Here is a 230686-nt window from a genome sequence, read left to right as displayed (position 1 = left end):
CCACCTTCGGTACGTTCGCCTTCGGGCCGGTCCTGGAGTCCACCGGTGAGGCGAGCGGCGGCACGATCACCGGCATCGGCCTCATGCTGCTGCTGGCCGCCTGCGGCAAGTCGGCGCAGGTGCCGCTCCAGTCCTGGCTCGGCGACGCGATGGAGGGCCCGACCCCGGTCTCGGCCCTGATCCACGCGGCGACGATGGTGACGGCGGGCGTGTATCTGATCACCCGGTCCGGCGCGATCTTCAACGCCTCGCCGGACGCCCAACTGGTGGTCGTGATCGTCGGAGCGGTCACGCTCCTGTTCGGTGCGATCGTCGGTTGCGCGAAGGACGACATCAAGAAGGCCCTCGCGGGCTCGACGATGTCGCAGATCGGCTACATGATCCTGGCCGCGGGCCTCGGCCCCATCGGCTACGTCTTCGCGATCATGCACCTGGTGACGCACGGCTTCTTCAAGGCGGGGCTGTTCCTCGGCGCCGGCTCGGTCATGCACGGCATGAACGACGAGGTCGACATGCGCAAGTACGGGGGCTTGCGCACGTACATGCCCGTCACCTTCGTCACCTTCGGCCTCGGCTATCTGGCGATCATCGGCTTCCCGGGTCTCTCCGGCTTCTGGTCGAAGGACAAGATCATCGAGGCGGCGTTCGCCAAGGGAGGCACCGAGGGCTGGATCCTCGGCGCCGTCACCCTGCTGGGCGCGGCCCTCACGGCGTACTACATGACGCGCGTGATGCTGATGACGTTCTTCGGTGAGAAGCGCTGGCAGCCGGACGCGGAAGGCAACGAGCCGAAGCCGCACGAGTCGCCCAAGTCGATGACGATCCCGATGATCGTCCTCGCCTTCGGCTCGGTCTTCGCGGGCGGTCTGTTCTCGCTCAACGAGTCGTTCGTGAAGTGGCTGGAGCCGGTCACCCAGTTCGAGCACGGCCACCCGCCGATCAGCGCGGCGGCCGTCACCACCTGCACGGTCGTGGTGCTGCTCATCGGTGTCGGCGTCGCGTATCTCCAGTACGGCCGCAAGCCGGTGCCCAGCGTCGCGCCGCGCGGCTCGCTGGTCACCCGCGCCGCCCGCCGCGATCTCCTCCAGGACGACTTCAACCATGTGGTCCTGGTCCGCGGCGGCGAGCACCTCACCCGCTCCCTCGTATACGTCGACCACACCCTGGTCGACGGTGTCGTCAACGGCACGGCGGCGTCGTTCGGCGGGCTCTCCGGCCGGCTGCGCAAGCTGCAGAACGGCTACGCCCGCTCCTACGCGGTCTCGATGTTCGGAGGTACGGCAGTGCTCATCGCCGCGACCCTGCTGATGAGGGCGGTGTAATCAAATGTCGTTCCCCCTTCTGACGGCGACGGCGGCCGTCCCGGCGATCGGCGCGATCGTCACGGCGGCCGTCCCGGCCGCCCGGCGCACGGCGGCCAAGTGGATCGCGCTGGCCTTCTCGCTCGCCACGCTCGTACTGGCGGCGATCGCGCTGGTGCGCTTCGAGCCCGGTGGCGACCGCTACCAACTCACCGAGTCCCACGCCTGGATCTCCGACTTCGGGGTCCGATACGAACTCGGCGTGGACGGCATCGGTGTGGCGCTCATGGCGCTCACCGCCCTGCTGATCCCCTTCGTCATCCTCGCGGGCTGGCACGACGCCGACCCCGTCGAGACGAAAAGCTCCCGCTGGCGGCCGACGCAGGGCTTCTTCGCCCTGATCCTGATGGTCGAGGCGATGGTGATCCTCTCCTTCGAGGCCACCGACGTCTTCCTCTTCTACATCCTGTTCGAAGCCATGCTCATCCCGGTGTACTTCCTCATCGGCGGCTTCGGGGACCGGGCCCACGCGGGCGGCGACGAGGCCGGCGCCACCCAGCGGTCGTACGCGGCCGTGAAGTTCCTCCTCTACAACCTGGCCGGCGGCCTGATCATGCTCGCCGCCGTCATCGGTCTGTTCACACAGGCGGGGACCTTCTCGCTGGCCGAGATCGCCGAGGCCCGTGCCAACGGCACGCTGGACATGTCGACGGGCATGGAGAGGTGGCTCTTCCTGGGCTTCTTCGTCGCCTTCGCCATCAAGGCGCCGCTGTGGCCGGTGCACACCTGGCTGCCCAACGCCATGGGCGAGGCCACCGCGCCCGTCGCCGTCCTGATCACCGCGGTGGTCGACAAGGTCGGCACGTTCGCGATGCTGCGCTTCTGTCTCCAGCTCTTCCCGGAGGCGTCCAAGTGGGCGACCCCCGTGGTGCTGGTGCTGGCGCTGATCAGCATCGTCTACGGCGCGCTGCTCGCGGTCGGCCAGCGCGACATCAAGCGGCTCATCGCCTACGCGTCGATCTCGCACTTCGGCTTCATCATCATGGGCATCTTCGCGATGACCAGCCAGGGCCAGTCGGGCGCGACGCTCTACATGATCAACCACGGAATCTCGACGGCCGCGCTGCTGCTGGTCGCCGGCTTCCTGATCTCGCGGCGCGGTTCGCGGCTCATCTCGGACTACGGCGGGGTGCAGAAGGTCGCGCCGGTCCTGGCCGGCACGTTCCTGATCGGCGGTCTGGCGACGCTCTCGCTGCCGGGGCTCGCCCCGTTCGTGAGTGAGTTCCTCGTCCTGGTCGGCACGTTCAGCCGATATCCGGTGATCGGCATCATCGCGACCGTCGGTATCGTGCTCGCCGCGCTGTACGTCCTGGTCCTCTACCAGCGCACGATGACCGGACCGGTGAACGAGTCGGTCCGCGGCATGCCGGACCTGAAGCTGCGGGAGCTGGCGGTCGTCACCCCGCTGATCGCGCTCCTGCTCTTCCTGGGCGTCTACCCGAAGCCGCTGACCGACATCGTGAATCCGGCGGTGGAGCACACCATGAGTGACGTACAGAAGTCCGACCCCAAGCCCGAGGTGGAGGCAGCCCCGTGAGTGCGACAGGTGTCCACAGCCTGTGGACAACGACGGCGGCCCAGGGGATCGACAAGATCCCGGCCCCCAAGATCGAATACGCGCAACTGGCTCCCGTGCTGATCGTGCTGGGCGCCGCGGTCGTCGGGATCCTCCTTGAGGCGTTCGTCCCGAGGAAGGGGCGGTACTACGCGCAGCTCTTTCTCTCGGTCGTCGCCCTGGCCGCCGCGTTCGCCGCGGTGGTCGCCCTCGCGGCGGGCGGATACGGCAGCACCAAGGCGCATCTCGCCGCCATGGGCGCGATCGCCGTGGACGGCCCCGCGCTGTTCCTCCAGGGCGTCATCCTGCTGACGGCGATCGTCGCGGTGTTCACCTTCGCCGAGCGCAGGCTCGACCCGGCGAGCCACGGCAACCGGATCGACTCCTTCGCCGCCCAGGGCGCCTCGGTGCCCGGCAGCGACAGCGAGAAGGCGGCCGTCAAGGCCGGGTTCACCACCACCGAGGTCTTCCCGATCGCGCTGTTCGCGGTCGCCGGCATGCTGGTCTTCCCGGCCGCCAACGACCTGCTGACGCTGTTCATCGCGCTGGAGGTCTTCTCCCTCCCGCTCTACCTCCTGTGCGCGCTGGCCCGCCGCAAGCGGCTGATGTCGCAGGAGGCCGCGGTGAAGTACTTCCTGCTGGGCGCCTTCTCGTCGGCGTTCCTGCTGTTCGGTGTCGCGCTGCTGTACGGCTACGCGGGCTCGGTGTCGTACGCGCGCATCGCCGCCGTCGTGGACGGCACGGTCGGCACGGTGGACCCGGTCCTCGCGGACACCATGGGCAACGACGCGCTGCTGCTCATCGGCGGCGCGATGATCCTCATGGGCCTGCTGTTCAAGGTCGGCGCGGTGCCGTTCCACATGTGGACCCCGGACGTCTACCAAGGGGCGCCCACGCCGGTCACCGGCTTCATGGCCGCCGCGACGAAGGTGGCGGCGTTCGGCGCGCTGCTGCGGCTGCTGTACGTGGTCCTGCCGGGCCTGCGCTGGGACTGGCGGCCGGTGATGTTCGGCGTCGCGATCCTCACCATGCTGTTCGGTGCGATCGTCGCCATCACCCAGACCGACATCAAGCGCCTCCTGGCGTACTCGTCGATCGCGCACGCGGGCTTCATCCTGGCCGGTGTCATCGCGATGTCGGACGAGGGCATCTCCTCCGTCCTCTTCTACCTGGCGGCGTACTCGTTCGTGACGGTCGGCGCGTTCGCCGTCGTCACGCTGGTGCGCGACGCGGGCGGCGAGGCGACCCATCTGTCCAAGTGGGCGGGGCTCGGCAGACGTTCGCCACTGGTGGCCGCGGTCTTCGCGGTCTTCCTGCTGGCCTTCGCCGGCATCCCGCTGACCTCGGGCTTCTCCGGCAAGTTCGCCGTATTCAAGGCGGCGGCGGACGGGGGCGCCGGGGCGCTGGTCGTGGTCGGTGTGATCTCGTCGGCCATCGCCGCGTTCTTCTACATCCGGGTCATCGTGCTGATGTTCTTCAGCGAGCCGAAGGCGGACGGCCCCACGGTCGCCGTGCCCTCGCCGCTGACGATGACCACGATCGGGGTGGGCGTCGCCGTCACGCTGGTGCTGGGCGTCGCGCCGCAGTACTTCCTGGATCTGGCGAGCCAGGCGGGCGTCTTCGTGCGGTAGCCCGTACGTACGGGCATACGGCGCGGGGCCTCACCGGTGTCGGTGAGGCCCCGCGGCGCTCACGGGCTCCAGTTCCCGCCAGGCGCCAAGGCTCGTGGGCCGCGCTTGTCCTCAATCGCCGGACGGGCTCAATCTGAGCCCGTCCGGCGATCGAGGACGAACAGGACAGGGCCTAGTCCGGTGGCGGCGCCTCGGGGAGGCCCAGCGCGCCGTCCACGCAGCCGGCCGTCCAGAGGTCGTTCGTCTTCACACCGTCGGTCTCCGCGTGCTCCCCGCACTCGGACGCGGCGGCCCCCGTGTCGGACGCGTCGGCGCCGCCCAGATGGCCGCGGGGGCCCTCGTCCCGGCCGAAGGCGTAGCCGTCCGCATAGCCGAGGGCCGGCTCGCCGGCGCACGCGTTGAGGGCCAGGGCGGACAGCAGCACCACGGGGAGGGTGGTACGCGGCCACCGGGCGGTCCTCACCCCGCGGTGATCCGGCCCGTCACCTCGCCGAGGCCCACGCGGGTGCCGTCCGGGCCCGGGGCCCAGGCGGTGAGGGTGACCTCGTCGCCGTCCTGGAGGAACGTCCGCTTGCCGTCGGTCAGTTCGACCGGCTCCGTGCCGTTCCAGCTCAGCTCGATCAGCGAGCCGCGCTGGCCGCGTTCGGGGCCGCTGACCGTGCCGGAGCCGTACAGATCGCCCGTGCGCAGCGAGGCGCCGTTCACCGTCATATGGGCGAGCTGCTGCGCCGCCGTCCAGTACATGCCCGCGAACGGCGGCTCGGAGAGCACCTGGCCGTTGAGCGTGACCGTGATCCGCAGGTCGAAGCCGCCGGGCACCTCCTCGTCCGCGTCGTCCAGATACGGCAGCAGCGGGTGCGTACGGGGCGGGGGAGACACCCGCGCCGCGTCCAGGGCCTCCAGGGGCGTCACCCAGGCCGACACGGACGTGGCGAAGGACTTGCCGAGGAACGGCCCCAGCGGCACGTTCTCCCAGCCCTGGATGTCGCGCGCCGACCAGTCGTTGAGCAGCGAGAGCCCGAAGACGTGGTCGTCGAAGGCGGCCAGCTCCACCGCGGTGCCCATCGGCGACGGGGCGCCGACGACGAAGCCGACCTCCGTCTCGATGTCGAGCTTGACCGAGGGCCCGAAGACGGGAACGGGATCGGCGGGCCCCTTGCGCTGCCCGGACGGGCGCACGATGTCCGTCCCCGAGACGACGACCGTGCCCGCGCGGCCGTGGTAACCGATCGGCAGATGCTTCCAGTTCGGCGTCAGCGGCTCACCGTCGGGCCGGAAGATCCGGCCCAGGTTGGTGGCGTGGTGCTCGCTGGCGTAGAAGTCGACCCAGTCGGCGACCTCGTAAGGAAGACGCATCGTGACCGACCCGAGCGGGTGCAGCAGGGGCTCTATGTCCGGCCGGTGGGCGGGGACCGTGACCCACGCGGTGAGCGCCCGGCGTACATCGCGCCAGGTGGTGCGTCCGGCCGCCATGAGCGGGTTGAGGGAGGGCCGGTCCAGCAGCGCGGCGTACGGGGAGCCCAGCGCGTGCGCGGCGGCTCCCGCGTCGAGCACATGGCCGCCGACGCGGACCCCGAGCCGGCGGCGCTCGGGCTCGTCGGCCGTGGTGAAGACGCCGTACGGGAGGTTGTGCGGACCGAAGGGATCGCCCTCGGCCAGTTCGAGCGGGCTCTGCTCGGGCATCGGTGCTGCCTCGCTTTCCGGATCGATGCGGGACACGTTACGTCGGTGTTGCCCAGCCGCGGCAGTGATAAAAAGCGCGCAATGACCGAAAGGGCCGGAGTGTGGTGGGGTGTTGGGGGACCGTACCGGCGGTAGCCCGAACGGGCAGGGGGTGCGGACAAAGAGGGTCAGTTCCGGTCGTACTTACTGATCACGAACATACGGGTGGAGCCGGGAAGGCGCCCATGGTGATCGAAACCCGACCGGATACGCTGACTTGAATGACAGCAGCGACACATCGACAATCCATGTGATCGTCAGCAGACAGGAGTACCCCTCGTGACCGTCGTCGGGCCGTTCGGGCTGAGCGTGCGGGACCCGGCTCTTGAAGCCGATGTCCTGGCCGGGTTGTCGGCCGTGGAGGCGGGTCTCCTCGAAGCCACCAAGAGCGAGGTCCCCTTCATCACGGAAGCGGCGCAGCATCTGGTGCGCGCCGGCGGCAAGCGGTTCCGGCCGCTGGTCGTGATGCTGGCGGCCCAGTTCGGTGACCCGTACGCCCCCGGGATCGTGCCGGCGGCCGTGGTCGTCGAGCTGACCCATCTGGCGACGCTCTACCACGACGACGTGATGGACGAGGCGGACGTACGCCGGGGTGTGGACAGCGCCAACAGCCGCTGGGGCAACTCCGTCGCGGTCCTCACCGGCGACTTCCTCTTCGCGCGCGCGTCGCACATCCTGGCGGACCTCGGGCCGGAGGCCGTACGGATCCAGGCCGAGGCGTTCGAGCGGCTGGTGACGGGTCAGATCCTGGAGACGGCCGGACCGCGCGACGGGCGCGACCCCGTCAGCCACTACCTCGACGTGCTCGCCGGCAAGACCGGCGCCCTGTTCGCCGTGTCGGGCCGCTTCGGCGCGCTGACCTCCGGCGCCGACGAGTCGGTCACCGACATCCTCACGCAGTACGGCGAACGGCTCGGCGTCGCCTTCCAGCTCGCCGACGACGTCCTGGACATCGCCAGCGACTCCCACGAGTCCGGCAAGACCCCCGGCACCGATCTGCGCGAGGGCATCCCCACGCTGCCGGTGCTGCTGCTGCGCGAGCAGGCGCGGGCGCACGGCCGCCCGGAGGACGTGGAGCTGGTCGAACTGCTGGACGGCGACCTGACGGACGACGCCCGGCACGCGGAGGCGCTGAGCGGGCTGCGCGCCCACCCGGCGCTGGAGCAGGCGCGGCGGGACACCGTGCGGTACGCCGAGGAGGCGCGTACGGCGCTGACTCCGCTGCCCGCGGGCTACGCGAAGTCCGCGCTGCTGGAGCTGTGCGACGCGGTGGTCCACCGGGCGGGCTGAGTACGCCTGTTGACGGGCCCGTCCCCTACTGGTCGGGGGAGCCGGCCGCCCCGACTGTCATCCCGTGGCAGTACGCGAGGTTGCCCCTGCGGGGTGACGCTTCCGATTAGCCGATTTGGTCTTATGGAGAGCACCACCCCGGACCAATTCGAGTGAGAATGGCGGCAAGGGGTGGACGAGTGCAGAGGACGGAAGCCGCCGACCACGGAGGTAGGGCACACATGGCACCGAACGACAGCGCACAGATCACCGGCGAGACCGGCGAGACCGGGGACCTTCCGGCGGGCCGTCGCAGAGCGGCGCGCTATGTCGTCCCGGTCGCGGTCGCGGGAATCGCGGCGGCCACCATCGGTCTCGTCCCGGCGCTCGCCGCGTCGGGCGATCCGGACCTGCCGAAGATCAGCGCCCAGGAGCTGATCGAGAAGATCGCGGCGTCCGACACCGAGCAACTGTCCGGCACGGTCAAGATCACGACGGACCTCGGTATCCCGTCGCTCGGCGGCCTCGGCGGTTCCGCCGCCGGAGCGTTCGCGCCGAAGGGCGGCGCCGAGGGTGGCGGCAGCGCGGACGGCGGCGAGAAGGGCGGTTCGGCCGCCGAGCCGACCGGCCGGCTGATGGAGCTGGCCTCCGGTGAGCACACACTGCGCGTCGCCGCCGACGGACCGGACAAGCAGCGGGTGTCGATCCTCGACAGCGCCGCCGAGTACAGCCTGATCCACAACGCGGGTGAGGTGTGGGCGTACGACAGCGCTTCGAACGAGGCGTATCACGCGAAGGCGCCGGCCGACGCGAAGGGTTCCGGCGAGGACGGCAAGGACGGCAAGGACGGCAAGGACCAGGCCGTTCCGAAGGATCTGCCCGCCACGCCCCAGGACTTCGCGCAGGAGGCGCTGAAGGCGGCCGGTGACACCACCTCGGTGACCGTGGACGGCACGGCGCGGATCGCGGGCCGTGACGCCTACCAGTTGCTGATCAAGCCCAAGCAGGACGGCTCGACGGTCGGCTCGATCAAGGTGGCGGTCGACTCCAAGACGGGTACGCCACTGAAGTTCACGCTCCTGCCGAGCGGCGGGGGCAAGGCGGCGATCGATATCGGCTTCACCAAGATCGACTTCTCGAAGCCGTCCGCGTCCACCTTCGACTTCTCGCCCCCCAAGGGCGCGAAGGTGACGGAGGCCGACGAGTCGAAGGCCGCGGGCAAGGAGGCCGACGCCCACAAGTCGGCCGAGGACGCCAAGGGCCTCGGGGCCGAGCCGAACGTGATCGGCGAGGGCTGGACCGCGGTGGTCCAGCTCGACACGGGCGGCCAGACGCCGGCCGGTGGCCCGTCCGGGGACATGCCGGCCCAGGCGCAGCAGTTCATGGACGCGCTGGGCGACAAGGTCGAGGGGAAGTTCGGTTCGGGCACGGTCTTCCAGACGCGCCTGGTGAACGCCCTGATGACGGACGACGGCAAGGTCTACGTCGGCGCGGTCACCAAGGACGCGCTGGTGAAGGCGGCCGACGAGGCGAAGTAGCGCCAAGCACCACGCATGGACGCCCCGCCCCGTCGTACGCTCCGTACGGCGGGGCGGACCGCTGTCCGCACCGCGATCGGGGAGAAAGGATGGGCGCGGGATGACCGTCGTCATAGAGACACGCGGGCTCAGCAAGCGCTACCGGGGCGGGCAGCTCGCGGTCGACCGTCTCGACCTCGCCGTACCGGCCGGCAGCGTCTTCGGCTTCCTGGGCCCCAACGGCTCCGGCAAGACCACCACCATCCGCATGCTGATGGGCCTGATAGAGCCGACCGCGGGCACCGCGTCGGTCCTCGGCCGCGCCATGCCGCGCGCCGCCGGAGCCGTACTGCCGCAGGTGGGCGCGCTGATCGAAGGCCCCGCGCTGTACGGGTACTTGAACGGCCGCGACAATCTCCTGCGCTACGACTCCGCCGACCCGACGGCCGACCCACGCACCCGGCGCACCAGAGTGGCCGAGGCGCTGGAGCGGGTCGGGCTCACGGCGGCGGGCGGCAAGAAGGCGAAGGCGTACTCGCTCGGTATGAAGCAGCGGCTCGCGCTCGCCGCCGCGCTGCTCCAGCCGCGCAGACTCCTGGTGCTCGACGAGCCGACGAACGGGCTCGACCCGCAGGGCATGCGCGAGATCAGGGCGCTCGTGCGGGAGCTGGCGGGGGAGGGGACCACGGTCTTCCTCTCCTCGCATCTGCTGGACGAGATCGAGCAGGTGTGCACACACGCCGCCGTGATGGCGCGCGGCCGGCTGCTGACCCAGGGCACGGTCGCGGAGCTGGCGGCGGGCACCCGTGGACGGCTGGCGGTCACGACACCCGATCCGGCGGACGCGGCGCGGGTGTTGAAGGAGCTGGGGGTCACCGATGTGACGGTGGCCGGGGACAGGGTGACCGGGGAGCTGCCGGTGCCGGACGACGGGGAGCCGGCCGAGCGGGCGGAGCTGAACGCCGGGCTGGTACGGGCGGGGGTGCGCGTGCGGGCCTTCGGGGTCGAACGGGCGTCGCTGGAGGACGCGTTCGTGGCGCTGACGGGGGAGGGTTTCGATGTCGCGGGTTGAGGTCGATCCGGTGGGTACGGACGCGGGGGCAGATACGGGTGCCCGTGCCCGTCCCGTATCACCGCTGTGGACGTTCGGACTGCTGCGCTCCGAGCTGACCACCACCTTCCGCCGCTGGCGGACCCTCGCGCTGCTGGGCGTGCTGGCGGCCGTACCGGTCCTGATCGGTATCGCCATCAAGATCGAGACGAGCGACGGCGGTTCGGTCGGCGGCGGGGGCGGTCAGGGCGGTCCGGCCTTCCTCACGCAGGTCACGAACAACGGGCTGTTCCTCGTCTTCGCCGCGCTCGCCGCGACGTTGCCGGTCTTCCTCCCGATGGCGGTCGGCGTCGTGGCGGGTGACGCGGTCGCGGGCGAGGCGAACGCGGGCACGCTGCGCTATCTGCTGGTCGCACCGGCGGGCCGGACCCGGCTGCTGCTCGCCAAGTACGCGGCCACGCTGGTGTTCTGTCTGGCCGCGACCGTGGCGGTGGCGGTGTCCGCGCTGATCGTGGGGGCGCTGCTGTTCCCGCTCGGCGAGGTCACAACCATCTCCGGCACTCGCATTTCCTTCGGCGACGGCCTGCTCAGGGCGCTGCTGATAGCGCTGCTGGTCGCCGCCTCACTGATCGGGCTCGCGGCGCTCGGCCTGTTCGTCTCCACCCTCACCAACAGCGGTATCGCCGCCATGGCGACGACGGTCGGGCTGGTGATCACGGTGCAGATCCTGGACACGATCCCGCAGTTGCACGGGATCCACCCGTATCTCTTCCCGCACTACTGGCTGTCCTTCGCCGATCTGCTCCGCGAGCCGTTCTACTGGGACGATGTGCTGCGGAATCTCGGCCTTCAGGGCGTGTACGCGGCCGTGTTCGGCTCGGCGGCCTGGGCGCGTTTCACGGCGAAGGACATCAGTGCGTGAGGGCGCGGGTCAGGAGGCCAGCCCCCAGATCGCGTAGGCGATGGCGTCGCTGTTGCGGTTCAGCGCCGTGTCGTTGATGCTCGCCGTCGTGTCACAGGACGAGTGGTAGCAGCGGTCGAACGCCTGGCCGGCCGTGCCGCCCCACTTCTGGACCTGGGCAGTTGTCTTCGTACGTCCGGCGCCGGTGAACAGCCCGCCGACCGGTATGCCGATGGTCTTGAAGGAGGCGTGGTCCGAGCGGCCGTCGCCTTCGGTCTCGATCTCCGTCGGGACGCCGAGTCCGGCGAAGTAGGTCTTGAAGGTCTGCTCGATGGCCGGGTCGTCGTCGTAGACGAAGTAGCCGGCGTTGGAGGAGCCGATCATGTCGAAGTTCAGATAGCCGTCGAGCTTCGCGCGCTCGGCGGTCGGCAGGTTGTTCGTGTAGTAGCGGGAGCCGACCAGCCCCAGCTCCTCCGCGCCCCACCAGCCGAACCGCAGATGCTTCGTGGGCTGGAGCCCGGCTCTGGACACCGCGAGCGCGGTCTCCAGTACGGCGGCGGAGCCGGACGCGTTGTCGTTGATCCCGGCGCCCGACGTCACCGAGTCGAGGTGGGCACCGGCCATCACGACCTGGTTGGGGTCGCCGCCGGGCCAGTCGGCGATCAGGTTGTAGCCGACGCTGCCGCCGGAGGTGAACTGCTGTACGGAGGTGGTGAACCCGGCCGCGTCCAGCTTGCCCTTCACATAGTTGACCGACGCCAGATAGCCGGGGCGGCCGTGGGCGCGGTTGCCGCCGTTGGCGGCGGCTATGGAGGAGAACTGGGTGAGGTGCGCCTTGACGCTGGCGAGGGATATGTCGGGCGCGGCGAGGACGGTGGCGGGCGCGGTGGCGGGCGTGTTCGTGGTCGGCGCCGCGGGCGCGGTCGCGGTGGCGGGCGTGTTCGTGGTCGGCGCCGCGGGCGCGGTCGCGGTGGCGGTCGCGCTGGTGGTGGCCGCGAGCAGCCCACCGATCGCGAGCGCGCTGACGAGGACGGAACGAGCGGTGACGGAGAGCGAGCAGAGCTTCATGTGTGGGGGCTCCGGATTCCGTACGGGGACTGACGGAAGGTGGTGCGCATGATGCGTGCTGATGGTCGACGCGCGCTTCACTCACCGTCAAGAGCGGGAATCGGACACACGTGTTCGACTTCCGGATACTTGCGCCCCTGACATGCGACCCAGCTCGTTCGCCGTGGCCCCGGAGCGTCGGCCGGGTTGCGCGGCTCGTGGGCCACGCTTGTCCTCGATCGCCGGACGGGCCTAATAGGCCCGTCCGGCGATCGAGGACAAACCGGCTACCGGCCGGGCCCGGTCAACGTCCATCGCGGCCGGCATCGCGGCCGGCATCGCGGCCGGCGTCGTGGCCGTCAGAGCGCCGCCGCCATCGACGCCTCCGCCGTGCGCAGGTCGTAGTCCTCGCGTGCCGCCGCGATCTGGTTCTGGTGTTCCTCCGTCCAGGCCACCAGCGCGTTGATCGTCGTGTGCAGCGTCCGTCCCATCGGCGTCAGTTGGTACTCCACGCGCGGCGGCACCACCGGATGCACCGTGCGCTTCACGAGGCCGTCGCGTTCCAACTGGCGCAGTGTGACCGTCAGCATGCGCTGGCTGATGCCGTCGATCTCCCGGCGCAGCTCGGTGAAGCGCAGCGTGTTCAGGTCGAGCAGGGCGATGACCAGCAGCGACCACTTGTCGCCGATGCGGTCGAGGATCTGCCGTACCTCGCAGTCCTCGCGGGTGTCCCACTGGAAGGGGTCCGCTTCCCCGTAGTCGCAGCGGGCTGCGGCGCCCACGACGTTCGCCGCGGCGGCCGCGGTACCCGCCCGGTGCCTCGGTGACTTCAAAGTGCCTTCTTCCATGACACCCCATCGTGCCGCAGGATCGAGATGGTTACAAGAGGGAACCGACCCTCGGACCGGTAACCGATCTCTTTCGAGGAGACAGCCATGCCATCCGCCACCCGGGCCCCAGGATCCGTCCCAGCCTTGTCAGCGCGGGCCTGGGCGCTGCTGCTGGTTCTGTCCGGGACGATCTTCCTGGAGGGGATCGACGTCGCGATGCTCGCCGTCGCCGTCCCCTCCATCCGGGCCGACCTCGGTCTGTCGACCGGCACCGCGGCCTGGGTGATGAGCGCGTACATCCTCGGCTACGCCGGATTCACCCTGCTCGGCGGGCGCGCCGCCGACCTGCTCGGCCGGCGCCGGATGTTCCTGCTCTGGCTGACGGTCTTCATGCTCTTCTCCGGTCTCGGCGGCTTCGCGACCGAGGGCTGGATGCTGCTGGTCGCCCGCTTCGTCACCGGAGTGTCGGCCGCCTTCATGACCCCGGCGGCGATGTCGATCATCACCACCTCCTACGAACAGGGGCCGCAGCGCAACCGCGCACTGCTCGTCTTCGCCGGTACGGGCGCGGCAGGCTTCTCGCTCGGCATGGTCATCGGTGGTCTGCTGACACAGATCGGCTGGCGCTGGGTGTTCTTCGCCCCCGTACTGCTGGCGGGCGCCCTCCTGCTCGCCACGCTCCGGGTGCTGCCGCGTACCGGCGCCGCCGCCGAGGTGCCCGAGAAGACGGCGGACGGCTTCGACCTGCCGGGAGCCGCCGCCGCGGCGGGCGCGATGCTGCTGCTGGCCGCCGGAGTCGTACGGCTGGAGCACGGCGGTACCGGATGGCCGCTGACGGTGGGGGCGTTCGCCGTCGGACTGCTGCTGGTGTACGTGTTCGTCGGGGTCGAACGCCGGGCCGCCGCCCCGCTGGTGCGGCTCGGGATCTTCCGTAAGGCGTCGATGGTCCGCGCCGACCTGGGCGCGCTGCTGTTCCTCGGCTCGTTCTTCGGCTTCCAGTTCATGGCGACGCTCTATCTCCAGGAGCTGCGCGGCTGGTCGTCGCTGGAGACCTCGCTCGCGCTGGTACTGATGGGCATCGACGCGATCCTCGCCCCCACCCTCACGCCCCACCTGGTCAACCGGTTCGGCAACACCCGCGTGGTGATCGGCGGTTTCGTGGCGGCGCTCCTGGCGTACGGGCTGTTCCTGCCGGTCGGTATGGACTGGTCGTACGGGCTGATGGCGCCGATGCTGCTGCTGACCGGCGTCGCGTTCGCCCTGGCGTACGGGCCGCTGTCCATCACGGCGACGGACGGCGTCGAGCCGCACGAGCAGGGGCTGGCGAGCGGGCTGCTGCACACGTCGACGCAGTTCGGCTCGGCGATCGGTATCTCGGCGGTGACCGCCGTGTACGGCCTGGCGTCGACGGCGGGTCAGGAAGCGACGCTGGAGGCCTTCCGGGCGGCGCTGGTGGTGCCGGTGGTGATGGTGGTGCTGGGACTGGTGGTCACGGCGACGGGGCTGAAGCGCCGGAAGCCGCACGGCCCTCACTCACCGGACGCCCCCGCCCCGGACGCCCCCGCCCCGGATGCCCCCGCCCCGGACGCGCTCGACTCGACCCGGCCCACGGTCCTGGCCCCGTCCGGGGGCTGAGCGCGGGGCGCGGCCTTCGGGGGCGTCCCCGCCTCCGCCCGCCGCAACGCCTCCGCCCCGGCCCTCGTACGGCGGGCCGTGCGCAGCGCGTCCCACGTCAGGATCGACAGCGCCGCCCACACCAGCGCGAAGCCGGCCCACCGCTCGGCCGGCATCGCCTCGTGGAAGTACAGGATGCCCAGCAAGAACTGGAAGACCGGCGCCAGATACTGCAACAGCCCCAGCGTCGACAGCGGCACGCGTATCGCCGCCGCCCCGAAGCACACCAGCGGCACGGCGGTCACCACACCGGTGGCCGCCAGCAGCGCGGCATGCCCCGCCCCCTCCGGGCCGAAGGTGGCGTCCCCGGAGGCCCCGAGCCAGAGCAGATAGCCGAGCGCGGGCACGAAAAGGATCACGGTCTCGGCGGCCAGCGACTCCAGTCCGCCGATGTTGACCTTCTTCTTCACCAGCCCGTACGTCGCGAACGAGAACGCCAGCGCCAGCGAGATCCAGGGCGGCTGCCCGTATCCGATCGCCAGCACCAGTACGGCGGCCAGGCCGACGCCGACCGCCGTCCACTGCGCGGGCCGCAGCCGCTCCTTGAGGAGCAGCACGCCCATGGCGATGGTGACGAGAGGGTTGATGAAGTAGCCGAGGGACGCCTCGACGACATGGCCGGTGTTGACCGACCAGATGTACAGGCCCCAGTTGACGCTGATCACGGTGGCGGCGACCACGAGCAGCCCGAGCTTGCGCGGCTGGCCCAGCAACTCCCGTACCCACGCCCAGCGGCGCACCACGAGCAGCGCGATCACGACGACGGCCAGCGACCAGACCATCCGGTGGGCCAGGATCTCGACGGCGCCGGAGGGCTTGAGCAGGGGCCAGAAAAGCGGGACCAGACCCCACATGCCGTAGGCGCCGATTCCGTACAGCAATCCCGCCCGCTGCTCGCCGTCCGACTTCCCTGGCACTGGCACTGGCTTGCCCTCCCGAACCCCGCACACACATCAGTTCGACGAAGGTAGCGCCGGGCGGGCCGGCCTGTCATGCCCGTATCGCCATACGGTCATGACAGGTGGTTCAAGGTGGCTCAGGTGCGAAAAAAGACGAGGCCCGGATCTCGTGGAGGACGAGATCCGGGCCCCGGGACGTACACGCGTGGTCGGACGGCTCAGCCGACGACCGTCCACGTGTCGTTGCCGGCCAGCAACCGCGACAGGTCGCCCTTGCCCTGCTGCTCGACGGCCGTGTCGAGCTGCTCGTTCATCAGCGTGTCGTACACCGGCCGCTCCACGCTGCGCAGGACACCGATCGGCGTCTGGTGGAGCGTGTCCGGATCGGCGAGGCGCGACAGCGCGAACGCCGTGGTGGGGCTGGCGGCGTGCGCGTCGTGCACCAGGATCTGGTGCTCGTTGTCCGCCGTCACCGCTACGACGACGAGATCGCCGGTCGCCGGATCCCGTACGACACCCTTGGAGTTGTCGGCACCGAAGAGGATCCGCTCGCCGTGCTCCAGGCGGATGACCGCGTCCTGGGCCCGGTCCTTGTCCTTCATCGCCTCGAAGGCACCGTCGTTGAAGATGTTGCAGTTCTGGTAGATCTCCACGAGCGCCGTGCCCGGGTGGTCGGCCGCCTGGCGCAGCACGCTCGTGAGGTGCTTGCGGTCGGAGTCGACGGTCCGCGCCACGAAGGACGCCTCCGCGCCGATCGCCAGTGACACCGGGTTGAAGGGCGCGTCCAGCGAGCCCATCGGTGTCGACTTGGTGATCTTGCCGATCTCGGAGGTCGGTGAGTACTGCCCCTTCGTCAGCCCGTAGATCCGGTTGTTGAACAGCAGGATCTTGAGGTTGACGTTGCGCCGCAGCGCGTGGATGAGGTGGTTGCCGCCGATGGACAGCGCGTCGCCGTCACCGGTGACGACCCAGACGGACAGATCGCGGCGCGAGGAGGCGAGGCCGGTGGCGATGGCCGGCGCACGTCCGTGGATGGAGTGCATGCCGTAGGTGTTCATGTAGTACGGGAAGCGGCTGGAGCAGCCGATCCCGGACACGAACACGATGTTCTCCTTGGCCAGCCCGAGGTCCGGCATGAAGCCCTGGACGGCGGCCAGAACGGCGTAGTCACCGCAGCCGGGGCACCAGCGGACTTCCTGGTCGGACTTGAAGTCCTTCATGGTCTGCTTGGCCGCGGCCTTGGGGACGAGGGAAAGCAGCTCGTTGACCTCAGGCATCGATGGCCTCCTTGAGAGCCGTGGCGAGCTGTTCGGCCTTGAACGGCATGCCGTTGACCTGGTTGTAGGAGTGCGCGTCGATGAGGTACTTCGCCCGCAGGAGCGTGGCGAGCTGACCCAGATTCATCTCCGGCACCACGACCTTGTCGTAACGCTTCAGCACCTCGCCGAGATTCCTCGGGAAGGGGTTGATGTGGCGCAGATGCGCCTGCGCGATCGGGTGGCCGTTCGTGCGCAGCCGGCGGACGGCGGCGGTGATCGGGCCGTACGTGGAGCCCCAGCCGAGCACGAGCGTGCGCGCGCCGTCCGGGTCGTCCACGACGAGGTCCGGTACCTCGATGCCGTCGATCTTGGCCTGGCGGGTGCGGACCATGAAGTCGTGGTTGGCCGGGTCGTAGGAGATGTTGCCCGTGCCGTCCTGCTTCTCGATGCCGCCGATGCGGTGCTCGAGACCGGGGGTACCGGGCACGGCCCACGGGCGGGCCAGGGTGTGCGGGTCGCGTTTGTACGGCCAGAACACGTCCGTGCCGTCGGCCAGCGTGTGGTTGGTCCCCGACGCGAACTGCACGCCCAGGTCCGGCAGTTCGTCCTGCTCGGGGATCCGCCAGGGCTCGGAGCCGTTGGCGAGATAGCCGTCGGAGAGCAGGAAGACCGGGGTGCGGTACGTGGTCGCGATCCGGGCCGCCTCCATGGCCGCGTCGAAGCAGTCCGCCGGGGTCTGCGGGGCGACGATCGGCACCGGCGCCTCGCCGTTACGGCCGTACATCGCCTGGAGGAGGTCGGCCTGTTCGGTCTTGGTGGGCAGACCGGTCGAGGGCCCGCCGCGCTGGATCGCCACCACCAGCAGGGGCAGCTCCAGCGAGACCGCCAGGCCGATCGTCTCCGACTTGAGGGCCACACCGGGCCCGGAGGTGGTCGTCACGGCGAGGGAGCCGCCGAAGGACGCGCCGAGCGCCGCGCCGATGGCGGCGATCTCGTCCTCCGCCTGGAAGGTGCGGACGCCGAAGTTCTTGTGGCGGGACAGCTCGTGGAGGATGTCGGACGCCGGGGTGATCGGGTACGACCCGAGGAAGAGGGGCAGCTCCGCCTGGTGGGCGGCGGCGATCAGCCCGTACGACAGAGCCAGGTTCCCGGAGATGTTGCGGTAGGTGCCGGGCGGGAACGCCTTGGTGGCGGGGGCGACTTCGTAACTGACCGCGAAGTCCTCGGTGGTCTCGCCGAAGTTCCAGCCCGCGCGGAACGCGGCCACGTTGGCCTCGGCGATATGCGGCTTCTTCGCGAACTTCGTCCGCAGGAAACTCTCCGTGCCCTCGGTGGGGCGGTGGTACATCCACGACAGCAGACCCAGCGCGAACATGTTCTTCGAGCGCTCGGCCTCCTTGCGGGAGAGCCCGAAGTCCTTGAGCGCCTCGATCGTCAGCGTCGTCAGCGGGACGGGGTGGAGCTGGTACGCCTCCAGCGACCCGTCCTCCAGCGGCGAGGTGGTGTAACCGACCTTCGCCATGGGGCGCTTGGTGAACTCGTCCGTGTTGACGATGATGTCGGCACCGCGCGGCACGTCGCCGATGTTCGCCTTGAGCGCGGCCGGGTTCATCGCCACCAGCACGTTCGGCGCGTCACCCGGGGTGAGGATGTCGTGGTCGGCGAAGTGGAGCTGGAACGAGGAGACGCCCGGCAGGGTGCCGGCGGGCGCGCGGATCTCGGCCGGGAAGTTCGGCAGCGTCGACAGGTCGTTGCCGAACGACGCCGTCTCCGAGGTGAACCGGTCACCCGTGAGCTGCATGCCGTCACCGGAGTCGCCCGCGAAACGGATGATCACCCGGTCCAGACGGCGGACTTCCTTCTCGCCGGGCACGCCCGGCACACCGGACGCCTCGGACACGGTGCGCTGTTCGCCGACGACGGACTCACTCGCGTCGTCAGCCTCGTCGGCCTGCTCGGCTGGGCTACTGACCTGGCTGGTCACTGAACTGGACCTCCCTCGAGGCGGCTGCTGGGGCTGACCGGCGCGACCGGAGCACCCGGGGGCCACCCTACGTCGGTAAGGGTCGCCTTCCCTGGACCGCTCGCATGCTGGACGTCATTCTGAGACGTTTCGATGTGGCAATTTGCCATGTTTTCTCTCCCCTCGGGTGCTCTGTGTTCATCCCGATCTGTACGGATTCGAACTCAGCCTTTTGGACTAGGACCCCTTTGCGTGCCCACTACATGACCTCGGCGCCGGGCCCCCTGACCGTGGCGTAAGGCACCGCCGGGGACGCCACCGGCCCCGTCACGAGTTGAGATACGTCAGCACGGCCAGCACCCGGCGGTGATCTCCGTCACTGGGCGACAGGCCCAGCTTCTGGAAGATGTTGCTGACGTGCTTCTCCACCGCGCCGTCGCTCACGACGAGCTGCCTGGCGATCGCCGAGTTCGTACGGCCCTCCGCCATCAGGCCCAGCACCTCGCGCTCCCGGGGGGTCAGGCCGACCAGCACGTCCTGCTTACGGCTGCGGCCCAGGAGCTGCGCCACCACCTCGGGGTCCAGCGCGGTGCCGCCCCTGGCCACCCGTACGACCGCGTCCACGAACTCCCGGACCTCGGCCACCCGGTCCTTGAGCAGATAGCCGACGCCCCGGCTGCTGCCCGCGAGCAGCTCCGTCGCGTACTGCTCCTCCACGTACTGCGACAGCACGAGCACACCTATCCCCGGATGCTCCTTGCGCAGTTGGACGGCCGCCCGGACCCCTTCGTCGGTGTGCGTCGGCGGCATCCGTACGTCGGCCACCACCACGTCCGGCGCCGCGCCCTCCCGGGCCAGGTCGCCGACGGTCTTGATCAGCGCCTCGCCGTCCCCGACACCGGCGACGACGTCATGCCCGAGATCGGTGAGCAGCCGGGTCAGGCCCTCCCGCAGGAGCACCGAATCCTCGGCGATGACCACTCGTACCCTGTCCTCCACGACCGTGTCGCCCCCATGTCGAATGCGCGTATGCGCCGCGCGCCCGCGCAGCCTTCCCAGCATCCCAGTATTCCCATCGGCGCGGGGCGCACTGAACCGGACCTGATCAAACTGGGAGACGCGGCTGCGGCGCACCGGACGAGGTCCCGTGCGCCGCAGCCGCGTAGGCGACTGTCTTGTGTGCCTGTGGTGCCGTGTGCCCTGCTGCGCCGCTCGCCTCTGTGTAGCGCGTCTCGCTCTTCCCGCTCTGGAGAGCGGCAAGAGCCGGTCGGCCTCGGGCGTCACTTCCGCCAGGGCAGCTCCGCCGTCACCGTCGTCGGACCGCCGGCCGGAGAGTCGACCACCAGGATCCCGTCCACCGCGTCCAGCCGCTCCGCGAGCCCCGCCAGACCGCTGCCCGACGAGGTGTTCGCGCCGCCCTGGCCGTCGTCCGAGACCTGGAGCATCAGCCGGTCCTGCATCCGCCACACATCCACCGAGGCGCGGGTGGCACGGGCGTGCTTGCTCACGTTCTGCAGAAGCTCCGAGACGGTGAAGTACGCGATGCCCTCGATCGCCGCCGCCGGGCGCGACCCCAGGTCGACCTCGACCTGAACCGGCACGGTGCAGCGGGAGGCGACGGAGGACAGCGCCGCGTCCAGCCCCCGGTCCGTGAGGACCGCCGGGTGTATGCCCCGCGCCAGATCGCGCAGCTCCTGAAGCGCGACCTTGACCTCGCCGTGCGCCTCGTCCACCATCCGCGCCGCCGCCTCCGGGTCCGCCAGCAGCTTCTCCTTCGCCAGCCCCAGATCCATGGCCAGGGCCACCAGCCGGGCCTGCGCCCCGTCGTGCAGGTCGCGCTCGATACGGCGCAGATCGGCGGCGGCCGTGTCCACCACGACGCCCCGGTCCGACTCCAGCTCGGTGACGCGCGTCGCCAGCTTGGACGGGCCGAGCAGCCCGGTGACCAGCAGTCGGTCCACACACGTCAGCCCACGGTTCAGCCACGGCGAGGCGAGGACGATGACGAGACCGATCACGCTGGTGGCGGCTATCTCGAACGGGGTGTCCACATAGAAGTCATGGGTGCCGTCACTGAAGATCACGATGCCGTCCGCGTCCGTCATCTCGGGGAAGACCCACTGCCACAGCGGATAGAGGAAAAGGGCCCAGCCGGTGACCGTGACGGTGAAGGACGTGACGAACGAGAACATCGCCCAAGGGAAGTGCAGGAAACCGTAGAGCAGATGCCGCCAGGACACCCCGCTCTTGAGGACCGCGCCGACCCACGGCATCAGACCGGGCTCCTTCCCGTGCACCGGCAGCGGGCTCGCGACGTCCACACCGAGCAGGGCCCGTGCCCTCGCCCGCTCGAGGGCGCCCAGGCCCCGGCAGCCGATGAGCGCGGCGGCCAGCAGCGGAATGCCGAGGAAGGTCACCAGGAGCCCCGCACTCAGCGAGATCGTCGTTATCGCGTAGACGAAGAACAGGATGCCCATCGGAAGATTCAGCAGGAGATAGCCGAACTCCTTCCAGGCGCGGCCCGTGAACGGAGTGCGCAGGGCCGGATGAAGGGTGTGGCGCCGTGGCTGGGTCCGCGTGCCGTAATCCGTGGCCATCGTGTCGTCCGTTCTGCGAGCGGGGCGGTCGTGCTTCATGTCGTACCTCTATGCTGATCCGCCGGCCGCGCCCGCACCATGAGGTTCGTACCCGTCTTCGCCCTGGGGTTTTCCCCACCCCGACGGTGCGGTTTTACGCCCCGCGCACAAGGCCGGGCGCACGGCTGGGGGTCAGGACTCCTCGCGCCTGCGCCACGGAAGTTCGGCCGTGACGACCGTCGGACCCCCGACCGGTGAGTCGAGGACGAAAAGCCCGTCGACCGCGCCCAGGCGCTCGGCCAGCCCCGCCATCCCCGTCCCGCCGTCCAGCCGGGCGCCCCCGCGCCCGTCGTCCTGGATCTGGATCAGCAGCCGGTCATTCGCCCGCCACACCTCGACGCCGGCCATGCGCGCGCCGCTGTGCTTGCTGACGTTCTGCAAGAGCTCCGAGACGGTGAAGTACGCGATGCCCTCGATCGCCGCCGCCGGACGCTCGTCCAGCTCGACGTCGACCTTGACCGGCACGGTGCAGCGGGAGGCGACGGAGGACAGCGCCGCGTCCAGCCCCCGGTCCGTCAGGACGGCCGGGTGGATGCCGCGCGCGAGATCGCGCAGCTCCTGGAGGGCCAGCTTCACCTCGCCGTGCGCCTCGTCGACCATGCTCGCCGCCGCCTCCGGATCGTTCAGCAGCTTCTCCTTGGCGAGGCCGAGCCCCATGGCGAGAGCCACCAGCCGGGCCTGCGCCCCGTCGTGCAGGTCGCGCTCGATACGGCGCAGATCGGCGGCGGCCGTGTCCACCACGACGCCCCGGTCCGACTCCAGCTCCGCGATCCGGCTCTCCAACTCGTCGGACGGCGAAAGCAGTCCGCGCACCATGGCCCGGTCGGCGTTCGTGAGGCCGCGCGCGATGAAGGGCAGCACCGGCCAGAACAGGAAGAGGCTCACCAGGGTGACCGTGAACGTCACGATCCCCCAGGGCAGCCGGATGAACTCGTACAACACGGTGCGCCAGGCCACCGGGTCCTTCAACCCCGTCCACAACCACGGGAAGAACCCGTCGGAACCACGTGCGCGCCGCTCATCACGGCTGCGGCCGCGCAGCGGACTCGGCTCCTCGATCCGCAGCCCCAGCAGGGCGCGCGCCCGCGCCCGCTCGGCCTTGCCCAGCAGCCGGGCACCGGCCAGACCGCCGGCGAGCCAGGGCAGGCCGATCACGGTGACGGACAGCACGGCGCCGGTGGGCACGACGATCACGACATAGACGAATCCGGCGATCGACACCGGCAGATTGGCGAGGAGATGGGCGATCTCCTTCCACGTGTGCCTGCCGAAGGCGAAACGTGCCGGCGGTGGCCGGTCGTCGTCGGTGAAGCTGATACGGGCGGTCATAAGGCTCTAGCCTGCACGGCCGCGAAGACCCACGCCATGGGGTGGCTGGGAGGGTCGTGGTGGGGATAACCCCACCACCCGCCTGTAGGACCCACGCATGACCCGGCCATGACTGATCCGCGACCGACTGCTTACGGTCCCTTTAGCAGGGCCTAGACTCCCGTGCGTACAGATCACGGACCAGGATTCCAGGAACGCCGAATCGGCGGAGCGAGGGGCGGGTGACGGACGTGCCGGAACCGACCGTTCTCGCGTCGGACTACTTCCAGAGCTATTCGGTGGTCGGGCTGCTCGCGGTCGTCGGCGTGCTCTTCGTCGCCGTGGCCTTCGGGGCGGGCCGACTGCTGCGGCCGGTGGTACCGACGCCCGAGAAACTGCTCACCTACGAATGCGGTGTCGACCCGGTGGGCGAGGGCTGGGCACACACCCAGGTCCGCTACTACGTCTACGCCTTCCTGTACGTCATCTTCGCCGTCGACTCGATCTTCCTCTTCCCGTGGGCGACGGTCTTCGCGGCTCCGGGGTACGGCGCGACGACGCTCGTCGAGATGTTCATCTTCCTCGGCTTCCTGGCCGTTGGACTGCTCTACGCATGGAAGAAGGGCGTCCTGGAATGGACGTGACCCCCGCCGCCGGCGCTCCCGCTCCCGCACCCGCACCCGCTCCCGCCGCCGGTCCGGTCGAGCTGCCGAATCCCCAACGCCTGGGCGTGCTCTCCCGACTGGCGCCGCAGCCGATGAAGGTGGTCCTCAACTGGGGCCGCCGCTACAGCCTGTGGGTCTTCAACTTCGGACTCGCCTGCTGCGCCATCGAGTTCATCGCCGCGTCGATGGCCCGGCACGACTTCATCCGGCTCGGCGTCATCCCCCTCGCGCCGGGCCCGCGCCAGGCGGACCTGATGGTCGTGTCCGGCACGGTGACCGACAAGATGGCGCCCGCGGTGAAGCGGCTGTTCGAGCAGATGCCCGAGCCCAAGTACGTGATCTCCTTCGGCGCCTGCTCCAACTGCGGTGGCCCGTACTGGGACTCGTACTCGGTCACCAAGGGCGTCGACCAGATCATCCCGGTCGACGTCTACGTACCGGGCTGCCCGCCGCGCCCCGAGGCGCTGCTCCAGGGGATCCTCAAGCTCCAGGAGAAGATCTCCCGCGAGTCGCTGGGCGAGCGTTACGGCTCCGAGGGCCGCCGGCCCAGCACGGCCGCGCTGCGCAGCGGACTCGTCGCGGCGCCGCCGACGCCGACGCCGACGCCGGGGGAGAGCACCTGATGACGGCGGACGCCTACGACAGCCTGCCCGACGCCGTCACCGAGATCTTCGGCGCGGACGCCACGGCGGAGCGCGCGTACGACCTGCTGACGGTCGACGTCCCCGCCACGGCCTGGCTGACCGCGCTCGAGACGGCGCGTGACCGGCTCGGCTGCACCTACTTCGACTGGCTGAGCGCCGTCGACGAACCCGGCACCGGCTTCCGCGTCAGCGCGCACGTCGCGTCGGTCGAACCCCGCGCTGTGCGGCGTCTGTTGGTCCGTACGACCGTCCCGCACGAGGCCGCCGAACTGCCCAGCGCCCTCGGGGTCTACGCGGGCGCGGGCTGGCACGAGCGCGAGACATACGAAATGTTCGGCGTCTCCTTCACGGACCACCCCAACCTGGTGCACCTGCTGCTGCCCGAGACCTTCGAAGGCCACCCGCTGCGCAAGGACTTCGTCCTGGCGGCCCGGGTCGCGAAGGCGTGGCCGGGCGCGAAGGAGCCGGGGGAGTCGGCACCGGGTCACACCGGCCCCAAACGACGCCAGATGCTGCCGCCGGGCGTACCGGACCCGAACGAATGGGGCCCCCTCAAGGGCCAACTCCCCCCGGCCCCGGCCCGTACGCCCCGCACCCCACGTGCGACGGGAGAACGCCCGGTCCGCCGCGCCCGCAGCGTCTCGGAGGGCTCCACGAGCCAACAGCCCCCCGCGCCCACGGCCCCGGCACCGACTGCTGCCCCGGCCCCTTGGCACGACCCACGCCCGGCGTTCGACGCACCCCCGGCGGACCGGCAGACAGCGCCTGCGCCGACGGCGCCGGAGGGCGAGCCGACACCCGCGCCTGCGGGTGAGCCCGAGCCCGCGCCGGAGTCGCCGCCGGGCGCCGGGCAGGAGGCCAAGCCTGAGCCGACGTCGGTACCGTCCGCCGAGGGCGGGCCGACACCTGAGCCCAAGTCGGCGCCGGGGCCTACCTCGGAGGGTGAGGCCACAACCGTGCCGGGGGGCCAGCCGGCGTCGGAGCCGCCCCCGGCCGCCGGGCGGGCGTCCGCGCCCGCGCGGGAGGCCAAGCCTGCGCCTGCTCCTACCGCCGGGGAGAGGCCCGAGGCAGGGCGGGACGCCGAAGGCGGGCCCGAGGGCGGTCCGACGCACGCCCCGGGCGTCCAGCCCGAGGCCGCGCGTACGCCGGAGGCCGAGCGAGAGCCCGCGCCTGAGCCGGCACCGCAGACCACCCCGGACGCCGCGCCCGCGCGGGAGACCAAATCTGGGGCCGCCCCGGCCGCCGGGGAGAGGCCCGAGGCAGGGCGGGACGCCGAAGGCGGGCCCGAGGGCGGTCCGACGCACGCCCCGGGCGTCCAGCCCGAGCTGGCGTCGGAGCCGCCCCCGGCCGCCCGGCCGAGGCCCACGCCCACACCCGAGCCCAAGTCGTCGCCGCAGGCCGCCCCGGACGGCGGGCCGGACGGCGACTCCGGTACCCGCCAGGGTTCCGACGACGCCGGCCCGGACCCCGAGCGCCCCGGAGGAGACGCGTGAACGACGTGCTCGACGTCGCCATTCGGCTGGTCATCGTCTTCGCCGCATTCCTCGTCCTTCCCCTCGTCGTCGGGCAGACCGAGCACAAGGTCATGGCCCATATGCAGGGCCGCCTCGGGCCCATGTACGTCGGTGGGTTCCACGGCTGGGCCCAACTCGTCGCCGATGGTGTGAAGTTCGCGCAGAAGGAGGACATCGTCCCGGCCGCCGCCGACCGGCGGGTCTTCCAACTCGCCCCGGCCGTCGCCCTGCTGCCCTACCTCCTCGTACTGGTCGTGATCCCGATCGGCCCCCAGGAGGGCGCGGTCGGCGAGGTCGTCGACGCGGGGATCTTCTTCGTACTCGCCGTGATGGGCGTCGGTGTGCTCGGCTCGCTCATGGCGGGCTGGGCGTCGGCCAACAAGTTCTCCCTGCTCGGCGGTCTGCGCACCGCCGCCCAACTGCTCGCGTACGAGCTGCCGATGCTCCTCACCGCCGCCTCCGTCGCGATGGCGGCCGGCACCGTTTCCCTCCCCGGCATCCTCAACGCCTTCGAGTGGTGGTGGGTCCCCTGGCAGATCGTCGGCGCACTCGTCTTCTTCGTCGCCGGACTCGCCGAACTCCAGCGCCCGCCCTTCGACATGCCGGTCGCCGACTCCGAGATCATCTTCGGCGCGTACACCGAGTACACCGGTCTGCGGTTCGCGCTGTTCCTGCTCGCCGAGTACGCGGGCATCGTCGTCCTGTGCGGACTGACCACCGTCCTGTTCCTCGGCGGCTGGCACAGCCCCTTCGGCGGCGACGGCCTCGGATGGCTCTGGACCCTCCTCAAGACGTTCCTCCTCGCCTTCGTCATCATCTGGCTGCGCGTCAGCTATCCCCGACTGCGCGAGGACCAGCTCCAGAAGCTCGCCTGGACCGTGCTCATCCCGCTCGCCCTCGCCCAGATCGCCCTCACCGGCATCGTCAAGGTGGTGATCCAGTAAGTGCCTCCGATCCCCGGCAGCGGCCTGGCCAAGGGGCTGGCCGTCACGCTTCGTACGATGACCAGGAAGACCGTCACCGCGCGGTACCCGGACACCCAGCCCGAACTCCCGCCCCGCAGCCGGGGCGTGATCGGACTGTTCGAGGAGAACTGCACGGTCTGCATGCTCTGCGCCCGTGAGTGCCCCGACTGGTGCATCTACATCGACTCCCACAAGGAGACGCTGCCCGCCGCCGCCCCCGGCGGCCGTGAGCGCAGCCGGAACGTCCTCGACCGGTTCGCCATCGACTTCTCGCTCTGCATGTACTGCGGTATCTGCATCGAGGTCTGTCCTTTCGACGCGCTGTTCTGGTCACCGGAGTTCGAGTACGCGGAGACGGACATCCTGGAACTCACCCACGAGCGGGACAAACTCCGCGAGTGGATGTGGACCGTGCCCGCCCCGCCCGCCCTCGACCCGGCCGCCGAGGAACCGAAGGAGATCGCCGCCGCCCGCAAGACGGCCGACAAGCTCGCCGCGACGCAAGCCGCAGCGCAAGCCGCCACGCAGCAGCAGCAGGAGGACGGCGAGTGACCCCTCTCGCAGCCGCCCACCCCGGCTTCCTGTCCCCGACCGGTGTCGAGATCGCCTTCCTCCTCGTCGGTCTCGTCACCTTCGGCGCGGCAGTCATCACCGTCACGACCAAGCAGTTGGTGCACGCCGCCCTCTGGCTCGTCGTGGCGCTCGGCGGCCTGGCCGTCGAATACCTGCTGCTGACGGCCGAGTTCATCGCCTGGGTGCAGGTCCTGATCTATGTCGGCTCCGTCGTCGTCCTCCTTCTGTTCGGGCTGATGCTGACGAAGGCGCCCATCGGCCGTTCCCCCGACGCGGATTCGGAGAACCGGTGGGTCGCCCTCGCGGTGGCCCTCGCCGCTGCCGCCGCGCTGGTGTGGGTGGTCGTCGACGCGTTCCGTACGACCTGGATCGAACTCGACGGCCCCGCCCAGGGATCCACCGAGGTCTCCGGCCAGTTCCTCTTCCGGCACTGGGTTCTGCCCTTCGAAGCGCTCTCCGTCCTGCTGCTCGCCGCGCTGATCGGCGCGATCGTCCTGTCCCGCAAGAGCGACGCACCCGGCAGCCCCCGCCCCCGTGGCAAGGAGCAGCGCTGATGCATCTCGCCTATCCCGCCGTCCTCGCGGCGCTGCTGTTCTGCACCGGTCTGTACGGGGTACTCGCCCGCCGCAACGCGATCCTCGTGCTCATGTCCGTCGAGCTGATGCTCAACGCCGTCAATCTCAACCTCGTCGCCTTCGACGTATGGCTGCGCGACACCCTGCACGCCGGCCAGGCCCTCACCCTCTTCGTGATCGCCATCGCCGCCGCCGAGATCGGCATCGGTCTGGCGATCGTCCTGATGGTCTACCGCAGCCGGGGCACCGCGGACGTCGACCGGCTCCGCGACAGCGTCGAGAGCGACGCGACCGACGAGGCCGCGCGAGAGGCGGTGGCCGAGTCCGCCCAACAGGCCCACGCCCAGGCCCAGGCCGAAGCCGGCGCCGCGGCGAAGAATGCTGAGGCCACCGCGTGACCACGACCACCCTCGCCGTCCTCGTCCCGCTCCTGCCGTTCCTCGGCGCGGTGGCCGGACTGCTCCTCGGCCGTACGGCCCCGGGATTCGTCCGGCCCCTGGCCGTACTGCCGCCGTTCGCCGCCGCCGTACTCGCCGTGATCGTCGCCGTACGCCAGAGCGACGGGCACGGCACCCGCGCGCCGATCGACGCCGCGACCCAGCTCACCCCGACCGGCTCGGTCCCCATCGACCTCGCCCTGTACATCGACGGCTTCGCCGCCCTCGTCGCGATCCTCGTCGGTGTCGTCGCGACCTGCGTGCAGATCTACTCGACGAGCTATCTGCGCGACGACCCGCGCTACCCCTCGTACGCCGCTCTCGTCTCCCTCTTCACCTCCGCGATGCTGCTCGTCGTCTACTCCGGCGACCTGATGGTGCTGCTGGTCGGCTGGGAGATCATGGGCATCTGCTCGTACTTCCTGGTGGGCCACTACTGGGAGACGCCCGAGGCGCGCGCCGCCTCCCTGAAGGCCTTCCTCGTCACCAAACTCGGCGATGTCCCCTTCCTGCTCGGTCTGTTCGCGCTCGCCGTCGACACCGGCACGTTCCGGATCACCGGCGTCCTGAAGTCCGTCGCGGACGACGGGCTCGACCACCCCACCCTGATCGCCCTGCTGCTGATCGCCGGTGTCGCGGGCAAGTCGGCCCAATTCCCGCTGCACACCTGGCTGCCCGACGCGATGGCCGGTCCCACCCCCGTCTCCGCGCTGATCCACGCGGCGACGATGGTCGCCGCCGGTATCTACTTCGTGGCCCGTCTCCTCCCCGTCTTCGCCGCCTCCGCCGCGGCCCTTGTCGTGCTCGCCGTGCTGGCCGCGATCACCATGGTCGGCTCGGCGCTCGCCGCCCTCGCGCAGGACGACATCAAACGCGTCCTCGCCTACTCGACCATCGGCCAACTCGGCTATATGTCGGGCGCGCTGGCCGTGGGCGACCGGGGCGCGGCCGTCTTCCACCTCATCTCGCACGGCGCCTTCAAGGCGCTTCTCTTCCTCGGCGCGGGCGTGATCATCCACGCCGCCGGCACCAACTCGCTCGCCACCATGTCCCGGATGGGCGGCCTCGCCAAACGCGTCCCCGACGCCTACTGGACGATGACGATCGCGCTTCTCGCGCTCGCCGCCATCCCGCCGTTCGCCGGCTTCTTCTCCAAGGAAGCCGTCCTCGTCGCCGCCGAACACGCCGCCCTCGGCAAGTCCGACATCGCCCCGGACATCGCCGGCTGGACCGTACTGGTCGCCGGTCTGCTCACCGCCCTCCTCACCGCCGCCTACGCCACGCGCCTGTGGCTCCTCGCCTTCCGGGGCCGGGGCGCCGAAGCCGCCGACCATGGCAAGCAGCCGCTGTCGATGAACGCCGTCCTGTGGGTGCTCGCCGTCCCCTCGCTCGCCTTCGGCGTGACCGTCGGCCTCATCGCCCCCTGGGTGGACGCCCACAGCCTCACCCCGACCATCACCACCTCCGTACTCGGCACGGGCGTCGCGCTCGTCGGCGGACTGGTCACCTACGGCGCCTGGAGCCACACCACGGCCCTCGCCGCCCGCACCCCCATGGGCGCCCTCGCCGCGCACCCCGACGCCGAGCCCGCGCTCTCCGAGGTCGAGGCCATGGCCAGCCACACCGCCGTCTACGGCGATATCGCCTCCGCCCCCGACCCCGCCGACCCCGGCCGGCTCCTGCTCGGGAGACTCCACCGTCACGCCGCCGCCGGCTTCCATCTGGACACCGTCTACCGCGTGCTGTTCCAACGCCCGGTCCAGGGCGCGGCCCAGTTGGTCCGCTTCCTCGACCGCGAGGTCGTCGACACGTACGTACGCGGTGCGGGCACCGGCACCCGCTGGCTCGGCGCCGCCGTACGCGGCGCGCAGACCGGCAATGTGCAGACCTACCTGGGCGCCCTGCTCGCCGGAACGGTCGTCCTGGCGATCGCCGCCGTCCTCGTCGCCGCCGGAGCGTGAGCCGTGATCGATATCAGCACGTCCGTGATGCAGCTCCTTCTCGCGTTCATCGTCGTCGCCCCCCTCCTGGGCGCGGCGACGGCGCTGCTGCCCGCCCCGCCCGGACTCCGGGGCACCGGCCCCGACCAGGCCGTACTACGCCACGGCGTGACCGTGACCGGCGCGATCCTCCTCGCCGCGATCGTCCTCGCACTCGGCTTCGACCACGACCAGCCGTCGAGGATCCAGGCCACGACGGACATCAGTTGGATCCCCGCACTCGACGTGCGGATCCATCTCGGCATCGACGGCATCTCCCTCCCCCTTCTGGTCCTGACCGCGCTGCTGACCTTCCTCTGCGCGCTCTACAGCTACTTCAAGCCCCCGGCGGGCCCTTCCCCGAAGGCGTTCGTCGCCCTCCTGCTCGTCCTCGAATCCGGCACCCTCGCCACCTTCGCCGTCCTCGATCTGCTGCTTTTCTTCCTGGCCTTCGAGATGGTGCTCATCCCCATGTACTTCCTCATCGCCCGCTGGGGCGGTGCGCAGCGGCAGGCCGCCGCCTGGAAGTTCATCCTCTACACGCTGCTCGGCTCCGTGGTCATGCTGCTCGGCCTGCTGCTCGTCGGGCTGCACGCGGGCACATTCGACATGGTGGCACTCGCCACTGACAACGGCCGTGGGCTGAGTACATCCGTGCAGGTCACGGCCGTTCTGGCGATCGGGATCGGGCTCGCGGTCAAGACCCCGATGTGGCCGTTCCACAGTTGGCTCCCGGACGCCCACACCGCCGCCCCGACCGTCGGATCGGTCCTCCTCGCCGGGGTCCTGCTCAAGATGGGTACGTACGGGTTCGTCCGTATCGTCCTGCCGATCGCGCCGGACGGGATGCGTACCTTCGCCCCGTACCTCGCCGCGCTCGCCGTCGTCGGCATCATCTACGGCTCCCTGGCCTGCCTCGCCCTCGCCCGGCAGGGCGCGGGCGGCGACCTCAAGCGTCTGATCGCCTACTCCTCCGTCGGCCACATGGGCTTCGTGCTCCTCGGCATCGCGTCCATGACCCCCACCGGCGTCAACGGCGCGCTGTTCGCCAACGTCGCCCACGGCCTCATCACCGGCCTGCTCTTCTTCCTGGTCGGAGCGCTCAAGGACCGCTACGGCACCGCCGACCTCGACACCCTCGCCGGCGCCACCGGCGCGGCGCTGTACGGCCGCGCCCCCCGCCTCGGCGGTCTGCTCGCCTTCGCCGCCGTCGCCTCGCTCGGCCTGCCCGGCCTCGCCGGATTCTGGGGCGAGATGCTCGCGATGTTCGGCGCCTTCGATCCCGCGCCCGGACTCAGCCGCCCCGCCTTCGTCACCTTCGCCGCGATCGCCTGCTTCGGCACGCTGCTCACCGCCGCGTACCTGCTGATCGTCGTCCGCCGCGTGTGCATGGGCGCGACCCACCAGGCCGCGGGAGCCGAGGAAGCGGGCCCGGCGCCCGAACTCGCCGACGTCCACGGCTACGAACTCGCCGCCTGGACCCCGCTCGTCGCCCTCACCGTCCTCGCCGGCCTCTGGCCCGCCGTCCTCCTCGGCCTCACCGACCCGGCCGTGCAGAAGCTTCTCGCAGGAGGCAAGTCGTGATCGTGGCCGCCGCCCAGGGCGCCGACGCCGTCGCCGCGAACCTCGTCCAGTCCGTCGACTGGCTCGCGATCGCGCCCCCGGCCCTCACCGCCGCCGTCGCCCTCGTCGTCCTGATCGCCGACCTGTTCGTCCCGGAACGCCGTAAACCGCTCCTCGGCGCCCTCTCCGTCGCCGGCCTCGCCGCCGCGCTCCTGCTCCTGATCCCGATCCGCGCGGGCGACCGGTCCACCTTCTGCCTGACGTCGGACGCCGACGTGTGCGGCTACACCGCCGACCACTTCACCCTCGTCATCCAGCTCCTGGTGCTCGGCGGCGCCCTGCTCACCGCCCTGCTCTCCGTCACCGAACTCGGCGTCACCGGCAAGAAGCTCCCGGCGGGCGAGTTCTGGTTCCTGCTGCTTTCCTCGGCGGCCGGCGCAGCCCTCCTGCCCGCCGCGCGCGACCTCGCGACGCTCGTCGTCGCCCTCGAAGTCGCCACCCTCCCCGCCTTCGCGCTGGTCGGCCTCAAGCGCGGCGACCGCCTGTCGTCCGAGGCGGCGCTGAAGTTCTTCCTCTCCTCCGTGACGGCCACCGCGGTCATGCTGCTGGGCGTCAGCTTCGTGTACGCCACCACCGGCACCCTGCACCTCACCGAGATCGCCGCCCGGCTCGACGACGTCCCGGGGACGCTCGAAACCCTCGCCTCGGCGGGCGTCGCCCTCACTCTCGTCGGCTTCGCCTTCAAGGCCGCCGCCGCGCCCTTCCACTTCTGGGTCCCCGACACGTACGTCGGCGCACCGCTGCCCGTCGCCGCGTATCTCTCCGTCGTCAGCAAGGCCGTCGGATTCTCCGGCCTGATCCTGGTGACGGTCATCGCCTTCCCGAGCCATTCCGACGTATGGGGCCCGGTCGTCGCGGTGCTCGCCGCGCTCACCATGACCGTCGGCAACGTCGCCGCCCTGCGCCAGTCGGCCACGCGCGCGTGGAGCGCGGTACGCCTCCTCGCGTGGTCGTCCGTCGCCCAGGCCGGCTATCTGCTGGTGCCGATCGCGGCGGCGGCGTACGCCGGCACGGACCAGATCGGCTCCACCGTCGCGTACGCCCTGATGTACGCCGTCGTGAACCTCGGCGCCTTCGCCGTCGCCGCCCTGGTCGCCCGTACGAAGCCCCTGAACCGCCTCGCGGACTACCGCGGCCTCGCCGCCGAGCGCCCGCTCGTCGCCCTCGCCATGGGCTTCTTCCTGCTCTGCCTCGCCGGACTGCCGCCGGGCATCGTCGGCCTCTTCGCCAAGGTCACGGTCTTCTCCTCGGCCGTCGACGCGGGACTCGGCTGGCTGGCCGTCGTGATGAGCTTCAACGTCGTCATCGCGCTCTACTACTACCTCCAGTGGACGGCGGCCCTCTTCCGCGCCCCGGAGACGGCGGAGGAGGGCACCGAGACGCCGTCGCCGGTCACCGCCCAGGCCACCGGGCCGACCCTTCAGCCCGCCGGCCCCCTGGCCGGTCACCGTGCCCCGGCCCCCGTGCTCGCCGCGATCGGCCTGACCGCCGCCGCGGGCGTCGCCCTGTCGGGAGCGCCCCAACTGGTCCTGCGCTTCGCGGCCGAAAGCCTCTTCTGAGAACCCGCTCCGAATCACGCGCCCCGCAGAGAACCCACCCCACCCGCCCCCGCCACCACCCGTACGGCGCACAGCCCCGCGCGGGCGCGCCAGGGAACCCGTGACCCTCGCCTGGCGTTGACCAGTGAGTAAGGGTCCACTGGAGGGTGGAGCAGCATCACGTAGAGGGTTCCCCTGCCGCACGATTTGGAGGGCGTTCCGTGCACCGCCGGCACAACGGGTTGAGGACCGCCGCACTCCTCGGGGGACTGTCCGCACTCATCATCGTCATCGGCAGCCTCTTCGGCCGGACGGGTCTGATCGTCGCGGTCGTCGTCGCCCTGGGCACGAACGCGTACGCGTACTGGAACAGCGACAAGCTGGCGCTGCGCGCCATGCGCGCGCGCCCGGTCAGCGAGTTCGAGGCGCCGAAGCTCTACCGCATCGTGCGTGAGCTGTCCACGACCGCGCGCCAGCCGATGCCCCGGCTCTACATCTCACCGACGCAGGCCCCCAACGCGTTCGCCACGGGCCGCAATCCCCGTAACGCGGCCGTCTGTTGTACGGAGGGCATCCTCCAGATCCTGGACGAGCAGGAGCTGCGCGGGGTCCTCGGCCATGAGCTGAGCCATGTCTACAACCGCGACATCCTGATCTCGTCGGTCGCCGGAGCCCTCGCCTCTGTCGTCATGTTCCTGGTGAATTTCGCCTGGCTCATCCCCATCGGCCGCTCGGACGACGACGAGGGCCCCGGCCTCGTCGGCATGCTCCTGGTCATGATCCTGGGCCCGCTGGCCGCCTCCGTGATCCAGCTCGCGGTGAGCCGTTCCAGGGAGTACGAGGCGGACGCGTCCGGCGCGCAGCTCACCGGCGATCCGTTGGCCCTCGCGAGCGCCTTGCGTAAGCTTGAAGCGGGTACGAAACAGCTCCCGTTGCCGCCAGAGCCACGAATCGAGACGGCGAGCCACCTGATGATCGCCAACCCGTTCCGGCCCGGACAGGGTGTATCGAGAATGTTCTCCACGCATCCGCCGATGGCGGAGCGGATCGCCCGACTAGAGCAGATGGCAGGTGGCCGTCCATGAAGACAATCCTCAACATCATCTGGCTCGTTTTCAGTGGTTTCTGGCTGTTCCTCGGTTACATGTTGGCCGGACTGCTGCTGTGCGTCACGATCATCGGCATTCCCTTCGGGTTCGCCGCGTTCCGGATCGGTGTGTACGCACTGTGGCCGTTCGGCTACACCACGGTGGAGCGGCGCGACGCGGGCGCGCCGTCGTTCGTCGCCAACGTGCTGTGGCTGGTCCTGGCGGGGTGGTGGCTCACTCTCGGCCATATCTTCACCGGGATCGCGCTGTGCGTGACGATCATCGGCATCCCGCTGGGCATCGCCAACTTCAAGATGATCCCCGTCTCACTGATGCCCTTCGGCCGCGAGATCGTCCGTACGGACCAGGCGTTCGCCGGCTGGTGACCTCGGCGGTGCGGTAGGGGGCAAGGGCGGGGCTTCAGGGGCGGTACGGCGCTGTGGCCGGCCGCCCCACACGCATGTCCGGCCCGGAGCGGGGTAGCAGCCCCGTCGGCCAGGCGCCCACGGCACGACGTACTCCGCAACCGCGCCCCGCCCTCCAGGCGTCTCACAGGACAGCACAGAACGCGCCACACCCCACGGCGCGGAAGCACCGCACGAAAGGCAGGTCCACGGCATGACCATCATCGGCTGGCTCGTCCTCGGACTCCTCGCCGGAGCCGTCGCCAAGATCCTGCTGCCCGGCCGGGACCCGGGCGGTCTGATCGGCACGACCCTCATCGGCATCGCCGGCGCCTTCATCGGCGGCTGGATATCGTCCCGCTGGCTGGACCACCCGATCACCGACGACTTCTACGACGGTGCCACCTGGGCGGCGGCGATCGGCGGCTCACTGGTGCTGCTGATCGGCTACCGCATCCTCTTCGGCCACTCCCGCTCCCGCTGACCCCCGCCGCCCCTCCGCCGACCCCCGGCTGCCCTCGCCGCCGCGCGTCATTCCCCGACGAGCCCGGTCTCGCGCAGCGTGATGTTCAGCCGTCCGGTGCGCATCCCGCACTCCGGATCGGCCGTCCCCGGATACACCTTGGGGACCGCGTGGAACGCGAGCCGCGACGGCCCGCCGAACACGAAGAGATCACCGGACGCCAACTCGACATCCGTATAAGGACGCGTCCGTGTCCGCGTGTTGCCGAAGCGGAAGACGCAACTGTCACCGATGCTCAGCGACACCACGGGCGCCCCGGACCTCTCGTCCTTGTCCTGGTGCATGCCCATCTTGGCCGCGCCTTCGTAGAAGTTGATGAGCGCGGTGTCCGGGGTGTACTGCGCCCCGGCCCCTTCCCCGTACGCCTCATCGACCGCCGCGCGCCCCAACTCCACGAGCCGGGCGGGAAACGGCGCGACCCGCGCGCCGTTCACGTCCCCGGCGGTACGGGTGTAGCGGTAGGGCTGCCAGTGCCACCCGAGACAGACGGTCCGTACGGACATCACGCCCCCGTTGGGCAGCGTGGTGTGCCGCATCGGCACCGGCCCCCGCGCCCACCCCCGACACGCCTCCACCAACTCCCGCTGCCGTCCGGCATCCAGCCACCCCGGCACATGCACGGCCCCATCGGCGACGACGCTGCGTTCCCGAGGAAACAACGCCCCACTCATCGCCCCACCCCTCCCGCACCTCCGCCGCGCACGGCCGCCTCCGCGCGAGCGGGGCGCGGCGACGTCCGTGCGGGCGCGGCCAGTCGGCCGCCGATGGTCAGCGGTAGTTCACGTACTGCAGCGCGAAGTCGAAGTCCTGCCCCTTCAACAGCGCCTGTACGGCCTGGAGATCGTCCCGGCTTTTCGAGCTGACCCGCAGTTCGTCGCCCTGCACGAGCGCCTTGACGCCCTTGGGGCCCTCATCGCGGATGATCTTGGCGACCTTCTTCGCGTTCTCCTGGGAGATGCCCTCCTCGAGGGAGGCGAAGATCTTGTACTCCCTGCCGGACTGCTGCGGCTCGCCCGCGTCCAGCGCCTTCAGTGAGATGCCCCGCTTGATCAGCTTGGACTGGAAGACGTCGAGGATCGCGCTGACCCGCTCCTCGGTGTTGGCCTGCATAAGGATCTTCTCGCCGGACCAGGCGATCGAGGCTCCGACGTTCTTGAAGTCGTACCGCTGGGAGACCTCCTTCGCGGTCTGGTTGAGGGCGTTGTCGACCTCCTGCCGCTCGACCTTCGAGACGATGTCGAAACTGGAGTCGGCCATGTCCTGTGGCTCCTTGTATCGGGTACTGGAAAGGGTGTCGCGGCTCGCGCCGCGACTGATGCCGAAAGTACTGATGCCGAAAAGCACGGCCGGGCTCCCGGCCCGCTCCGCCAAAGCCTAGTCATCTCCACCCCCTCCCGGCCTGATCAATCCGGTGGCGGAGCACCCCTGGGCATCGGGTATCGTTTACGTCGTTGCCACGGAGCAGCGCACACAGCGCCCGTCCCCGCGACGACATCCCATGGCGGTGTGCCCGAGTGGCCAATGGGAGCGGACTGTAAATCCGCCGGCTTAGCCTTCCCAGGTTCGAATCCTGGCGCCGCCACACGAAGAAGATGGCCCCTGGTCAGCGGAGACGCCGACCGGGGGCCGTCTTCGTATCCGTCAGACGGACGACGGGGCGTTCCGCACGGCTTCCGCCACCGGCACCGTGCCGCTGATCAGTTCCAGCGTCAGGCCCACCGTCGCCGGTGTCTCCACCAACTCCGCCAGTGTGGCGGCCACATCGTCCCGTGGCACCGGTCCACGGCCCGTGGACGGCGCGAGGTTCACCAGGCCCGTGCCCGCGTCGTTCGTGAGCATCCCAGGGCGCAGGACCGTCGCGTCGAGCCCCGGCTTGGACAGGACGTACACGTCCGCCGCTCCCTTGGCCCGCAGGTAGTGGTCGAAGACGTCGTCGCCCTCGTGGTCCGCGTCGGCGCCCATGGACGAGACGATCACATAGCGGCGTACGCCCGCCCGTTCCGCCGCGTCGGCGAAGAGGACCGCCGCGCCCCGGTCCACGGTGTCCTTGCGCTCCGTACTGCTGCCCGGTCCCGCCCCGGCCGCGAAGACCGCCACGTCGGCGCCCTCCAGGGCCGCGGCGGCCTCTTCCAAAGAGGCCGACTCCAGGTCGAGGACGACGGCTTCGGCTCCCGCCTTCCGTAGATCCTGTGCCTGTTCGGGTTTGCGGATGATGCCCGCGACCTCGTGGTCGCGCGCGGCGAGCAACCGCTCCAGCCGCAGCGCGATCTGACCGTGTCCTCCGGCAATGACAATTCGCATGCTCACGACCGTACGTCCGACAGGGCGTCAGCGCCCACGCACCACCTCCGTAGGAGGAGTGATTGCCGCCGGTGCCGCCGGTTTACGGCCGCCCCTGTCGCGGCAGATCGAGCGCGACGGCCACCGCCGAGTCGCAGTACTCCCGCACCGCGTTCGTCCGGGCCACCACCCGCCCCCGGTGGATGACGATCCTGCTGTACGCCAGCGACAGCACCCCCTCCAGCGTCTCCCCGCGCACCGCCAGCAACTCGGCCGGGAAGCCCGCCTCCACCCGTACCTCCGGCAGCCGCATGGCCTCACGCGCGGCCGTGCTCACCGTGTCGTACGCCTCCGCCGCCCGCAGTCCTCCTTGGGAGGCCAGCAGATACGCCGCCTCCAGCGGATCCCCGCGTCCCACCGGGTTCGCCACGTCCCGTACGGCACCGCCGCCGGCCGCCACCCGCACACCGGCGGCCCGCAGCACCCGTACGGGCGCCACGCCCCGCTGCTCCGCCCCGCCGCAGCCGCCCTGGGGCAGACAGATGACCGTCACACCCGCCGCCGCCAACTGGTCGGCCGCCCGCCCGGACACGTCGGCCGGCAGTCGGGACAGCCCGGCACAGGGCCCGATCGAGACGCTGGGCCGCAGCCCGCCTGCCATCGCCGCGAGACGCGCGAGACGGGCCGGATCGGCGCCGTCCGTATGGAGGTCGACAGGACAGCCGTGCTCGGCGGCGACGGTCAGCACCGCTTCCACATATCCGGTCGGATCGGGGTCGAGGTCGGGGCAGCCGCCCACCACACCCGCGCCCATCTTCACCGCGTCCCGCAGCATCGCGAGCCCGTCGGCGCCCGCGACCCCGGTCAGCAGGCGCGGTACGGCGACGACCGTCAGATCGCCGAGCCCGCGCAGTGACCGCCGTGCCTGGAGCACCGCCTCCAAGGGCGCCAGCTCCTGCGCGTCACCGATCCGCACATGCGTACGCAGAGTGGTCGCCCCGTGCCCGACCTGGAGCAGCGCCGCCTCGGTCGCGCGGCGCTGGACGTCCTCGGGGTCGTACGAGACGGGCCTGTCCGGTGTGACGGCGCTCAGCGCGGTGTCGCTGTGCGCGTGCGGCTCGGCGGGGGCGGGAAGGAGCAGGTGGCCGTCGAGATCCAGGCACGAGCCCGGCGCGGTGAGGCTGCCCGCGGTGCCGACGGCCTCGATACGGCCGCCGCTCAGCCGTACGTCGACGGCGCGGCCGTCCGTGAGCCGGGCCCCGCGCAGCAGCAGCGTGGTGGCGTTCGCCGTGGCGCCGTCCGGCGGTTGCGGCTGGCTGTCGGGCATCGCGCTCCTGGGTGGGCTCCTGGCGGGGCTGTAGGGCTCTGGCGTGCAAGATCACGCGGCGTGGGTCGAGCCTAGAGGCGCCCTGGGCGCCCTTCGAGGAGGAAGGGAATAGTCATACCGGCGTGGCTCTGTGTGGTGTACGGGAGGTCTCCCGCCCCCTCGTCGGCGACCCTTCAGCCCCCTCCCGACACCCTTCCGACACCCGCCCCGAGACGGAAGGGACAGGTGGGACGAGAGGCCGGGAAACGGATTTGGGCGATCGGCGACGGACCGTGTAATGTCTTCATCGCTCGCCCCAATAGCTCAGTCGGTAGAGCGTCTCCATGGTAAGGAGAAGGTCTACGGTTCGATTCCGTATTGGGGCTCTGGTGTCCGGCGCTCCTCGCCCTCGGGCGAGGGGATCCGACATCACAGCGGTGTAGCTCAGTCGGTAGAGCAAGCGGCTCATAATCGCTGTGTCACCGGTTCAAGTCCGGTCACCGCTACACACGGTAGCCGATGGTGGGGGCGATCCTTCGATCGGCTACTCTTTTATGCGTTAACCCGTCAATCTGTCCGTCCAAGGAGCACTCACGTGGCTGCCACCGACGTCCGCCCGAAGATCACGCTGGCCTGCGTGGAGTGCAAGGAGCGGAACTACATCACCAAGAAGAACCGGCGCAACAACCCGGACCGTCTTGAGATGAAGAAGCACTGCCCTCGTTGCAACTCGCACACGGCTCACCGCGAAACGCGCTGAACCAGGCTCGTACCCGAGGCCGTCCCCTTTAACGGGGGGCGGCCTCGTGTCGTTTGCCGGGCCCGATCCATAGTTGTGCGTCAAAGTTGTGCACCAGTTCATCAGGGCAGTCTCATCAGGAGGGAACGAGTCCATGGCGCTCGACCAGTCCTTCGTCGGGCGGACCTATCCGCCCACCGAGCCGTACGAGGTGGGCCGGGAGAAGATCCGCGAGTTCGCCGAGGCGGTGGGCGACGGCAATCCGGCGTACGCCGACCCGGACGCGGCGAAGGCGCTCGGCCACCTCGATGTGATCGCCCCGCCGACCTTCGTCTTCGCGATCACCTTCAAGGCGGCGCGGGAGGTCATCGCGGATCCCCGGCTCGGTCTGGACTACAGCCGTGTCGTGCACGGCGACCAGAAGTTCGCGTACACCCGTCCCGTCCGCGCCGGCGACCGGCTGACCGTCACCTCGACCATCGAGGGCATCAAGTCCATGGCGGGGAACGACATCCTCGACGTCCGTGGCGAGGTGCGTGACGAGTCGGGCGCGCATGTCGTGACCGCGTGGACCAAGCTGGTGGCGCGCGCCGCCGAGGGGGAGTGACGTCGATGGCCACGCAGATCGCCTACGAGGACGTCGAGGTCGGCGCGGAGCTGCCGGCCCGCGTCTTCCCGGTGACCCGGGACACCCTGGTGCGGTACGCGGGCGCGTCCGGGGACTTCAACCCCATCCACTGGAACGAGAGATTCGCGCTGGAGGTCGGGCTGCCCGACGTCATCGCGCACGGCATGTTCACCATGGCCGAGGCGGTCCGCGTGGTGACCGACTGGGTGGGCGACCCGGGGGCCGTCGTCGAGTACGGCGTCCGCTTCACCAGGCCCGTCGTGGTGCCCAACGACGACACGGGCGCGGTCATCGAGGTGAGCGCCAAGATCGGCGACAAGCTCGACGGCAACCGCGTTCGGGTGGATCTGACGGCGACGAGCGAGGGCAAGAAGGTGCTGGGGATGTCCCGCGCCGTCGTCCAACTGGCCTGAGCGGCCGACCGCCCTCAGTCCCACGCGGCCCTGTCCGGTCCGGTCCGCAGACGAATCGTCCCCGGACCGGACCGTAGTCTGGTGCCGTGCAGGAACTTCACGACGCCACCCTCGCCCCCCTGACCACCTTCCGTCTCGGCGGCCCCGCCACCCGGCTGATCACCGCGACCACCGACGCCGACGTCGTCGCGGCCGTGCGCGAGGCGGACGACGCGGGCACACCGCTGCTGATCATCGGCGGCGGCAGCAATCTGGTCATCGGCGACAAGGGCTTCGACGGCACCGCCCTGCGGATCGCGACCCGTGGCTTCGACCTCGCGGGTACGGCCCTGGAACTGGCCGCCGGCGAGACATGGAGCGATGCCGTCGCCCGTACCGTCGAGGCGGGACTCGCGGGCGTCGAGTGCCTGGCCGGCATCCCCGGCTCGGCCGGGGCCACACCGATCCAGAACGTGGGCGCGTACGGCCAGGAGGTGTCCAGCACCATCACGGAGGTCGTCGCCTACGACCGGACCACCGGCGAGACGCTGACCCTCACCAACGCCGACTGCGCCTTCTCCTACCGACACAGCCGCTTCAAGGAGCACCCCGAGCGCTATGTGGTCCTGCGCGTGCGGTTCGCGCTGGAGGACGCGGGCGGGCTCTCGGCGCCGCTCAAGTACGCCGAGACGGCCCGCGCCCTCGGTGTCGAACCCGGCGACCGGGTCCCGGTGGCCACCGCTCGCCGGACCGTCCTCGAACTGCGCGCGGGCAAGGGCATGGTGCTCGACCCGGCGGACCACGACACCTGGTCGGCCGGCTCCTTCTTCACCAACCCGATCCTGGACGACGCCCAGTACGCGGCGTTCCTCGCCCGCGCGGCGCGGCGGCTGGGCGCGGACGTCACACCGCCCGCGTTCCCGGCGGGGGAGGGCCGCACGAAGACCTCGGCGGCGTGGCTGATCGACCGCGCGGGCTTCACCAAGGGGTACGGCGCCGGCCCGGCCCGCATCTCCACGAAGCACACGCTGGCCCTGACCAACCGGGGCGACGCCACCACCGAGGACCTGCTCGCGCTCGCCCGGGAGGTCGTCGCCGGGGTGCGCGAGGCATTCGGGATCACCCTGGTGAACGAGCCGGTGACGGTGGGCGTCAGCCTCTGAGGTGCCCGCCCCTCTGTAGAAGGAGAAGGCCCCGCCCGTGCCTCTTCAGGAGGGGGCCTCCGGCCCCACGACTCTGTACGAGGCGGCCCCCGGCCCCGCCGTCAGTACGCGACCCCCACCCCGTGCCTCACCACCGCCGGGTCGTCCACCATCGCGAGCATCGCGTGGGCCACGTCCGCCCGGCCGATCTTTCTTCCCGCGCGCGGGTTCCCGTCGATCACCGTGCGGTAGACGCCGGTCAGGGGCTTGTCCACGAGCTGGGGCGGCCGGGCCGCCGTCCAGTCCGCCCCGCTGCGCGCCAACTCCTGCTCCATACGGCCCAGATCGTCGTAGACGGGCCTGAGCACGACCTTCACCACGCCCAGGGCGAGCTTCCCGACCAAGGGTTCGTCGCGCGGCACGGGACCGAGCGGCGCCGCGCTCACCACGACCACGCGGCGCACCCCCTCCGCGTCCATCGCCCGCAGGATCGAACGCGTCACCGGTTCCGCGATGCCCGCGAGCTTGCGGCTGCTCGGCCCGATGCCCGACAGCACGGCGTCCCGGCCGGCCACGGCGGGCCGCAGCTTCTGGGGGTCGTCGAACGCCGCCGCCGTGAACACCTCCAGCCCGTCGCCGGTGACGGTGAAGCGCGCCGGATCGCGCACCACGGCCGTGACCTGGTGTCCCGCCGCCAGCCCCTGCCGGACGATCTCCTGGCCTATTCCGCCGGTCGCACCGAAAACGGTGAGCTTCATCGCCGTCGCCTTCCCTGGTGGGTGAGTATTCACTTACCTCTATGGTGGATAGGTACACACCCCTTCGTCAAGCCGCGAACGGACCACATATGAAGCCTGCGCGGGCCCGCATACTCGACGCCGCGGCCGAGCTGATGAGCACCATCGGCCTCGCCCGCGCCACCACGAAGGAGATCGCCCGCGCGGCCAACTGCTCGGAGGCCGCCCTCTACAAATACTTCGCCGGCAAGGAAGACCTCTTCCTGCATGTGCTCGGCGAGCGGCTGCCCAGGCTCGGCCCCCTTCTCGGCGAACTCGCGCAGCCGCCCGCCGAAGGCGGAGACGGCGGGGCAGGGCATGGACGGAGCGTCGAGGACAACCTCGTCGAGGTCGTCCGCCAGGCCGCCCTCTTCTACGAGGCCACGTTCGCGATCGCCGCCTCCCTCTACGCCGAACCGGCACTGCTGCGCCGCCACGCCGAACGCGTGCACGCACTGGGCGCCGGACCGCACATCCCGCTGCGCGCCCTCGCCGCCTATCTGCGCAACGAGCGCGACGCGGGCCGGATCCGCCCCGACGCCGACCCCGACGCGGCGGCCACGCTGCTGCTCGGCGCGTGCCAGCAACGGGCGTTCCTGCGCAGCTTCCCCGACGGCGAACCGGTCACCCCCGTCGAGGAGTTCGCCCCCACCCTCGTCCGCGCGGCGCTCCTGGGCCTCGCCCCGTAGGCTCGACGGCGCCTCTTCAGGACGTCAGCAAAAGCTCAGCCGTGCAACAGCCAGCCGTCGATCCCCGCCAGCAGCTTGTCCCGCGTCCCGGCCGGCGCCGCCGAGCCCCGTACCGACTGACGCGCCAGCTCGGCCAGCTCGATGTCCGTGAACCCGTGGTGCCTGCGCACCAGTTCGTACTGCGCCGCGAGCCGCGAGCCGAAAAGCAACGGGTCGTCGGCGCCCAGCGCCATCGGCACCCCGGCGTCGAACAGGGTCCGCAGGGGGACGTCGGCGGGCTTCTCGTACACACCCAGCGCCACGTTCGACGCCGGGCACACCTCACAGGTCACCCCGCGCTCGGCCAGCTTGCGCAGCAGCCTCGGGTCCTCGGCCGCCCGTACGCCGTGCCCGACCCGGGTCGCGCGCAGATCGTCCAGACAGTCCCGTACGGACGAGGGCCCGCTCAACTCACCGCCGTGCGGCGCCGCGAGCAGCCCGCCCTCCCTGGCGATCGCGAAGGCCCGGTCGAAGTCCCGTGCCATACCCCGGCGTTCGTCGTTCGACAGACCGAATCCGACGACGCCCCGGTCCGCGTACCGCACGGCGAGCCGCGCCAGCGTGCGGGCGTCCAGCGGATGCTTCATCCGGTTCGCCGCGACCACGACGCGCATGCCGAGCCCGGTGTCCCTGGCCGCCGCGTCCACGGCGTCCAGGATGATCTCCAGCGCCGGGATCAGCCCGCCGAGCAGCGGCGCGTACGAGGTGGGGTCGACCTGTATCTCCAGCCACCCGGAGCCGTCCCTGACGTCCTCCTCGGCGGCCTCGCGCACCAGCCGCTGGATGTCCTCGGGGGAGCGCAGACAGGACCGGGCGATGTCGTAGAGCCGCTGGAAGCGGAACCAGCCCCGCTCGTCGGTCGCGCGCAGTCGGGGCGGCTCACCGCCGGTGAGGGCGTCGGGGAGGTGGACGCCGTACTTGTCGGCCAGCTCCAGCAGTGTCGTGGGCCGCATCGAGCCGGTGAAGTGCAGGTGCAGATGGGCCTTGGGCAGCAGACGGATGTCGCGGGTGGCGCGGTCGTCATGCGGTGGGCCGGAAACGTTCTCCATCCATGGATCTTGCCGTACGCACGCGGGCTGCGGGAGTCCCTTTCCCCCTTCGGGTCGTCGCCCGAACGAAATCCCGAACGACATCCCGAACAAAAGAACGGGCCCCCGGACGGCACCGGGGACCCGTATCTCATCGACTGTGATCGACGACTCTCAGTCGCGGGCCTCCGCCAGCAGCTTCTGGAGCCGGGCCACACCCTCGACCAGGTCCTCGTCGCCCAGGGCGTACGACAGCCGCAGATAACCCGGCGTACCGAACGCCTCACCCGGTACGACCGCGACCTCGGCCTCTTCGAGGATCAGGGTGGCCAGCTCGACCGAGCTGGCGGGGCGCTTGCCGCGGATCTCCTTACCGAGGAGCGCCTTCACCGACGGATATACGTAGAAGGCGCCCTCGGGCTCCGGGCAGACCACACCGTCGATCTCGTTGAGCATCCGCACGATGGTGCCCCGGCGCCGGTCGAAGGCGGTCCGCATCTCGTCCACCGCGTCCAGGCCGCCGGTGAGCGCGGCGATCGCGGCGGCCTGCGAGACGTTGGCCACGTTCGACGTCGCGTGCGACTGGAGGTTGGTCGCGGCCTTCACCACGTCCTTGGGACCGACGATCCAGCCCACCCGCCAGCCGGTCATCGCGTACGTCTTGGCGACACCGTTGACCACGACGCACTTGTCGCGCAGCTCCGGCACGACGGTCGGCAGCGAGGTGAACTCGGCGTCCCCGTAAACGAGGTGTTCGTAGATCTCGTCCGTCATGACCCAAAGGCCGTGCTCCACGGCCCAGCGGCCGACGGCCTCGGTGTCCTCGCGGCTGTAGACGGCGCCGGTCGGGTTGGAGGGCGAGACGAACAGCACGACCTTCGTACGCTCCGTGCGCGCCGCCTCCAACTGCTCGACGGAGACCCGGTAGCCGGTGGTCTCGTCGGCCACGACGTCCACCGGGACACCGCCGGCCAGCCGGATCGACTCGGGGTACGTCGTCCAGTACGGCGCCGGGACGATGACCTCGTCGCCCGGGTCGAGGATCGCGGCGAACGCCTCGTAGATCGCCTGCTTGCCGCCGTTGGTCACCAGGACCTGGGCGGGGTCGATCTCGTACCCGGAGTCACGCAGCGTCTTCGCGACGATGGCGGCCTTGAGCTCGGGAAGCCCGCCGGCCGGGGTGTAGCGGTGGTACTTCGGGTCGTGGCAGGCCGCGCTCGCGGCCTCGACGATGTAGTCGGGCGTCGGGAAGTCGGGCTCGCCCGCACCGAAGCCGATCACCGGCCGGCCCGCGGCCTTGAGGGCCTTGGCCTTGGCGTCGACGGCGAGGGTGGCGGACTCGGAGATTGCGCCGACTCGGGCGGAGACCCGGCGCTCGGTCGGAGGGATTGCAGCGCTCATGCGGGCCATGGTCCCAGACCCCCCGAGACCCGAGCACAGGGGTTTCGCCGACTGGACAGCCCGCGGACAGTCAGTGGACAGGTTCGGACAAGAGCCGGTCCTGTGTTACCTGTTCGACGCATGGCCCCTGAGCACGTACACTCACTGGTCGTTGGCCCTCATCCGCCACCGCCGATCCGCACACGCCGTGCTCCCGGTCGGATGCGGTAGGTTGGGGAAAACGCAAAGGGTCGTAGCTCAATTGGTAGAGCACTGGTCTCCAAAACCAGCGGTTGGGGGTTCAAGTCCCTCCGGCCCTGCTACACACTCCTCCGCCAGGATGTGTGCGCATGTACGTACTTCAAAAGCACTGCCGTGCGGCTCCACCGGGCGCGGCACGGCCACGACCCGGAATCAGGTGAGAGAGCGTGACGGACGCCGTGGGCTCCATCGACAAGCCTGATGCTGACGATGACGAGACCGCAGAGTCGGGCAAGAAGACCCGCAAGGGTGGCAAGCGCGGCAAGAAGGGCCCTCTGGGCCGTCTCGCGCTCTTCTACCGTCAGATCGTCGCGGAGCTGCGCAAGGTCGTCTGGCCGACTCGCAACCAGTTGACGACCTACACCACTGTCGTGATCGTCTTCGTCGTCGTCATGATCGGTCTGGTGACCGTGATGGACTACGGCTTCCAGAGAGTAGTCAAGTACGTCTTCGGCTAAAGCCGCGGAGGCGGAGGGCGCCCACAGGCGCCCCTTTCCGCATGTTCCACCCATCGTGAAGCCAGGAAGAAGCAGCCAACGTGTCTGACCCGAACCTGAACGACGCCAACGAGGCGGTCGAGTCCCGTGCGGACGAGACCGAAATCGTCGAGGCGGCGGACGCTGTCGAGCCAGACCAGGCCGAAGCCGCTGACGCGGAGGCCGGCGAGCCGGCCGAGGAGTCGGCGCTGCACGTCGAGGAGCCGGCCGACGCGCAGGACGTGGCCGAGGCCACGACCGACGCCGAAGCCGCGACCGAGGACGAGGTCGAGGCGGAAGCCGTGGCCGAGGCTGCTGAGGACGGCGACGACGACGGCGACGACGAGCTTGCCGAGGAGCCTCCCGCCGCGGCCGACCCGGTCGCCGCGCTCCGCGAGGAGCTGCGCGGGCTGCCCGGCGAGTGGTACGTCATCCACACGTACGCGGGCTACGAGAAGCGCGTGAAGGCCAACCTGGAACAGCGCGCCGTCTCGCTCAACGTCGAGGACTTCATCTACTCGGCCGAGGTGCCCGAGGAAGAGATCGTCCAGATCAAGAACGGCGAGCGCAAGAACGTCCGCCAGAACAAGCTTCCGGGCTACGTCCTGGTGCGGATGGACCTGACGAACGAGTCCTGGGGCGTCGTACGCAACACCCCGGGCGTCACCGGCTTCGTCGGCAACGCCTACGACCCGTACCCGCTGACGCTGGACGAGATCGTCAAGATGCTCGCCCCCGAGGCCGAGGAGAAGGCCGCGCGCGAGGCGGCCGAGGCCGAGGGCAAGCCGGCTCCGTCCCGCAAGATGGAGGTCCAGGTCCTGGACTTCGAGGTCGGCGACTCGGTCACCGTCACCGACGGCCCGTTCGCGACGCTCCAGGCGACGATCAACGAGATCAACGCCGACTCGAAGAAGGTCAAGGGCCTCGTCGAGATCTTCGGCCGCGAGACTCCGGTCGAGCTGAGCTTCGACCAGATTCAGAAGAACTGACGCGCGGTTCCGCGCGCTCGTAAGCCACTTCCGACCAGGTCAGACAGTTCTCGCAGGGGGTTTTCGCCCGCTCGTGGGAGACGGTCTGACCTGCTCGGTTTTTGGCCGTGCAGCTATACCCGTTATCGTTGCGCGGTATGCCCGCATCCGGATGACCGGTTGGCGGGCTAGAAACTCTCACTAGGACCCGGAGAGAGCAATGCCTCCCAAGAAGAAGAAGGTCACGGGGCTCATCAAGCTCCAGATCCAGGCCGGCGCGGCCAACCCGGCACCGCCGGTCGGTCCCGCGCTGGGCCAGCACGGCGTCAACATCATGGAGTTCTGCAAGGCCTACAACGCCGCGACCGAGTCGCAGCGCGGCATGGTCGTGCCGGTGGAGATCACGGTCTACGAGGACCGTTCCTTCACCTTCATCACCAAGACTCCGCCGGCCGCCAAGCTGATCCTCAAGGCCGCGGGTGTGGACAAGGGCTCGGGCGAGCCGCACGTCAAGAAGGTCGCCAAGCTCACCCGCGCGCAGGTCCGTGACATCGCCACGGCCAAGATGCCCGACCTCAACGCCAACGACCTGGACGCCGCCGAGAAGATCATTTCCGGCACCGCCCGTTCGATGGGCATCACGGTCGAGGGCTGACACCGGCCCGGCGAGCCCCCTCGGGCCCGCCAAGTGGAAGGGCCATGCGCGGCCCGCACCACGAACTCCACACCTGAATGAATCACCAGGAGAAGCAGTGAAGCGCAGCAAGTCACTCCGCAGCGCGGACGCGAAGATCGACGCGGAGCGTAACTACCCGCCGCTCGAGGCCGTCCGTATCGCCAAGGACACCAACACCACCAAGTTCGACGGCACCGTCGAGGTCGCCATGCGTCTGGGCGTCGACCCGCGCAAGGCGGACCAGATGGTCCGTGGCACCGTGAACCTTCCGCACGGCACCGGCAAGACCGCCCGGGTCCTGGTCTTCGCGACCGGTGACCGTGCCGAGGCAGCGCGCGCCGCGGGCGCCGACATCGTCGGCTCCGACGAGTTGATCGAAGAGGTCCAGAAGGGCCGTCTCGACTTCGACGCCGTCGTCGCCACCCCGGACCTCATGGGCAAGGTCGGCCGGCTCGGCCGCGTCCTCGGCCCGCGTGGTCTGATGCCGAACCCGAAGACCGGCACCGTCACCCCTGATGTCGCGAAGGCCGTGACCGAGATCAAGGGCGGCAAGATCGAGTTCCGCGTCGACAAGCACTCGAACCTGCACTTCATCATCGGCAAGGTCTCCTTCGACGAGACGAAGCTGGTCGAGAACTACGCCGCGGCGCTGGAGGAGATCCTCCGTCTCAAGCCGTCCGCCGCGAAGGGCCGTTACATCAAGAAGGCGACCCTGGCGACGACGATGGGCCCCGGCATTCCGCTGGACGCCAACCGCACTCGTAACCTCCTCGTAGAGGAGGACCCGGCCTCCGTCTGATCCTGACGGCGGTCGCGTTTCGCGTGTCAAGAGCCGGTCCCGGCACCTCTGTTGAGGTGTTGGGGCCGGTTTCGCTGTGTGCGGGCTGTCAGAAGCGTGGGTTACGGTTCAACCAAGTACATCGAAAAAAGGGGTGGGGTATGACCATGTCGGCATGGGGGCGTGTTGGCGTCTCGCTGACGGCCGTGGCCGTTGTGGCGGGTGTGGCCGGCTGTCAGAGCGACGACTCGGGCACGAAGAAGACGACCGGTAGTTCCGCGGCCAAGGGTGAGCCGCAGTCCGGCTCGTCGGTGACGGATGTCCTGACGGCGGCGTACGAGAAGACGGCGGCGGCCAAGTCCGCCAAGGTCAGCATGACGATGACGATTCCCGCCGAGGCGGAGGGGGCCGTGGCGGGCAGCGAGATGGAGATGACCGGTGTCATGGGGTGGGACCCCATGGTGATGGACATGACCATGACCGGCTCGATGATGCAGGCCGAGCCCGACGCCCCGGACAAGATCCGGATGGTGTGGGTCAAGAACGCGATGTACATGGACATGGGCGCCGAGGCGGCCAAGGACATGGACGGCAAGCGCTGGATGAAGCTCGACCTCGCGGCGGCGGCGGAGGCCGCGGGTGACCCGGCGGTCACCAAGGAGCTCACCGGCGGCATGGAGAACATGAACCAGGACCCGGCCCAGCAGCTCGCGCTGCTGCTGGACTCGCCGAACGTGAAGCATGTCGGCTCCGAGAAGGTCGACGGGGTCGACGCGGAGCACTACAAGGGCACGCTCACGGTCGCCGAGATGGTCGAGTCGAACGAATCGCTCGACGTGCTCAGCGCGAAGGAGCGCAAGGACCTGCTCGCCGGTATCGAGAAGTCCGGCATCGAGGGGTACGACATCGAGGTCTGGGTCAACGAGGACAGCTACCCGGTCAAGATGGACGTCGCGATGGACACCCCGCAGGGCGAGATGAAGATCGGCGCGCGGTACAGCGACTACGGGGCCAAGGCGTCCGTCCAGGCGCCGCCGGCCGGTGACACCGTCGACCTGTTCGAGATGCTGGGCGACCTCGGCGGCGAGGCCGGCGCGGGCGCGGACAGCTCCGGAATCTGATCCAGGAGTCTGATTCCGACAATCTCATCCCGGAATCTCATCCTGGGATCTGATTCCGGGATCTGATTCCGCGATCCCACCGCAGATCCGACCCGTGAATCCGGTTCCGGGAATCCCCTTCCCGGAACCGGTTCTCGGTCCCGTACGACGGATTTGCCTGACGGTAACCCCGTCACGTACTCTGCGCAGGAAGCCAAAGACCGCTGGTCGTCGCCGTGCTCTCGTAAAGAGGGTGAGGCGACCGAAGGATCCGCTGGAAGCGGACGACCCGCGTAGGTGACCGAGGAGAGTTCCCGGGTTCGTCCCGGTCGAGCTACGCCCCGTGCGCCTGCGCCGGGGCGTTTCGTCTTGTTCAGCCCCTTCTGAGCGGTCCTCATCACCCGGAAGGAGGCCGACGCTCATGGCAAGGCCCGACAAGGCTGCCGCGGTGGCCGAGCTGACGGAACAGTTCCGCAGCTCGAGCGCCGCAGTGCTGACCGAGTACCGGGGTCTCACCGTGGCGCAGCTCAAGGAGCTGCGCCGTTCCCTCGGTGCGAACGCCCAGTACGCCGTGGTGAAGAACACGCTGACCAAGATCGCGGCCAACGAGGCCGGGATCAACACGCTGGACGACCTGTTCGCGGGTCCGACGGCGGTTGCCTTCGTCACCGGTGACCCGGTGGAGTCGGCGAAGGGTCTTCGTGACTTCGCCAAGGACAACCCGAACCTCGTCATCAAGGGCGGTGTCCTTGACGGTAAGGCGCTGTCCGCCGACGAGTTCAAGAAGCTCGCGGACCTCGAGTCCCGCGAGGTGCTGCTCGCCAAGGTGGCCGGTGGAATCAAGGCGTCGATGGCCAAGGCCGCGGCGACATTCCAGGCCCCGCTGTCGGAGTTCGTCCGCACCGCGGACGCCCTTCGCGCCAAGCGTGAGGCGGAGCAGGGCGGTGCCGGTACGCCGGCTCCCGCCGAGGCCGACGCCGAGTAGTTCGGCGCCGCGTCACAGCGGGCCCGTACGCCCGCCGTCATATACATCCGGCACCTGCCGAATTAGTGGAAGGACGCCATCATGGCGAAGCTGTCCCAGGACGACCTGCTTGCGCAGTTCGAAAACCTGACCCTCATCGAGCTGTCTGACTTCGTCAAGGCGTTCGAGGCCAAGTTCGACGTCAAGGCCGCCGCCCCGGTCGCCGCCGCTGCCGCCGGTGGCGCTGCCGCCGCCGTCGAGGCCGAAGAGGTCCAGGACGAGTTCGACGTCATCCTCACGGGTGCCGGCGAGAAGAAGATCCAGGTCATCAAGGTCGTGCGTGAGCTCACCTCGCTGGGCCTCAAGGAGGCCAAGGACCTCGTGGACGGCGCTCCCAAGCCCGTCGTCGAGAAGGTCGCCAAGGAGGCCGCCGAGAAGGCTGCCGAGTCCCTCAAGGCCGCCGGCGCCTCCGTCGAGGTCAAGTGACCTCGTAGGGCAGCAGGACCCCGCTGACACCTGTCTCAGGGAGCCGTACATGCGCCCGTGAGCCGCGGTGACGGCGGACCGCACCGTGAGGTGCACAGCGTTGACGAGAAGGGCGGTCACCCGTACGGGTGACCGCCCTTCTGCGTCGCAGCGAGGGGTTCCTTGCTCTTCGGCGGGCTGCGAGTATGGTGATCATCGCCGTGCCTTCCGTACGACCGGTGACGATCCGTACGGGGCGGGGGGCCTTGACGAACCGCACGCAGCGCGCAATTCTCAGGACGCGTCGCCATATCGATCCGATTCCGAGGCATGGATCGGCGACGAAGAGGGCAGGATCGATGTGCGCCTACGGCGTGGGTCTGTACGCAGTTGAGACAAGGTGTTGAGAACAACGAGGGTCTCGCAAAACCCGGCCTGGACATCAGTGTGCCTAGTGGCTACACTGACCCTTTGCGCTGCCTGTTAGCTGCTCCCTGCCCGTCACCAGGGGCACCCCCATGCATGACATCGTCGGCTGATCAGCCCTTTCGGGCCTGTCATCCGCCGTGTCCAGCTCGGGACCGGTACGCGCGTAGTGAGTCCGAGCCCTCGGAAGGACCCCCTCTTGGCCGCCTCGCGCAACGCCTCGACCACGAATACGAACAACGGCGCCAGCACCGCCCCGCTGCGCATCTCTTTTGCAAAGATCAAGGAGCCCCTCGAGGTTCCGAACCTCCTCGCGCTGCAGACCGAGAGCTTTGACTGGCTCCTCGGCAACGCCGTGTGGCGGGCTCGTGTCGAGGCTGCTCTGGAGAACGGGCAGGACGTCCCCAGGAAGTCAGGTCTGGAGGAGATCTTCGAGGAGATCTCTCCGATCGAGGACTTCTCCGGGTCGATGTCGCTGACTTTCCGCGACCATCGCTTCGAGCCTCCCAAGAACTCGATCGACGAGTGCAAGGAGCGCGACTTCACGTACGCGGCCCCGCTCTTCGTCACCGCCGAGTTCACCAACAACGAGACCGGCGAGATCAAGTCCCAGACGGTCTTCATGGGCGACTTCCCGCTCATGACCAACAAGGGCACCTTCGTCATCAACGGCACCGAGCGTGTCGTGGTGACCCAGTTGGTGCGCTCGCCGGGTGTGTACTTCGATTCCTCGATCGACAAGACGTCCGACAAGGACATCTTCTCTTCCAAGATCATCCCGTCCCGGGGTGCCTGGCTGGAGATGGAGATCGACAAGCGCGACATGGTCGGTGTCCGTATCGACCGCAAGCGCAAGCAGTCCGTGACCGTCCTGCTCAAGGCTCTCGGTTGGACGACCGAGCAGATCCTGGAGGAGTTCGGCGAGTACGAGTCGATGCGCGCCACCCTGGAGAAGGACCACACCCAGGGCCAGGACGACGCTCTGCTCGACATCTACCGCAAGCTGCGTCCGGGCGAGCCCCCGACGCGCGAGGCGGCCCAGACGCTGCTCGAGAACCTCTACTTCAACCCCAAGCGCTACGACCTCGCGAAGGTCGGCCGCTACAAGGTGAACAAGAAGCTCGGCGCGGAAGAGCCGCTGGACGCCGGTGTGCTCACCACCGACGACATCATCGCCACGATCAAGTACCTGGTGAAGCTGCACGCCGGTGAGACCGAGACGGTCGGCGAGAACGGCACGCAGATCATCGTCGAGACCGACGACATCGACCACTTCGGCAACCGCCGGCTGCGCAACGTGGGCGAACTCATCCAGAACCAGGTCCGTACGGGTCTGGCGAGGATGGAGCGCGTCGTACGTGAGCGCATGACGACCCAGGACGTCGAGGCGATCACGCCGCAGACGCTGATCAACATCCGGCCGGTCGTCGCCTCCATCAAGGAGTTCTTCGGCACCAGCCAGCTCTCGCAGTTCATGGACCAGAACAACCCGCTCTCGGGTCTCACCCACAAGCGCCGTCTCAACGCGCTCGGCCCGGGTGGTCTCTCGCGTGAGCGGGCCGGCTTCGAGGTCCGTGACGTGCACCCGTCCCACTACGGCCGCATGTGTCCGATCGAGACGCCGGAAGGCCCGAACATCGGCCTGATCGGCTCGCTCGCCTCGTACGGCCGGGTCAACCCGTTCGGCTTCATCGAGACGCCGTACCGCAAGGTCGTCGAGGGCCAGGTCACCGACGAGGTCGACTACCTGACCGCCGACGAGGAAGACCGCTTCGTCATCGCCCAGGCCAACGCGACGCTCTCCGAGGACATGCGGTTCACCGAGCCGCGCGTCCTGGTCCGCCGTCGTGGCGGCGAGGTCGACTACATCCCCGGCGACGACGTCGACTACATGGACGTCTCGCCGCGCCAGATGGTGTCGGTCGCGACCGCGATGATCCCGTTCCTGGAGCACGACGACGCCAACCGTGCCCTCATGGGCGCGAACATGATGCGTCAGGCCGTACCGCTGATCACGGCCGAGGCGCCGTTGGTCGGCACCGGCATGGAGTACCGCTGCGCGGTCGACGCGGGTGACGTCATCAAGGCGGAGAAGGAGGGTGTGGTCCAGGAGGTCTCCGCGGACTACATCACCGTCGCCAACGACGACGGCACGTACACCACGTACCGCATCGCCAAGTTCTCCCGCTCCAACCAGGGCACCTCCGTCAACCAGAAGGTCGTCGTCTCCGAGGGTGACCGGGTCGTCGAGAGCCAGGTGCTCGCCGACGGTCCCGCCACCGAGCAGGGCGAGATGGCGCTCGGCAAGAACCTCCTCGTGGCGTTCATGCCGTGGGAGGGCCACAACTACGAAGACGCGATCATCCTCAGCCAGCGGCTGGTGCAGGACGACGTCCTCTCCTCGATCCACATCGAGGAGCACGAGGTCGACGCCCGTGACACCAAGCTCGGCCCGGAGGAGATCACCCGGGACATCCCGAACGTCTCCGAAGAGGTCCTGGCGGACCTCGACGAGCGCGGCATCATCCGTATCGGTGCCGAGGTCACGGCCGGGGACATCCTCGTCGGCAAGGTCACGCCCAAGGGCGAGACCGAGCTGACGCCGGAAGAGCGTCTGCTGCGCGCGATCTTCGGTGAGAAGGCCCGTGAGGTCCGCGACACCTCGCTGAAGGTGCCGCACGGCGAGACCGGCAAGATCATCGGTGTCCGCGTCTTCGACCGTGAGGAGGGCGACGAGCTGCCTCCGGGCGTGAACCAGTTGGTCCGCGTCTACGTCGCCCAGAAGCGCAAGATCACCGACGGTGACAAGCTCGCCGGCCGGCACGGCAACAAGGGCGTCATCTCCAAGATCCTGCCGATCGAGGACATGCCGTTCCTCGAGGACGGCACCCCGGTCGACATCATCCTCAACCCGCTCGGCGTCCCGTCCCGGATGAACCCGGGACAGGTCCTCGAGATCCACCTAGGCTGGCTCGCCAGCCAGGGCTGGAAGGTGGAGGGCAGCGAGGACTGGATGGAGCGGCTGAAGGTCATCGGCGCCGACGAGGTCGCGCCCGGTACCAACGTCGCGACACCCGTCTTCGACGGCGCGCGCGAGGACGAGATCTCCGGCCTCTTCGAGGCCACGATCCCGAACCGCGACGGCGAGCGGATGGTCAAGGCATCCGGCAAGGCCAGCCTGTTCGACGGCCGCTCCGGTGAGCCGTTCCCCGAGCCGGTGTCCATCGGCTACATGTACATCCTCAAGCTCCACCACCTGGTCGACGACAAGCTCCACGCCCGCTCGACCGGCCCGTACTCGATGATCACCCAGCAGCCGCTGGGTGGTAAGGCCCAGTTCGGCGGCCAGCGCTTCGGTGAGATGGAGGTGTGGGCGCTGGAGGCGTACGGCGCCGCCTACGCCCTCCAGGAGCTGCTGACCATCAAGTCCGACGACGTGACCGGCCGCGTGAAGGTCTACGAGGCCATCGTCAAGGGCGAGAACATCCCCGAGCCCGGCATTCCCGAGTCCTTCAAGGTGCTCATCAAGGAAATGCAGTCGCTCTGCCTCAACGTGGAGGTGCTGTCCTCGGACGGTATGTCCATCGAGATGCGCGACACGGACGAGGACGTCTTCCGCGCGGCGGAGGAGCTTGGTATCGACCTGTCCCGGCGAGAGCCGAGCAGCGTCGAAGAGGTCTGACGGGTAGTCCGGCCGCTCCCGTCTCGGAGCGGCCGGCTCCTCCCGGACCCTCCCCCTGCGCCCTGGCGGGCACGGGCGGGACCCCGTACAGACCACGATTTGAGACTCGACCCCGAAAGAGGGATTGACGACAAGTGCTCGACGTCAACTTCTTCGACGAGCTGCGGATTGGCCTCGCCACCGCGGACGACATCCGGACCTGGTCCCACGGCGAAGTGAAGAAGCCGGAGACCATCAACTACCGCACGCTCAAGCCCGAGAAGGACGGACTCTTCTGCGAGAAGATCTTCGGTCCGACCCGGGACTGGGAGTGCTACTGCGGCAAGTACAAGCGTGTCCGCTTCAAGGGCATCATCTGTGAGCGCTGTGGCGTCGAAGTCACGCGCGCCAAGGTGCGCCGTGAGCGGATGGGCCACATCGAGCTTGCCGCTCCCGTCACCCACATCTGGTACTTCAAGGGCGTCCCGTCGCGTCTGGGATACCTGCTCGACCTCGCGCCGAAGGACCTCGAGAAGGTCATCTACTTCGCCGCGTACATGATCACGTTCGTGGACGAGGAGCGCCGGACGCGCGACCTGCCCTCGCTGGAGGCACATGTCTCCGTCGAGCGTCAGCAGGTCGAGAACCGTCGCGACTCCGACCTCGAAGCCCGCGCCAAGAAGCTCGAGACCGACCTGGCCGAGCTGGAGGCCGAGGGCGCCAAGGCCGACGTGCGCCGCAAGGTGCGCGAAGGTGCCGAGCGTGAGATGAAGCAGTTGCGCGACCGTGCGCAGCGCGAGATCGACCGTCTCGACGAGGTGTGGAGCCGCTTCAAGAACCTCAAGGTCCAGGACCTGGAGGGCGACGAGCTGCTCTACCGCGAGCTGCGGGACCGCTTCGGCACGTACTTCGACGGCTCGATGGGCGCCGCGGCGCTCCAGAAGCGCCTGGAGTCCTTCGACCTCAACGAAGAGGCCGAGCGGCTGCGCGAGATCATCCGTACCGGCAAGGGCCAGAAGAAGACCCGTGCGCTCAAGCGCCTCAAGGTCGTCTCCGCGTTCCTCCAGACCAGCAACAGCCCCAAGGGCATGGTGCTGGACTGCGTGCCGGTGATCCCGCCGGACCTGCGTCCGATGGTGCAGTTGGACGGTGGCCGCTTCGCGACCTCCGACCTGAACGACCTGTACCGCCGTGTGATCAACCGCAACAACCGCCTCAAGCGTCTCCTTGACCTCGGTGCCCCCGAGATCATCGTGAACAACGAGAAGCGGATGCTCCAGGAGGCCGTCGACGCGCTGTTCGACAACGGCCGCCGCGGTCGCCCGGTCACCGGTCCCGGCAACCGGCCCCTGAAGTCCCTCAGCGACATGCTGAAGGGCAAGCAGGGCCGATTCCGCCAGAACCTGCTCGGCAAGCGGGTCGACTACTCGGCCCGTTCCGTGATCGTCGTCGGACCGCAGCTCAAGCTGCACCAGTGCGGTCTGCCGAAGGCCATGGCGCTGGAGCTGTTCAAGCCGTTCGTGATGAAGCGCCTGGTGGACCTGAACCACGCGCAGAACATCAAGTCGGCCAAGCGCATGGTCGAGCGTGGCCGCACCGTGGTGTACGACGTCCTCGAAGAGGTCATCGCCGAGCACCCGGTGCTGCTGAACCGTGCTCCGACCCTGCACCGCCTCGGTATCCAGGCCTTCGAGCCGCAGCTCGTCGAGGGCAAGGCCATCCAGATCCACCCGCTCGTGTGCACCGCGTTCAACGCGGACTTCGACGGTGACCAGATGGCCGTCCACCTGCCGCTCTCCGCGGAGGCGCAGGCCGAGGCCCGCATCCTGATGCTGTCCTCGAACAACATCCTCAAGCCGGCCGACGGCCGTCCGGTCACCATGCCCACCCAGGACATGGTGCTCGGCCTCTTCTTCCTCACCACGGACGAGGAGGAGCGCGAGGTCATCGGCGCGGGCCGGTCCTTCGGCTCCAGCGCCGAGGCCACGATGGCGTTCGACAACCGGGAGCTCTCGCTCCAGGCGAAGATCGACATCCGCTTCCCGGTGGGCACCATCCCGCCGCGCGGCTGGACCCCGCCGGTGGGCGAGGACGGCGAGACGAACGCCGAGTGGCAGCAGGGCGACCCGTTCCGGCTGCGTACGACCCTGGGCCGCGCGCTGTTCAACGAACTGCTGCCCGAGGACTACCCGTTCGTCGACTACTCGGTGGGCAAGAAGCAGCTCTCCGAGATCGTCAACGACCTCGCCGAGCGCTACCCCAAGGTCATCGTGGCGGCGACGCTCGACAACCTGAAGGCGGCCGGCTTCTTCTGGGCGACCCGCTCCGGTGTCACCGTCGCCATCTCCGATGTCGTCGTGCCCGAGGCGAAGAAGGCGATCGTCCAGGGTTACGAGGCGCAGGACGAGAAGGTCCAGAAGCAGTACGAGCGCGGTCTGATCACCAAGGACGAGCGCACGCAGGAGCTCATCGCGATCTGGACCAAGGCGACCAACGAGGTCGCCGAGGCGATGAACGCGAACTTCCCGAAGACGAACCCCATCTTCATGATGGTGAACTCGGGCGCTCGCGGAAACATGATGCAGATGCGTCAGATCGCCGGTATGCGTGGTCTGGTGTCCAACGCCAAGAACGAGACGATTCCCCGTCCCATCAAGGCGTCCTTCCGTGAAGGTCTGTCCGTGCTGGAGTACTTCATCTCCACGCACGGTGCCCGTAAGGGTCTGGCCGACACCGCCCTGCGTACCGCCGACTCGGGTTACCTCACCCGTCGTCTGGTGGACGTCTCGCAGGACGTCATCATCCGCGAGGAGGACTGCGGCACCGACCGCGGCCTCAAGCTGCGGATCGCCGAGCGCGGCGCCGACGGTGTCCTGCGCAAGGCGGAGGACGTCGAGACGTCCGTGTACGCGCGGATGCTCGCCGAGGACGTCGTCGTGGACGGCAAGGTCATCGCACCGGCCAACGTCGACCTGGGCGATGTCCTGATCGACGCGGTCGTGGCGGCCGGCGTGGAGGAGGTCAAGACCCGCTCGGTCCTGACCTGCGAGTCCGCGGTCGGCACCTGTGCCTTCTGCTACGGGCGTTCGCTGGCCACCGGCAAGCTGGTCGACATCGGTGAGGCGGTCGGCATCATCGCCGCGCAGTCCATCGGTGAGCCCGGTACCCAGCTCACGATGCGTACCTTCCACACCGGTGGTGTGGCGGGCGACGACATCACGCAGGGTCTGCCGCGTGTCGTCGAGCTCTTCGAGGCCCGTACGCCCAAGGGCGTCGCGCCGATCTCCGAGGCCGCGGGCTCCGTCCGCATCGAGGAGACCGAGAAGACGAAGAAGCTCGTCGTCACCCCGGACGACGGAAGCGAGGAGACGCCGTTCCCGATCTCCAAGCGCGCCCGTCTGCTCGTGGGCGACGGTGACCGCGTCGAGGTGGGCCAGAAGCTCACCGTGGGTGCCACCAACCCGCACGACGTGCTGCGGATCCTCGGTCAGCGCGCGGTCCAGGTCCACCTGGTCGGCGAGGTCCAGAAGGTCTACAACTCGCAGGGTGTGTCGATCCACGACAAGCACATCGAGATCATCATCCGGCAGATGCTGCGCCGCGTGACGATCATCGAGTCCGGCGACGCGGAACTGCTGCCGGGCGAGCTTGTCGAGCGCTCGAAGTTCGAGACGGAGAACCGCCGCGTGGTCACGGAAGGCGGCCACCCGGCCTCCGGCCGCCCGCAGTTGATGGGTATCACCAAGGCGTCGCTGGCCACCGAGTCGTGGCTGTCGGCGGCGTCCTTCCAGGAGACGACCAGGGTCCTGACCGACGCGGCGATCAACGCCAAGTCGGACTCCCTGATCGGCCTCAAGGAGAACGTCATCATCGGAAAGCTCATCCCGGCGGGTACGGGTCTCTCCCGCTACCGCAACATCCGGGTGGAGCCGACCGAGGAGGCCAAGGCCGCGATGTACTCGGCCGTGGGCTACGACGACATCGACTACTCACCGTTCGGCACGGGCTCCGGCCAGGCCGTTCCGCTGGAGGACTACGACTACGGTCCGTACAACCAGTAAGAGGGTCGCTTGACCGGCCGGAGGGCGGTCACCTCGTTTCGTACGGGGTGACCGCCCTCCGGCGTGTCAGTGCTGCCTCTCGCTGTGCCGTCGCAGCGCGTACAGCCGGGCCCGGCTGTCGGGGTGCGAGGCGAGCAGCCGGGCCAGGACGGCCCATGGGCCGGTGGTCCGGGCGTCCTCGATGTCGGTTCCTTCCGTGGCGAGCGGGCCACTGAGCAGTGCCGTCAGATGGGTGGTGAGCCCGAGGCCGCTCGCGTACCGGTCGGCCCGCAGCTCCGCGTGGCGGCCGACCGCCCGGATCAGGAACGGAGCGGCGACGAGGAGCAGGATCAGACCGTTGGTGATCACGACGGCGAACACTGCACCGGCGATGAGCGCCAGGACGATCACCTCTGCGGTGATTCGTGACCGTTCACGCGCTCGTACGACGACCGTGTGGAGCAGACGCCAGGTGAGCCGGCCGGGCAGTGAGTACCAGTACGCCAGCAGCGCCGACCACGCGTGGCCACCCACGTGATGGCCGAGTTCGTGCGCGAGGACGGCCGCGAGCTGACCGTCGGGCAGTTGTTCCACGGCATGGGTCGTGACGCTCACCATGTGCCCGCCGGTCGCCGCCGCGTTGATGTCGGAGCTCTCCTCGACCCAGAGCGTGTACACCGACGCGTCCACGCCGGCGCGCGCGGTCACCTCGTGCCACAGCGGTGTCAGCCGCGCGAGTTCTCTCTCGGTGGGGTGATGCATCCCCATGAACAGACGCGCTATGACGTTCTCGGCCGGTCGCCAGAAGGCGAGCGACCCGCTCAGCGACCACAGACCGGTCCACGCCCAGGGCGAGAGTGCGGTGAGCTGCCCCAGGAGGAGCGAGACGGCGATCACGATCAGCAGACTGAACAGCGCGTTGGGTATGTGCAGTGCGAGATGTACGGCCGTGGCGGCGTCGATGCCACGGTGCCGGGCGCTGATGTGCACGCGGCCCTCGTGCCGTCCGAGGGGAGCGGAGTCGGGATCACCGTCGGGTGCCGTCACGGTTCGCTCCTCTCCACGCCTGTGCCTGCGCCGTGGGCGGGAGGAATGGCCTTCGCGTCTTCGTCGGCGGGGGACCGGCCCCGGGCATGCTGCGTCAGCACCCGGTTGATGGTCGCGGCCACGTGTTCCTTGGGCCGCTCCATCTGGTAGTTCTCCAGGCCGTGTTCGCTCAGGATCTGATCCACCAGATGGAGCTGGCTCGCGACCAGGTCCGTCTGCTCCTTGCGCAGGTTCTCCAGGACCAGAGCAGTGTCCTGCGGGTGTTGGACGAGATGCAGGACAAGCGGCGCGAAATCGCCCTTCGCCAGTTGCTCCTCGTAGAACTTGATCCGCTCGCCGGCCATCCGCCGCTCGTACTCCTGGGCTTCGAGATCCCGGCGCAGTGACTCCATCCGGATGCGGTGCTCAGGAGGCGTGGCGGTCGCCTCGTGGTGGGCGGTGCGCAGCCGTTCGCTCTGGGAGCGTTCTCCTTGGTCCGTGTGGAGCCGCACGGTGCAGCCGACGGCCAGTCCCTCCGCCGCGGCCAGTGGTGGCGCGCTGTCGAAGGACTGCTGGACCGCTGCCTCGGCCGCGCGGACCGAGTGGATCTGATGCAGACGGCTGGCCTGTCGCAGGATGTGCCCCAGGCGAGGCCCCAGCAGGGCCGGGACGTCACGTACACCGCGATCGATCACCGCGGCCGGATCCGTCACCTGCCAGGTGAGATCCGCGACCGCCTCGAACTGGAAGGCGTCGACCGCGCTGGGCAGGGAGAGTTCGAAGCGCACAGGGTGAAGTCCCATGTCCACCTCGTAAAGAGCGATGTAGTGCTTGGCGGCGGCATCGCCACGCCGGGGGCGCAGGGGCGGCGGGAAGGTGTCGTACGTGCCCTTGGCGGTGACGAGCACCAGTGCGTGGTCGGCGCGGGTGCGCGGGCGCCGTCTCGTGTACTCGAAGCGTGAGAGCTGACGGACGGTGCGTACGGGATCCTTGAGGCCATGGCTCGACAGCGGCGGCGCGGGCCGCTCGGACGGCGGGGTCTGCGTCATTGGGGTGCTCCTTGGGGGAGGGCCGCACCGGGGACTGCGACCAGGAGCCGTTCGGCGACGGGCCCGCCGTCCGTCCTCGACACGGTGCGCAGCAGGTGGCCCAGGCGTCCGCACTCCGCCGGTTCCCGGGCGAGGTCGGCCAGGAGAACGGAGAGTGCTCCCTCCACGTCCGGTGACTGATCGGCGAACCTGATCCACCCGCCCATGATCTTCAGCGCCTGATCCGTGTGCCGGCGGTCGTTGAGTGCGGTGCGCCACAGCTCCGTCAACTCGTGTGCCTCGACCGGGGTTTCGTCCAGCGCGTCGCAGTACCACTCCAGGACGAGCGGCTGGACCCGCGCGTCGTCGCCGACTTGTTCACAGGCGAGCAGGAAGGCGCCGAGCAGCGGACCGCGGACTGTCTGATCGCTGCTGACCAGTTCTGACAACTCGGTGAGGACGGGACCGCGGGCGGCGAGCAGCAGGAGCTGCACGGCCTCGACCAGTTCGAGCAGTTCCTCGCTGTCGTCTTCTTCCTCCCAGTCCTCCCGGTCCTTCTTGGAGCCCTCGTTGCGCTGGTACTCACGAGTGGCGGTGATCAGTGCCTTCATGGCCTCCTCGCGGAGTACCGGGCCAAGGAGCCCGTAGGCGCGAATGGCTGTCCACCGGCGGTTCTCGTCCTCCCCGACGCACCAGTCGTGCAGGATCTCCGGAATGGCCGGCGTCTCCAGCAGATGAGCCAGCGTGAGCGTGTTCGCGGCGGCGAGTCGTGAGCCGTACTTCTTCCCGTCGGCCCAAGGCTCGACGAGATGGGCAAGACCGGACGAGAGATCGGAGCTGGTGAGTACGGCCGCCGCGGCTGAGGCTCTTGTACGGACCAGAGGACGGCCGTCCGTGGCCAGGTCGCGGAGCCAGGAGACGAGCGCGGGCCGGGCCGACGGGTAGAGCAGCCACGCCGTGTCGAGCAACCGGGCGGGTATCTCCCGGTCCTTGAACGCGGCCATGTACTGGTCGACGGAGCCCCATGCGGTGGTCTCGGTCGACTGATAGCCGCGCGCTCTGGCCAGGTTCAGTCGAGTCTGCCGTGAGCTTCCGAAGACAGGGACGCCTTCCGGTTGCCCCGGATTCTCTGTCTTGTTGAGCAGAGTGAAGAGTCTGTCGCCCAACTCCGCGGCGACCGCGTACGGCGCCTGGTCGAAGACGCTCAGCGAGATCAGAAAAGCCTTGTCACGCAGATGAGTGGTGTCCCCGGTGAGCCAGGACTCGATCTGGACCTGTGTGGTCTCCTCACCGAGGGACGTCAATTGCTCCTCGGGTGCCGTTCCTTGGGCGACCGCGACCAGACGCCGGGCGAAGGCGGACGCCTCGACCGGCGTACGGTCCCGGTCCAGAAAGCTACGTACCGGCGCCAGGTCCTTCACGCGCTCCCAGTCGGCCGCGCCCGCGTGCGAAAGGACATGTGCCTCGAGTACGTCCTGTGCGCACGGTGGTTCCCACACCACATGATCCACGTCGCGGGGCGCCGACGACTCGGCCACGGTGATCACCAGATGGCTCTGGCTGGATACCAACTGCTCGCGGATGGCGAGCAGATGGGGCTCCTGGAGAGGCCGGGTCCTGCTGACCGTGATGTCGGCCAGCAGATGACCGGCCGACGTCTCAAGGTGATCTCGCACGGAGGCCGGAGAGGTCCCGGGATCCAGCAACCGGATGTGGCCGAGTCCCAGGCGGTGGAGCAGCATCATCGCCGCCGCTCGACGACCGGTGGCGATGCCTCCAGAAAGGATCACGACGTGATCGTCGCGCAGTCGCGACAGTGCCTCCGTGAAGCGGGGACCCTCGGCGAAGACGAGAGAGAGCTGAGCCAGCGTGTTCGCGGGGATCTCACCGGACATGGGCTGTGATTCGGTGTAGCTGCTGTAGGTGCCGACGTGGATGTTGACATTCCCGTGGACCTCGCCGCCCGCCAGGCCGTACTGACTGCCGTGGACGAGCCCGCCGGCCAGGTCGCGTGGGCTGTGCTCGATGAGATCCCTCCTGGCGGCCCAGGCCGGTGGGCGTTGGTCCGCGGCGGCGTCGGTCGTCTCCTGCTTCTTCTCCTCCTCGCCGCTGCCGGCAGGCTTCCCGTCGTCGGTGGTCTTCTCCGGATCGGTCTGACTCACCGCTGATCCTTCCGGGGCTGTCGGTCGAGGGAAATGTTGAGGTCGCCGTGGTTGGTGCCGCCGGCGATGCCGTACTGGTCGCCCATGATCTGGGTGGAGGTAGGCGTACGGGGTTGTGCCGGGGCGGCTGCGGCGGGACCGGCATCGCTGTCGGGAACAGCAGTCGATTTCGGCGTACCGCCGCTGCCTTCCTGCTCCGGGCCTGCCGAGGGGACCGGTCCGTAGAGCCAGGCGGAGAGGAGCCCGTTCTTGCTCTGCGGTGTGATGTGGCTGAAATCCTCGGGCCGGATGCCGGGATGGCCGTGTCGCACGATCCCCTGATGCACGGAGTCGGAGACACAGAGTGCGAAGTCGTCGGGGCGTTCGCGCAGCGCGTCCCGCAGCAGTGTGGCGTCGAGCAGCCGGCAGGCGTGGTTGAGGTCTGTGCCTACCCACCCCTCGTGGGCGTCGATGGCGACGTATCCGGTGGCCAGGACGGCACGCAACCGGATCTGGGCGCTGCTGGCGGCCATGCGATTGGTCTTGCGGAGTTGGACCGGTACTTCGGTGAGCAGCGTCCGCAGCAGAACGCTCACCGGTGCGTTGGCGTCGATCAGTTCCATCACGGAGTCGCCGCGGTCGGCGCGCTGGCGCCGGCCGGAGTCGATGCCGGCGGCGTCCAGGGTCTGATCGGCGATGTCGTAGAGCATCCGGCGCAGATAAGCCTGCTCGACATCGTCGCGGTCGCTGTAGCGCTCGATGTCCAGGAGCAGGATGGTCCGGTTCACGGGGTTGGTCATGGTCACCTCTCGGTCGGTTTGCCGAATGACGGCAGACTGGCCGGAGCGGGACATGAACGGTGAGGGCGTATGACGCTGACGAAGTGTGACCGTGTGCACAGACGGCGCTCGCGCCGGCGCCGGGGCCGCAGGTCCTGCCGGGTCAGCCGCTTCCTCCCACCCGGCGCAGGACGTCCGGGCGCAGGATGACCAACGTGCGCCGGCCGGTCACGATGATTTCGCGCTCACGTAACTCTTTGAGGAGGCGCTGCACCATCTCCCGAGAGGCACCCACGGAGCCCGCGAGTTCCATCTTGCTCAGCGGTACGGCCAGTTCGATGCCTGCCGGAACGGGGCGGCCGTGTGTCCTGGCCAGCTCCAGCAGCAGCGCGGCAAGACGCTCACGTACGGTCAGTGAGGCGAACTCCAGTCGTCGCCGGTCGCCGGCCCGGCTGCGGTCGCTGGTGAGCCCCAGGAGTTTCAGCATGGCCTCGGGCCAGTCCGCCAGGTACTTCTGGAAGCCGTCGTGGTCGATCACGGCCGCCCGTACCGGTTCGAGCGCGGTGACGGTGGCCGAGCGCGGTCTTCCCGTGAGGGCCGCCGACTCGCCGATGATGTCCCCGGGGCCGCGCAGGGCCAGGAGCATCACATAGCCGTTGGGCGCGGTGGCGGTGACCTTGGTCCAGCCGTTCAGGACCAACAGGATGTGGCCGGACGGTTCGTACTCGCGCAGCAGCTCAGCGCGGGGCGCGAAACGCATTTCGCGACCCAGCGTGAGCAGCGCGTCGCGCTCCGTCTCTTCGAGCCGCGCCAGAAAGGGGACCCTGTCGTCGAGGCCGTCGTCGCCGGGAGTCGGCACACGTACCATGGCCGCCTCCCGTCCCTCGTATGGGCCGCAGGAATCAACGTACTGAAGACCGCGTCCGCCAGGGCGGGAACGGCCAAGAGGGCCCGGTCGGCAGGGATCCCCGGTACCGGAATCGGGCGCTGTTCCAGCCTGTCGGCATTTGTTTTGACCGGAGTCGATGAGGTAGGTACGCTCAGACCTTGTGCCTGGGGTGTGCCTGGGCTCCTGTGCGTGTCCTCAACCGCATGGCGAGTTCGGACAAAGGCCACCGCAATCTGCGCTGTCTCCGCCTCCAGCGGGATCTTGCAGTATTCGACACACCCGACCGCGTGGGTCGGCGAGTGTTCCAGGTTAGTTTTACTAACGGCACACAGAAACCGGAGAAGTAGTGCCTACGATCCAGCAGCTGGTCCGGAAGGGCCGGCAGGACAAGGTCGAGAAGAACAAGACGCCCGCCCTTGAGGGTTCCCCTCAGCGCCGCGGCGTCTGCACGCGTGTGTTCACGACCACCCCGAAGAAGCCCAACTCCGCCCTGCGGAAGGTCGCGCGTGTGCGTCTGACCTCCGGTATCGAGGTCACGGCTTACATTCCGGGTGAGGGACACAACCTGCAGGAGCACTCCATCGTGCTCGTGCGTGGTGGCCGTGTGAAGGACCTGCCGGGTGTTCGTTACAAGATCATCCGCGGTTCCCTGGACACCCAGGGCGTCAAGAACCGCAAGCAGGCCCGCAGCCGCTACGGCGCCAAGAAGGAGAAGTAAACAATGCCTCGTAAGGGCCCTGCCCCGAAGCGCCCGGTCATCATCGACCCGGTCTACGGTTCTCCTCTTGTCACGTCGCTGATCAACAAGCTTCTGCTCAACGGCAAGCGTTCCACCGCCGAGCGGATCGTGTACGGCGCCATGGAAGGCCTCCGCGAGAAGACCGGCAACGACCCGGTCATCACGCTGAAGCGCGCGCTCGAGAACGTCAAGCCGTCTCTCGAGGTCAAGTCCCGCCGCGTCGGCGGCGCCACCTACCAGGTGCCGATCGAGGTCAAGCCCGGTCGCGCCTCCACCCTCGCGCTGCGCTGGCTGGTCGGTTACTCCCGCGCCCGTCGCGAGAAGACCATGACCGAGCGCCTCATGAACGAACTGCTCGACGCCTCGAACGGCCTCGGCGCTTCGGTCAAGAAGCGTGAGGACACGCACAAGATGGCCGAGTCCAACAAGGCCTTCGCGCACTACCGCTGGTAGTCAGCGCCCACATCGAGACCGAGAGAAGATTGAGCCTTATGGCCACCACTTCGCTTGACCTGGCCAAGGTCCGCAACATTGGGATCATGGCCCACATCGACGCGGGCAAGACGACCACCACAGAGCGGATCCTGTTCTACACCGGTGTGAGCTACAAGATCGGTGAGGTCCACGACGGCGCTGCCACGATGGACTGGATGGAGCAGGAGCAGGAGCGCGGCATCACGATCACGTCTGCCGCGACGACCTGCCACTGGCCGCTCGACGATGTCGATCACACGATCAACATCATCGACACCCCGGGTCACGTCGACTTCACCGTCGAGGTGGAGCGTTCGCTCCGCGTCCTCGACGGCGCTGTCACCGTGTTCGACGGCGTGGCGGGCGTCGAGCCGCAGTCCGAGACCGTATGGCGTCAGGCGGACCGCTACGGCGTGCCGCGTATCTGCTTCGTCAACAAGCTCGACCGGACCGGCGCGGAGTTCCACCGCTGCGTCGACATGATCTCGGACCGCCTCGGCGCGGTTCCGATCGTCATGCAGCTTCCGATCGGTGCCGAGATGGACTTCAAGGGCGTCGTCGACCTCGTGTCGATGAAGGCCTTCGTCTGGTCCGCCGAGGCCACCAAGGGCGAGATGTACGACGTCGTCGACATCCCGGACACGCACACCGAGGCCGCCGAGGAATGGCGCGGCAAGCTCCTCGAGGTCGTGTCCGAGAACGACGACGAGATGATGGAGCTGTACCTGGAGGGCCAGGAGCCCACCGAGGAGCAGTTGCACGCGGCGATCCGCCGTATCACGCTCGCCTCCAAGGGCGCGGCCGACTCCGTCACCGTCACGCCCGTCTTCTGTGGCACCGCGTTCAAGAACAAGGGTGTTCAGCCCCTGCTCGACGCGGTCGTGCGCTACCTGCCCTCCCCCCTCGACGTCGACGCCATCGAAGGCCACGACGTCAAGGACCCGGAGAAGGTCATCCAGCGCCGCCCGTCCGACGACGAGCCCTTCGCCGGGCTCGCCTTCAAGATCGCGAGCGACCCGCACCTGGGCAAGCTCACCTTCGTCCGGATCTACTCCGGTCGCCTGACGGCCGGCACCGCGGTGCTGAACTCCGTGAAGGGCAAGAAGGAGCGCATCGGCAAGATCTACCGTATGCACGCGAACAAGCGTGAGGAGATCGAGTCGGTGGGCGCCGGCGACATCGTCGCCGTCATGGGCCTGAAGCAGACCACCACCGGTGAGACGCTGAGCGACGACAAGAACCCGGTGATCCTGGAGTCCATGGACTTCCCGGCGCCGGTGATCGAGGTCGCGATCGAGCCCAAGTCCAAGGGTGACCAGGAGCGTCTGGGTGTCGCCATCCAGCGCCTCGCGGAGGAGGACCCCTCCTTCCAGGTTCACTCGGACGAGGAGACCGGCCAGACCATCATCGGTGGTATGGGCGAGCTTCACCTCGAAGTGCTTGTCGACCGCATGAAGCGCGAGTTCCGCGTGGAGGCGAATGTCGGTAAGCCGCAGGTCGCTTACCGTGAGACGATCCGCAAGACCGTCGAGCGTATCGACTACACGCACAAGAAGCAGACCGGTGGCACCGGTCAGTTCGCGAAGGTGCAGATCGCGATGGAGCCCATCGAGGGCGGCGACGCGACCTACGAGTTCGTGAACAAGGTGACCGGTGGCCGTATCCCCCGTGAGTACATCCCCTCGGTGGACGCGGGCGCGCAGGAGGCCATGAAGTTCGGCATCCTGGCCGGTTACGAGATGGTGGGCGTACGCGTCACCCTTCTCGACGGTGGCTACCACGAGGTCGACTCCTCGGAGCTCGCCTTCAAGATCGCCGGTTCGCAGGCGTTCAAGGACGGTGCCCGCAGGGCGTCGCCCGTACTTCTCGAGCCGATGATGTCCGTCGAGGTCACCACGCCCGAGGACTACATGGGCGATGTCATCGGCGACCTCAACTCCCGCCGTGGCCAGATCCAGGCCATGGAGGAGCGGCACGGTGCTCGACTCGTGAAGGGCCTCGTGCCTCTCTCGGAGATGTTCGGCTACGTCGGAGACCTCCGCAGCAAGACCTCGGGTCGCGCAAGCTACTCGATGCAGTTCGACTCCTACGCCGAGGTTCCCCGGAACGTCGCCGAGGAGATCATCGCGAAGGCCAAGGGCGAGTAGCTCGTCCCGAGCACGCTTTAGGCTTGTCACCGGCAAGCCCTGGGGCCGCCGGACACCGCGTACGGGAAACCGCGCGAGGTGACCGGTGCCCCGGAGCCCCGGCATCCCAGCAAAGATCACCTGGCGCCGATGAGTAAGGCGTACAGAACCACTCCAGGAGGACCCCAGTGGCGAAGGCGAAGTTCGAGCGGACTAAGCCGCACGTCAACATCGGCACCATCGGTCACATCGACCACGGTAAGACGACCCTCACGGCCGCCATTACCAAGGTGCTGCATGACGCGTACCCGGACCTGAACGAGGCCTCGGCCTTCGACCAGATCGACAAGGCTCCTGAGGAGCGCCAGCGCGGTATCACCATCTCCATCGCGCACGTCGAATACCAGACGGAGTCGCGTCACTACGCGCACGTCGACTGCCCCGGTCACGCGGACTACATCAAGAACATGATCACGGGTGCGGCGCAGATGGACGGCGCCATCCTCGTGGTCGCCGCGACCGACGGCCCGATGCCGCAGACCAAGGAGCACGTGCTCCTGGCCCGCCAGGTAGGCGTGCCGTACATCGTCGTCGCGCTGAACAAGGCCGACATGGTGGACGACGAGGAGATCCTGGAGCTCGTCGAGCTCGAGGTGCGTGAGCTCCTCTCCGAGTACGAGTTCCCGGGCGACGACCTGCCGGTCGTCAAGGTCTCGGCGCTCAAGGCGCTCGAAGGCGACAAGGAGTGGGGCCAGACCGTCCTCGACCTGATGAAGGCCGTCGACGAGTCGATCCCGCAGCCCGAGCGTGACGTCGAGAAGCCGTTCCTCATGCCCATCGAGGACGTCTTCACGATCACCGGTCGTGGCACGGTCGTCACCGGTCGTATCGAGCGTGGTGTGCTCAAGGTCAACGAGACCGTCGACATCGTCGGTATCAAGACCGAGAAGACCACCACCACGGTCACCGGCATCGAGATGTTCCGCAAGCTGCTCGACGAGGGCCAGGCCGGTGAGAACGTCGGTCTGCTCCTGCGTGGCATCAAGCGCGAGGATGTCGAGCGCGGCCAGGTCATCATCAAGCCCGGTTCGGTCACGCCGCACACCGAGTTCGAGGCCCAGTCCTACATCCTGTCGAAGGACGAGGGTGGTCGTCACACCCCGTTCTTCAACAACTACCGCCCGCAGTTCTACTTCCGTACGACTGACGTGACCGGCGTCGTTACCCTCCCCGAGGGCACCGAGATGGTCATGCCGGGCGACAACACCCTCATGACGGTCTCGCTGATTCAGCCGGTCGCCATGGAGGAGGGCCTGAAGTTCGCCATCCGCGAGGGTGGCCGTACGGTGGGCGCCGGCCAGGTCACCAAGATCAGCAAGTAGTACTCGCTGGTCCGGCCTGGTAGCTCCAACACGAGCGACCAAGAAGTGGGCCCCGCACCGAAGTTGGTGCGGGGTCCACTTCTTTTTTGCGTGAGACATGCCGATGTGACGCGGGACACATGTCGGATGGTGATCAACGCCTCACTTTGTGTCGTTTTGGCAACCTGGACCGAACCCTTGCTCGATGGATACCTTCTCCATCATTCCTTCAACTGATCTTCATTTTCATGGGTGGGGTGTGTGGTCGTGTCCGGGGGGCGTATCCGTGTGCGCAGCTTGCGAGCTGCGCTGGCCGTCGCGTTGAGCTTTGGAATGATCGTGGGGTGGTTCCCCTCCGTGGTGTCCGCGTCAGCGGTGCACCCCAATCGGGCCACGGCCACAGCGGAGCGCGCCGACGCCGAGACACCGGCTCTCTCCGAGGCGGACGCGTTCGCACAGGCCAAGCGATCCGGCGAGGACGTAGAGGTCGTATCCCTGCGCGGCGAGAGCAGCGAGACGTTCGCGACGCCCGAGGGAAGCCTTGAGGCGCGCGAGTATCTGCGCCCGGTGTGGACACGCGTGGACGGTGAATGGAAGCCTGTCGACACCGATCTGGTCCGGTCGTCCGACGACGGCACGGTCCGACCCGGGGCGACGACGGTGGGCCTGGCCTTCTCCGGTGGTGGAGACGGTCCGCTGGTACGGATGGAGCGGGCGGGCCGGGCGCTGGCGCTGTCCTGGCCGCTGGGAGAAGTGCCCGTACCGGACATGGACGGTGCGACGGCCATCTACCGGGAGATCCTGCCCGATGTGGATCTGCGCCTCGGTGCGCAGGAAGACGGGTTCACTCAACTGCTGGTGGTCAAGTCGGCCGAGGCGGCGCGGAACGAGGCACTCTCGGAACTGAGACTGGCTCTCGCGACCGAGGGCATGGACGTACGAACGACCAGTTCCGGCGGTCTGGAAGCGGTGGACGCCGGCGCTGCGGGGACCGTCTTCGAGGCCGCGACACCAGTGATGTGGGACTCCAGTCCGAGCGCCGGAACCGGCGAGATCACGTCCTCGCCCACGCGGTCGGCAGACGGATCGATCGCCGCCGCCGAGGGGGAGCCCGGCCCTGGCGAGTCGGGGAAGCTCGCGCCCGTCGGTGTGGAAGTAACCGCCGACGGCGACGAGTTGTTGCTCAAGCCCGACGCGGACGTCCTCACGGGTGAGGACACGGTGTACCCGGTCTTCATCGATCCGCAGTGGTACTCACCCAAGGCGTCGGCCTGGACGATGGCTTCCAAATACTGGGCCTCGGCGCCCCAGTGGAGGTTCAACGGCAAGTCCGACGAAGGCTTGGGGTACTGCGGCTGGGACTATTGCGCACCGCAGGACACCAAGCGGCTCTTCTACCGGATCTCCGTCTCCAAGTTCGCGGGAAAGTCCGTTCTCAGCGCCGAGTTCGTGGTGCGGAACACGTGGTCGGCCTCGTGCACGGACCGCAGTGTGGAACTGTGGCGCACCAAGGACATCTCCTCGTCGACCACATGGACCTCGCAAAATGCCTCCGGTTTCTGGATCAAGGAACTGAGCGCGAAGTCGTTCGCCTACGGATACGAGGGGTGCGCGGCCAAGGACGCGGAGTTCAGTGTCAAGTCGGCGGTGCAGGAGGCCGCGGACAAGAAGTCGTCGACCATGACCTTCGGGCTGCGGGCCGCCAGTGAAGGCGATCGCGTCGCGTGGAAGCGCTTCTCGGACAGAGCGTTTCTGCGAGTCGAGTACAACCGCGCCCCCTCGCAGATCAAGATGTCGCAGTTGGCGATGGAGTACGGCGGAACGTGCAAGAAGCCGGCGACCGCCGCGCGCGTGCGCACGCTGGGGAAGATCTACGCGAACAAGGTGACGGACCCGGACGGTGACAGCGTCCGGGTGCAGTTCCAGGCCAAGTGGGACTCCGGCGACGGCAAGGGGCTGATCGCACGCTGGAGCCCGTCACTGACCACCGCGAAGAAGTCGGGTTCGAGTTTCTCGATCACGCTGCCCGCGTCGGTGCCGGTCAACAAGCAGGTCAACTGGTACGCGCGTACCTACGACGGCGCGCAGTACTCGCCCTGGTCGTACGCGGGCGACGACCCGACGGGTTGCTACTTCGTCTACGACACGAGCGTGCCGAAGGCCCCCGCGGTGTCGTCCGGGGAGTACCCGGCGTCCGACCCCGAGGACCCTGACGACCCGTGGTTCGACGGAGTGGGCAAGTACGGCACGTTCTCGTTGAAGGCGGCCGACTCCGACGTGACGAATTACTGGTACGGCGTCAACGGCGACCCGAGCTCGAGGAACACGCTGTCCACGTCAGGCGGTGCGGAGAAGAGGGCACAAGTACTGCCGGCGGAGCCTGGACTCAATTTCATCACCGCTCAGGCATTCGACGCGGCGGGCAACGGCAGCGAGATCCGCACCTATCAGTACCGGGTCAAAGCCGGCCAACCGGAGCGCGCCGCCTGGCAACTCGACGAGAACGCGGGGGTGACCGCCGCGCAAGGCACTTCAGGCCCGCGGGTGGCCGCGCTGCGTGGTGGCCCAGTCACCGGCGTCCCCGGAGTGAAGGGGAGCGCGGTGTCCTTCGACGGGGTGGACGACTACGCCGTCACGGACATTCCCACGGTGAACACCGAGATCGGCTTCTCCGTCTCGGCCTGGGTGAAGTTGTCCAGCGTGCCCGATCACGCGGCGATCATCGCGGCTCAGCCGGGCAATCACTCACCGGGCTTCGAGCTCTACTACTCCCATTCCTACGGCCGTTGGGTGTTCAACCAGTACACCTCGGACACGGTCGGCGCCCCCGTCGCGCGTGCGATGGCTCCGCAGCCGGGCGGTGTGGTGGCCGACCGGTGGACGCATCTGGTGGGTGTCTACAGCGGGAGCACGCAGGACCTGCGCCTCTACGTCGACGGCGCGTTGGCGGGATCCACGCCGTACTCCACGGCTTGGGACGCCAGGCGCGGATTGCAGATCGGGGCCGGCTCCTACAGTGGAAGTCCGGGCTCGTTCCTGCCCGGACAGATAGACGAGGTACGGATATTCGACAAGCCGGTGAGTGCCACCGAGGTGGGACGTCTGTTCCGTCACGAGTCGATCGGGACCGGCCGCACCGCCCGTACCCTTTTCCCCCTCGATGAACCCGCCGGGGCCGTGGAAGTGACCGGGCGCGCCGACACCCAGCCGCTCAACCTGGTCGGCGACGCACGGCTCGGCGCAACCGGGGTGGCCGGCAAGGCACTGAAGCTGGACGGGACCGGGGACTACGCGCACACCGAAGCCCCGCACGTCGATACGCAGCGTCCGTTCACGGTCTCCGCGTGGGCGAAGCTCGATCGCAGCCCCGGTGAGGCGGCCACTGTCGTCGCGCAACTGGGGCAGAACCGGCCGGGCTTCGAGTTGTACTACTCCAAGTCCTTCAACCGATGGGGTTTCACCCAGTACTCCGGTGACGTTCCGGGTGCCACGCAGGTCCGCGCCGTACAGCCCGAAGGGACTTCCGCACGGGTGGGGGAGTGGGTCCATCTCGTGGGTGTCCACGACGCGACCGCCAACACGTTGACGCTGTACGTCAACGGCGTGAAGTCCGCCAGTGTCGCTCAGCCCGCCGCCTGGTACGCGGGCGGCCGGGTCCAGGTCGGCGCGCTGAGCATCGACGGGGGTGATCTTATTCAGAACTTCCCGGGCAGCATCGATGACGTCCGCTTCTTCGACCGCCCGGTGGCGGAGGACGAAGTACGGCAACTGTTCCAGCAGCGCCCGCTCGTCAAGGCCCGCTGGAAGTTCGATCAGCCCGGAACGACGACCTCACCGGACGACTCCGGCGAGGGGAACGACCTAACGCTGGGCGGTGGCACGCAGATCGGGTCCGGCTGGGTGGACGGGGGCCTGATCCTCGACGGCGTCAACGACTATGCCTCCAGCGCGGCGGTCCCGGTGGACACGAGCACCAGCTTCACCGTGACGGCATGGGCCCAGGCGGCCGCCGTGCCGCAGACGGGAGTGACGCTGCTGAGTATGCCCGGGGCACAGCAGAACGCCTTCGCGGTCCGGTATCTGCCGAGCGCGACACCCGACACGGATCCGGGACGCTGGCGGATCTCAGTGCCGGATGAGGACGGCGTGGGCGCCGGGTCCGCCGATGTCGACAACGGCCAGTTCTACAGTCCGGCCGACTGGACACATCTCGCACTCGTCTACGACGGATTCGCCAAACGGCTCCAGCTCTACGTGAACGGCGAACTGGAGGAGTCGGCCTGTGTCGACGCCGACGGAAATGGCGAAGGCGACGATACGGCCTGTACCGACAGGATTTCCTGGTCCGAGAACGTGATCTCTTTCAAAGCGACCCAGCCTCTGCAAATAGGCCGGCTCAAGAGCGGCACGTCGTGGGGGCAGTACTGGCCCGGTGTCCTCTCCGACGTATGGGTCTTCCAAGGCACTTTGACGGCCGACCAGGTCATTCAGCTTGCGTACGGAATGCCGGGCATGCCGACGGAAGTCCCTTCGACCAGTTGATCCTCGTACGTCGCTGAACGGCGCATCTTCCAATTCGGAACGCCATTCGGGATCTCGCCGAATGCCCGTAGTGAGGAATTGAAGGACGGCATGAACGGTAGACCGAGCTCACGTTTTCGGCACTGGCGGGGGCGCGTCGCGCTCGCTTCCTCGGTTGTCCTGATCGCGACACTGCTGCAAGGCGCCGCTCAGCCGGTCGTCGCCATCGCGGACGACGGCAGTGCGGGGTCGGACATCCCGACAGCGGAAAGCCCGATCGAGGGCGGTGTCGGCTCGGTTGAACCACGCACGGCGATGAAGGAGCCACGGACGCCCAAGGAGCCTCCGAACGAGGCGTGGCCCGAGGCCGCGTCCATGCGTGTGACGTTGCCTTCCGCCTCCGCCTCCGCCTCGTCCGGCCGAGCCGCTGCCGCTTCGGCCGCAGGGGTGCCTGTTGCCTTGAGTGCTCCGAAGGGGAAGGGACCAGCGGCGGCGCGCGGCGAGGTCGAGGTGCGTGTACTGGACCGCAGGACAAGTGAGCGGGCCGGGCTGGACGGGCCGCTGTTCACCTGGCGGCTCGGGCCCGAGCAGGGCGACGGAGCGGTGGGCGAACGCGACGCGACCGCCGTGGCCGGAGACGTGAAGGCCCGTATCGACTACTCGTCCTTCGCCCAGGCATACGGGGGCGGGTACGCGTCCCGCCTGACGCTCGTCGAACTCCCCGCGTGCGCGGCATCGACGCCGGAGAAGGCGCAGTGCCGTACGGGCACAGCGGTGCCGACCGTCAACGACACGGAGAAGCGCACTCTCACCGCGGAGCGTCTGAGCCTGCGGGCCGGTGCGCCGACCGTCCTTGCCGCGGTGGCCGACGCGGAGGGCGGGACGGGCACGTACAAGGCCACCCCGCTCTCGCCGTCGGCGACCTGGAGCACCAATCTCAACACCGGTGACTTCAACTGGTCGCACGACATTCCCGTACCGGATGTGCCGGGCAGTCTTAAGCCCAACTTCGGACTCTCCTACGCCTCGGGCGCGATCGACGGCCGTACCGGATCGACGAACAACCAGTCATCCTGGGTCGGGGACGGATTCGATCTCTCCCCCGGGTTCATCGAACGACGCTACAAACCCTGTGCCGAGGACGGCGTCAAGGATGCCGACGGCAACGAGCCCGGCGATCAGTGCTGGGCCTACGACAACGCGTTCATCTCCTTCAACGGCAAGGGCGGGGAACTTGTCCCGGCGGGCGAGGGCACCTGGAAGCTGAAGGGCGACGACGGCACGAAGATCGACCGCCTCACGTCCACCAACCGGGGCAACGGGGACGCCGACGGCGAGTACTGGCGGCTGACCGACCCGCAGGGCGTCCGTTACTACTTCGGCTACCACCGGCTGCCCGGCTGGGCCGAGGGCAAGGAAGCCACCAACTCAGCCTGGACGGCGCCGGTGTTCGGCGACGACTCGGGTGAGCCGTGCCACGCGGCGACCTTCGCCGCCTCCTGGTGCCAGCAGGCCTGGCGGTGGAATCTCGACTACGTCGTGGACACGCGCGGCAACGCCGTCGCCTACTACTACGACAAGGAGGAGAACTCCTACGGCCGTAACCTCGAAGCCGCCGACAACACCCGTTACACACGTGGCGGTTACCTCGACCGGATCGAGTACGGCCTGAAGTCGTCCTCGATGTACGGCACCGAGGCACTCGCCCAGGTGGACTTCACCAGCTCCGAGAGGTGCATCCAGAACACGCAGACGGATTGCGGGTCCATCACCACGGATTCGGCCTACTGGTACGACACTCCATGGGACCTGAACTGCGACGCCGGCGAGGACTGCGACGACGGCCGGCTCTCTCCGGCCTTCTTCACCCGTAAGCGGCTGACAGCCATCACCACCGAGGTCCTGGTGGCAGGCGGGTACGAGAGCGTCGACTCCTGGAAGCTGACCCATCGATGGGGCATGGCCGACATCGACTACCAGCTGCTGCTCGACTCGATCCAGCGGACCGGTCACTCCGCCAGCCCGGCGGTCACTCTTCCCAAGACCACCTTCGCGTACACCCAGCACGCCAACCGTCTCGACAAGACCGGTGACGGCTACGCCCCGTTCATCAAGAGCAGGCTCTCTTCGGTAGACGACCCGACCGGCGGCCAGCTCGCCATCAACTACACGGCGGCGGCGTGCGACTGGAACGCCCTGCCGACGCCTCAGTCCAACGCGACACGCTGTTTCCCCCAGTACATCGGGGGCAGTTCCTCCGACGACCCGGAACGCCAGTGGTTCAACAAGTACGTGGTTGATTCCGTCACGTCGTCCGACCGGACCGGTGGCGCGCCGGACCAGGTCACCCGGTACCAGTACCTCGGCAACGCCGCCTGGCACTACGACGATGACGACGGTCTGACAAAGGAGAAGCACAAGACCTGGTCGCAATGGCGGGGATACGGACAGGTACGCGTCCAGACCGGCGGCCAGGGCGGCGCGGACGCGATGAAGTCGCAGGAGGACCACTATTTCCTGCGCGGCATGGACGGTGACCGCAAAGAACCGTCGGGCGGCACGAAGAGTGCGTCGGTCACCCTCGCGGCGGGCGAGGGCGACCCGATCACCGAGCATGAGTCGGCGGCCGGTTTCGCCTACAAGACCGTCACTTACTCCGGACCTGGCGGCAAGATCCTGGCCAAGACGGTGAACCGGCCGTGGCATCACCAGACCGCCAAGAAGGAACGGGACTGGGGCACCGTCACCGCGAACTTCACCGGGACCACCGCGTCGAAGAAGTGGACATCGCTCGACGACGGCGTCGGCACCAAGTGGCGTACGACATCGACGGGGACGGCGTACGACACCGTCGCCGGCCGGGTCACCGAGGTGGACGACTTCGGTGACACCACGACGTCCACCGACAACAAGTGCGCCCGGACCACGTACGCCACGAACACCGAGAAGAACATCCTCTCGCTGCCTTCCCGGTCGGAGTCGGTCGCCACCTCCTGTGATGCCACCACGCAGCGGCCCGCCGACGTACTGTCCGACTCGCGTATCGCGTACGACGGGGGTGCCTACGGCGCGGCGCCGGAAAAGGGTGATGCCACCGCGACCGCAGTGCTGAAGAAGTACAACGGCACCGCTCCCTCCTATCTGGAGTCGGGCGCGACCTTCGACAGTTACGGCCGAGTCTTCACCAGTACCGACATCACGGCCGACGTGACCGTGAACTCGTCGGGCGCGGTGGTGCGGACGCCACGCACCGACGGCCGCGTCACCACCACCGTACGTACCCCCGACACGGGCTTCGCGACCTCGACCGCTGTGACCGGACCGCCGGCCAAGGCCGGGGACGCGACGACGGCACAGAAGACGACGAGCACCTTCTCGGTCTCGCGCGGCCTGCCGCTGACGCAGACGGACACCAACGGCAAGGTGACGACCTTCGCCTACGACGCCCTCGGCCGTTCCACCAAGGTCTGGCTGGCGGACCAGCTCACCGGGCAGACACCGGCCTATGAGTTCACCTACCGGATGGTCGAGGGCCAGCCGGTCGCGGTGGGGACGAAACTGCTCGGAAACAGGGGTGTCCAGCGCACGTCGTACACGATCTTCGACGGCCTGATGCGGGAGCGCCAGGCACAGGAACCCGGCCCGGACGGCGGTCGCATCCTCACCGACGTCTTCTATGACGAACGCGGCCTGACAGCGAAGAGATTCGCGCCCTACTACGTGACGCAGCCGCCCACCACCACACTCTTCGAGCCGGACAACGCGCTCTCCGTGGAGACGCAGTCCCGTCATACCTTCGACGGTCTGGGACGTGAGACCGAGGCACGGCAGATCGCCGGAAACGGTGACGGCGGCGCGGTGGTGAGCACCACCAAGACCATCTACGGCGGCGACCGCGTCACGGTGATTCCGCCGGCCGGGGGCACCGCCACCACCACCCTGACGGACGCGCGGGACAGAACTACGGAACTGCGCCAGCACCACGCACGGTCCGCCGGTTCGACGTACGACACGATGGCCTACCAGTACACGCCGCGCGACGAGATGGCGAAGGTCACCGACGCCGCGGGCAACCGTTGGAGCTACACCTACGACACGCTCGGCCGGCAGATCGAGAGCGTCGACCCGGACAAGGGCACCACCATCAGCACGTACGACGACCGGGGCCTGCGTACGTCGACCAAGGATGCCGAGAACACCACACTCGCGTACGTCTACGACGGCATCGGCCGCCAGACAGAACTGCGCAAGGACTCCAACAGCGGTGAACTGCGCGCGAAATGGGTCTACGACACGGTCAGTGGCGCGAAGGGGCACCTGGCCGAGTCCATTCGCTACGCGGGCGGCGAGCAGTACACGTCCAAGGTGGTCGCCTACGACCGTCTGTACCGGGTGCAGCGCTCCAGCGTCACGATCCCCGGCGCGGAGGACGAGCTGGCGGGCACCTATGTGAGCGGCACCGAGTACAACGTGTCCGGCTCCGTACAGAGCGTCGGCCACCCGAAGGCCGGGGCGCTGCCCCCAGCGGTCATCGGCTACGAGTACGAGGACGCCACGGAGCGGCTTCTCAAAGTGACCGGCATGGGCGGGCTGTCGTCGACCGCGACGTACAGCCTGACCGGCAAGCCGCTACAGTTCCGCCTCTCCGCCGGAGGAAAGGCCACTCAGGCGACCAACACCTACGAGTGGGGCACCCAGCGTCTGGCGACCTCCCGGGTGGACCGGGAAGACATCGCCGGTGTCGACCAGTTCAGCACCTTCCGCTACGACGAGGCGGGCAACGTCCTCTCCGTCTCGGACACTTCTCGCTCCGGGAACGACACGCAGTGCTTCACCTACGACCATCTGCGGCGCCTGACCGAGGCGTGGGCACAGGGGCAGTCCACCTGCCCGGCGCAGCCCGCCGGCGGGGCTGTCGGAGGCCCCGCGCCGTACCGGCACTCGTACACCTACGACAAGGTCGGCAACCGCCTGACCGAGACCATCCACGACCTTGGGGGCGACAGCGCCAAGAACACCCTCCGCACCTACGCCTATCCCGACCCCGGGACGCCTCAGCCGCACAAGCTCGACTCGATCACTCGGACCGGACCGACCGGCACGGCGCGGGACACCTTCGGATACGACGACAACGGCAGTACCACCAGCCGGACGGTCGCCGGTGACGAACAGAGCCTCACCTGGGACGCCGAGGGGCGGCTGGCCACGCTCTCCGAGCCGGTCGAGGGTGGACCGGCGAAGGTCACGTCGTATCTGTACGACGCTGACGGTAACCGTCTGATCGGTCGCACCCCGGAAGAGACCACGCTCTACCTGGGCGCCACGGAGATCGTGCTGCCCAAGGGATCGACCACCCCGAAGGCGACCCGCTACGTCGACCTCGGCGGCGGCCACCAGGCCGTCCAGAAGGACGACGGAACCATCTCGCTGACGATCGCCGACCATCACGGCACCGCCCAACTCGCTGTCGACGCGGCGACTCAGCAGCTCACCCAGCGCCGCACGCTGCCCTTCGGCGGCACGCGTGGCGAGGAGACGGGTGTGTGGCCGGGAACCAAGGGATTCGTCGGCGGCACAGCGGACGTCGCCACCGGACTGACCCACCTGGGCGCCCGGGAGTACGACCCGTCGACGGGCCGCTTCCTGTCGGTGGACCCGGTGATGAACCTCGCCGATCCGCAGCAGATCCACGGCTATGCCTACGCCAACAACAACCCGCTGACGTGGTCCGATCCGACCGGGCTGTGGTGTGACTCGTGCAACGGGGGCGCGGGATGGCCGTCGGAGGACGGCTATACGGAGGAAACGCCGTACGAGCCGAACGACATTCCGGATGTGGGGTCGGGCGGGGGCGGTTCAGGTGGCGGTGGCTCGGTTGGGGGCGGTGGGGGCGGTGGTGGTGGCAAGAAGCCGGTGCTGGCCGGCATCGAGATCCCTACGGAGAAGGAACTCCGTGCCTGGACGGGCTACGGAGATCGCAGCTACACACAACTGCTCGTTCTCTGGGGCAATGGACGGTGTGGCGACGATCCGACCAGTGAGCTCTGCGCTGCGGTGAACGAGCTTGGCTGGGTCAGCCCCACCAAGGACTTCCTCGAAGTGATCGGGGTACGTGACGCACAGAGATGCTACGGCGGAAGCGTCAGCGCGTGTGTCTGGACGGTGGCCGGTCTCGTTCCGGTGGGGAAGATCGGCACGGCCGCGAAGCTTCTGAAGAAGGGCGACAACGCGGGCGCGGCGAGGCTCGGTTGCCCCACGCGGCACAGTTTCCCACCGGGAACTGAGGTGCTCCTCGCGGACGGCACCACCAAGCCGATCGAGGACGTCAAACTCGGTGACGCTATTACCGTCACCGATCCACTGAGCGGGGAAACGGCGACCCGTACGGTTGTGGCCACCATCGTCACCGAGGACGACAAACGCTTTGTCGATCTGACGGTGGAGTCGAAGAGTGGCGATTCCTCTGAGCTGATCTCGACAGTGACCCACCCGTTCTGGGTCGAATCCGCCGACGCGTGGATCAACGGAGGCGATCTCGAGCCCGGCATGTCACTCCGAACGGCGGACGGTGACACTGCTGAGGTCAAGGCAGCACGGGAATTCGACAAACGGCAGCGTACGCACGACCTGACTGTCGAAGGCATCCACGCCTACTATGTTTTGGCGGGTGTCGCGCCGGTTCTGGTGCACAACAGCGGACCGTGCGGCCCGGTCAAGGGGGCGGTGGGGGAAGCAAGAGCTATCCGAGAGCTTCAGGACCGGGGTTACACGATCATGGGGACGCACGTGAAGCTTGAGGCTAAGGACGGGACGATATCGTATGTTGATGTCGTCGCTACCAGGAACGGTCCGGGGTTGGGTGCGCCGGAGTACTTTGAAGTGAAGAATGGTCCTTCAGCTAGGCTGTCACCGCAACAGAAGACTGTGTATGGGCAGCTTGGGGATGGAGGGAATGTGATTCTCCGATCTGACCAGATGAGTGCTTGGGGCTTGAAAAGTGGTGATTTGCTCCCGCAGGCCGACGTCGGCATGATTCTTTATGGCGGAGCAAAGGCATGGTAAGAGGGGCTGGGGAAAGGTAATTGATAAGTACTCGGATCTATTTTCCGCGGAGCGAGATGAGTGCGAGATGAGCTACGACCTCGCGGTTTGGTACGGGGGTGCCCCATCCAGTGATCGCGAAGCGGCTAGGGTGCATAATCGCCTGTACGACGAGTTCATCGATGGTGATGAGCTTTTTCCGGTGATGCCCGTCATTGTCGAATTCCTTGCCGCCCTTACTGAGCGTTGGCCTGATCGAGACACTGGGGAGGATACGCCTTGGGCTGCAACTCCAATTTCTGCGGGAGCGAGCGGGCCGTACGTTTACATCGCTCTAGCCTGGAGTAGTGCAGATGTGGTGTCTGCTTATGTGGCACAGGTTGCCAACAGGTTTGAATTGAACTGCTTTGACCCTCAGATGAAGGCGCTTCGGGCCGGATAGATCCCGCAAGTGTCGGAGGGAACTCTGATTCTCTCGGGGTGAAGCTTGCGCGGTTCTGTTCTCCGCCGCGGTTGCGTTTTCCAGGGGTTCGGCGCTTATTAATATGCCTCTGCGGATGTGTCCAGCCTCAGTTAATCGATCGACTGTGTTCCCTGGCGCTCCTAGGGTTGCCGGGCAAGCAGTCATGGGCCGGCGGGGGAGCAGGGCATGCGTACGGCGTATCCGCGGACCGTGCATGTGCCTTGGTCGCCCGGCGTCGCCTCCGACGATGTGCGGGTTGGGGACCTGGGTGGGCTGCGGGGGCGGGAAGTTGTCGTCACCGAGAAGATGGACGGGGAGAACACCACCCTGTACGGCGACGGGCTGCACGCCCGGTCGCTGGATTCCGGGCATCATCCGTCGCGGGCCTGGGTCAAGGCCTTGCAGGGGCGGGTTGGGCCGAGGATCCCGGACGGGGTGCGGGTGTGCGGGGAGAACATGTACGCGCGGCACTCGATCGCGTACGAGGGGTTGGAGAGCTGGTTCTACGGGTTCTCCGTGTGGGACGGCGAGTGGTGTCTCGGCTGGGACGAGACCGTGCGGTTTCTGCGGCGGCTGGGGATTCCGGTGCCGCCGGTGTTGTGGCGCGGTGTGTTCGATGAACGGGCCCTGCGGGGGCTGAGGTTGGATCCCGCGCGGCAGGAGGGGTTCGTCGTACGGAGCGTCGAGGGCTTCGTACGTGAGGAGTTCGGGCGGCGGCTGGCCAAGTGGGTGCGGCCGCATCACGTACAGACCGATACGCACTGGATGCACGCCGCCGTGGTGGAGAACGGCCTCGGGGCGGGTGCCGCGTTGTGGGACGTGCGGTCGGGGGGTCCGGTGGACGCGGGGGCCGTGGCGCGGGCCGTGGGGGTGGCGGGGGACGAGGACGCGGCCCGGGAGGTCGTCGGGCGGCTTGACGGCGCGGGGCGGCACGGGGACGACCGGCTGAACGGTGTCGTCGCGGCGCTCTGCCACGACGCGCCGCGCGGGCGGCTCGCGGGCTCGCTCGTCGCGCCGCTCGGGATGGCGCAGGCCCGGCGCGTCGCCGATCTGGTGGGGCTGCACGCGGGGTTGCACCGGCCGTTCCCCGACGAGGCACGCCGCGAAGGGCTCGCGCGGATGGGCGTCGCCGCCGACCTGGGGGTGTTGCACGCCGTCGCGGGCGCGGTGGCGGCGGACGGGCGCTCGGGGGAGCAGGTCGAATGGTCCGCGCTGGTCGCCGAGGAGGCCGGGCTGCTGGGCCCCGACCCGCTGGAGGCCCTGCGTACGGGGGTGCGTGGCGCGCTCGAAGGGCTTGGGCCGGACGTCGCCGAGCGGTGTTGGGCGCAGGCGCGGGACCTGTGGGTCGAAGGGCGGCTCAGTACGGTCGAGGAGGCGGTGGCCGCGACCTGGCGGTGGCGGGGCGGGGACTTTCCGCGGCTGGTTCACCTGGTGGGGCCTTCGGGGAGTGGGAAGAGCACCTTCGTAGGGGGTCTGACCGGGGTCGGGACGCGGGTCTCGTTGGACGAGCTGCGGGAGTCCCGTGGGTCCCGCGCCGATCAGCGCGGCAACGGGGACGTCCTGCGGGACGGACTGGATCGGCTCGACCGCGCGCTCGCGGCCGGGGGAACGGTCGTGTGGGACGCCACCTCGCTCAACCGCCAACAGCGGTCCCTGGCAGGCGCGTTGGCGCGGCGGCGCGACGCGTTCGTCACGCACGCCGTGCTGCTCGTGGACGAGGCGGAGCTGGTCAGGCGCAACGCCGTACGCCCGCATCCGGTGCCGCGGGACGTACTCGCGCGGCAGTTGGACCGCTTCGTACCGCCGTATCCGGGGGACGCGCACCGGACGTGGTACGTCGGTGCGGGCGGCGCCGTGGAAGACATGGACAGCGTTGAAGGTGGTGTGTGATGCGGACCAGCGATCAGTTGTACCACCAGGTGCGCTGGGACCCGCGCTTCGATCCGGCCCGCTTCGTCCTCGGCGTCAGCCGGCGAGGTACGAGCCCCGGCCGGATCCCGCTGCCCGCGTTCGTGCCCGGCGGTGATATCCCGTGGCACCGCGTGCTGTTCGTGGAGGCGGACGGTGAGGTGGTCTGGGACCGGGTCACGGGCGTGGACCGTATCGACACCACGGACGCGGGGCGGGTGCGCCGACCCCGGCTGCTGCGGGCGCCGTTCTTCACGGCGGGGACGGCTTACGCGTACGACGGGGCTGACTGGCGGCCCGCGCGGGCCGTGCCGCCGCCACCCTCGGCCGCCCCGCTGCGCGTTCTGACCTGGAACACCCTCTGGGACCGCTACGACAGCGACCGCGTCGACACCGCCGCGCGCCGCCCGATGCTGCTCGCCGCCCTCGCCGAGTCCGACGCGGACGTTGTCGCGCTCCAGGAGGTCGAGCGCGAGCTGCTGGCGATGCTGCTGAACGAGCCCTGGGTGAGGGCGAGTTACACCATCGGCAGCGATCCGGACGGGCGCGCCGTGGACGACAACGGGCTGCTGCTGCTCAGCCGGCTGCCCGTACGCGAGGCCGGGCACCACACCCTCGGCTCGCACAAGGCCGTCGTCGCGCTCACGGTGGAGACCGCGTCGGGGCCGGTCGTCGTGGCCGGCACCCATCTGAGCAGCGACCACTCCAAGGACGGCCCGGCCCGGCGCCGTAACGAACTCGCCGCCCTCGCCGAGGGGTTGGGCGGTATCGACGCCGAACTGATCCTGCTGGGGGATTTCAACGACGGCTCCGGTGGGGGCGAAGGCCCGGCCGCCGCGCTCGGGCTGCGGGACGCCTGGAGTGAGGTGTACGGCTCCGAGGACCGCACTCCGACATTCGACCCGGTCACCAATCCGCTGGCGGCGGTGGCCTCGCTGTCGGGCATCCCGGCCCGGCTCGACCGGGTGCTGTTGCGGGGGAGCGGGGTGGTCGCCGCAGCAGCGCTGCGGGGGGATACGCCGGACGCGCGCGGGCTCTACATCTCCGACCACTACGGGGTGGCGGCGACAGTCAATCATGGTGCGGTGGACGGCAGTTCGGGTGCGGTTGTGTTCGACGCGGCAGCCGACGCCCGTACCGCCGTCGCCTGGATACCGCCCCGCGAGCTGTGGCCTCCCCTCCAGGCCGTACGGCGTGAGCACGATCCGCAGGTCGACCGCTGGCCGCCGCATGTGAACGTGCTGTTCGGCTTCGTCCCGGAGTCCGACTTCGACCGCGCGGCCCCGCTGGTCGCCGCTGCCGCCGCCGAGACCGCGCCCTTCGCGGCGCGTCTGGCCGGCGTACACACCTTCGGGCACCGCGAGGACGCCACGCTCTGGCTCGATCCGGCCGGTCCTGACGGCGACGGGGAGTGGGCGGAGCTTCGGCGGGCGCTCGAACGGCGGTTCCCGCGCTGCGGCGGGCGCCGGGCCGACGGCTTCACGCCGCATCTGACCCTCGGGCGGAGCCGCGACCCGCAGCGGGTCGCGGCGGGCATCGAGGGCAGGCTCGGCGAAGTGGCCACCACGGTGGGGGAGTTGGCGCTGCTGTCGCGCAGAGGCGACGAACCGATGCGCGTACGGGCGACGGTCGCGCTCGGTACGGGCGAGATCAACTGGGCTGTGGATCCGGACGACGTGCCGACCGCGAACGGGCCTTCCACCGACGCGGGCGGGGCCACGCGGCTGCTCGCGGGCGCGCTCGGAGAGGGCGCGCTGCATGTCGTGGGCTCCCGCCGCATGGGCTGCGCCCTCGCCGGCGCGGATCTGGACCTGGTGGCGGCGCTGCCGGGCGCGGCCGTGGACATGGATGAGATCCGGCGGCGGGTGACGGCCGCCCTGACCGCTCTCCCGGGCGGCGCGTCCGACGTACGCGAGGTGGTCGGCGCACGCGTGCCCGGACTGCGGTTCACCGTGGGCGAGTTGGGCGAGTTGGGCGTCGATCTGGCGGTGGTGGCGACCGGCCCGCTGCCGACGGCGCGGGCGGTGGAACGCCGCGCCGAGCTGGGCGAGGCGGCGGCCGTCGCGCTGAGCGCGGTGAGTGACGCGGTGGCCGTACGGGACGCGGTCGGCGACCGCCACGACGCCTTCGCCGGGCTGGCGCGGGAGGTGAAGACCTGGGCGCGAGCCCGTGGCCTGGACTCCGCTCCTTTCGGCGGGCTGCCCGGCCTGGCGTGGGCGGTGCTGGCGGCGCGCACGACGGGCGAAGCCGGGAGCCACGTGGGTGGGGACGATCTGCTCGGGCAGTTCTTCGGGACCTGGGCGGCCTGGGACTGGCGGGTACCTGTCGGTCTCACAACGGCCGTGTCCGGTAGGGGAGTTACCGCACCGGTTACCGTCCTGACCCCTACCGAACCGATCCGCAACTGCACCGAACAGGTCGGCCCCGGCCACCGCGACCTGCTGGTCCACGAGCTGTACCGGGCCTGGGAACTCCTGGACAGCGGCGCCCCGCGCGCCGCGCTGTCCGCGCCCCCGCCGCTGCACCGCAGACACGCCGCGTGGGCGGTGGCGACCGTGGCCACGCGACGCCCGGACACAGCGGGCCGCTTCCGGGGCCGCGTACGGGCGCTGCTCACCGCCCTCGAAACGGCCGGGGTGCGGGACGCCCACGCCTGGCCGCGGCCGTTCGCGACGGACGGGGACCGCGCCACGTACGCGATCGGCCTGGGCACCGACCCGCCGGACGCCACCGCGCTCGCGGCGATCGTGGAGCCGTGGGGCCGGGGTCTGCGCGACGTGGACGTCACATGGGCGCGGGGCGGCGACGTACCGACTCCGCGCTGAGCGGCGGAAGCCCCCGGCCGGCGACGGCTCTCCCGTTACCAGGGCTGGGGGTCGTGGCCGGGCGGCGTGGCCTCGCGTGCTTCGAGGTAGTAGCGGGCGAAGTCGAGGTACTGGCCGGCGATTCGTCGTCGGGTCTCGTCGTTGCTTGAACGGTGGTGCAGGTGTGAGTGCAGCGCGTCCCACCAGATGCTGCGGCCGATCGCGAACCCTACGAAGCCGGGCACGGGTGCCGCGATCTTCAGCCAGTGGTCGAGCCGGCTGTGCGTCGCGTGGCGGCCGAGCACGATGCATCGGGCCGTACGCCCGTCGCGTTGGGCGGCGGCCAGCACGGCCACGGTGTCCTCGTGGCGTTCGAGTCCTTCGATCTTCCAGATCGCGGGCTCCACACCGTGGTCCTGGAGATACTCGATGACGGCGACCGTGAGTCCGGGCCGGATCTCGGCGTCGTAGCGTGCCGTGTCGTCACCGACGGCCCGCTTGTCGGATTCGCTTGCCGGAACGAGGAGTTCCAGGATCAGCGGCCGGCCGGCGTCCGTGGCCCATGACGAGACCTCGGCCAGATCCTCGGCCTGCCGTGCGCGGTCACCCGGGTCGAACCCCGGATTGTCGCGCACCAGGACTTTCGCGTGGTCGGCGGGAAAGAATTCCGCGTGGCGCCGCCATTGGTCACCGTAGGCGAACTCGAACCATTCGCTGCCGCTGGCCTCGATCGGCACCGACAGGTTTACCGCGCCGCCCGAGCGTCCCGCGAGTTCGATGGCGTCGGCGCCGTACTGCTCGTCAATGAGAATTCCAGGCTGTGCGCTCGCCGGAAGCTTTTCCGCGGCGTCGAGCAGTGCCTGGTAGATCAGTAGCTTGTCGGCGCAGATACGCGCCGCCTGCGCCGGGCTGGGCGGACCTGTGAGGCCGTAGAGACCCGTTTCAAGGCTGTTTCTGTGGTCCGCCGCGAGGATGAGGAGCGTCTTCCCGCCGGGCGCGGTCGCGGGCGTTGCCGCGGTCGCTGTCCCTGCCGACTTTTGCGGCTCAGCGAGAGGAACGTCGGTCATGGAGACCTCCTCGAGCGGCAATGACTACCTGCATTCAGGTTGCGTCCGCGGGCGCGTCTTGTCCAACGCGGCCGGTTCGCCGGAGCAGCCCGCGATCATGTGCTTTCCTGGCCTTTTTTGGCTGTGCGCCGTCCGGAGCTCCGAAGGATTCACAGGCCGCACCGGCCGCCCGTGGAGCCTTCGGAGCCTATGAAAGCGACTACGCGCATGTCGGCAGAGACCACACCGCCGGGGCGGCTGCACCGGCTCGGAGCCGCGCTCACCGTCCCCAACTTCCGGCGATACGTCGGCGGCCAGGCGCTGTCCATGATCGGTACGTGGGTCGAGACCGTCGCCCAAGGTCTGCTGGTCCTGCACCTCACCCACTCCGGGACGGTGCTCGGACTGTCCACGGCCACTCGTTACGCCCCGGTCCTGCTGCTTTCGCCCTACGCGGGACTGCTGGTGGACCGGTTCTCCAAACAATGGGTACTGCTGGTCACCCAATTCGGCCTCGGCTTCGTCTCCCTCCTGCTCGGACTCGCCGTCCTCACCGGCAACATCGAGCTGTGGCAGGTGTTCGTCCTCGGCGTCGCCTTCGGGACCTTCAGCGCCGTCGACAACCCCGCCCGGCAGGCATTCGTCTCCGAGGTCGTCGGCCCCTCGCTCGTGCGCAACGCCGTCACCCTCAACTCCACCCTGATCAACGTGGCCCGGGTCGTCGGACCGACGATCGCCGCGCTGGTCGTCGCCTCGGCCGGGATCGGCTGGTGCTTCATCATCAACGCCGCCAGCTTCCTGCTGGTGATCGCGTCGCTCCTCTCCCTCGACACCACGAAACTGCATCCGGCGAAGCCCACTCCGAGGGCCGGGGGACAGTTGCGGGACGGGCTGCGTTACGCGGCGGGAATCCCCGACATCATCCGACCCGTGATCATGATGGCCCTCATCGGGACGTTCGCCTTCGAGTTCGAGGTCAGCTTCCCGCTGCTGGCCCACGACACCTTCGGCGCCGGGGACGCGGCGTACGGATGGCTGCTCGGCTCCTTCGGCCTGGGCGCCGTGTGCGGCGGGCTCTACGCCCTCGGCCAGGACAGAACCGGCGTTCCCCGCCTCACGCGGATCGCGGTCTGCTACGCGGTGGCGATGGGGCTGCTCGCCGTCGCCCCGACGCTGGGGGCGGCGCTCGGCGCATCGTTCCTGGTGGGGCTGGCCACCATCTTCTTCCTCACCACCGGCAACGCCACTGTCCAGCTCGCCGCCGACCCCCGGTACAAGGGGCGGGTCATGGCCCTGTGGTCGGCGGCGACCGTGGGCAGCACGCCGATCGGCGCCCCCGTCATCGGAGCCGTATCCGAAGCGCTCAACCCGCGCGTCGCCATCGGTCTCGGCGCGCTCGCCTGCGTGGCCGCGGCCGTGGTCGGCCGGACGGCGGCGGGTAAGGGTGGAAGCGCGGGGCCGGGGCCGGGGCCCAACGGCCGTACGGGGACGGGGAGATGAGCGTCGCCCGGTCGCCCGGTCCGCTTGTCGGCGGGTCGGCGGGCGGCGGGCGGTGTTATCCGTCCGGGCCCTTCTCGCTCTCGGTCCACTGCTCAAGCCACATACGGACCTGCTCGCAGACCTCGTCCAGGCCGGCCGCGGTCGCGTATACGACGGGAGCGTGTCGCACGCTGTCGACAACCAGTAGCCGTGAGCGCAGAGCCGGTGTCTGGCCCGGCTCCAGCCACACGCGAATGATCATTGTGCCGGTGGGATTATCAAGAGCAGCCATGACTTCACGGTCACGGACCGGCGACACCTAAACGTCACGGCCCGCGTCACGGTGGTCCGGGCGCTTGGCGGCGACCGTGTCCGCCACCAGGTGGCGCAGCGAGGACGACGGCTCCACTCCCAGCTCGCCGCGCAGGAGCTTCCGCAGCGCCTCGAAGTGCCGGACGGCCTCGCCGACGTTCCCCTCCGCCACGTAGGTCTCGATGACCTGCCGGTGAGCGCTCTCCCGTAGCGGCTCCCCGGCCACCGCCCGCAGCGCCGCGTCCAGTGCCTGCCCGAAATGGCCCGCCGACCGGTGGACGTACGCGAGCGATTCCAGCGCGTGAAGGCGCATCTGGTGCCGCCTCTCCCGCTCGATGATGACCCACTCGTCTCAGGCCTCCGGCAGGAGATCGCTGCTCAGGGCCTGGTCCGACAGGTCGAGTTCGAGGTCGAGTTCGAGGTCGGGAGGCGGCGGCGAAGTCCTGTCCGGGGTTTCCCGGCCCGAGTGCTCGGCCAGCGATATCGCGCGGTGCAGGGTCTCCTCGGTGACGGCCAGATCGGTCTTCAGGTCCTGTGACACCTTCAGCGTGCTCGCCGTGGCGACGACGAGCGGCCGGCCGTCCTTGGGCAGCCGCCACAGAGCAGAGCGCAGACAGCCCGCCGCTTGGCTGCCGGGGGAGTCCGGCCACATTTTCTCGGCGACGTATTCGCGGGTGGCCGTGCGGCGGCTGAGTACGAGCAGACTCAGCAGGCGCTGGCCGGCGGGGGCGAGCAGGACGGACCGCCCGTCGTATCGCAGATCGAAGCTGCCCATCAGCGTCAGATGAGGACGGCTGTCCGGACGGGCTTCGTCGGAACGCGTGTGCATCGCATCTCCTCACAGGCCACAACGTCGGTTCACAACGGCCGGTGTCACCGCGGTGGATGAGTCTCGCGATTCCCATTGGAACACCGAGACTCCATCGGCACATTCGCACGGACTCGCTGTTCCGGCGCGCGTACGCAGCGCGATGATCTGTATCCCTTGAGACTTTCTTCCGGCGTCCAATGCGGTGTCCAATGCGGCTTTCGCGGTGGCCTTCGATTCGGCATCCGCGTGCGGTGACGCCGGTGACGTGGCAGTGACGGCCCGGTGACCCCGTTGCCTCAATCTCTTCGCAGTGACCCGGCAATTGCGCAGTGACCCGGTAACGGGGAACGGCAAGGGGACGAGAGGAGAATCCGTGTTCGCGCACCGCTCCGCTTCTTCGCCATCGCCTTGTTGGTACGTGTCTCGTAATCCGGTCGGTCTTTCCGGACGAGTTCGGCGCACCCGCTTCTCGAGCTGGATCTATGACGCGATTCTGCTGTTCGTCGTCGTCCTGGCCGCGACGCAGCAGATGCTCGGCCGGGGACTCCTGCTCGCGGCCTTTCTCCTGTGCCGCGTCGCCCTTCGCCTGCACGCTCGCGGTCGTCGCACGCCTGCCTTGGCCGACCGCCCGGACGGAGGGCAGCTTCGATGACCGCTCCGGTCGACGCTCGTACGACGAGCCCCGTGGCCGTGGAGGACGCCGGACAGGTCCTCGGCGAGTTCCACGACATCCGCTCCACCCGTGGCAGGTGGCGGTTCCGTCTCGCCCTGCTCGGTCCCGCGTTCGTCGTGGCCGTCGCGTACGTCGACCCGGGGAACGTCGCGACCAACGTCGAGGCCGGTGCGCGCACCGGCTACCTGCTCGTCTGGGTGGTCGTACTGGCCAACTTCATGGCGATGCTCGTGCAGTACCTGTCGGCGAAGCTCGGGCTCGCCACCGGGAAGAACCTCGCCGAGCAGTGCCGTGAACTCGCGCCCCGGTGGCTGAGCCGGCTGCTGTGGACGCAGGCGGAACTGGTCGCCATGGCCACCGACCTCGCCGAGTTCGCCGGAGCCGCGCTCGGGCTGAACCTGCTGTTCGGCATGCCGATCCCGCTCGCCTGCCTGGTCACGGCCGTGGTGGCGTTCGCCATCCTCGCCTGCCAGCAACGGGGCTGCCGCCGCTTCGAACTCGCGGTGCTCGCCCTGCTGCTCCTCGTCGTGGCGGGAGTCGGCTACGACCTGCTGACCGTCGGACATCAGTCGGGGGACGGCCTGGCCGGCGGCATGGTGCCCCACCTGGGCGGCGAGACCACCGCGATACTCGCGGCGGCCATCGTCGGCGCCACCATCATGCCGCACGCGATCTACCTGCACTCGGCTCTCACGCAGCGCAGGGTGCTGACCGAGAGCCCCCGCGACCGGCGTTTCCTGCTGCGCTTCCTGCGCATCGACTGTGTGCTGGGGTTCACCATCGCCGGCGCCGTCAACCTCGGAATGCTCTGCCTGTCGGCGGCTCTCTTCCGTAACTCGTCCCTGGGAAACCTGGACGCGATCACCGCCGCGCACAACGACCTGGGCAGGACGGTCGGCGGTGGAGCGGCGCTGGCCTTCGCGGTGGCGCTGTTCGCCTCCGGGATCTCCTCCGCGAGCGTGGGTACGTGCGCGGGGCAGGTGGTGATGCAGGGGTTCCTGCGGCGGCGCATCCCCCTCTACGCACGGCGGCTGCTGACGATGGCTCCCGCGGTGGTCATCCTGTGCGCGGGGATCCCGATCACCTCGACTCTCGTCTTCAGCCAGGTCGTCCTCGCGTTCGGCATCCCGTTCGCCCTCGTCCCCCTCGTCGTCTTCACACGGCGGCGGGACCTCATGGGTGCACTGACCAACCGGCCGCTGACCACCGGGGCGGGCGCGGTCGTCTGCGGCCTGGTGATCTGCATGAACGCCTACCTCATCCTGACGATGATCAAGGGCGACTGAGACCTTCCCCGAACCGTCCACCGTCCACCGTCCATGTCCACCGACCGATCCCCCATCTCCCGCCTCCCGCCTCCCGCCCCTCACATCTCACCTCTCACCTCTCACCTCTCACCTCCGAAAGGACTCGGTCATGACCGACACCACCGAACGCCAGGTTCCGCAGCCCATCCGTGACGGTCAGGGGGCCACCGACACCGGCCCGCGCAGTCTGGCGGTGGACCTCGAGAACCCCGACGTCCTCGTTCCTCCCGAGCAGGACGCGGGCACGATGCCGAATCTGAAGTTCCCCTTCAGCCAGGCACACATGCGACTCGACGCGGGCGGCTGGGCCCGCGAGGTGACACAGCGCGAGATGCCGATCGCCACCACGCTCGCCGGCGTCAACATGCGGCTCAAGCCCGGCGGGATCAGGGAGTTGCACTGGCACCTCCAGTCCGAGTGGGCGTACGTCCTGGAGGGCAGTTGCCGGATCAGCGCCGTCGACCAGGAAGGCCGTAACTTCCTGGAAGACGTCTCGGCCGGCGACCTCTGGTTCTTCCCCCAGGGCATCCCCCACCACATCCAAGCCCTGGACAAGGGCGTCGAGTTCCTGCTCGTCTTCAACGACGGGAACTTCTCCGAGAACAACACGTTCCAGGTCACCGACTGGTTCAACCACACGCCCCCGTCCGTGCTCGCCAAGAACTTCGGCGTCTCCGAGGCGGACTTCGCGGCGATCCCGCAGTCGGAGCTGTACATGTTCAACGGCGCGGTCCCGCCCCCGCTGGAGTCCGACCGGATCGTCAGCCCGACCGGCAACGTACCGAGCAGCTTCAAGCACAGCCTCGACTCCCAGACGCCCCTGCGCACCAGCGGCGGCAACGTCCGGATCGTCGACTCGACCAACTTCGCCGCCTCCACGACCACATCGGCCGCTCTGGTGGAGATCGACCCCGGCGCGATCCGCGAGCTGCACTGGCACCCGAACAACGACGAGTGGCAGTACTACATCTCCGGGAAGGGAAGGATGGGCGTCTTCGCCAACTCGGGCCACAACAGGACGTACGACTTCGGGCCCGGTGACGTGGGCTACGTCCCGTTCGCCATGGGCCACTACATCGAGAACACCGGCGACGCACCGCTGCGGATGCTCGAGATGTTCAAGGCACCCCGCTTCGAGGACGTCAGCCTGTGCCAGTGGATGGCACTGACCCCCGGCGAACTGGTCCAGCACCACCTCAAGGTCAACGACCGGGTCATGGACTCGCTCCGCAGGGAGAAGCAGCCGATCTTCCGCCCGTAGGGCGTGCCGGCCGAACGACCGACCCCGTAGAGGGAGCCGCCCGCCGGGTGGCTCCCTGAACACCCCCGACCTAGATGTCGTAGGCGCCGGTGAGCGGCCTTCCGTGCTCGCGCGCGTACGGGGTGAGAGCCACCGCCCCGACTCCGCGCACCGTCGTGTGCGGGCCCAAGTCCGTTGGGCTCACGCCGAGTCGCTGCGCGAGGTACGTCCCGAGATACCCGGCGAGCTCCATCCACTCCTTGTCGTCCGCCCCGGCGTCCCCCACCGGGGTCAGGCCCTCTTCCACGCATGCGGCGCGCTCCTCGGGCAAGGGCTCGCCCACGGTGAACTGCGCGTCGTCATTCGTCCCGGGGGAGCGGAAGCGGCGTACGACATCCCCGCCCTGGGCGACGAGCCAGCTCGAACCACCGCCGTGCTCACCGAAGTAGTACGCCTGCGCCCGGCCGTAGCGGCGGCTCAGCTCCGTGACGAGGCGCAGCACGTCCTGCGCGCGTTCCGGGTTCCCGGGGTTGCACCAAGGGCCGAGCACCAGGGTCCAGCCGTCCACCTCCGGGGTGACGTAGACCCTGCCGTACTCGGCGCCGTCCTCGGTGTCGTGCATACCGATGCTGAGTCCCAGCGCGAACGTCGCGGGCCTCACCTCGAAGAGGCCGAGCTGCTCCACGATTCCCCGCTGGTCGCCGGTGGGGACGGCGATCCAGGACGTGGAGCAGGTGTCCAGGGGCTGGGCCTGCTCGTGAAGCACCTTGATACGGATCAGCCGCTCCACGGCGGCCCGGTCCGCCGACGACAGCGCCTCCTCGCCGCCGACCTGGGCGAGGACCGTCAGGGCCCGTGAGCGCAGGTGCGCCGGTCCATGAACGCGTACGTCGCGCATACGTCCCTCGACGCCCGGCCCCAGCATGGTCAGCACCCACTCGGCGCGCTGGGCCACGTCCGGGTCGGGATCGGCGAGCAACGGAATCAACGCGTCGATCAACAGGGCGTAATCCACCCCGGGCTTCGGCTCCCGGCCGAAAGCCATCGAGCAGGCGGACTGGATTCCGTATGCGGCGGATCCGCGTATCCGCGCGGACGGATGGGACAGCGCCTCGACATAGCGGTCGACCGCGCCGAACCGGCTGAACACACGACTGAGGCGGCGCCGCGACTCCTCGTCCGTGGCGCCGGCCAGCGCCGCCACCACCTCGTCGAAGGCGGCCGGCCCTATCCGCTCGGCCAGCACGATCTCGATCTCGTGGTGCGGTACGGGCGATGCGTCGCCCAACAACTCATCGAGCAACGGCCGCACGACGGCAGCCCCCTTCGCGGCCAAACTCTCCCGAGCCGCCTCCCGCCGCCCTGATCGACGGAGCCGGGCTACTCGTCCGAGAAGAGATCTTCGGCGGACAGCGCGGTGACGGCGCGGGCGAGCCAGCCGCGCAGGGTCTCGGTGTTGTCGCAGCCGGTAATGCGCCCTCGGACATCTTCGGAGACGTCGATGCCGCGCAGTTCCAGGATGAGGAGGATGTCTTCCGCCCGGCTTTCGGCTCGGCCCTCGGCTCGGCCTTCGTCCCGGATTTCCTCCGAGAGCGGCGACTTGTAGAAAGAAAGGTCCACGGCCACCAGTTTCCTCCAGAGTGCTGCGGCGGGCAGGTTACCCAGGCCCTGTGAGATGAGTTCGGCAATCGGGTTCTTGACGTTGTCCGGGGTCTCCCGCAGCGCGGTCGTCATCGCTTTGAGTATGGCAGCGTGGTCCCGATCCGCACCGTGCGTAATGAGTGACAGCGTGGCGAGCGCCAGGTCCTTTCGGACCTCGGCCGCGTCGGTGATCACCGGCATGTTGTGCGGGCCTACCACCAGCGGGCGCAGCGTCAGCGCCGCCCACTGCGGGAGGCCGATGTCGACGGGACGCGCGGCCCATTCAGCCGTGGCGCGGTCCTGGCAGACGACCAGCAGTACGGGCGGCAATCGGTACTTCGTGTGCAGATACGACAGGTAATAGGCCCAGCTTGCGGGCTTGGCCGGGTCCTTCTTTCCTTGAGCCTCGATCGCGAGGAGATAGGACGCGCTGTCCTCGGTCTCGACCCGTAACAGCGTGTCCACGCGCCGCTCGACGGGCCGGGCCTCGGTGAGATCCGTTGGCAGGACGGTGACCCCGGCGAGTGCGCCGAAGTCGACCCCGAGCACTTCGGAGACACCGGAGAGGAGGTCGGGATACTCCTGAAAGATGCGATGCATCGCCTCGTGGGGCGAGCTGACCATGCGGGTTCCTGTGGGGTGAGTGACTGGAGGGTTTGCCTCTGGCACATGCCAGAGCGTCTGTTTCGCTGAGCATAAACAGACAATCCGCCCTGGCCGTAGCTCAGTTGGGCAGATTCACCCGCGAGGGTGACGGATTCCCCACGACGTCCAACTCCGCCCACACCCCCAGCAGCCCCCGGCCCGATTCATCGTCCGGGGGCGGCAGTTGGGGGTTGTGGCCGGGGAGGCGGTGGCCTCGGGTGTCCGTCGCCTCGATACGGAGTGCGCCGCCGCCCTTCGCCGTTTGCGGCTCCAGCGGGAAGTCCCACGCGGACAGTCGGCCGTGCGTCGCCGCGTCAGCCGTCAATTCCACCGCGTGGGCCGGCTTCCTCGGCTGCGCCGTGCGCCGCCCAGCACTGAGCGGCACCTCACGCGTGCTGCGGCATCTCGTCCTTCAGGTTGGACCGGATCTGGGCCCGCAGTTCCGCCGTGTTCTCGTGGCCGTGGACCGAGGCCGCGTGTTCGCTCGCTGCGCGGACCACCTCGTCCTCCTCGCCCGTGATGGCGAGGGTGCAGTTCGTCTCGCTCGGCATGTCACGGCAATCGACTACTTTGCGCATGATGCACCTCCGTGACCCATTGTCCCCCCGTTTGGGTGGCTCCGGCAAAGGTCACGCACGCGCCACGCGTCAGCCCCGCGGTTCGTCCGTCACCCCGTGGGGTACGCTCTCCGGCCGCGATTGGCCAGGGCTCCGGGGCATATGGCACACTGCACAGGTTGCTCGGTTGAGTGCCGATGCTGCGCGCCTCCCGCCGGGGGGACCGGAAGCGAGTCCCACAGTACTCGTCGCCACATCTGCCTCTCAGGGCAGCGCTGGGGCGGACGTACGGGAATCTTCCGGGAAGTGTCAGCGCGGTACCGGCCAGGCACCCGGTGGGGTTTCTCCCCCGGCTCGCGGTCATCAGGCCCGCACCCCTTGGCAGGGAAATCCTTCGGGAATTTCTACGTGGAGGGAATGCGACACGCCCGACCGCGTGGGTCGGAGACAGCCTTAACCCCAACCGGGTCCAGAGCGTTTCGAGAGACAGGACTACTGAGTAGCCATGGCGGGACAGAAGATCCGCATCCGGCTCAAGGCCTACGACCACGAGGTCATCGACTCTTCGGCGAAGAAGATCGTCGAGACGGTGACTCGCACTGGTGCGTCGGTCGCGGGCCCGGTGCCGCTGCCCACTGAGAAGAACGTGTACTGCGTCATCAAGTCGCCGCACAAGTACAAGGACTCGCGCGAGCACTTCGAGATGCGCACGCACAAGCGCCTGATCGACATCCTCGACCCGACGCCCAAGACCGTTGACTCGTTGATGCGCCTGGACCTTCCGGCCGGCGTCGACATCGAGATCAAGCTCTGAGAGGCGCGGAAGAGATGGCAAAGCAGATCAAGGGTGTCCTGGGCGAGAAGCTCGGCATGACCCAGGTCTGGGACGAGAACAACCGTGTCGTCCCGGTGACCGTGGTCAAGGCCGGACCCTGCGTCGTTACCCAGGTCCGTACGAATGACTCCGACGGCTACGAGTCGGTCCAGATCGCCTTCGGCGAGATCGACCCGCGCAAGGTGAACAAGCCTCTCAAGGGCCACTTCGCCAAGGCCGACGTGACCCCCCGCCGCCACCTGGTGGAGCTCCGCACCTCCGACGCGTCCGAGTACACGCTCGGCCAGGAGGTCACCGCCGCTGTGTTCGAGTCCGGCGTCCGCGTGGACGTCACGGGCAAGAGCAAGGGCAAGGGCTTCGCCGGTGTCATGAAGCGTCACAACTTCAAGGGCCTCGGCGCCGGTCACGGAACCCAGCGCAAGCACCGCTCTCCCGGCTCCATCGGTGGCTGTGCCACCCCGGGCCGTGTGTTCAAGGGTCTGCGCATGGCGGGCCGCATGGGCAACGAGCGGGTCACCACCCAGAACCTGACCGTTCACGCCGTTGACGCGGAGAAGGGCCTGCTCCTCATCAAGGGCGCGGTCCCCGGTCCGAACGGCGGCCTCGTCCTGGTCCGCACCGCGGCGAAGGGGGCCTGAAGACATGAGCAGCACCATTGACATCGTGTCGCCCTCGGGCGACAAGACCGGAAGCGTCGAGCTTCCGGCCGAGATCTTCGACGCGAAGGTCAGCATTCCGCTGATCCACCAGGTCGTCGTCGCGCAGTTGGCCGCCGCCCGTCAGGGCACGCACAAGGTCAAGCGCCGTGGCGAGGTCCGTGGTGGCGGCAAGAAGCCTTACCGCCAGAAGGGCACCGGCCGCGCCCGTCAGGGTTCGACCCGTGCGCCCCAGTTCGCCGGCGGTGGCGTCGTACACGGCCCCACCCCGCGTGACTACTCGCAGCGGACCCCGAAGAAGATGAAGGTCGCCGCCCTGCGCGGGGCCCTGTCGGACCGGGCCCGCAACGCTCGTATCCACGTCGTCTCCGACGTGGTCGAGGGCGCGGCGTCCACCAAGGCCGCCAAGACGCTTCTCGGCAAGGTCAGTGAGCGCAAGCACGTGCTCCTGGTCGTCGAGCGCAGCGACGAGGCCGCGTGGCTGTCCGCGCGCAACCTCCCCGAGGTCCACCTGCTGGACCCGGGACAGCTCAACACGTACGACGTGCTTGTCTCCGACGACGTGGTCTTCACCAAGGCCGCCTTCGAGTCCTTCGTGTCCGGCGGGGCTGCGCGACAGACTGCCGACACCGAGGGGAGCGAAGCCTGATGGCCGAGATCACCAGCAAGACCTTCACGGACCCGCGTGACGTTCTCGTCAAGCCCGTGGTGTCCGAGAAGAGCTACGCGCTGCTCGACGAGAACAAGTACACGTTCATCGTCGCGCCCGGCTCCAACAAGACCCAGATCAAGCAGGCCGTCGAGGCGGTCTTCTCGGTCAAGGTCACCGGGGTCAACACGATCAACCGGCAGGGCAAGCGCAAGCGCACCCGCACCGGTTTCGGCAAGCGCTCGGACACCAAGCGCGCCATCGTGACCCTCGCCGAGGGCGACCGTATCGACATCTTCGGCGGCCCGACTTCCTAGCGGGAGTCGGATCGAATCGAAGTCCGGAATATTCCGAGGACTGAGAAATGGGTATCCGCAAGTACAAGCCGACGACCCCGGGCCGTCGTGGCTCCAGCGTCGCCGACTTCGTCGAGATCACGCGGTCCACGCCGGAGAAGTCGCTGGTCCGCCCCCTGCACAGCAAGGGCGGCCGTAACAACGCCGGTCGTGTGACCGTTCGCCACCAGGGCGGCGGCCACAAGCGCGCCTTCCGTCTGATCGATTTTCGTCGTCATGACAAGGACGGCGTGCCGGCCAAGGTCGCGCACATCGAGTACGACCCGAACCGCACCGCGCGCATCGCGCTCCTGCACTACGCGGACGGCGAGAAGCGCTACATTCTCGCGCCGCGTGGCCTGACGCAGGGCAGCCGTGTCGAGAACGGCCCGTCCGCCGACATCAAGCCCGGCAACAACCTGGCGCTGCGCAACATCCCGGTCGGTACGACCATCCACGCCATCGAGCTGCGTCCCGGCGGCGGCGCGAAGTTCGCCCGTTCCGCGGGCACTTCGGTGCAGTTGCTGGCGAAGGAGGGCTCCATGGCCCACCTTCGTATGCCGTCCGGAGAGATCCGGCTGGTCGACGTCCGCTGCCGCGCCACCATCGGTGAGGTCGGCAACGCCGAGCAGTCGAACATCAACTGGGGCAAGGCCGGCCGTATGCGCTGGAAGGGCGTCCGCCCGACCGTCCGCGGTGTCGCCATGAACCCCGTTGACCACCCGCACGGTGGTGGTGAGGGCAAGACTTCAGGTGGTCGCCACCCGGTCAGCCCGTGGGGTCAGAAGGAAGGTCGTACGCGTTCGCCGAAGAAGGCGAGCAACAAGTACATCGTCCGCCGCCGCAAGACGAACAAGAAGCGCTAGGAGCGGGTTTAGATGCCGCGCAGTCTCAAGAAGGGGCCCTTCGTAGACGGCCACCTCATCAAGAAGGTGGACGTCCAGAACGAAGCTGGCACCAAGAACGTCATCAAGACCTGGTCCCGTCGCTCGATGATCATCCCGGCAATGCTGGGCCACACCATCGCGGTGCACAACGGCAAGATCCATGTCCCGGTGTTCGTCACCGAGTCGATGGTCGGCCACAAGCTCGGCGAGTTCTCGCCGACTCGCACCTTCCGCGGCCACGTCAAGGACGACCGGAAGTCGAAGCGCCGCTAACGGCGGGGTGGAAACGACTATGACTTACACCGAAGGGACAACCATGGAAGCCAGGGCCCAGGCGCGGTACATCCGCGTCACGCCCATGAAGGCCCGCCGCGTGGTGGACCTCATCCGTGGCATGGATGCCACGGAGGCTCAGGCGGTCCTGCGTTTCGCCCCGCAGGCCGCGAGCGTGCCGGTCGGCAAGGTGCTGGACAGCGCCATTGCCAACGCCGCGCACAACTACGACCACCCGGACGCCACTTCGCTGGTCATCAGCGAGGCGTACGTGGACGAGGGTCCGACCCTGAAGCGGTTCCGGCCGCGTGCCCAGGGCCGTGCCTACCGGATCCGTAAGCGGACCAGCCACATCACCGTGGTCGTCAGCAGCAAGGAAGGAACCCGGTAATGGGCCAGAAGGTTAACCCGCATGGGTTCCGGCTCGGTATCACCACGGACTTCAAGTCCCGTTGGTACGCCGACAAGCTGTACAAGGACTACGTCAAGGAAGACGTCGCCATTCGTCGCATGATGACGAAGGGGATGGAGCGTGCCGGTATCTCCAAGGTGGAGATCGAGCGCACCCGTGACCGCGTCCGCGTCGACATCCACACCGCACGTCCGGGCATCGTCATCGGCCGCCGCGGCGCCGAGGCCGACCGTATCCGCGGCGAGCTGGAGAAGCTGACCGGCAAGCAGGTCCAGCTCAACATCCTCGAGGTCAAGAACCCCGAGGTGGACGCTCAGTTGGTGGCCCAGGCCGTCGCCGAGCAGTTGTCCTCGCGTGTCTCCTTCCGTCGCGCCATGCGTAAGAGCATGCAGTCGACGATGAAGGCCGGCGCCAAGGGCATCAAGATCCAGTGCGGTGGCCGCCTCGGCGGCGCCGAGATGTCGCGCTCGGAGTTCTACCGCGAGGGCCGCGTGCCCCTGCACACGCTCCGCGCCAACGTCGACTACGGCTTCTTCGAGGCCAAGACGACCTTCGGCCGTATCGGTGTGAAGGTCTGGATCTACAAGGGCGACGTCAAGAACATCGCCGAGGTGCGCGCCGAGAACGCCGCGGCGCGCGCGGGCAACCGTCCGGCCCGTGGTGGCGGCAACGACCGTCCCGCCGGCCGTGGTGGCCGCGGTGGCGAGCGTGGCGGTCGCGGTGGCCGTAAGCCGCAGCAGGCTCCCGGTGCCGCGGAGGCCCCCGAGGCCCCCAAGGCCGCCGCGACGGCTGCTCCGGCCGCGGAGGCCGCGCCCACTTCTACCGGCGGAACGGAGGTCTGACCGAAATGCTGATCCCCCGTAGGGTCAAGCACCGCAAGCAGCACCACCCCAAGCGCAGTGGAATGTCCAAGGGTGGTACGCAGGTTGCGTTCGGCGAGTACGGCATCCAGGCGCTGACCCCGGCGTACGTGACGAACCGTCAGATCGAGGCCGCTCGTATCGCGATGACCCGCCACATCAAGCGTGGCGGCAAGGTCTGGATCAACATCTACCCGGACCGTCCCCTGACGAAGAAGCCCGCCGAGACCCGCATGGGTTCCGGTAAGGGTTCTCCCGAGTGGTGGATCGCGAACGTCAAGCCCGGCCGGGTGATGTTCGAGCTGTCCTACCCGAACGAGAAGGTTGCCAAGGAGGCGCTGACCCGCGCCGCCCACAAGCTTCCGATGAAGTGCCGCATCGTTCGGCGCGAGGCAGGTGAGTCGTGATGGCGGCCGTTACCAAGGCGTCCGAGCTGCGTGAACTGGGTGGCGAGGAGCTTGTCGCCAAGCTTCGCGAGGCCAAGGAAGAGCTGTTCAACCTCCGCTTCCAGGCGGCGACCGGTCAGCTCGAGAACCACGGCCGGCTGAAGCTGGTCCGGAAGGACATCGCGCGGATCTACACCCTGATGCGTGAGCGCGAGCTGGGCATCGAGACGGTGGAGAGCGCCTGATGACTGAGAGCAACGTGACTGAGACGACCGTGAAGAGCGACCGCGGATTCCGCAAGACCCGTGAGGGTCTGGTCGTCAGCGACAAGATGGACAAGACCGTCGTCGTCGCTGTCGAGGACCGTGTGAAGCACGCGCTGTACGGCAAGGTCATCCGCCGTACGAACAAGCTCAAGGCGCACGACGAGCAGAACGCCGCCGGGATCGGCGACCGTGTCCTCCTCATGGAGACCCGGCCGCTGTCCGCGACGAAGCGGTGGCGCATCGTCGAGATCCTTGAGAAGGCCAAGTAACCCAAGGCCGAGCAATCCCTCCCAGGGCATTCTCTGGGAGTAGTTCCGCCAGGCTCGGTGGGGGCCGTACGTACGTCACGGCCCCCACCGGGAACCGGCAGACGATCAGGAGATAGACGTGATCCAGCAGGAGTCGCGACTGCGTGTCGCCGACAACACTGGTGCCAAGGAGATCCTTTGCATCCGTGTTCTCGGTGGCTCGGGTCGCCGCTACGCGGGTATCGGTGACGTCATCGTCGCCACCGTCAAGGACGCGATCCCCGGTGGCAACGTGAAGAAGGGTGACGTCATCAAGGCGGTCATCGTTCGCACCGTGAAGGAACGCCGCCGCCAGGACGGCTCGTACATCCGCTTCGACGAGAACGCCGCCGTCATTCTGAAGAACGACGGCGACCCTCGTGGCACCCGTATCTTCGGCCCGGTGGGCCGTGAGCTGCGCGAGAAGAAGTTCATGAAGATCATCTCGCTCGCGCCGGAGGTGCTGTAAGCATGAAGATCAAGAAGGGCGACCTGGTTCAGGTCATCACCGGTAAGGACAAGGGCAAGCAGGGCAAGGTCATCGTGGCCTACCCCACGCAGGACCGTGTTCTCGTCGAGGGTGTCAACCGGGTCAAGAAGCACACGAAGGCCGGCCAGACCGCACGTGGTTCGCAGACCGGCGGCATCGTGACGACCGAGGCCCCTGTCCACATCAGCAACGTTCAGTTGGTCGTGGAGAAGGACGGCAAGAAGGTCGTCACCCGCGTCGGCTACCGCTTTGACGACGAGGGCAACAAGATCCGCGTTGCCAAGCGGACCGGTGAGGACATCTGATGACGACCACAACCGCACCGCGTCTGAAGCTGCGCTACCGCGAGGAGATCGCCGGCAAGCTGCGTGAGGAGTTCTCCCTGGAGAACGTCATGCAGGTCCCCGGTCTCGTCAAGATCGTGGTCAACATGGGTGTGGGCGACGCCGCCCGCGACTCCAAGCTGATCGAGGGTGCCATCAAGGACCTCACCACGATCACCGGCCAGAAGCCGGCCGTGACCAAGGCCCGCAAGTCGATCGCGCAGTTCAAGCTGCGCGAGGGGCAGCCGATCGGCTGCCACGTCACCCTCCGCGGTGACCGCATGTGGGAGTTCCTGGACCGTACGCTGTCGCTCGCGCTGCCGCGTATCCGTGACTTCCGCGGCCTGTCGCCCAAGCAGTTCGACGGCCGTGGCAACTACACCTTCGGTCTCACGGAGCAGGTCATGTTCCACGAGATCGACCAGGACAAGATCGACCGGGTCCGGGGCATGGACATCACCGTGGTGACCACGGCGACCAACGACGACGAGGGTCGTGCCCTCCTTCGTCACCTCGGCTTCCCGTTCAAGGAGAACTGACCGTGGCGAAGAAGGCTCTGATCGCTAAGGCCGCCCGCAAGCCGAAGTTCGGCGTGCGCGGTTACACCCGCTGCCAGCGCTGCGGGCGTCCCCACTCCGTCTACCGCAAGTTCGGCCTCTGCCGTGTCTGCCTTCGTGAGATGGCACACCGCGGCGAGCTGCCGGGCGTCACCAAGAGCTCCTGGTAATTCCCTTACTTCGACATTGAGTTGAAGCACGGAATCAACCAGCGCTCTCGGTAAGCAACTGGTCGGCGGAAGCCCCGCTCCACATGCCGTAGGCTTGGGGGGTTGGGCGTCCGCCGCCCAAAACTTACTACGCCGTAGGTCCCCGCACCGCACCCGTCCCGCCATCGAGCGGGGAGAGGGATGGCGCATACAGGAAACCCCGGCGAGAGAGGCCGAAGGCCAATTCATGACCATGACTGATCCCATCGCAGACATGCTCACGCGTCTGCGTAACGCGAACTCGGCGTATCACGACACCGTCGAGATGCCGCACAGCAAGATCAAGTCGCACATCGCGGAGATCCTCCAGCAGGAGGGCTTCATCACCGGCTGGAAGGTCGAGGACGCCGAGGTCGGCAAGTCCCTCACCCTCGAGCTGAAGTTCGGCCCGAACCGCGAGCGTTCGATCGCCGGCATCAAGCGCATCTCGAAGCCGGGTCTGCGCGTGTATGCCAAGTCCACCAACCTGCCCAAGGTGCTCGGCGGCCTGGGCGTGGCGATCATCTCCACGTCCCACGGTCTTCTGACCGGCCAGCAGGCAGGCAAGAAGGGCGTAGGTGGGGAAGTCCTCGCCTACGTCTGGTAGTCGGGAACGGAGGAAAAGCTCATGTCGCGAATCGGCAAGCTCCCCATCCAGGTTCCCACCGGTGTGGACGTCACCATCGACGGCCGTACGGTCGCGGTGAAGGGCCCCAAGGGCACCCTCTCGCACACCGTCGCAGCGCCGATCGAGGTCTCCAAGGACGCCGACGGCACCCTCAAGGTGCTGCGTCCGAACGACGAGCGTCAGAACAAGGCCCTGCACGGCCTGTCCCGCACGCTGGTGGCGAACATGATCACCGGTGTGACCCAGGGATACACGAAGGCGCTCGAAATCAGCGGTGTCGGTTACCGCGTCCAGGCGAAGGGCTCCAACCTGGAGTTCGCGCTCGGATACAGCCACCCGATCGTCGTCGAGGCGCCCGAGGGCATCACCTTCAAGGTCGAGTCCCCGACGAAGCTCAGTGTCGAGGGCATCGACAAGCAGAAGGTCGGCGAGGTCGCGGCGAACATCCGCAAGCTGCGGAAGCCCGACCCGTACAAGGCCAAGGGCGTCAAGTACGCCGGCGAGGTCATCCGCCGCAAGGTCGGAAAGGCGGGTAAGTAGCCATGGCATACGGTGTAAAGATCGCCAAGGGCAAGGCCTACAAGGCCGCTGCCATCAAGCGTCGTCACATCCGCGTACGCAAGAAGGTCTCGGGCACGCAGGTCCGCCCGCGGCTCGTTGTGACGCGTTCCAACCGCCACATGGTGGCTCAGGTCATCGACGACATCGCGGGCCACACGCTCGCTTCGGCGTCGAGCCTGGACACGTCGATCCGCGGCGGCGACGCCGACAAGAGCGCCCGTGCTCAGCAGGTGGGTGCCCTGGTCGCCGAGCGTGCCAAGGCCGCCGGTATCGAGGCTGTCGTGTTCGACCGTGGTGGCAACCAGTACGCCGGGCGGATTGCCGCTCTGGCTGACGCCGCCCGTGAAGCCGGGCTGAAGTTCTAAGCCCCGGTTCCGGAGCTAGCGGACGTAACAGAGAGAGGTAAATCCAATGGCTGGACCCCAGCGCCGCGGAAGCGGTGCCGGTGGCGGCGAGCGGCGGGACCGGAAGGGCCGTGACGGTGGCGCTGCCGCCGAGAAGACCGCGTACGTCGAGCGTGTCGTCGCGATCAACCGCGTCGCCAAGGTCGTGAAGGGTGGTCGTCGCTTCAGCTTCACCGCGCTGGTCGTGGTGGGCGACGGTGACGGCACCGTGGGTGTCGGTTACGGCAAGGCCAAGGAGGTGCCGGCCGCCATCGCCAAGGGTGTTGAGGAGGCCAAGAAGCACTTCTTCAAGGTCCCCCGTATCCAGGGCACCATCCCGCACCCGATCCAGGGTGAGAAGGCGGCGGGCGTCGTCCTGCTCAAGCCCGCGTCCCCCGGTACCGGCGTTATCGCCGGTGGCCCGGTGCGTGCGGTGCTCGAGTGCGCCGGCGTCCACGACATCCTGTCGAAGTCGCTCGGTTCGTCGAACCCGATCAACATCGTGCACGCGACCGTGGCGGCCCTCCAGGGTCTCCAGCGTCCCGAGGAGATCGCGGCCCGCCGCGGTCTGCCCCTGGAAGACGTCGCTCCGGCGGCTCTGCTGCGTGCGCGTGCGGGAGCGGGTGCGTAATGGCCCGTCTCAGGATCACGCAGACGAAGTCGTACATCGGCAGCAAGCAGAACCACCGCGACACCCTTCGTTCGCTGGGCCTCAAGCGGCTCAACGACGTGGTTGTCAAGGAGGATCGTCCCGAGTTCCGCGGCATGGCCAACACCGTGCGGCACCTCGTGACGGTTGAGGAGGTCGACTGACATGGCGGAGCAGAAGCCGCTGAAGGTCCACAACCTCCGTCCCGCCCCCGGAGCCAAGACCGCCAAGACCCGTGTGGGCCGTGGCGAGGCGTCCAAGGGTAAGACGGCCGGTCGTGGCACCAAGGGTACGAAGGCCCGTTACCAGGTTCCGGCACGCTTCGAGGGCGGGCAGATGCCCCTCCACATGCGGCTGCCGAAGCTGAAGGGCTTCAAGAACCCGTTCCGTACCGAGTACCAGGTCGTGAACCTGGACAAGCTGGCCGAGCTCTACCCGCAGGGTGGCGAGGTCACGGTGGCCGATCTGGTCGACAAGGGTGCGGTCCGTAAGAACAGCCTCGTCAAGGTCCTGGGCCAGGGCGAGATCTCCGTAGCGCTGACGGTTTCGGTTGACGCCGCTTCCGGCTCCGCCAAGGAGAAGATTGCCGCCGCCGGCGGCTCCGTCACCGAGCTTGTCTGAGACGTCTCGGACAAGTTGATGGACTGAACACCCAACCGGGGATGCCTCTCATAAGGGGCATCCCCGGTTGGTCGTTCCTAGGGGGGCAGGTACGCCGGTAAGGTGGCGTGCACTGTTGCTGAATTGAACCCGGGGGTCCGCCCCCGGACCCCGAGCCACGCGGACGATCCGCAGGGGTGGTCGCGTGGCTTTTTGCCTGATATGTATCCGTCGATCCTCAAGACCGTCACCCTTGACGCGCGAGCGCGGGGGTCGCAGGAGGCACCGTGCTCACCGCGTTCGCCCGGGCGTTCAAGACGCCCGACCTGCGCAAGAAGCTGCTCTTCACGCTGTTCATCATCGTGCTGTACCGGTTCGGGGCGCATATCCCCGTACCGGGCGTCAGTTACGAGAATGTCCAGACGTGCGTCGACGCAGCGCAGAAGGGCAATAACAGCCTGTTCGGGCTGGTGAACATGTTCAGCGGCGGAGCGCTGCTACAGATCACGATCTTCGCGCTCGGCATCATGCCGTACATCACGGCAAGCATCATCCTTCAGTTGCTGACTGTGGTCATCCCCCGACTCGAAGCCCTCAAGAAGGAAGGGCAGTCCGGCCAGGCCAAGATCACTCAGTACACCCGATACCTGACAGTCGCCCTCGCGGTGCTCCAGGGCACCGGTCTGGTGGCAACCGCCCGTAGCGGCGCGCTTTTCAGCGGCTGCCCGGTCGCCTCGGAGATCGTGCCGGACCAGTCGATCTTCATCACCGTCACGATGGTCATCACGATGACCGCCGGTACGGCCGCCGTCATGTGGCTCGGTGAGATGATCACCGACAAGGGCATCGGCAACGGCATGTCCATCCTGATGTTCATCTCCATCGCCGCCGGTTTCCCGGGCGCGCTGTGGGCCATCAAGGAGAGCGGCAAGCTCGCTCAGGGCTGGATCGAGTTCGGCACGGTCATTCTGATCGGCTTCGTGATGGTGGGTCTCGTCGTCTTCGTCGAGCAGGCGCAGCGCCGGATCCCCGTGCAGTACGCGAAGCGGATGATCGGCCGCAGGTCCTACGGCGGTACGTCCACATATATCCCGCTGAAGGTCAACCAGGCGGGTGTGATCCCTGTCATCTTCGCGTCGTCGCTGCTCTACATCCCGGCGCTGATCGCGCAGTTCTCCAGTCAGCAGTCCGGCTGGAAGACATGGATCGAAGCCCACTTCATCAAGGGTGACCATCCGTACTACATCGCGACGTACTTCGTGCTCGTCGTGTTCTTCGCCTTCTTCTACGTGGCCATCACGTTCAACCCCGAAGAAGTCGCGGACAACATGAAGAAGTATGGTGGCTTCATCCCGGGCATCCGGGCAGGTCGACCTACTGCCGAGTATCTGAGTTATGTACTCAACCGGATCACTTGGCCGGGCTCGCTGTACCTGGGGTTGATCGCTCTCGTCCCAACGATGGCGTTGGCAGGCTTCGGCGGCGCGAACCAGAACTTCCCGTTCGGCGGGACAAGCATCCTGATCATCGTGGGTGTGGGTCTGGAGACCGTGAAGCAGATCGAGAGCCAGCTCCAGCAGCGTAATTACGAAGGGTTCCTCCGCTGATGCGAATCGTCCTCGTCGGACCGCCCGGTGCCGGCAAGGGAACGCAGGCTGCGTACCTCGCCCAGAACCTCTCCATCCCGCACATCTCGACCGGTGACCTCTTCCGCGCCAACATCAGCCAGGGCACCGACCTCGGCAAGCAGGCGAAGAGTTACATCGTCAAAGGGGACCTGGTCCCCGACGAGGTCACCATCGGGATGGCGCTGGATCGGATGGGGCAGCCGGACGCCGCCAACGGCTTCCTTCTGGACGGCTTTCCCCGCAACGTCTTCCAGGCCGAGGCGCTCGACAAGGCGCTCACGGCCGAGGGGTTGCACCTGGACGCCGTGCTGGACCTGGAGGTCGACGAGGACGAGGTCGTCAAGCGGATCGCCGGTCGGCGCACCTGCCGCAACGACAGCTCGCACGTGTTCCACGTCACGTACAGCCCGCCGAGCAAGCCGGGCGTGTGTGACGAGTGCGGCGGCGAGCTGTACCAGCGGGACGACGACTCCGAGGAAACGGTCCGCACCCGGCTGGAGGTCTACCACACGCAGACCGAGCCGATCATCGACCACTACCGGGAGCAGGGCCTCGTGGTCACCATCTCCGCGCTGGGCAAGGTCGCCGAGGTGACCGAGCGCGCGATGGCGGCGCTCGAGAGCGGTGGCCAGGCCGCATAGGCCGGGTCGTGACCCAGAAAGCCGCACAGCACGGCACAGCACGGCACAGTGATACGGCCGGGGCGCCCCGAGGGGCACCACGGCCGTACTGCTGTCCGGAGGACTACCGTAGAAGTCCCGGCGCGGACGCCGCCGGGACGACGTTTCATCGACCGAGTGAGGCAGGCCGCCGTCATGGTGGAGATCAAGACCCCCGAGCAGATCGCGAAGATGCGTGAGGCGGGACTGGTCGTCGCCGCGATCCACGCGGCCACCGGCGAGGCCGCGGTGCCCGGCGCCACCACGAGGGATCTGGACCAGGTCGCGCGCAAGGTCCTCGCGGACCATGGCGCGAAGCCCAACTTCCTTGGTTACGGCGGGTTCCCCGCGACGATCTGCACCTCGGTCAACGAGGTGGTGGTGCACGGGATCCCGGACGCCGAGACCGTACTGAAGGACGGCGACATCATCTCGGTCGACGCCGGCGCGATCGTGGACGGCTGGCACGGCGACGCGGCCTTCACCGCGTTCGTCGGCGACGGTCACGCACCGGAGTTGATCGAGCTTTCCCGCGTGACGGAGGAGTCGATGTGGGCGGGGATCGCCGCGATGCGCGGCGGCAACCGGCTGGTCGACGTGTCGCGGGCGATCGAGACGTACATCCGCCGCCAGCCGAAGCCGGGCGGCGGCAAGTACGGCATCGTCGAGGACTACGGCGGCCACGGCATCGGCACCGCGATGCATATGGACCCGCATCTGCTGAACTACGTCTCCCGCAAGCGCGGCAAGGGCCCGAAGCTGGTCCCCGGCTTCTGCCTGGCGATCGAGCCGATGGTCTCGCTCGGTACGCCGCACACCAAGGTCCTCGCCGACGAGTGGACGGTCATCACGACCGACGGCACCTGGTCCTCGCACTGGGAGCACTCGGTCGCGCTGACCGAGGACGGCCCGCTGGTCCTGACCGCCGTCGACGGTGGGAAGGCGAAGCTGGCGGAGCTGGGTGTGACGGCCGCGCCGGATCCGCTGGCGTAGGCCGTACGGGCGCGCCCCTACGGCCTGAGGATTGACGATCTACGAGGGTGGGCACACTCAACGGATTCGTCTTTTCGAGAGCCCTGCCGTAGACTGACGCGTCGGCTCTGGTGTACCCGTGTGTCCACATACGGCGGTCCAGAATCGATCAAGGTAGCCGATTCGAAGGGCGAAGCGTGGCCAAGAAGCAAGGTGCCATCGAAATTGAGGGCACCGTGATCGAGTCTCTCCCGAACGCCATGTTCAAGGTGGAGCTCCAGAACGGTCACAAGGTCCTCGCGCACATCAGCGGCAAGATGCGGATGCACTACATCCGAATCCTGCCGGATGACCGGGTAGTGGTGGAGCTGTCTCCCTACGACCTGACGCGTGGGCGGATCGTCTACCGATACAAGTAGATCTTGCCTCACCCCGTTTTCCGGGGTGCCGGCACTGACCCGGAGAACCTCACACCATGAAGGTCAAGCCGAGCGTCAAGAAGATCTGCGACAAGTGCAAGGTGATCCGCCGTCACGGCCGGGTCATGGTCATCTGCGACAACCTGCGCCACAAGCAGCGCCAGGGCTGACGTACGACCACCCGCACCTCGCAGTACTTCGCGCGACGCGAGCGAACACGTATATACGCAGTGTCCGACGTCATCCGCACTCGCTGATGGCGCCGACACCCCCGGCGGAGGCCGGGGACCCGGAGAGAGCGCAACGGTCCGGGAGAGTCACTGCGGAAGACCTCCGAAATCACACAGGAGCCATGAATGGCACGCCTCGCAGGCGTTGACCTCCCGCGCGAAAAGCGCGTCGAGGTCGCCCTCACCTACGTCTTCGGCATCGGGCGCACCCGGTCCAAGGAGACCCTCGCCGCCACCGGCGTGGACCCCAACGTCCGCGTTCGCGACCTTGCCGAGGAAGACCTCGTCAAGCTCCGCGAGTACGTGGACATCAACCTCAAGACCGAGGGTGACCTCCGTCGCGAGATCCAGGCCGACATCCGCCGCAAGGTCGAGATCGGCTGCTACCAGGGTCTGCGTCACCGTCGCGGCCTGCCGGTCCACGGCCAGCGCACGAGCACGAACGCCCGTACCCGCAAGGGTCCGCGTCGCGCCATCGCCGGCAAGAAGAAGCCGGGCAAGAAGTAGTCCTCAGCGGACGCTCACCAGCGGTCTTCGCTGTAGGACCGACCACCTCCCGTAGGAGTAATAGATGCCCCCCAAGGGTCGTCAGGGCGCTGCCAAGAAGGTGCGCCGCAAGGAAAAGAAGAACGTCGCTCATGGGCACGCCCACATCAAGAGCACGTTCAACAACACCATCGTCTCGATCACGGACCCCTCGGGCAACGTGATCTCCTGGGCCTCCGCCGGCCACGTCGGCTTCAAGGGCTCGCGCAAGTCCACCCCCTTCGCCGCGCAGATGGCCGCCGAGTCGGCCGCCCGCCGCGCGCAGGAGCACGGCATGCGCAAGGTCGACGTCTTCGTCAAGGGTCCCGGCTCCGGCCGTGAGACCGCGATCCGCTCGCTCCAGGCCACCGGCCTGGAGGTGGGCTCGATCCAGGACGTCACCCCCACCCCGCACAACGGCTGCCGCCCTCCGAAGCGTCGCCGCGTTTGATTTTCTGTACCCCTAGGGGGTACGGATCGCGGGCGGTACGGGGCCTTTGCCTCGTACCGCCCGTACCCTTGTCCTGTTGGCATCAAATAGTGGGTGCCAAGACTGGAGGCATTTTCCATGCTTATCGCTCAGCGTCCGTCGCTGACCGAAGAGGTCGTCGACGAGTACCGTTCGCGATTCGTCATCGAGCCGCTGGAGCCGGGTTTCGGCTACACGCTCGGTAACTCCCTGCGTCGTACGCTCCTCTCCTCGATCCCCGGTGCCGCTGTCACCAGCATCCGGGTCGACGGGGTCCTGCACGAGTTCACCACCGTGCCGGGCGTCAAGGAGGACGTCACCGACCTCATCCTGAACATCAAGCAGCTCGTCGTCTCCTCGGAGCACGACGAGCCCGTCGTGATGTACCTGCGCAAGCAGGGTCCCGGCCTGGTCACCGCCGCGGACATCGCGCCCCCGGCCGGTGTCGAGTGCCACAACCCGGACCTGGTCCTCGCCACGCTCAACGGCAAGGGCAAGCTGGAGATGGAGCTGACCGTCGAGCGGGGTCGCGGCTACGTCTCCGCCGTCCAGAACAAGCAGGTGGGCCAGGAGATCGGCCGTATTCCGGTCGACTCCATCTACTCGCCGGTGCTCAAGGTCACGTACAAGGTCGAGGCGACCCGTGTCGAGCAGCGCACCGACTTCGACAAGCTGATCGTCGACGTCGAGACCAAGCAGGCCATGCGCCCCCGTGACGCCATGGCGTCCGCCGGAAAGACGCTGGTCGAGCTGTTCGGTCTGGCGCGCGAGCTCAACATCGACGCCGAGGGCATCGACATGGGCCCGTCGCCGACGGACGCGGCGCTCGCCGCCGATCTCGCCCTGCCGATCGAGGAGCTTGAGCTCACCGTTCGGTCGTACAACTGCCTCAAGCGCGAGGGCATCCACTCCGTGGGTGAGCTGGTGGCGCGGTCCGAGGCGGACCTGCTCGACATCCGTAACTTCGGCGCGAAGTCGATCGACGAGGTCAAGGCGAAGCTGGCCGGCATGGGCCTGGCGCTCAAGGACAGCCCGCCCGGATTCGACCCCACCGCCGCGGCGGACGCGTTCGGCGCGGACGACGACGCGGATGCGGGTTTCGTGGAGACCGAGCAGTACTAGGACCCCGGGCCGGGGTTGGGGCTTTGTCCTCAATCGCCGGACGGGCTTGATTTTGCCGGGTGCCGTCGTTGATCGCGGCGCCCGGCGACACACTCTTCCCCAGGGCAGCCGCCCTGGCGGGAACTGACATCGGTACCTGATACGGCCGGTGCAGATATGAAGGAGTAACACCATGCCGAAGCCCGCCAAGGGTGCCCGTCTGGGCGGCAGTGCCGCGCACGAGCGGCTGCTTCTCGCGAACCTCGCGAAGGCGCTGTTCGAGCACGGCAAGATCACGACGACCGAGGCCAAGGCCCGCCGCCTGCGTCCGGTCGCCGAGCGTCTGGTCACCAAGGCGAAGAAGGGCGACATCCACAACCGTCGCCTCGTTCTTCAGACGATCACGGACAAGAGCATCGTGCACACGCTGTTCACCGAGATCGCTCCGCGTTACGAGAACCGCCCCGGTGGCTACACCCGTATCACCAAGATCGGCCCCCGTCGTGGCGACAACGCCCCGATGGCGGTCATCGAGCTGGTCGAGGCCCTGACCGTGGCGCAGAAGGCCACCGGTGAGGCCGAGGCCGCGACGAAGCGTGCCGTCAAGGAGGACCTCCTCAAGAAGGAGGCCGCCACGGAGGACGCTCCCGTCGAGGACGCCAAGCCGGTCGAGGCGGAGTCCAAGGACGAGCCCAAGGACGCCTGACCGTATTTCCAGGTCGCAGGACGGGCCCGCATCACCCCGTAGGGGCGGTGCGGGCCCGTTCCGTTCTGAGAGGAGCTGCGGGTGAGTGAGGACATCGAGGGGGCGGCGCCCGGGTTCGTGCGGGTGCGGCTGGATCTGAGTTACGACGGGAAGGGCTTCTCCGGGTGGGCGCGGCAGGCCACCCGGCGGACCGTCCAGGGGGACATCGAGGACGCGCTGAAGGTCGTGACGCGCTCCGCGGAGACGTACGACCTCACCGTCGCGGGGCGGACGGACGCGGGCGTGCACGCGCGCGGACAGGTCGCGCACGTCGATCTGCCCGCCGAGCTGTGGGCCGAGCACCGGGAGAAGCTGCTGCGGCGCCTCGCGGGGCGGCTGGCGCACGACGTACGGGTGTGGCGGGCCGAGGAGGCGCCGCCGGGCTTCAACGCGCGCTTCTCGGCGATCTGGCGGCGCTACGCCTACCGCGTCACCGACGATCCCGGCGGTGTCGACCCGCTGCTGCGCGGTCATGTCCTGTGGCACGACTGGGTGTTGGACGTGGACGCGATGAACGCGGCGTCGGCGGGGCTGCTCGGGGAGCACGACTTCGCCGCGTACTGCAAGCGGCGCGAGGGCGCGACGACGATCCGTACGCTCCAGCGGCTGGAGTGGGAGCGCGACGCGCACGGTGTCGTCACCGCGACCGTGCGGGCCGATGCCTTCTGCCACAACATGGTGCGCTCGCTGGTCGGCGCGCTGCTGTTCGTGGGCGACGGGCACCGGCCGGTGGAGTGGCCGGCGAAGGTGCTGGCCGCCGGGGTGCGGGACTCGGCCGTGCATGTCGTACGGCCGCACGGTCTGACCCTGGAGGAGGTCGGCTACCCGGCCGACGACCAGTTGGCCGCGCGCAACCAACTGGCCCGCAACAAGCGGACGTTGGGTGGTGGCGCGGCGGCGGGCTGCTGCTGAAAGGGTCTGTGGACCGGCCCGGCTCACTGGGTGAGCCGGGCCGGGCGCCCGCTATTCCAGCGCGCCCTTGATCTCCTTCTCCAGCCACGGAGTGACGTAGGCGAGGCCGGCGTCGGTGAAGTGCACATCGTCGCCGCGCGGGTACAGGCGCTCGCCGGAAGGCGTCTTGTCCTGGCACTTGGTGGTGTCGCAGAGCAGACCGTCGAAGTCCATCAGCCGGACCTTGTCGGACGACTTCTCGGTGAACTCCCGGACGGCCGTGTTGTAGCACTCGCCCCAGTCCGAGGTGATGACGCCGTTGTAGCCGCGCTCGTTCATCAGCAGGATCCGGGCGTCCGGCGCCTGGCTGGTGATGATGTCGACGGCCGCCGTCAGTTGCTCGGTGTAGCGCTTGCGGTAGGCGGGGTCGCAGGCAGTCAGCCACTTCCCGTCGATCTGCTGCTCGGCCGCGTCCCACGCCACATGGAGGACCGCCACGTCGGGCTTGGTGTTGGCGAGCTGGTCCTTCCAGTACGACTTCCAGGCGCGGCACCCGTCCCAGTTGTCGAAGACCTTGTCGTTGCGGTCCCGGACGCGTTCGGGGGACATGACACCGCAGCCGCGCTGGCCGCCGTCCACCACGGCGTACTGGTTGCCGTGCTGGCCCAGGCCCGTCGCGATGTCCTCCGCCAGCGAGTCGCCGAGGGTGAGCACCAGCGGTTTGCCGTCCGGGCGCATGTTGTCCGCCACGTAGGTGGGCAGGTAGTACGCGCCGGTGCCGATGATCAGGAAGCCGACGGTGAACAGCGGTACGGCGCGGGCCGGGCGCCAGTCGCGTATGCGGTACTGCTCGGTGGTGTAGTGCATGATCATCGACAGCAGCCAGGTGAGCCCGGTGCCGAGGATGAACAGCGCGTAGGGCCGCATGTCGGGCCAGGCCATCAACAGCAGCCAGTACACCGGCAGATGGAGCAGATACATGCTGTAGGAGATCTGGCCGATCTCCATCAGGGGCTTGAACGAGAGCAGCCTGGCGAGCGGGCCGCGGTCCGTGCACAGCACCGCCGCCAGGACGGCCACCAGCAGCGCGATGACGGCCAGCCCGCCCTCGTACAGCCATGGCTCGTGGTACGTGCTGACCTTGACGCTGAGGTAGAGGATGGCGGCCAGCGCGAGGATCTGGACCACGGACGCGAGCGTGATCGCGAAGCCGTTTCCGGCCTTGCCCCGGCCTCTGTCCTGGTCCTGGTCCTGGTCCCTGCCCCGGCTCCGGCCCGCGGCGGCCTTCGCCGTACGGCGCTGGACGAGCAGGACGACGAAGGCCGCCGCGGCTCCGGCCATGAAGGCCACCGCGCGGGTGTGGGTGGCGAGGTAGAGGAAGTCGGTGTTCTCGCCGTCCCACAGGGCGGGCGCGACCAGCGCGGAGCCCGCGAACAGCAGCACGGTGAGTACGGCGACCGGCAGTACGCGGCGCCGGAAGACGGCGAAGGCCACGATCAGGACCAGCGGCCACACCACGTAGAACTGCTCGGTGATGCTGAGCGACCACATGGCGGACAGCGGGCGGATCGCGCCGAACTGGTCCCAGTAGGCGTCACCGCGCGCGATCTGGTCCCAGTTGGCTATCTGGAGCAGGGAGCCGAGGGCCTGCCGGGAGAGTTCGGTGGCCTCCTTGAGCGAGCTGGTGAGGTAGGAGATGGCCACCACGACGGCGAGCGTGATCATCAGGCCGGGGAACAGCCGCTTGAATCGGCGCGCGTAGAACCGGCCGAGGCGGATGCGGCCGGTGCGTTCGACCTCGCGGATCAGGATCAGGGTGGTGAGGAAGCCGGACAGGACGAAGAACGCGTCCACGCCGAACAGGCCGTTGCTGAACCAGTTGGTGTGGTAGAGCAGCACGGACAGGATCGCGATCCCGCGCAGACCGTCCACCGCCGCGAAGCGCGTCTTCACCGGGGGTGCGGGGGTGGGCTCGGGTGCCGGGGCGGGCTCGGGCTCGGGCTCGGGTGCCGGTTCCGGCTCCGTCCACTGCTGCGGGACGGGCTCGGGCTCCAGCTCCTCCTCCTGCCAGGGGTGCGTGGGCACGTACCCCTGGGGATACCCCTGGGGGTTGTACACGGTGACCGGGTGCTGCCCGTACTGCTCGTTCACGTACTGCTGCGGGGGCGGCGGTCCCTGACCGTAGGGCGGTGCCTGACCAGGGGGCGGCCCGTACGGCGGTTGTTGGCCGTAGCCGTACGGGTCGGGCTGGTCAGCGGGCGGCTGGCGATGCATGCGGTACTCCAGAGGCGGCGAGAGACTGCGCGGTGCACGGAATCTGTGCCGCGGATGTTCTGACGGCCTCGGCGGCCAGCGTCGCGCCACAGCCGATCCGCAGGCCGGAAGGCAGTTCGTTGCCCGCGCCGATCACGGCGCCGTCCCCGACGACCACGGCGTCGAGCACACAATCCGCACCGACCACGGAGTGCCGGCCGATCACACTGCGGTGGACCAAGGCGCCGGCGGCGATACGGGCCGCCGACAGCACGACACTGCCCGTGACCACCGCACCCGCCGCGATGTGGGCGCCCTCGCCGACGACGGTGCCTTCACCGAGCACGGCGTCCGGGTGCACCTCGGCGCCGTCGAGCACCAGGGCTTCGCCGACCGGACCCGGCAGGGCGGGGGAGGGGACGACGCCCCGTACAAGATCGGCGGAGCCCTTCACGAACGCCGCCGGCGTGCCCAGGTCGAGCCAGTAGGTGTCGTCGACCACGCCACGGACGAACTCTCCGGAGGCGAGCAGGTCCGGGAAGGTTTCACGCTCCACGGAGACCACCCGGCCGTCCGGGATGCGGTCGATGGCGGAGCGCGTGAAGACGTAGCAGCCCGCGTTGATCTGGTCGGTGACGAGTTGGTCGGGGGACTCTGGCTTCTCCAGGAAAGCCACCACCCGGCCGTCGTCGTCGGTCGGGACGAGGCCGAAGGCCCGCGGATCGGGCACCCGCGTCAGATGCAGGGTGACCGCGGCCCCCGAGGCGCGGTGGCCCTCGCGCAGGGCGGCGATGTCCAGCCCCGAGAGGATGTCCCCGTTGAAGACCAGCACCGGTTCGTCGGGTCCGCCGCGCAGTCGGCGCGCCGCGTTGCGGATCGCTCCGCCGGTGCCCAGCGGCTTCTCCTCGGTCACGTACTCCAGGTGCAGGCCGAAGCGCTCGCCGTCGCCGAAGTACGGCTCGAAGAGTTCGGCCAGGTACGAGGTCGCGAAGACGACCCGGGTGACCCCGGCCTGTGCGGCGCGGGCGAGTTGGTGGGCCAGGAACGGCACGCCGGCCACGTGGAGCAGCGGTTTGGGGGTATGGCTGGTCAGCGGCCGTAGCCGGCTCCCCTGGCCGCCGACGAGAAGAATCGCCTCAGTCATGTGATGTGGCCTGCCTTGTGTCGCGTAACGAGTGGTCGGGTGTGGGGGGATCACCTCGGTGGCACAGCGTGTGTGGGGATGGGGGGATGGGAACGCGGTGTGGGGTGGTGGTGGGGTGGTGTGTGGGGTCGTGCGTGCGGGAGACAGGCTCCTCAACGTTGGCCGGCGGCTTTGCCGGGCCCCGCGTAGTCGGAGGTGAAGCACGCCTTGATGGCCTTCTCGGAGGCCGGGCGTCCGGCGAAGTCGAGCCGGGAGGCCGTCTTGTCGTCGGGGGCCGTGCTGGGGTCGTCCTGGAAGTGGATGGACCACCAATAGACGCCGCCCATGCGCCGTTGCTCGACGACGCGGCAGACCGCGTTGTACCAGTTGGGCTGGACCTTGAGGTTGACGGTGTCCTTGGTGTAGAAGTCGCCGGGGGCGTGGTAGGCGCCGTCCATGGCGCCGATACCGGCCTCGGCGATCACGATCTTGGGGAGAGCCCCGGTGGACTTCTTGTCCAGCCAGGTGTTCCAGCCGTCCACGAGTGTGTCGACCGACGCGTTGTCCGGCACCTTGACGGGGAAGTAGGCGTCCACGCCGAGATGGCTGACGGGCATGTCGATCCGGCCGCGCACGTAGTTGTCCCAGTTGGCGTCGTACGCGATCTCGCCGGAGAACTTCTTCTCGGCGGAGGCGACCAGGGACGTCCAACCGGCGTCGCCCTCCATGGAGTTGAGTTCGGTGCCGATCACGAAGGTCGTCGCCTTCCGCTTCTCGGCGATCTTCAGATACGGGGCCAGGAAGTCCTCGTACGAGGCGAACCAGGCCGACCGGGACGCGGGTTCGATGCTGCCGCGCCAGCCCGTGGGCGGCTTGAGGGACTTCTCGTCCATCAGGGGCCGCACCGTCACCCGCAGTCCCGCCTCCTGGAACACCTTCAAAACCCGCTCCACGCGCTGCGGCGACGGCGTTTTGGGGCCGTCCTTGAGCGTGTTGGACGTCGGGCCCGCGGTGTAGAAGGGGAAGGAGAGCGACACCGAGTTGGCGCCGAGCCCGATCAGGTACTTCGCCTGCTTGTGCGCCTGCTTCTCGATGAACGAGTCGGACTCGTCCTTCGGGTCGTCCTCCCAGTAGATCTGTACGCCCCACTGGGGCATCCCCGGCTTCCAGACCTTGGCCTTGGCGACCTGGTCGGCAGGTGTGCCGCCCTGGTCGGACGAGCCGCCGGCGACATCGCCGGGGGCGCCGGGCGTCTTCGGGCCCGGGGCGTCGGTGTCGGTGTCCGCGTCCGAGCCGAAGACGATCTCGGGCAGTGCCGAGCCGGACTCCCAGCGCACCGGGTGGTCGCCGAGGAACAGCGGCGTACCGACGACGACGGCGAGTACGGACAGGGGGAACAGGGCCAGCATCGGCAGGCGTGAGCGTTTCATCAGGATCAGGGTTGCTTCCGTGCGTCGGTCGGGACGTCTGGCGGGGCGTCAGTACGGGCGTCAGTACGGGCGTCCGGCGGGACGTCTGGCGGGTCGTCAGGCGGGCTTGGCGATCACGACGAACTTGTTCTCCTCGCGGCGGAGGAACTTCAGGAACCCCTTGAAGCCGCCGACCCCCTCCAGTACGGAGAAGACCGGTATGAGCCCGACCACGACGATCGGCTCCCACCACTTGCGCCGCCCGTTGGCCGACGCGATCGCGTTGAGACGCAGCCCCTCCCAGTAGGTCCAGATCACATACGCGAAGTTCAGGGCCCACAGCACGGTGACGGACTGGGTGATCGGGGAGGTGTTGAGATCGCCCACGAGCAGGCCGATGCACAGGACGGCCACGATGTGCTGGATCGGGCCGAGAATCCAGGTCGCCACACAGACCGAGAGGAACCAGCGGTAGCGCAGCGGGATGGTGCGGTTGAAGCACAGCGCCACCAGGCCCCAGGCCCACCGGTCGCGCTGTTTGACGAAGTCCCTGGCGGTGGCCGGGGAGGCGCCGTAGCAGCGCCCGTTGAACCAGTCGCTGCGCCCGGGGTAGAGACGGCAGAAGTTGAGGGCCAGTTGGGCGTCCTCCACGATCGCCTTGGGCCCGAAGTCCCAGCCGATCGTGGCCTCGATCGAGGCGCGCAGCACGAGCAGTTCGCCGTGTACGCCGGCGGCCGGGGTGCCGAGTCCGGTCAGGGCGCGGAAGCGCGCGATGTCGTCCGCGGGGCGGACGGCGTCGGCGAGCCAGGTGAACAGGTTCACCGCGTTCTCGCGGGGATAGGTCAGGATGCCCTGCGCCATGTGCTTCTGCTGCTCCGGCGCCGCCCTGCGCTGGCGGTTGATGAACTGCGCGAGCGCCGACGCGGTGTCGGGGCCGACCCCGGTGTCGTCGTCCATGTGCAGGACCCAGACATGGTCGAGGGCTTCCCCCTCCTCGATCCGCAGCTCGTGGGAGTAGTGGTTGGCGCGGGCCTTGAAGCGGGTGCCGTTGGGCGTCACGTACGCCTTGGGCACGGTCACCACCCTGATCAGGGGGTGGGACTCGCTGAGTTGGCGGATCGTTTCTGTGGCTTCGCAGCCCTCCTCGGTGAGGACATCGACCCGCATGTACGGGAAGAGTGCGGGAAGGTGCTCCACGTACGACAGGACGGACCGCTCCAGCGCCGGATACGTGTCGTGCCGCCCGATGGTCGGCACGAGGACGATCAGGAAGTCCTCCTCGACCGGGGCGGGCGGGACCATCGTGGCTCTGCGCCTCACCCGGCGGCGAATCAGCCAGGCGCCCTGGATGCCCACCATCACGCCCACCACCGGCAGCGACCACACGATGGTGAGGGCCCAGCTCAGGGGTGAGGTGCTCGGCTTGAACGACCACAGCCCGAAGACGAGCAGCAGCACGAACGGCACCAGGAAGGGCAGGAGACCGGGCTTCCATTCCTCGGTTCGCTGCTGGAGTTTGGTGTTCAGACGGGAATGGGGCGCCCCCCCGCCGACATACGTCGATGCCATGACGGCTCAGCCTCCGTTGAGTGGGACCGAGCGTCGAGCGGTACGACCGGGCGTGAGCGGGCAGACGTCATCGCGCCGTCCCGGTCCCGTCCGGCCCGGGTCCCCCCCAACGCCTTCGGTGACATGCCGACCGAACAGGCACCCCCCAGCGCCAGTTCCGCCACACAAAGCACATACATTTTCACATTTGACCGAACGAATAACCCTTCGAAGCTGAAATGTGTTCGATCGGTGACCATCGTGTGTTGTTCACGTCGATCACCGGCGGTGCAGCGAACCCCAGTCGAACCGGGCGCCCTGCGCCGCGCCGCCCCCGGTGAACACCTGCTCGGAGCCGTACGTCCGCTTCACATCGGCCGTCGTGTTCTTGCCCTCGGGGGCCGTGATGTTGTCGTACGTCAGCGCCTGGCCCCAGAGGGTCCACAGCACCCACGGAGTGTCCGTCAGGGTGGTGGGCCGGTCGGCGCCGATCGGTACGGAGAAGGACTCGGCCATGACGCGCGGCTTCGCGTACCGCTCAAGTCCCCGGTACCAGACGGCGGTCCACGGCTCGTCGCGGCCGGTGGGGCCGGGAGGGCCGCTGTAGTCGTCGATCCCCACCACGTCCACGTAACGGCTGCCGGGGTAGTAGTCGCCGGGCTCGACCGCGCCCTTGCCGTCGTAGGAGTGCGGGGACCAGACGAAGATCAGGTTGTGCAGGGCGCGGGTGTCGACCAGATAGTCGTACGTGATCCGCCACAGGGCCCGGTAGGCGGCGGGCTTCTGGGCCGCCCACCAGAAACCGCCGTCGCAGCTCGCGGCGTTCATCTCGTGGTAGGGCCGCAGCAGGACCGGCACTCCCCGGTCGGCGAGATAGTGCAGATGGTCCGCGAGATAGCCGAGATCCCGCAGCAGCGCCTTGTGCTCACCGGTTCCGGGCGTGATCACCCGGCCGAACCAGCCCGGATCGCCGGCCGCCGGCGCGTTGCGGCACAGCGTCTGCTCGTACCCCTTGGTCGCGCTGCCCGGATACGGCTGGTGGAAGGAGACCCCGACCAGCCCCGCCGGTCCGCCGCCGTTGGGCGGCAGCGAGACATCCGTGCCGGACGCGCAGTCCTCGCGGGTGCCCGAGGCGTTGTACGACCCGTCGGGCGTACGCGGCAGGCCGGCCCACACACCGACCGCCAGATCCACCGCGTCGTCGGCGGAGCCCCAGCGCGCGGCGCAGGTCGGCCACTTCTCGTCCGAGTACCAGCGGGGCTCTCCCACGCCCCATCCCCGGGCGCCGTAACCGGGCCCCAGATCCACCTCGGTGAAGCCCGGCAGCCGGCCGGTGATGTCGCGCACCTTGCCGTAGTAGTAGCCGGGCTGCTTGGTGCCCCGGTAGTCGCCGTACTCGGCGTTGTACCGCTCGTTCTGCAACTCGACGTGCTGGCCGATGACCGTGCCGGACGGCTTGCCCCGGCGCGCGTCGTTCTCCAGCCCGGCCAGCATCGAGTACACCCGCCGGGCCTCGGGCGTGGCCTGCGGGTCCCGGGTCCGCAGCTCCGCGTCCACGAGCGTCGGCCTCGGCTCCGGGCGCCGGCTGTCGCCGTTCGTCAGCAGCAGCGTGACGAGTACGGCGACCGCCGAGGCCGCGGCGCACAAGGCGATCCATCCCCGGCGGCGCACCGGGATACCGATCACCGGGTCACTGATCGACGGGTGCGGTGGCCGCCGCCGACGCCTGCGCCTCACCGCGCCGGCGGATCTGGAGGAAGGCGAACTCCGCGACGTCGTCACCCGTGGTGTAGACGTCCTTGTCGGAGTTCACGACATCCTTGCCGTTGATGAAGCCGCCGACGGTGAAGTACACATACCTGCCGTACGAGTTGGTGGTCTTGCGGCAGATCACGCCGTCCCGGCAGAACGTCGCGACGCCCGCCCCGGAGAGCGAGGCCAGACCGCCGCTCGCCTTCGTGCCCTTCACCTTCAGTGCCTGCGCCTCGGTGGCGAAGACGGCGACACCGATGGTCACCGCCGTACCGCCGCGCGTGTATGTGGCGCGGATGACCTGGTCGCAGGTGTTGGCGGCGAGGATCGAGCCGAGGTTGCCCTGGGTGGCGCCCGCGCAGTTCGTGGTGCTGCTCGTCGGGCCCTTGGCGTAGTCGCGGTCGCCCATCGTCAGCTTGGCGCCCGGGAACAGGGTGTCGGCGCCGAGCGGCAACTTGTCCTTGTCCTCGGAAGAGATGAAGTCTTTCGGGTCCGGCGGCGGCAGCGGATCGGCGTCGGAGAAGGACGGCTCGGGGTCGGCGCTCTCGCTGGGCAGATCGGGCGGCGCGGGCAGCTCGCTCGAGTTCTTGTCGTTCGCCCGGTCACCGCCGTCGCCGTTCATGGACACGACGGCCGTCGCGACGATCGCCGCGACGGCGGCGGTCGCGAGCACCCCGCCGCCTATCAGCGTCCACCGCCTGCGCCGGGCCCGCTGTGCCGAGGCGTCGGCGAGCGCGGCCCAGTCCGGTGTCTGCCCCTGCGGGTCCCGCGATCCGTACGGGTCCTGTGGCGGTGGCCCGTAAGGCCCCCCTTGACCAAAGCTCATGGCGGGAGTTTAGACGGACGACAACACGATCCGGTCGGGGGACGGTGGTGGAAATCGGTTGGGACAGCGGGGCCTTGACCCTGACAATGCGAAGCATGGGACATCTGGAGGCCGCACACCTGGAGTACTACCTACCGGACGGACGGGTACTGCTCGGTGATGCCTCGTTCCGGGTGGGCGAGGGCGCCGTCGTGGCGCTCGTGGGAGCCAACGGCGCGGGCAAGACGACACTGCTGCGGCTGATGGCGGGGGACCTCCAGCCGCACGGCGGGACGGTCACCGTCTCCGGCGGCCTCGGTGTCATGGAGCAGTTCGTCGGCTCCGTACGGGACGAACGCACCGTACGTGACCTGCTGGTCTCCGTCGCCCAGCCGCGGATCAGGGACGCGGCGCGGGCCGTGGACGCCGCCGAGAACGCGATCATGGAGCGCGACGACGAGGCCGCGCAGATGGCATACGCGCAGGCGCTGAGCGACTGGGCGGAGGCGCGCGGGTACGAGGCCGAGACCCTGTGGGACGTGTGTACGGTCGCGGCGCTCGGCGTCCCGTACGACAAGGCCCAGTGGCGCGCGCTGAAGACGCTGAGCGGCGGCGAGCAGAAACGGCTCGTGCTGGAGGCGCTGCTGCGCGGGCCCGACGAGGTCCTGCTGCTCGACGAGCCGGACAACTATCTGGACGTGCCGGGCAAGCGGTGGCTGGAGGACCGGCTCAAGGAGACCCGTAAGACCGTGCTGTTCGTCTCCCACGACCGGGAGCTGCTGGCGCGCACCGCGCAGCGGATCGTGAGCGTGGAGCCGAGCCCGGCCGGGTCGGACGTATGGGTGCACGGCGGCGGCTTCGGTACGTACCACGAGGCGAGGCGCGAGCGCTTCGCGCGCTTCGAGGAGCTGCTGCGCCGCTGGGAGGAGCAGCACGTCAAGCTGAAGGACCTGGTCCGGTCCCTGGGGCAGAAGGCCAAATACAACGACGGCATGGCCTCGCGCTACCGGGCCGCCCAGACCCGGCTGCGCAAGTTCGAGGACGCGGGACCGCCGCAGGAGCCGCCGCGCGAGCAGGACATCCGGATGCGGCTCAAGGGCGGGCGGACCGGGGTACGGGCGGTGACCTGCGCCGGGCTCGAGCTGACCGGGCTGATGAAGCCGTTCTCGCTGGAGATCTACTACGGGGAGCGGGTCGCCGTCCTCGGGTCGAACGGCTCGGGCAAGTCCCACTTCCTGCGGCTGCTCGCGGGCGATCCGTCCGTCGCGCACACGGGGGCGTGGAAGCTGGGCGCGCGGGTCGTGCCCGGCCACTTCGCGCAGACGCACGCGCATCCGGAGCTGCTGGGGCGCCCGCTGGTCGACATCCTGTGGACCGAGCACGCGAAGGACCGGGGCGGCGCGATGAGCGTGCTGCGGCGCTACGAGCTGGAGCGGCAGGGGGACCAGCCGTTCGACAAGCTGTCGGGCGGGCAGCAGGCGCGCTTCCAGATCCTGCTGCTGGAGCTGCGCGGCACGACGGCGCTGCTGCTGGACGAGCCGACGGACAACCTGGACCTGGAGTCGGCGGAGGCCCTCCAGGACGGGCTGGAGGCGTACGACGGGACGGTGCTGGCGGTGACGCACGACCGCTGGTTCGCCAAGACCTTCGACCGGTATCTGGTGTTCGGGTCGGACGGGGTGGTGCGGGAGTCGGCGGAGCCGGTGTGGGACGAGCGGCGGGTGGTGCGTGCGCGGTAGGGCTCACGCGGGTGGGTTGTGCCGGTGCCGGTGCCGGTGCCGGTGCCGGTGCGGGGCCGCTGCGCGGGGCGGTTCCCCTACCCGCCCCTTCCCGAAACCGGGGCTGCGCCCCGGACCCCGTACGGCCTTCGGCCGTGCCCTCAAACGCCGGGCGGGCTGGGTTTCGGGGCTCCGCCCCGGACCCCGCGCCTCAAACGCCGGCGGGGCTTGGGGTGGCGTCGGCGGGGCTGGGGGTGACGCCGGAGGGGCCCCGCGCCTCAAACGCCGGCGGGGCTTGGGGTGACGCCGGCGAGGCCGGGGGTGACGCCGGAGGGGCTTCAGAGGCAGGGCCTCGTTTTGACCCGTACGGCGCACCCTGGGTATCCTTCTGGTTCGTTATGCGTATTGGCTTGTTCATTCTCACGTGAGAGGCCCTTACGCCGGTCCACCGGGCCGATGATCCAGCGGCAGGCACGGGTTGCGTCCCCGTATGTCTGCCAGGGCTGTCGTGATCGTCCGGGTGGCCTTGTCAGGACTCACTCACTGAAGAAGCGAAGGCTACGACCGTGCGTACGTACAGCCCCAAGCCCGGCGATGTCACGCGCCAGTGGCACATCATCGACGCGCAGGACATCGTCCTGGGCCGTCTGGCGACTACGGCAGCGAACCTCCTCCGGGGCAAGCACAAGCCGATCTACGCCCCTCACATGGACATGGGCGACTTCGTCGTCATCATCAACGCCGACAAGGTCCACCTGTCCGGCAACAAGAAGACCCAGAAGATGGCGTACCGCCACTCCGGCTACCCGGGTGGTCTGCGTTCCGTGCGCTACGACGAGCTGCTGGCGAAGAACCCCGAGAAGGCCGTGGAAAAGGCCATCAAGGGCATGATCCCCAAGAACACCCTGGGCCGTCAGATGCTCTCGAAGCTGAAGATCTACGCGGGCGACCAGCACCCGCACGCTGCCCAGCAGCCTGTTCCGTTCGAGATCACCCAGGTCGCGCAGTAATTCCGGCCACCGCCTAAGACGAAAAGAAATCTGAGGAACATCGTGGCCGAGACCACTGCAGAGACCCCCGTGGACGCCCCCGAGGCGGAGGAGACCTTCGCCGAGGTGACGACCTTCGAGTCGGAGACCCCCGTCGAGGGCGAGTACACCTCCGAGTCGCTGGCTTCCCGCTTCGGCGACCCCCAGCCGGCCGCCGGCCTGGGCCGTCGTAAGAACGCCATCGCCCGCGTCCGGATCGTTCCGGGCACCGGCAAGTGGAAGATCAACGGGCGTTCGCTCGAGGACTACTTCCCGAACAAGGTCCACCAGCAGGCTGTCAACGAGCCCTTCAAGGTGCTCGAGCTCGACAACCGCTACGACGTCATCGCCCGGATCTCGGGTGGCGGCGTCTCCGGCCAGGCCGGCGCGCTGCGCCTCGGTGTGGCCCGCTCGCTCAACGAGGCGGACGTGGACAACAACCGCGCCCCGCTCAAGAAGGCCGGCTTCCTGAGCCGCGACGACCGCGCCGTCGAGCGCAAGAAGGCCGGTCTCAAGAAGGCCCGCAAGGCGCCGCAGTACAGCAAGCGCTAAACGCTCGCTCGGCCTCATCTCGCCATGGCCCTTACGGTCGTACGGCGTATGTATGGCATATGTTCGCCCCGGCGGCACTCTGTGCTGCCGGGGCGTTCGTTTGTCATTCGTTTTCCGAGCTCTTCGGGGCACATTCTGAGCACATTTCGGAGGGACAGGCTGTGGGACGACTCTTCGGCACGGACGGCGTGCGCGGCATCGCCAACGCGGATCTGACGGCGGAGCTGACGCTCGGCCTGTCGGTCGCAGCGGCACATGTACTCGCGGAGGCGGGCACGTTCGAGGGCCATCGGGCGACAGCGGTGGTCGGACGCGATCCGCGCGCGTCGGGCGAGTTCCTGGAGGCCGCCGTGGTGGCGGGTCTCGCGAGCGCGGGCGTGGACGTCCTGCGCGTCGGTGTGCTGCCCACCCCCGCGGTGGCGTATCTCACCGGGGCGCTGGGTGCCGACCTCGGCGTGATGCTCTCCGCGAGCCACAACGCCATGCCGGACAACGGCGTCAAGTTCTTCGCGCGCGGCGGTCACAAGCTGGCCGACGAGCTGGAGGACCGGATCGAGACCGTCTACGACGAGCACCGCACGGGTGCGCCGTGGGAGCGGCCGACCGGCGCGGGCGTGGGCCGGATCCGTAACTACGACGAGGGGTTCGACCAGTACGTCGCGCATCTCATCGCGGTCCTGCCGAACCGGCTCGACGGGCTGAAGGTCGTCCTGGACGAGGCGCACGGCGCCGCCGCGCGTGTGTCGCCGGAGGCGTTCACCCGGGCAGGCGCGGAGATCGTCACGATCGGCGCGGAGCCGGACGGTCTGAACATCAACGACGGCTGCGGGTCGACGCATCTGGAGCTGCTGAAGGCCGCGGTCGTCGAGCACGGCGCGGACCTGGGCATCGCGCACGACGGCGACGCCGACCGCTGCCTGGCCGTGGACGCGGCGGGCGAGGAGGTCGACGGCGATCAGATCCTGGCCGTGCTGGCCCTCGCGATGCGCGAGGCGGGCACGCTGCGCGGTGACGCGGTGGTGGGGACGGTGATGTCCAACCTCGGCTTCAAGATCGCGATGGAGCGGGAGGGCATCACCCTCGTACAGACGGCGGTCGGCGACCGCTACGTACTGGAGTCGATGAAGGAGCACGGTTACGCGCTGGGCGGCGAGCAGTCCGGGCATGTCATCGTCCTCGACCACGCGACGACCGGCGACGGCACGCTGACCGGTCTGATGCTGGCGGCGCGGGTGGCGAGCACGGGGCGTTCGCTGGCCGATCTGGCGGGTGTGATGCGGCGGCTGCCGCAGGTGCTGGTGAATGTGCCGGACGTGGACAAGTCGCGGGTCACGACGTCGGCGGAGCTGGCGACGGCGGTGTCGGAGGCCGAGCACCAGCTCGGGTCGACGGGCCGGGTGCTGCTGCGCTCCTCGGGTACGGAGCCGTTGGTACGGGTGATGGTGGAGGCGGCCGACATCGAGCAGGCGCGCGCGGTGGCGGGGCGGCTGGCGGACGTGGTGAAGTCGACGCTGGGGTAGGGGAGTTGGGGGTACGGGAGGGGCGGAGGAGTCGGGCGGGGGAGTTGGGGCAGTTGGGGACAGGGCCTTGTCAGGGCGCGTCTTGATGAGTAGGACTGTCCGCGTGGGTGATCGTCGGAACTCGCGTGCGCTGTCGGGGAGCCCCCCGTCGCGCACCGGATCACCTGGAGCCGCACCAATTCCCTGATCCCCTGATCCCCTGATCCCCTCAGGAGAAGGAGCCCCACTCATGAGCCACGCCCACGCGCAGAACTCCGAGCTGAGCCGTCGTCGGGTCCTGGGCGGAGCGGCCGGGCTCGCCGTCGCCGCGGCGGGGCTGCCGTCCGGCACCGCGTTCGCGGCGTCGGCGTCGGCGTCGACGCCGGCCGAAGAGGCCCGCCGGCGCGGACACGCCGCCCGGGTGACGATCACGCGGGACGACTGGGGTGTTTCGCACATCGCGGGCGAGACCGACGCCGACGCGGTGTTCGGGATGATGTACGCCCAGGCGGAGGACGACTTCGACCGGATCGAGCGGAACTACCTCGTCGCTCTGGGCCGTCTCGCCGAGGCCGAGGGCGAGAGCGCGATCTGGCAGGATCTGCGCCAGCGGCTGTTCCTCGACCCCGAGGCGCTGAAGAAGGACTACGCGAAGTGTCCGGCGTGGCTGCGCACGTTGATGCGGGCATGGGCGGACGGACTCAACTACTACCTCGCGACACACCCCGAGGTGCGTCCACGCGTGCTCGACCGGTTCGAGCCGTGGATGCCGTTGAGCTTCTCGGAGGGCAGCATCGGCGGGGACATCGAGTCGGTGCTGCTCAGCCGGCTCGAATCCTTCTACGGCGAGCGGGACGTGCCGATGACCGGCGAGGAGCGCGGGCTCCTGCCGCGTGAACCCACGGGGTCGAACGGGATCGCCATCGCGCCGAGCCACACGCGGGACGGCCACGCGCTGCTGCTGATCAACCCGCACACCAGTTTCTTCTTCCGCGCGGAGCAGCATGTGACGAGCCGTGCGGGGCTTAACGTCTACGGTGCCGCGACCTGGGGGCAGTTCTTCATCTACCAGGGCTTCAACGCGCACACGGGCTGGATGCACACGACGAGCGGCGTCGACAACATCGACGAGTTCGCCGAGACGGTCGTGACGGGGGCCGGCGGAGCCCGCTCCTACCGCTACGGCGACGAGCTGCGCCCCGTCACCACGAAGACGATCACTGTGTCCTTCCGTACCGAGACGGGCGGGCTGGAGGAGCGCGACTTCACCACGTACGCCACCCACCACGGCCCGATCGTGCGCGAGGCGGACGGCAAGTGGATCGCGTGTGCGCTGATGAACAAGCCCGTGGACGCGCTCAAGCAGAGCTTCCTGCGCACCACGACGCGGGACTACGCGCAGTACCTGAAGGTCGCGGGACTGAAGGCGAACAGCTCGAACAACACGCTCTTCGCGGACTCGAAGGGTGAAATCGCCTTCCTGATGCCGCAGTTCATGCCGGTGAGAGACGACCGGTTCAACCATCTCAAGCCCGTCGACGGCAGCGATCCGGCGACCGACTGGCGTGGACTGCACAGCCTGGCCGATATGCCGCAGGCCGTGAACCCGAAGAACGGCTGGGCGTTCAACACCAACAACTGGCCCTGGACCGCGGCCGGCGCCGACAGCCCCCACGCGGCCGACTATCCACGCTACTTCGACCGGGCCGGCGAGAATCCGCGCGGGCCGCAGGCGGTCCGGGTGCTGACCGCACGCGACGACTTCACCCCGCGCACGCTGATCGAGGCCGCGTTCGATCCGTACCTCACCGCCTTCGCGCGGCTGGTGCCGGGGCTCGTCGCCGCGTGGGACCAACTGTCGTGGCACGACGGGCGGAAGGCGAAGCTGGCCGGTCCGATCCGCCTGCTCCGCGACTGGAATTACCGGTGGGCCGCGGAGTCGACCGCGACCTCGGTGGCCGTGTTCTGGGGTGAGGACATGTGGGCGCTCACCTCCCAGGCGGCGGCGGAAGCCGGGATGTCGGTATGGGACTACGTGGCCGACCGCGCCACGGACGCGCAGCGACTCGGGGCGCTCGGGACCGCGACGGGGCGGCTGCGGCGGGACTTCGGCGGCTGGCGGGTGCCGTGGGGCGAGATCAACCGCTACCAGCGCAACGACGGTGCGATCGTCCAGGAGTTCAACGACGCCAAGCCGAGCATCCCCGTGCCCTTCACCTCGGCGCGATGGGGCTCCCTCGCCTCGTTCGGCGCGAAGGCATACCCGGGGACGAAGCGTTACTACGGCACCAGCGGCAACAGCTTCGTGGCGGTGGTGGAGTTCGGGCCGCGCCTGCGCGCCTGGGCGGTGACGGCGGGCGGGGTGAGCGGACATCCCGACTCGCCACACTTCGACGACCAGGCCGAACGCTACGCGAGCGGTGACCTGCGGCCCGTCTACTTCTATCCCGACGACCTCAAGGGCCATGTCGAGCGGAAGTACCGGCCCGGTAGGTGACCGGTCCGGTAGGTGATCGGCGGCCCGGCGGGTGACCGGCCGCCGGGGTACGTATCGCCAACCCCGCACACACCGCACCATCGGCCGACTACTCTACGGATGCGCCGCGTTGCCCATCGTGGCCAAGTGGAGGAGGAATCCTGTGTCATCGCCCTGCGACCCCGAGCACGCTCCCGTCGGCGATGTCGGCGCGGCGCTCATGATGATCGACTCCCGGCTCATGGCGGTCCATGACGGCAGGACCGAGACCGATGCCGAACAGCGCGAGCTGATCAACCAGTTCGCCGCGTCGCTGGGGCCCAGCGGAGTCGACGACATGCTGGACGGCGCGTGCACGCTCATCTATGTGTATATGGAGTGGCTGCGGAAGGCCCACGAGGAGCACGACAAGGACGTCATCGAGTACGTGGTGCCCAGTCTGGTGGCCACGATGCGCAGGATGCCCCGGAGCATCCCTCCCGAGGCGATCCCCATCATGGCCGGCCTGGTCATCGCCGCGGGCACGGGCCTGAGTCCCAATCTGTGGCGCAAGCAGTACGGAGACTGGACCAAGGAGGAGATGACTCCTCTGGAAGCCACCACACTCCTGCTCGCGGAGCACATCAACCGCATCGCCGACGACCCCGACTTCGCCACCCGTCTGATCACCGAAGCTCTGTCGGACGAGGACGAGGACGAGGAGGGGGCTGGTCCGTCCTACTCGCACCCGTAGACGAGGGATGTGAGGATCGCCGCTGTCGTCAGGATGGTCAGGGCTGTGTCCAGCAGCGCCCGACGGCGGTCCGGCGTCACCGCGCGGTGTTCGTACGGGGCGGGGCCGGGGCGGGGGCGGGGGCGGGGCACCGGGGTGCGCAGACCCACAGCCGGAAGACGAAGCCCCGGTGGCGCGTCTCGCCGAGTACGCGGCCCCTTGCCCCGAGACGGCGTTCGCACCGTACGCAGTCGATGGCCATCTGCTGCCGGGGCGTGAGCCGGGCCGGATCGGGCAGGCCGTTGCCTGCGGGCCCGTTCACTGCCCGCCGTCCGTCTCGTCCGGGCGCAGCTCGACCCAGACGCGCTTCCCCCACCGCAGAATCTCGGTCCCCCACCGGTCGGCCAGCGCCTCGACCACGGCGAGCCCGCGCCCGTCCTCCTCGCTGTCGTCCGCGACCCGGAGTGTGGGCGGGGTACGGGACTTGTCCACGACGGCCACGCGTACGCGTCCCCGCGCGGGCAGGGAGACGACCACCCGTACCTGGTAACTGCCGCTGTGCCGAACGGAGTTGCCGACCAGCTCTGACACGACGAGCGCGGCGGAGTCCGCGAGCCCCGGCAGCCCCCAGGCGTTGCACGCGGCACTCACCAACAGCCGCGCCCGGCGGGCCGATTCAGGTGCGCAGGGCATGGTCTGGCTGTAGGCGGGGTGCCCGAGGGAGGACGGGACGACCGGGCAGGGTTCCATGTCGGTCTTTATGCGCGGGCCTTGGGCGGTGGGGCCGGTGGTGGGTGTGGGGGCGCGGTTGGGTTGGGGAAGTGGCATGGGGGCTCCCGGCGGCGGTTCAGTTCCTTGGGGCGGCTACCGTTTGTGATTGCTTGGTCACTCGGTAACTCGGTTCAGCGTGGGGTGTGTTGCCGGGAGTCGGCAAGGTGGAGTGGGTAACCCACATGGATTGGTATATGTGATCGAAGGGGGTTAACCCTTTGTAGGGGCGGCTTGAGGCGCCAGACTCGTAACAGGCGCCGCGATGCGGCAAGCTCTCTTGGTACGGAGGCACACACGTGGCAGCACCAACGGGACCGACCGTTCGACGGATGCAACTCGGCTGGGAACTCAAGCAGTTGCGCGACAAAGCCGGATTCACCCTTGCTCGGGCGGTGGAGGGGTTGACGTTCTCCTCTTCCAAGCTGCAACGCGTGGAGAACGGGCTGACCGGTCTGCCGAAGGTTCAGGACTTGCGCGATCTGCTCGACCGCTACGGCGTCCACGACGAGGAAGACGTGGATTTCCTGGTGGAGGTCCACCGGGACTCGGTCAACAGGGGATGGTGGTCTGTATACCGCAGCGTTCTGCCATCCGGCATGGGGATGTACATCGGACTGGAGAGCGGCGCCCGTGCGATTCGTACGTGGCATCCGAACGTGGTCTCCGGTCTGTTGCAGACCGAGCAGTACGCACGTGAGATGTTCCAGGCGGCGAAACCGGTCGAGGAGACGACGACCGAATTCGTTGAGCGCCACATCCAGATTCGCATGGAGCGCAAGGCGGCCCTGACGCGACGGGAGAACCGGCTGGAGCTCTGGGCCATCCTGGACGAGGCCGCGCTGCGAAGGGTGGTTGGCAATGCGGACGTGATGCGAGAGCAGTACGAGGAAATCACCGTGCTCGCCCGCCAGGACAACGTGACGGTTCAGATCCTTCCCATGGGCACGGCCACCTATCGAAGCAGCTTCAACTTCAACCTGCTGGACTTCGCGACCCCACTTCCGACGGTCGTCCAGGTCGACGCGGCCGACGGGTCGAACATCAGCGACAGGGACACCACCCTCTGGTCCTTCACTCGCAGGTTCGACGCTCTGCGGGCGGGCGCCCTCGCCCCGAGCGAGACGCCGATCTTCCTACAACGACTAGCACGAGAGATCTGACTTATGACCCACCGCATAGCAACTGACGTCGCCCCCGAATCGGCCTGGTTCAAGTCGTCGTACAGCTCGGAGAATGGCACCGCGTGCGTCGAGGTCGCCGACCTCACCGCCACCGCCCAGGTAGGTATCCGCGACTCCAAGCACAGGGCCGGGCCCGCGCTTGTCGTTCCGGTCGGCGCCTGGATGCGGTTCGTTTCGGAGGCTCAGTACGGTTTCTGACGGGGATTCAGGTTCGTCGTCCTCCTCCAGAGGGCCTTCTGGAGCAGCAGCGTCAGCGTCCCCGCGAGGACGATGCCGCCGAGGTTGATCAGGAGCTGTTCGCTGGAGCCCCACACCTGGCCGAGGTCCCCGTAGCCGAGAGCGACCGCGGCGTTCGCGGCGGCGGGGACCGTGGTGACCGAGATGGCGACGCCGACCAGCAGGCCCGACTTCGCCGAGGTCAGGGAGAGCATGCCGGCCACGCCGGCCAGGAGCGCGACCACGAACGAGAACGGGTCCGGCGCGTAGATGAATGCGGTGCTTGGGCGGGGCCCCTTCAGCATGGACTCGTGGAACAGGCCGAACACGTTCATCAGCAGGCTGAAGCCGGTCGTCAGCACCATCGCCGCCGCGAATCCGACGAGCAACGCGACCAGTGCGCGCAGGGCGAGCCGCGCGGAGCGCCGTACCACCGCCGTACAGATCCCGGCGAGCGGCCCGAACTCCGGCCCCACGGCCATCGCGCCGACGATCAGGATCGCGTTGTCCAGCACCACACCGCACGCGGCGATCATCGTCGCGAGGGTGAGGAAGGCGAGATAGGTGACGGTGAGGGTGGACTCCTCGTGGGTCGCCTCCGCCAACTGGTCCCACAGCACGGCGTCCGCGCCCTCGCCCGGCGCGTCGTCCTCCGCCTTGTCGGCGTGGCTGGACATCGACAGCTCGATGTTCTCGACCGCGATCGAACCGCTCTTGTCGATGCCGAGGGCGCACAGCTCGGCGATGAGCCCGTCGCCCGCCTCGCGCGCGACGTCGCACAGGACGAGATCGCCCGCCGGGTCGCGGGCGGCGCCGGGGACGACGACCAGATGGGTGGTGCCGACCGTCTCCTCGACCGTGCGGACGACTTGCTCGGTCAGTCGGGCGGGGACGATCAGTCGCAGATGCAGCACGGTCGCTCGCAGACGCTCGCTCAGAGTTTGCGCAGGGACAGCCGCTGGACCTTGTGGTCCGGGCCTTTGCGCAGCACCAGAGTGGCACGGGCGCGGGTGGGCGCCACATTCTCCAGCAGGTTAAGCCGGTTGACGGTGCGCCAGGTGGTGCGCGCGTAGTCGAGGGCTTCGTCCTCCGAGACCTGGGTGTACTTCCTGAAGTACGAGGACGGGTTCTGGAACGCCGTCTCGCGCAGCTTGCGGAAGCGGTTCAGATACCAGCTCTCGATGTCCTCGGCGCGCGCGTCGACGTACACGCTGAAGTCGAAGAAGTCGGCCAGACCGACACGGGTGCGGCCGTCCTGGCCGGGGAGGGCGGGCTGGAGGACGTTCAGGCCCTCGACGATGAGGATGTCGGGGCGCCGTACGACCAGCCTCTCGCCGGGCACGATGTCGTACTTCAGATGCGAGTAGACGGGCGCGGTCACCTCGTCCTTGCCGGCCTTGATGTCGGCGACGAAGCGGGTCAGGGCGCGGCGGTCGTACGACTCCGGGAAGCCCTTCCTCGACATCAGACCGCGCGCCTTCAACTCCTTCATCGGCAGCAGGAACCCGTCGGTGGTCACGCGCTCCACGCGCGGGTGCTCGGGCCAACGGGCCAGCAGCGCCTGAAGGAGCCGCGCGACGGTCGACTTCCCGACGGCCACGCTGCCGGCGACCCCTATCACGAAGGGGGTGCCGCGCTGGGCGCCGTGGCCGTTGCCGGCCTCCCCGAGGAAGGTGTTGAGCGCGCCACGCAACTGGCCGGTGGACCGCACGTACAGGTTGAGCAGCCGGGACACCGGCAGATAGACGTCCCGCACCTCGTCCAGATCGATGACGTCCCCGAGCCCGCGCAGTTGCTCGACCTCCTCGGCACTGAGCGGCAACGGTGTTTTGTCGCGCAGCGCGCTCCACTCGGCGCGGCTGAGATCGACGAAGGGGGTCGGCCCATGCTCGGCCCGACGCTGCACGCTCCGTGACGGCGAAGACGGTGTGATCACGTCGCCATTGTCGGGGGTGGGGGGTGGTTGTGGAGGGTGGGGTGGGTCACCTGGGGCATCTGGTGCAGAGAGTGGTGGTGCTGTTACTGTCCGGTGAAATTTTTGTATGCCTGCGAGGGGTGGGGGCGTGAGCCGTTTCGGCGTGCGGGGATTCGCTGTGTCCATGGCCGCGGTTGTCATGGCGGGAGTGCTTCCCGCGACCGCCGCGACCACGGCTGTCGCGGCGGGTAAGGATCCGGGCGTCGACCTGCCGGAGCTGAAACAGCCCGCCGCGGTGCCGGTGAAGCCCGTCGCGGCCGGGGGCAAGAAGCTCCCGGACGCGGCGAAGGCCAACGCGTGGAAGAGTCCCAAGGTGACCTGGCCCGCGGCCGGTTCGGCCGAGGTGACCCCGCAGGCGGGCAAGGCCCGGCGGGCAGGGGCGCTGCCGGTCTCGGTCGCCGGTCTTCCGGCCGCGAGCGGGGCGGCCAAGGACCGTTCGGCACCGGACCGGGCGGCGGCCGGTGAGCTGCCCGGCACGGTGAAGGTCACCATGGCGGGCCGGGATGCCGCGCTCGCGGCGGGAGTTGACGGGGTCCTGCTGTCCGCGCGCCGCGCCGACTCCGGTACCCGGCCGGCCTCGGCGGAGGTGCGGGTCGACTACTCCTCCTTCCGTGGCGCCTACGGTGGCGACTGGGCGGCGCGGCTGCGGCTCGTGGAACTGCCGGCGTGCGCGCTGACCACGCCGGACAGGCCCGAGTGCCGTACCCAGAAGCCCCTTTCGACCACCAACGACACCCGGGCCGCGACGCTGTCCGCGCCGGTGGCGCTCAAGCCCGCCGCCGGTACGGCCTCCGGCTCCGCTGCTGCTGCCGCTGCCGCACCGACCGTACTGGCCGCCGCCGCCGAGGCCGCCGGACCGACCGGTGACTACAAGGCGACCTCGCTGGAACCGTCCGGGTCCTGGTCGGCCGGCGGAGCCTCGGGCTCGTTCAACTGGTCCCAGCCGATCGGCGTGCCCGGCGTGCCCGGCGGCCTCCAGCCGTCCGTCGATCTGAGCTACAGCTCGCAGTCGGTCGACGGCCGGACCGCCGCCTCGAACAACCAGCCGTCCTGGATCGGCGACGGCTGGTCGTGGGAGCCCGGCTATGTCGAGCGCCGCTACAAGTCCTGCGAGGACGACAAGAAGGACGGCACCAACACCACCAGGGTCGGTGACCTGTGCTGGTACAACAACAACGTCACCCTGTCCCTGGGCGGCAAGAGCACGGAGCTGGTGTACGAGGAGGGCAAGGGCTGGCACCCGGCGACCGACTCGGGCGAGAAGGTCGAGAAGCTGACCGGCGCCTCCAACGGCGACGGCGGCACGGCGGGCGTCGACGGTGCGGGAGAGCACTGGAAGATCACCACGAGCGACGGCACCCAGTACTTCTTCGGACTGAACCGGCTGCCCGGCTGGAGCGACAACGGCAGCGCGGCGGACGACCCGGTCACCAACTCCACGTCCACGGTGCCGGTGTTCGGCAACCAGTCCGGTGAGCCCTGCTACAAGGCCGCCTTCGCCGACGCGTGGTGCCGGCAGGCGTGGCGCTGGCAGCTCGACCATGTCGTGGACCCGCGCGGCAACGCGATGGCCTACTACTGGAAGAGCGAGACCAACAACTACGGCCGCAACGTCGACGAAACCACCGGCAAGGCCACCGTCACCTCCTACGACCGCGGCAGCTATCTCGACCACATCGACTACGGGCTGCGGGCGGGCGCCGCGTACACCACCAAGGCCATGGGCCAGGTCCACTTCGGGGTGGACGAGCGCTGTCTGACCACCTGCTCGACGTTTGACGAGACGAACGCCAAGAACTGGCCCGATGTGCCGTTCGACCTGCATTGCAAGGCCGCGGCGACGGAGTGCAAGTCCCAGTTCTCGCCCAGCTTCTGGTCCCGTAAGCGCCTGACCTCCATCACCACCAAGGTGCTTACCGGCGGTGCGTACAAAGACGTGGACTCCTGGTCACTGAAGCAGGGCTTCCCCGCCTCCGGGGACGGCATCTCGACCCCGATGTGGCTGGAGTCCATCACCCGTACCGGCAAGGCAGGCGGCAGTGTCACCCTGCCCCCGGTCACGTTCGCCGGCGAGCAGAAGGCCAACCGGGTCGACAAACTCGGGGACGGCCTGGCCCCGTTCATCCGGCTGCGCGTCTACCAGATCACCACGGAGACCGGCGGCACCATCGCCGCCACCTACTCGCAGCCGGACTGCACCGCCACCACCCTGCCGGCCAAGGACGAGACGAACACCTCCCGCTGCTACCACTTCAAGTGGGCCTTCGAAGGCGAGACGGCCAAGGACGACTGGTTCAACTCCTATGTCGTCACCCAGGTCACCGAGGGCGACAATCTGGCCGCCACGCCGGACAAGGTGACCTCCTACGCCTATCTGGACGGCGCCGCCTGGAGCAAGAGCACCGACGAGTTCGCGAAGGCCGAGGACCGTACGTACTCGGTGTCCCGTGGCTACGGCCGGGTCCAGATCCGTACCGGAGCCGGTTTCGATGCCAGGACCCTCACCGAGGGCCGGTACTTCCGGGGCCTCGACGGCAAGGAGGTCAAGGACTCCACCGGCGCGATCGTGACGGACCGCGAGCAGTTCGCCGGAAAGCCGCGCGAGACCCTGACCTACAACGGGGACGACACGAGCCAACTGGTCTCCGCCACCTCGTACACCCCCTGGCGCTCGACGGCGTCGGCGACGCGCACCCGCACGGGACTGCCGGACCTGGAAGCCCGGATGACGGACACGCAGAACGTGTCCACCAGGACCACCACGTCGACCGGGACGCGTACGACGAAGACCGCCACCGAGTTCGACGACTACGGCATGGTCAAGTCGATCTCCGAGACCGGAGACACGGCCAGGACCGGCGACGAGAAGTGCACCACCAGCACGTACGCGCGCAACACCGCGACCCGGCTGCTGAACTCCGTCTCCCGGACCGAGACGGTCGCCAAGGAGTGCGGCGCCGCAGTCACCCGGCCCGAGGACGTCATTGACGACGTCCGCTTCTCCTACGACAACGGCGCCCACGGCGCGACACCGTCCAAGGGCCTGGTCACCAAGACCGAGCGGATCAACGGCAAGGGCGACGGTTACGACACCAGCGCCTCGGTCCCCAGCACATGCGGGACATCGAAGACCGAGCTGTGTTACGACGCGTACGGCCGCGCCCTCGCCGCCACCGACGCGTACGGCAAGACGACGACCACCGCGTACACCCCGGCCACCGGCGAGGCGCCGACACAGACGCTGGTGACCAACCCGCTCGGACACACCACGACCACGGTCATGGAGCCGTTGAGGGGCCGGCCCACCCAGGTCACCGACGCGAACAACAAGGTGACCACCACCGCCTACGACGCCCTCGGGCGGGTGACCAAGGTGTGGATTCCCACCCGGTCGGCCGCCACGTATCCGGACTCGCCCAATCACGTGTACGACTATCTGGTACGCCGGGACGGCCCGATCGTCACCACCACCAAATCCCTGACGCACGACGCGCAGTACCAGACGTCGTACACCTTCTCGGACGGTCTGCTGCGGCCCGTGCAGACGCAGGACCTGTCACCCGACCGCTCGGGCCGTCTGGTCAGCGAGATGTTCTACGACACGCGTGGTCTGGTCTGGCGCGACTCCGGGGTCTACTACGCGGACGGGCCCCCCGAACCGGTCGCGGTCACGGGCCAGGAGCTGAAGTACCCCTCCTCCAGCGACACCCTGTACGACGGTGCCGGCCGGGTCACGGCGGTGATCGCCCGGAAGTTCGGGGACGAGACCAAGCGCACCACCACCAGCTACACCGGTGACACCACCACCGTGATCCCGCCCAAGGGCGGCACCGCCACCACCGAGGCCGTGGACGCGCTGGGACGTACGACGGAGGTGAAGCAGTACACCAACGCCGACCGCACCCAGTCGCAGTCCCTCACCTACACCCACGACAAGCGGGGGCTGCTGGAGCAGGTCACCGACCCCTCGGGCGCGAGGTGGACGTACACCTACGACGTGCGGGGGCGCCAGACGAAGGTGGACGACCCGGACAAGGGTGTCACCACCACCGTCTACGACAAGGGCGACCGGGCCACCGACACGACGGATGTCGCCCGGGGTATCACCCTGCACACCAACTACGACGACCTCGGTCGTGAGACGTCCCTGACGAAGGGCGCCACGACTCTGGCGAGTTGGGCCTACGACACCCCGGCCAAGGGCCAACTCTCCAAGGCCACCCGCTATATCGGCGGCAAGGCGTACGAAAGCGCGATCACGTCGTACAACTCCCTCTACCAGCCGGTCCTCACCCAGGTCACCATCCCCGACAGCGAGGGCGCGCTGGCCGGTACGTACAAGTGGACCACCGCCTACAACGTCAACACCGGCCAGGTGACGCGGGTGGAGCAGCCCGCGATGGGTGACCTGGGCGCGGAGCGGGTGAGCAGCACGTACACCCCGGTCACCGGGCTGCTCAGCACCGTCGGGGTTCCGGACGCGGCGCTGGTGTCGGGGAACACCTATGACCACTACGGCCGTAACACCCGCCAGGAGTACGGGGAGTTCGGCGAGCATCTGTGGACGACCAGCGAGTACGACGAGCACACGGGTGCGCTGACCCGCGCGTACACCGATCGTGAGGTCGCGCCCCAGCGGATCGACGACACCAAGTACGCCTACGACCCGGCGGGCAACGTCACCTCGGTCGCCACCGCCTACGGCCAGGACGCCACGCGTACCACGGACACCCAGTGCTTCGGCCTCGACGCCCTGCGGCGGATCACCGAGGCGTGGACCAACACGGGCGAGCAGTGCGCCGGTTCGCCGTCCACCTCCGTGGTCGGCGGGCAGGACGCGTACTGGACCAGCTACACCTTCGACGCGGTGGGCAACCGCAGGACCGAGACCCAGCACAAGACGCCCTCAGGTCCGACCGCCGACACCGTGCGTACGTACGCGGCTCCCGAGGCCGGTACGCACAATCTGCCGAAGGTGACTCAGACCGGCACCAACGCGCACGAGGAGACCTTCACCTACGACGGCGCGGGCAACACCGAGACCCGCAAGACCGGCCCCACCGCCGAGTCGCAGAGCCTGAAGTGGGACGACGAAGGCCATCTGGCGTCCGTCACCCAGGGCGCCGTGAGCAGCAGCTATCTGTATGACACCGAGGGCCAGCGGATGCTCCGCAAGGACTCCACCGGTACCACCCTCTACCTTCCCGCGGGCAACGAACTCCACCTGGCCAAGAACGGCACCGTCACCGGCACCCGCTACTACACGGCCGGCGCGGAGCCGATCGCGGTACGCAAGGGCGGCAAGCTGACGCTGCTGTTCAGCGACCACCACGGCACCGGCACCACGCAGGTCACCTCCGACGCGGCTCAGCAGGTCACGCGCCGCAAGAGCACCATCTTCGGCGCCCCGCGCGGCACCCAGCCCGCCGACTGGGCGGGAGACAAGGGATTCGTCGGCGGCACGAAGGACACCGACACGGGCCTCGTCCACCTCGGTGCCCGCGAGTACGACCCCACGATCGGCCGCTTCATCAGCGTCGACCCGCTCATGGACCTGACCGACCCGGAATCGCTCAACGGCTACACGTACGCGGGCAGCAACCCCGTGACGTCCTCGGACCCGACTGGTCTGTGCCGGCCGGAGTCTTGTGGAGCGGGGGTTGCGATCGGCGGTACGGGGACCGGCAAGAACAACCCGGTCCGCTATGTGCAGGCGAAGAACGCGCCTGATCCGAAAGTGCAGTTCGCGGTCGGGTCCGGAATCAACGGTGACGGTTCTGTCGTCGGAAAAAACACGGTCATCGTGTATCCCACGATCGTGATCCCGAAGGGCTGGGACGGACAGAACGAATTCACGCAGCGCTTCTACAGGTTCCTGGACACGGCCCGCAACACCAACGGAACGCTGCCGCGGTTCTTGGACGACCCCACAAATCCCGATTACAACCCGGGGGCCGCAGAAGGCCAGTTGGGCCATTGGGCCCTGTGGGCCTGCAAGCAGACGGGGGACTGCCCCAAGGGCTTGGAGGCCAAGTTCGGCTCGATGGCTGCGGGCTTCATGCTCGAAGCCGCGGCTATGTCGGCGGTGGGTGGTCCCAGGGCGGGCGGTCTGGGGAGGTGCGACGGCCCGAACAGCTTCATTCCTGAGACCCAAGTCCTTCTCGCGGACGGCACCACCAAATCCATCGAGGACGTGAGAGTCGGCGACAAGGTCCTCGCCACCGACCCGAAGACCGGCAAGACCTCGGCCAGGACGGTCACGGCGGAGATCAAGGGCAAGGGCGCCAAGGACCTGGTCAGGGTAACGATCGACACGGACGGCAAGAAGGGCACAAAGACAGCCTCGGTGACGGCGACCGACGGCCACCCGTTCTGGGTCCCCGAACTCAACGAGTGGATCACGGCGACGGCCCTCGAGCCGGGCCAGTGGCTGAGGACGAGCGCGGGCACACACGTACAGATCACGGCGGTGGCACGCTGGACGCAGCAGGCCACGGTTTACAACCTGACCGTCGCTGATGTGCACACGTATTATGTGCTGGCTGGGGCCACACCGGTTCTCGTTCACAACAGCAACTGCACAAATTGGGCTGCCAACAGTGTGAAGACGTGGGGTCATACATTCAAGACTCATGGCGCCGGAGCGAAGAACACGAAGGCCCTGACCGATCGCGCTCGCAGCACCGGGAATCAGCAGGGTCAATGGCTGGACAATGACGGCGCTGCGGACTTCCTGAAGGGACTCCATGTCGAAGGAGCCGGTCCCAGGTCGGTGCGCATTCCAGATGGGTTGGGACAGGTGATTATGCCCGATGGGAGTATCGTCCAAGCGCGGGCAGCTACCATCGTCCCAAGTCCAAATGGGCTGTACAAAACGGGATTCCCGATTATTGGCCCGAACTAGGAGGCTGGAGATATGAGCTTCTCTGTGTCGTTCAATCCGGCCGTGCAGTCTGGTGCTGCGGCTCCTGATCTAGCCGGTCTGGAGCCGGGTGACGATTACGAAACCCTGGTCATGGAGGCGTGTAGCGCCCTCTCCGATGCTGGAGGCAGTAGATTCCACATTGGCGGTTTCGGGGACGATGAGTGGCCGCTCAATGTCGGGTATGACTTGTCTGCCTTCATGGAGCAGTTCCCGTCGCTGATTGCGAATGTGCGTGAGTGCCGCGAAATCGAGGTGGATCTTTACTCGCAGGGTATCGAGAGAACTTTGGCCTTCCGTCCAAGCGAGGACCTGGTGATTGTTCACTGCGAGTCGCGGACCAATTGGGTTCCAAACCCAGAGTTCGAGAGCATTGCGCAAAGTGAGCTAGTCGCGATGCTCTCGAAATTGGCCGAAGACTTCGCACGGGGGTTGAAGGCGATTAAGTTCGACCTGTCGGAGGCTGCACCATTCGATCGTTGGCTGGAGGGTGAGGTGTAGCCTCACGGCCCAATCCTGCAATCGACGTGTTGGATAGCAGTAGCAAAATTGAAGCCCCGCCAGGTGCGTCCTGGCGGGGCTTCTGCGGTGGGTGACGGCAGTAGTTGACGGCAACGTCAGTGGACGGTGGCTCCGCACAGCGGCGGGTCGTCGCCGTTGTCGCGGGTCGACTCGTCGTTGCCAAGGACGTCAAGGGCGGTGCCGAGGGTGTCTATGGCCTGGCGCTGGAGGCGGAGTCGCACGTGGGCGTAGACGGTGGCGGTGACTCCGATGTGGGCGTGGCCGAGGAGTTCCTTGATCACGACGAGTTCGATGCCCTGTTCCAGGAGCAGGGTGGCGGTGGAGTGCCGGAGGTCGTGGAAGCGGATGCGGCGGAGGCCGGCCTTGCGGAGGAGTGTGGTGAAGGTCCGGGTGAGGTTGGTCGGGTCGATCGATCTTCCCTGCGGCGTGGTGAACACGTACCCGTTGTGCTGCCACTCGGCGCCCGCCGTGTCACGGTCGCGCTGCTGCTCTTCGTAGCGGTGCTTCAGCGACTGGAGACAGCGGTCAGGGAGAGCGATGCGGCGCTCGGAGGCCCGAGTCTTGGTGGGCAAAGCGGTGAGGCCCTCTGTGTTAGTGCGCTGCAATGTTCGGCGGATGGCAGCGGTGCCCCGGTCGAGGTTGAGGTCTTCCCAGCGGAGACCGAGGAGTTCGCCCTTGCGGAGCCCGGTGTGGAGAGCGAGTTCGAACAGGGCCTGCAGCCGGTGTTCGTTCGCGGCGGCGAGGAGCTGGCGGGCTTCTTCAGCGGTGAGGGGTTCGAAGCGTCGGGGCCGAGGCGTGCCGGTACGGACGTTGCGGGCGACGTTGCGCGGGATCTCCTCCTCGCGCACGGCGTGTTCCAGGGCGGACTTGAGGACGGAGTGGATGTAGGCCAGTGTCAGCGGCGAGAGCCGCTTGGAGCAGCATGTTCCGGTGACGCAGCAACGGGGTTGATCACGGCCGGCGTCGATGCTGCGGGCACAGCACTGGCAAGTGGTGCGGAGTTGGTTGAGCCAGGTGGGGACGTCCCTGGCGGTGAGCTTGGCGAGCTTCTTCTTGGGCGAAGATTATTCTAAGTCCAATAAAAATGGCGTCGCGCCATCCTTGTCCACCATGCGTAAGCGATTTTGGAAGAACGAAGCGGCGGAGCCGGGTGACGCAGACCAATACGGTGCCCCAAACATCCCTCGTATGAAGCGGGGATCGGCGCCGCAGCGGCAGCGTTCGGACGGATCGTGGGAATCAATGGAGCTGAGCCATGAACCTATTCCCGAGCGGAATGGTGGTATGTTGCTGACACCGCGATGGCCAGAGGATCATGTAATTATGGATCCTGGCGGATACCGTAGGCTCCCACCCGGCTACTAACGCTACGGACGGGCGCGGTGCCAGTGCCCGCCGGCGCCGCGCTCAAGCGTGCTGCTCAAGTCGGGACGATCTGGGAGGGTTCAAGTGAGCGTAAGTGGGGCGCAGGCGGCGGCCTTCTTCCGTGAGATCATTCAGACTCGTACCATTTGGTGGGTTCGAGATGACGACGGCAGTCCGACGCCGGTTTCAAGTTCTGGGCGGCCAGCATTTCCCTATTGGTCATCGGAGGCCCGTGCGCAGCGCGCTGCTCAACTGTGGGGTCCTCAATTTCGTGCTGTTTCAATGCCGCTGGATCATTGGCGAAACGAGGCTTTGCCGGATCTGGCCAAGGACGACTTCCGGGTGGGGATTAATTGGAGTGGGCAGCACCTGACTGGGTGGGACTTCACTGTCAATGAAGTGGCCAATCGTCTCGTTCACGCGCTTGGTGAACCACCGTACGACCGGTAAATTCGATTGAGTCACAGCGCTCGGGCGCAGCTTGAATTGGCCTCTTAAGAGCGGTCCGAAGCCCCACCAAGACAACGAGTTCGATGCCTTCCTTCAGGAGGAGGGTGGCGGTGGTGTGGTGGAGGTAGTGGAAGCGGATGCGGCGCAGTCCGGCCGGTCGGAGCAGCACCCTGGACCCAGCGCGCGATGTCGGCGGTGGGTGGTCCCAGGGCGGGCGGTCTGGGGAGGTGCGACGGCCCGAACAGCTTCATTCCTGAGACCCAAGTCCTTCTCGCGGACGGCACCACCAAATCCATCAAGGACGTGAGAGTCGGCGACAAGGTCCTCGCCACCGACCCGAAGACCGGCAAGACCTCGGCCAGGACGGTCACGGCGGAGATCAAGGGCAAGGGCGCCAAGGACCTGGTCAGGGTAACGATCGACACGGACGGCAAGAAGGGCACAAAGACGGCCTCGGTGACGGCGACCGACGGCCACCCGTTCTGGGTCCCCGAACTCAACGAGTGGATCACGGCGACGGCCCTCGAGCCGGGCCAGTGGCTGAGGAGGAGCGCGGGCACACACGTACAGATCACGGCGGTGGCACGCTGGACGCAGCAGGCCACGGTTTACAACCTGACCGTCGCTGATGTGCACACGTACTATGTGCTGGGGGCCGAGACTCCGGTCCTCGTTCACAACAGCAATTGCGGCCCGTCCCTGAAAGATTTGCAGAAGGACTACCCGCGGCGCACTGTGGGAATTCTTGATGTCGGGGGTGATCAGCTTCCGATGATCAGTGGTCCAGGCGGTCAGTCTGGACTCCTCAAGAACCTCCCAGGTCGTACGAAGGATAACGGAAAGCACGTGGAGACTCACGCAGCAGCGTTCTTGCGTATGAACCCGGGTGTCAGAAAGGCCGTGCTCTACATCGACTACGCGACGGGGACCTGCGGAACATGCAGAAGTACATTGCCTGACATGCTGCCCGAAGGTTCTCAGCTGTGGGTGATCTCACCGCGTAGGACTGAAAAATTCACGGGACTTCCTGACTGAGTCTGGAAAGGAATCGGCGGCTGATCCAGGTGGATCGGCCGCCGATTCGTGTTTCACTGTCTACCAGGGCAGTGGTTCATCGGTTGTGTAGTCCTGAGCGCCGGAGTATGAGCGCCACTTGACTCCTGGCATATTCTCCGCCCAGGAGAGATCGCCTGGCGCCCTCGCCGCCAGGGTGACGTCATGACCTTCGTCGGGATCATCGCTCGGGTGGACGAGCGCCACCCAGCTCTCGCCGAGGAGGATGCGCGAGTCGTTAGCTGGCCAGTTCCACGCGGGGAAGGGGAACTCGTGACTTCCTTCCCGAGACCAGAGCCAATCTGCCGGGACTCCTTGCGCGACTTTCTTCGCAGGAGCCCCCAGGATTGCCTCTAGGATCGTGGCATGAATCAAGAAATCTGAGAGCTGCTCGTCAGTCCGTCGCCATGGGGTCGGTTCGTCGGACGGCTCTCGCTCGTACACAGAGCGATCTTCGCCGGCCGGGTCGAATGCCCAGACCCAAGTTCCTTGGTTTTCAACCCAGAACGGAATCATTCCGTCTTCCACCGCGAGTTCCGAAAGAGGGACGGCGTAGTTGTGCGAGGTGATCTCCCCGCCCCACTGGGCAGAGATTTCATGCCACTCGACAAGCTCTCTGGGCGCTTCAGGCGATTCTCCCAGTCTCGCATTGGGTGATTGCGGGGCGCCGTACCACCTCCGCAGAAATCGCAGCAGGCCCGGGTTGTCCGTGGGGGCGAGAGAGTTCATGTGAGACATTATGCGCTACATGCCGGGCGTCGACGTGAGTTGATCTGTAAATCGCTAAAGCAAAACGGGAGCCCCGTAGGTGGGGCTCCCGTGGGCCATGACGGCAGTAGTTGACGGCAACGTCATAGCCGACGATGCCTGACCAGACGGCTACCGGCGCACCCGGCCAGAGCGGCGCGCGAGGGCGCTACCGGTTCCGCGAGTACCACGTGACCACCCACGCCGACCCCATGGCGCTGCCCACCTACGAGGCGCTCTGCGTCACCGGCGAGGAACACAACTGCGGCTCCGAAACCGGCACCCTCCACACCCTGGACGAACTGACCCGCTGGATCGCCCAACACTGCGCCCGAACCGGCCACCAGCACTACGAGCAGACCGTCCGCGCCATACTCCGCGCCGAACCCGGAGCGTGGCAGTAAAGTCCCCCTGCGCCGACACCGCGCCAGCGGCAGCACCACCGAGCGCCCCGCGCTCCTGACGGCAGTAGCGACGGCAACACCCACGGATTCCCCCGCACAACCACGGACACCAGCGGACCCCGAAACCGCCGCTGATCTGCGAATACGCAGATAGAGAGGGGTCGCGTAGCACACGTACCATGTGCTGGCGGCCGAGACTCCGGTCCTTGTACACAATTGCGGTGGCGCTGTTCAGAGCCACCCCACAACATGCGATTGCGCCAATGGCGCCACGCCGAAGGTGCGGAACGGAAAACTCGCCGGAGGCACCCATCCAAATACGAATGTTCCGTTCGATGCGAAAGGATTCCCAGATTTCTCCGCATGGCGCCATCCGCAGGTTCCGGACGTTCGAATTCAGCTCACTGGTAGTCGATCGAGGGACTTCAGACTGGCCAACCAGGCAGCAGGACTGCCTTCGACGCCAGCAGGCTAGCTGCTCCGACGGAACGGAGGAACTCCGCGACATCGCTGCTACCTCACATCGTTTCCGACGTCCTGGGCTGACGACCATTTTGAGATCAGCGGGATTCGGGGAATCGGCGGAGCCTGGGGAATCGACTCGTCATCAGGTGGGGGGAAGCTCATATTTGATTGCCGAGTGGGAGTATCCGGAGATCGGTGTAGTGATCTGCCACACCCCCTCTGCTGGTCATGACACGGTAATGCTCGACTATTCCGTGTGTGGCCCCGAGGGTGAACCTGCCGTCGCTTATATCGATGAAGATCGCGCCCCTAGGCGGGTAGCGCAGTCATTTGAAGAGTTCCTCACGCGGCAGGTTCCTTGCGGTTCGATCGATTAAGGTCGGACGCAATTAGACTGTGGAGAATTTGCAGGTCAACCTCTTCGGTGTTTTGACGGCAACGTCAGCGGACGACGACTGCGGCAGGTGGATGGTCAGGGCCGTCGCCGGTCGGCCCGAGAGCGTCGTTCCGGGTGTTGATGGCTTGGAGTCGGGCATCGGTAAGCAGAAACAGGGTCGTCGTTGGAGATCCTGCGCAGGAGCGCCTTCACGCTGGAGATGCGCGAAATGGCCGAGATAGTCCAGCTCGGCACGGGCCACGAACTGTTGGAGTGCGCCCGCGGATCATCGCACTCGGCGTGAAAAACATTCGGCGACCGAATACCGGTGGATGGTGGGCAGGTTGATGGAAGCCTGTGTGGACGGCAGAGGGTTTTGGAGGTGAGCTGTGCGACATGAGGCATGAAGATTTTGTGATCGCCCTGTGACTGATCGTGTCTGCTCATGTCGGACTTGTGGTCTTGAGGGGCCTTCCTTGATCGCGTTGACTGCCTCGATGACGACTTGGGGAGAGACGAGACGCGGGTGGCGGCGCAGTATGACGGCGGCGGTCGGAGCGCTGGTCGGCGTGCTGGTCGCGGGCTCGGGTGCGCTGCCCGGTGGGCAGGCCGAGGCGGTCGCCACGGTGCGCAACTCTCCGCCGGAGCGGATCGTTCACGAGCTGATGTCGACCGATCCGGGCAAGCCGTGCGGCTGGGGCGAGGCGCGCGCGTACGCCGCTCAACTGCCCCGACTCAGAGTCGAGGCGCGCGATCCCGACAATGTGCCGCCGGTTTCCGACCCGGTGATGGTGCAGTTCCGGGTCGCTTGGCAGGACGGTGCCGACGCGGAGCGCTCGTACACCTACGACACCGGCTACAAGGCCTCGACCCCCGGCACGCACTTCACCCACACCGTGTCCCAGCCGCCTTCGGGCGAACCGCAGATCCCGTCGGACGCGATCATCCACTGGGACGCCCGCGCGTACGACGGGGAGGCGTGGGGTCCGTGGAGTTCGGACGGCGCGTCCGGGCGGTGCGAGGTGGTGCTGGACAGCGTTCGGCCCGGGGCACCGACGGTCGCGTCGGCGCGGTACCCGAACGACGAGGTGTGGCACCCAGGGGGTGAGGCGGGCACGTTCACGTTCACCGTTGCCGACGGGGACAGCGACGTGGTCCGCTTTCGGTACGCTTTCGACGGGAAGCCGATGGAGTCCATCGCGGCGGGTGCGGACGGTACCGCGTCGGTGAGCTGGACGCCGAAGAATTCGGGGCGTTCGTGGGTGGAGGTCGAGGCATACGACGCCGCGTCGAATTCCAGCGTGCCGACCTTGTATCAATTCCTGGTGAGTTGAATTCCTGGTGAGTTGACCGGGCAACTTTTCCCAGGGGGACAGGGCGTCGGACGTCGGGGAGGGTGTCGCCGACGAGGCGAAGAAGCTGGGCGGCGCCCTCAACCCCGACATCCGGGTGGTGTACCCGGCGGGGCCGGAGCGGCGGGACGACACGATCGTCACGGCTGTAGAGGGTGCTCTGATCCCCCGGCTACGTTCGAGACAGTGGCATCCACCTGACGCTCCAATCGACGTTGGCCATGGCGTCGGCGTCAGCTTGCGAACTGGCGGTGCATGGCGTCTCGCGTGCCGTTGGGTGGTATCGCCGTCGGTGACTTCGGCTGCGCGCTCGTTCGAACCGAGTTGCCGGTCGTGCTGCGGCCGATGCTGACGTGGGCTCAGCGTCGTGTATCTGAGCGGGAACCGAGGTCGTCCTCTTGCGTGGGCCGACTCCGGTGCGCTGCGGTGCCGGACATATAATGTGACGCCAAACGTGATCACCACCAACGGGGGTTGGCGAACCGTGGGCTTTGACGAGGAGTGGGCCGCGCTGCGGGCCGAGGCGGCGGAACGGGGTTCCACGGGGATGAGACTGAACCAACTCCCCGCGGACGGCCCCGCCTCGGGCCCCAGCGGTACGTCCAAGCTCGTGTCGACGCCGGCCGAGAAGAAGGCCGCCGCCGACACCATCTCCACCGAACTGCTGACCAGTACCAAGAAGGCCGGCAACCACGCGGACGAAGCCAACGCCGGTGCTGTCGGCTCGCTCAGCGGATGGGTGACCGCAGGGGCACTCAAGAAGGTGCAGACCACCTGGGACGGGCAGGTGAAGACGCTCATGGGCCGCCTGAGCAAGGAGCGGGACGGCCTCAAGGGCACTGTCGGCAACCTCTCGGGGGCCGACAGCGCGCGCCGTGCCGAGCTCTACGGCATCAAGACACCGTCGGCGTTCGACGGTTACCAGTGAGCCGCCGCAGGTTACCGCAGGATTCTGAAGCGTCCCGGGGGAAAAGGGCATGCTGACATACAGCGACGTCATGACGACCGACTTCGGAAAGCTCTCCGCCGCGGCCGACATGTGGAAGTCGATGGCGGGGGAGTTCGAGAAGGTCGAGAAGCGCTATCGGGACAGTGTCCAGAAAGTCACCCTCGGTGATGTCTGGCAGGGGGAGAGCGCCGACGCGGCCTCCTTGAACTTCGCGGCCACCCGGTACGAGTACCAGGCCGCCCAGACTCAGGCGAAGGCGACCGCGGCACTGCTGCGTAACGCGCACGACCAGTTCGTCGAGTTGAAGAAGCAGTTGGAGACCGGGCGCGCCGACGCCATCAAGGCGGGCATGAAGGTCTCGGAGCAGGGCAATGTCGCCTTCGACTACGAGCGGGCCACCGAGGGCGAGCGCAACGCTCTGCGTCACGACCCGGACTACGCCGCGAGTGTCCGGGCGAGTGAGCAGTCCTGGGCCGAGTACATCAAGTCCTGCGTGAAGGCTGTCAACGACGCGGACAACGACCTCCAGAAGGACCTCGAAACCGTCGTCAAGGACAGTGGTGGCGCCAAGAACGACGGCACGGTGGGCGGCTTCAACGGCAACGCCGAGAACGTCGCGACGGCGGACGACAAGCAGAAGCAGGGGCGCCTGGAGCTTGCCTCGCTGGCGATGCGCAACGACGAGACGATAGACGACTATCTTCAGCGCCTCCAGCGGGAGGTGGTGGAGAAGGGGACCGGCAGCAAGCGGCTGGCGGACCTCTTCGCCGGCGTACAGAACGGCACGATCACCGCCGGCGCTTTCGCCGCCGCGATCATCGGGACGGGGGGCAGCTCCTGGAAACTGTTCCAGTACCTGAAGGAGGGCAAGGACATCACCGCGGCCGGCACCACGGTCACCAACGCCGTCAACATCCGCTTGGCCGGGGCCGCGCCCGGAAGCCTGTTGGGCAAGCTTCCTCCGGGTCTGGTCCGGGTCTTCACCGGGTCTGACGAAGCGGCCCAGTTCGGCACGTACCTGAGGAACGGTTCCTGGATCGTACCGAAGGCCACCGAGGCCAATCTCGTGAGGGTCGCGCAGACCGGCGGACTCGCGAACGCCGCGTCGGCCGCCGGGTGGCTCCGGGGTGCGGGTGTCGTCGGTGGCGTCGCGACGACGGCCTACGGTGTGGCCAACTTGGCCACGTACAACACCGATATGATCAAGGCCGATCCCTCGAAGTTCGCCAGCGACGTCACCGGAACGGCGTTCAGCGCGTCGATGACCGCGCTGACCGTGGCGCCCAACCCGGTCACCGCCGGTCTGGCGATCGGCACGGGTGTGGCGTACGCCGGCGCTCTGGTGTGGGACAACCACGAGGCCATCGGCAAGGGCCTGGAGACGGCCGGGGACTGGGCGGGTGACAAGGCGTCGGACATCGGGGACGGTATCGCCGATGGGGCGAAGAAGCTGGGCGGCGCCCTCAACCCCTTCGATTAGCGAGGGAAAGCCATGCACACGACTCTCAGCCCGTTCACGCTCGCGTTCTGGAAGGAGAAACAGCCCGTCGGGCTCACGAAGCGCGGTTGGCAGGGCACTTCTGCGGAGTTCGGTGACATCCGGGTGGTCTACCCGGCGGGCCCGGATCGGCGGGACGACGCGATCGTCACGGCTGTGGAGGGTGCTCTGATCCCCACGGCCACGTTCGAGACGCGTGGCATCCACACGGAGGTCGTGTTCATGCCGACCCTCAATGGCGCGACGCTGCGGGTGGGTGACGAGGTTGTGCGGCTGAGCCGGAACCGGTGGGCGCCGACGCACCGGGGGCGTTCCCTGCGTATGACGTATCTGGGCGACGCGTACAGGCTCACGGCGATCAACCGCTGGGCGTTCACGGTGTCCCGGCGGCCCGGCGCCGGAGATCCCGGTGTCGTTGTCACGGTGCGGCAGTCGGGGCGCGGAAAAGGCAGGAAGGCAACCTTGCAGGCGGCGGGCCGGGTCCTGCCCGTCGATGTCTGTCTCGCGGCTCTTTTCTGCGGAGTCAACCGGTCCGTGCTCACAAAGTTCGGCGCTGTACGGGCGGGCTTCTCAAGGATCATCAACTTCTGGCTCGCTCTCCTGGGATGAGCGACTATCAAGTGAGTGTGTATGCCTTCATTCGATATTTCCCGGTCCCGCTTCCGGCTGGCTGACCAGCATGTGATCGTGCTCTCCGAGCTGGCGGCAGGGGACGAGGTGCCCGACGAACTCGCGTCGGCACAGAAAGAGTTGCAGGACTGCGGTCTGGTCGATGAGGAAGGGAAGCTGTCCGCCGCGCTGCTCCCGATGATGAAGACGATCCTCGCCCCTGGCGTGGTCATCTCGCTGGAGGCCGCCGGGCGGCAGGGCAAGCTGCACCACGGCATGCTCATCGGTGCGGATCATGTTGTCGCGCACCAGTCATGGCCGGGCGTGAGCGAGGCCGAGTACGGCTGCGTCGAGCCCAAGACGCTGGTGTGGAAACTCGCCGAGATGGTCAACCTCCAGCAGTCCCCGGCCGGGCGCGACGCGGCTGTCTCCGTCGTCGAGACGACCATCGGCACCGTCGAGGCGGGGCTCTCCGTGCTGGAACGCGAGGGGCCCGTACGGTCCGCCGCCGATGAGCGTGAGGTGATCCGGCAGGGCCTGGAGACGGGCGGCGGCCTCGCCGAGCCGGCGCTGTCGCTCGTCGCCGAGTTGATATCCGAACTCCGGTCGAGCTGGCGTCTGACCTCGGCCTGGAAGGCCCACCCCGAGGACCGGGGCGGAGCGCAGACGCGCTCCTTCGCCGTCTGGGACTGCGGACCCCTCGGCTACTGGCTGCGGGAGTTGCCGAGCGAGCCGGTGCCCGAGGAGCGGATCACTCCGGCGAGCGCCTTCAGGCTTGTGCGCGTGGACGCCAAGACGATCTGGGCGCGGATTGCCGACCTCCTGCCCGACCAGGACGAACTCCGGCATGCCGCGGCACGCTGGCCGGACCAGGGCTGAGCGCGGGGCTGAGCGCACGGCATCCCTCAAGCGGCGTCGGTATAGCCTTCTTCGTCATGCGCATATCAGCTCGCGGGTCCGTCTTCGGGGCCGTCGCTCTCAGTGGTGTCCTTCTGCTCGCCGTCACCGGTTGTTCGTCCGACTCCGGGGAGGGGGACAGCGAGTCGCCGTTGCTCGGTGGGCTTGCGGCTCTGGGCGGCGGCAGCGAGGACAGGCAAGTTGCCTACCTCGATGCCGCCGCCGTGCGGGAGTTGAGCAAGGCGGACTCGGAGCGGTTCAATCTCGTCGCGCGGCCCGGTGGGGCCTTGCTCAACTCGTACGGGGCGGCTCCGTGGGGGGAGAGTCTGAAGGTGACGCAGATCGATACCTCGGTCGACACCGACCAGGCCGGTCACTGGGAGGGGTCGTTCGACGCGAAGGCCATCGCCAAGTCGCTGGAGGCTGAGGGCTATAAGAAGAGTGAAGGGGATGGCGGCGGCGAGGTGTGGACGGACTCCGGGAAGTCGGGGATGGCGTTCCAGGTCTCGGAGGACGAGATTTCTTACTCTTCCAAGGGCTTCGACTCGAAGAAGGGTTCTTCCCTCGCCGACAACAAGGACTACCAGCGGGCCGCCGAGTGCCTGGGCGACGTCTACCGCGCGGACTTCAGCCCCCTTGAGTCCGGCGACCCGGTGCGGCTGGCCGTCGCCGGTCAGCGGGCGACCTCGGCCGGGAAGAACACCGAGGTGCTGTGCTTCGTCGTCAAGGACGACGAGACGGCCGAGCGGCTGGAGGCCAAGCTGGGGTCCGTCGTCAGCGACGAGGCGCCGAAGTTCGACGGGACCAAGGTGACCGTGGAGAAGGGGGAGCGGCCCGTGGTACGCGCGGTCGTTCCGGACACCGCCGAGCAGCGGCCGGGGCGGCTGGTCGTGTCCGACGTAGAGCTGTGGATGGCCGTCTCCGATCTCTGAGCCGGGCGGCGGTCAGGTACGGCGGCGGAGAGCGAACAGGGCCGTGCCCGAGGCCAGGACCACGACGCCCGACAGGACGTTCACCAGGACGCGGTCCGACGATTCCAGGGACACGCCGGCGAAGACGTTCGCGGCGAGGGCGATGACGAGTACGAACCAGAGCAGCGGCTTCATCGGTTTCTCCGTAGGGGGAAGTGGGTTTTTCTCGGTGGTGGGTACCACGATGCCCTTGGCGGGGGCTCCGGGGAGGAGAGCGGTCTCCCGGATTCATGGTGCAGTGCGCTGTACCACCGGCGGGGTGGTCGCACCGTCGTGCGGCGTGGAGTGGGACTCGTAGCCTGGGGGGATGCGCGAGACCCTGCGGAGTGCCGGGCGGGACCTGGGGCAGCTCGTCGTGACGTTCGGGCTGGCCCTGGTGTCGCTGATGTTCCTGCCCCTGCTGCTGTTCACGGTCATGCTCACCCTCCTCGTCGTCGGCGCCGGGGTGCTGCCCGAGACCGTGCTGCTGCTGCGCCGGTTCGCCGGCGTCAAGCGGCGGTGGGTGCGGGAGTGGACCGGGGAGGCCGTGCCGGAGGCGTACGAGCCGCTGACCGGGGAATTGCGGGTACGGGTCCGGATCGCCGTGGACGATCCCAGTACCTGGCGCGATCTGCGCTGGCTCGCTCTGCATTTTCTGTACGGCACCGGAGGCTTCCTGGTCGCCATGCCGCTGTCCGTCGTCGGGGTGGTTGTCGACGGCGTGTGGTACGTGGTGGGCAGGCGGCCCGGCGTACTCCTGCCGCTGCTCACCCGCATGGTCGACCACGACGCCGACCTCTCGCGCCGCCTCCTCACCCCCGCCCCCGGCCGGCGCCTCGCCGACCGCGTCGAGGAGCTGACCGTCACCCGCGCCGGGGCCGTCGCCGCGCACGGCGCCGAACTGCGCCGTATCGAACGGGACTTGCACGACGGCACCCAGGCCAGACTCGTCTCCCTGTCCATGCGCATCGGGCTCGCGCGGCGCGCGTACGACGTCGATCCCGTGCGCGGGAAAGCGCTGTTGGACGATGCGCAGGACCAAGTGGACGAGGCGCTGGGCGAGTTGCGGCACGTCGTACGCGGCATCCATCCGCCGATCCTCACCGACCGCGGACTCGTCGGCGCCGTACGCGCGCTCGCCGCCGCCAGCGGGCTCCAGGTGGTCGTAGAAGTGACGGGCGGCGAGGACGGCCCGCGCGCGCCCGCCGCCGTCGAGGCCGCCGCCTACTTCGTCGTCGCCGAAGCCCTGACCAACGCGGCGAAACACAGCGGTGCCGAGCGCGCTACCGTCGAGATCGCACGGGAGCCGGAGCCGGGGCGGCCCGGCGTCCTGCGCGTCCGCGTACGGGACGAGGGGCGCGGCGGCGCCGACGAGCCTGGCGGAACGGGTCTGCTGGGAATCCGGCGCCGTATCGCCGCGCTGGACGGGACGGTGCGGGTGAGCAGCCCCGCCGGCGGGCCCACCGTGGTGGACGTGGAGATCCCGAATCCCTGAATCCCTGAATCCACGAATTCCCGAATCCCTGAACGCCCGAGCACGTCTTGGAGTCGCAGTGCGCGTAGTGATCGCCGAGGACAACGCCCTCTTGAGAGAGGGCCTGGTCCTCCTGCTGACGTCGGCGGGACACGAGGTCGTCGCCGTCGCCGTGACCGGCCCGGAGATCCTGCCCACCCTCCTGGAGCACCGTCCGGACGTGGCGGTGCTCGACGTGCGGATGCCGCCCGGCTTCCGCGACGAGGGGCTGCGCGCCGCGCTCGCCGCGCGGGAGGCGATCCCCGGACTTCCGGTGCTGGTGCTGTCCCAGTACGTCGAGGAGACGTACGCGGCCGAGCTGCTGGGCGGCGGCGCGAGCGGTGTCGGCTATCTGCTGAAGGACCGGATCGGTCGCGTGGAGGCGTTCCTCGAAGCGCTGGAACGGGTGGTGGCGGGCGGTACCGCGCTCGACCCCGAGGTGGTGACCGAGCTGCTGACGCGCTGGCGCGACGATCCGATCGACTCGCTGACGCCCCGGGAGCTGGAGGTGCTGAAGCTGATGGCCCAGGGGCAGGACAACGCGAGCATCGCGGCGGCGCTCGTCGTGTCCGACCGGGCGGTGGGCAAGCACATCGGCAACGTCTTCGCGAAGCTCGGGCTGCCCGCGAGCGACAGCGGGCACCGGCGGGTGCTGGCCGTACTGGCGTACGTGAACCGGGGGAGTTAGCAAGGGAGTTGCGGGCCGGGGCTGGCCCCGCGGTCATGACAGCGCCGGGTACCGGCCCCGCAACGCACCCCGCGCCGGGAGCAGCGTGGCCGACGCCGTCGTCACCGCCACCACCGTCACGATCAGCGCCGCCTGCGCCGGCGGCAGCCACGGCAGGCTCCCCGCCAGCGACAGCGCGAACGCGAGCAGCGGCAGCGCCGCCGTCGCCGTGCCCAGCACCAGGCCCGCCGTCGCCGTGGCCGCCGACTCCAGCCACAGCATGCGGCGCAGTCGGCCGCGGTCCGCGCCCGCCAGGCGCAGTTGGCGCAGTTCGGGGCCGCGTCCTACGGAGATCAGGGCCAGGGTGCTCAGTACGGCGATGACGGTGAAGCCCCCGATCGCCGCGACCACCACCCCTGAGAGCACATCACCCAGTGCCTGATCCTCCGCGCGGACTTGCTCCGGCGCCGGATCACGCTCCACCCGCGCGCCCGGGAGCGCCGCCGTCAGTGACCCGGTGACGCCGGTGACCGACGCGCCCGGCGCGAGCGTGGTCAGGACGCGCACTGCCGGGGGCGCCGACATATGGGCGGTCAGCTCCTCGTACGAAAGCAGGAAGTCGCCCAGCGCCAGCGCCCGTTCATACGTCGCGACGACCCGCAGCTTCGCCTCGGTGCCGTCCCCGAAGCGGAGCCGTACGTGGTCGCCGGGCCCGACGGCGAGCGTGCGCGCCCGGTCCGCGCCGACTGCGACCGTGCCCGGCCGCAAGTCGTCCGTCGTGCCCTTCCGTACGGCCGGGTCAAGGGTCCGTGCGAGCTGGTGGGGTGTGACGCCGAGGACGGGGAGGCGTTCGAGGACGGGGTCGCCCAGTTCTTTGGCCGCAAGGACAACCGTTCCGTGGGCGACAACTGTCGTGGCCGCGACGCCCGGGAGATGACGGACGCGTTCCGCCAACTCTTCCGCGTCGTACGGCGGTTCTGCGGCGCTCACCGCGAGATCCGCGTGTGCCGCGTCCCGCGCCTGCGCCTGCGCGGCGTTCCCGAGCGTCGCGCCCGCGCCCAACTGCACCACCATGAAGGCCGTGACCAGCACGACGGGGGTGACGGCGGCGCCCAGCCGCGTCGCGTTCGCCGTACAGGCGGCCGCCGCCAGGCGACCGCCCACGCCGAGCCGCCGCAGCGGCGCGCCCAGTACCCACATCGCGCCCCGCGCGAGCCAGGGGCCGAGCAGCGCGCAGCCGATCACCATGGTCAGGACGGACGCCGAGGCGGCGGCACCGGCAGCCGCACCGTGCTGGAGCGCGCCCGCCCCCGCCGACGCCGCCCCGATACCGAGCAGCACACCGCCCGCGATCTGCCGTCCGCGCCCCGGAACCTCCTCCCGCAGCGCCTCGGCGGGCCGCGTTCTCGCCGCCCGCGCGCAGCAGCCGAGCGCCGTGAGCCAGGCGATCAGCACCGTCAGACCGGCGGTCACCAGGGGCGCGGCGGCCAGCCACGGCGGGAAGGGCAGCTCCAGGCCGTCCGGGAGCGCGCCCTGCCGGGCCAGCAGGGCGCGCAGCGCCAGATACGCGGGCACCGCGCCCACCGCGCCGACCGCCGCCGCCAGGACCGCGATCCGGCACACCTCGCGGCCGACCGCGCGCCGCAGTTGCCACGGTGTGGCACCGACCACGCGCAGCAGCGCGAGTTCGCGGGAGCGCTGGCGCAGCGCCTGCGCCACGGTGGACGACACGACCAGGACACCGACGAGCACGACGATGGAGGCGAGCGAGGCCAGCACCTGGAGCAGCGGCATCCGCGCGGGCTCGGCGGCCAGGAACTCCGCCTGGCCGCGCCCGTCGCCGGTCAGTACGCGCAGCGCCGCCGGATCGCCGTCCGCGCGGTGCGGGGCGGAGACGTCACGCAGCCCGGCGGCGTCCACGGCGTGCCGCACGCGCGCGTGCAGGACGTCGTCCGGTACGCCGCTGTCGCCGAGGACTCCGATGGCGTCCACCTCGCCGGGGCGGCCGGCCAGCCGGCGGGCTTCCGCGCTCGTGAAGTGGATCGTGCGCGCGTCGGCCGTCACTGCGGTGACGGTGTACGTCGCCGAGCCGTCCGCGTACGTCACCTTCAGCCGGTCCCCGACCCGCGCGGTCCCTTCGCCGACCACGATCTCCCGTGCGCCGGTGGGTACTTGACCGTCCAACAGCCTCGGGGACGCGGACGCCAGGCGCATGGCCTCCCACGGACGGCCGGTCACCCGCGCGCCCCCCACCGTCACCGGGAACGACACGTCCGCGATCACCTCGCGCACGCCCGGCACCTTCCGTACGACGTCCAGGGCCCGCTCGGGCACCCGCACCCGCTCCGTCAGCCCGGCGTGCACGGCCTGCGGCTCGCTGCCCCACGGCTTCGCCGTGTACCGGGTGCTCTGGGTGCCCGCCACCACCGCGTCGGCCTGCGCGTACCGCTCCACGCGCGCGTGGCCGAGCGCCGCCGAGCCGACAGCGAGGCCGAGCGCGCCCAGGAGCAGGGAGCAGAGCGTCAGGGCCGCGAAGACGGCGGCCCACGCACGGCGGTGCGTACGCGCGCCCCGGGCGGCCAGCAACGCGACCACTGAAGGGCGTGTCACGCCACGGCCTCCCGCTCCCGCTCAAGGTCCCGCTCCCGCTCAAGGTCCCGCTCCCGGTCAAGGTCCCGCTCCCGCTCCAGGTCCCGCAGCCCGCGCATCACGCCCAGCACCGTTCTCGCGTCCGGTGCGTCGAGCGTGTCGGCGATCCGGCCGCCCGCCAGGAACAGCACGCTGTCCGCCCACGCCGCCGCCGCCGGATCGTGGGTGACCATCACGACCGTGCGGCCCGCGCCGTCCACCGCGTCGCGCAGCAGGGCCAGTACGTCCGCCGCCGTCAACGGGTCGAGCGCGCCGGTCGGTTCGTCGGCGAAGACGATCTCCGGGGCCGTCACCAGCGCGCGGGCGACGGCGACCCGCTGCTGCTGCCCGCCGGACAGTTGCCCCGGTGTGGACTCGGCGCGCCCGGCCAGTCCGACGACGGCCAGCGCCTGCCGCACCGGCGCGTCCGGCACCTGCCCGCCCGCGAGCAGCATGGGCAGCGCCACGTTCTCCGCGACGGTCAGCGACGGTACGAGATTGTGGGCCTGGAACACGAACCCGATCCGTTCGCGGCGCAGCCGCGTCAGCGCCGCCTCCTTGAGCCCGGCCGGATCCGTGCCCGCGATCCGCACCGTCCCGTCGGTGGGCCGGTCGAGACCGGCGGCGCACTGCAACAGCGTGGACTTGCCGGAGCCCGAGCGCCCCATCACCGCGAGGAACCGCCCGCGCGGCACCACGAGATCGACGGGCCCGAGGGCGCGCACGCCGTTCGCGTACGCCCGGCTCACGCCTTCCAGAACGAGCGCGGGCGCATGCGCACCGTCGAAGGTATCCCTGTCCCTGCCGAACACCGACAGCCCTGCCTCTCAGTGGTCCCTACCAGCCACTGAGAACACTAGGTACGAAGACGCGACCGGCCGAGAGAACACGCCCCCGTCTCGGGGGTACAGCCCGCACCACCAACAGCCGGACCCTCACCCCTTCGTGACGCGTCCCCGCCGCCGCCACGCGCCCGCCAACTGGCCCGCGATGTAACACGTCGCGACCGTCGACAGCGACGACCGGAGCCAGCCGATGTCCGGCGCCCACCACGCGTACGCCGTCACCGGGACGAACAGCAGCAGCGCCGCGACACGCGGCACCCACCAACGCGCCCGGCGCGGCACCGCCGGCCGGCCCGCCGGATCGCCGGACAGGGTGTCCGCGATACCCCCGAAGAAGCCGCGCCGGGCCAGCACCCGGGCGCCGGTGAGGGTGGCGAGGACTTCGTCGCGGGTGCCGAACCCGGCCGGGAGCGGCGGCAGTCCGAGCGCGTCGAGCAGGGCGGACTGGCGGCGGCCCGGGTCGTCCGAGCCGCGCAGGAGGTTGGTGACGGGACGGGGGTCGGCGATCCCGTACACCGTCGCCAGGGTCCCGGCCGTGGCCGCGACGGCGGCGTGGTCGGGGACCGGCGCCGCCGGGTCCCAGTCGTGGTCGGCGACCTTCTCGCCCTGGTGGAGCAGCGTGAAGCCGTACCGGTCGCCGGTCCGCCGCAGGACCAGCGCCGGCCAGGGCTCCCCGGTGGTGAAGTTGTCGGCGGCGGCCGTCAGCCGGTCCTCGCCGAGGAGTGTGGCGCGTACGCCGGGCCGGGGATCGGCGGCGAGTTCGACGTACGAGGACCGCCCCGGCGCCGGAGCTATGCGCAGCGGGACACCGCACATCAGCGCGGCGTCGGCGACGGTGTGGGGCTCGGCCGAGACCAGCGCGAGGCAGTGCGGGGTGTGGGGGGAGTAGGGCGCGTACGAGGAAGAGGCGCCCCCGCCCGTACCCGTACCCGTACCCACACCCGCCTTCGTCGGCATCGGCATCGGCATCGGCATCGGAGGCCGCGAGAAGAACGGCACCCGCGCCGCCACATGCATCCGCACCCCCGTCCGGAAGTCCAGGAACTCCCCCCGCGCGTCCCCGAGATACGCCCACGGGTACCGCGTCGCGTGCGCCCCCACCGCCCGGAACTGCTCCAGCGCCTCCTCGTGCCGCCCCGCCAGCACCAGCATCAGCGCCAGATGGTTGCGGACCCCGGCCACCTCCGGATCGCCCCGCGGGTACGCGTCCGACAGCTCCAGCGCCCGCTTCAGCGCCGCGTGGATCCGGGCCCGCCCGATCGGCCCGCCGTCGCCCGCCGCATCGCCGCCCGCAGTGCCGTCCCCCTTGCCGTCGGCCACCACGTCGTACTCGACGGCCGCCAGCAGCGGCAGCGCGTGCAGCTTCGAGCCCGGCAGGGCGTGCTCCGCCGCGCGCTCGGCGAAGTCGAACATCTCGCTGTGCGAGCCGTACCACTTCTCGCACAGGTACTGGAGCGCCGAGACATGGCAGCCGTAGTGATGCGGCGCGCGGGCGGTCGCCTCCGCCCAGTACGCGTCGAAGACCTCGCGCGGCGCCTGGCTGCCCCGCGCGTGGGTGAGCGCGACCTGCCACGGCACCGGATCGGTGGGGTTCAGCTCCGCCGCCGTACCGATCACCGGGACCGCGTCGTCGAGCAGCGCGAAGAACGCCTGGAACTGGTCGCGCGAGACGCTGCTCGCGCGGGCGCCCGTCCGTATCTCCCACGCCTGCTGGACGCAGTGCTCGGCCTTCACCAGTACGGCGTCCGGATCGCCCGGCGACTCGGCGAGCCACGCGTCCAGCCAACTGGGGCTGTGCAGCGCGCTCTCGGCCAGCCGTGGCACGTATCCGCCGCGCCGCTCCCACTCGGCTCCTACGCGCGTCGCGGCGAGCAGATCCCTTGCGGGCCCGTGGTCACCGGCGTACGCGGCGGTGAGCGCGGCGCGCAGCTCCGCCGGGGGAGGGTCGAGGACGACGGCCGCGTCGGGGGGCAGATGCGCGCCGACGGCGGCCCCGTGGCGGAGCATCCGCGGCAGGCTGATCAAGGTGCGTAGCGTCGCGGTCATCGTCACGGTCACCCATTGAAAGCGGTCGAGGTGGCCGCCACCAGAGGCTTTCGGTGACAAAGCCGTATCACCGACCCGTATCACCGACCCGTATCGCATGGAGTACCTGTGCTCCGTGGTCGTCCCAGGTGAGCGCGGGCGGGCCGAGCCGACCGAGTGTCGTCCGCGAGCGCTGCCGGGGCCGCGCGACCGGTCGCCGTAGGCTGCCGCCCATGTGCGGAATCGTGGGATATGTCGGCGGACAGTCGGCGCTAGATGTGGTCATCGCCGGTCTCAAGCGGCTCGAATACCGCGGCTACGACTCGGCCGGTGTCGCCGTCCTCGCCGACGGCGGACTGGCAGCGGCCAAGAAGGCGGGCAAGCTCGTCAATCTGGAGAAGGCGCTGGTGGAGCGGCCGTTGCCGAGCGGCACCACCGGCATCGGCCACACCCGATGGGCCACCCACGGCGGCCCGACCGACGCCAACGCCCACCCGCACGCCGACAACGCGGGCCGCGTCGCCGTCGTACACAACGGGATCATCGAGAACTTCGCCGAGCTGCGCACCGAGCTGACCGGCCGCGGCCACGACCTCTCCTCCGAGACGGACACGGAGGTCGTGGCCCATCTCCTCGCGGAGGCGTTCTCGTCCTGCGGCGAGCTGGCCGAGTCGATGCGGCAGGTGTGCGGGCGGCTGGAGGGCGCGTTCACGCTGGTCGCCGTGCACGCGGACGAGCCGGACGTCGTCGTGGGCGCCCGCCGTAACTCACCGCTCGTCGTCGGCGTCGGCGACGGCGAGTCGTTCCTCGCCTCCGACGTCGCCGCCTTCATCGCCCATACGCGCTCCGCGATCGAGCTGGGCCAGGACCAGGTGGTGGAGCTGCGCCGCGACGGTGTGACGGTGACCGACTTCGACGGCGCGGACGCGCACGACAACGTCCGCGCGTACCACGTCGACTGGGACGCCTCGGCCGCCGAGAAGGGCGGCTACGACTACTTCATGCTCAAGGAGATCGCCGAGCAGCCCAAGGCCGTCTCCGACACCCTCCTCGGCCGTATCGACGCCGAGGGCTCGCTGACCCTGGACGAGGTACGCATCCCCTCCCGCGTCCTGCGGGCCGCCGACAAGGTCGTCATCGTGGCGTGCGGGACCGCCTTCCACGCCGGGCTGATCGCGAAGTACGCCATCGAGCACTGGACGCGCGTCCCGTGCGAGGTGGAGCTGGCGAGCGAGTTCCGTTACCGGGACCCGATCCTCAACACCCGTACCCTCGTCATCGCGATCTCGCAGTCCGGCGAGACGATGGACACGCTGATGGCGCTGCGGCACGCGCGCGACCAGGGCGCCACGGTCCTCGCGATCTGCAACACCAACGGCTCGACCATCCCCAGGGAGTCGGACGCCGTCCTCTACACCCACGCCGGTCCCGAGGTCGCGGTCGCGTCGACGAAGGCGTTCCTGACGCAGCTCGTGGCCTGCTATCTGGTCGCGCTGTATCTGGGGCAGTTGCGCGGCACCAAGTACGGGGACGAGATCCGCGGCGTGATCCGCGACCTGTCGCGCATCTCGTGCGAGGTCGAGCGCGTGCTGGAGACGATGGAGCCCGTACGGGAGCTGGCGCGCTCGCTCGCCCACAAGCGGACGGTGCTCTTCCTGGGGCGGCACGTCGGCTACCCGGTGGCGCTGGAAGGCGCGCTGAAGCTGAAGGAGCTGGCGTACATGCACGCCGAGGGCTTCGCGGCCGGCGAGCTGAAGCACGGGCCGATCGCGCTGATCGAGGAGGATCTGCCGGTGGTGGTCGTCGTACCCTCGCCGCGCGGGCGTTCGGTGCTGCACGACAAGATCGTGTCGAACATCCAGGAGATCCGGGCGCGGGGAGCGCGGACGATCGTGATCGCGGAGGAGGGGGACGAGGCGGTGGTGCCGTACGCGGACCATCTCATCCGGATCCCGGTGACGCCGACGCTGCTTCAGCCGCTGGTCTCGACGGTGCCGTTGCAGGTCTTCGCGTGCGAGCTGGCGACGGCGCGCGGCAACGAGGTGGATCAGCCGAGGAATCTGGCGAAGTCCGTGACGGTGGAGTGAGAAGGGGATGGGGTCTTGATCATCGGGGTGGGGATCGACGTCGCGGAGATCGAACGCTTCGCGGCGGCGCTGGAGCGCACACCGGCCATGGCCGAACGGCTGTTCTCGGAACGGGAGTTGCTGCTGCCCGGCGGGGAACGGCGCGGTATCGCCTCGCTGGCCGCCCGCTTCGCGGCCAAGGAGGCGCTGGCGAAGGCGCTGGGCGCGCCGGGCGGGCTGCACTGGACGGACGCCGAGGTGTACGTCGAGGAGAGCGGGCAGCCGCGGCTGCGCGTACGGGGCACGGTGGCGGCGCGGGCGGCGGAACTGGGCGTACGGGCCTGGCATGTGTCGCTCAGCCATGACGCGGGGATCGCGTCGGCGGTGGTGATCGCGGAGGGGTGACGTGCGGCGGTTTGCGGCAGACTCGGAGTCATGCGTACCGCTTACAGCGTCGAGACCGTACGGACCGCCGAGCGTGAGCTGATGGACCGGCTCCCCGAAGGCGTACTGATGCAGCGCGCGGCGGCCGGGCTCGCCGCCGCGTGCGCCGATCTGCTGCGGCGGCGGGGCCGGGTGTACGGCGCGCGGGTCGTGGTGCTCGCCGGCAGCGGCGACAACGGCGGCGACGCGCTGTACGCGGGGGCCCGGCTGGCGCGGCGCGGGGCGGGGGTGTCGGCGGTGCTGCTGGCGGCCGGGCGGGCGCACGCGGGAGGGCTGGCGGCGCTGGTGGACGCGGGCGGGCGGGTGGTGGACGACCCGTTCGACGTATTGGCCGCCGCCGATCTCGTCCTCGACGGCATCACCGGCATCGGCGGGCGCGGCGGGCTGCGGCCCGACGCGGTGCCGGTGGCACGGGCCGCGCGCGGCTCGGACGCGGTGGTCGTGGCCGTCGACCTGCCGAGCGGGGTCGAGGCGGACAGCGGCGAGGTGGTGGGCGAGGCGCTGCGCGCGGACGCGACGGTGACGTTCGGTACGTACAAGCCCGGCCATCTGATCGACCCGGCGCGCGAGTACGCGGGGGCCCTGAGGCTGGTCGACATCGGGCTCGGCGCGGTGCTGCCGTCGGTGCCGGAGCTTCAGGCACTCCAACACGCGGATGTGGCACGGCTGTTGCCGGTGCCGACAGGTGAGAGCGACAAGTACCGGCGCGGGGTCGTCGGCGTCGTCGCCGGCTCGGCGCGCTACCTGGGGGCGGCGGTGCTCGCGGTCGCGGGCGCGCTGCACGGCGGCGCGGGAGCGGTGCGGTACGTGGGGCCCGCCGGGGACGCGGTGATCGCCCGCTTCCCCGAGACCCTGGTCCACACCGGCCCGCCGGCGAAGGCGGGCCGCGTCCAGGCGTGGGTGGTCGGCCCCGGCCTCGGGGACGAGCCGGGCGTCCGGGACGCCCTGGCCTCCGACGTCCCGGTCCTCATCGACGCGGACGGCCTGCGCGGGCTGGACCCCGCTGCCGTACGGGCGCGTACGGCCCCGACGCTGCTCACCCCGCACGCGGGGGAGGCGGCGGCGCTGCTGAAGGTGCCCCGCGAGGAGATCGAGGCGGCCCGGCTGTCGGCGGTACGCGAACTGGCGGCCCGCTACGGCGCGACGGTGCTGCTGAAGGGCTCGACCACCCTGGTGGCCGCCCCCGACCCCGCACTCCCGGTCCGGGTGAACTCCACGGGCACGGCCTGGCTGGCCACGGCGGGCAGCGGCGACGTCCTCTCGGGCCTGACGGGCTCCCTGCTCGCGGCGGGCCTGACGGCCCGCGACGCGGGCTCGGTGGGCGCGTACCTCCACGGCCTGTCGGCGCGCGGCGCGGCACGGGGCGCGCCGGTGAGCGCGGAGGATGTGGCGGCGGGGGTGCGGGGGGCGTGGCGGGACGTGATGGCGGAGGGGTGAGCTTTTCCCGTTTCCCGCGGCCGGGGCCGGAGACGTTCGCGCTCCACGTGTACAACGGCGGGCAGCTCTTGCGGCACCCGCACATGCCTGGCCTGCCACTGCCCCGGCCCTGACTACGACCGCACGGTTTCAGTAGGGTCGTGGCCACCCGTCTTTTTGCTGTGTGAGGTGGCTCGATGTCCATGTCGTCCCGTGATCCGGCCGTCGCGCACTTCGGCGCCGGGGGTATGCGCCGCTTCCACCTGGGTGCCGTGCCTGGTGTGCGGCTGCCTGAAGCCGTGCGCGCGGATCTTCAGGAGACAGGTGTTCCGGTGCAGGTGGCCCCGTACTTCACGGCCGCCGGTGAGAGCGACGCGCTCCCGTTGGGTGTTTTCGCGGCTCAGAACGGACTTCCGCACCCGGCGGCGGAGTCGGAGGGCTGGCCGCGGGTCGGTCATGACGGGTTGGCGCATCTGTGTGTACGGCCTGACGGCGCGGTTCAGGCGGTCATGCTGGAAGGCGGTGAGGACGACCTGTTCGTCAGCTCCGATCTTGCCTCGTTCAACGCGTCGTTGGCGGTGCTGGACCGGGTACTGCCGGTGATCGCGGTCTCCTCCGGCCTGGCGGAAGCGGCCGGTGGCTTCCGGGAGTTGAACGAGGCGCTGCGTGGTGTCGACGCGGGCGCGTTCGAGGAGCGGGAGGGGTGGTGGGCCCGGGTGCTGGACGATGTGCGGCACACGCTGAACTTTCCTTTCTCCGCGGCGTTCGAGTACGTCGACGGTGCCGGGGAGAAGCGGATCGTCACCGGGGCGACGGGGCCGGGGCGTGCGCATCCGGAAGAGCTGGTGTGGCGGGAGTTGTCCGATCTGGGGGTGGCGCCGGGGCAGGTGCGGCGGGTGTTCTGCGAGTTGCAGGCGTGCATGATGCCCGGTCATTACTGCGCGGTGTGGATGCAGAGGCTGTTCCCGCAGGCGCAGTTCACGCATGCCTTCGACTACGGCAGTGATGCCGCGTCCCGTGAGGCGGGGCTCAAGGGCCTGATCACGCGGGCGGCCGAGCAGGCGGGCCGCGGGTGAGTGCGGCGGCGTGGGGCCGGCCCGCGGCCGGGCGTGAACCGGCCGGGGCCGCGCTGCTGGCGTGGCTGGCCGATTCCTCCGCGCCGGGCCTGTGCGTGATCGCGGGCGGGGCGGGGTGCGGGAAGTCCGGGTTGCTGGCCTGGCTGGTGGGCCACGGCACCCGCGCGGACACCGGGCGGGAGCGGACGGTGCATGCCTTTGTGCCCTTGGCGGGGCAGGGCGTGCGTGCGGCGGTGTGGACGCTGGCCGATCAGTTGGGTCTGGCGGCCCGGGGGGCCGGGGAGTTCGTGGCGTTGCTGGCCGGTGACCGGCGGCCGGTCACGGTCGTCCTGCCCGATCTGCACGCGGGTGCCGATCCGGGCGCGCTGGCGGAGCTGGTGCTCGCGCTGGATGCTCTGGACCATGTACGGCTCGTGGTCGAGGCCCGTACCGGCAGCCCGGTGCATGAGCGACTGGCCGGCTCGGGGGCGGCGGTGATGGATCTGGATGAGCCGCGGTGGACCGATGAGGCCCGCCGGACGGCCTGGCGTGCCGAACACGCCGGGACCACCGATCCCCCGGCCCGGCAGGTGCGGGCGGCTGTGCTGGAGTTGGACGACCCGGCGGCGTTGTGCGAGACCGATCCGTGGCTGGTCACCGCCGCCTTCGACGCGGATCCGCAGGAGCACGGAGGGCTGCGTTCCGCCTGGCTGCGTGCCGGGCAGTCGCTCTGCCGGGACCAGGAGAGCGCGGATCGGGCGCTGGTGCTGCTGACCGCCCTGGGCGACGGCGCGGATCCGCGACTGCGGCCCGAACTCGCCCGGCTCGCGGCCACCGCCGACTGGAAGCCGGAGTGGTCCAGGGTGCGGGGGGACATGTCTCCGCCCTGGCCCGGACCGGTCTTCGCGATGACCACCGAGGGCCTGCCGGCGGGTGAGGCGCTCCTTGCCGACCACCAGGGAGTGCTGCGGACCGTGCACACCGTCGACGGCACCCCCCTCGGGCGTACGCCCCGACTACCGTCCCCACCGGCCGCCGTCTGTGCCCTCGCGGACGGCACCGTCCTGGCCCTCGACAACCAGGGCCGCCCGCACACACAGACACTGCCCGGCGCGCCGCGCCCCACGGGCATCGCGGCCCTGCTCGATGACGGGCCGACACCCGCTCAGCGCCTCACCGAATCGCTCACGGCCCACCTCGCGCACTCCCCAGGGACCGCGCTCTGTGCCACGCCCGGTGTGGTGGCTGTCGGTGGGGCCGACGGCACCGTACACGCCTTCATCCCCGGCGATACGGACCAGGCTCCGCGCGCTGCCGGTCTGCACACCGGCCGCGTCACCGCGCTGGCGGCGCTCGGCCTACCGGTCGGCGGCGGCGGGCAGAGTATCCCGCTGCTGTACAGCGGCGGAGCCGACGGCCGGGTGCGCGCCTGGTCTCCCGCCGCCGAACCGCAGCCCACCCCGGTGGCCGAACACACCAGCCCTGTCACGGCGTTGGCCGCAGAGCACACCCCTCACGGTCTCCTCCTGGCCGTGGCCCGCGCGAACGGGCTGATCGAACTGCACCACCTCGATCAGGGACAGACACGACAGTTCTGGCCCGGTGCGGCGGTACACGCGCTCGCCCTGACAGTCGGCGGGAGCCTGCTGATCGGCACGGACGACCGGGTCATCTGCCTGCACCCCCAGTGACCTGGCCGATACTCACCCGCCCCGCTGTCGCGCCCAGTTGACGCCCCCTCACACCCCCAGGGAAAGTGTGATGAGCCGACTGCCGACGGGGGTGTGGTGCGTGGGGAAGAAGCTGCCGGACGACTTGGTCGAGGTTCTGAACCTGATCGGCATCGACTGGCCCAACATCGACGAGGACGAGGTCAAGTCCTCGGCCAAGGACTACCGCAACCTCGCCGAGGGCATCCGCGACGCAGTCAAAGAAGGCAACAACGCCTGTTCCCACATCGTCGGAGGCAAGAGCAAGGGCGCCACCGTCACGGCCATCGACCGGCGCTGGGGCAAACTCACCACCAGAGACCTTGCCACGTTCGCCAAAGGCTGCGACGCCCTGGCCGACGCGCTCGATGAGTGCGCCGCGCTCATCCTTGCCTGCAAGATCGCCATCATCGCCGAGCTCACCGCCACGGGCGTCGCCGCGACCGCGGGCGTCGTCGGCATGTTCTTCACCGCCGGGATCAGCGGCCTGCTCTCCGCAGCCGCCGTAGCGGCGGCGCGCCTCATCATCCAGGAGGCGATCGACTACGCGATCGGCGAGATCACCGCCATCGTCACCGACAAGATCGAGGCCAAGATCCTGGCCGAGATCGAAGAACTCTTCAGCGACCGTCTCGGTGGCGGCGCAACCTACGACGTGATGGCCTCGGGCGAGGCGGACATGGCCCAGGACCTCGTCATCGAGTTCGACGAGTTCGACCGCGCGTCAGGCGGCTACAAGGAGACAGCGGACAACTTCGACAAGAAGAAGGGCACGTTCAAAGGCGGCGGCGCCCAACGCAAGACGTCGGTCAAGAAGGACAGCCGCTTCCACAAGCTCGCCACCGTCATGGACAAGGCCGAGGACACGGTCGACAAGAAGTCCGACGAAATGGTCAAGACCCTCGAGGACCACGGCGGAAAGATCGACAAGAGCAAAAGCGACCAGCGGAACGAGGACGAAGAACGCAAACGCGAAATCGACCGCTGCAAGGTGGACAGCGGGGACACCCCCATGTACCTCCTCAACGCCGACGGCACTGTTGAACAACTGCACGCCAACGGGACCACCAGCGCGGTCAGCAAGACCGACAACTCCGGTATCCGCGACCTGATGACGGAGCCGGGCAAGGGACCGAACGAAGTGGGCAGAGTCTGGCGGCCCCGCAAGGGCCAGGCAGGAGGGAATCCCTACCCCGTCAGCCCCTCGAAGGACACGGCGAAAGTCACCTCGCGGCGGGTGGACCCGGGCAGCACGGACCTGTCCCGCGCCACCCAGATCGCCCGGTACCACAACTCGGACTGGGGCGGCGGAAACTACGCCGCCGGGCGGTACGTCGACGGCTCCGGCAAAGAGATGATCCTGGTGACGAACAGCGAAGGCCCCCACTCCGAACGGACTCTCGGCTACCCCATCCTCAAAGCCGAGAAGAAGGACAACCTCACCGAGCTGTACACCGAAAGACAGCCCTGTCAGGGCAGCCCCTCATGGTGCGACAAGTGGACGGCCAAGTACTTCGATCCGGAACTCAAGGTGACCCACTCACAGGCGTACCTCAACTCCGACTCTCCCAACGTCCGGGACCTGGAGCACGAGAAGTACCGGGACCAGCTCGCGAAGGACCACAAGACCCACGGCGTGACCGGCGGCTTCACGTAAACGCACCGCATCTAGACTGGACCGCGCTATGAGCACTCTGACATTCGACCTGTCCTACAACGACCTGGTGGACTGCTTCGGCGCCGACCGCGTCGAACGCTCCGTCCGCGAAGACGCCGAAGCCCTGGGCTTCGCCGGCCCCACCCTCGACTTCCTCTGCTCCACCGGCATCCCCTCCACACTCAAGGCAGAGGTAGGCGCTCCGGGGAAAGAGATCAGCCTGCGGGCCTTCGACGAGATGTCCCGGGAGCAGTGGACAGTGCCGGAGGAGTCAAGAAACTGGATCATTCTCGGCAACCTCACGGCCACGACCGTCACCCTTGACACCGCCACCGGCACCGTCTTCGGCTTCTACGAAGGCTTCGAAGACCCCGTCGCCCTCCACACCGACGTCTCTTCCCTCGCCTACACCCTCTACGCGGTGAAGCTGGCCCTGCCTCAGATCGCCGGCCTCAGCACGTTCGACGAACGCAACACCGTCATCCAGTCGGTACGGCACCAGATCGACGACCGTGACCCCCTCCCCTTCGCCCACGAAGACGGCGAATGGAACGCCGCCATCGAGGAAATCGCCATGGGAATGTGGACCTGAGGAACCCGCCCCGAGACGCTGACCGCGGCTGAGCAGTGTGTCTTGGTGGTCGCGTGGCCCAGCGTCCGAGCTCGGGCGAGGTAGGTGTTGTCGAGGTCGAGCCCTCACGACAAGGCGCAGGCGCGTGAACACGCAGTCGGTCGGCCAGATGTCGAGTCCCTGGTGTACGCACTCGTTGAATTCCGCAAGCTTGAGGCCGACCACGACAACGATGTTGACCCGGAGGAACTGGAACACGGGATCTGGTGAACCCATCGACCAAGGGTTGGACATTCAACCCAAGGCGCCCGTGAGAACGCGAGAAGGCGAGAACGCGAGGGTGGCTGAGCTGTGCTGATCGACATTCAGGCCGAGGACGTACGGCGAGTCTGTCGGCTGGCCGGCGTCACCTACTTCCCCCGGGTGGCCAGTGGCCACCTGCACCCGGGCACGGCCGGATTCCTGTCCGCCGTCGGCCTGCCCTCGACCAAGTTCTTCTCCCCGAAGGTCGACCTGGACGACGCCGAACGCCTCCGGTGCCGGCCGTCCTTGAAGGCCGCCTTCGACAAGCAGCAGGCCACGTGCCCGCCCGAGGCGAACGGGTGGGAGATCCTTGGTGACTTCGTGTACGCGACTGTGGTTCTGGACCCCGAGACCGGCCGCGTCTACTCGTTCGGCGAAGGGGAGGAGTTCTACGTACCCATGCACAGCGACGTATCCGCTCTCGTCCACGCGACCATCGAACTCGAAGCCGGCCTCACCGAACTCAGACGCATTCCTCACGACGACGATCAGGCACGCGAACAGGCAGTCGGTCGGCTGCGCCAACGTGTCAGCGACCGCGACAGTGTCCCCTTCGCCAGCGAGGACGGTGAATGGAGCAAGCTGTTCGTGGAGATCGGCTTCGGTATGTGGGGCTGAGCCGTTCGTCGGATCGGCCCAATCACGCGTCATCACCCAGGAACGTAAAGGCGCCGGCATGGACTTCGCCGTGACACCGGACGAGGTACTTACAACGTTCGGCCTGTCGGGCGTTGTCCACTTCCCCCGCCACAACGCGGCGCACAACCATCTCGATGACCGAACGGCTCTCTTCCTGAGCAGTGTTGGGCTCCCGGACGCCGAATGGTTCATGTCCAGGGCCGGGCTCGGTGCCGACGACTCCATCAACCTCGCCGAGTGGTACGGCACCAGGGGAACGGTCCCCGAGGAGTGCCGCAACTGGCTTGTGCTCGGACTCTTCGCCGACACCACGCTCGCGCTCGCTCCGGACAGCGGGACCGTCTACTCGCTCGGCGACGGCGAAACACAGTTGGTGTACGCCCCGATCCACCGCGACGTCGAATCACTGGTCCACACGCTCACGAAGTTCGAGCGCCTGCGCCAGGAACTCGCGGACGACGCCGAGGACGCCGAGGACGCCGAAGATGTCGAGGCGCGCATGGACGCCTTGCGTGCCGAGATCACCGAGTTCGATCCGCTGCCCTTCGAAGATCACGAGTCGCAGTGGAACCTCGCCCTCGAAGAAGTCATCGACGGCATCTGGTAAGAACCCGGAACGGCACGAGACCGCCACCGGCGGCCGGCCGCACCCGCGTCCCGGCCGGTGACGACCCGAAGTGCTACGCCCTGCGCCGCACGAGCGAGGACGGCAAGCAGACGGCCCTGCGCGTCTACAACTTCGACAGCGGCGCCAAGAACGTGACCGTGGACCTCACAGGCACCGGGATCGACACGCGGCAGACCCCGAAGGACCTGTACGACGGCGGCAAGGGGCCCGCCATCAAGGGAACGAAGTACACCGTCAGCCTGCCGGCGTACGGATTCAAGATCCTCGAAGTGCGGGCCCGCTGATCCTCCGCGGGACGGACCACACTCGGTCCGGACGGGGCGGCGCGCCCGGCCGCCCGGCACCCGGCTGTCATACCGGATTTCGGTGAACGGCACGCGCCACTACTCTGGGCCGATGGCGTCGATCAAGCACTTCCAAGTCACCTTCGACTGCGCCGACCCCGCGCGCGTCGCTCGTTTCTGGGCGGAGGCGTTGGGGTACGTCGTATCGCCGCCGCCGCCCGACAACGAGAGCCCGGCGTTCGCCTCATGCGCCGATCCCGCAGGTGTTGGCCCGCGACTGTTCTTCCAGCGCGTCCCCGAAGGCAAGGTCGTCAAGAATCGGGTGCATCTCGACGTGCGGGTCGGCACCGGACTGGTGGGCGAGGAGCGGCTGGCCGCGCTTGAGGCCGAATGCGCGCGACTGGTCGAATTCGGCGCGGTACGCGGGCAACTGCTGCCTGCCGACGACGAGAACGAGTCGTGCCTCGGGATGCGGGACGTCGAGGGCAACGAGTTCTGTCTCGACTGAGCGGCAGCGACCTGCGGTCCTCCGTACCGGTCCCTACCTCTCGGATTTGTGGACGCGCGCTTCGGCGTCGTGCAGCAGGCCCGGGGCCAGGCGGCGGTGGACGGCTGACAGCGGGGGCCATATCGCCCGGCCGGGGCGGCGGGGGGTGTAGTGCAGGAAGGTGCCCAGCGAGACCTGGCCGTGGGGTGAGCGGACGACCAGGTCGCAGGCCAGGAACCAGGACGCCGCCTCAAGCCGGATCCAGTCCTCGCCGCGTGCGGCGATGCGCCAGCCCGCCACGGTGTCCGGTGAGCGGCCGGGGGCGAGGCGCAGGCCCAGCAGGCCGCGCCAGATGAACCGTTCGGCGGGGGTGGGGACGTCGCCGAACATGGCGCGGGCCCAGCGCTCCGGCGTGGCGACGGTGTCCGTCGTCAGGGTGAAGTGGTCGGCGTAGTGGTGTGCTGGGAGTGCGCTGAGGGCGCGCATGGGCGCAGAGATACGGTGCGCGCCCACCGTGCGCGTGATTCGCGGGTTCCGGCTTCCGGCGGAAGAGAGAGGCATGGCGTTCTCCGACTCGTTGTACGGTGGCGTATAGAACGACGATAGCCCCAGTTATACGCCGCCGTATAGTCGGTGCGAGTGAGGTGGGAATCCGGTGGGTGCGCCACGAACGCCGCGCGAGCGATGGATCGAGGAGGGGCTGGCGGTACTGGCCGACGCCGGCCCCGACGCCGTCCGCGTCGAAGTGCTCGCGAAGCGGCTCGGCGTCACGAAGGGCGGCTTCTACGGGTACTTCGCCGACCGGAACGCGCTGCTGGTGGCCATGCTCGACACCTGGGAGCGCGAGAGCACCGACGAGGTGATCGACCGGGTGGAGGAGGAGGGCGGGGACCCGAAGTCCAAGGCCCACCGTGCGGGCGCGCTCACCTTCTCCGACGACCGGCTCCTGCCCATCGACCTCGCGGTCCGCGCGTGGGCCCGGCACGACGAGACCGTCGCGGAACGCCTGCGCCGCGTCGACAACCGGCGGATGGAGCTGCTGCGCGAGACGATCGGCACCTTCTGCGCCGACGCCGAGGAGGTCGAGGCCCGCAGCCTGCTCGCGTTCTGCGCGGCGATCGGCGCGCATTTCCTGGCGGCCGACCACGGGGATTTCACCCGGTCTCAGGTGCTCGACCGGGCCGCCGACCTGCTTCTCGACCGGCCGCGTACGCCGCGAACGCCGCGAACGCCGCGCGTGCTACGGGAGGTTGACGACGGTGACGTGTCGTAACTCGCGGTGGAGGCGGGAGGCGAGCAGGCCGGGGTGGCGGGGTTTGTTGTACGGGCAGAGCGCGTCCTCGTCGGAGGCGAGCCAGCCGTGTTCGGTGAGGCGGTAGAGGGTGCCGGAGACTCCGTAGAGGTGGGGTTTTCGTACGCGGAGTAGGGCGTGTTCGGTGCGGCGCAGGAACGGGCATTGGCGCAGGGACAGTTGGACGTGCTCTGCGCAGAGCGGTGGCATGGCGGTGATGGATTTCTCGGGCCAGGTGGGGGGTGAGTCCTCGCGCCGCCAGTCGATGAACAGCCAGCCGTCCTTGTCGCGGCCGGCGGGCTGCGCGCAGATTTGGCACAACATCCGTTCCATGCAGGTGCGTTGGCGGGCGGGGTGCATGGAGTCGTAGAGGATCCGGCCGGGTGGTTCGGTGGGTTGCTCCATGCGGATCCACAGGTTGCCGTAGCTGTCACGGTCCTCCGGGCGGGGGTGCTTGTACGCGAGCCGGGGACCCTTCGCGGTGAACTCGACGCTCAACTCGGCCTTGCGCGGCCCCGCGTCGGTGCTACGCGCGGCGACGTAGGGGGTGGCGAGCGGTCGGCGAAGTGTGGGTGTTCGGGGGGTGTTCTGGCCGGGCACGGGCCGTTCCTCTCCGTAGTGGTTCCACTACCAAGGCGGCTCATCGTGACCTAGAGTTGGGGGACCATTCAACCTCTCGGACATGGACGAAAGATCGGTGACAACCCGTTGAATCGCAGGGAGTTGAACCCCGACAGCTCTCCGCAAGCCGCCTTCGGGGCGCGTGTGCGCAAGTTACGCGAAGATCGCGGCTGGACGCAGGAGGAGTTGGCGCACCGGATGGGGTATTCCAGTACGCATATGTCATCCGTCGAAACTGGTCGGAAGCTTCCAACCTTGCGCCTCGCGCGTAGTGCGGACCTCGCTTTCGGCACCGGAGACATGTTCGAGCGCGAATGGCGCGAAATGCGGCACGGTTCGCTGCTGGAGGGCTTCCCGGAGTACGTCGGTTATGAGGGCCGCGCGGTAGAGCTCCGGTTGTACGAGATCGGGATCATCCCCGGCCTGTTGCAGACACCGGAGTACGCAAGGGTGTTGGCGGACAGCGCCGTCAAGCGGCAAGCGATCACGCCCGAACAAGCAGAGGAGCGAGTCTCGTTCCTGGCGGAACGGCAGGCGGCGTTGGAGCGGACCCGTCCACCCATGGTGTTTGTGACCATGGATGAAAGCTGCATCCGTCGGCCTGTTGGCGGGACCTCCGTCATGGCGGCCCAGTTGGCTCGTCTGGTTGAGTTCGCTGAGTTGCCGAACACGCTGCTACAGGTGGCGCCGTACGAAATAGGCGAACGACGCACATTCGATCTGCCCGTCAACCTGTTGACGTTGCCCGACCGGTCCGTGATCTTCTACGCGGAGTCTCAGGCCCAGGGGCATCTGGACCGCGAAAGTGTGTCCGTGATTCCGATGCTGACGGCCTACCATCAACTACAGGGTGAAGCGCTGTCGCAAGCAGCGTCCGTAGACATGATCAACCAGTTGCGAAAGGGCATGCAGTGACGACCACGACCGAGTCCCCCCGTTGGTTCACGTCCTCCTACAGCAACAACGGCGGCAACTGCGTCGAGGTCGCCGCCAACCTCGCCGCGACGCGCGGCATCGTTCCTGTCCGTGATTCCAAGGTCCCGAGCGGTCCGGTTCTGGGCTTCCGCGTCGGCTCGTTCGCTTCGTTCGTGGCGGGCGTCAAGGCAGGGGAGTTGGGCACCCGGTGATGACCGAGACCGCCTGCTGGTTCACGTCCTCGTACAGCTCCAACGGCGGCGCCTGCGTCGAGGTCGCCGCCAACCTCGCCGTCACGCGTGGCATCGTCCCCGTCCGTGACTCCAAGAACCCGCGCGGCCCGGTCCTCGGCTTCCCCACCGCCTCCTTCGCCTCCTTCCTCGTGGGCGTCAAGGCCGGGGAGTTCTGCTCCCTCTGAGCAGGCCGGTCAGGGCGGCGCCAACGACGAGCAGTGCGGCGGCCACGGTGAGGCCCAGGGCGAAGCCCTCCGTCGGGTCGGACAGGGCTTCGCTGCGGCGTGCCGCCAGGGTGACCAGTACCGCCAACCCCACCGCGCCGCCCACCTGTTGGACCGAGGTGAGGACGGCCGAGCCGAGGCCGGCGTTCTCCTCGGTCGTCCCGGTGACCGCCGCGACCGTCAGGACCGGCAGGCTCAGGCCGCAGCCGAGGCTTGTGATCAGCATGCCCGGCAGCACACCGGACAGGTAGCTGTCGCCCGGTGCCAGGCCGGACAGCAACAGCAGGCCGGCCGCGCTGATCAGGAAGGAGACGACCAGGGTCCGGCGCATCCCGAACCTGGTCACCGCGCGGGAGGCCAGCCACATGCCCGCGAGGATTCCGGCGCCGTACGGCAGGTAGGCGACTCCCGCCGTGAGCGGGCCGTAACCGAGCACGGTTTGCAGGTGGATCATCAGCAGGAAGGCCATCGCGTAGAACGCGGCGGAGAACAGCAGCGTCGCGCCGTTGGCGACCGCGCGGGTCCGGTCGGCCAGGAACGACAGCGGCAGCAGTGGCTCGCGCGTGCGTGACTCGACCACGACGAACGCCACCGACAGTACGACGCCGAGCAGCAGCGGCCCGACAACGGCCACATCTCCCCAACTCGCCTCCCCGGCCTGGAGCAGACCGTGTACCAGCGCCAGGACGGCGCCCGTGCCCAGTACGCCACCGGGTATGTCCAGGCGTGCCCGGCGGGTGGCCCGGCTCTCGGCGACCAGGCGCGGGAGCAGGACGAGAGCCAGGGCGGCCACCGGCAGGTTGATCAGGAAGATCCAGCGCCACGAGGTGAGTCCGGTCAGCGCACCGGAGATCACCAGGCCCATCGTGCCGCCCAGTCCGGCGATGCCGCCCCAGATGCTGAGTGCCTTGGTGCGCTCCTGCGTACCGGGGTACAGGAGTGTGATCAGCGACAGCGCCGCCGGGCTCGCCATGGCCGCGCCCGCGCCCTGGACGAAGCGACCGGCCACGAGTTGCCAGGGCTCCTGGGCGATCCCGCAGACGAGGCTCGCGGCGCCGAACAGTGCCACGCCGCCGAGGAAGACGCGGCGGCGGCCCAGCAGGTCGGCCGCCCGGCCGGACAGCAGCAACAGCCCGCCGAAGGCGAGGAAGTACGCGTTGACGACCCAGGCCAAACCCGCCGCGCCGAAGCCGAGTTCGTCCCGGACGGTCGGGAGCGCGACGCTCACCACGGTGTCGTCCAGGACAAGCATGAACTGCACCAGGCACAGCACTATCAGCGCCGGTCGGCGGCGACCGGCGCCGACGGTTCTGCGGTAGCGCTCGTGGCGCGGAGTGATCGGCATGCCCTGACGCTATGAACCCCGCCCCGCTGGCCACAATCCGCTATGGGGCCATGGCATATCGCGTTGAGGACATGCGCCGTCTACGCTGGAGCGCATGAACGAGGCCGTCGCATGCGCCGCCCCCACCGGCGTGGGCGCGATCGTCGTGGGCAACTTCCCCCTGGCGGCGGGGGAGTGGATTCCCCCGCACAGCCATCCGCAGCACCAGTTGGCCTGGACGCGACGCGGTGTGCTCGGCGTCGCCGTGGACGACACGTACTGGATCCTGCCGCCCACCCGCGCGCTGTGGCTGCCCGCAGGGGTCGTGCACCGGACCGGTGCGACCCGCGACGCCGTACTGCAAAGCCTCTACCTCGAACCGGACCGGTGCGCTCTGGACTGGAAAGAGCCCACGCCGGTCGGCGTCGACGGGCTGCTGGCCCACCTGATCGACCACCTCAGCCGACAGGAACTCGCCGACGACGCGCGACTGCGGGCGGAGGCCGTCGTACTGGATCTGCTGCACCCCCTGCCGACCCTGCCCATCGATGTGCCGCACCCCGTCGACGAACGCGTCCGCGCCGTCGCCGACGCGCTGCTCGCCGATCCTGCGGACTCGCGGAGCCTCGACGCGCACGCACGGGCCGTCGGAGTGAGCCGGCGCACCCTGACCCGGCTGTTCGTCCACGACACGGGCATGAGCTTCGACCGCTGGCGCTCCCATGTGCGGCTGCGCGCCGCCCTGCCGCTCCTCGCCGAGGGCCGGCCCGTCTCCCGGGTCGCGCACACCGTGGGGTACGCGACACCGAGCGCGTTTCTCGCGGCGTTCCGCCGAACCGTCGGCACCTCGCCGGGGCAGTACCTCAACGGCGGCGCCGTATCCGATACATCCGATACATCGGGTACGCGAGCACGCTGAGAACCGGCCCTGACAGACTGCACCGCATGGAAGAGATACGTCTGCCGCACTCAGGCTGGGGCAAGGGCACGGTTCCGGTCAGCCATGCTCCGGACCATGGGGTCACGGTGGTGGAGATCAAGGGCGGGGTCCTCTCCCCCTGCTACGTCTACGGACTGATCGACACTCCCGACCGACTCGAACAGGGGGACATGCTCGTGACCACCAACTTCGGCGGTCACCGCGCACGGGGCGTCGTGCCCAGGGAGTACACGCATCTCAGTGTGAAAGGGGGCATGAGTACGAACCTCCCCCGCTGGAGAGTCGGATTCCGCACCGCCGACTCACTGTCCGAGCTGGTGGAGAGTGCCGAGGGCCGCCATCCGGACGTCGTCCCGTACAACGGCGCGCGCACCACGGTGCGGCTTGAGGTGGGCAACGGACACGCGGACATCACACACCGGCCGCTCAACGGCGGCGGAGAGACGCTGCTCCACCTGGGGCAGGGGCCTTTCCGCGGCACCATCGAGCTGCCGGGTCCCGGTCTGATCGACGTGGACTGCCTGGTCCGCTGGTCAATCACCGTGCCTGGTGGGCCCACACCGATGTGATCCCGATCGGCGGTCGTGGGCCGCCGCTGGTCCTGAAAGCGTCAACACCCCTGACGGAGTGGAGAAGTTGGCCGGAGTTCCGGTAATCGCGGCAGCCGGTGCGACGGTCATGCTGGGGGAGACCACGCTGCTCGCGCCCACCACATTCGCGGTGCTGCCGGGCGAGTTGTGGTGTGTCACCGGTGGCAACGGCTCGGGCAAGACCACCCTCCTGCGTGCCTTCCTGGGCAGCCGGAGTCTGACGGCGGGATCGTGTTCGGTACGGGGTGAACCCGCCGATCTGGCGAAGCCCGCGCACCGGCGGGTCATGGCCTCGCTGGTCGAACCGGTGCCCGTCGCCCGTGACATGACGCTGCGCGAGCAGGTGACACTGGTCGCCGCGTCCTGGTACGGCAACACCCCCGACACCGCCGGACGCGCCGACGAGATCATCGAGCGGCTGGGACTGTCCGCGCTGGGCGAGCGGTTTCCGCACCAGATCTCGTCCGGGCAGTTCCAACTCTTCAACCTCGCGCTGACTCTCGTCCGTCCCGCCGAGGTTGTCCTGCTCGACGAGCCCGAGCGCCATCTCGACCGCGACCGGGTCGAGTTGGTGGCTGAACTGCTCAACGAGCGGGCGCAGAACGGCACGGCCCTCCTCGTCGCCACTCACGAGCCCGCTCTCGTGAAGGGGTGCGACGGCCGAGTGGATCTGGGATGACGGCGCAGGGCGCCGCGGCCCCCAGAGCCCGCGTTCACGCCGTACGGCACCGGTACGCCCGTCGCGGCGGCCGCGCCACCGTGCGGGGACGCGCGTACACCGCCTATCTCGTCGCGCTGTTCGGCGTCTTCTATCTGGTGCCGGTCTTCCACGCCGCGAGTACGTCGCCGGGGCTCGTGTCCGTGAGGTCCGACGCCGGGGCGATGACGGCCGTGGCCTGCGCGCTCGCGGTGGGGGTGTGCTGGGGTGCCCAACTCCTCGGCCGGGCATGGGGACCGCTGGTGATCCAGTCCTTCCTGCTGCACGTGTTGACGTCCACGGACATATCGCCGACGTACTACCTGGGCTCGATCGCCCGGCGCCGACTCGCGTACGCGGGAGCGGCCACGCTGCTGACGGCGTGCACGGCGGGCTATCTCGCGACCGACCTGTTCGACCGCCCCGACACCGCGCTGCCGGGTCTCGTGGTCGCGACGGGGGTAAGTGCCGTCGCCGCCGTGGCCTGGCTGTGGGGTCAGGTCCGGTCGGTGCCCGCCAATCTCGTACTCGCCGCCGCAGTGGGTGCGGTGGCACTCGCCGTGACAGTCCCCGACGTCCAGGGCGGCGCCGCACTGTGGCTGCTCGCCGCCGTGCTGATGGTCACCGCCGTGGCCCTCGGGCGGGCGGCCTTCCGCTCGATCCGTACGGTCGAACTCGCCCGCCTCGCACGGGAGTCGGCCCGCGCCTCCCAGGCCCAGGCGTACGCGTGGACGGGCACGCTCCACCACGCGCTCGACCTCTACCGGCCGGAGCCGCGCGGGCTCACCTCGGCTCTGATCCGCCCGGACGGACGGCTGCGCGGGTATCTGGCTCAGGGCGCGGTCCGCGCGCTGCGCACGCCCGGTCGCGCGAGCGCCGCCGTGCTGTTCCTGCTGATCGGCGGTGCGGCGCTCACGCTCGGCGCGGCCGGCCCGGACTCCGGCCCGGCCGCGCTGCCGTGGGTGGCCGGATCGGTCTGCGTATACCTCGGCTCCGGGTGGGTCGGCGAGACCTGGCGCGGTCTGCGCGACGAGTTGACCCTCGCCCCGTTGTTCGGCGAGCGGTGGGGCGGGACGCTCGCCCGCGCGCTGGTGTGGCCCGCCGTCGCCGTGACGGCCGGCGCGTGCCTGGGCGGCGGCGCCCTCGCGCTCACGAGCCCGTGGGCACCGCAGGACGCGCGCCCGGCCGACACGGCCCTCCTCGTCGCCGGGTCGTTGGCGCTCGTACTCGGTGCCAGATTCATGCGCGAGATGAAGCTTCATCTGCCCCTCGAACTCCTCCTCCCGATCATCACGCCGTTCGGCGATCTATCCGGACTGCGCGTCGTGGCATGGCAGTTCGACGGACTCGTCGTCGTGGTGGTCGGCATCGCCGTGTTGAACGCCGTCCCGTCCGCGCCCGCCGCCACCGCACTCGCGATCGGCCTGGCCGCGTGCTGTGTCTGGGTGGGCCTGCGCCGGACCGGATGGGCGCACCGGGGTCTGCTCTCCCGCCTTTGTCCCAGGGCCAGTTGAAGCAATGTGGCCGCGTGTGGCGCCTGGAATGGGGTCACGAAGCCTGTGTCGCTTTTTTGAAGACTTCGAACACGGCCAGGTAGTTCTTGCCGCTGTATCCCTCGGCGATCGCCTGCTCGGCGATCGTCTTCATCAGCCGCGGCTGGTCGGAGTGAATGCCCTGCTCCACAGAGGTGCGGGTGATGTGCTCAAGCGCGTTGAGATTCATCTCCATGGTGCCCAGGTCACCCGGGTAGTTGCCTTTGTCCAGGTCGGGAGCCTGCTCGGTGAGGGTTGAGTCCACGACGGTGGGCATGAACCAGTTGAGTGCGAGATCGGCGAACGTGACCGCCGATACGTTCGCCGACCCGACCAGCGCCGTGGCGTGCAGAAAGCCGTTCATGGTCGCGTACATCATCTCGAGCAGTGCCGCGTTGTACAGCACCGCCAGGCCGGGGTCGGAGCCGAGGTACCGGGGGTCGCCCAGACTCGCCAGCGTCGCCCGGTGCTTGTCGAAGACGTCCTGTGACCCGCTGTAGAGGAAGACGGAGTCGGGGTGCCCGACGAGTGGCGGCGGCACCATGATCGCGCCGTCCAGATAGTCGGCGCCTCGCTCGGTTGCCCAACTGACCGCGGCGTGCGCCTCCTTAGGAGTACCGGAGTTGAGATTTACCAGTACGCGCCCCTCCAAGGCGTCACCGGCGGAGTCGAGAACCGCGTACGCGGTGTCGTAGTCCTTGAGACACACGACCGTGACAGGGCTCGCGGACACCGCCTCGGCGACGGTCCCCGCGCGGTGGGCGCCCTTGGTGACGAGGCTGTTGGCGTTCTCCGGGGTGCGATTCCAGACGGTCGTGGGGTGGCCGTGTGCCAGAAGCGTCTCGGCCAGGGCGAGGCCCATAGGGCCGAGGCCGATGACGGTAACGGGTACGTGCTTTGGGCTTGCTGATCGCAGGTTCGTCATGCGGAATAGACTGCTGTCTCACATCGGTGTGAGAGTCAACTGAACGTGGTGGTAGTCACATGCGCATGGGGGAGTTCTCCCGACGGACCGGGGTCAGCCAACGCCTGCTGCGCTACTACGAGGAGCAGAGGCTGCTCAACCCATCGCGGCGGCCCAGCGGATATCGCGAGTTCACGGAAGAGGACATAGCCACCGTCCGGGGCATCCGCATGCTGCTCGGCGCCGGTCTCAACACCGCCACGATCGCCGAACTGATGCCCTGCATGGTCGACGACGGGCAGACCCTGGCGCCGGCCTGTTCCGGCATGCTGCCCGACCTGAACCGGGAACGTGAGCGCATCAACGAGGCCGTGGCCGGCCTGCTGGCCGCACGGGACACGCTGGACGGCCTCATCGCCGCTACGGCGCCGACCGGAGGCGACGATCCGGAAGCCTGCTACGCGGCCGGTTCCGCGAGGCGGCCCGGCGACGCCGCCGCGTCACCGCCCGTCGTACACGTCTGAATACACGTCTGACCGGCGTCGCTGGGGAGGCGGGACGTCTCAAACACGGACTAGACGCACTGGCACGGGTCACGGCGCCGAACCGCTGGTGCGGGGGGTCGGCGGGAGGCTCTGAGAGACTGTCGGGGATGACCGGAACCGTACCCACCTCGCCCCTTCGCGCCCGCGCCGAGATCGATCTCGGGGCGCTCCGTGGCAACGTCCGCGCCCTGCGCGCGCGGCTCGCGCCCGGTGCCGCACTCATGGCCGTCGTGAAGTCCGACGCGTACGGGCACGGCGCCCTGCCCTGCGCGCGTGCCGCGCTCGACGCCGGGGCGGCGTGGCTCGGGACCGCGACGCCGCACGAGGCGCTGGCGCTGCGCGCCGCAGGCGTGACGGCGCCGATCCTGTGCTGGCTGTGGACCCCCGGCGACCCCTGGCGCGCGGGCATCGAGGCCGGCCTCGACATGTCCGTCAGCGGCATGTGGGCGCTGCGCGAGGTGACCGAGGCCGCGCGGGAGGCCGGGCGGCCCGCGCGGATTCAGCTCAAGGCCGACACCGGGCTCGGCCGTAACGGCTGCCAGCCCGCCGACTGGCCCGAACTGGTCGCCGCCGCCCGCGCCGCCGAGGTCGCGGGCACCGTACGCGTCACCGGCCTGTGGTCGCACTTCGCCTGCGCGGACGAGCCCGGCCACTCGTCGATCGACGCGCAACTCGACCTGTTCCACGAGTTGGTCGCGTACGCCGAGAAGGCGGGCATCGAGCCCGAGGTCCGGCACATCGCGAACTCCGCCGCCGCCCTCACCCTCCCCGACTCGCACTTCGACCTCGTACGGACCGGCATCGCGCTCTACGGCATCTCGCCCGGCCCCGAGCTGGGCACCTCGCGGGAGTTGGGGCTGCGGCCCGTGATGACGCTCGCCGCGTCCGTCGCGCTGGTGAAGCGGGTGCCCGAGGGGCACGGCGTCAGTTACGGCCACCGCTACCACACCCCCGCCGAGACGACCCTCGGCCTGATCCCCCTCGGGTACGCGGACGGCATCCCGCGCCACGCGTCCGGCCGGGGCCCCGTGCTCGTCGGCGGGGCGGTGCGGCGGGTGGCGGGGCGGGTCGCGATGGATCAGTTCGTCGTGGACCTCGGGGCGGGCGGGGCGGGCGGGGACGCGGAAGTTGTCCAGGAGGGCGCGCCCGCCGTCCTGTTCGGGCCCGGCGACGACGGCGAGCCGACCGCCGCCGACTGGGCGGAGGCGGCCGACACCATCACGTACGAGATCGTGACCCGTATCGGCGCCCGCGTTCCGCGCGTGTACGTGAACGGGCCCGACGACCGACGAGAAGCGGGGGCGGGACGTTGAGCGAGAACAACACCGCGAAGGACGTGGCGTCGGCCGCCGTCAACGCCGGCGGCAACTGGCGCGTCGCCGGTATCGCCGGGACGGCCATAGGTGTGCTCGCCGCCGGTGCCGCCGCGGGCGTGGCCATCGAGCGGCTGACCGTCGGGCGCGGCATGCGAAAGAAGGCCCGGCTCGCGCTCGACTCGGCGGGGCCGTACGGCGCCCTGCGCGGCACCCCCGGCACGGCCGTCGCCGACGACGGCACCGAGCTGTACTTCGAGGTGGACGACGTCGACCCGGAGACCGGCGCGGGCACCCCGCGCCGCCGCCGTCTCTTCGGCCGCAAGGCCCCGGCGCCCGTCACCGTCGTCTTCAGCCATGGCTACTGCCTCAACCAGGACTCCTGGCACTTCCAGCGCGCCGCGCTGCGCGGGCTGGTGCGCACCGTCTTCTGGGACCAGCGCAGCCACGGCCGCTCCGGCCGGGGCGCCGCGCAGCAGGGGCCGGACGGCGTGCCCGTCTCGATCGCACAGCTCGGCCGGGACCTCAGGGCGGTCATCGAGGAGGCCGCGCCCGAGGGGCCGCTCGTGCTCGTCGGGCACTCCATGGGCGGGATGACGATGATGGCCCTGGCGGGCCACTGCCCCGAGCTGGTACGGGCACGGGTCGTCGGCGCCGCGTTCGTCGGGTCCTCCAGCGGCAAGCTCGGCGAGGTCAGCTTCGGGCTGCCGGTGGTGGGCGTGAACGCCGTACGCCGCGTACTGCCCGGCGTACTGAAAGCGCTCGGCTCGCAGACCGAGCTGGTCGAACGGGGGCGGCGGGCCACCGCCGATCTCTTCGCCGGGCTGATCAAGCGCTACTCGTTCAGCTCGAAGGACGTGGACCCGGCCGTCGCGCGGTTCGCCGAGCGGCTGATCGAGGGGACGCCGATCGATGTGGTGGCGGAGTTCTACCCGGCGTTCACCGAGCACGACGAGTCGGCCGCGCTGCCGGTCTTCATGGAGATCCCGGTGCTGGTGCTGGCCGGGGACCGCGATCTCGTCACCCCCAGCTCGCACAGCGAGGCCATCGCGGACCTGCTGCCGGACTCCGAGCTGGTGATCGTGCCGGACGCGGGCCATCTGGTGATGCTGGAGCATCCGGAGGCGGTCACCGACCGGCTCGCCGACCTGCTGGTACGGGTGGGTGCCGTCCCGGCAGCCACTAACGTGGGTACGTATGGAAGCACCGCACAGCCCGGCAGTTGAGAGCACCACTGAGAGCACCGCTCTGAGCACGGCTCGGAGCGCCGCCCGTATCACCGCCCGTATCACCGTCGACTCACCCGAACGAATGAGCGAGCTGGGCCGGAAGCTCGCCGCTCTGCTGCGCCCCGGCGATCTGGTGATGCTCACCGGCGAACTCGGCGCCGGGAAGACGACGCTGACCCGTGGGCTGGGCGCCGGGCTCGGCGTGCGCGGTGCGGTCACGTCCCCGACCTTCGTCATCGCGCGCGTGCACCCCTCCCTGACCTCGGGGCCGCCGCTCGTGCACGTGGACGCGTACCGGCTCGGCGGCGGGCTGGACGAGATGGAGGATCTGGACCTCGACGTGTCGCTGCCGGAATCGGTGGTGGTCGTGGAGTGGGGCGACGGGAAGGTCGAGGAGCTGTCCGACGACCGGCTGCATGTGGTGATCGACCGTGTCGTCGGGAACGTGGGGGACATGGACCCGCTCGCCGAAGGGGACGACCGGCGCGAGGTCACGCTCACGGGCATCGGCGGGCGCTGGTCGGGCGTCGACCTGGGGTCGCTCGCCCGCTGATCCGTGCTTTCCGACAAGACGTCGGTAAACTCTTGCGTGTGCCGTGCGGCGCGTGGTCACATGGTAAACGAGATTTGGTTAGGTCTACCTAACCAAGCTTGCCCCCGGAGCCTCAGGAGGCATCCATGCCGGCAACACAGAGCACCGACGAGCGACCGCCGGAGCCGACGATCCCGTCTTCCGATCGCTCTCACGATCCGTCGTCCGTGCCCATGAGCGATCTGCTGGCATCGTGCGCGGCGGCCAGTGCCGTATCGACCCCGCCGACCGAGCCCGCCATTGACGACGCGGACGACGAAGCCGCCGCTTAGCGACTACGGCAGGACTACGGGACTACGGGACGACGACGACCTTCGAGCCGATCGTCGCGAACTTCCACATCGCGTCGCCGTCCTCCGACGTCATCCTGACGCCGCCCGTCTTCAGCTTCGGGTCCGGCCTCGCCATCGTCCCGTCGACCGCCGAGCTGAACCCGATCGCGACCTGGCCCACACTCGCGAACCGCACCACGTGCTCGATGTCCACACCGTCCGACCCGGTGACCTTCCCGGACCGCGACGTCACCTGATACGTCCCGGGCTGCGGGCTCACCGTGCTCGGCATGACCTCGAAGGTCTTCGGCTGCTGCCCCACCTCACCCACCAGCCACACCCGCCTGTCGTCCAGCGCGTAGACGACGCGGACACCGGCGCCCGACTTCGCGGGCACCGCGTGCACGTCCTTCGTCTTCTCGGGCGCGGGAGCGGCGGAGGCCGAGGAACCGGGCTTCTTGGGCGAGGCGAACTGGTCGGGCACATTCGCCGACGCCTGGTACGCGAGGAAACCGACGGCGGCCACGGCCAGCGCGGTGAGCCCGGCCACGAATCCCGAGCTGCTCCTGGACACCTTGATCCACCTCTCGTACGTACGTCTGCCCGGTGACGGTAGCAGCAGGCGGGAGAGGGGACTGGGCGCCGTGCCCGGCTCCGGACCCCCTCGGGGGAGCCGTAGGCTGTTCGCGTGCTTCTGCTCGCCGTTGACACCGCCACGCCCGCCGTCACCGTCGCCCTCCACGACGGTGTCTCCGTCCTCGCCGCCGAGAGCCAGGTCGACGCGCGCCGGCACGGCGAACTGCTGCTGCCCGCCGTCGACCGCGTGCTCGCCGAGGCATCTCTCGCCCTGAGTGCCGTGACGGACCTGGTCGTCGGCGTGGGGCCGGGGCCGTACACCGGACTGCGCGTCGGCCTCGTCACGGCCGCCGCCTTCGGGTCGACCCTCGGGGTGCCGGTGCACGGGCTGTGCACGCTGGACGGGCTCGCGTACGCCGCCGGGCTCGACGAGCCGTTCGTGGTGGCGACGGACGCGCGCCGTAAGGAGGTCTACTGGGCGCGGTACGCGGACTCCCGTACGCGGCTGACCGAGCCCGCCGTCGACCGGCCCGCCGACATCGCGGCCGAGCTGGCCGGACTGCCGGTCGTCGGGGCGGGCGGGGTGCTCTACCCGGACGCGTTCGGCGACGTCCGTGCCCCCGAGCACCAGTCGGCCGCCGCGCTCGCGTCCCTGGCCGCCGAACGGCTCGCGGCGGGTGACGGCGACGGCGGCGGGTTCCTGCCGGCGCTGCCGCTGTATCTGCGGCGGCCCGACGCACAGGTGCCCAAGAACTACAAGGTGGTCACACCGAAGTGACCGACGCGAAGGAGCCCACGCTGCGCGAGATGCGCTGGTGGGACATCGAGCCCGTGCTCGCCCTGGAGTACGAGCTGTTCCCCGAGGACGCCTGGTCGCCCGGCATGTTCTGGTCCGAGCTGGCCCACGCGCGCGGCCCGGCCGCCACCCGCCGCTATGTCGTCGCCGAGACCCCCGACGGCCGTATCGTCGGATACGCCGGGCTCGCCGCCGCCGGTGGCCTCGGCGACGTACAGACCATCGCCGCCGCCCGCGACCAGTGGGGCACCGGGCTCGGCTCGCGCCTGCTCACCGATCTTCTCCAGCACGCCACCGCCTTCGAGTGCGAAGAGGTGCTGCTCGAAGTACGGGTGGACAACCCCCGCGCGCAGAAGCTGTACGAGCGCTTCGGCTTCGAGCGGATCGGCTTCCGGCGGGGCTACTACCAGCCGGGCAATGTCGACGCGCTCGTCATGCGCCTGTCCCTGCTGGACGAGCACCGCCCGCACAGAGAAGGAAGAGAAGGAACTGAGAGCAATGGCTGACGAACCCCTCGTCCTCGGTATCGAGACCTCGTGCGACGAGACGGGTGTGGGCATCGTCCGGGGTACGACCCTGCTCGCCGACGCCATCGCCTCCAGCGTGGACGAGCACGCCCGCTTCGGCGGCGTCGTCCCCGAGGTCGCCTCCCGCGCGCACCTGGAGGCGATGGTGCCGACCGTGGAGCGCGCGCTGAAGGAGGCGGGGGTCAGCGCCCGTGACCTCGACGGGATCGCGGTCACGGCCGGTCCCGGTCTGGCCGGCGCGCTGCTGGTGGGGGTGTCGGCGGCGAAGGCGTACGCGTACGCGCTGGGCAAGCCGCTCTACGGCGTGAACCATCTCGCCTCGCACATCTGCGTCGACCAACTGGAGCACGGGCCGCTGCCCGAGCCGACGATGGCGCTGCTGGTCAGCGGCGGGCACTCGTCGCTGCTGCTCGCGCCGGACATCACCGCCGACGTACGCCCGATGGGCGCGACCATCGACGACGCGGCGGGCGAGGCGTTCGACAAGATCGCGCGCGTGCTCCAACTCGGCTTCCCCGGCGGCCCGGTGATCGACCGGCTCGCGCGCGAGGGCGACCCCGCGTCGATCGCCTTCCCGCGCGGACTGACCGGTCCGCGCGACGCGCCGTACGACTTCTCCTTCTCCGGGCTCAAGACGTCCGTCGCGCGCTGGATCGAGGCGAAGCGCGCGGCAGGGGAGGACGTGCCCGTACGGGATGTGGCCGCGTCCTTCCAGGAAGCGGTGGTGGACGTGCTGACGCGCAAGGCGGTGCGCGCCTGCAAGGACCAGGGCGTGGACCATCTGATGATCGGCGGCGGCGTCGCCGCCAACTCCCGGCTGCGCGCGCTGGCCGCCGAGCGGTGCGAGCGGGCGGGGATCCGGCTGCGGGTGCCCCGGCCCGGTCTGTGCACGGACAACGGCGCGATGGTGGCGGCGCTCGGCGCGGAGATGGTGGCGCGGAACAGGCCCGCTTCGGACTGGGACCTGTCGGCGGACTCCTCGCTGCCGGTGACCGAGACGCACGTACCGGGGCATCACCATCACGGTCATGACCATGTGCACGAGGTCAGCAAGGACAACTTGTACTCATGACGGTCGCGTTGATGTGGGAGGCGAAGGCGGCGGCGGGCCAGGGCGCCGAACTGCTGGCGTGGGTACGGTCGCAGGCTCTCGGCCCGGCTACGGCCCCGGCCCCGGCCCCGTTGCGCCGCGAGACGCTGACCGCGCCCGGTGGGCGGGTGCTGGTGATGACCTGGTGGGACGCTCCGTACGACGCGGAACTGCCCGAAATCCCGGAGCCGGACGGCGAGTTGGTGGCGCGGGCGGTGCACCGCTGGCGCTTCGAGACGGCGGACTGAGGTCGGCCCGCGTTACGGGAAGCGGACGATGGCGAGGCCGAGGCCGAGGCCGAGCCCATGACCCGTGGTGCCGGTGCGGTCCTGCCCGAGCCGGCGGAACGGCTTGAAGAGGCTCGGGACCCGGTCGGCGGGGACCGGGGGACCGGTGCCGGTCACGGTGAGCGTGCGCTCTTCGAGCCGTACGAGGACCTGGCCGCCGGGGTGGTTGTACTGAACTTCCAAGAAAGATCCCGGCGTGTGTCGATCCCGGCGCCGCCCGTTCGACGCAAGGGTGAGAGGCCGGGAACAGCCGGCCACACCACACCGAGGAGTCACCATGCCGCGCTTTCTGACCACCATCCACCTGGACGAGAACAACGTTCCCGGCGGCCCCAGCGCCGAACTGATGGAGCGGATGGGCGCTCTCATCGAGGAGATGAACAAGGCGGGGGTGTTGCTGGAGACCAACGGACTCACGCCGTCCGCGCAGGGCACCCGTGTCCTGTGGTCCGGCGGGAAGATCTCCGTCACCGACGGGCCCTTCACCGAGTCCAAGGAGGTCATCGGCGGATACTCGATCATCCAGACCAAGGACCAGGCGGAGGCCGTCGAGTGGACCAAGCGGTTCCTCCAGATCCACGAGGACGCGTGGACGATCTCGATGCAGGTACGCCAGATCGCCGAGTAGCCGACACATGGAGTAACCGCCCGCCGCTGCCGCGTTTGCCGTCCGCCCACCCCGGTGCTCTGATGGGTGGCCGTGAGGGCAGAAGACACGGTCGAAGCGGTGTTCCGGATCGAGCAGGCGAGGATCATCGCCGCCGTCGCGCGCGTCGTGCGGGATGTCGGCATCGCCGAGGAGCTGGCGCAGGACGCCCTGGTCGCCGCGTTGGAACAGTGGCCTGAGTCGGGCGTCCCGGACAATCCGGGAGCCTGGCTCATGGTCACGGCCAAGCACCGCGCCATCGATCTCGTACGCCGCCGGGAGACGTACGCGCGCAAGCTCGCCGAGGTCGGCCGCACCCTCGAGGCCACGGCCACGACGCCGCCACCGCCCGAGCCCGCCGACCCCGACGACATCGACGACGACCTGCTGCGGCTCGTCTTCGTCGCCTGCCACCCCGTGCTGTCCACCGAGGCGCGCGTCGCGCTCACGCTGCGGCTGCTCGGCGGACTCACCACCGACGAGATCGCGCGCGCCTTTCTGGTGCCCGAGGCGACCGTCGCGCAGCGCATCGTGCGCGCCAAGCGCGCGCTCGCCAAGGCGGGCGTGCCCTTCGAGGTGCCGTACGGCGCGGAGCGCGAGGCGCGTCTCGCCTCCGTGCTGGAGGTGATCTACCTCGTCTTCAACGAGGGCTACTCGGCGACCGCCGGGGACGACCTGGTGCGCCCCGGCCTCTGCGAGGACGCCCTGCGGCTCGCGCGCGTCCTGAGCGGGCTGATGCCCAAGGAGCCCGAAGTGCACGCCCTGGCGGCCCTGTTGGAGCTTCAGGCGTCCCGTACGGCCACCCGTACCGACCCCGACGGCGCGCCCGTCCTGCTCGCCGACCAGAACCGCTCCCGCTGGGACCGGCTGCTGATCCGCCGGGGCGTCGACGCGCTGACCCGGGCGAGCGCGCTGGGCGGCACCCCCGGCCCGTACGCCCTCCAGGCCGCGATCGCCGTGTGCCACGCGCGGGCGGTGACCTACGAGGACACGGACTGGGCCACGATCGCCGCGCTGTACGGGCGCCTTGCCGCGCTCACCCCCTCGCCGGTCGTGGAGCTGAACCGCGCGGTCGCCGTCTCGATGGCGGACGGGCCCGAGGCGGGCCTGGCGCTGGTCGACGCGCTGGCGGCGGAGCCCGCGCTCAGGGGCTACCACCTGCTGCCGAGCGTGCGCGGGGATCTGCTGGCCAGGCTGGGGCGTACGCGGGAGGCACGGGCCGAGTTCGTACGGGCGGCCGGACTGACCCGCAACGAACGGGAACGCGCGCTGCTTCAGGAGCGGGCGGCCAGGACCCGGTGAGCCGGCAGGGATAATCTCGCCCATGTCTCGCCGTGCCGCCTCGCTGCCGCCGCCTCCGCCGCCCGTACACATACGCACCTGGCCCGACGACACGGCCATGCTCACCGACCGCGCCGGCGTCCTCGGCTGGCTCGTGGGGCGCAGCATGGGGCCCGCGCGGCTCACGCAGTACGTCCTGCTCGTCGTCGGCGTGCAGTTCGGCTGGCTGATGGCGGGCGGGGCGCTGCGGGCGCTGGCGGACGAGGGGACCGCCGATCCGTTGGCCCTGCCCCTGATCGCGCTGCTCGCGGCGTTCGGCCTCGGCGCCATGACCGCCTGCGGGATCGTCCTCGGGCTGCTGCTGCGCCGGGACGGCGCGATGCGCCGGCTGATCCACCAGTGGGCGGCGCTGGCGAGCGACCCGGTGCGCGACGCGCGGCTGCGGCTGCCGGTCGTGAGCCTGTGCTGGCTGCTCGTCTCGTTCCTCGCCGGGGCGTTCGGGCTGTGGCTGGCGCTGGAGACACCCGCGAGCGCGCGCCGGGGCGAGGACACGTACGCGGACGTCACGTACTTCATGGGTGCGGGCACCCTCTTCTGGATCGCCGGACTGATCGGCGCCACGAAGGCGGTCGCGCACTACCGCTGGGCGGTCCGGCTGACCACGGCGAAGACCACGGCCTCGGCCCCCGCCCGGACCGCCGGTACGCCGGGCGGTGATCGCGGGCGGTAGCCTCCCAAGATGTCTCGTCGTAGCCCGTTGCCGCCCCCTCCGCCGCCCGAACACGTACGGGCCTGGCCGGACCGTCGGGCGCTGCTCGCCGACCGGGCACGTGCGATCGGTGAGCTGCGGCGGCGGGGACTGGCCGTCGCACCGCTGCTGCTGCTCTGGGCGTACGGGCTGGTCGCGGCGTTGGGGTGGGCCTTCTGCAGCCTGGGGCTGGGCAGCTTCGAGGAACGGGGCGCTGGCTATGTCACCGGGGTGGTCGAACTGACGCTCGGGCTGATCTTCCTTGTGCCCGCCGTGATCGGTATCGGGTTCGGTGTCGCGAAGGACCGCACCGTACGCGGCAGGCTCGACGCCTGGGCCGCGCTGGGGCCGGACCCCGAGAACGACCACCGGCTTCGGGCCGGCGCCCGGAGCGCCGTTTGGCTGGGACTGTCCGGCGTGCTGTGTGTGATCGGGTTCGCACTGGCCGTGACCGGCGTCGCCCAGCCGTCATCCCCGGGCGTCGGTGAGACGGCGTATCTCGTCGGGACCGGTGTGATAGCGCTGGTCATCGGCGCACTCGGCGTGCTCCGGGCGGTGGGCCACCAGCGCTGGGCCGGGCGCGTACTGAGCCCCGTACCCCCGCGAGAAGGCGACGGAGGCGGCGGCGGCCACCGCTGAAACCGTGAAAATCGCGCATTACGGATGCAGGAGTGACGCCTGTTGTCCGGATGTGTCCCGAAGTCGCCCCTCGGTCCCTGAGGCCGTTCCTACGCCGACCGTTCTATCCTGGGGGAGACGCGTGCGCCATTTCATTGGGTAAAGGGGCGGCGGATGAACTGGCTGTGGTGGATATTCGTCTTCTTCATGGTCGGTGGCTTTAGCTGGGTCGCCGATACGAGCCGGAGCGCCCTGCGCACCCGGCACGAGCGAAGAGTGGAGCGTCTCAAGCTCGTCGAGGGCGGCCGGCTCGCCCTGGAGGAGGCCCACAAGCCGCCGGAGCCCGTCTGCGGGTGCACGCACCATCTCGCCAAGCACGACAAGCAGGGCAAGTGCCACGAGAACGTGGAAGTGGCGACGGCGTGGGACGAGAACAAGAAGCCGAAGCGGTACGAGCTGGCGCAGTGCAACTGCCAGCAGTACGTCGGGCCGCAGCCGCTCTCGCAGATCTACGCGGACGACATCACGGACCTGGACGAGGCGATCCTGGACGCCCAGCTCAAGGCCACCGAGCCGAAAACGCCGCAAGCACCGCAAGCACCGCAAGCACCGCAAGCACCGCAAGCACCCAAGGGCCTGGACTTCACGAAGGACGGGGACTGACCGGCGGCCCGTCCATGGTGGTACCAAGATTGAGTACGACTCCGCCTGACGCGGCCTCCAGGCGTGGCGCGGCGATGTCGGCGGGGATCCGTGCGGCCTGGAGTTCCAACAGGGCTGCCAGGGCGTGCGCTTCGGGCTCCTTGGGCATCAGCCCGCTCAGGACGCGCGCGAGCCGCAGGGCGTCCTCGCAGAGGCCGGGGCGCACCAGGTCGTCCCCGGCGGTCGCCGAGTAGCCCTCGTTGAAGACGAGGTAGATCACCTCCAGCACGGAGGCGAGACGTGCCTCGCGCTCCGCGCCGCAGGAAGACGGACCAGCCGGCGCGCGGGGAGCGAGGCCCGCAGGCCGTTGGGCGGTCTTGAGCGCGCCGAACAGCTCACGGTCGTAGGCGCGGCCCCGGTGTCGGCGTCGTCCTGCGGGTTTGCCGCCTCCAGAGCCGTCGCGAAGGCGCCGATGTCGCGCGGCACGGCCTCGCCGGGCGCGGCGCGGAAGGTGTCCCAGCGCCAGTCCGCCGGCCCACTGGCGTAGGGCGATTCGCGGATCGGGCGGGTTCGGGCCGATCAGGCCGGGTGGCCGAGCAGCATCGTCGGGGCGCCCGCGACCCGGGTGAGGAAGACCGTGGCCGATTCCCGTCCCTGGAGCTTCATCTTCCGCCGCAGCTCCTCCGGTTCGACCGGCGAGCCGCGCTTCTTGACCGTCAGGATGCCGACGCCGCGCTCGCGCAGCAGGGCCTTGAGCCGCTTGAGGTTGAACGGCAGCACGTCGGTGATCTCGTACGCCGTCGCGTACGGCGTCGGGCGAAGCTCGTCCGCCGTGATGTACGCGATCGTCTCGTCGATCAGCCCGCCGTCCAGCTCGTCGGCGGCCTCGGCGACCAGATGGGCGCGGATGACGGCGCCGTCCGGCTCGTACAGATAGCGGCCGACGTCTCTGACCCGCGGGTCGGGCAGACCGCGACCGGTCAGGGTGACGGCTGCGGGCAGCAGCGTGGCGCGCCGGGCGCCGTGCGTGATCGCCCCGGCGGCCCCCGCCCCGCGCCCCGGCCCGTTCGCGTCGTGCCAGAGCACCGCCTCCTTGACGTCGCCGCCGTCCGAGATCCACTCGGCCTCGAAGTCGTCGGGGACCAGCTCGTGCGGGATGCCGGGTGCGATCTTGATGCCGCCGGTGCCGACCGTACGTACCGCCTCGATCGCCCACGACAGGGGCGGCGAGTACGCCTCCGGATCGAAGATCCGCCCTCGGCCGCCGCGTCTGGCCGGGTCGATGAACAGGGCGTCGGGGGCCGGTGCGGCGAGCAGGTCGTACGTCATGACATCCGCGCACACGACCGTCGCGGACGGGGCGTCAGGCGCCAGCGTACGGACGTTGAGCGCGGCGATCTCACAGGTCACGGGGTCACGGTCGACCGCCGTCACGGCGAACCCCGCGCGGGCCAGCTCGATCGCGTCGCCGCCGACGCCGCAGCACAGGTCCGTGATCCGCGCGAGCCCTGCGTCCCTCATACCGATGTCCCGGAACCGGCCCGCCCGGTGGGCGGCGACCGAGGTGCGGGTGGCCTGCTCGACGCCGTGCGGCGTGAAGTACATGCGGTACGCGTCCCGTTCACCGAACTTCGCGACCGCGCGCTGTCGCAGCCGGGCCTGCGCGAGGGCCGCGGAGACCAGTTCGGCGGGGTGGTCGCGGCGCAGCCTGGTCGCCAGGGCCAGCTCCCGCGCCGGGTCGTGGTCGCGGAGGGCGGCGAGCAGGGCCTGGCCCTCGTCTGAGAGCAGCGGGGCCAGCGGGGACTGCGGGGAGGGGGTGCGGTCGGTCACCGGGCCATTGTGGGCCAGCCGGGGGACCGTCGACGCTCCCCGGCGGTGTCGGCCGGGTGCGTGGACGGGGCGCTGACAGGATGCGGCGCCATGCAACTAGTACGACAAAACGAAGAAAAGCTCACAAAGTACCGGAGAAGGCACCCGGGCGGCGGACGTACCCGCGCGGTCGCCGCCGCCCTCCTGATCGCCGCGCTCGGTTCCGCCTGCGCGGCGGAGTCCGGCGACCACGGCGGCGGTGGCAGTGGCGGCGCTGGTCGCAGCGGGGACGGCGGTGGCGGTGGCGGCGGACCGGTCGAGTCCGCCTCCGTGAAGCCCGGCCGGGCGGGCCCTGGCCCCGGGACCGACACCGGGAAGAAGGCCGACGCCGACGCCGACGCCGCCGCTGTCGTCCGGGCCCAGGCGCTGCGCGCCGTGGCCGCCAAGAAGTGGAAGCTCGCCAAGACCCCGCTCGCCGCGCCCGCGCCGCCCGCCGTGAAGCCCAGGATCACCACCCGCAAAGGCTTCGAGGTCACGGACGGCGCGACCCTCCCGCCCGTCTTCACCAACGTCCCCACCAAGGAGAAGGTCGTCTTCCTGACGATCGACGACGGCGCGGAGAAGGATCCCGAACTGCTGCGCATGATGACCGAGTTGAAGATCCCGTACAGCGCGTTCCTCAGCGACTACGTCATCAACGACGACTACGCCTACTTCAAGAAGATGCAGACCCAAGGCGTCTCCCTGCACAACCACACCCTCAACCACCCCTACCTCCCCGGACTCTCCTACGAGGAGCAGAAGCGGGAGATCTGCGGCCAGCAGGACAAGATCGAGAAGCGGTACGGCAAGCGGCCCGAGCTGTTCCGCCCGCCGTACGGCAACTACAACGCCGGCACCCTCCGCGCGGCCAAGTCCTGCGGCGTCAAGGCGGTGCCGCTGTGGTCCTCCGAGGCGTTCCCCGACCACATGGAGTGGCGCGAGTGGGACCGGGACCTGCACCCCGGCGACATCGTCCTCACGCATTTCCGCGGGAAGGAGGACTGGAAGGGCTCGATGCCCGACATGGTCCGGCACGTCATGAAGACGATCACGGACAAGGGTTACGCGGTGGCGAAGCTGGAGGACTACGTCTAGGCAATGCGCCCTGTCCGGTCCTCTGTTCAGGTCCTCTGTCCGGTCGTTTCCGGTCGTCTCCGGTCGTTCCGTCACGGGCTCGACTGGCACTCAGCTTGACCGAGTGCTAATCGCGGTCATAGTGTCAGTCCTGGCACTCCCCACTGGAGAGTGCCAATGCGTGACAGGACAGGTCCGGCACCCGCGACGACGGATCGACCCCGGTCACGCCACCCAGACAGTTAACCCCGTGAGATCTCCGAAGGGGGAGGTCGGATCGTGACGACCGCCAGCTCCAAGGTTGCCATCAAGCCGCTCGAGGACCGCATTGTGGTCCAGCCGCTCGACGCAGAGCAGACCACGGCCTCTGGCCTGGTCATTCCGGACACTGCCAAGGAGAAGCCCCAGGAGGGCGTCGTCCTGGCCGTCGGTCCGGGTCGCTTCGAGAACGGCGAGCGGCTTCCGCTCGACGTTTCCGTCGGCGACGTCGTTCTGTACAGCAAGTACGGCGGCACTGAGGTGAAGTACAGCGGCGAGGAATACCTCGTCCTCTCGGCCCGCGACGTGCTCGCGATCATCGAGAAGTAAATCCCCACAGTCCGCTGTGAACTGCGCCCCTGGCCCCCGCATCGCCGGGCGGTCCGGGGCGTAGTTCGTTGTTCGTTCGAGAGGACAAGAGAAAGCTCCCATGGCGAAGATCCTGAAGTTCGACGAGGACGCCCGTCGCGCCCTTGAGCGCGGCGTCAACAAGCTTGCCGACACGGTGAAGGTGACGATCGGCCCCAAGGGCCGCAACGTCGTCATCGACAAGAAGTTCGGCGCCCCCACCATCACCAACGACGGTGTCACGATCGCCCGCGAGGTCGAGCTCGACGACCCGTACGAGAACCTTGGCGCCCAGCTCGTGAAGGAGGTGGCGACCAAGACCAACGACATCGCGGGTGACGGCACCACCACCGCCACCGTGCTGGCCCAGGCGCTGGTCCGCGAGGGCCTGCGCAACGTCGCCGCCGGCGCCTCCCCGGCCTCCTTGAAGAAGGGCATCGACGCCGCCGTCGCCGCCGTCTCCAAGGAGCTGCTGGCCACGGCCCGCCCGATCGACGACAAGTCCGACATCGCCGCCGTCGCCGGGCTCTCCGCCCAGGACTCGCAGGTCGGCGAGCTGATCGCCGAGGCGATGGACAAGGTCGGCAAGGACGGTGTCATCACCGTCGAGGAGTCCAACACCTTCGGCCTGGAGCTGGAGTTCACCGAGGGCATGGCCTTCGACAAGGGCTACCTCTCGCCGTACATGGTCACCGACCAGGAGCGTATGGAGGCCGTCCTCGACGACCCGTACATCCTGATCAACCAGGGCAAGATCGGCTCCATCCAGGACCTGCTCCCGCTGCTGGAGAAGGTCATCCAGGCGGGCGGCTCCCGGCCGCTGCTGATCATCGCCGAGGACGTCGAGGGCGAGGCGCTGTCCACCCTCGTCGTCAACAAGATCCGCGGCACGTTCAACGCCGTCGCGGTGAAGGCCCCCGGCTTCGGTGACCGCCGCAAGGCCATGCTCGGCGACATCGCCACCCTCACGGGCGCGACCGTCATCGCCGAGGAGGTCGGCCTCAAGCTCGACCAGGCCGGTCTCGACGTACTGGGCTCCGCCCGCCGCGTCACCGTCTCCAAGGACGACACGACGATCGTCGACGGCGGCGGCGACAGCGCCGAGGTCACGGGCCGCGTCAACCAGATCAAGGCCGAGATCGAGTCCACGGACTCCGACTGGGACCGCGAGAAGCTCCAGGAGCGCCTCGCGAAGCTGGCCGGCGGCGTGTGCGTGATCAAGGTCGGCGCCGCCACCGAGGTGGAGCTGAAGGAGAAGAAGCACCGTCTGGAGGACGCCATCTCCGCGACCCGCGCCGCGGTCGAGGAGGGCATCGTCTCCGGTGGTGGCTCCGCCCTGGTGCACGCCGCCAAGGTGCTGGAGGACGGCCTGGGCAAGACGGGCGACGAGGCCACCGGTGTCGCGGTCGTCCGCCGCGCCGTGGTCGAGCCGCTGCGCTGGATCGCCGAGAACGCCGGTCTTGAGGGCTACGTCATCACCGCGAAGGTCGCCGAGCTCGACAAGGGTCACGGCTTCAACGCCTCGACCGGCGAGTACGTCGACCTGGTGAAGGCCGGCGTCATCGACCCGGTCAAGGTCACCCGCTCCGCGCTGGAGAACGCCGCTTCCATCGCCGCGCTGCTCCTGACGACCGAGACCCTGGTCGTCGAGAAGCCGGCCGAGGACGAGGGCGACGCCGGTCAGGGCGGTCACGGCCACAGCCACTGACCTTCACCGGCAGGGCACGTTCGACGCGTCCGAGGCCCGGCGCCCCTTCGGGGGAGCCGGGCCTCGGCGCGTCACGGGTACTCGCGTGCCTACGCCGAGTGCCCCAGCGACGACGGGTGTACGGGATCCTCGAACGGCAGCCCCTTCACGTACCGCTCCACCTCGTCCAGCGCGTGATCCGTCATCCGGTGGATCTCACCGCCCAGCGAGCCCGCGACATGCGGGGTCAGCAGCACGTTCGGCAGGTCGTACAACGGCGAGGCGGGCGGCGGCGGTTCGGGATCCGTCACGTCGAGCACCGCGTTCAGCCGGCCGGAGACCAGATGCGGCAGCAGCGCGTCCTCGTCGATCAGCGAGCCGCGCGCGGTGTTGATCAGCGTCGCCCCGTCCGGCATCGCCGCGAGCTGGGCGGCGCCGATCATACGGCGGGTGGCGGGGACCTGCGGCGCGTGGACGGACACCACCTGGGCACGCGCGCACAGCTCAATCAGCGGTACGACTCCCACACCGAGCCCCGCGGCGTCGGCGGCGGACACGTACGGGTCGTACAGCAGCACGTCGAGGTCGAAGGGCCGCAGCAGCTCGATCACCCGCCGGCCGATCCGGGACGCGCCGACGATGCCGACCGTACGGCGGTAGTTGCCCGCGCCGCCCAGCTCCTGGTGCCAGTCGTGCGGGCCGCGCACCTCCCGGTAGCGGTGCGCCGAGCCGAGGACCCGCTTGCCCGCGAAGAGGATCGCGGCCAGCGTGTACTCCGCGACGGGAAGGGCGTTGGCCCCCGCCGCCGACGCGACCGTGATGCCCCGCTCCCAACAGGCGTCCGTGATGTGGTGCTTGACGCTCCCGGCGGCGTGCACGACGGCGCGCAGCCGGGGCGCGGCGGCCAGCACCTCCGCGGTGAGCGGGGGCGCGCCCCAGCAGGTGATCAGCAGCTCGGCGTCCGCGAGCGCGGCGGCGACGGCGGGGTCGAGACCGGGGCCGGTCAGGGTGTGGGCGACGAGCCGCGGATCGGTGCGTACGAGGCCGGTCAGCCGGGCGAGACGAGCGGGGGTGAACAGCCGTTCCGCGATGTCCGGACTCATGGAGAGCAGCGCGGACGGCCGATTGTCAGTGGCGTCGTGCATGGTGGAAGTCGGTCTCCTCGTGGGTCCTGTCATATGTCACGGGTGAGGCCATTGGACGCCACCGACCGCCCTCCCGGCTACGGCTATGGCTACTGGGGGCCGTACTTGCGCCCGGTCTTCGACGTGATCCCGCCGAGCAGCCCGCGCGGGGCGAGCTTCACCGCGCTCATCAGCGCCTTGTAGCGCGGATCGGGCACCGACACGACCTTGCCGCGCGCCAGGTCGGCCAGCGCGGCCGTCACCAGCTTGTCGGCGTCCAGCCACATCCAGTTGGGGATGTTCTGCGTCCCCATCCCGGCCCGGTCGTGGAACTCGGTGCGGGTGAAGCCGGGGCAGAGCGCCATCAGCCGTACGCCGGTGCCCGCCAGATCGCGCGAAACGCCCTGGGTGAACTGCACGACCCACGCCTTGGAGGCGCCGTACGTCCCGCGCGGTACGAACGCGGCCACCGACGACACGTTCACCACACCGCCGCGCCCGCGCTCCTTCATCCCGGTCACCGCCGCCGACGTCAGCCGCAGCACCGCCTCGCAGTGCACCTTGAGCATGGTCAGCTCGTCGGCCATCGTGACGTCGAGGAACCGGCCCTTGTTCCCGAACCCCGCGTTGTTGACCAGCAGATCGACGGGGTGTTTACGGTCGCCGAGGCGCTTCTCGACCGCCTCGATGCCCTTGTCCGTGGCGAGGTCGGCGGTCAGTACCTCCGCCTCGATGCCGTGCAGGTCGTGGAGTTCGGTGGCCTGGCGCCGAAGACGCTCGGTGTCGCGGGCGACCAGCACCAGGTTGTGGCCGCTTCCCACACCGCCGGACTGGGAAGTACCACCCGCCGCGAGCCGCCGGGCGAAGGCGGCGCCGATCCCCGCTGTCGCGCCCGTAATCAAAGCAGTCGTCATAAGCGGCACGTTAGACGGTCGCACGACTGCCGCGAGCCGCCGTCCGACCACCGGAAGCGGCTACGTGAGCGGTCGGCGCGCTACTCGCCCTCGGCGCCGTACTTCGCCACGTACTCCCGCGCGATTCTCAACTCCTCCTCGTGCAGGGCCTCTGAGGCGGCCAGGATCCGCGGCAGCAGCTCGCGCTCGGTCGTCACGGCGCGGAAGGCGAGGGCCACCGTCACGTCGTGGTCGGGCCGGTGCACGATCTCGATCGCGTCGCCCGCGCGGATCTCACCGGGCGTGATGACCCTGAAATACGCACCGGTGACGCCCTGTCGGGTGAACCGTCTGACCCAGCCCTTCTCACCGAGGAAGCCCGCGAACGTACGGCACGGGATCCGGCCGCTGGTCGCCTCCAGCACCAGATCCGGGCCGACCCGCCAACGCTCGCCGATCAACGTCGAGTTGAGATCGAGACCGGACGTGGTCAGATTCTCGCCGAAGCCGCCGTTGGCCAGCGGACGCCCCAACTCCCGCTCCCAGAAGTCCAGATCCTCCCGCCCGTACACATACACGGCCTGGTCGCTGCCGCCGTGATGGCGCAGATCGCACACCGTGTCCCCGGCGACACCGCTGGCACCGGTGCCCTTCCGCCCGGGATCACGCACCGCGACCGGGCCGTCCACCGGCCGCTTGTCGATGCCGGTCGCGCCGCCCGGCGCGTCCGTGTACTCGGCGACCTTGGGCCGCCCCACATTCACGGTCAGAAGCTTCATGACGGGCACGCTAACCCGCCGCTCGGGGCCCGCGCCTCTCAAATGTCCCGCCCGGAATTTCTCGATATCTACAAGTTTCCCTTATGTTTGAGGGGTGATCGAAGCCCGTCATCTCCGTGTCCTGCGCGCCGTCGCCGCCACCGGCTCGTTCTCCGCCGCCGCCCGAGATCTGGGGTGCACCCAGCCGGCCGTCAGCCAGCAGATGAAGGTCCTCGAAGCGTCGGTCGGTACGACCCTGCTGATCAGGACCGGCCGGGAGATGCGGCTCACCCAGGCCGGCGAAGCGCTCGTACGGCACGCGACGGGCATCCTGTCGGGGCTCACGGCCGCCGAGGAGGAGGTCGCGGCCATCGCGGGCCTGCGCGCCGGGCGGGTGCGGCTGGTCTCGTTCCCCAGCGGCAGCTCCACCCTGGTCCCCACCGCGCTGGCCGCCCTGCGCGCCGGCCACCCCGGCACCCGCGTCTCGCTCGTCGACGCCGAACCGCCGCGCTCCGTCGAGATGCTGCGCGACGGCGACTGCGATGTGGCGCTGGCCTTCCGTTACGACTCCACGGGCGGCGGCGCCGAGGAGTGGGACGACCTGGTCGTACGGCCGCTGCTCACCGACCGACTGGTGGGGCTGCTCCCCGAGGGGCACCGACTGGCCGGTGCCACCGCCGTCTCCATCGGGGACCTCGCCGACGAGTCCTGGATCGCGGGCTGTCCGCGCTGCCGGCGCCAACTGGTGGACGCCTGCGAGAAGGCGGGCTTCACCCCGCGTATCGACTTCGCGACGGACGACTATCCGGCGGTCATCGGCCTGGTCGGGGCCGGGCTCGGGGTCGCGTTCCTGCCGGAGCTGGCCATGGAGTCGGTGCTGCCGAAGGGCGCTCGTACGGTCACCGTCGAGCCCGCCGTACGGCGCGAGATCGTCGCGCTCACCCTGCCCGATCTGGCGCGGGTCCCGGCGGTGGCGGCGACGCTGGACCAACTGGAACGGGCCGCGTCGCGCTGACACCGCGCCCACGCGGCCCGTTCCGGCCGTACTCCTACTGAGGTTCCGTCGACGTCCGAGGTCCCGGCGACCTCCTACCAAGGTTCCGCCGGAAAGTGCAGGAACGTTTCTTCGGTGGCGTGTCGCAGATCAGGCGCGGCCCGATCCGTTCGCCCCCGAGGTCGCGATCAGCCGGGTGCGGGCGCGCCCCATCAGCTCCTCGCGTTCGTCCTCGGTCAGCCCGCCCCACACCCCGTACGGCTCCCGCACCGCCATCGCGTGGGCCGCGCACTGCGCGCGCACCGGGCATCTCATGCAGACCTCTTTGGCCGAGGTTTCGCGAGCGCTGCGTGCCGCGCCCCGCTCACCCTCCGGGTGGAAGAACAGCGAGCTGTCGACGCCGCGACAGGCTGCCAGGAGCTGCCAGTCCCACAGATCCGCGTTCGGTCCGGGAAGGCGGGAGAAATCTGCCATTGCTCATGTCCCCTTGAATCCGTGGAGGCGGATACGGGCCGCTAGGGCCTGTCTTCCAGGTCAGGCCCAGGGCCTGAGATGCGCCCTGGGGCGCCGGGTACGAGCCCGACGCGCTGACCACGTCGTGCTCACGACCGTACATCTCCTGTGTAAGTAGATGTAAATATGATTCATTGCGAATCTAGCCACAGACACCAGCAAAAGGGAAGAAATGGCGCTAAATGGGGCATAACTCAGAGTGATCGAACGATGACCTGCGAGGCTCTGCTCTGTGTGCGCCTCCTCACGTAGAGTGCCGAAGGCGATTCCGGACCCGTAACTCTTTCGAGTGACCGTCGTTGAGTGGTCGAGGCGGTTGAAGGAACAAGCGATCGGGCACATGTCCGATGGCGTCAATCGCACAGGTGACCACATGTACTCAGCCTGGAGGCTCAAGGTGACGCGCAATTGCTGCGGAGGGCGGCCATGACATCCGTCCTCGTCTGCGACGACTCCCCGCTTGCCCGAGAGGCGCTGCGCCGCGCGGTTGCGACCGTGCCCGGCGTCGAGCGCGTGACGACCGCGGCCAACGGAGAGGAAGTCCTCCGCCGCTGGGGCGCCGACCGCTCGGACCTGATTCTGATGGACGTACGCATGCCCGGTCTGGGCGGCGTCGAGACCGTCCGCCGGCTGCTGTCCGCCGATCCGGGCGCCCGGATCATCATGCTCACGGTCGCCGAGGATCTGGACGGTGTCGCGCTCGCGGTCGCCGCCGGTGCCCGCGGCTATCTCCACAAGGACGCGTCCCGCGCCGAGCTGCGCGCGACCGTCACCCAGGCGCTCGCCGACCCGACGTGGCGGCTCGCCCCGCGCCGGCTCAGGTCGGCCGAGATGGGCGCCGCGCCCACGCTCACGGCGCGTGAGATCCAGGTGCTCGAAGGCATGAGCCACGGCCGGTCGAACGCGGAGATCGGGCGCGAGCTGTTCCTCTCGGAGGACACCGTCAAGACGCACGCGCGGCGGCTGTTCAAAAAGCTCGGTGCCTCGGACCGCGCGCATGCCGTGGCGCTCGGATTCCGCTGGGGTCTGGTCCGCTAAGGCGAGGTCGGAGCGGGTTTCGGACAGCTCGTCCGGTCAGTCGCGGAACCCCGTCCGCCGTACGGTGGACGGGGCGGCGGAGAGGGTCGTCGGAGCCCGTACGCCACAGTTTCCCGCCCGATGCCGCATCCTTGGGTTGTGGAGTTCCTCGGGGACGAGTCGGGCGAGCGGAAGGGGAGGGCGCAGGAGATGAGTTCCGGCGCACCTGCTCATAACGCTTCGGTGCACAACTATGAACGCGGTGCCACGGATTCGCAGCGACCGAGGCACCATGGTCCGATGCGCGATGACGAGACCACGGTGATCGGTGCGCTCGTTCACCGTGCCGTCGACGGGGACGGGCAGGCCACGCACGATCTTCTGGCCCACGTACACCCTCTCGCGCTGCGCTACTGCCGCACCCGGCTGAACCGACTGCCCGGTGACGCCCGCCACTTCGTGGAAGACCTCGCCCAGGAGGTCTGCGTCGCCGTACTGATGGCACTGCCGCGCTACAAGGACACCGGCAGGCCGTTCGAGGCCTTCGTCTTCGCCATCGCCGCGCACAAGGTCGCCGATCTCCAGCGGGCCGCCATGCGGCACCCGGGCTCGACGGCGGTGCCCTCGGACGAGATGCCCGAGCGGCCCGACGACTCCCTCGGCCCGGAGGAACGCGCGCTGCTCAGCAGCGACGCCGAGTGGGCGAAGAAGCTCCTGGCCAACCTCCCGGACAATCAGCGCGAGCTGCTGGTGCTGCGCGTCGCCGTGGGGCTGACGGCCGAGGAGACCGGCCAGATGCTGGGGATGTCACCGGGCGCCGTACGGGTCGCACAGCACCGCGCGCTCAGCAGACTGCGGGCGCTGGCCGAGCAGTAGGACCCGCCGGTGGGCCTTGATCGTCGTGGCTGTCGTGGCTGTCGTGGCGACCGATCATGGCGACCGTGGAATGAGACCCCCGTGGTGGCCGTTAGCATGGACATCCGCACCGATCAAGGCCATCTGGGGAAGGTGTCATGACTGCAAACGTCGACGGAGTGCCCGAGAAATTCGCGACGCTCGGGCTGACATACGACGACGTGCTGCTGCTGCCGGGCGCCTCGGAGGTGCTGCCCAACCAGGTGGACACCGCGTCCCAGGTCTCCCGGAACGTGCGGGTGAACATCCCGCTGCTCTCGGCGGCGATGGACAAGGTCACCGAGGCGCGGATGGCGATCGCGATGGCCCGCCAGGGCGGTGTCGGTGTGCTGCACCGCAATCTCTCCGTCGCCGACCAGGCCAACCAGGTCGACCTCGTGAAGCGCTCCGAGTCCGGCATGGTCACCGACCCGATCACGGTCCACCCGGACGCGACGCTCGCCGAGGCCGACCAACTGTGCGCGAAGTTCCGCATCAGCGGCGTCCCGGTCACCGACGCGGCCGGCAAGCTCCTCGGTATCGTCACCAACCGCGACATGGCCTTCGAGTCGGACCGCGGGCGCCAGGTGCGCGAGGTCATGACGCCCATGCCGCTGGTCACCGGCAAGGTCGGCATCTCCGGCGTGGACGCCATGGAGCTGCTGCGCCGCCACAAGATCGAGAAGCTGCCGCTGGTCGACGGCGCCGGCATCCTCAAGGGCCTCATCACCGTCAAGGACTTCGTCAAGGCGGAGAAGTACCCGAACGCCGCCAAGGACGCCGAGGGCCGGCTGCTCGTCGGCGCCGCCGTGGGAGCGAGCCAGGAGGCGCTGGACCGCGCCCAGGCGCTGGCCGAGGCCGGGGTCGACTTCCTGGTCGTCGACACCTCGCACGGCCACAACAGCAACGCGCTGAGCTGGATGTCCAAGATCAAGTCGAGCGTCGCGGTGGATGTCATCGGCGGCAACATCGCCACCCGTGACGGCGCCAAGGCGCTCATCGACGCCGGTGTCGACGGCGTCAAGGTGGGTGTCGGCCCCGGCTCCATCTGCACCACGCGCGTGGTGGCCGGTATCGGTGTTCCGCAGGTCACGGCGATCTACGAGGCGGCCAGCGTCTGTATCGCCGCCGGGATCCCGGTCATCGGCGACGGCGGCCTCCAGTACTCGGGCGACATCGGCAAGGCGCTCGCGGCGGGCGCCAGCACCGTGATGCTCGGCAGCCTGCTCGCCGGGTGCGAGGAGTCCCCGGGCGAGCTCCAGTTCATCAACGGCAAGCAGTTCAAGTCGTACCGCGGCATGGGGTCGCTGGGTGCGATGCAGGCGCGCGGCCAGGGCCGTTCGTACTCGAAGGACCGTTACTTCCAGGGCGAGGTGTCCTCGGACGAGAAGCTGATCGCCGAGGGCATCGAGGGCCAGGTGCCCTACCGGGGCCCGCTCGGCGCCGTACTGCACCAGTTGATCGGCGGGCTGCGGCAGACCATGGGCTATGTGGGCGCGTCCTCCATCGACGAGATGGAGCGCAAGGGACGGTTCGTACGGATCACGGCGGCCGGTCTCAAGGAGAGCCACCCGCACGACATCCAGATGACGGTCGAGGCACCGAACTACACCGGTCGCTGACGCCACGATCGCCGGCTCGTCGCCGAGAGTCGAGAGGGGTCTTCGATGCTCTACGCCGTGAGGTACAGCGAGGAAGCCGCCCGGGTACGCGACGGGCTCCCGGCGGACCGCCGGGAGCTGCTCGAGCGTGGCCTCGTCGTGCTGGCACAGGAGCCCCGCCCGAAGATCTCGGTGCCGCTCTCGGGCGACGAATCGACGCGCTCGCTGGCGCTGACGCCGAACATCGCGATCGAGTATCTGATCAGTGACGGCCTTCTCCTCGTGCTCGTCGTCCACGTGGTCGACTTCACCCAGGTCCTCATCGAGGAGTGACGGCGGGGATACTGGAACGGCAGACGTAGAGGGAAAGGCCCACACATCGTGACTGAGATCGAGATCGGCCGCGGCAAGCGCGGACGCCGCGCGTACGCCTTCGACGACATCGCCGTCGTCCCCAGCCGGCGCACCCGCGACCCCAAGGAGGTCTCGATCGCCTGGCAGATCGACGCCTACCGCTTCGAGCTGCCGTTCCTGGCCGCGCCCATGGACTCCGTGGTCTCACCGAGCACCGCGATCCGCATCGGTGAGCTGGGCGGTCTCGGGGTGCTCAACCTCGAAGGGCTGTGGACCCGTTACGAGGACCCGCAGCCGCTGCTGGACGAGATCGCCGAGCTGGACGAGGCGACCGCCAACCGCAGGCTCCAGGAGATCTACTCCGCGCCGATCCAGGAAGAGCTGATCGGGCGGCGCATCAAGGAGGTGCGCGACTCGGGCGTGGTCACGGCCGCCGCGCTCTCGCCGCAGCGCACCGCGCAGTTCTCCAAGGCCGTCGTGGACGCCGGGGTGGACATCTTCGTCATCCGCGGCACCACGGTCTCCGCCGAGCATGTCTCGGGCGCGGCCGAGCCGCTGAACCTGAAGCAGTTCATCTACGAGCTGGACGTCCCGGTCATCGTCGGCGGCTGCGCCACGTACACCGCGTCGCTGCATCTGATGCGTACCGGCGCTGCCGGTGTGCTGGTGGGCTTCGGCGGCGGGGCCGCGCACACCACCCGTAACGTGCTGGGCATCCAGGTGCCGATGGCGACCGCGGTCGCCGACGTGGCCGCCGCCCGGCGCGACTACATGGACGAGTCCGGCGGCCGGTACGTGCATGTGATCGCGGACGGCGGGGTCGGCTGGTCCGGCGATCTGCCCAAGGCCGTGGCGTGCGGGGCCGACGCGGTGATGATGGGCTCCCCGCTGGCGCGGGCCAACGACGCGCCGGGCAAGGGGCACCACTGGGGCATGGAGGCCGTCCACGAGGACGTGCCGCGCGGCAAGCTGGTGGACCTGGGGATCGTCGGGACGACGGAGGAGGTCCTGACCGGGCCTTCGCACAGTCCGGACGGTTCGATGAACTTCTTCGGCGCGCTCAAGAGGGCGATGGCGACGACCGGTTACAGCGAGCTGAAGGAGTTCCAGCGCGTCGAGGTGACGGTCGCGGACTCGCAGCACAGCCGCTGAACGCGCGCGGGGTGCCCCGGACTTGTACGTCACTTGTAGGTGAGGCGTACGTGGTCCGGGGCACCCTCATGTCGTACTGGGGGCGAAGCGCTGTCGGCGGATTGGCAGACTGGGGTCGTGGATACGCGGCTGACGCAGTTCGAGACGCACCGGGCACGTCTGATCGGACTGGCCTACCGGATGCTGGGCGAGGCGTTCGAGGCGGAGGACGTCGTCCAGGACGCGTATCTGCGCTGGCGCGACAGCGGGGAGGTGGCCGATCCCGCGCCGTGGCTGACCAAGGTCGTCACGAACCTGTGTCTGAGCCGGCTGACGTCGGCGCGTGCCCGGCGCGAGACGTATGTCGGCCCGTGGCTGCCCGAGCCCATGGTCGTCGCGGCGGCGGACGGGCGGGACGATCCGGCGGACACCGCGGCGCGGCGCGACTCGCTCTCCCTGGGCCTGCTCGTCCTGCTGGAGCGGCTGACGCCACCGGAGCGCGCCGCGTTCGTACTGCGTGAGGCGTTCGCGTACAGCCATCGGGAGATCGCCCGGATCCTGGGGATCGAAGAGGCCCACGCGCGGCAGTTGTTCACCCGGGCACGGGCGCACGTCGGTGCCCGGCAGCGGTTCACCGCGACGTCCGGCCAGCGCAGGGCGATCGTCGAACGGTTTCTCGCGGCGACCCTCGACGGCGATGTCATCGCCCTTGAACGGCTGCTCGCGGACGACGCCGTCGCCTGGGCGGACGGCGGCGGCAGGGTCAGGGCCACGCTGCGACCGGCCGTCGGGCGCGTCGGGGTCGCCCGGCTGCTGGCCTCGTTCGGCCGGTCGGCCCGCGCGCGGGCGGCGAGCTTCACGGTCACGACGGTCAACGACGCCCCGGCGATCGTGGTGCGGGAGGCGGGTCTGGTCAGCGGGGTCTTCGCGCCGGAACTCGGCGGGGACGGCCGAGTGGTCGCGCTCTGGTCGGTGCTCAACCCGGACAAACTCGGCTTCGCCAGGGCCCAGTTGGCGTCGGAGCGGTCGGTGTCGGCGGTGCTGTAGAACGCGTGAGGCCCTGCCCCGCGAACTTCCGCGGGACAGGGCCAAGGCCCTGTCCGGCGGATCTTCGGGGGTCCGGGACGCCTGGCACGGCAGCTCCCCGCGTTGTCGGATTCATCCAAGTACGTCCAGTACGAGGATGATCCTCCGCCTTGCGATGCACCGCACCAGCCGCCCCGGCCTGATCCCCGAAGATCCGCCGGACAGGGCCTAGTGATCTGGTTGTGAGTTCGTTGGGCACCACGTGAGTCGCTTTGCGCACCAATTCGCGGGTTCGGCTGACGGGTGCCGACTGGCTTCGGTCTGCTGTCGGTTGTGGGTGACAGCAGGCTGGAGCCGTTGGTCCTGAGCGAGGCCGAGCGGCAGGTGTTGAGTATGTGGGTCAAGCGCCGGACGACCGCGCAGGGTCTGGCCCTGCGGGCGCGGATCGTGCTGGCGTGCGCGGAGGGCGGGCCGAACCTGGCGGTCGCGGCCCGGCTGGGGGTGAACCGGGGCACCGTCGCGAAATGGCGGACCCGGTTCCTGCGCGACCGGCTCGACGGGCTCGCTGATGAGCCTCGGCCCGGGGTACCGCGGAGCATCACCGATGCCCAGGTCGAAGAGGTGGTGGTCCGCACCCTGGAGCAGACACCCGAAGGCGGGACGCACTGGTCGAAGCGGGAACTGGCCAGGGCCGTGGGGATCTCCCCCGCGAGTGTGCTGCGGATCTGGCACGCTTTCGGTCTGCAGCCGTGGCGGACCGAGACCTTCAAGATCTCCCCGGATCCGTTCCTGATCGACAAGGTCCGTGACGTCGTCGGCCTCTGTCTCGCCCCGCCGGCCAACGCGGCTGTCTTCGCGGTGGACGAGAAGCCGCAGATCCAGGCCCTTGAACGGACCGCGCCGGTGCTGCCGATGGTGCCCGGGGTCCCCGAGCGGCGGAGTTTCGACTACGTCCGGCACGGCACCGTCGATCTGTTCGCCGCGTTGAACACCGCGACGGGCAAGGTGATCACGAAACTGTCCGCGCAGCACCGGGCCGTGGACTTCCGCGACTTCCTCGACGAGATCGACCGCCAGACGGAACCTGGCCTGGCGGTCCACGTGATCTGCGACAACCTCTCCGCCCACAAAGCACCGGTGGTGCACAAGTGGCTGATCGCGCACCCCCGCTTCCACCTGCACTTCACCCCCACCTACTCGTCATGGATCAACCAGGTCGAGCGGTGGTTCGCCGAGCTGGAACGACGCTGCCTCGAACGCGGTGTGTTCTGCTCCCTCGACGACCTCAAGGCCGCACTGGAGAACTGGATCAAGGTCTGGAACGACGAAGCCCGGCCATTCAAGTGGACCAAGACCGCCGATCAGATCCTTGACCGGATCTGCCGCTACTGCTCACGCATCTCCGAACCAGATCACTAGTTCAGGGTCACGCCTTCTTGGCGCCCGTGAACGCCGCGAACGCGGCGAGGGCGAAGAACAGGAACGTCGACGCTTCCTTGCCCTCGTTCCATGCCTCCGTAAGGAGGTCGAAGTGCTCGAACAGCATCTCCGACGTCGACACGCCCAGCACCTCGGCCGCGATGATCGAGATGCCGAAGATCTGGCCCAGGTAGACGGCGGCCAGTGAGAGGACGGCGCTGACCACGGCGAGGATCGGGTTGCGTCCGCCGACCTTGCCCGCGACGAAACCGATGACGAAGCCGACGGCGATGGCGGCGAAACCGATCTCGCGCTCGACGGCACCGGCGATGCCGCCGTAGACGGCGGCGGTGACGATCGCGGCACCGACCGCGGCGGCCACACCGAGGCCCACGTTGTCGCGGACCGGCGGCGCCGGCGGGGCCGGGGCGAACGGGTTGCCGGGGCCGCCGGGCGGTACGGGGCCGCCGCCGTACGGATTGCCGGGGCCGGGTGCCCCGGGGCCGCTGCCGTACGGATTGCCGGACGGTGGTGGAACAGACTGGCTCATGTGAACAATCCCCCAAGGAAGGCTCGCACCGTTGTACGAGCGCCCTGGACCATAGCAGTCCGCTACGACAGTGCGTCGGCGAATTCCCTTGGGGCGTACGGGAAGCGCGGGCCGGCGGAGAGCGGGTGTGCCCTGGGTGTGCCTCGGGGTGTGCTCTCGTTCAGAGGCGGTGCGCCGCTCCCGCCGGGCTGGCTCCTCTGGTGTCGAGCAGCAACTGGGCTTTCACGGCGAGCCCTTGGAGGTCGTACGTGCGGTGGTGCTGGAGCAGCACTGTCAGATCCGCGTGCGCCGCGGCCTCGTAAAGAGAGTCGGCGCGCGGGACGGGTACGTCGCGCACGCGCCAGTCGGGGACGTACGGATCCTGGTAGCTGACGGTGGCGCCGAGGTCCATCAGCCGGCAGGCGATCTCGGTGGCCGGTGAGCTTTCCTGGTCGGCGTGGTCCTGCTTGTAGGTGACGCCGAGCAGCAGGACACGGGCGCCGCGGGCGGATTTGCCGTGCTCGTTGAGGAGCGTGGCGCAGCGCTGGATCACGTACTGCGGCATACGGGTGTTGATCTCCTGGGCGAGGCCGACCATGCGCAGCGGATGGCCGGGGGTGCGGCCCGCGTGCGGGAGGTAGCTGGGGTCCATGGGGACCCCGTGGCCGCCCACGCCGGGGCCGGGGCGGAACGCCTGGAAGCCGAACGGCTTGGTCTCGGCGCACCGGATGACGTCCCAGAGGTCGACACCGAGGTCGTGGCAGAGCACGGCCATCTCGTTGACGAGGGCGATGTTGACGTGCCGGAAGTTGGTTTCGAGGAGCTTGACGGTCTCGGCCTCGCGCGGTCCGCGCGCGCGGACGACCTTGTCGGTGAGGCGTCCGTAGAAGGCGGCGGCCGATTCGGTGCACGCCGGGGTGAGTCCGCCGATCACCTTGGGGGTGCCGGCGGGGCCGTGGGTGCGGCGGCCCGGGTCGAGACGGCTGGGGGAGTACGCGAGGTGGAAGTCGCGTCCGGCGCGTAGCCCGGAGCCCTCTTCCAGGATGGTGCGCAGGAACCCCTCCGTGGTGCCGGGGCCCGCCGGTGATTCGAGCAGCACGGTGGTGTGCGGGCGCAGCCGGGCGGCCAGGGCGCGGGCGGCCTCGCCGACGGCGCTGAGGTCGAGGGTGCGGTCGGGGCCCAGCGGGGTGGGCACGCAGATGACGGCGGTACGGACCCGGCCCAGCTCGGTCGGGTTGGTGGTGGGCCGGAAGCCGCCGGAGAGCATGCGGCGCACGTCGGAGGCGGTGAGTGAGCCGTCGACGGGGGTGCGGCCCGCGGCCAGTTCGGCGACGGGGCGTGGATCGGTGTCGTAGCCGATGGTCTCGATGCCGGCGGCCACGGCGGCCTGGGCGAGGGGCAGGCCGAGATGGCCGAGTCCGATGACGGCGAGGTCTGCGGGCATGTGGGCCGTCCTTTCCCATAACCGGAGGGGACAGAAGGCGCAACCCGTGTGGACAGAACGGGCGAGCGCAATGTCAGACTAGGCGTAAATATGACCGATATGCGTCATTACATGGCCGGACATGGCGGGACATGTCTGCGGATTTCGCAGGCCAGTCCTGATCCTCGGCCGGGGTTGTCCACAGCCGGTGGCTGAAGTCGGTGAGTGCGGACAGAATCGAAGGGCCCGAACAACACGGGGGCGACGGGAGGCAGCGGTGAGGACAGCGACACTGGGACCGCAGGAGCGCGCCACGGCTCTGGCAGGGATGGCCGAGCGCGAGCTGGACGTACTGGTCGTGGGCGCGGGAGTGGTCGGCGCCGGGACAGCGCTCGACGCCGTGACCCGAGGACTCGCAACGGGGCTCGTGGAGGCGCGCGACTGGGCCTCGGGCACATCGAGCCGGTCGAGCAAGCTGATCCACGGCGGACTGCGCTATCTGGAAATGCTCGACTTCGGGCTTGTCAGAGAAGCGCTCAAGGAGCGCGGACTGCTGCTGGAGCGGCTGGCCCCGCATCTGGTGAAGCCGGTGCCGTTCCTCTACCCGCTGCGCCACAAGGGCTGGGAGCGGCTGTACGCCGGATCGGGCGTCGCGCTGTACGACGCGATGTCGTTGTCGTCGGGCCACGGCCGGGGTCTGCCGACACACCGGCATCTCTCCCGCCGCCACGCGCTGCGCGTGGCGCCCGCGCTCAAGAAGGACGCCCTGGTCGGCGCGTTGCAGTATTACGACGCGCAGATGGACGACGCGCGCTATGTGGCCACCTTGGTGCGTACGGCCGCGAGCTACGGCGCGCATGTCGCCAGCAGGGCCCGCGTGGTCGCCTTCCTGCGCGAGGGCGGGCGGGTCGTCGGCGCCCGCGTGCGCGATGTGGACGGCGGCGGTGAGTACGAGATCCGGGCGAAGCAGATCGTCAACGCCACCGGGGTGTGGACCGACGACACCCAGGCGCTGATCGGCGAGCGCGGACAGTTCCACGTCCGGGCGTCGAAGGGCATCCATCTGGTCGTCCCCAAGGACCGCATCCACTCCTCGACCGGGCTGATCCTGCGGACCGAGAAGTCGGTGCTTTTCGTCATCCCCTGGGGCAGGCACTGGATCGTCGGCACCACCGACACCGACTGGGATCTCGACAAGGCGCACCCGGCAGCCTCCAGCGCGGACATCGACTATCTCCTCGAACACGTCAACTCGGTCCTGGCCGTCCCGCTGACACGTGACGACGTGGAGGGGGTGTACGCGGGGCTGCGCCCGCTGCTGGCCGGCGAGTCCGACGCGACGAGCAAGCTGTCGCGCGAGCACACGGTGGCGCACCCGGTGCCGGGCATGGTCGTCGTCGCGGGCGGCAAGTACACGACGTACCGCGTCATGGCCAAGGACGCGGTGGACGAGGCGGTGCACGGACTGGACCAGCGGGTGGCTGCGTGCGTGACGGAGGACACCCCGCTGCTCGGCGCCGAGGGCTACCGCGCCCTGTGGAACGCGCGCGCGGGGATCGCCGCCCGGACCGGACTGCATGTGGTGCGCGTGGAGCATCTGCTCAACCGGTACGGGGCGCTGGTCGAGGAGTTGCTGGAGCTGATCGCGGCCGACCCCGGACTCGGCGAGCCGCTGGGCGCGGCCGAGGACTATCTGCGGGCCGAGGTCGTGTACGCGGCGTCGCACGAAGGGGCGCGCCATCTTGACGACGTTCTGACGAGGCGGACGCGCATCTCGATCGAGACGTTCGACCGGGGGACGGGCAGCGCGCGCGAGTGCGCCGAGCTGATGGCGCCGGTGCTCAACTGGGACAAGGCGCAGATCGAGAAGGAGGTCGAGCACTATCGCAAGCGGGTGGAGGCGGAGCGCGAGTCGCAGCGCCAGCCTGACGACCTGACGGCGGACGCGGCGCGGCTCGGTGCGCCGGACATCGTGCCGCTGTGAGGTGCCGGGGCAGGTCCGCGACGTAGCGCCGTAGCGGCGTACGCCCGCACACCGCACGGGACTTCTCGGACACGCCCCGGTCCGTCCTGGCGGGACGTGCGAGGTGATGTGGGCCGGGTGGGGTGCCCGACGCGATCCTCTCGGGATTGTTTCGGGCACTTCCGTTCGAGTTTCGAACGGTGGCATGACCAGTGGTGCGATCCCCCGCGCCCTGCTCAACGGCCGTGCGCCGCGCTCCGCTTGGGCCGTCGTCCCGACGGATGGCGGACCCGGGACCATCGCATGCGCCGGAGTGAGGGACAATGGAGGCCCTGTCAGGGCGCGTTACCGCGCCGCTCGCGGGCGGGCGCCGGAGGCGGGCGGACACCAGGGATCGCAGAGGGGACGCATGGCGGAGGCGGAGCAGTCACGGGACACGGTGCGAAAGCCCCAGAACGGCACGGACGGCACTGACGGCACTGACGGCACTGACGGCACCGAGGGTGCGGACAGCACGCCCGACACCAGGAGCGGCGCCGACGGAAAAACCCAGGGGCGCCTCCTCGCGGGACGGTACCGGCTCGGCGAGGTGCTGGGCCGGGGCGGAATGGGCACGGTCTGGCGAGCGGTCGACGAGACACTGGGCCGTACGGTCGCCGTCAAGGAGCTGCGCTTCCCCAGCAGCATCGACGAGGACGAGAAGCGCCGGCTGATCACCCGTACGCTGCGCGAGGCCAAGGCGATCGCCCGGATCCGTAACAACGGGGCGGTCACCGTCTACGACGTCGTGGACGAGGACGACCGGCCCTGGATCGTCATGGAGCTGATCGAGGGCAAGTCCCTCGCCGAGGCCGTCCGCGAGGACGGGCTCCTGACCCCGAGGCGCGCCGCCGAGGTCGGGCTCGCGGTCCTCGACGTGCTGCGCTCGGCGCACCGCGAGGGCATCCTGCACCGTGACGTGAAGCCGTCGAACGTGCTGATCGCCGAGGACGGACGCGTCGTTCTCACCGACTTCGGCATCGCGCAGGTGGAGGGCGACCCGTCGGTCACCTCGACCGGCATGCTCGTCGGCGCCCCTTCGTACATCTCGCCCGAGCGCGCCCGTGGCAAGAAGCCCGGCCCCGCCGCCGACCTGTGGTCGCTGGGCGGGCTGATCTACGCCTCTGTGGAGGGCTGCCCTCCGTACGACAAGGGGTCGGCCATCGCGACCCTCACCGCCGTCATGACCGAACCGGTCGACCCGCCGAAGAACGCGGGCCCGCTGGAAGAGGTCATCTACGGTCTGCTGGCCAAGGACCCGGCGCTACGGCTGGACGACGCGGGTGCGCGGGCGCTGCTCCAGGATGTCATCGACGCCCCGGACCCCTCGGAGCTGCCCGAGCCGGCGGCCGACGCGACGCGGGTCGTGGCGCTGCCGCCGCTTCCCTCGGAGCCGGCGCCCCGGGCCAAGGGCCGTACCGGACAAGGCGTGGGGAGCGTCGGCGTGGCTCGCGCTTCCGGTGGCGGGGCGGGCGCGGGAGCGGTCGCGGGTTCGGCGGCCACCGCGTCGCCGTCCGCGTCGGCACCGACACCGGCCACGGGCGGCGCGGGGGCCACGGCCACGCGGGCGTCGCTCACCGATGTCGTCCCGCGCCGCACGTTGGTGATCATCGCCGCGGTGGTCGTGCTGGCGATCCTCGGCGTCGTCCTGGCCGTCGCGCTCAGCGGTGACCCGGACGGAACGGCCAAGGGCGACGGGGGCAAGGACGACACCGCCGCGTCGGCCGGTGCCACCGCCGGCACGGACAAGCAGCAGGATTCGGCCAAGGGCAGCGGTGGTGACGAGCCGTCGGGCGGGCAGCCGTCCGGCGAAGCCTCCGCCACTGACGACACGGCATCGGGATCCGGCGACAAGGGTTCCGGCTCGGGCTCGGGTTCGGACGACGAGGCGGTGCCGGACGACTACAAGAGCGTCGTCGACAAGCGGTTCCGCTTCAGCATGACGATGCCCGACGACTTCAAGCAGACCGATGTGGCCGGGGAGAGTTCGGGCGCCATCTACAGCGAGGACGGGGAATTCCCCCGTATCCAGGTCGACTTCAACGCCAAGCCGGGCGACGACGCGAAGCGCGCGTGGGAACAGCTCGAAAGCCAGATAAAAGGCACCCTCGGCAATTACAAGCGCCTGGGTATCCAGTCCGTCGAGTTCAACGGCTATCCGACCGTCGCCGACTGGGGATTCGAGCGCGACCAGAGAGGCGAGCGGGTGCGGGTGCTCAACCGAGGCTTCAAGGTCGACGCCACCCACGGCTACGCGATCATGATCACCTGCAAGGCGAGCGAGTGGGACGACGACGAGTGCCGGACGCTCCGTGAGACGGCGTACAGCACTTTCAAGCCGACGGACTGACGGCGGTTCGCGCGCGGTGGGTCCGCTGTTCCGGGGCGTACGGGACCGGGTTGCCGGGAAGGTTAAGACCTGTGTTGCGGTGACCGGCGGCATATTTGTGTGCGGCCACGTATCGTGAGACCTCGCGGACCGTACGCAGTCACAATGAGCCGGTAAACGACCGGAATTGGCGGTTTCGCGAGGTCTCCGAAGACCCGGGGATCCAGGGACAGCGCGCGTGTGGGAGGCGTCGTGGACGACTACGCGGGACGGGTGCTTGCCGACCGCTACCGCCTGCCCCTGCCTCCGTCCGACGAGTTCGATCTCGTCGAGACGCGTGCGTACGACACGTACAGCGCGCAGGAAGTCCTCGTCAGGCAAGTGCCGTTGCCCGAGGTCGTGGACGCCGAGATGGTCGACCCGGACGGCGCGGCGACCACGCGGCGCGTCTCGGGGCGTACGACCCGCAGGCCCACCGACCCGGCGGTGCGGCGCGCCATCGAGGCCGCGCAGAGCGCCGCCCAGATCCCCGACCACCCACGGCTCGACCAGGTCTTCGACGTCTTCGCCGAAGGCGGGTCCTTGTGGATAGTGAGTGAACTGGTCGCGGCCAGACCGCTGGCGGCCCTGCTCGCGGAGAAGCCGCTCAACCCCTACCGCGCGGCCGAGATCGCCTCGGACGTGCTCACCGCCGTACGGGTGCTGCACGCACACGGCTGGACCCACCGGAACATCACCATCCGCACGGTGCTCGTGTGCGACGACGGGCGCGTGGTGCTCACCGGCCTCGCGGCCGGCGCTGCCGAGGAAGCGCTCTGCGGCTACATGCCGGTGCCGCCGTCGCCGGGGGAGGGCGGTTTCGAAGCCGGATACCGCCCCGCAGGTGAGATTCCGGGGCCCGTGCCGGGCGCGGTGCCGAATGCGGTGCCGGGGCCTGTGCAGGGTGCCGTTCCGGGTGTGGGGCAGGCGCCGGGGCCCGGACTGGGCCTGGGCATGGGCAGCCCCCGGACAGCGGGCGTACCGGGCGCGGGCCCGGGTGCCACGGGCATCCCGGCCGGCCGGACAAGCACCTCCGACGCGCTTCCCCCGGGCGCCGGCGCGCTGGGCGTGCCGGTGGGGCCCGCCTCGCCGGGCCGCGCCGCGCTGGAGACGGCGCGCTCGGCCGACGGGCCCTACGGCGACCGGCCGTACGGCGAAGTCCCTTACGGCACGGACGCGTTCGGGCGGCCCGTCCCGGGCGGTGGTCCGGACACCGGCGGCGCGGGCACCGAAGGCGGCGGGCACGACAGGGACGGCGGCGACGGCGGCGACGGCCGGAGGGGCCCGGAGGCGCGTGGCGGTACGGGCGCGGCCCCCGTCGTCCCGTACACCGGACAGCCCGCCCTGCCCGCCAACCCCTCCCGCAGCGGCCCGGCGGACACCCGCGCCGCGCGCGCCGGAGCCATCGCCGCCTATCGCGCCGGAGCGCGCGCCGCCGCCCGTGTCACCGAGGACCAGCAGCGCGACAGCGGCAGCCTGCCCGTCCAGCGCCCCGTACCTCTGTCGGACCCCTCGGCCCCCGCCGGCCGCGGCGGTTCCCCGGACAGCGCGCCGGGCGGCCCTTCGCAGGGCGAGAACCGCGACCCCGACTGGTGGGCGATGCCGCCCCGCGAGGTCGACCCGCAGGGGCGCGAGACGTACGACGACGACTCCGCCGACGACCGCACCGACGACGACACGGACGACGACGACCCGCGCCCGCCCCGCCGCGTCGAACTGGCCGGCACCTGGCACGACGGCCCCACGGGCCCCGGCGACAGCTCCCGCCCGCTGCCGGCGGGCGGCACCGGCTCCAGGAGCGCGAGCGGGGGCGGCGGAACAGGCGGCGGTGGAACGGGTGGTGGGGGAACGGGTGGTGGTGGCGGTTGGCACGCCACGGGCACCAGCGACGCCATGCGCGCCGACGCCCAGCGGCAGTCCGCGAACCTGCCCGCCGTCCCCGGCCCCACGGCCCCCGCCGGCCGCTGGGACGAGGTCGTCGCGGGCGGCGGTACGACCCCCGCGTACCGAGGTCCCGCCACCCCGCTCGCCGCCGAACGCGCCCGCCAGGCGCGGATAGCCGTCGTCGGCGCCGTCACCGAGCGGTGGGCACCCGAGCAGGCGGGACCGGTGCACGAGAACTGGCAACTCGCCCCGCCCATCGGCCCGTCCACCGACCTGTGGGCGCTGGGCGCGCTGCTCTACCGCGCGGTGCAGGGCCACGCCCCGTATCCGGAGGAGAACGCGGCGGAGCTGGTCCAGCTCGTATGCGCCGAACCGCCCGCCTTCGCGGAGGAGTGCGGCCCGCTGCGCCCCGTCGTGGAGTCGCTGCTGCGTCAGGACCCCACGGAGCGGCCGGACTTCGAGGAGCTGCGCGGCTGGCTGCGTTCGCTGGTGCGCTCGGCGCCCGAGCCGGACGCCGGTCTCGACGTGGTCGCGGTGCCCTCCGTGGACGAGCGGCTGCCCATCGTGCGCCGCAGGGGTGAGCTGGTCCGTAAGCGCCGTTGGCGTGGCCGTGGTGGCGACGCGGGACGGCACCGCCACAAGAAGGTCAAGGAGCGCAAGGAGAAGGGCGGCGGCAGGTCCGCCGACCAGCGCGGGGCCGCGCGCGCGTCGCACAGCGAGGCGTACGTCGAGCCGCGCCGCGAGCACACGGAACGGGGATACGGCGACGGCGGCTTCGTAGAACGGGCCCTCGGCGAACGGGACCACCGCGACGACGACTTCGGCGAGAGGGCGTACCGCCAGCCGCGCGAGCCGCGTGAGAGGTCCGGCGGTGGCGGTGGCGGCGGTGGCGGTTCGCGCGGGCCGCGCTCGCTCGGCCGCGTCCTGCTCATCGTGATCCTGACGCTGATGATCGCGGCCATCGCCTTCGCCGTGATGTTCCTGCCGAAGGCCGACGACAAGCAGCCGCAGAACGGCGCCGGTTCGAATCCGAGCGCGCCCGCGACACCGGGGTCGCGGAATCCCGACACGACACCGGACAACGGCGCCGAGCAGCCGGAGGACCCCAACTCCTCGTCACCGCAGACCTCCGGGTCCCCGGCCGATCTCGCGGACGGCTACGTCCTGCGCAAGGACACCGAGGGCTTCGAGATCGGTGTGGACAAGAGCTGGACGCGCCGCCCGATCAACGACAGCGGCCAAGTCCGTTACGGACGGGGCGACTACACGCTCATCGTGGTGCCGGGCCGGGACACCGTGGCCGACAACGGCGACGACCCGCTCGCCTACCAGCGGGAGAAGGAGCGGGAGTTGCAGCCCTTCCGGGACTCCTCCTGGGCCACGTCCTCGGGGCTGCGCCGGATCGACGTCGGCCAACAACCCATGGCCGAGGGTCAGTTCACCTGGCAGAACAGCAGCGGTCAGGAGGTCTTCGTGCGGAATCTCGCCATGATCGTCAAGGACAGCTACCACATCATCCAGGTCATCGGCCCGGAGAACGAGCGTGACAAGGTCTCCGAGATCTACCAACAGGCCATAGGCTCCTACCGGATCACCAACTGACGGTTCGTCAAGTCGCGGGCCACCCGCCCCGTCTGTGTCACGGTGCGGTGTCAGGCGTGGGGCCCCGGTTCCATGTCCGTGCGCCCGCTCCGTAACCTGTCATTCCCAGGAACAGGCAGGGGCACGTGGAAGATCCAGAGGAAACGCGCGAGGGACTGGTGCTCGCCGGGCGCTACAAGCTGGGCGAGACCATCGGCAGCGGCGGCATGGGCAAGGTGTGGCGTGCCTACGACGAGCTGCTGAACAGGACCGTCGCGGTGAAGGAGTTGACCGCCGCGCTGTACGTGTCGGCGGCCGACCGCGAAGTGCTGCACGCCCGCACCCAGAAAGAGGCCAGAGCCGCGGCCCGGATCAGCCACCCCGCCGTGGTGACGGTCCATGACGTGCTCGACCACGGCGGCCGGCCGTGGATCGTCATGCAGTACGTGGACGGCCCCTCGCTCGCCGACATCGTTGCCTCCGACCCCGTCCAGGTACGGGAAGCGGCCCGGATCGGCCTCCAGGTGCTCGGCGCGCTGCGCGCCGCGCACGCGGCCGGGGTCCTGCACCGCGACGTGAAGCCCGGCAACGTCCTGCTCTCACGCGACGGCCAGGTGCTGCTCACCGACTTCGGGATCGCCGCCATTGAGGGCGACTCGGCCATCACCCGGACCGGGGAGATCATCGGCTCGGTCGACTACCTGGCCCCCGAGCGGCTGCGCGGCAACGATCCGGGACCGGCCTCCGACCTGTGGGCGCTGGGCGCGACGCTGCACACGACGGTGGAGGGCACGTCCCCGTTCCGCCGTACGTCGGCGGTGGCCACCATGCAGGCCGTGATCACCGACGACCCGCCGCCGGCCGTACGCGCCGGGCTGCTCGCGCCCGTGATCACCGCGCTGCTCCACAAGGACCCCGAGGCACGCCCGGACGCCGCCGAGACCGAGCGGATGCTGCGGGATGTGCTGGAAGGGCGGGAGCCCCAGGAGACGCGGCGGCACCCCGCCACGGCCCCGCTGCCGTCCCCGTCGTCCCCGTCCCCCTCCGCGTCCCACACGGCACCACCACAGGCCCAGCAGGTCCAGCACCCGCATCCGGACGCCTCGGGCCAGTACCCCTCGCCGTACGCGCATCCACAGGTGACCGGATCGCACACCGGCACCGCCGTCCCGCCCGCCAAGAGCCGCCGTTGGCGCACCGTGCTCGTAGCGGTCGTCGCCGCCGCGCTGATCGGCGGCGGCGCGGCCTACTTCGCGATCCAGGCGGGGAACATGGACGACGGTCCGAGCGCGAGCGCCGGCGCGGACGCGGGCGGCTCGCCCTCGGACGACAGCAAGGGCCAGGACGCCAACAGCGGCTCCGGGGACGGCGGCAGCACCGACGGCTCGGGTGGCTCCGGCGACACAGGCACCGAGACCGGCACCGGCACCGGCACCGAGAGCGACCCCGCCCGGACGAGCCCCGGGGACGTCCCGGACGGCTGGAAGCGGGTGAACGATCCGGCGGGCTTCAGCCTCCTCGTCCCCGAGGGCTGGGAGCGCCGGATGACCGGCGACCAGATCGACTACACCCCCGACGACGGCCGTCACTTCCTCCGTATCGCCGTGGACACCACACCGGACTTCCCCGATCCGTACAACCACATGCTGGACATGGAGAAGAGCGTCGACAACTACCCCGACTACCAGCGGATCGGTCTGCGCCAGATCACCTTCCGTGACCAGACGAAGGCCGCGCTCTGGGAGTTCAGTTGGACCGAGTCCGGTTCGGGGGTGACCGCCGGCCCGCGCCGCGCGATCGACCAGATCTTCTTCTCGGAGGACGGCACGACCGAGTACGCGCTCTACATGTCGGGTCCCGCCGAGGACTGGTCCACCACGCGAGCACAGTTCGACGTGATGGTGGACGGCTGGCAGCCGCCCGGCGCCGACGGCTGAGCGAATCGTGATGTCACGGCTCTGCACCCGCTCCCGCCCCCCGGTGGCTATCGCGTCGCGCTTTCCGTAAGGATGTGGTCATGACGAACGACGGGGGACGGGCGAACGAGCCCACCAGCTACGAACTTCGACCGCCGCAGCCGCAGCCGCAGCGGTCGCAGTCGCCGCAACAGCAGCCGCAGCAACCCCAGCAACAGCAGCCGCAGCAACCCCAGCAGCAGCCGCCGCACGTGCCGCACGTCCCGCCGCAGGCTCCCCATGTCCCTCAGGCCACCCCGTATCAGCCGACACAGGTGACCCAGCACGCTCCCGCTCCCGCCGCCCCCGACCCGTCGGTGGGCCGTCTGCTGGGCGGTCGCTACCGCCTCGTCTCACGGCTCGGGCACGGCGGCATGGGAACGGTCTGGCTGGCGCACGACGAGATCGTGGACCGCGACGTCGCGATCAAGGAGCCGCGCGTTCCCGAGCATCTGGGCGCCCAGGAGCGCGACACCGTCCACCGGCGGATGCGGCGCGAGGCCAGCTCGGCGGCCAGGATCGACCATCCCTCGGTCGTCACCATGCACGACGTCGTGGTCGAGGACGACAAGCCGTGGATCGTCATGGAGCTGGTGCGCGGCCACTCGCTCGCCGACCGTCTCCAGGAGGGCACGCTCGACCCCCGCGAGGCCGCCAGGATCGGGCTCGACGTACTCAACGCGCTCAACGCCGCCCACGAAGCCGGTGTGCTGCACCGCGACGTGAAGCCGGACAACGTCCTGCTCGGGCGCGGCGACCGCGTCGTACTGAGCGACTTCGGCATCGCCCAGGTCGAGGGCCAGCAGGGGCTCACCGAGACCGGGGCGTTCGTCGGCTCACCGGAGTTCATCTCGCCCGAGCGGGTGCTCGGCCAGCGCCCCGGCCCGGAGTCGGACCTGTGGTCGCTGGGCGTCGTGCTGTACGCGGCGGTCGAGGGCATGTCCCCGTACCGCCGCTCGAACATCCCCGCCACGCTCCAGGCCGTGCTCTCCGCCGAGCCACAGATGCCGGCCCGTGGGTCGGGCCCCTTCGGTACGGTCGTGATGCAGCTCCTGCGCAAGGACCCGGCCGCCCGTCCCTCCGCCGCCGAGGTGCGCGCGGTGCTGGAGTCGGTGGCGCGTCCGCCGCAGCTCTCGGCGGAGGCGACGAGGCTCTACCAGGGCGCGGGCACCGGCGGCGGCACCGGCGGCGGCGCGGACGGGGGCGGCAGCAAGTGGGTCCCGCCGGTCCTGCACCGCAACCGCCCGGCGCAGTACGGCCTCGGCGCCGGCCTGCTCGCGGTGGTCATCGCGTTGGGACTGATCTTCTTCAACCCGTTCGGGGGCGGGGGCGACGAGCTGCCGGAGGGCTGGGGTGTCCGCCCGGAGGCGGAGATCCTGGACGCCGAGATCTCCCTCCCGAAGGACTACCGGCGCTTCCAGGACAGCCTGACCGACGAGACGCGCGTCAGTTTCAGGGATCCGAGCGGTGTCTTCGGTATCTCCATGGAACGGGTCCAGAAGACACCGGACTTCGAAGAGGTCCTGGACCCGAAGCCGGACGCCTGGAAGGCGTACTACGGCGATGGCGGCGACAACGGCACGGAGATCAAGGACGCGAAATACAAGACGGCGGATTCGTCGTTCTCGGGCTCCGACACGGCTTTCGAGAACATCGTCGACTTCACGCCGTACAGCGACTCGTCCGACGACCCGATCCACTACCGCTACCACGAGCTGATCGTCCCGGGTAAGGACAATGTGCACTGGCGGCTCCGCGTGTCGATGCCCGCCGAGGGAGCCGCCGTCAAGGACGGCGAGGAGCTGTACGAGAACGTCGTCAAGCACCTCGTGATCAAGAGCGACTACCTGCCCTGAGCCGCCCTGGCCGCCCTGGGCTGCCCTGAGCGCCTGATCAGGGCTTATCTGCCAGCGATCACTGGCGCGTTCATGGTCGGCCGGTGAAAAGGTGTTACCGGCGGGTACCCAAAGTTCCGGATGCGGAATACGCTCGCCCTCATGACGGACTCACAGGCCCCCACGACCAACCCCGTGGCTCCGGTGCCCTCCGGCGTCCGCACCGCCGCCGACGTGGTCACTCCCGAAGTGCTCGCCCAGTTGGTCCGGGGCGTCGTGGGATCGGGGCGTACCGCGAACCACACGCCCTCCACCGGCGAAAAGCTCGCCGACCTGCCCGAGTCCACCCCCGAGGACGTCGCCGAGGCGTTCGCCCGCGCCCGCGCCGCACAGCCCCTGTGGGCGGCGACCTCCGTACGGAAGCGGGCCGCCGTCCTGCTCCGCTTCCACGATCTGCTGCTGGAGCGCCAGGCCGAGGTGCTCGACCTCGTCCAGTTGGAGACCGGCAAGGCGAGGCTGCACGCGCACGAAGAGGTCCAGGCCGTGGCCATCGCCGCGCGCCACTACGGGCGCAAGGCCGCCTCGTATCTCGGTCCGCGACGGCACACCGGCGCCGTACCCCTGCTGACCAAGGTCACCGAGCAGCGCCAGCCGCGCGGTGTCGTCGGGCAGATCGCGCCCTGGAACTACCCGCTCGAGCTGTCCGTCGGTGACGCCCTGCCCGCCTTCGTCGCGGGCAACGCCGTGGTGATGAAGCCCGACACCGAGACCGCGCTCACCGCGCTGTGGGCGCGTGATCTGCTGGTCGAGGCCGGGCTGCCGGCCGGGGTGTTCCAGGTGGTGCTCGGCGAGGGAGCGGTCATCGGCCCCGAGGTGGTCGAGCGCGGCGACTACGTCTCGTTCACCGGCTCCACGCGCACCGGCCGCGAGGTCGCGCGGCGCGCGGCGAGCCGGCTGGTCGGCGCCTCCCTCGAACTCGGCGGCAAGAACGCCATGTTGGTCCTGCACGACGCCGACATCGAGAAGGCGGCGGCGGGCGCGGTGCGCGCCTGCTTCTCCACGGCCGGCCAACTGTGCATCTCCATCGAGCGGTTGTACGTCCACGAGTCGGTCGCCGACGCGTTCGTGGAGCGGTTCGTCGCCCGTACGAAGGCGATGCGCCTCGGCAGCGCGCTCGCGTACGGCGCGGACATGGGCTCGCTCGCCGGTGAGAGCCAGCTCCGGACGGTGACCAGCCATGTCGAGGAGGCCGTCGCCAAGGGCGCCACGGTCCTCGCGGGCGGCGTGGCGCGGCCGGACATCGGGCCGTACTTCTACGAGCCGACCATCCTGGAGGGCGTCGAGGCGCCGATGGCCGTCTGTACGGAGGAGACCTTCGGGCCGCTCGTCTCCATCTACCGGTTCGGCGACGAGGACGAGGCGGTCGAGCTGGCCAACTCCACGCCGTACGGCCTCAATTCGAGCGTATGGACGCGCGACGGCAGGCGCGGGCACGCGATCGCCGCCCGACTGCGTACCGGCACCGTGAACATCAACGAGGGTTACGCGCCGGCGTACGGGAGCGTGCGGGCGCCGATGGGCGGCATGAAGGAATCCGGCCTCGGCCGCAGGCACGGCGCCGAGGGCATTCTCAAATTCACCGAGGTACAGACCGTCGCGCAGCAGCGTCTGCTGCCGATGGCTCCGTCGATGGGAATGGACGACGAGAAGTACGCGGCGTTGATGACGAGGAGTCTGCGCGCGCTCAAGGTCTTCCGGCTGCGCTGATTCGATGAGGGAGAGTCGATGTCAGGGGATACCCATGCCAAAATCCACAAAAACCGTTACGACTACGACTACGACGTCATCGTCGTCGGGTCCGGCTTCGGCGGCGCGGTCTCCGCGCTGCGGCTGACCGAGAAGGGTTACCGCGTCGGTGTCCTCGAAGCCGGCCGTCGCTTCACGCCCGGCACCCTCCCGAAGACCTCCTGGGACATCAAGAACTATCTGTGGGCCCCGGCCCTCGGCCTCTTCGGAATCCAGCGGGTCCATCTGCTCGGCAACGTCATGGTCCTCGCGGGCGCCGGTGTCGGCGGCGGCTCGCTCAACTACGCGAACACGCTGTACGTGCCGCCGAAGCCGTTCTTCGAGGACAAGCAGTGGGCCGGCATCACCGACTGGCAGGCCGAACTCGCCCCGTACTACGACCAGGCGCGGCGCATGCTCGGCGTCCGGCTCAACCCGACCATGACCCCGTCGGACGTCCATCTCCGGGCGACAGCACGGGCGATGGGGGTCGGCGACACCTTCCAACTCGCGCCGGTCGGGGTCTTCTTCGGCGACGGCCAGGACGCCGACGGTACGGCGGTGGCCGAGCCGGGCGCGTCCGTCGGTGACCCGTACTTCGGCGGTGCCGGGCCCTCCCGCCGGGCCTGTGCCCAGTGCGGCGAGTGCATGACGGGGTGCCGGCACGGCGCCAAGAACACCCTCAACGAGAACTATCTCCACCTCGCCGAACAGGCCGGCGCGGTCATCCGGCCCATGACGACCGTGGTCGCCATCACCGAGGACCAGGACGGCGGCCATCGCGTCGCGACCGTCCCCACCCACCGGCGCAAGTCGGCGCCACGGGAGCTGACGGCCCGTCATGTCGTCGTGGCGGCAGGGACGTACGGGACGCAGACGCTGCTGCACACGATGAAGGACGGGGGCCAACTGCCCCGGCTCTCCGACCGGCTCGGTGAGCTGACCCGTACCAACTCCGAGGCGCTGGTGGGCGCCCAGACCACCGACCGGCGCTACCGGAAAAGGCACGGCGCGGGCAATGGGCGGTCCGGGGCGGACTTCACGCGGGGTGTGGCCATCACCTCGTCCTTCCACCCCGACGCCAACACCCATGTGGAGCCGGTCCGTTACGGCAAGGGCTCCAACGCGATGGGCTCGCTCTCGATCCTCCAGGTCCCTTACAGCGAGAACGGCCGCCGGTTCGCGGGCTGGCTCGGCTCCCTGGTCAAACACCCTGTCCTGGCGGCCCGTTCGCTTTCCAACCGGCGCTGGTCGGAGCGGACCATCATCGGTCTGGTCATGCAGTCGGTCGACAACTCACTGACGACATACCGCAAGCGGAGCGGTCTCGGGAAAGGTCTGCTGACGGCTCGTCAGGGCTACGGTGCCCCCAACCCCCAGCAGATCGAGGCGGGTACGCGGACGGCGACCCTGCTCGCCGAGGAGATCAACGGCTTCGCCGGCTCCAACGTCGGTGAGCTGATGGGCACTCCGCTCACCGCGCACTTCCTCGGCGGCTGCCCCATCGGCGCGGACGCGGAGCACGGCGCCATCGACCCGTACCACCGGCTGTACGGCCATCCGGGCATCTCGGTGGTCGACGGCTCGGCGGTCTCGGCGAACCTGGGTGTCAATCCGTCGCTCACCATCACCGCGCAGGCCGAGCGCGCGATGTCTTTCTGGCCCAACAAGGGGGAGGCGGACCCGCGTCCGGAGCAGTCGGCCGGGACGGCGTACGTATGGCAGAAGGCGGTCGCGCCGAAGTCCCCGGCGGTCCCGGCGTCGGCCTTCGGGGCGCTGCGGCTGCCGTTCCTCGGGATGCCGGCGGTCCCGCCGAAGCCGTAGCGGCGGAGATCGGTGACGGACAGCAAGGAGGCGCTGCACCCCCCTCCGAGTGCAGCGCCTCCGGTCTTGTGGTCCCGCGCCGTCGACCTGTCGACGTGTCTACGTGCTACGTGCTACGTGCTACGTGCTACGTGTCGACGCGTTACGCGGCTGCGTCACCGTCGCGGCGACGCAGCGCGAACACCACACCGCCACCCACGACGACGGCCAGTCCGGCCGCCATGCCGATGGCCGGCAGCATGGAGCTGGAACCGGTCTCGGCGAGATTGCCGTTCGCGGCGGCCGGCAGCGCCTTGGCGCCGCCTTGCGGCTTGATGTCCGCGGGGCTCTTGCCGTCCTCGGGCTTCGCGGGCGGGACGGTGCCCGGCGTCGAGTCGGCCGCCAGGACGTCGAAGCTGTACCACTTCTCGTCGAAGTAGCAGTTGAAGTCGTCGTCCACGGAGATCGCGAAGGCGATGGCGACGGCGGAACCGGCCGGAGCCTTCGCCGCGATCTTCAGACGGAGCTTGAGCGCGAACCTCTCGCCGGCCGCGACGTCGACCTCCCCGGCGACCGAACCGCCGTCGGTGTGCTCGTCGTTGACCCACTTCGCGCCGTCGAAGTACTCGAACCGCGCGTACGTGGAGGTCAGGCTGGACTCGAAGGAGTCCTGGATGTCCTCCCGGTACAGCACGACGGCGCCCAGCTCGATCGTCGCGACGTCGTCGCCGTTGGTGTTGTCGAGGTTCAGGCTGAACTCCTCCCAGCCCGAACCGGCGACGATCTTGCTCGGGAGGCCCGAGAGGGAGGTGTTGAAGCCGCCCTCGACGCACTCCTCGTCGGGCGGCGTGGGCTCCTCCTCGCCGTCGCCGTCGCCGTCACCGGGCGGGGGCCCGGGGGGCTCCTCCTCGCCGTCGCCCGGAGGTTCGATCTCTCCGTCTCCCGGCGGGGGGTTCACCGCACCGTCGCCGGGGGGAGGCTGGACCGCCTCGCCATTGCCGGGCGGCGGTTCGACTGTTCCGTCGCCGTCGCCGTCGCCGTCGCCGCCCCCCGGCGTATCTCCGGGTGCCTCCCCGGGCGCCTCCCCGTCCCCGGGCGGGGGCTCGATCTCTCCCTCGGCAGGCGGGGGTACCACTTCGCCGTCGCCGAGCGGCGGCGGATTCTCGTCGTCGGAAGTGGTCAGGGTGGGCCGGACGGTGTCGGTGGCGCCCTCGGCCGCGTACACGGCCGGCGCCGCCAGGAAGGCGGCAGGGGCTATGACGGCGGTCGCGGCTGCGACAGCCATAGCGCGGCGAAGCTTCATGAAGACCTCAGTGAAGTCCGGCGCACCGCGGACAGGCGGTGCGGAGTCGAGCGGCCCTCCGACGTGGGGCAAGGGAGTCCGTTGTGTCGCAAGATGGACCTGTGACCTGGGGAAATGGTTGCCCTTTTCCTCACAGAATCCTTATGTGGCGCGCGTCACACGGTCGTCGCCCCGTGTGCGGGCGGGCGCGACAAGGGCCCCGCGGGCCCGGTCCGAGGTGAGTCGGACGGGCGCCTGCGGGGCCCTTGTCACCGGCACCGTGGCGTCAGGGCGGCGCATCGGTGCCGGATCGCGGCGCTGGGGGGGTGAGCGCCGCGAGTACGGGACGGTGGACGGATGGACGGGAGAAGCGGGAGAGCGGAGGAGCGGTCGGGCGAACAGTCGGGCGAACGGTTGGACACGGGAGGGATCCGTATCCGTATGCGGTCGGCGCCGGGCGTCCCCGGTGCCGACCGCTCTTGGGGTGACCGGGCATGCTGTCCCCTGCCGACCGGTCACTCGCGCTGAGGCGAGGTCCCACGACGTACCAGCGGTACGTCACACGCCCCAGCGAAGCCACGCGTGGTTTGTTCGGGCCCGCCCCTGGCTGGCACGGACATCGGGACCAACGAAGCCCCGGCGGGTGCGGTCACGCGCCGTACGGGTGAGGATGCGCCCGAACCCATGTCCGTACGGCCGTTCCGGCTGCCCGCTCCCCGCTCAGATCCGGCCGCGCGACAGCTCCAGCAGCGTCATCGCCAGCGAGGTGCCGGGTGTGCCGAGGGCGTCCCTGAAGCGACCCAGGATCTCGTTCTCACGGGAGAGATTGACCCGGCGCCCGCCGGAGGCGATGCGGGCGTCCTGGATGACGGCCGAGACGGCGATCCGTTCCTGTACGAGACCGATGATCCGGTCGTCGAGCGCGTCGATGCGCTCACGCGCGCCGTCGATCACCGCGGCGGCCTCGTCGGTACGGGCGCCGGTGCGGTCGGTAACAGTGCGGTCGGTGGCGGTGCGGTCGGTGACGGTCATGAAGGGCTCCTCTGTAGGAAGGGGTGCCCCCGGCGGCGGACATCCGGCCCGGACAACGCAGAACGCCCCGGGCCTTGTCGGCCCGGGGCGCCTGGGAAGTCGCTTGTCAGTTCAAGCAGCACGACCATGGCAGCCGGACGGGCCGGTGCCATAGGTAAAGACGAAGGTCGAGTGCTCGCGCATGGCGGCCAGTATGCCGGAGGGGGCCGGGAGGCCCGCGAGGGGGTTCGGATGCTGAGACGAAAAGCTGTCTTCGGCCCCCGTTAGAATCGGTGTACCGAACCCCTTCACCGCCGGAAGGCCGCGCCCGTGCCAGCAGTACCCCCCGCCGCCCCCGACGCCGTACTCGTCGTCGACTTCGGCGCGCAGTACGCCCAGCTCATCGCCCGCCGCGTCCGTGAGGCCCGGGTCTACAGCGAGATCGTTCCCTCGACCATGCCGGTGGCCGAGATGCTGGCCAAGAACCCCAAGGCGATCATCCTCTCCGGCGGCCCGTCCTCCGTGTACGCGGCGGGCGCCCCGACCGTCGACCGCGCGCTCTTCGAGGCCGGGGTCCCGGTCCTGGGCATGTGTTACGGCTTCCAGTTGATGGCGACGACGCTCGGCGGGACGGTCGACAACACGGGCTCGCGCGAGTACGGCCGTACCGGACTGCATGTCTCCAAGACCGGCTCCACCCTCTTCGAGGGCACCCCCGGCGAGCAGCAGGTCTGGATGTCGCACGGCGACGCCTGCTCCGCCGCCCCCGAGGGCTTCACCGTCACCGCCTCCACCGATGTCGTGCCGGTCGCCGCCTTCGAGAACGACGAGAAGAAGCTCTACGGCGTCCAGCACCACCCCGAGGTGCTGCACTCCACGTACGGCCAGCAGGTCCTCGAGCACTTCCTCTACCGAGGTGCCGGCATCGAGCCGACGTGGACCACCGGCAACGTCATCGAGGAGCAGGTCGCGGCGATCCGCGAGCAGGTCGGCGGCAGCCGGGCGATCTGCGCTCTGTCCGGCGGTGTGGACTCGGCCGTCGCCGCCGCCCTCGTACAGAAGGCGATCGGCTCACAGTTGACCTGCGTGTACGTCGACC

The 230686-nt window shown here is 69.3% G+C and carries 211 protein-coding genes, 4 tRNA genes and 5 pseudogenes (2 of these 220 running past the window's edge); 157 read left to right on the top strand and 63 right to left on the bottom strand.

Annotation, left to right across the window (positions count from 1 at the left end; all coding sequences use genetic code 11):
* The 3 genes in view from nuoL to nuoN are tightly spaced (at most 4 nt apart) and all read left to right on the top strand, a layout consistent with a single transcriptional unit that may run on beyond the window.
* Window positions 1-1322, top strand: the 3' portion of a protein-coding gene (nuoL, locus tag OG329_RS16005) for an NADH-quinone oxidoreductase subunit L (RefSeq protein WP_405795812.1). It extends 574 nt beyond the left edge of the window; the window shows 1322 of its 1896 coding nt (coding positions 575-1896); its start codon lies beyond the left edge, outside the window; its stop codon occupies window positions 1320-1322.
* 4 nt (window positions 1323-1326) lie between these two features.
* On the top strand, window positions 1327-2898 hold the full coding sequence (locus tag OG329_RS16000) for an NADH-quinone oxidoreductase subunit M (RefSeq protein ID WP_405795811.1): 1572 nt from the start codon (window positions 1327-1329) through the stop codon (window positions 2896-2898).
* The gene (gene nuoN / locus OG329_RS15995) at window positions 2895-4547 is read left to right on the top strand and encodes an NADH-quinone oxidoreductase subunit NuoN (protein WP_405795810.1); all 1653 of its coding nucleotides are present in this window, start codon (window positions 2895-2897) and stop codon (window positions 4545-4547) included. The genes OG329_RS16000 and nuoN overlap by 4 nt, the downstream gene beginning before the upstream one ends.
* Before the next feature lie 172 nt (window positions 4548-4719).
* Here the strand turns inward: nuoN and OG329_RS15990 are convergent, their stop codons facing one another.
* Together OG329_RS15990 and fahA are read right to left on the bottom strand one after the other, a co-directional pair.
* Window positions 4720-4971 carry a hypothetical protein gene (locus OG329_RS15990; RefSeq protein WP_405795808.1) on the bottom strand — a complete coding sequence of 84 codons (252 nt, stop codon included), beginning with the start codon at window positions 4969-4971 and terminating at the stop codon, window positions 4720-4722.
* A gap of 35 nt (window positions 4972-5006) precedes the next feature.
* A complete protein-coding gene (gene fahA, locus OG329_RS15985; protein ID WP_405795807.1) occupies window positions 5007-6230 on the bottom strand; it encodes a fumarylacetoacetase in 1224 nt (407 codons plus the stop codon).
* Between the two features lie 318 nt (window positions 6231-6548).
* Between fahA and OG329_RS15980 the strand changes: the two genes are divergently transcribed.
* The 4 genes from OG329_RS15980 to OG329_RS15965 all read left to right on the top strand — a co-directional run bounded on the left by OG329_RS15980 (window position 6549) and on the right by OG329_RS15965 (window position 11028).
* Window positions 6549-7559: a polyprenyl synthetase family protein gene (locus OG329_RS15980; protein WP_405795805.1), complete on the top strand. Its 1011-nt coding sequence runs from the start codon at window positions 6549-6551 to the stop codon at window positions 7557-7559.
* Window positions 7560-7780: 221 nt separating this feature from the next.
* Window positions 7781-9076: a LolA family protein gene (locus OG329_RS15975; protein WP_405795803.1), complete on the top strand. Its 1296-nt coding sequence runs from the start codon at window positions 7781-7783 to the stop codon at window positions 9074-9076.
* Between the two features lie 100 nt (window positions 9077-9176).
* Window positions 9177-10127 (top strand): ATP-binding cassette domain-containing protein, encoded by a 951-nt coding sequence (locus OG329_RS15970; RefSeq protein WP_405795801.1) that lies wholly within the window; start codon window positions 9177-9179, stop codon window positions 10125-10127.
* Window positions 10114-11028, top strand: a complete 915-nt coding sequence (locus tag OG329_RS15965) for an ABC transporter permease (RefSeq protein ID WP_405795800.1) — start codon at window positions 10114-10116, stop codon at window positions 11026-11028. Before OG329_RS15970 ends, OG329_RS15965 begins: the two co-directional genes overlap by 14 nt.
* Window positions 11029-11040: 12 nt before the next feature.
* On the opposite strand, the pseudogene OG329_RS15960 reads toward OG329_RS15965, so the two are convergent.
* A pseudogene (locus OG329_RS15960) lies at window positions 11041-12075 on the bottom strand (M28 family metallopeptidase); the annotation flags it as partial.
* Between the two features lie 338 nt (window positions 12076-12413).
* Complete coding sequence (locus tag OG329_RS15955; protein ID WP_405795799.1) at window positions 12414-12902, bottom strand: winged helix-turn-helix transcriptional regulator; 489 nt, start codon at window positions 12900-12902, stop codon at window positions 12414-12416.
* Window positions 12903-12989: 87 nt separating this feature from the next.
* On the opposite strand from OG329_RS15955, the gene OG329_RS15950 reads away from it, so the two are divergent.
* Window positions 12990-14519: an MFS transporter gene (locus OG329_RS15950; RefSeq protein ID WP_405795798.1), complete on the top strand. Its 1530-nt coding sequence runs from the start codon at window positions 12990-12992 to the stop codon at window positions 14517-14519.
* On the opposite strand, the gene rarD is transcribed toward OG329_RS15950, so the two are convergent.
* The 6 genes from rarD to OG329_RS15920 all read right to left on the bottom strand — a co-directional run bounded on the left by rarD (window position 14414) and on the right by OG329_RS15920 (window position 22644).
* On the bottom strand, window positions 14414-15412 hold the full coding sequence (gene rarD, locus OG329_RS15945; RefSeq protein WP_405801861.1) for an EamA family transporter RarD: 999 nt from the start codon (window positions 15410-15412) through the stop codon (window positions 14414-14416). The two genes, OG329_RS15950 and rarD, sit on opposite strands and share 106 nt — an antisense overlap.
* A gap of 263 nt (window positions 15413-15675) precedes the next feature.
* Window positions 15676-16734 (bottom strand): 2-oxoacid:ferredoxin oxidoreductase subunit beta, encoded by a 1059-nt coding sequence (locus OG329_RS15940; RefSeq protein WP_405795796.1) that lies wholly within the window; start codon window positions 16732-16734, stop codon window positions 15676-15678.
* The gene (locus OG329_RS15935; protein ID WP_405795795.1) at window positions 16727-18700 is read right to left on the bottom strand and encodes a 2-oxoacid:acceptor oxidoreductase subunit alpha; all 1974 of its coding nucleotides are present in this window, start codon (window positions 18698-18700) and stop codon (window positions 16727-16729) included. Before OG329_RS15935 ends, OG329_RS15940 begins: the two co-directional genes overlap by 8 nt.
* A 306-nt stretch (window positions 18701-19006) precedes the next feature.
* Window positions 19007-19678: a response regulator transcription factor gene (locus tag OG329_RS15930; protein WP_329076666.1), complete on the bottom strand. Its 672-nt coding sequence runs from the start codon at window positions 19676-19678 to the stop codon at window positions 19007-19009.
* 281 nt (window positions 19679-19959) lie between these two features.
* On the bottom strand, window positions 19960-21276 hold the full coding sequence (locus OG329_RS15925; RefSeq protein WP_405801859.1) for a sensor histidine kinase: 1317 nt from the start codon (window positions 21274-21276) through the stop codon (window positions 19960-19962).
* A gap of 171 nt (window positions 21277-21447) precedes the next feature.
* Window positions 21448-22644: a sensor histidine kinase gene (locus tag OG329_RS15920; RefSeq protein ID WP_405795793.1), complete on the bottom strand. Its 1197-nt coding sequence runs from the start codon at window positions 22642-22644 to the stop codon at window positions 21448-21450.
* Window positions 22645-22865: 221 nt separating this feature from the next.
* On the opposite strand from OG329_RS15920, the gene OG329_RS15915 reads away from it, so the two are divergent.
* The 13 genes from OG329_RS15915 to OG329_RS15855 all read left to right on the top strand — a co-directional run bounded on the left by OG329_RS15915 (window position 22866) and on the right by OG329_RS15855 (window position 35112).
* On the top strand, window positions 22866-23267 hold the full coding sequence (locus OG329_RS15915) for an NADH-quinone oxidoreductase subunit A (RefSeq protein WP_383836942.1): 402 nt from the start codon (window positions 22866-22868) through the stop codon (window positions 23265-23267).
* Window positions 23258-23911: an NADH-quinone oxidoreductase subunit B gene (locus tag OG329_RS15910; RefSeq protein WP_405795791.1), complete on the top strand. Its 654-nt coding sequence runs from the start codon at window positions 23258-23260 to the stop codon at window positions 23909-23911. The genes OG329_RS15915 and OG329_RS15910 overlap by 10 nt, the downstream gene beginning before the upstream one ends.
* On the top strand, window positions 23911-25425 hold the full coding sequence (locus OG329_RS15905) for an NADH-quinone oxidoreductase subunit C (protein ID WP_405795789.1): 1515 nt from the start codon (window positions 23911-23913) through the stop codon (window positions 25423-25425). The genes OG329_RS15910 and OG329_RS15905 overlap by 1 nt, the downstream gene beginning before the upstream one ends.
* Window positions 25422-26390, top strand: coding sequence for an NADH-quinone oxidoreductase subunit H (locus OG329_RS15900; protein ID WP_405795788.1), 969 nt, complete (start codon window positions 25422-25424; stop codon window positions 26388-26390). Before OG329_RS15905 ends, OG329_RS15900 begins: the two co-directional genes overlap by 4 nt.
* A complete protein-coding gene (locus OG329_RS15895) occupies window positions 26391-26963 on the top strand; it encodes a NuoI/complex I 23 kDa subunit family protein (protein WP_405795786.1) in 573 nt (190 codons plus the stop codon).
* On the top strand, window positions 26960-27538 hold the full coding sequence (locus OG329_RS15890; RefSeq protein ID WP_405795784.1) for an NADH-quinone oxidoreductase subunit J: 579 nt from the start codon (window positions 26960-26962) through the stop codon (window positions 27536-27538). Before OG329_RS15895 ends, OG329_RS15890 begins: the two co-directional genes overlap by 4 nt.
* Window positions 27538-27957, top strand: coding sequence for an NADH-quinone oxidoreductase subunit NuoK (gene nuoK / locus OG329_RS15885; RefSeq protein WP_405795783.1), 420 nt, complete (start codon window positions 27538-27540; stop codon window positions 27955-27957). Before OG329_RS15890 ends, nuoK begins: the two co-directional genes overlap by 1 nt.
* Window positions 27954-29957 (top strand): NADH-quinone oxidoreductase subunit L, encoded by a 2004-nt coding sequence (locus OG329_RS15880; protein ID WP_405795781.1) that lies wholly within the window; start codon window positions 27954-27956, stop codon window positions 29955-29957. The genes nuoK and OG329_RS15880 overlap by 4 nt, the downstream gene beginning before the upstream one ends.
* 27 nt (window positions 29958-29984) lie before the next feature.
* Window positions 29985-31559, top strand: a complete 1575-nt coding sequence (locus OG329_RS15875) for a NuoM family protein (protein WP_405801857.1) — start codon at window positions 29985-29987, stop codon at window positions 31557-31559.
* Window positions 31556-33157, top strand: a complete 1602-nt coding sequence (locus tag OG329_RS15870; RefSeq protein ID WP_405795779.1) for an NADH-quinone oxidoreductase subunit N — start codon at window positions 31556-31558, stop codon at window positions 33155-33157. Before OG329_RS15875 ends, OG329_RS15870 begins: the two co-directional genes overlap by 4 nt.
* A 200-nt stretch (window positions 33158-33357) precedes the next feature.
* Window positions 33358-34221 (top strand): zinc metalloprotease HtpX, encoded by an 864-nt coding sequence (gene htpX / locus OG329_RS15865; RefSeq protein WP_405795778.1) that lies wholly within the window; start codon window positions 33358-33360, stop codon window positions 34219-34221.
* A complete protein-coding gene (locus OG329_RS15860; protein WP_405795777.1) occupies window positions 34218-34610 on the top strand; it encodes a YccF domain-containing protein in 393 nt (130 codons plus the stop codon). Before htpX ends, OG329_RS15860 begins: the two co-directional genes overlap by 4 nt.
* A 232-nt stretch (window positions 34611-34842) precedes the next feature.
* Window positions 34843-35112: a GlsB/YeaQ/YmgE family stress response membrane protein gene (locus OG329_RS15855; RefSeq protein WP_405795775.1), complete on the top strand. Its 270-nt coding sequence runs from the start codon at window positions 34843-34845 to the stop codon at window positions 35110-35112.
* Between the two features lie 47 nt (window positions 35113-35159).
* Here OG329_RS15855 and OG329_RS15850 read toward each other — a convergent pair whose 3' ends face one another.
* On the bottom strand, window positions 35160-35822 hold the full coding sequence (locus OG329_RS15850) for an alpha-ketoglutarate-dependent dioxygenase AlkB family protein (RefSeq protein WP_405795773.1): 663 nt from the start codon (window positions 35820-35822) through the stop codon (window positions 35160-35162).
* A gap of 97 nt (window positions 35823-35919) precedes the next feature.
* Entirely contained in the window at window positions 35920-36408 is a 489-nt protein-coding gene (locus tag OG329_RS15845; RefSeq protein ID WP_405795772.1) for a YajQ family cyclic di-GMP-binding protein, read from the bottom strand.
* A gap of 243 nt (window positions 36409-36651) precedes the next feature.
* Here OG329_RS15845 and OG329_RS15840 point away from each other — a divergent pair.
* Window positions 36652-36733, top strand: a tRNA-Tyr gene (locus tag OG329_RS15840).
* 59 nt (window positions 36734-36792) lie between these two features.
* On the opposite strand, the gene OG329_RS15835 is transcribed toward OG329_RS15840, so the two are convergent.
* Together OG329_RS15835 and OG329_RS15830 are read right to left on the bottom strand one after the other, a co-directional pair.
* The gene (locus tag OG329_RS15835; protein WP_405795770.1) at window positions 36793-37452 is read right to left on the bottom strand and encodes an SDR family oxidoreductase; all 660 of its coding nucleotides are present in this window, start codon (window positions 37450-37452) and stop codon (window positions 36793-36795) included.
* 82 nt (window positions 37453-37534) lie between these two features.
* Window positions 37535-38758, bottom strand: a complete 1224-nt coding sequence (locus tag OG329_RS15830) for an amidohydrolase family protein (RefSeq protein WP_405795768.1) — start codon at window positions 38756-38758, stop codon at window positions 37535-37537.
* 292 nt (window positions 38759-39050) lie between these two features.
* Here OG329_RS15830 and OG329_RS15825 point away from each other — a divergent pair.
* The 6 genes from OG329_RS15825 to OG329_RS15800 all read left to right on the top strand — a co-directional run bounded on the left by OG329_RS15825 (window position 39051) and on the right by OG329_RS15800 (window position 41659).
* Window positions 39051-39123, top strand: a tRNA-Thr gene (locus tag OG329_RS15825).
* Between the two features lie 47 nt (window positions 39124-39170).
* Window positions 39171-39243: transfer RNA gene (locus tag OG329_RS15820), tRNA-Met, on the top strand.
* A gap of 89 nt (window positions 39244-39332) precedes the next feature.
* Window positions 39333-39497 carry a 50S ribosomal protein L33 gene (gene rpmG, locus OG329_RS15815; RefSeq protein ID WP_003956487.1) on the top strand — a complete coding sequence of 55 codons (165 nt, stop codon included), beginning with the start codon at window positions 39333-39335 and terminating at the stop codon, window positions 39495-39497.
* Window positions 39498-39630: 133 nt separating this feature from the next.
* Window positions 39631-40083: a MaoC family dehydratase N-terminal domain-containing protein gene (locus OG329_RS15810; protein ID WP_405795766.1), complete on the top strand. Its 453-nt coding sequence runs from the start codon at window positions 39631-39633 to the stop codon at window positions 40081-40083.
* 5 nt (window positions 40084-40088) lie between these two features.
* The gene (locus OG329_RS15805; RefSeq protein WP_405795763.1) at window positions 40089-40517 is read left to right on the top strand and encodes a MaoC family dehydratase; all 429 of its coding nucleotides are present in this window, start codon (window positions 40089-40091) and stop codon (window positions 40515-40517) included.
* Between the two features lie 86 nt (window positions 40518-40603).
* Window positions 40604-41659 carry a UDP-N-acetylmuramate dehydrogenase gene (locus OG329_RS15800; RefSeq protein ID WP_405795762.1) on the top strand — a complete coding sequence of 352 codons (1056 nt, stop codon included), beginning with the start codon at window positions 40604-40606 and terminating at the stop codon, window positions 41657-41659.
* A gap of 101 nt (window positions 41660-41760) precedes the next feature.
* Here the strand turns inward: OG329_RS15800 and OG329_RS15795 are convergent, their stop codons facing one another.
* Complete coding sequence (locus OG329_RS15795; protein ID WP_405795761.1) at window positions 41761-42396, bottom strand: NAD(P)-dependent oxidoreductase; 636 nt, start codon at window positions 42394-42396, stop codon at window positions 41761-41763.
* An 89-nt stretch (window positions 42397-42485) separates the two neighbouring features.
* Between OG329_RS15795 and OG329_RS15790 the strand changes: the two genes are divergently transcribed.
* The gene (locus OG329_RS15790; protein WP_405795759.1) at window positions 42486-43103 is read left to right on the top strand and encodes a TetR/AcrR family transcriptional regulator; all 618 of its coding nucleotides are present in this window, start codon (window positions 42486-42488) and stop codon (window positions 43101-43103) included.
* A gap of 35 nt (window positions 43104-43138) precedes the next feature.
* On the opposite strand, the gene OG329_RS15785 is transcribed toward OG329_RS15790, so the two are convergent.
* The gene (locus tag OG329_RS15785; protein WP_405795757.1) at window positions 43139-44191 is read right to left on the bottom strand and encodes an adenosine deaminase; all 1053 of its coding nucleotides are present in this window, start codon (window positions 44189-44191) and stop codon (window positions 43139-43141) included.
* 153 nt (window positions 44192-44344) lie between these two features.
* Window positions 44345-45571 carry a pyridoxal phosphate-dependent aminotransferase gene (locus OG329_RS15780; RefSeq protein ID WP_405795755.1) on the bottom strand — a complete coding sequence of 409 codons (1227 nt, stop codon included), beginning with the start codon at window positions 45569-45571 and terminating at the stop codon, window positions 44345-44347.
* A gap of 226 nt (window positions 45572-45797) precedes the next feature.
* Between OG329_RS15780 and OG329_RS15775 the strand changes: the two genes are divergently transcribed.
* The 10 genes from OG329_RS15775 to OG329_RS15730 all read left to right on the top strand — a co-directional run bounded on the left by OG329_RS15775 (window position 45798) and on the right by OG329_RS15730 (window position 59386).
* Window positions 45798-45870, top strand: a tRNA-Trp gene (locus OG329_RS15775).
* Between the two features lie 108 nt (window positions 45871-45978).
* Window positions 45979-46269 carry a preprotein translocase subunit SecE gene (gene secE / locus OG329_RS15770; protein WP_147874371.1) on the top strand — a complete coding sequence of 97 codons (291 nt, stop codon included), beginning with the start codon at window positions 45979-45981 and terminating at the stop codon, window positions 46267-46269.
* 80 nt (window positions 46270-46349) lie between these two features.
* Window positions 46350-47276: a transcription termination/antitermination protein NusG gene (gene nusG / locus OG329_RS15765; protein WP_405795754.1), complete on the top strand. Its 927-nt coding sequence runs from the start codon at window positions 46350-46352 to the stop codon at window positions 47274-47276.
* Window positions 47277-47475: 199 nt separating this feature from the next.
* The gene (gene rplK / locus OG329_RS15760; RefSeq protein WP_405795753.1) at window positions 47476-47910 is read left to right on the top strand and encodes a 50S ribosomal protein L11; all 435 of its coding nucleotides are present in this window, start codon (window positions 47476-47478) and stop codon (window positions 47908-47910) included.
* A gap of 97 nt (window positions 47911-48007) precedes the next feature.
* The gene (rplA, locus tag OG329_RS15755) at window positions 48008-48730 is read left to right on the top strand and encodes a 50S ribosomal protein L1 (protein WP_405795752.1); all 723 of its coding nucleotides are present in this window, start codon (window positions 48008-48010) and stop codon (window positions 48728-48730) included.
* Between the two features lie 140 nt (window positions 48731-48870).
* Window positions 48871-49830 carry a hypothetical protein gene (locus OG329_RS15750; RefSeq protein ID WP_405795751.1) on the top strand — a complete coding sequence of 320 codons (960 nt, stop codon included), beginning with the start codon at window positions 48871-48873 and terminating at the stop codon, window positions 49828-49830.
* A gap of 400 nt (window positions 49831-50230) precedes the next feature.
* Window positions 50231-50794, top strand: coding sequence for a 50S ribosomal protein L10 (gene rplJ / locus OG329_RS15745; protein ID WP_385791645.1), 564 nt, complete (start codon window positions 50231-50233; stop codon window positions 50792-50794).
* A gap of 81 nt (window positions 50795-50875) precedes the next feature.
* Window positions 50876-51259 carry a 50S ribosomal protein L7/L12 gene (rplL, locus tag OG329_RS15740; protein WP_405795750.1) on the top strand — a complete coding sequence of 128 codons (384 nt, stop codon included), beginning with the start codon at window positions 50876-50878 and terminating at the stop codon, window positions 51257-51259.
* Between the two features lie 604 nt (window positions 51260-51863).
* Window positions 51864-55346: a DNA-directed RNA polymerase subunit beta gene (gene rpoB, locus OG329_RS15735; protein ID WP_405795749.1), complete on the top strand. Its 3483-nt coding sequence runs from the start codon at window positions 51864-51866 to the stop codon at window positions 55344-55346.
* Between the two features lie 134 nt (window positions 55347-55480).
* Entirely contained in the window at window positions 55481-59386 is a 3906-nt protein-coding gene (locus tag OG329_RS15730) for a DNA-directed RNA polymerase subunit beta' (RefSeq protein ID WP_405795748.1), read from the top strand.
* A gap of 66 nt (window positions 59387-59452) precedes the next feature.
* On the opposite strand, the gene OG329_RS15725 is transcribed toward OG329_RS15730, so the two are convergent.
* From OG329_RS15725 to OG329_RS15705, 5 genes are all read right to left on the bottom strand, one after another.
* Window positions 59453-60412 (bottom strand): M48 family metalloprotease, encoded by a 960-nt coding sequence (locus OG329_RS15725; protein WP_405795747.1) that lies wholly within the window; start codon window positions 60410-60412, stop codon window positions 59453-59455.
* Complete coding sequence (locus tag OG329_RS15720; protein ID WP_405795745.1) at window positions 60409-61440, bottom strand: hypothetical protein; 1032 nt, start codon at window positions 61438-61440, stop codon at window positions 60409-60411. The genes OG329_RS15725 and OG329_RS15720 overlap by 4 nt, the downstream gene beginning before the upstream one ends.
* A complete protein-coding gene (locus OG329_RS15715; RefSeq protein ID WP_405795744.1) occupies window positions 61437-63581 on the bottom strand; it encodes a hypothetical protein in 2145 nt (714 codons plus the stop codon). The genes OG329_RS15720 and OG329_RS15715 overlap by 4 nt, the downstream gene beginning before the upstream one ends.
* Window positions 63578-64360: a hypothetical protein gene (locus OG329_RS15710; RefSeq protein ID WP_405795742.1), complete on the bottom strand. Its 783-nt coding sequence runs from the start codon at window positions 64358-64360 to the stop codon at window positions 63578-63580. Before OG329_RS15710 ends, OG329_RS15715 begins: the two co-directional genes overlap by 4 nt.
* A gap of 142 nt (window positions 64361-64502) precedes the next feature.
* Window positions 64503-65207 (bottom strand): Crp/Fnr family transcriptional regulator, encoded by a 705-nt coding sequence (locus OG329_RS15705; protein ID WP_405795741.1) that lies wholly within the window; start codon window positions 65205-65207, stop codon window positions 64503-64505.
* Between the two features lie 367 nt (window positions 65208-65574).
* On the opposite strand from OG329_RS15705, the gene rpsL reads away from it, so the two are divergent.
* From rpsL to OG329_RS15680, 5 genes are all read left to right on the top strand, one after another.
* Window positions 65575-65946: a 30S ribosomal protein S12 gene (gene rpsL / locus OG329_RS15700; RefSeq protein ID WP_003948652.1), complete on the top strand. Its 372-nt coding sequence runs from the start codon at window positions 65575-65577 to the stop codon at window positions 65944-65946.
* Between the two features lie 3 nt (window positions 65947-65949).
* Complete coding sequence (rpsG, locus tag OG329_RS15695) at window positions 65950-66420, top strand: 30S ribosomal protein S7 (RefSeq protein ID WP_023539364.1); 471 nt, start codon at window positions 65950-65952, stop codon at window positions 66418-66420.
* Window positions 66421-66458: 38 nt separating this feature from the next.
* The gene (gene fusA, locus OG329_RS15690; RefSeq protein WP_405795739.1) at window positions 66459-68588 is read left to right on the top strand and encodes an elongation factor G; all 2130 of its coding nucleotides are present in this window, start codon (window positions 66459-66461) and stop codon (window positions 68586-68588) included.
* Between the two features lie 167 nt (window positions 68589-68755).
* Window positions 68756-69949, top strand: coding sequence for an elongation factor Tu (tuf, locus tag OG329_RS15685; RefSeq protein ID WP_069627353.1), 1194 nt, complete (start codon window positions 68756-68758; stop codon window positions 69947-69949).
* Between the two features lie 312 nt (window positions 69950-70261).
* Window positions 70262-74470 carry a LamG domain-containing protein gene (locus tag OG329_RS15680; protein WP_405801856.1) on the top strand — a complete coding sequence of 1403 codons (4209 nt, stop codon included), beginning with the start codon at window positions 70262-70264 and terminating at the stop codon, window positions 74468-74470.
* A 188-nt stretch (window positions 74471-74658) separates the two neighbouring features.
* Here OG329_RS15680 and OG329_RS15675 read toward each other — a convergent pair whose 3' ends face one another.
* Window positions 74659-74826 (bottom strand): hypothetical protein, encoded by a 168-nt coding sequence (locus OG329_RS15675; protein WP_405802239.1) that lies wholly within the window; start codon window positions 74824-74826, stop codon window positions 74659-74661.
* Between OG329_RS15675 and OG329_RS15670 the strand changes: the two genes are divergently transcribed.
* From OG329_RS15670 to OG329_RS15655, 4 genes are all read left to right on the top strand, one after another.
* Complete coding sequence (locus OG329_RS15670) at window positions 74825-81511, top strand: RHS repeat-associated core domain-containing protein (protein WP_405801855.1); 6687 nt, start codon at window positions 74825-74827, stop codon at window positions 81509-81511. The two genes, OG329_RS15675 and OG329_RS15670, sit on opposite strands and share 2 nt — an antisense overlap.
* 67 nt (window positions 81512-81578) lie before the next feature.
* The gene (locus OG329_RS15665; protein WP_405795738.1) at window positions 81579-81932 is read left to right on the top strand and encodes a hypothetical protein; all 354 of its coding nucleotides are present in this window, start codon (window positions 81579-81581) and stop codon (window positions 81930-81932) included.
* A 207-nt stretch (window positions 81933-82139) separates the two neighbouring features.
* On the top strand, window positions 82140-83843 hold the full coding sequence (locus OG329_RS15660) for an RNA ligase family protein (RefSeq protein ID WP_405795737.1): 1704 nt from the start codon (window positions 82140-82142) through the stop codon (window positions 83841-83843).
* Window positions 83843-86686, top strand: coding sequence for a poly(A) polymerase (locus OG329_RS15655; RefSeq protein ID WP_405795735.1), 2844 nt, complete (start codon window positions 83843-83845; stop codon window positions 86684-86686). Before OG329_RS15660 ends, OG329_RS15655 begins: the two co-directional genes overlap by 1 nt.
* Before the next feature lie 35 nt (window positions 86687-86721).
* On the opposite strand, the gene OG329_RS15650 is transcribed toward OG329_RS15655, so the two are convergent.
* Window positions 86722-87732: a 2-deoxy-5-keto-D-gluconate 6-phosphate aldolase domain-containing protein gene (locus OG329_RS15650; protein WP_405795733.1), complete on the bottom strand. Its 1011-nt coding sequence runs from the start codon at window positions 87730-87732 to the stop codon at window positions 86722-86724.
* A gap of 207 nt (window positions 87733-87939) precedes the next feature.
* Here OG329_RS15650 and OG329_RS15645 point away from each other — a divergent pair, with 207 nt between their 5' ends.
* Window positions 87940-89211 carry an MFS transporter gene (locus tag OG329_RS15645; RefSeq protein ID WP_405795731.1) on the top strand — a complete coding sequence of 424 codons (1272 nt, stop codon included), beginning with the start codon at window positions 87940-87942 and terminating at the stop codon, window positions 89209-89211.
* Between the two features lie 55 nt (window positions 89212-89266).
* On the opposite strand, the gene OG329_RS15640 is transcribed toward OG329_RS15645, so the two are convergent.
* The 3 genes from OG329_RS15640 to OG329_RS15630 are packed head-to-tail and all read right to left on the bottom strand — an operon-like array spanning window position 89267 to window position 90331.
* Window positions 89267-89482 (bottom strand): hypothetical protein, encoded by a 216-nt coding sequence (locus OG329_RS15640; protein WP_405795730.1) that lies wholly within the window; start codon window positions 89480-89482, stop codon window positions 89267-89269.
* A 27-nt stretch (window positions 89483-89509) separates the two neighbouring features.
* Window positions 89510-89839: a BTAD domain-containing putative transcriptional regulator gene (locus OG329_RS15635; protein ID WP_405801854.1), complete on the bottom strand. Its 330-nt coding sequence runs from the start codon at window positions 89837-89839 to the stop codon at window positions 89510-89512.
* A gap of 15 nt (window positions 89840-89854) precedes the next feature.
* On the bottom strand, window positions 89855-90331 hold the full coding sequence (locus tag OG329_RS15630; RefSeq protein ID WP_405795729.1) for a hypothetical protein: 477 nt from the start codon (window positions 90329-90331) through the stop codon (window positions 89855-89857).
* 355 nt (window positions 90332-90686) lie between these two features.
* On the opposite strand from OG329_RS15630, the gene OG329_RS15625 reads away from it, so the two are divergent.
* The 3 genes from OG329_RS15625 to OG329_RS15615 all read left to right on the top strand — a co-directional run bounded on the left by OG329_RS15625 (window position 90687) and on the right by OG329_RS15615 (window position 93554).
* Window positions 90687-90965: a hypothetical protein gene (locus OG329_RS15625; protein ID WP_405795727.1), complete on the top strand. Its 279-nt coding sequence runs from the start codon at window positions 90687-90689 to the stop codon at window positions 90963-90965.
* Window positions 90962-92272, top strand: coding sequence for an Nramp family divalent metal transporter (locus OG329_RS15620; RefSeq protein ID WP_405795726.1), 1311 nt, complete (start codon window positions 90962-90964; stop codon window positions 92270-92272). The genes OG329_RS15625 and OG329_RS15620 overlap by 4 nt, the downstream gene beginning before the upstream one ends.
* Window positions 92273-92402: 130 nt before the next feature.
* Window positions 92403-93554, top strand: a complete 1152-nt coding sequence (locus tag OG329_RS15615) for an oxalate decarboxylase family bicupin (protein ID WP_405795724.1) — start codon at window positions 92403-92405, stop codon at window positions 93552-93554.
* A 70-nt stretch (window positions 93555-93624) separates the two neighbouring features.
* Here the strand turns inward: OG329_RS15615 and OG329_RS15610 are convergent, their stop codons facing one another.
* The 4 genes from OG329_RS15610 to OG329_RS15595 form a co-directional block, all read right to left on the bottom strand.
* A complete protein-coding gene (locus OG329_RS15610) occupies window positions 93625-94845 on the bottom strand; it encodes a hypothetical protein (protein ID WP_405795722.1) in 1221 nt (406 codons plus the stop codon).
* A gap of 68 nt (window positions 94846-94913) precedes the next feature.
* A complete protein-coding gene (locus tag OG329_RS15605; RefSeq protein ID WP_405795720.1) occupies window positions 94914-95798 on the bottom strand; it encodes a hypothetical protein in 885 nt (294 codons plus the stop codon).
* A gap of 100 nt (window positions 95799-95898) precedes the next feature.
* Window positions 95899-96150, bottom strand: coding sequence for a hypothetical protein (locus OG329_RS15600; protein WP_405795719.1), 252 nt, complete (start codon window positions 96148-96150; stop codon window positions 95899-95901).
* A 55-nt stretch (window positions 96151-96205) separates the two neighbouring features.
* Complete coding sequence (locus tag OG329_RS15595) at window positions 96206-96397, bottom strand: DUF1059 domain-containing protein (RefSeq protein WP_078079541.1); 192 nt, start codon at window positions 96395-96397, stop codon at window positions 96206-96208.
* A gap of 484 nt (window positions 96398-96881) precedes the next feature.
* On the opposite strand from OG329_RS15595, the gene rpsJ reads away from it, so the two are divergent.
* From rpsJ to truA, 31 genes are all read left to right on the top strand, one after another.
* On the top strand, window positions 96882-97190 hold the full coding sequence (gene rpsJ / locus OG329_RS15590; protein WP_003948644.1) for a 30S ribosomal protein S10: 309 nt from the start codon (window positions 96882-96884) through the stop codon (window positions 97188-97190).
* 14 nt (window positions 97191-97204) lie between these two features.
* The gene (gene rplC / locus OG329_RS15585) at window positions 97205-97849 is read left to right on the top strand and encodes a 50S ribosomal protein L3 (protein ID WP_078075548.1); all 645 of its coding nucleotides are present in this window, start codon (window positions 97205-97207) and stop codon (window positions 97847-97849) included.
* 4 nt (window positions 97850-97853) lie between these two features.
* Entirely contained in the window at window positions 97854-98516 is a 663-nt protein-coding gene (gene rplD, locus OG329_RS15580) for a 50S ribosomal protein L4 (RefSeq protein WP_405795717.1), read from the top strand.
* Complete coding sequence (rplW, locus tag OG329_RS15575) at window positions 98516-98833, top strand: 50S ribosomal protein L23 (RefSeq protein ID WP_078075546.1); 318 nt, start codon at window positions 98516-98518, stop codon at window positions 98831-98833. Before rplD ends, rplW begins: the two co-directional genes overlap by 1 nt.
* A gap of 47 nt (window positions 98834-98880) precedes the next feature.
* A complete protein-coding gene (gene rplB, locus OG329_RS15570) occupies window positions 98881-99717 on the top strand; it encodes a 50S ribosomal protein L2 (protein ID WP_023539343.1) in 837 nt (278 codons plus the stop codon).
* A gap of 12 nt (window positions 99718-99729) precedes the next feature.
* A complete protein-coding gene (gene rpsS / locus OG329_RS15565) occupies window positions 99730-100011 on the top strand; it encodes a 30S ribosomal protein S19 (RefSeq protein WP_023539342.1) in 282 nt (93 codons plus the stop codon).
* 43 nt (window positions 100012-100054) lie between these two features.
* Entirely contained in the window at window positions 100055-100402 is a 348-nt protein-coding gene (rplV, locus tag OG329_RS15560) for a 50S ribosomal protein L22 (RefSeq protein WP_147874529.1), read from the top strand.
* A complete protein-coding gene (gene rpsC / locus OG329_RS15555) occupies window positions 100402-101265 on the top strand; it encodes a 30S ribosomal protein S3 (RefSeq protein WP_405795716.1) in 864 nt (287 codons plus the stop codon). Before rplV ends, rpsC begins: the two co-directional genes overlap by 1 nt.
* Window positions 101266-101270: 5 nt before the next feature.
* Window positions 101271-101690, top strand: coding sequence for a 50S ribosomal protein L16 (gene rplP, locus OG329_RS15550; protein ID WP_023539339.1), 420 nt, complete (start codon window positions 101271-101273; stop codon window positions 101688-101690).
* Window positions 101690-101914 (top strand): 50S ribosomal protein L29, encoded by a 225-nt coding sequence (rpmC, locus tag OG329_RS15545; protein ID WP_078075545.1) that lies wholly within the window; start codon window positions 101690-101692, stop codon window positions 101912-101914. Before rplP ends, rpmC begins: the two co-directional genes overlap by 1 nt.
* Entirely contained in the window at window positions 101914-102204 is a 291-nt protein-coding gene (gene rpsQ, locus OG329_RS15540; RefSeq protein ID WP_023539337.1) for a 30S ribosomal protein S17, read from the top strand. Before rpmC ends, rpsQ begins: the two co-directional genes overlap by 1 nt.
* Window positions 102205-102322: 118 nt before the next feature.
* Window positions 102323-102691, top strand: coding sequence for a 50S ribosomal protein L14 (gene rplN / locus OG329_RS15535; RefSeq protein WP_023539336.1), 369 nt, complete (start codon window positions 102323-102325; stop codon window positions 102689-102691).
* A 2-nt stretch (window positions 102692-102693) separates the two neighbouring features.
* Window positions 102694-103017, top strand: coding sequence for a 50S ribosomal protein L24 (rplX, locus tag OG329_RS15530; RefSeq protein ID WP_023539335.1), 324 nt, complete (start codon window positions 102694-102696; stop codon window positions 103015-103017).
* On the top strand, window positions 103017-103574 hold the full coding sequence (gene rplE / locus OG329_RS15525) for a 50S ribosomal protein L5 (RefSeq protein WP_023539334.1): 558 nt from the start codon (window positions 103017-103019) through the stop codon (window positions 103572-103574). The genes rplX and rplE overlap by 1 nt, the downstream gene beginning before the upstream one ends.
* A 2-nt stretch (window positions 103575-103576) precedes the next feature.
* The gene (locus tag OG329_RS15520) at window positions 103577-103762 is read left to right on the top strand and encodes a type Z 30S ribosomal protein S14 (protein WP_003948630.1); all 186 of its coding nucleotides are present in this window, start codon (window positions 103577-103579) and stop codon (window positions 103760-103762) included.
* Between the two features lie 226 nt (window positions 103763-103988).
* Window positions 103989-104387, top strand: a complete 399-nt coding sequence (rpsH, locus tag OG329_RS15515) for a 30S ribosomal protein S8 (RefSeq protein ID WP_023539333.1) — start codon at window positions 103989-103991, stop codon at window positions 104385-104387.
* Between the two features lie 21 nt (window positions 104388-104408).
* Entirely contained in the window at window positions 104409-104948 is a 540-nt protein-coding gene (rplF, locus tag OG329_RS15510; protein ID WP_405795715.1) for a 50S ribosomal protein L6, read from the top strand.
* Window positions 104949-104950: 2 nt separating this feature from the next.
* Window positions 104951-105334: a 50S ribosomal protein L18 gene (gene rplR, locus OG329_RS15505; RefSeq protein WP_405795713.1), complete on the top strand. Its 384-nt coding sequence runs from the start codon at window positions 104951-104953 to the stop codon at window positions 105332-105334.
* 46 nt (window positions 105335-105380) lie between these two features.
* Window positions 105381-105983 carry a 30S ribosomal protein S5 gene (rpsE, locus tag OG329_RS15500; protein WP_023539330.1) on the top strand — a complete coding sequence of 201 codons (603 nt, stop codon included), beginning with the start codon at window positions 105381-105383 and terminating at the stop codon, window positions 105981-105983.
* Entirely contained in the window at window positions 105983-106165 is a 183-nt protein-coding gene (gene rpmD, locus OG329_RS15495; RefSeq protein WP_330174132.1) for a 50S ribosomal protein L30, read from the top strand. Before rpsE ends, rpmD begins: the two co-directional genes overlap by 1 nt.
* A gap of 1 nt (window position 106166) precedes the next feature.
* A complete protein-coding gene (gene rplO / locus OG329_RS15490; protein WP_078075537.1) occupies window positions 106167-106622 on the top strand; it encodes a 50S ribosomal protein L15 in 456 nt (151 codons plus the stop codon).
* A 266-nt stretch (window positions 106623-106888) separates the two neighbouring features.
* Window positions 106889-108208 carry a preprotein translocase subunit SecY gene (gene secY, locus OG329_RS15485; RefSeq protein WP_405795712.1) on the top strand — a complete coding sequence of 440 codons (1320 nt, stop codon included), beginning with the start codon at window positions 106889-106891 and terminating at the stop codon, window positions 108206-108208.
* Window positions 108208-108870, top strand: coding sequence for an adenylate kinase (locus tag OG329_RS15480; RefSeq protein WP_405795710.1), 663 nt, complete (start codon window positions 108208-108210; stop codon window positions 108868-108870). Before secY ends, OG329_RS15480 begins: the two co-directional genes overlap by 1 nt.
* A 174-nt stretch (window positions 108871-109044) precedes the next feature.
* Window positions 109045-109881 carry a type I methionyl aminopeptidase gene (gene map / locus OG329_RS15475; RefSeq protein WP_405801853.1) on the top strand — a complete coding sequence of 279 codons (837 nt, stop codon included), beginning with the start codon at window positions 109045-109047 and terminating at the stop codon, window positions 109879-109881.
* A gap of 176 nt (window positions 109882-110057) precedes the next feature.
* On the top strand, window positions 110058-110279 hold the full coding sequence (gene infA, locus OG329_RS15470) for a translation initiation factor IF-1 (RefSeq protein WP_003956442.1): 222 nt from the start codon (window positions 110058-110060) through the stop codon (window positions 110277-110279).
* A gap of 56 nt (window positions 110280-110335) precedes the next feature.
* Window positions 110336-110449, top strand: a complete 114-nt coding sequence (gene rpmJ, locus OG329_RS15465) for a 50S ribosomal protein L36 (RefSeq protein WP_003956441.1) — start codon at window positions 110336-110338, stop codon at window positions 110447-110449.
* 186 nt (window positions 110450-110635) lie between these two features.
* Window positions 110636-111016 carry a 30S ribosomal protein S13 gene (rpsM, locus tag OG329_RS15460; protein ID WP_078075534.1) on the top strand — a complete coding sequence of 127 codons (381 nt, stop codon included), beginning with the start codon at window positions 110636-110638 and terminating at the stop codon, window positions 111014-111016.
* Between the two features lie 64 nt (window positions 111017-111080).
* A complete protein-coding gene (rpsK, locus tag OG329_RS15455; protein ID WP_003956432.1) occupies window positions 111081-111485 on the top strand; it encodes a 30S ribosomal protein S11 in 405 nt (134 codons plus the stop codon).
* Window positions 111486-111602: 117 nt separating this feature from the next.
* Entirely contained in the window at window positions 111603-112625 is a 1023-nt protein-coding gene (locus tag OG329_RS15450; RefSeq protein WP_078075533.1) for a DNA-directed RNA polymerase subunit alpha, read from the top strand.
* Between the two features lie 172 nt (window positions 112626-112797).
* Complete coding sequence (rplQ, locus tag OG329_RS15445; protein ID WP_405795708.1) at window positions 112798-113310, top strand: 50S ribosomal protein L17; 513 nt, start codon at window positions 112798-112800, stop codon at window positions 113308-113310.
* A gap of 81 nt (window positions 113311-113391) precedes the next feature.
* Entirely contained in the window at window positions 113392-114261 is an 870-nt protein-coding gene (truA, locus tag OG329_RS15440) for a tRNA pseudouridine(38-40) synthase TruA (RefSeq protein ID WP_405795707.1), read from the top strand.
* Window positions 114262-114312: 51 nt separating this feature from the next.
* Here truA and OG329_RS15435 read toward each other — a convergent pair whose 3' ends face one another.
* From OG329_RS15435 to OG329_RS15410, 6 genes are all read right to left on the bottom strand, one after another.
* Window positions 114313-116514 carry an acyltransferase family protein gene (locus OG329_RS15435; RefSeq protein WP_405795706.1) on the bottom strand — a complete coding sequence of 734 codons (2202 nt, stop codon included), beginning with the start codon at window positions 116512-116514 and terminating at the stop codon, window positions 114313-114315.
* A complete protein-coding gene (locus OG329_RS15430) occupies window positions 116492-117637 on the bottom strand; it encodes a sugar phosphate nucleotidyltransferase (RefSeq protein WP_405795704.1) in 1146 nt (381 codons plus the stop codon). The genes OG329_RS15435 and OG329_RS15430 overlap by 23 nt, the downstream gene beginning before the upstream one ends.
* 152 nt (window positions 117638-117789) lie before the next feature.
* Complete coding sequence (locus OG329_RS15425; protein WP_405795702.1) at window positions 117790-119046, bottom strand: glycoside hydrolase family 113; 1257 nt, start codon at window positions 119044-119046, stop codon at window positions 117790-117792.
* A gap of 96 nt (window positions 119047-119142) precedes the next feature.
* Entirely contained in the window at window positions 119143-120594 is a 1452-nt protein-coding gene (locus OG329_RS15420) for a glycosyltransferase family 2 protein (RefSeq protein ID WP_405795700.1), read from the bottom strand.
* Window positions 120595-120852: 258 nt separating this feature from the next.
* Window positions 120853-122259, bottom strand: a complete 1407-nt coding sequence (locus OG329_RS15415) for a glycoside hydrolase family 26 protein (RefSeq protein WP_405795699.1) — start codon at window positions 122257-122259, stop codon at window positions 120853-120855.
* Window positions 122260-122263: 4 nt separating this feature from the next.
* A complete protein-coding gene (locus OG329_RS15410) occupies window positions 122264-123151 on the bottom strand; it encodes a hypothetical protein (protein WP_405795698.1) in 888 nt (295 codons plus the stop codon).
* 95 nt (window positions 123152-123246) lie between these two features.
* On the opposite strand from OG329_RS15410, the gene OG329_RS15405 reads away from it, so the two are divergent.
* The 6 genes from OG329_RS15405 (at window position 123247) to OG329_RS15380 (ending at window position 131136) form a co-directional block, all read left to right on the top strand.
* Window positions 123247-124869 (top strand): ABC-F family ATP-binding cassette domain-containing protein, encoded by a 1623-nt coding sequence (locus tag OG329_RS15405; RefSeq protein ID WP_405795696.1) that lies wholly within the window; start codon window positions 123247-123249, stop codon window positions 124867-124869.
* 545 nt (window positions 124870-125414) lie between these two features.
* Window positions 125415-125858, top strand: coding sequence for a 50S ribosomal protein L13 (rplM, locus tag OG329_RS15400; RefSeq protein ID WP_405795695.1), 444 nt, complete (start codon window positions 125415-125417; stop codon window positions 125856-125858).
* Window positions 125859-125900: 42 nt separating this feature from the next.
* Complete coding sequence (gene rpsI / locus OG329_RS15395) at window positions 125901-126428, top strand: 30S ribosomal protein S9 (protein ID WP_385791580.1); 528 nt, start codon at window positions 125901-125903, stop codon at window positions 126426-126428.
* Between the two features lie 161 nt (window positions 126429-126589).
* Complete coding sequence (gene glmM / locus OG329_RS15390; protein ID WP_405795694.1) at window positions 126590-127948, top strand: phosphoglucosamine mutase; 1359 nt, start codon at window positions 126590-126592, stop codon at window positions 127946-127948.
* Between the two features lie 229 nt (window positions 127949-128177).
* Window positions 128178-130424, top strand: a complete 2247-nt coding sequence (locus OG329_RS15385) for a penicillin acylase family protein (RefSeq protein ID WP_405795693.1) — start codon at window positions 128178-128180, stop codon at window positions 130422-130424.
* A gap of 142 nt (window positions 130425-130566) precedes the next feature.
* On the top strand, window positions 130567-131136 hold the full coding sequence (locus tag OG329_RS15380; RefSeq protein WP_405795692.1) for a hypothetical protein: 570 nt from the start codon (window positions 130567-130569) through the stop codon (window positions 131134-131136).
* Window positions 131137-131212: 76 nt separating this feature from the next.
* Here the strand turns inward: OG329_RS15380 and OG329_RS15375 are convergent, their stop codons facing one another.
* On the bottom strand, window positions 131213-131437 hold the full coding sequence (locus OG329_RS15375) for a hypothetical protein (RefSeq protein ID WP_405795691.1): 225 nt from the start codon (window positions 131435-131437) through the stop codon (window positions 131213-131215).
* The gene (locus OG329_RS15370; RefSeq protein WP_405795689.1) at window positions 131434-131943 is read right to left on the bottom strand and encodes an ATP-binding protein; all 510 of its coding nucleotides are present in this window, start codon (window positions 131941-131943) and stop codon (window positions 131434-131436) included. The genes OG329_RS15375 and OG329_RS15370 overlap by 4 nt, the downstream gene beginning before the upstream one ends.
* A gap of 272 nt (window positions 131944-132215) precedes the next feature.
* On the opposite strand from OG329_RS15370, the gene OG329_RS15365 reads away from it, so the two are divergent.
* Window positions 132216-133046, top strand: coding sequence for a helix-turn-helix domain-containing protein (locus OG329_RS15365; protein ID WP_405795687.1), 831 nt, complete (start codon window positions 132216-132218; stop codon window positions 133044-133046).
* Window positions 133047-133049: 3 nt separating this feature from the next.
* Window positions 133050-133265 (top strand): DUF397 domain-containing protein, encoded by a 216-nt coding sequence (locus tag OG329_RS15360; RefSeq protein WP_405795685.1) that lies wholly within the window; start codon window positions 133050-133052, stop codon window positions 133263-133265.
* Here the strand turns inward: OG329_RS15360 and OG329_RS15355 are convergent.
* Window positions 133250-134197 carry a DUF389 domain-containing protein gene (locus OG329_RS15355; RefSeq protein ID WP_405795684.1) on the bottom strand — a complete coding sequence of 316 codons (948 nt, stop codon included), beginning with the start codon at window positions 134195-134197 and terminating at the stop codon, window positions 133250-133252. The two genes, OG329_RS15360 and OG329_RS15355, sit on opposite strands and share 16 nt — an antisense overlap.
* Window positions 134198-134217: 20 nt before the next feature.
* Window positions 134218-135216, bottom strand: a complete 999-nt coding sequence (coaA, locus tag OG329_RS15350; RefSeq protein WP_405801852.1) for a type I pantothenate kinase — start codon at window positions 135214-135216, stop codon at window positions 134218-134220.
* 166 nt (window positions 135217-135382) lie between these two features.
* On the opposite strand from coaA, the gene OG329_RS15345 reads away from it, so the two are divergent.
* Window positions 135383-142162 (top strand): polymorphic toxin-type HINT domain-containing protein, encoded by a 6780-nt coding sequence (locus OG329_RS15345; protein WP_405795683.1) that lies wholly within the window; start codon window positions 135383-135385, stop codon window positions 142160-142162.
* A gap of 12 nt (window positions 142163-142174) precedes the next feature.
* Window positions 142175-142681 carry a hypothetical protein gene (locus OG329_RS15340; protein ID WP_405795682.1) on the top strand — a complete coding sequence of 169 codons (507 nt, stop codon included), beginning with the start codon at window positions 142175-142177 and terminating at the stop codon, window positions 142679-142681.
* Between the two features lie 116 nt (window positions 142682-142797).
* Here the strand turns inward: OG329_RS15340 and OG329_RS15335 are convergent.
* Window positions 142798-143757: pseudogene (locus tag OG329_RS15335) on the bottom strand (tyrosine-type recombinase/integrase); the annotation flags it as partial.
* 358 nt (window positions 143758-144115) lie between these two features.
* Between OG329_RS15335 and OG329_RS15330 the strand changes: the two are divergent.
* Together OG329_RS15330 and OG329_RS15325 are read left to right on the top strand one after the other, a co-directional pair.
* Window positions 144116-144517, top strand: a complete 402-nt coding sequence (locus OG329_RS15330) for a DUF2750 domain-containing protein (protein ID WP_405795681.1) — start codon at window positions 144116-144118, stop codon at window positions 144515-144517.
* Between the two features lie 117 nt (window positions 144518-144634).
* Window positions 144635-145552, top strand: a pseudogene (locus OG329_RS15325) (polymorphic toxin-type HINT domain-containing protein); the annotation flags it as partial.
* Between the two features lie 60 nt (window positions 145553-145612).
* On the opposite strand, the gene OG329_RS15320 reads toward OG329_RS15325, so the two are convergent.
* On the bottom strand, window positions 145613-146299 hold the full coding sequence (locus tag OG329_RS15320) for a hypothetical protein (protein ID WP_405795679.1): 687 nt from the start codon (window positions 146297-146299) through the stop codon (window positions 145613-145615).
* A gap of 134 nt (window positions 146300-146433) precedes the next feature.
* Between OG329_RS15320 and OG329_RS15315 the strand changes: the two genes are divergently transcribed.
* The 8 genes from OG329_RS15315 (at window position 146434) to OG329_RS15280 (ending at window position 153799) form a co-directional block, all read left to right on the top strand.
* Window positions 146434-146721 carry a hypothetical protein gene (locus OG329_RS15315; RefSeq protein ID WP_405795677.1) on the top strand — a complete coding sequence of 96 codons (288 nt, stop codon included), beginning with the start codon at window positions 146434-146436 and terminating at the stop codon, window positions 146719-146721.
* 179 nt (window positions 146722-146900) lie between these two features.
* Window positions 146901-147563 (top strand): SMI1/KNR4 family protein, encoded by a 663-nt coding sequence (locus tag OG329_RS15310; RefSeq protein WP_405795676.1) that lies wholly within the window; start codon window positions 146901-146903, stop codon window positions 147561-147563.
* A gap of 496 nt (window positions 147564-148059) precedes the next feature.
* On the top strand, window positions 148060-148896 hold the full coding sequence (locus OG329_RS15305; RefSeq protein WP_405795674.1) for a hypothetical protein: 837 nt from the start codon (window positions 148060-148062) through the stop codon (window positions 148894-148896).
* 472 nt (window positions 148897-149368) lie between these two features.
* On the top strand, window positions 149369-149842 hold the full coding sequence (locus OG329_RS15300; RefSeq protein WP_405795673.1) for a hypothetical protein: 474 nt from the start codon (window positions 149369-149371) through the stop codon (window positions 149840-149842).
* A 49-nt stretch (window positions 149843-149891) separates the two neighbouring features.
* The gene (locus OG329_RS15295; protein ID WP_405795671.1) at window positions 149892-151343 is read left to right on the top strand and encodes a hypothetical protein; all 1452 of its coding nucleotides are present in this window, start codon (window positions 149892-149894) and stop codon (window positions 151341-151343) included.
* A 12-nt stretch (window positions 151344-151355) separates the two neighbouring features.
* Complete coding sequence (locus OG329_RS15290; RefSeq protein ID WP_405795669.1) at window positions 151356-151970, top strand: hypothetical protein; 615 nt, start codon at window positions 151356-151358, stop codon at window positions 151968-151970.
* A 21-nt stretch (window positions 151971-151991) separates the two neighbouring features.
* The gene (locus OG329_RS15285) at window positions 151992-152849 is read left to right on the top strand and encodes a histidine kinase (protein ID WP_405795667.1); all 858 of its coding nucleotides are present in this window, start codon (window positions 151992-151994) and stop codon (window positions 152847-152849) included.
* A gap of 56 nt (window positions 152850-152905) precedes the next feature.
* Window positions 152906-153799, top strand: a complete 894-nt coding sequence (locus OG329_RS15280) for a hypothetical protein (protein ID WP_405795664.1) — start codon at window positions 152906-152908, stop codon at window positions 153797-153799.
* A 12-nt stretch (window positions 153800-153811) separates the two neighbouring features.
* On the opposite strand, the gene OG329_RS15275 is transcribed toward OG329_RS15280, so the two are convergent.
* Window positions 153812-153973: a hypothetical protein gene (locus tag OG329_RS15275; protein ID WP_405795662.1), complete on the bottom strand. Its 162-nt coding sequence runs from the start codon at window positions 153971-153973 to the stop codon at window positions 153812-153814.
* Window positions 153974-154145: 172 nt separating this feature from the next.
* On the opposite strand from OG329_RS15275, the gene OG329_RS15270 reads away from it, so the two are divergent.
* Window positions 154146-155312 carry a sensor histidine kinase gene (locus tag OG329_RS15270; protein WP_405795660.1) on the top strand — a complete coding sequence of 389 codons (1167 nt, stop codon included), beginning with the start codon at window positions 154146-154148 and terminating at the stop codon, window positions 155310-155312.
* 58 nt (window positions 155313-155370) lie between these two features.
* Window positions 155371-156018: a response regulator transcription factor gene (locus OG329_RS15265; protein ID WP_405795658.1), complete on the top strand. Its 648-nt coding sequence runs from the start codon at window positions 155371-155373 to the stop codon at window positions 156016-156018.
* 33 nt (window positions 156019-156051) lie between these two features.
* On the opposite strand, the gene OG329_RS15260 is transcribed toward OG329_RS15265, so the two are convergent.
* The 3 genes from OG329_RS15260 to OG329_RS15250 all read right to left on the bottom strand — a co-directional run bounded on the left by OG329_RS15260 (window position 156052) and on the right by OG329_RS15250 (window position 161516).
* Window positions 156052-158607: an ABC transporter permease gene (locus OG329_RS15260; RefSeq protein ID WP_405795657.1), complete on the bottom strand. Its 2556-nt coding sequence runs from the start codon at window positions 158605-158607 to the stop codon at window positions 156052-156054.
* The gene (locus OG329_RS15255; RefSeq protein ID WP_405795656.1) at window positions 158604-159374 is read right to left on the bottom strand and encodes an ABC transporter ATP-binding protein; all 771 of its coding nucleotides are present in this window, start codon (window positions 159372-159374) and stop codon (window positions 158604-158606) included. Before OG329_RS15255 ends, OG329_RS15260 begins: the two co-directional genes overlap by 4 nt.
* Window positions 159375-159560: 186 nt before the next feature.
* On the bottom strand, window positions 159561-161516 hold the full coding sequence (locus OG329_RS15250) for a hypothetical protein (RefSeq protein ID WP_405801851.1): 1956 nt from the start codon (window positions 161514-161516) through the stop codon (window positions 159561-159563).
* Between the two features lie 212 nt (window positions 161517-161728).
* On the opposite strand from OG329_RS15250, the gene glmS reads away from it, so the two are divergent.
* From glmS to OG329_RS15195, 11 genes are all read left to right on the top strand, one after another.
* Window positions 161729-163582, top strand: a complete 1854-nt coding sequence (glmS, locus tag OG329_RS15245) for a glutamine--fructose-6-phosphate transaminase (isomerizing) (RefSeq protein WP_405795654.1) — start codon at window positions 161729-161731, stop codon at window positions 163580-163582.
* Window positions 163583-163597: 15 nt separating this feature from the next.
* Window positions 163598-163966, top strand: a complete 369-nt coding sequence (locus tag OG329_RS15240; RefSeq protein ID WP_405795652.1) for a holo-ACP synthase — start codon at window positions 163598-163600, stop codon at window positions 163964-163966.
* A 30-nt stretch (window positions 163967-163996) separates the two neighbouring features.
* Window positions 163997-165442, top strand: a complete 1446-nt coding sequence (locus tag OG329_RS15235) for an NAD(P)H-hydrate dehydratase (protein ID WP_405795651.1) — start codon at window positions 163997-163999, stop codon at window positions 165440-165442.
* 176 nt (window positions 165443-165618) lie between these two features.
* Entirely contained in the window at window positions 165619-166497 is an 879-nt protein-coding gene (locus tag OG329_RS15230) for a nucleic acid/nucleotide deaminase domain-containing protein (RefSeq protein WP_405795650.1), read from the top strand.
* Complete coding sequence (locus tag OG329_RS15225; protein WP_405795649.1) at window positions 166494-168167, top strand: WD40 repeat domain-containing protein; 1674 nt, start codon at window positions 166494-166496, stop codon at window positions 168165-168167. The genes OG329_RS15230 and OG329_RS15225 overlap by 4 nt, the downstream gene beginning before the upstream one ends.
* 70 nt (window positions 168168-168237) lie before the next feature.
* The gene (locus OG329_RS15220) at window positions 168238-169842 is read left to right on the top strand and encodes a nucleic acid/nucleotide deaminase domain-containing protein (RefSeq protein ID WP_405795647.1); all 1605 of its coding nucleotides are present in this window, start codon (window positions 168238-168240) and stop codon (window positions 169840-169842) included.
* A gap of 28 nt (window positions 169843-169870) precedes the next feature.
* Entirely contained in the window at window positions 169871-170434 is a 564-nt protein-coding gene (locus OG329_RS15215; RefSeq protein ID WP_405795645.1) for an SUKH-4 family immunity protein, read from the top strand.
* A gap of 330 nt (window positions 170435-170764) precedes the next feature.
* Window positions 170765-171334 carry an SUKH-4 family immunity protein gene (locus OG329_RS15210; protein WP_405795644.1) on the top strand — a complete coding sequence of 190 codons (570 nt, stop codon included), beginning with the start codon at window positions 170765-170767 and terminating at the stop codon, window positions 171332-171334.
* 58 nt (window positions 171335-171392) lie between these two features.
* On the top strand, window positions 171393-171962 hold the full coding sequence (locus OG329_RS15205) for an SUKH-4 family immunity protein (RefSeq protein ID WP_405795643.1): 570 nt from the start codon (window positions 171393-171395) through the stop codon (window positions 171960-171962).
* Entirely contained in the window at window positions 171920-172267 is a 348-nt protein-coding gene (locus OG329_RS15200) for an alpha-glucosidase C-terminal domain-containing protein (RefSeq protein WP_405795642.1), read from the top strand. Before OG329_RS15205 ends, OG329_RS15200 begins: the two co-directional genes overlap by 43 nt.
* 112 nt (window positions 172268-172379) lie before the next feature.
* Complete coding sequence (locus OG329_RS15195) at window positions 172380-172775, top strand: VOC family protein (RefSeq protein WP_405795641.1); 396 nt, start codon at window positions 172380-172382, stop codon at window positions 172773-172775.
* Between the two features lie 33 nt (window positions 172776-172808).
* Here OG329_RS15195 and OG329_RS15190 read toward each other — a convergent pair whose 3' ends face one another.
* Entirely contained in the window at window positions 172809-173240 is a 432-nt protein-coding gene (locus OG329_RS15190; RefSeq protein ID WP_405795640.1) for a hypothetical protein, read from the bottom strand.
* Window positions 173241-173409: 169 nt separating this feature from the next.
* On the opposite strand from OG329_RS15190, the gene OG329_RS15185 reads away from it, so the two are divergent.
* Entirely contained in the window at window positions 173410-174027 is a 618-nt protein-coding gene (locus OG329_RS15185; protein WP_405795639.1) for a TetR/AcrR family transcriptional regulator, read from the top strand.
* On the opposite strand, the gene OG329_RS15180 is transcribed toward OG329_RS15185, so the two are convergent.
* Entirely contained in the window at window positions 173995-174645 is a 651-nt protein-coding gene (locus OG329_RS15180) for a hypothetical protein (RefSeq protein ID WP_405795638.1), read from the bottom strand. The genes OG329_RS15185 and OG329_RS15180 overlap by 33 nt on opposite strands.
* A gap of 108 nt (window positions 174646-174753) precedes the next feature.
* On the opposite strand from OG329_RS15180, the gene OG329_RS15175 reads away from it, so the two are divergent.
* Genes OG329_RS15175 through OG329_RS15165 form a run of 3 tightly spaced genes read left to right on the top strand, consistent with a single transcriptional unit; the run spans window position 174754 to window position 175999 of the window.
* The gene (locus OG329_RS15175) at window positions 174754-175581 is read left to right on the top strand and encodes a Scr1 family TA system antitoxin-like transcriptional regulator (RefSeq protein WP_405795636.1); all 828 of its coding nucleotides are present in this window, start codon (window positions 174754-174756) and stop codon (window positions 175579-175581) included.
* A complete protein-coding gene (locus OG329_RS15170; protein ID WP_405795635.1) occupies window positions 175578-175793 on the top strand; it encodes a DUF397 domain-containing protein in 216 nt (71 codons plus the stop codon). Before OG329_RS15175 ends, OG329_RS15170 begins: the two co-directional genes overlap by 4 nt.
* The gene (locus tag OG329_RS15165; RefSeq protein WP_405795634.1) at window positions 175793-175999 is read left to right on the top strand and encodes a DUF397 domain-containing protein; all 207 of its coding nucleotides are present in this window, start codon (window positions 175793-175795) and stop codon (window positions 175997-175999) included. The genes OG329_RS15170 and OG329_RS15165 overlap by 1 nt, the downstream gene beginning before the upstream one ends.
* On the opposite strand, the gene OG329_RS15160 is transcribed toward OG329_RS15165, so the two are convergent.
* Window positions 175971-177383, bottom strand: coding sequence for an MFS transporter (locus tag OG329_RS15160; RefSeq protein WP_405795633.1), 1413 nt, complete (start codon window positions 177381-177383; stop codon window positions 175971-175973). The genes OG329_RS15165 and OG329_RS15160 overlap by 29 nt on opposite strands.
* A 94-nt stretch (window positions 177384-177477) precedes the next feature.
* Between OG329_RS15160 and OG329_RS15155 the strand changes: the two genes are divergently transcribed.
* The 4 genes from OG329_RS15155 to OG329_RS15140 all read left to right on the top strand — a co-directional run bounded on the left by OG329_RS15155 (window position 177478) and on the right by OG329_RS15140 (window position 181103).
* A complete protein-coding gene (locus OG329_RS15155; protein WP_405795632.1) occupies window positions 177478-178281 on the top strand; it encodes an AraC family transcriptional regulator in 804 nt (267 codons plus the stop codon).
* 26 nt (window positions 178282-178307) lie between these two features.
* The gene (locus tag OG329_RS15150) at window positions 178308-178871 is read left to right on the top strand and encodes a hypothetical protein (RefSeq protein WP_405795631.1); all 564 of its coding nucleotides are present in this window, start codon (window positions 178308-178310) and stop codon (window positions 178869-178871) included.
* Between the two features lie 109 nt (window positions 178872-178980).
* Window positions 178981-179571, top strand: coding sequence for an ATP-binding cassette domain-containing protein (locus OG329_RS15145; RefSeq protein ID WP_405795630.1), 591 nt, complete (start codon window positions 178981-178983; stop codon window positions 179569-179571).
* The gene (locus tag OG329_RS15140; protein ID WP_405795629.1) at window positions 179568-181103 is read left to right on the top strand and encodes a hypothetical protein; all 1536 of its coding nucleotides are present in this window, start codon (window positions 179568-179570) and stop codon (window positions 181101-181103) included. Before OG329_RS15145 ends, OG329_RS15140 begins: the two co-directional genes overlap by 4 nt.
* Window positions 181104-181137: 34 nt before the next feature.
* Here the strand turns inward: OG329_RS15140 and OG329_RS15135 are convergent, their stop codons facing one another.
* Window positions 181138-182046: an NAD(P)-dependent oxidoreductase gene (locus tag OG329_RS15135; RefSeq protein WP_405795628.1), complete on the bottom strand. Its 909-nt coding sequence runs from the start codon at window positions 182044-182046 to the stop codon at window positions 181138-181140.
* A 59-nt stretch (window positions 182047-182105) separates the two neighbouring features.
* Between OG329_RS15135 and OG329_RS15130 the strand changes: the two genes are divergently transcribed.
* From OG329_RS15130 to OG329_RS15110, 5 genes are all read left to right on the top strand, one after another.
* Window positions 182106-182549 (top strand): MerR family transcriptional regulator, encoded by a 444-nt coding sequence (locus OG329_RS15130; RefSeq protein ID WP_405795627.1) that lies wholly within the window; start codon window positions 182106-182108, stop codon window positions 182547-182549.
* 128 nt (window positions 182550-182677) lie between these two features.
* Window positions 182678-183883, top strand: a complete 1206-nt coding sequence (gene alr / locus OG329_RS15125) for an alanine racemase (protein ID WP_405795626.1) — start codon at window positions 182678-182680, stop codon at window positions 183881-183883.
* Window positions 183880-185109, top strand: a complete 1230-nt coding sequence (locus OG329_RS15120) for an alpha/beta fold hydrolase (protein WP_405795625.1) — start codon at window positions 183880-183882, stop codon at window positions 185107-185109. Before alr ends, OG329_RS15120 begins: the two co-directional genes overlap by 4 nt.
* Window positions 185081-185665: a tRNA (adenosine(37)-N6)-threonylcarbamoyltransferase complex ATPase subunit type 1 TsaE gene (gene tsaE, locus OG329_RS15115; protein ID WP_405795624.1), complete on the top strand. Its 585-nt coding sequence runs from the start codon at window positions 185081-185083 to the stop codon at window positions 185663-185665. Before OG329_RS15120 ends, tsaE begins: the two co-directional genes overlap by 29 nt.
* 125 nt (window positions 185666-185790) lie before the next feature.
* Window positions 185791-185976, top strand: coding sequence for a hypothetical protein (locus tag OG329_RS15110; RefSeq protein WP_405795622.1), 186 nt, complete (start codon window positions 185791-185793; stop codon window positions 185974-185976).
* Window positions 185977-185998: 22 nt separating this feature from the next.
* Here OG329_RS15110 and OG329_RS15105 read toward each other — a convergent pair whose 3' ends face one another.
* Window positions 185999-186526 (bottom strand): hypothetical protein, encoded by a 528-nt coding sequence (locus OG329_RS15105; RefSeq protein ID WP_405801850.1) that lies wholly within the window; start codon window positions 186524-186526, stop codon window positions 185999-186001.
* Between the two features lie 138 nt (window positions 186527-186664).
* Here OG329_RS15105 and tsaB point away from each other — a divergent pair, with 138 nt between their 5' ends.
* Genes tsaB through OG329_RS15085 form a run of 4 tightly spaced genes read left to right on the top strand, consistent with a single transcriptional unit; the run spans window position 186665 to window position 189213 of the window.
* The gene (gene tsaB, locus OG329_RS15100; RefSeq protein WP_405795621.1) at window positions 186665-187330 is read left to right on the top strand and encodes a tRNA (adenosine(37)-N6)-threonylcarbamoyltransferase complex dimerization subunit type 1 TsaB; all 666 of its coding nucleotides are present in this window, start codon (window positions 186665-186667) and stop codon (window positions 187328-187330) included.
* Between the two features lie 29 nt (window positions 187331-187359).
* Window positions 187360-187854 (top strand): ribosomal protein S18-alanine N-acetyltransferase, encoded by a 495-nt coding sequence (gene rimI, locus OG329_RS15095; RefSeq protein WP_405801849.1) that lies wholly within the window; start codon window positions 187360-187362, stop codon window positions 187852-187854.
* The gene (gene tsaD / locus OG329_RS15090; protein WP_405795619.1) at window positions 187847-188947 is read left to right on the top strand and encodes a tRNA (adenosine(37)-N6)-threonylcarbamoyltransferase complex transferase subunit TsaD; all 1101 of its coding nucleotides are present in this window, start codon (window positions 187847-187849) and stop codon (window positions 188945-188947) included. Before rimI ends, tsaD begins: the two co-directional genes overlap by 8 nt.
* Window positions 188944-189213 carry a hypothetical protein gene (locus tag OG329_RS15085; protein WP_405795617.1) on the top strand — a complete coding sequence of 90 codons (270 nt, stop codon included), beginning with the start codon at window positions 188944-188946 and terminating at the stop codon, window positions 189211-189213. The genes tsaD and OG329_RS15085 overlap by 4 nt, the downstream gene beginning before the upstream one ends.
* 12 nt (window positions 189214-189225) lie before the next feature.
* On the opposite strand, the gene OG329_RS15080 is transcribed toward OG329_RS15085, so the two are convergent.
* A complete protein-coding gene (locus tag OG329_RS15080; protein ID WP_405795616.1) occupies window positions 189226-189435 on the bottom strand; it encodes an ATP-binding protein in 210 nt (69 codons plus the stop codon).
* A 94-nt stretch (window positions 189436-189529) separates the two neighbouring features.
* On the opposite strand from OG329_RS15080, the gene OG329_RS15075 reads away from it, so the two are divergent.
* The 5 genes and pseudogenes from OG329_RS15075 to OG329_RS15055 form a co-directional block, all read left to right on the top strand.
* Window positions 189530-189880 carry a YciI family protein gene (locus OG329_RS15075; RefSeq protein WP_405795614.1) on the top strand — a complete coding sequence of 117 codons (351 nt, stop codon included), beginning with the start codon at window positions 189530-189532 and terminating at the stop codon, window positions 189878-189880.
* Window positions 189881-189952: 72 nt separating this feature from the next.
* Window positions 189953-191200: an RNA polymerase sigma factor gene (locus OG329_RS15070; RefSeq protein ID WP_405795612.1), complete on the top strand. Its 1248-nt coding sequence runs from the start codon at window positions 189953-189955 to the stop codon at window positions 191198-191200.
* Window positions 191201-191222: 22 nt separating this feature from the next.
* Window positions 191223-191909 (top strand): hypothetical protein, encoded by a 687-nt coding sequence (locus OG329_RS15065; RefSeq protein ID WP_405795610.1) that lies wholly within the window; start codon window positions 191223-191225, stop codon window positions 191907-191909.
* A 9-nt stretch (window positions 191910-191918) separates the two neighbouring features.
* Entirely contained in the window at window positions 191919-192566 is a 648-nt protein-coding gene (locus OG329_RS15060) for a hypothetical protein (protein ID WP_405795609.1), read from the top strand.
* A 153-nt stretch (window positions 192567-192719) separates the two neighbouring features.
* Window positions 192720-193076, top strand: a pseudogene (locus tag OG329_RS15055) (hypothetical protein); the annotation flags it as partial.
* A gap of 211 nt (window positions 193077-193287) precedes the next feature.
* Here the strand turns inward: OG329_RS15055 and OG329_RS15050 are convergent.
* Both OG329_RS15050 and OG329_RS15045 read right to left on the bottom strand, forming a co-directional pair.
* A pseudogene (locus tag OG329_RS15050) lies at window positions 193288-193506 on the bottom strand (DUF6596 domain-containing protein); the annotation flags it as partial.
* Between the two features lie 260 nt (window positions 193507-193766).
* Window positions 193767-195017, bottom strand: coding sequence for a class I SAM-dependent methyltransferase (locus OG329_RS15045; protein WP_405795607.1), 1251 nt, complete (start codon window positions 195015-195017; stop codon window positions 193767-193769).
* Window positions 195018-195107: 90 nt separating this feature from the next.
* Between OG329_RS15045 and OG329_RS15040 the strand changes: the two genes are divergently transcribed.
* The 3 genes from OG329_RS15040 to groL all read left to right on the top strand — a co-directional run bounded on the left by OG329_RS15040 (window position 195108) and on the right by groL (window position 198426).
* Window positions 195108-196133 (top strand): polysaccharide deacetylase family protein, encoded by a 1026-nt coding sequence (locus OG329_RS15040; protein WP_405795605.1) that lies wholly within the window; start codon window positions 195108-195110, stop codon window positions 196131-196133.
* A 258-nt stretch (window positions 196134-196391) separates the two neighbouring features.
* The gene (groES, locus tag OG329_RS15035) at window positions 196392-196700 is read left to right on the top strand and encodes a co-chaperone GroES (protein ID WP_185028083.1); all 309 of its coding nucleotides are present in this window, start codon (window positions 196392-196394) and stop codon (window positions 196698-196700) included.
* 100 nt (window positions 196701-196800) lie between these two features.
* Window positions 196801-198426, top strand: coding sequence for a chaperonin GroEL (gene groL, locus OG329_RS15030; protein WP_405795604.1), 1626 nt, complete (start codon window positions 196801-196803; stop codon window positions 198424-198426).
* An 89-nt stretch (window positions 198427-198515) separates the two neighbouring features.
* On the opposite strand, the gene OG329_RS15025 is transcribed toward groL, so the two are convergent.
* The 3 genes from OG329_RS15025 to OG329_RS15015 form a co-directional block, all read right to left on the bottom strand.
* The gene (locus tag OG329_RS15025) at window positions 198516-199550 is read right to left on the bottom strand and encodes a hydroxyacid dehydrogenase (RefSeq protein WP_405795603.1); all 1035 of its coding nucleotides are present in this window, start codon (window positions 199548-199550) and stop codon (window positions 198516-198518) included.
* Window positions 199551-199639: 89 nt separating this feature from the next.
* A complete protein-coding gene (locus tag OG329_RS15020) occupies window positions 199640-200443 on the bottom strand; it encodes an SDR family NAD(P)-dependent oxidoreductase (protein WP_405795601.1) in 804 nt (267 codons plus the stop codon).
* A gap of 80 nt (window positions 200444-200523) precedes the next feature.
* Entirely contained in the window at window positions 200524-201201 is a 678-nt protein-coding gene (locus OG329_RS15015; protein ID WP_405795600.1) for an MOSC domain-containing protein, read from the bottom strand.
* A gap of 94 nt (window positions 201202-201295) precedes the next feature.
* On the opposite strand from OG329_RS15015, the gene OG329_RS15010 reads away from it, so the two are divergent.
* Window positions 201296-202195: a LysR family transcriptional regulator gene (locus OG329_RS15010; protein WP_405795598.1), complete on the top strand. Its 900-nt coding sequence runs from the start codon at window positions 201296-201298 to the stop codon at window positions 202193-202195.
* A 129-nt stretch (window positions 202196-202324) separates the two neighbouring features.
* On the opposite strand, the gene OG329_RS15005 is transcribed toward OG329_RS15010, so the two are convergent.
* On the bottom strand, window positions 202325-202648 hold the full coding sequence (locus tag OG329_RS15005) for a WhiB family transcriptional regulator (protein WP_069625260.1): 324 nt from the start codon (window positions 202646-202648) through the stop codon (window positions 202325-202327).
* Between the two features lie 465 nt (window positions 202649-203113).
* Between OG329_RS15005 and OG329_RS15000 the strand changes: the two genes are divergently transcribed.
* The 7 genes from OG329_RS15000 to OG329_RS14970 all read left to right on the top strand — a co-directional run bounded on the left by OG329_RS15000 (window position 203114) and on the right by OG329_RS14970 (window position 210129).
* Window positions 203114-203725 (top strand): response regulator transcription factor, encoded by a 612-nt coding sequence (locus OG329_RS15000; RefSeq protein ID WP_003948568.1) that lies wholly within the window; start codon window positions 203114-203116, stop codon window positions 203723-203725.
* 279 nt (window positions 203726-204004) lie between these two features.
* Window positions 204005-204580, top strand: a complete 576-nt coding sequence (locus tag OG329_RS14995) for a sigma-70 family RNA polymerase sigma factor (RefSeq protein WP_329076557.1) — start codon at window positions 204005-204007, stop codon at window positions 204578-204580.
* A gap of 137 nt (window positions 204581-204717) precedes the next feature.
* Window positions 204718-206220, top strand: coding sequence for an IMP dehydrogenase (gene guaB, locus OG329_RS14990; RefSeq protein ID WP_405795596.1), 1503 nt, complete (start codon window positions 204718-204720; stop codon window positions 206218-206220).
* Between the two features lie 45 nt (window positions 206221-206265).
* Window positions 206266-206532, top strand: coding sequence for a hypothetical protein (locus OG329_RS14985; RefSeq protein WP_405795595.1), 267 nt, complete (start codon window positions 206266-206268; stop codon window positions 206530-206532).
* Window positions 206533-206580: 48 nt separating this feature from the next.
* The gene (locus OG329_RS14980; protein ID WP_354606656.1) at window positions 206581-207705 is read left to right on the top strand and encodes a GuaB3 family IMP dehydrogenase-related protein; all 1125 of its coding nucleotides are present in this window, start codon (window positions 206581-206583) and stop codon (window positions 207703-207705) included.
* A 117-nt stretch (window positions 207706-207822) separates the two neighbouring features.
* Entirely contained in the window at window positions 207823-208731 is a 909-nt protein-coding gene (gene sigJ, locus OG329_RS14975; RefSeq protein WP_405795594.1) for an RNA polymerase sigma factor SigJ, read from the top strand.
* 372 nt (window positions 208732-209103) lie between these two features.
* The gene (locus OG329_RS14970; RefSeq protein WP_405801848.1) at window positions 209104-210129 is read left to right on the top strand and encodes an IS630 family transposase; all 1026 of its coding nucleotides are present in this window, start codon (window positions 209104-209106) and stop codon (window positions 210127-210129) included.
* 7 nt (window positions 210130-210136) lie between these two features.
* Here OG329_RS14970 and OG329_RS14965 read toward each other — a convergent pair whose 3' ends face one another.
* Window positions 210137-210679, bottom strand: a complete 543-nt coding sequence (locus tag OG329_RS14965; protein ID WP_405795593.1) for a hypothetical protein — start codon at window positions 210677-210679, stop codon at window positions 210137-210139.
* A gap of 160 nt (window positions 210680-210839) precedes the next feature.
* Window positions 210840-212102, bottom strand: coding sequence for a nucleotide sugar dehydrogenase (locus OG329_RS14960; RefSeq protein WP_405795591.1), 1263 nt, complete (start codon window positions 212100-212102; stop codon window positions 210840-210842).
* 256 nt (window positions 212103-212358) lie between these two features.
* On the opposite strand from OG329_RS14960, the gene OG329_RS14955 reads away from it, so the two are divergent.
* From OG329_RS14955 to OG329_RS14925, 7 genes are all read left to right on the top strand, one after another.
* Window positions 212359-214065: a glycerol-3-phosphate dehydrogenase/oxidase gene (locus tag OG329_RS14955; RefSeq protein WP_405795590.1), complete on the top strand. Its 1707-nt coding sequence runs from the start codon at window positions 212359-212361 to the stop codon at window positions 214063-214065.
* Window positions 214066-214453: 388 nt separating this feature from the next.
* The gene (locus OG329_RS14950; protein ID WP_405795588.1) at window positions 214454-216433 is read left to right on the top strand and encodes a serine/threonine-protein kinase; all 1980 of its coding nucleotides are present in this window, start codon (window positions 214454-214456) and stop codon (window positions 216431-216433) included.
* 231 nt (window positions 216434-216664) lie between these two features.
* Window positions 216665-219937: a protein kinase gene (locus OG329_RS14945; RefSeq protein ID WP_405801846.1), complete on the top strand. Its 3273-nt coding sequence runs from the start codon at window positions 216665-216667 to the stop codon at window positions 219935-219937.
* Window positions 219938-220062: 125 nt separating this feature from the next.
* Window positions 220063-221853 (top strand): serine/threonine-protein kinase, encoded by a 1791-nt coding sequence (locus OG329_RS14940; protein ID WP_405795586.1) that lies wholly within the window; start codon window positions 220063-220065, stop codon window positions 221851-221853.
* A gap of 80 nt (window positions 221854-221933) precedes the next feature.
* Window positions 221934-223727 (top strand): serine/threonine-protein kinase, encoded by a 1794-nt coding sequence (locus OG329_RS14935; protein ID WP_405795584.1) that lies wholly within the window; start codon window positions 221934-221936, stop codon window positions 223725-223727.
* A 141-nt stretch (window positions 223728-223868) separates the two neighbouring features.
* Window positions 223869-225473: a succinic semialdehyde dehydrogenase gene (locus OG329_RS14930; RefSeq protein ID WP_405795582.1), complete on the top strand. Its 1605-nt coding sequence runs from the start codon at window positions 223869-223871 to the stop codon at window positions 225471-225473.
* A gap of 18 nt (window positions 225474-225491) precedes the next feature.
* Window positions 225492-227315 (top strand): GMC family oxidoreductase N-terminal domain-containing protein, encoded by a 1824-nt coding sequence (locus OG329_RS14925; RefSeq protein WP_405795580.1) that lies wholly within the window; start codon window positions 225492-225494, stop codon window positions 227313-227315.
* Between the two features lie 142 nt (window positions 227316-227457).
* On the opposite strand, the gene OG329_RS14920 is transcribed toward OG329_RS14925, so the two are convergent.
* Window positions 227458-228579 (bottom strand): LAETG motif-containing sortase-dependent surface protein, encoded by a 1122-nt coding sequence (locus tag OG329_RS14920; protein ID WP_405795578.1) that lies wholly within the window; start codon window positions 228577-228579, stop codon window positions 227458-227460.
* Between the two features lie 717 nt (window positions 228580-229296).
* Window positions 229297-229608: a chorismate mutase gene (locus tag OG329_RS14915; RefSeq protein ID WP_405795576.1), complete on the bottom strand. Its 312-nt coding sequence runs from the start codon at window positions 229606-229608 to the stop codon at window positions 229297-229299.
* A gap of 309 nt (window positions 229609-229917) precedes the next feature.
* On the opposite strand from OG329_RS14915, the gene guaA reads away from it, so the two are divergent.
* Window positions 229918-230686, top strand: the 5' portion of a protein-coding gene (gene guaA, locus OG329_RS14910) for a glutamine-hydrolyzing GMP synthase (RefSeq protein WP_405795574.1). The gene runs 812 nt beyond the window's last position; only the first 769 of its 1581 coding nucleotides appear in the window; the start codon lies at window positions 229918-229920; its stop codon lies off the right edge, out of view.

Source organism: Streptomyces sp. NBC_01506 (genome assembly GCF_045040295.1).
GTDB lineage: Bacteria > Actinomycetota > Actinomycetes > Streptomycetales > Streptomycetaceae > Streptomyces.
This window is presented reverse-complemented; position numbering and strand designations above follow the sequence as displayed.

What these genes read in the sequence shown, in the direction of transcription:
- OG329_RS16000 (WP_405795811.1), top strand. Translation starts at nt 1,327, where the DNA reads ATGTCGTTCCCCCTTCTGACGGCGACGGCGGCCGTCCCGGCGATCGGC.
- fahA (WP_405795807.1), bottom strand. Translation starts at nt 6,230, where the DNA reads ATGCCCGAGCAGAGCCCGCTCGAACTGGCCGAGGGCGATCCCTTCGGT.
- OG329_RS15975 (WP_405795803.1), top strand. Translation starts at nt 7,781, where the DNA reads ATGGCACCGAACGACAGCGCACAGATCACCGGCGAGACCGGCGAGACC.
- OG329_RS15970 (WP_405795801.1), top strand. Translation starts at nt 9,177, where the DNA reads ATGACCGTCGTCATAGAGACACGCGGGCTCAGCAAGCGCTACCGGGGC.
- OG329_RS15965 (WP_405795800.1), top strand. Translation starts at nt 10,114, where the DNA reads ATGTCGCGGGTTGAGGTCGATCCGGTGGGTACGGACGCGGGGGCAGAT.
- OG329_RS15955 (WP_405795799.1), bottom strand. Translation starts at nt 12,902, where the DNA reads ATGGAAGAAGGCACTTTGAAGTCACCGAGGCACCGGGCGGGTACCGCG.
- OG329_RS15950 (WP_405795798.1), top strand. Translation starts at nt 12,990, where the DNA reads ATGCCATCCGCCACCCGGGCCCCAGGATCCGTCCCAGCCTTGTCAGCG.
- rarD (WP_405801861.1), bottom strand. Translation starts at nt 15,412, where the DNA reads ATGTGGGGTCTGGTCCCGCTTTTCTGGCCCCTGCTCAAGCCCTCCGGC.
- OG329_RS15940 (WP_405795796.1), bottom strand. Translation starts at nt 16,734, where the DNA reads ATGCCTGAGGTCAACGAGCTGCTTTCCCTCGTCCCCAAGGCCGCGGCC.
- OG329_RS15925 (WP_405801859.1), bottom strand. Translation starts at nt 21,276, where the DNA reads ATGGCCACGGATTACGGCACGCGGACCCAGCCACGGCGCCACACCCTT.
- OG329_RS15920 (WP_405795793.1), bottom strand. Translation starts at nt 22,644, where the DNA reads ATGACCGCCCGTATCAGCTTCACCGACGACGACCGGCCACCGCCGGCA.
- OG329_RS15910 (WP_405795791.1), top strand. Translation starts at nt 23,258, where the DNA reads ATGGACGTGACCCCCGCCGCCGGCGCTCCCGCTCCCGCACCCGCACCC.
- OG329_RS15905 (WP_405795789.1), top strand. Translation starts at nt 23,911, where the DNA reads ATGACGGCGGACGCCTACGACAGCCTGCCCGACGCCGTCACCGAGATC.
- nuoK (WP_405795783.1), top strand. Translation starts at nt 27,538, where the DNA reads ATGCATCTCGCCTATCCCGCCGTCCTCGCGGCGCTGCTGTTCTGCACC.
- OG329_RS15875 (WP_405801857.1), top strand. Translation starts at nt 29,985, where the DNA reads ATGCAGCTCCTTCTCGCGTTCATCGTCGTCGCCCCCCTCCTGGGCGCG.
- OG329_RS15860 (WP_405795777.1), top strand. Translation starts at nt 34,218, where the DNA reads ATGAAGACAATCCTCAACATCATCTGGCTCGTTTTCAGTGGTTTCTGG.
- OG329_RS15855 (WP_405795775.1), top strand. Translation starts at nt 34,843, where the DNA reads ATGACCATCATCGGCTGGCTCGTCCTCGGACTCCTCGCCGGAGCCGTC.
- OG329_RS15850 (WP_405795773.1), bottom strand. Translation starts at nt 35,822, where the DNA reads ATGAGTGGGGCGTTGTTTCCTCGGGAACGCAGCGTCGTCGCCGATGGG.
- OG329_RS15845 (WP_405795772.1), bottom strand. Translation starts at nt 36,408, where the DNA reads ATGGCCGACTCCAGTTTCGACATCGTCTCGAAGGTCGAGCGGCAGGAG.
- OG329_RS15835 (WP_405795770.1), bottom strand. Translation starts at nt 37,452, where the DNA reads ATGCGAATTGTCATTGCCGGAGGACACGGTCAGATCGCGCTGCGGCTG.
- OG329_RS15830 (WP_405795768.1), bottom strand. Translation starts at nt 38,758, where the DNA reads ATGCCCGACAGCCAGCCGCAACCGCCGGACGGCGCCACGGCGAACGCC.
- OG329_RS15810 (WP_405795766.1), top strand. Translation starts at nt 39,631, where the DNA reads ATGGCGCTCGACCAGTCCTTCGTCGGGCGGACCTATCCGCCCACCGAG.
- OG329_RS15805 (WP_405795763.1), top strand. Translation starts at nt 40,089, where the DNA reads ATGGCCACGCAGATCGCCTACGAGGACGTCGAGGTCGGCGCGGAGCTG.
- OG329_RS15795 (WP_405795761.1), bottom strand. Translation starts at nt 42,396, where the DNA reads ATGAAGCTCACCGTTTTCGGTGCGACCGGCGGAATAGGCCAGGAGATC.
- OG329_RS15790 (WP_405795759.1), top strand. Translation starts at nt 42,486, where the DNA reads ATGAAGCCTGCGCGGGCCCGCATACTCGACGCCGCGGCCGAGCTGATG.
- OG329_RS15785 (WP_405795757.1), bottom strand. Translation starts at nt 44,191, where the DNA reads ATGGAGAACGTTTCCGGCCCACCGCATGACGACCGCGCCACCCGCGAC.
- OG329_RS15780 (WP_405795755.1), bottom strand. Translation starts at nt 45,571, where the DNA reads ATGAGCGCTGCAATCCCTCCGACCGAGCGCCGGGTCTCCGCCCGAGTC.
- rplK (WP_405795753.1), top strand. Translation starts at nt 47,476, where the DNA reads ATGCCTCCCAAGAAGAAGAAGGTCACGGGGCTCATCAAGCTCCAGATC.
- OG329_RS15750 (WP_405795751.1), top strand. Translation starts at nt 48,871, where the DNA reads ATGACCATGTCGGCATGGGGGCGTGTTGGCGTCTCGCTGACGGCCGTG.
- rplJ (WP_385791645.1), top strand. Translation starts at nt 50,231, where the DNA reads ATGGCAAGGCCCGACAAGGCTGCCGCGGTGGCCGAGCTGACGGAACAG.
- rplL (WP_405795750.1), top strand. Translation starts at nt 50,876, where the DNA reads ATGGCGAAGCTGTCCCAGGACGACCTGCTTGCGCAGTTCGAAAACCTG.
- OG329_RS15720 (WP_405795745.1), bottom strand. Translation starts at nt 61,440, where the DNA reads ATGACGCAGACCCCGCCGTCCGAGCGGCCCGCGCCGCCGCTGTCGAGC.
- OG329_RS15710 (WP_405795742.1), bottom strand. Translation starts at nt 64,360, where the DNA reads ATGACCAACCCCGTGAACCGGACCATCCTGCTCCTGGACATCGAGCGC.
- OG329_RS15705 (WP_405795741.1), bottom strand. Translation starts at nt 65,207, where the DNA reads ATGGTACGTGTGCCGACTCCCGGCGACGACGGCCTCGACGACAGGGTC.
- rpsG (WP_023539364.1), top strand. Translation starts at nt 65,950, where the DNA reads ATGCCTCGTAAGGGCCCTGCCCCGAAGCGCCCGGTCATCATCGACCCG.
- fusA (WP_405795739.1), top strand. Translation starts at nt 66,459, where the DNA reads ATGGCCACCACTTCGCTTGACCTGGCCAAGGTCCGCAACATTGGGATC.
- OG329_RS15680 (WP_405801856.1), top strand. Translation starts at nt 70,262, where the DNA reads ATGATCGTGGGGTGGTTCCCCTCCGTGGTGTCCGCGTCAGCGGTGCAC.
- OG329_RS15670 (WP_405801855.1), top strand. Translation starts at nt 74,825, where the DNA reads ATGCGTGTGACGTTGCCTTCCGCCTCCGCCTCCGCCTCGTCCGGCCGA.
- OG329_RS15675 (WP_405802239.1), bottom strand. Translation starts at nt 74,826, where the DNA reads ATGGACGCGGCCTCGGGCCACGCCTCGTTCGGAGGCTCCTTGGGCGTC.
- OG329_RS15665 (WP_405795738.1), top strand. Translation starts at nt 81,579, where the DNA reads ATGAGCTACGACCTCGCGGTTTGGTACGGGGGTGCCCCATCCAGTGAT.
- OG329_RS15660 (WP_405795737.1), top strand. Translation starts at nt 82,140, where the DNA reads ATGCGTACGGCGTATCCGCGGACCGTGCATGTGCCTTGGTCGCCCGGC.
- OG329_RS15655 (WP_405795735.1), top strand. Translation starts at nt 83,843, where the DNA reads ATGCGGACCAGCGATCAGTTGTACCACCAGGTGCGCTGGGACCCGCGC.
- OG329_RS15650 (WP_405795733.1), bottom strand. Translation starts at nt 87,732, where the DNA reads ATGACCGACGTTCCTCTCGCTGAGCCGCAAAAGTCGGCAGGGACAGCG.
- OG329_RS15645 (WP_405795731.1), top strand. Translation starts at nt 87,940, where the DNA reads ATGTCGGCAGAGACCACACCGCCGGGGCGGCTGCACCGGCTCGGAGCC.
- OG329_RS15640 (WP_405795730.1), bottom strand. Translation starts at nt 89,482, where the DNA reads ATGGCTGCTCTTGATAATCCCACCGGCACAATGATCATTCGCGTGTGG.
- OG329_RS15630 (WP_405795729.1), bottom strand. Translation starts at nt 90,331, where the DNA reads ATGCACACGCGTTCCGACGAAGCCCGTCCGGACAGCCGTCCTCATCTG.
- OG329_RS15620 (WP_405795726.1), top strand. Translation starts at nt 90,962, where the DNA reads ATGACCGCTCCGGTCGACGCTCGTACGACGAGCCCCGTGGCCGTGGAG.
- OG329_RS15615 (WP_405795724.1), top strand. Translation starts at nt 92,403, where the DNA reads ATGACCGACACCACCGAACGCCAGGTTCCGCAGCCCATCCGTGACGGT.
- OG329_RS15605 (WP_405795720.1), bottom strand. Translation starts at nt 95,798, where the DNA reads ATGGTCAGCTCGCCCCACGAGGCGATGCATCGCATCTTTCAGGAGTAT.
- OG329_RS15595 (WP_078079541.1), bottom strand. Translation starts at nt 96,397, where the DNA reads ATGCGCAAAGTAGTCGATTGCCGTGACATGCCGAGCGAGACGAACTGC.
- rpsJ (WP_003948644.1), top strand. Translation starts at nt 96,882, where the DNA reads ATGGCGGGACAGAAGATCCGCATCCGGCTCAAGGCCTACGACCACGAG.
- rplC (WP_078075548.1), top strand. Translation starts at nt 97,205, where the DNA reads ATGGCAAAGCAGATCAAGGGTGTCCTGGGCGAGAAGCTCGGCATGACC.
- rplD (WP_405795717.1), top strand. Translation starts at nt 97,854, where the DNA reads ATGAGCAGCACCATTGACATCGTGTCGCCCTCGGGCGACAAGACCGGA.
- rplW (WP_078075546.1), top strand. Translation starts at nt 98,516, where the DNA reads ATGGCCGAGATCACCAGCAAGACCTTCACGGACCCGCGTGACGTTCTC.
- rplB (WP_023539343.1), top strand. Translation starts at nt 98,881, where the DNA reads ATGGGTATCCGCAAGTACAAGCCGACGACCCCGGGCCGTCGTGGCTCC.
- rpsS (WP_023539342.1), top strand. Translation starts at nt 99,730, where the DNA reads ATGCCGCGCAGTCTCAAGAAGGGGCCCTTCGTAGACGGCCACCTCATC.
- rplV (WP_147874529.1), top strand. Translation starts at nt 100,055, where the DNA reads ATGGAAGCCAGGGCCCAGGCGCGGTACATCCGCGTCACGCCCATGAAG.
- rpsC (WP_405795716.1), top strand. Translation starts at nt 100,402, where the DNA reads ATGGGCCAGAAGGTTAACCCGCATGGGTTCCGGCTCGGTATCACCACG.
- rplP (WP_023539339.1), top strand. Translation starts at nt 101,271, where the DNA reads ATGCTGATCCCCCGTAGGGTCAAGCACCGCAAGCAGCACCACCCCAAG.
- rpmC (WP_078075545.1), top strand. Translation starts at nt 101,690, where the DNA reads ATGGCGGCCGTTACCAAGGCGTCCGAGCTGCGTGAACTGGGTGGCGAG.
- rpsQ (WP_023539337.1), top strand. Translation starts at nt 101,914, where the DNA reads ATGACTGAGAGCAACGTGACTGAGACGACCGTGAAGAGCGACCGCGGA.
- rplX (WP_023539335.1), top strand. Translation starts at nt 102,694, where the DNA reads ATGAAGATCAAGAAGGGCGACCTGGTTCAGGTCATCACCGGTAAGGAC.
- rplE (WP_023539334.1), top strand. Translation starts at nt 103,017, where the DNA reads ATGACGACCACAACCGCACCGCGTCTGAAGCTGCGCTACCGCGAGGAG.
- rpsH (WP_023539333.1), top strand. Translation starts at nt 103,989, where the DNA reads ATGACCATGACTGATCCCATCGCAGACATGCTCACGCGTCTGCGTAAC.
- rplF (WP_405795715.1), top strand. Translation starts at nt 104,409, where the DNA reads ATGTCGCGAATCGGCAAGCTCCCCATCCAGGTTCCCACCGGTGTGGAC.
- rplR (WP_405795713.1), top strand. Translation starts at nt 104,951, where the DNA reads ATGGCATACGGTGTAAAGATCGCCAAGGGCAAGGCCTACAAGGCCGCT.
- rpsE (WP_023539330.1), top strand. Translation starts at nt 105,381, where the DNA reads ATGGCTGGACCCCAGCGCCGCGGAAGCGGTGCCGGTGGCGGCGAGCGG.
- rpmD (WP_330174132.1), top strand. Translation starts at nt 105,983, where the DNA reads ATGGCCCGTCTCAGGATCACGCAGACGAAGTCGTACATCGGCAGCAAG.
- rplO (WP_078075537.1), top strand. Translation starts at nt 106,167, where the DNA reads ATGGCGGAGCAGAAGCCGCTGAAGGTCCACAACCTCCGTCCCGCCCCC.
- OG329_RS15480 (WP_405795710.1), top strand. Translation starts at nt 108,208, where the DNA reads ATGCGAATCGTCCTCGTCGGACCGCCCGGTGCCGGCAAGGGAACGCAG.
- map (WP_405801853.1), top strand. Translation starts at nt 109,045, where the DNA reads ATGGTGGAGATCAAGACCCCCGAGCAGATCGCGAAGATGCGTGAGGCG.
- rpmJ (WP_003956441.1), top strand. Translation starts at nt 110,336, where the DNA reads ATGAAGGTCAAGCCGAGCGTCAAGAAGATCTGCGACAAGTGCAAGGTG.
- rpsM (WP_078075534.1), top strand. Translation starts at nt 110,636, where the DNA reads ATGGCACGCCTCGCAGGCGTTGACCTCCCGCGCGAAAAGCGCGTCGAG.
- rpsK (WP_003956432.1), top strand. Translation starts at nt 111,081, where the DNA reads ATGCCCCCCAAGGGTCGTCAGGGCGCTGCCAAGAAGGTGCGCCGCAAG.
- OG329_RS15450 (WP_078075533.1), top strand. Translation starts at nt 111,603, where the DNA reads ATGCTTATCGCTCAGCGTCCGTCGCTGACCGAAGAGGTCGTCGACGAG.
- rplQ (WP_405795708.1), top strand. Translation starts at nt 112,798, where the DNA reads ATGCCGAAGCCCGCCAAGGGTGCCCGTCTGGGCGGCAGTGCCGCGCAC.
- OG329_RS15435 (WP_405795706.1), bottom strand. Translation starts at nt 116,514, where the DNA reads ATGCATCGCCAGCCGCCCGCTGACCAGCCCGACCCGTACGGCTACGGC.
- OG329_RS15430 (WP_405795704.1), bottom strand. Translation starts at nt 117,637, where the DNA reads ATGACTGAGGCGATTCTTCTCGTCGGCGGCCAGGGGAGCCGGCTACGG.
- OG329_RS15425 (WP_405795702.1), bottom strand. Translation starts at nt 119,046, where the DNA reads ATGAAACGCTCACGCCTGCCGATGCTGGCCCTGTTCCCCCTGTCCGTA.
- OG329_RS15420 (WP_405795700.1), bottom strand. Translation starts at nt 120,594, where the DNA reads ATGGCATCGACGTATGTCGGCGGGGGGGCGCCCCATTCCCGTCTGAAC.
- OG329_RS15410 (WP_405795698.1), bottom strand. Translation starts at nt 123,151, where the DNA reads ATGAGCTTTGGTCAAGGGGGGCCTTACGGGCCACCGCCACAGGACCCG.
- OG329_RS15405 (WP_405795696.1), top strand. Translation starts at nt 123,247, where the DNA reads ATGGGACATCTGGAGGCCGCACACCTGGAGTACTACCTACCGGACGGA.
- OG329_RS15385 (WP_405795693.1), top strand. Translation starts at nt 128,178, where the DNA reads ATGAGCCACGCCCACGCGCAGAACTCCGAGCTGAGCCGTCGTCGGGTC.
- OG329_RS15370 (WP_405795689.1), bottom strand. Translation starts at nt 131,943, where the DNA reads ATGCCACTTCCCCAACCCAACCGCGCCCCCACACCCACCACCGGCCCC.
- OG329_RS15365 (WP_405795687.1), top strand. Translation starts at nt 132,216, where the DNA reads ATGCAACTCGGCTGGGAACTCAAGCAGTTGCGCGACAAAGCCGGATTC.
- OG329_RS15360 (WP_405795685.1), top strand. Translation starts at nt 133,050, where the DNA reads ATGACCCACCGCATAGCAACTGACGTCGCCCCCGAATCGGCCTGGTTC.
- OG329_RS15345 (WP_405795683.1), top strand. Translation starts at nt 135,383, where the DNA reads ATGGCCGCGGTTGTCATGGCGGGAGTGCTTCCCGCGACCGCCGCGACC.
- OG329_RS15340 (WP_405795682.1), top strand. Translation starts at nt 142,175, where the DNA reads ATGAGCTTCTCTGTGTCGTTCAATCCGGCCGTGCAGTCTGGTGCTGCG.
- OG329_RS15320 (WP_405795679.1), bottom strand. Translation starts at nt 146,299, where the DNA reads ATGAACTCTCTCGCCCCCACGGACAACCCGGGCCTGCTGCGATTTCTG.
- OG329_RS15315 (WP_405795677.1), top strand. Translation starts at nt 146,434, where the DNA reads ATGCCTGACCAGACGGCTACCGGCGCACCCGGCCAGAGCGGCGCGCGA.
- OG329_RS15310 (WP_405795676.1), top strand. Translation starts at nt 146,901, where the DNA reads ATGTGCTGGCGGCCGAGACTCCGGTCCTTGTACACAATTGCGGTGGCG.
- OG329_RS15305 (WP_405795674.1), top strand. Translation starts at nt 148,060, where the DNA reads ATGACGACTTGGGGAGAGACGAGACGCGGGTGGCGGCGCAGTATGACG.
- OG329_RS15295 (WP_405795671.1), top strand. Translation starts at nt 149,892, where the DNA reads ATGCTGACATACAGCGACGTCATGACGACCGACTTCGGAAAGCTCTCC.
- OG329_RS15290 (WP_405795669.1), top strand. Translation starts at nt 151,356, where the DNA reads ATGCACACGACTCTCAGCCCGTTCACGCTCGCGTTCTGGAAGGAGAAA.
- OG329_RS15285 (WP_405795667.1), top strand. Translation starts at nt 151,992, where the DNA reads ATGCCTTCATTCGATATTTCCCGGTCCCGCTTCCGGCTGGCTGACCAG.
- OG329_RS15280 (WP_405795664.1), top strand. Translation starts at nt 152,906, where the DNA reads ATGCGCATATCAGCTCGCGGGTCCGTCTTCGGGGCCGTCGCTCTCAGT.
- OG329_RS15275 (WP_405795662.1), bottom strand. Translation starts at nt 153,973, where the DNA reads ATGAAGCCGCTGCTCTGGTTCGTACTCGTCATCGCCCTCGCCGCGAAC.
- OG329_RS15270 (WP_405795660.1), top strand. Translation starts at nt 154,146, where the DNA reads ATGCGCGAGACCCTGCGGAGTGCCGGGCGGGACCTGGGGCAGCTCGTC.
- OG329_RS15250 (WP_405801851.1), bottom strand. Translation starts at nt 161,516, where the DNA reads ATGACCGCGACGCTACGCACCTTGATCAGCCTGCCGCGGATGCTCCGC.
- glmS (WP_405795654.1), top strand. Translation starts at nt 161,729, where the DNA reads ATGTGCGGAATCGTGGGATATGTCGGCGGACAGTCGGCGCTAGATGTG.
- OG329_RS15235 (WP_405795651.1), top strand. Translation starts at nt 163,997, where the DNA reads ATGCGTACCGCTTACAGCGTCGAGACCGTACGGACCGCCGAGCGTGAG.
- OG329_RS15230 (WP_405795650.1), top strand. Translation starts at nt 165,619, where the DNA reads ATGTCCATGTCGTCCCGTGATCCGGCCGTCGCGCACTTCGGCGCCGGG.
- OG329_RS15220 (WP_405795647.1), top strand. Translation starts at nt 168,238, where the DNA reads ATGAGCCGACTGCCGACGGGGGTGTGGTGCGTGGGGAAGAAGCTGCCG.
- OG329_RS15215 (WP_405795645.1), top strand. Translation starts at nt 169,871, where the DNA reads ATGAGCACTCTGACATTCGACCTGTCCTACAACGACCTGGTGGACTGC.
- OG329_RS15205 (WP_405795643.1), top strand. Translation starts at nt 171,393, where the DNA reads ATGGACTTCGCCGTGACACCGGACGAGGTACTTACAACGTTCGGCCTG.
- OG329_RS15195 (WP_405795641.1), top strand. Translation starts at nt 172,380, where the DNA reads ATGGCGTCGATCAAGCACTTCCAAGTCACCTTCGACTGCGCCGACCCC.
- OG329_RS15190 (WP_405795640.1), bottom strand. Translation starts at nt 173,240, where the DNA reads ATGCGCGCCCTCAGCGCACTCCCAGCACACCACTACGCCGACCACTTC.
- OG329_RS15165 (WP_405795634.1), top strand. Translation starts at nt 175,793, where the DNA reads ATGACCGAGACCGCCTGCTGGTTCACGTCCTCGTACAGCTCCAACGGC.
- OG329_RS15160 (WP_405795633.1), bottom strand. Translation starts at nt 177,383, where the DNA reads ATGCCGATCACTCCGCGCCACGAGCGCTACCGCAGAACCGTCGGCGCC.
- OG329_RS15155 (WP_405795632.1), top strand. Translation starts at nt 177,478, where the DNA reads ATGAACGAGGCCGTCGCATGCGCCGCCCCCACCGGCGTGGGCGCGATC.
- OG329_RS15150 (WP_405795631.1), top strand. Translation starts at nt 178,308, where the DNA reads ATGGAAGAGATACGTCTGCCGCACTCAGGCTGGGGCAAGGGCACGGTT.
- OG329_RS15145 (WP_405795630.1), top strand. Translation starts at nt 178,981, where the DNA reads ATGCTGGGGGAGACCACGCTGCTCGCGCCCACCACATTCGCGGTGCTG.
- OG329_RS15140 (WP_405795629.1), top strand. Translation starts at nt 179,568, where the DNA reads ATGACGGCGCAGGGCGCCGCGGCCCCCAGAGCCCGCGTTCACGCCGTA.
- OG329_RS15135 (WP_405795628.1), bottom strand. Translation starts at nt 182,046, where the DNA reads ATGACGAACCTGCGATCAGCAAGCCCAAAGCACGTACCCGTTACCGTC.
- OG329_RS15130 (WP_405795627.1), top strand. Translation starts at nt 182,106, where the DNA reads ATGCGCATGGGGGAGTTCTCCCGACGGACCGGGGTCAGCCAACGCCTG.
- alr (WP_405795626.1), top strand. Translation starts at nt 182,678, where the DNA reads ATGACCGGAACCGTACCCACCTCGCCCCTTCGCGCCCGCGCCGAGATC.
- tsaE (WP_405795624.1), top strand. Translation starts at nt 185,081, where the DNA reads ATGGAAGCACCGCACAGCCCGGCAGTTGAGAGCACCACTGAGAGCACC.
- OG329_RS15110 (WP_405795622.1), top strand. Translation starts at nt 185,791, where the DNA reads ATGCCGGCAACACAGAGCACCGACGAGCGACCGCCGGAGCCGACGATC.
- rimI (WP_405801849.1), top strand. Translation starts at nt 187,360, where the DNA reads ATGCGCTGGTGGGACATCGAGCCCGTGCTCGCCCTGGAGTACGAGCTG.
- tsaD (WP_405795619.1), top strand. Translation starts at nt 187,847, where the DNA reads ATGGCTGACGAACCCCTCGTCCTCGGTATCGAGACCTCGTGCGACGAG.
- OG329_RS15085 (WP_405795617.1), top strand. Translation starts at nt 188,944, where the DNA reads ATGACGGTCGCGTTGATGTGGGAGGCGAAGGCGGCGGCGGGCCAGGGC.
- OG329_RS15075 (WP_405795614.1), top strand. Translation starts at nt 189,530, where the DNA reads ATGCCGCGCTTTCTGACCACCATCCACCTGGACGAGAACAACGTTCCC.
- OG329_RS15065 (WP_405795610.1), top strand. Translation starts at nt 191,223, where the DNA reads ATGTCTCGCCGTGCCGCCTCGCTGCCGCCGCCTCCGCCGCCCGTACAC.
- OG329_RS15060 (WP_405795609.1), top strand. Translation starts at nt 191,919, where the DNA reads ATGTCTCGTCGTAGCCCGTTGCCGCCCCCTCCGCCGCCCGAACACGTA.
- OG329_RS15040 (WP_405795605.1), top strand. Translation starts at nt 195,108, where the DNA reads ATGCAACTAGTACGACAAAACGAAGAAAAGCTCACAAAGTACCGGAGA.
- groL (WP_405795604.1), top strand. Translation starts at nt 196,801, where the DNA reads ATGGCGAAGATCCTGAAGTTCGACGAGGACGCCCGTCGCGCCCTTGAG.
- OG329_RS15025 (WP_405795603.1), bottom strand. Translation starts at nt 199,550, where the DNA reads ATGCACGACGCCACTGACAATCGGCCGTCCGCGCTGCTCTCCATGAGT.
- OG329_RS15020 (WP_405795601.1), bottom strand. Translation starts at nt 200,443, where the DNA reads ATGACGACTGCTTTGATTACGGGCGCGACAGCGGGGATCGGCGCCGCC.
- OG329_RS15015 (WP_405795600.1), bottom strand. Translation starts at nt 201,201, where the DNA reads ATGAAGCTTCTGACCGTGAATGTGGGGCGGCCCAAGGTCGCCGAGTAC.
- OG329_RS15005 (WP_069625260.1), bottom strand. Translation starts at nt 202,648, where the DNA reads ATGGCAGATTTCTCCCGCCTTCCCGGACCGAACGCGGATCTGTGGGAC.
- OG329_RS15000 (WP_003948568.1), top strand. Translation starts at nt 203,114, where the DNA reads ATGACATCCGTCCTCGTCTGCGACGACTCCCCGCTTGCCCGAGAGGCG.
- OG329_RS14995 (WP_329076557.1), top strand. Translation starts at nt 204,005, where the DNA reads ATGCGCGATGACGAGACCACGGTGATCGGTGCGCTCGTTCACCGTGCC.
- guaB (WP_405795596.1), top strand. Translation starts at nt 204,718, where the DNA reads ATGACTGCAAACGTCGACGGAGTGCCCGAGAAATTCGCGACGCTCGGG.
- OG329_RS14985 (WP_405795595.1), top strand. Translation starts at nt 206,266, where the DNA reads ATGCTCTACGCCGTGAGGTACAGCGAGGAAGCCGCCCGGGTACGCGAC.
- OG329_RS14970 (WP_405801848.1), top strand. Translation starts at nt 209,104, where the DNA reads ATGTGGGTCAAGCGCCGGACGACCGCGCAGGGTCTGGCCCTGCGGGCG.
- OG329_RS14965 (WP_405795593.1), bottom strand. Translation starts at nt 210,679, where the DNA reads ATGAGCCAGTCTGTTCCACCACCGTCCGGCAATCCGTACGGCAGCGGC.
- OG329_RS14960 (WP_405795591.1), bottom strand. Translation starts at nt 212,102, where the DNA reads ATGCCCGCAGACCTCGCCGTCATCGGACTCGGCCATCTCGGCCTGCCC.
- OG329_RS14950 (WP_405795588.1), top strand. Translation starts at nt 214,454, where the DNA reads ATGGCGGAGGCGGAGCAGTCACGGGACACGGTGCGAAAGCCCCAGAAC.
- OG329_RS14935 (WP_405795584.1), top strand. Translation starts at nt 221,934, where the DNA reads ATGACGAACGACGGGGGACGGGCGAACGAGCCCACCAGCTACGAACTT.
- OG329_RS14930 (WP_405795582.1), top strand. Translation starts at nt 223,869, where the DNA reads ATGACGGACTCACAGGCCCCCACGACCAACCCCGTGGCTCCGGTGCCC.
- OG329_RS14925 (WP_405795580.1), top strand. Translation starts at nt 225,492, where the DNA reads ATGTCAGGGGATACCCATGCCAAAATCCACAAAAACCGTTACGACTAC.
- OG329_RS14920 (WP_405795578.1), bottom strand. Translation starts at nt 228,579, where the DNA reads ATGGCTGTCGCAGCCGCGACCGCCGTCATAGCCCCTGCCGCCTTCCTG.
- OG329_RS14915 (WP_405795576.1), bottom strand. Translation starts at nt 229,608, where the DNA reads ATGACCGTCACCGACCGCACCGCCACCGACCGCACTGTTACCGACCGC.